Origin of the sequence: Sphingomonas sp. PAMC26645 (assembly GCF_004795835.1) — a bacterium.
Classification (GTDB): domain Bacteria; phylum Pseudomonadota; class Alphaproteobacteria; order Sphingomonadales; family Sphingomonadaceae; genus Sphingomonas.
In genome coordinates this window covers 3642714-3873399 of record NZ_CP039249.1, presented here as the reverse complement: position 1 = coordinate 3873399, position 230686 = coordinate 3642714, and the positions used below count along the sequence as shown (strand labels likewise).

The window sequence follows — 230686 nt, the reverse complement described above, 5'->3', positions numbered from 1 at the left end:
GTGGCTTCGAACGACCGCGTCGCCGAGCTCGAGAACCAGCTCGCCGAGGCCAAGCAGAACGTCCTCTACGCGCAGGCCGAGATCCAGAACGTCCGCCGCCGCGCCGAAAAGGAAGCGCAGGACGCCCGCGCCTATGCCGCGACGGCGTTCGCGCGCGACGTGTTGTCGGTTGCGGACAACCTCTCGCGCGGCCTGTCGGCAATCCCGGCCGACCTCCGCGCGGACGAGAAGATGAAGGGGCTCGTCACCGGGCTCGAAGCGACCGGTCGCGAACTGGAAAGCGTGTTCCAGCGCCACGGCATCACCAAGATCGCGGCGGAGGGCCAGATGCTCGACCCGAACAAGCACCAGGCGATGATGGAAATTCCGAGCGACCAGCCTGCCGGGACGATCGTCCAGGAGATGCAGGCGGGCTACATGATCAAGGACCGCCTGCTGCGTCCCGCCATGGTCGGCGTTGCCAAGGCCGGCTGAATCCGCCCCGGAACGGGGAGGGGACCGCCACGCGCTTGCGTGGTGGTGGAGGGGGCTCACCTCCCGCGTACCATCTGCGGCCGGGGGCTTGCGTCGAGCGTTACGACCGCGGCACGCCCCCTCCACCAGCTGCGCTGGTCCCCCTCCCCTTGCAGGGGAGGATTTGAAAGTCAGTTCATGAACCAGAACCTCACGACCGATCGCCAGACCTTCGTCACGCATCTCGAATGCTCGATCACCGGTGAGCGGTATGAGGCGGATCAGCTTCACGGGCTTTCGCGCGCCGGACGACCGTTGCTCGTCCGCTACGACCTCGACGCTGTGCGGTCCGCGCTTTCGCGCGACACGATCGAGGCGCGGCCGACCGACCTATGGCGTTGGCGTGAGCTGCTCCCCGTCCGTCACACGTCCAACATCGTCAGCCTCGGCGAAATCGAGACGCCGCTGTTGCCGCTCACCAAGTCCGGCGGTCCCAACGTGCTCGTGAAGGACGAAGGCCGCCTCCCTACCGGCTCGTTCAAGGCACGCGGTCTCGTCATGGCCGTCGCAATGGCGAAGGAACTCGGCGTCAAGAAAATCGCGATGCCGACCAACGGCAATGCGGGTGCGGCGCTGGCCGCCTATGCTACCCGTTGCGGGATCGAGACGATCGTGTTCTGCCCGGACGACACCCCCGAGATCAACGTTCGCGAGATCGCGATGCAGGGCGCGCGCGTCTGGCGGGTCAACGGCCTGATCGACGATTGCGGCGCGATCGTCGGCAAGGGGGCCGCGGAGGGCCGCTGGTTCGATTTCTCGACGCTGAAGGAGCCGTATCGGATCGAGGGCAAGAAGACGATGGGGCTCGAACTCGCCGCGCAGTTCGGCTGGAAACTGCCGGATGCGATCTTCTACCCGACCGGCGGCGGCACCGGGCTGATCGGGATGTGGAAGGCGTTCGACGAACTCGAGAAGCTCGGCTGGATCGGCTCGGAGCGGCCCAAGATGTTCGCTGTGCAGGCGAGCGGCTGCGCGCCGATCGTCCGCGCGTTCGAGGCGGGCGAGGAGCATGCCGAGCGTTGGGAAGACGCCAGCACCGTCGCCGCGGGCATTCGCGTGCCGAAAGCGGTCGGCGACTTCCTGATCCTGCGTGCGGTACGCGAGAGCGGCGGGCAGGCGCTCGCGGTCGGCGATCCGGCGATCCTGAAGGCGGTCGACGCGGCAGCGAAGCAGGACGGGTTGCTGCTATGCCCCGAGGGTGGCGCGACGCTGGCGGCGTATCATCAAGCGCTGAACACCGGGTTGGTCGACGAGGACGACAAGGTCGTTCTTTTCAACTGCGCGACCGGACTGAAATATCCGATGCCCGAGGCGCCGCAAGCGCTTGATAGAACACGACCTATCGACTTCGACGCGCTGTAAACCGCGGATTTCTGCCGATCGGGTGGGTCTAGATCTACCAGATCGGTGGTTGAAATTGATCCATGTTGTCTGCAACGGGGCGCCCTTCTTTACAAAAAGGGTTCCCAATGCAGAAAATCGTTCAGGTCGTTTGCGTCGTGCTCATCGCGGCTGCGGTGATGTTCGGCGGTCGCTGGTACATGTACGTCGCGCGTGGCTCCAGCCCGTATGACGAGGTCGGCATCGCGCTGAACGGCTATGCACCGGGGCCGATGCGCGCCTGGGGCTGCCACAAGATGCAGGCGCGGTTCCCGGGCCAGTTGCCGCCTTACGGGTGTACCGGGCCGGATGGTCGTAGCTGGCTGTAAAGCCAGACCCGTCATCTGATACTCCGTCATCCTGACGAAAGTCAGGATCCAGAGCCCCGATCGTCTCGCTGAGTCACTCTGGATCCTGACTTTCGTCAGGATGACGAGGTGTGTTGGCGGGACGAGCAGGCGTAAACGGCAGTACCGTCTCATACTGCGCGAGCGGCGGCGCCCCTGCGACCTTCGCGCCCGCACGCAGCAGGAAGGCGTGCCGCACGATCTCCCCCTGTTGCTCTATGCCGTAGCGGTGCAGCGCCACTCCAGGCCGGAACGTATAGTCGTACCGACACCAGGGATGCCGCGCCAAGGGCAGGAACACGCCGCGCTGGTGCTGCCAGATGTGCGTCATCTCGTGGATAAAGAGCCCCTGCAACGTCAGGTTCGCGTGCGCGAAGTCGTCGGACCACAGATCGCCCTTGGGGTGGAAGTGGATGCACCCGCGAGGCGCCATCACCGTATCGCGCGGCTGGAAGAACGCCCATTTGCTGCGGGCCATGCTCACCGACGAGTAATCGATCGCGCGCCCGAACACCGATGCCGCGAGCGCCGTCTCTCCCTCGGTAAGCTCGCGCCTTGAGCCTGCTCGGGTCACTTCCCGACCGGAGTCCCCGCCGCGACCACGGTCGCGTTGTTTATGATCCGCGTCCCATCGGCGAACGCGAACGTGAGCGTCACGCGATCGGCGGGCTTGATCCCCGAGTTCATGTCGAACAGCATCACGTGCCGCCCCCCCGGCGCGAACGCCACATCCGTATTCGCCGGGATCTCGACCTTCGCGAGCGGCGTCATCGTCGACATGCCGCCCTTGTCCATCGTCTCGTGCATCTCAGACCTGATCGCGACGTCGGTGGTGGCCGAGATCAGCGTCGCCGGCGTCGGCCCCCCATGCACCGTGAAATACGCCGCCGCAGGCCGCCCGGTGACGGCGCCGAGCCGTACCCAGGCCCCGTCCACGGACAGTTCCTTGGGCGGCGAGCACGACGCCAGTGCCATCGCGGCAACACCCAGTCCGAAAACGATACGCATAGGTTACTTTTCTCCGGGCCCGACCACTTGCGCATCCTATGACCGGTACAATCTTGCGGCAAGCGCGAGGCCACCTATATCGCGCCCATCATCAGAAAGGTTCCACTGCCGTAACGGGGTGGAACCGGTTTCGTATTTTCGTTTCAAGTGAGGGGCTAATCAGAACTCATGGCTAAAGTAATCGGTATCGATCTCGGCACGACCAACAGCTGCGTTTCCGTCATGGAAGGCGGCAAGCCCAAGGTCATCGAGAATTCCGAGGGCGCGCGCACCACGCCGTCGATCGTCGCATTCGCCAAGGACGGCGAGCGACTGGTCGGCCAGCCGGCCAAGCGCCAGGCAGTGACGAACGGCGACAACACCATCTTCGCGGTGAAGCGCCTGATCGGCCGTCGCTTCGACGATCCGATCACCAAGAAGGACACCGAGCTGGTCCCGTACAAGATCTCGCGCGGGCCGAACGGCGACGCATGGGTCTCGGCGGGCGGCAAGGATTACTCGCCCTCGCAGATCTCGGCGTTCACGCTGCAGAAGATGAAGGAAACCGCGGAGTCGTATCTCGGCGAGACGGTCACGCAGGCGGTCATCACCGTGCCGGCGTACTTCAACGACGCGCAGCGCCAGGCGACCAAGGATGCTGGCCAGATCGCCGGCCTCGAAGTGCTGCGCATCATCAACGAGCCGACCGCGGCGGCGCTGGCTTATGGCCTCGATAAGCAGGACGGCAAGACGATTGCGGTCTACGATCTCGGCGGCGGCACGTTCGACATCTCGGTGCTGGAAATCGGTGACGGCGTGTTCGAGGTGAAGGCCACCAACGGCGACACCTTCCTCGGCGGTGAGGATTTCGACAACAAGATCGTCCAGTATCTCGCCGACGAGTTCAAGAAGGCCGAGGGCATCGACCTCGCCAAGGACAAGCTGGCGCTGCAGCGCCTGAAGGAAGCCGCCGAGAAGGCGAAGATCGAGCTCAGCTCGGCGCAGTCGACCGAGGTCAACCTGCCCTTCATCACCGCGGACCAGAACGGCCCGAAGCATCTGGTGAAGTCGATCACCCGCGCCGACCTGGAGCGGATGGTCGAGGATCTGGTCAAGCGTACGCTCGAGCCTTGCCGCAAGGCGCTCGCAGATGGCGGCCTGAAGCCCGAGGACATCTCGGAAGTCGTGCTGGTCGGCGGCATGACGCGCATGCCGCGCGTGCGTGAAGTCGTGAAGCAGTTCTTCGGCAAGGAGCCGCACACCGGCGTCAACCCGGACGAGGTCGTCGCGATGGGCGCCGCGATCCAGGCCGGCGTGCTGCAGGGCGACGTCAAGGACGTGCTGCTGCTCGACGTGACGCCGCTGTCGCTCGGCATCGAGACGCTGGGTGGCGTGTTCACCCGGATGATCGATCGCAACACGACGATCCCGACCAAGAAGTCGCAGACCTATTCGACCGCCGACGACAACCAGGGCGCGGTGACGATCCGCGTGTTCCAGGGCGAGCGCGAGATGGCGGCCGATAACAAGATGCTCGGCAATTTCGATCTCGTCGGCATCCCGCCCGCACCGCGCGGCGTGCCGCAGATCGAGGTCACGTTCGACATCGATGCCAACGGCCTCGTTAGCGTCTCGGCCAAGGATAAGGGCACCGGCAAGGAGCAGCAGATCCGCATCCAGGCGTCGGGTGGTCTTTCGGACAACGACATCGACCAGATGGTCCGCGACGCCGAGACCTTCGCCGAGGAGGACAAGAAGCGTCGTGCGGGCGCCGAGGCGAAGAACAACGCCGAGTCGCTGGTCCACACCACCGAGCGTCAGCTCGCGGATAACGGCGACAAGGTCGACGAGTCGCTGAAGACCGAGATCCAGGCCGCGATCGACGCGACGAAGGCTGCGGTCGAGAGCGGCGATGCGGACGCGATGACCGAGAAGAGCACCGCGCTCGCCCAGGTCGCGATGAAGCTTGGCCAGGCGATCTACGAGAAGCAGGCCCAGGCGGACGCTTCGCCTTCGGCTGACGGTGATGCGGCGAAGAAGGACGACGATGTCGTCGACGCCGAGTTCTCGGAAGTCGACGACAACCCGAAGGCGTAAACTACTTCCCCCTCTCCCCTGCGGGGAGAGGGTCGGGGTGAGGGGCAGTACCGAGAGGGACCGTGTGTGGCGGCCCCTCTCCCAACCCTCTCCCCGGAGGGGAGAGGGCTTGAGATCATGAGTACCCAGACAGATTATTACGAACTGCTCGAATGCGAGCGGACCGCGGATGCGGGGACGATCAAGTCGTCCTACCGCAAGCTCGCGATGAAGTATCACCCGGACAAGAATGCCGGCTGCAAGGATTCCGAGGCGCAGTTCAAGGCGGTCAGCGAGGCGTACGAGTGCCTCAAGGACCCGCAGAAGCGTGCGGCCTATGATCGCTTCGGCCATGCCGCGTTCCAGAACGGCGGCGGCGGTAGTCACGGAGGCGGCGCGCAGGATTTCGGCGGCTTCAGCGACATCTTCGAAAGCGTCTTCGGCGAGTTCATGGGCGGCGCACAGCGCGGCGGCGGCCGGTCTGCAGCCCGGCGCGGTGCGGACCTGCGCTACGATATGGAAGTCAGCCTGGAGGAAGCGTTCCACGGCAAGACGACCGAGATCACGATCGACGTCTCCGCGCTCTGCGACACCTGCGATGGCTCGGGTGCGAAGGCTGGCACGCGCGCGAAAACCTGCCAGCATTGCGGCGGGCACGGTAAAGTCCGTGCGCAGCAGGGCTTCTTCGTGGTCGAGCGCGCCTGCCCGGTGTGTAACGGCGCGGGCGAAGTCATCGCCGACCCATGCCCGGATTGTCGCGGCGAAGGTCGCGTCGAGAAGACCAAGACGCTGTCGATCAACGTCCCCCCCGGCGTCGACGAAGGCACGCGCATCCGCATGTCGGGCGAAGGCGAGGCGGGCGCCCGCGGCGCGCCGTCCGGCGACCTCTACATCTTCCTCCACGTGACCAAGCACAATCTGTTCGAGCGCGAAGGCACCACGCTCTTCGCGCGCGCACCGATCAGCTTCACGGTCGCGTCGCTCGGCGGTTCGCTCTCGATCCCCGGCCTCGATGGTCGCACGCACGAGGTAAAGATCCCTGCCGGCATCCAGTCGGGCAAGCAGCTACGCCAGCGCGGCGCCGGCATGCCCGTCCTGCAAGGCCGCGGCCACGGCGACCTCGTCGTCCAGATCGACGTCGAAACCCCCACGCGTCTCAGCAACCGCCAGAAGGAACTGCTCGAGATGTTCCGCGAGACGGAGACCGGTGACGAATGTCCGGCGAGCCAGGGCTTCTTCGCCAAGCTGAAGGGCGTGTTCGCGGGGGAATAAACCCGGCTACATACTGAACCAAAGGGGGGCGAAATGCTGGCATGTCTTTTCACCGCGATAGCGTGTTGGCTGGTCATGGCGACCGCCCCCCGGACGCCGATCGGCAAGGCGATGCGCCGAGCGCTGATCGACAAGCCTGCCGCGCGGTTGGCACGGTTCACGCGAGGCGATGCCGCGGTCATGTTCCTGCTGATGCTGACGGCGGCGATGGTCACGCTCGTCGGAGAAGGCGACGGCATTCGACTACTCACCCTGGCCGCCCCCGATGTCGCGATCTGGATCACAATGTTCGAGGTTTCGGCCTATGTCGACATTCTCATGGCGCTGGCCGCTGCGGCATCCAGCCTGCGCGTTCGGACCTTCATGACGGGCTGGATCAGCGTCTTAACTCGCCGCCCGGCTGCAAAAGCGCACAAGCGTGCGATCCGCTCGCGGAAGAAGCGATCGACGAATGCAGACAACGACGACGACAGACATTGGCGTCAACCCGCGCTTGCCGCCTGACACCGGGAGTGAGTTCGAGCTTGCCTGATCCGCATCATCCGCCAGAATGAAATCGAACACCGAGGAATGATATGCGCGGACAGGTTTTAGGCGTCGATCCCCGCACGGGCGAAGGGCTCGTCGCAGGACAGGACGGACAACGTTACCGGTTCGCGCGCGAGGACTGGGCGCACCGCGGCGAACCCGCGATCGGTCTTGAAGTCGATTTCGAGGCTGCCAACGATCGCGCGCTCAGCGTCTTCCCGATGCCGACTGCGCCGGGCCCGAGGCGCGCCGTGCCGCCCGAGACACTCCCGACCAACGATCGCAACAAATACGTCGCGGCGGTGATGGCGTTCGTGATCGGCACGCTGGGCATCCACCGTTTCTACCTCGGCCGGACCGGCTCCGGGATCGTCATGCTGGTGCTCACCATCACGGTGGTCGGTCTGGTCATCAGCGCGCCTTGGGCGCTGATCGACATGATCCGCTACCTGATGATGTCCGACGAGGAATTCGCCGCGCGCTATCCGCGAAAGCGGTGATTATTCGCGGGTCTTGAAACTGCCGGCCTAGCCGCGCCCCCTCGGAAGGGGGCGGGCGGGCCGATGGATCAGAAGGCGGTGATGACCACCCCGACCACCAGCGCTTGAGCCGCGATCGCCAGCATGGTGCTGGTCACGGTTTCGAACATGCGCATGGGTAGGTCTCCGATGCCGGAACAATATCCGGCAAGGGGGATATGGGCTTAGTTGCGCGTTGTCGCAATTTTGTAACACGTAATCGCAATTGCGTTGCGTGCACTTTGGGTCGTTTTGGACGTTACATCCGCCCGATCCGCAACGATCTCCCCTCCCTGAAAGGGAGGGGCAGGGGGTGGGCCGGCTTCCGTACGAGCCAGACGAGTGTGGCCCGAACCGGCCTACCCACCCCCGGCCCCTCCTTTTCAGGGAGGGGAGCAACCTTGCCTCCGGTCCTCAGGCCGCGCCGAATACCCGTGCGAAGATCGTGTCGACGTGCTTCAAATGATAGCCGAGGTCGAACTTGTCCTCGAGTTCCGCATCCGACAGTGTCACTTCCGGATCCGCCTTCAGCAGTTCGAGCAGCGACAGCGCACCGTCCGAATCCCACACCTTCATCGCGTTGCGCTGCACCAGCCGATATGCGTCCTCACGGCTCACGCCCGCCTGTGTCAGTGCCAGCAGCACGCGCTGCGAATGGACGAGGCCGCCCATCTTGTTGAGGTTCTTCAACATCCGCTCGGGGTACACGACCAGCTTGTCCATCACCCCGGTCAGCCGCGCGAGCGCGAAGTCGAGCGTGATCGTCGCATCCGGCCCGATGTAGCGCTCGACCGACGAGTGCGAGATATCGCGCTCATGCCACAGCGCGACGTTCTCCATCGCCGGCGTCACATACCCGCGCACCATCCGCGCAAGGCCGGTCAGGTTTTCGGTCAGCACCGGATTGCGCTTATGCGGCATCGCCGACGAACCCTTCTGGCCGGGCGAGAAGAACTCCTCCGCCTCGAGCACTTCGGTCCGCTGCAGATGGCGCACTTCGGTCGCGAGCCGCTCGATCGAGCTGGCGATCACGCCCAGCGTAGCAAAGAACATCGCGTGGCGATCGCGTGGGATCACCTGCGTCGAGACCGGCTCGACCGACAGGCCCAGCTTGCCCGCGACATACTCCTCCACGAACGGATCGATGTTCGCGAACGTCCCCACCGCGCCCGAGATCGCGCAGGTCGCGACGTCCTCGCGCGCCGCCACCAGCCGCGCGCGGTTGCGCGCGAACTCGGCATGCGCCTGGGCGAGCTTCAGCCCGAACGTCACCGGCTCGGCGTGGATACCGTGGCTGCGGCCGATCGTCGGCGTCATCTTGTGCTCGCGTGCACGGCGTTCGAGCACGACCAGCAACGCGTCGAGATCGGCGATCAGGATGTCGCTCGCCTTGGCCAGCTGCACCGCGAGGCACGTGTCGAGCACGTCCGACGAGGTCATGCCCTGGTGCATGAAGCGCGCCTCGGGCCCGACATGCTCGGCGACGTTGGTCAGGAAGGCGATGACGTCGTGCTTGGTCTCGCGCTCGATCTCGTCGATCCGGTCGACCTCGAACGCGCCCTTTTCCCAGATCGCGGCGGCGGCTTCCTTGGGGACTACGCCGAGTTCGGCGAGCGCGTCGGTGGCGTGCGCCTCGATCTCGAACCAGATCTTGAAGCGCGCTTCGGGCGTCCAGATCGCGACCATGTCGGGGCGGGAATAGCGGGGGACCATCGGGTTTCCTCGGGAGCGTGAAGGGTAGGGCGCGTCGCGTGCCATCCGGCCCGCGGTTGCCCGCGAAACGCGGTAGCAGGACGCAGGAGAAGGTTCAAACACCCGTCGCAAGGTATAAATCTGGCGATGTCGCGCGTATAGAGTGGGTAAGCGGTTCGCGATGCCGAGTATATATCCGGCATGGTCGCAACATCGCTCAGTAGACGCGTAGAACACTACCGGAGAGACGCAATGTTGAAATATGCTATGCTGGCCGGCGCGGCGCTGGTTGCTGCACCCGTATTGGCACAGACGACCACGACATCCCCGCAGACTTCGGCGCCGGGTGGTGCTGCTGTCGGGCAGGCCGCCCCATCTGGTACGCCAACGGATTCAGTGCCGATGCAACCCGCCGCGCGCGAGCAGCCCGCGACCGGCAGCCAGGTCGCACAGGTCGTCGACACCGAGTTCCCGACCTACGACAAGAACGGTGATGGCAAACTCAGCGCGACCGAATTCGGCGGCTGGATGGTCGCACTGAAGAGCAAGACCGATCCGTCGACGAAGCCCGATGCGCCCGAGACCAAGAAATGGGTCTCCGCCGCCTTCGCGCAGGCCGATACCGACAAGAGCAAGTCGCTCACCAAGACCGAGGTCACCAGCTTCCTGTCGCAGGGCTGACGGTAACGGCACGTCCGCAAAGTCCCATCGCACGGATCGAGGCCGTCGGGTTCGCGCCCGGCGGCCTTCGTTACGTCAGCCGTCCAGCGAACCCGTCGCCATCAACGCGAGGAACGGATCGCGCACCCGCTGCGACGCGCCGTTGAGCAGGCGCCGCATGCGCGCATCATACGCATCGACAGGATCGTCCGCGCGCCTGTGTGCCATCGTCCAAGCACCGAACTGCCGTTCGTGGATCGGGATATTGTGCTGGAGCGACAGATCGTAATGACGATCGTCCTGCGTAATACGGCCGAACGTCGCGTCGACGAAAGAGGTCGGTCCCTCGATCACCTGAAGAAAATGCGTGCCGTCCGACCACAACAGCCCGGTGATGTCATGCAGCGCATTATTGTGCCGGGACTGCTGCAATATTCCCACGAGATCGGCCTTGTCGCCGGCTATGGTGCTCGAACTCATGTATAGAATTTGGCGCATCGCGTCTCCGGTCGATAGTTGCGCATATCGCTACTATAGATCGGAGAGCTACGACTTGCGGTAGATCAGTCGGCTCTGCGCACCCGATCTTTCGCAATGCGGGTCTCCGCCAGGATCTGCCCCTGTGCCTCGACAGCGGCGTTCAGCAGCCGATCGGAGGTTTCCGCCGCGGCGTCGGGTGTCAATGACACCGCCACCCCGTCCGGACCATCCACCATGACCTGACCATGCTCGGCGGCTACCTCCGAAGCTTCGTCGTGCAACTTGTTATCCACATGCAATTCCTTTGCCGTGACAACGAAGATACGGATGAAAAGGCACGAGGAGTTTCGGATGTTTCTCCTTTATCTGATTGCGTCAGATCAACCCTTGCGCGCGCAGGCTGACATGGCCGCCGGTGCCCATCACGATATGGTCGTGCACGGTGATGCCGAGCCGTTTGCCCGCCTCCGCGATCGTCCGCGTGATATCGATGTCGGCGCGGCTGGGGGAGGGGTCCCCGCTCGGGTGATTGTGGACGAGGATGATCGACGCCGAGCCTAGGTCGATCGCGCGGCGGATGACTTCGCGGACGTAAACCGCGGCTTGGTCGATCGAGCCCTTGCTCATCACCTCGTCGCGAATCAGCATGTTCTTGGTGTTGAGGTGCAACACGCGGAAGCGCTCGATCGCGTGGTGCGCCATGTCCGCGCGGAGATAGTCGAGCAGCGCCTGCCAGTTGGCGAGCACGGGGCGGTCGCTGACGTGCGACTGTAGCAGGCGGATCGCGGCAGCGTGCGCGATCTTGATCGCCGCGGTCGAGATTTCGCCCATGCCCTTCACCCGGCCGAGCGCCTCGGCATCCGCGGTCAGCACGCCACCGATCCCGCCGAACTCGCGCATCAGCGCCTTGGCGAGCGCCTTGGTATCGCCGCGCGGGATGGCGATCGCGAGAAGGTATTCGATGAGTTCATGGTCGAGCAGCGCATCGCTGCCGCCTTCGAACAGGCGTTTGCGGAGGCGACCACGATGGCCCTTCAGATCGTCCCCCCGGACGTCAGCGTCTTCGTCCGGATCGGCCATTTTGTGATGCTAGCACATCCCTGGGCAATTGCATGACGCCCTCGCTACCGCCTATGCAAGGGCTTGGAGAGTGGCGGAGTGCGTGGGTGACCGAGACGAGCGAGAACGGGGCCGGCCCCGGTGCCAACCCTCGCCGTTCTACGACTGCCCGCCGTGTTGCACTGGTGGTTGCGCTACTCCTAATCGCTGGACTGGTCGTGCTGTGGCTGGTGCGGAAGCCGGTCGCCGAGGGGTTTATCGACCGTGAACTTGCCAAGGTTGGCGTGCCAGTGCGGTACGACATCACCGACCTCGCACTGGGTTGGCAGCGACTGAGCAACGTCGTGATCGGCGATCCGGCGCATCCCGATCTCGTGGCGGACTGGGTCGAGACGCGGACCGGCGTCGGGTTGTCGGGGCCGTATCTGGAGGGCGTGCGCGCGGGGAAGGTCCGGCTGCGCGGGCGGCTGGTGGACGGGAAAGTCTCGCTCGGCGCGATCGATAAGCTGTTGCCGGCGCCGTCGGGGAAGCCGTTCGCGTTGCCCGCGCTCGACGTCTCGGTCGCCGACGGGCGGATGCGGCTGGAGACTCCGCAGGGGATCGTCGGACTGAAGGTCGCTGGCTCCGGCAAGCTCGACGACGGGTTCCGCGGGTCGCTGGCGGCGATCAGCGAACGTCTGGATGTCGGCGGGTGCGTGATCGATCGCCTCGCGGCGACGGTGAAGTTGCGGATCGATGCGGCGAAACCGACGATCACGGGGCCGGTACGCGTGTCGCGACTGGCCTGCGGTACGACACAGGTGGAGCGGATCGTAGCCGATCTGGACGTCGGGCTCTCCGCCGCGCTCGATCGCTGGCGGGGCAAGGCGACGCTCGGGACTGGCGCAGCACGGACGCCGGGTGCGACTTTGGCCGGGGTCGGGGGCACGATCGACTTCACCGGCACCGCGGCAGCGACCGGCGGCAAGGCGGACATCGCCGCTGATACCGTTCGCACCACCGAGGGCGGCGCGCGGCGGGTTTCGTTCGCGGGCACCTACCGGATCAGCCAGCAGATCGCGTTCGACGGGCGCGTCCAGGCAAGCGGGGCTGCCGTGGCGCAGAAGCGACTCGCGGGGCTGGCGGGAATCGGCGGTGCAGCCGCGGGGACGCCCGTAGCGCCGTTGGTGGCCGCGGTAACACAGGCGGTCCAGAAGGCCGGCCACGGATTTGCCGCGGACGCCGACCTTCGCGTGCGGATCGACGGCGGGCGCGGCAAGGCCGTGCTGTCGCGTCTGGCGCTCGCTTCCGCCAGCGGTGCGCGCGTGGCGCTTGGCGGCGGGAGCGGGGTCGCGTTCGGCTGGCCGAACGGCGGCGTCCGGCTCGACACGGTCCTCGCGATGCGCGGCGGCGGCTTGCCCGAGGCCCGCGTGTCGTTGGCGCAGGCGAAACCAGGCGCGACGATCCGCGGCGTCGCCACCATGGCGCCCTATGCGGCGGGGGATGCGCGGCTTGCCCTCACCCCCGTCACCTTCAGCGCGACGCCGGGCGGAGCAACGTCGATTACGACGCGCGTCACGCTTGGGGGACCGATCGGTGCGGGCGGTCCCGCCAACCGGGTCGAAGGGCTGTCGATCCCAGTCGCGGCGCTGTGGAACGGTCGTGCGCGCCTGGTCGTCAATACTGGTTGCACACCGCTGGCCGTGCAGCGTCTTGCGATCTCCGGCCTCGTGCTCGATCCGGCGCGGCTAACCTTGTGCCCGGTTGATGGCGCGCTGGTGCAGCTCCACGGCGCGCGGGTCAGCGGCGGCGCGAAGATCGCCGCGGCAAAACTGGGTGGGCGACTCGGCACCACCCCGATCACGCTCGCGACTGCGGGAGCGACCGTGCGGCTGGCGGATCGCGGCTTTGCGATCGACGGCGTGCAGACCCGGATCGGCGCGCCCGAACGCGTCACGCGACTCGATTTCGCCACCGTCACGGGCCGCATGACCGGGCAGGGCGTGGCGGGTGCGTTCACGGGTGGCTCGGGGCAGATCGCCAACGTGCCGCTGCTGCTCGGCGAGGCGGCCGGCGACTGGACGCTCGTCAATGGCGCACTCAACCTCACCGGTGCGATGGGGGTATCCGATGCCGCACCAACGCCGCGGTTCAAGCCGCTCGCCGCACGCACCGTGGCTCTCGCGCTCGTCAACGGCACGATTACTGCGGCGGGCACGCTGTTCGAACCGACCACCAACACCAAGGTCGCCGACGTCACGCTGACCCACGCGCTAGGTGCCGGCGCAGGCAAGGCCGACCTCAAGGTTCCCGCGATCGCGTTCGCCAAGGACAAGCTGCAACCCGACGCGCTTACTCCGCTGACCTTCGGCGTGATCGCCGACGTCAACGGATCGGTCAGCGGCGAGGGGCATATCGCCTGGAACCCCGACGGCGTGACCAGCACGGGCGTATTCCGCACCGCCGGCACCGATCTCGCCGCCGCATTTGGCCCCGTCACGGGAATCGCCACCGAGATTCGCTTCACCGACCTGCTCAACCTCCAGAGCGCACCCGGACAGGTGGCGACGATCCGCACGCTCAACCCCGGCATCCCGGTCAGCGACGGCACGATCCGCTACCAGACGCTGCCCGGCGCGCGCGTGCAGGTCGAGGGCGGGCGGTGGCCGTTCGCGGGTGGATCGCTGACGCTCGACCCGACGCTGCTCGATTTCTCCGCGCAGTCCGAGCGGCGGATGACGTTCCACGTCGCCAACATGGCGGCCGACCAGTTCTTGCAACAGTTCGATTTCAAGAACCTCGACGCGACCGGCATCTTCGACGGCGTGTTGCCGATGATCTTCGACGAAACGGGCGGCAGGATCGAAGGTGGCGATCTGCAGGTGCGCAAAGGCGGCGGCACGCTCGCCTATGTCGGCGATCTCAGCCAGAAGGACCTCGGCATGTGGGCGAACATCGCGTTCCAGGCGCTGAAGTCGCTGCGGTATCAGTCGTTGCGGGTCGGCATGAACGGGCCGCTCGCGGGCGAGATGGTCACCGACGTGCGCTTTGCCGGGATCAGCCAGGGTGAGGGGGCGAAGTCGAACTTCATCGTCCGCCGCCTGCAAAAGCTGCCGTTCGTGTTCAATATCCGGATCAAGGCGCCGTTCCGCGGGCTGCTCGATTCGGCGCAGAGCTTCTACGATCCGAAGCGGCTGATCCAGCGCAACCTACCGGCGTTGCTGCAACAGCAGGCCGCGCCGCCGCCCAACCCAACGCCCAAACTTCCAACCATTCAGCCTCCCGCAAGCAGGATCGTGCCATGACCGAAACAGGATTGAAGAAGCTGGAGCAAAGGCCGATCTTGCGTAGGATGACGAGGACGATCGCGATTATCGGGCTGACGGCGGCCTTGCCGGGCTGCATCAACGTGTCGGCGCCCGACAAGCCGATCGAGATCAACCTCAACATCAACGTCACGCAGGAAGTGGTCTATCGTCTCGATGGCGAGGCGAAATCGTTGATCCAGCAGAATCCGGGGATATTTTAAGATGAAGACCAAGGTCCTTATGATGGTTGCCGCAGCGGCGGCTCTCGGTGGCCTGTCTGTCGCGGCAACCGCGCAGCGCGATCCGGCCTATGCCGCCGCGCGTGCCGGGGGCGAGGTCGGCGAGCAGCCCGACGGCTATCTCGGCCTGGTCGGCGCGGCGAGCGGTGATCTGCGTGCGCTGGTCAACAACATCAATATCCAGCGCAAGTCGGCGTACACGGCAAAGGCGCAGGCGAGCGGCGCGACGGTCGAGCAACTCGCCTTCACGAGCGGCTGCAACCTGATCATGCAGACCAACCCCGGCGAGAAGTACAAGACGCCGAACGGTGTCTGGAAGACCCGCACCGCCGGTGCCCCCGAACGCGATTCGCGCTGCGTTTGAGCTGAAGTGCCCCCCCTCCCTGACAAGGGAGGGGTTGGGGGTGGGTAGGCTGCTTGGGGTTCGTAACGCCAGCCAACCGGCCAACCCACCCCCGGCCCCTCCCTTCCAGGGAGGGGGGAAGAAGTAGGGTTGGCCCAGACCTCATCCGCCCCATTAATGACGCCCGTGTCACACCGGTTGACTTGCACCCCCCCCTTTTCTAAACGGACCGCGCCTTGGCGGGATCGCTCGTCGCTGCTTGCTTCCTCCCCGATGCGTAATCAGGTGGAGGAACGTGCGTGGCGGAGATCGAACCCGGACAGGACCCCCAGGGTGTTGAAGATCCGCGACTTTCCGCGCTCGATGAGCGATTGCGAGAGGCGCAGCATCGGGAAACGCTCGCAAAGGGGCAGAAGGGGGCGGATGCCGAGCGGGGGTACTCGCAAGGCAATCGCGTCATTTCCGCTCTCATCGGGAGTCTCGTCGGCAGTGCGCTGATCGGGTGGTTGATAGACCGCTGGTTCGGCACTGGCCCTTGGGGGCTGATCGTGTTGCTGTTCCTCGGGATAGCGGTCGCGTTCAGGCAGATCATTCGAATTTCAGGCGAACGCCCGGAGTAACCGGGCGTTTGTCGTATCAAGACGGCAGGGATTCCACGTGGCGGCAGAACAGGGCGGCAAGATCGATCCGATGCACCAGTTCCTGATCGAGCCGGCGTTCGGCTCGCACTGGATGGTCGGTGGCTATGACCTGTCGTTCACCAATTCCGCATTGTGGATGGTGGTGACGCTGGTCGCACTTTGGGCGTTCATGATCGGTGGCATGAAGCGCGAGCTCGTGCCCGGTCGCTGGCAGATGGCGGTCGAGGGCTTCACCGGCTTCATCTCGGGCATGCTCGAGCAGAATGTCGGCCCTGGCGGCAAGCGCTTCGTGCCCTATGTCTTCTCGCTGTTCATGTTCATCCTGTTCGCGAACATCATCGGCTTGCTCCCGTTCGGCATCGTCCCCGGCGTGCACCCGTTCACCGTGACCAGCCACATGACCGTCACCGGCGTGCTGGCACTGATCAGCTTCGCGATCGTGCTGCTCGTCGGCTTCGGCAAGCACGGCTTCCACTTCTTCTCGCTGTTCGTGCCGAGCGGCACGCCCGCACTGATGATCCCGCTGATCTTCGTGGTCGAGCTGATGTCGTTCCTGGTGCGTCCGTTCTCGCTCGGTCTGCGACTGTTCGTCGCGATGACCGCGGGGCATATCCTGCTCAAGGTGCTGGCCGCGTTCGTGATCAACGGCCTGAACCTCGGCGGGATGTATATCGGCCTGGTGAGCGCGCCGAGCATGCTGCTGATGATCGGCATCACGCTGCTCGAACTGCTGGTCGCCGCGATCCAGGCATACGTGTTCGCGTTGCTGACGTCGGTCTATCTGAACGACGCGGTCAATCTTCACTAAGTGGGCGAACCTTCACTAAGTTTTCCATTACCTAACTAATTTTCAAAGGGAATTTACCATGGACGCACAAGCAGCAAAGATGATCGGTGCCGGCCTCGCAGCGATCGGCATGGGCCTCGCAGCACTCGGCGTGGGCAACGTGTTCGCACAGTTCCTCGCCGGCGCTCTCCGTAATCCGGGCGCAGCCGACAGCCAGCAGGGCCGTCTGTTCATCGGTTTCGCAGCAGCCGAGCTTCTCGGTCTGCTCGCCTTCGTCACGATGATCATTCTCGTGTTCGTCGCCTAACCACTCGCTGAATTGGCCGGGCGACCGCGCCCGGCCGTTTCACGAAGGACCGACATGCCCCAGATTTCCCAGATAGCCGCTACCTACGCCTCGCAGATCTTCTGGCTGCTCATCACCTTCGGCATCCTGTATTTCGGGATCGGCAAGGGAATGGTGCCAAAGATCGTGTCCAACGTGGACTCGCGCGAAGGCCGAATCGCGGGCGATCTGGCGGCAGCTGTCGCTGCCCGTACGCAGGCCGATACGGTCCAGGCGAACTGGCAGGCCGAAATGGACGCGGCCCGCGTCGCGGCGCAGGCCGAGACCGCGGCAGCAGCCAAGCGCGCGGCAACCGCGTTCGAGCAGCAGGTCCACGCGGCCGACGCCGAACTCGCCGAACGTCTGGGTCATCACGATCTGGCGGTCGCGAACGCTAAGGCCGAGGCACTCTCGAACTTGCAGGGTGTCGCCGCCGAAGCAGCACAGCAATTGGCCGCCAAGGTAGCCGGCCTCCAGGTCAGCCTGGACGCGGCGACCGACGCGGTACGCAGGACGACGGCGCATGGCTAATCCAGATTCGGCCGCAAAGGTCATCCACGGCGAGGGCATGGCGCCCGAAGGTGCGATCGACAACCAGGGCCTTCAGGGGCACACGACAGCGCCCGGTGGCGTCGAGCATGTCGCCGACCCCGTTGATCACTTTCTGGGCCTGACTTCGACCGGCTGGGTCGCGGTGGCGATGATCGTCGTCATCCTGCTGATGATCTGGAAGAAGGTTCCAGGCATGATCGGCAAGATGCTCGACACGCGTATCGCCGGCATCCGCACGCAGCTCGACGAAGCCAAGGCGCTCCGTGCCGAAGCCGAGGCGATCCGCACCGAGTACGAGGCGAAGGCGAAGACCGCGCACGTCGAAGCCGAAGCTATGAAGGCTCACGCACACCACGAAGCCGCGGCGATCATCGCCAAGGCCAAGGCTGGTGCCGATGACCTCATGACTCGTCGCGCGAAGATGGCCGAGGACAAAATCGCCGCGGCCGAACGCGCCGCGATCGCCGAAGTCCGCGCGCGCGCTGCCGATGCCGCGGCGAAGGCTGCTGGTATCCTGATCGCCGAGCATCACGACGCAGCCGCCGACCGCATGATGGTCGACCGCTCGATCTCCGGTCTCAGCCGCCTAAACTGATCCTGCTCCTCTCCCCTCGGGGAGAGGGAGGGGCCCGCTGCGAAGCAGTGGGAAGGTGAGGGCACGTCCCTCCCGCGACTCATCACTATTGACGGCCGTCTCTTCCCGGGTTTCCGGCGGCCGAGTCTCCAATCTGAGCCCGTTGGAGAACACCTATGTCCTGGCTCATCCTCGCCGTCGCCGTCGTCACCGAAATTTGCTGGGCGCTCAGCCTGAAATGGGCGGCCACCCTTGCTACGTGGCAGGCCTCCAGCGTCCCGATCGTCCTCAGCTTCGTCAACATGGGCCTGCTCGCGCTCGCCATGCGCGGCCTCCCCGCCGGCACTGCCTATGCGATCTGGACCGGCGCGGGCGCGATCGGCGTCATCATCGGCGGCGTCATCCTGTTCGGCGACAAGGTCAGCGGCATCCAGGCCTGCTTCATGGCCCTGACCGTGGTGGGCATCGTCGGCACCAAGGTCTTCGCCCAAACCTAACCGCTTCTCTCGGCCCGCAGGGCTTTGAAGATTGATTCACGCGAAGGCGCAAAGGCGCGAAGAGAAGGAAGATTGGTTCGCGCAGAGGCGCAGAGAGCGCGGAGGAGTTGCGCTCTGGACTGATGTTCGGATTGCTAAGAGGATCTTGAGCCTTCGGCGATCAGAGAACCGACTCTAAATCCGATCGACCCTTCTCTCAGCGTCCTCTGCGCCTCTGCGCGAAAACGACCTTCTCTTCGCGCCATTGCGCCTTCGCGTGAAAATCACTTCTCCAGCGCCATGGGCGATCGCTGGCATAACCCCCTCGCACTCCCTAGATTCAGCAACGATGTCCTCCCCCAATTCCCCCGACCGGTTCAACGAAGACAAGTCCACATTCGCCGTTCGCGGCGGCGGTGAGGCGCCCGATCTCGCGGCAGGCGTAGCGGCGATCAGAAACGTGCTCGATACGCTGCCGATCCGCCCCGGCGTATACCGCATGCAGGATGCGCGAGGCGACGTGCTCTACGTCGGCAAGGCGCGCGCGCTACGGAATCGCGTCGCGAATTACGTCCAGGTCGAGCGCCTCACCAAACGCCTCCAGCGGATGGTGTCGCAGACCCGGTCGATGACGATCGTCACGACCAATAACGAAGCTGAGGCGCTGCTGCTCGAATCGCAGCTCATCAAGCGCTACCGCCCCGCGTACAACGTGCTGTTGCGCGACGATAAGAGCTTCCCCTTCATCCTTCTGCGCGACGACCACGCCTTCCCGCGCGTCCAGAAACACCGTGGCGCGCGCCGCGCGAAGGGCAATTACTACGGCCCGTTCGCCAGCGCCGGATCGGTCAACAACACGCTCAATGCGCTCCAGAAGCTCTTCCTCCTGCGCAGCTGCACCGACAGCTTCTTCAAGACCCGCGACCGGCCGTGTCTGCTGTACCAGATCAAGCGCTGCTCGGCGCCGTGCGTGGGACGGATCGACGAGGCCGCGTACCGGGAACTGACCGAGGATGCGAAGGCGTTCCTCGGCGGCAAATCGACCGGCGTGCAGGCGAAGCTCGGCGCGCAGATGCAGGCCGCCGCCGAGAACATGGACTTCGAACTCGCCGCACTCCTCCGCGACAGACTCCGCGCGCTCACCTTCATCCAGGGCACGCAGGCGATCAATGCGGAGGGCGTGGGCGACGCCGACATCTTTGCGATGGCGTGCAAGGACGGCCTCATCGGCATCCAGGCGTTCTTCATCCGCGGCGGCCAGAACTGGGGGCATCGCAGCTTCTTCCCGCAGCACACCAACGACGTTCCCGAGGACGAGGTGCTGACCAGCTTCCTCGGCCAGTTCTACGAGGAGGTCCCGCCGCCCAAGCAGATCCTGCTCGACCGCGAACTGACGGAAGGTGCACTGCTGGCCGAGGCACTAGGCGAACGCGCCGGCTACAAGATCGCGTTGCAGGTTCCGCAGCGGGGCGACCGCCGTCGCCTGATGGACCAGGCCAAGCGCAACGCGATCGAGGCGATCGAACGGCGCCAAGCCGAATCGACTACGCAGGCCAAGCTGCTGCGCGAAGTCGCCGAGCTGTTCGACCTCGCCGAGCCCCCCGAACGCATCGAGATCTACGACAACAGCCACATCCAAGGCACCGCCGCGACCGGCGCGATGGTCGTCGCCGGCCCCGAGGGCTTCCGCAAGGGTCAGTATCGAAAGTTCAACATCAAGAACAAGGATACCGCGCCGGGCGACGATTTCGCGATGATGCGCGAGGTATTCACGCGGCGGTTCTCGCGCGCGCAGGCCGAGGATCCCGATCGCGATTCGGGCGACTGGCCGGATCTCGTCCTGATCGACGGCGGCAAGGGCCAGCTCAACACGGTCAAGGCCGCCCTCGAGGAGATCGGCGTCGAGGACGTGTGCCTGGTCGGGATCGCTAAGGGCCCCGAACACGGCCGCGATGGCCGCGAGGTGTTCCACATGCTCGACGGCCGCGAGTTCCAGCTTCCGGTCAATGCGCCGGTCCTGTTCTATCTCCAGCGCCTGCGCGACGAGGTCCACCGGTTCGCGATCGGCGTCCACCGCGACAAGCGCAGCAAGGCGATCGGCGCGAGCCCGCTCGACGAAGTCCCCGGCATTGGCCCCGCACGCAAGAAGGCGTTGCTGATGCACTTCGGCACCGGTCGCGCGGTGCGCAACGCGAGCTTGCAGGACCTGCAACAGGCGCCGGGCGTGTCGGCTGGGGTGGCGCAACAGGTGTACGACTTCTATCATTCACGGTAGCGGCATGGACTTGGCCGCCGATCGAGAACGCACAGATCGCCGTGCGGGCCTGAAGACGATGACGTCCCGGATCGGGAAAAAATTATAACCCAAATCAAGTTGATTTGTATAAAATCACAACGCCATTTTCACTACTGATTGTTACATACTAATCCGTGACTACGCCTGTCTTCCTGACCATCGATACCGAGTTCGCGTGGCGCCACCATGCTGCCGGTCTGGATTGCGACGCGATCTATGCGCGATCGCTGGAACCGGCCGGGGTAGGGCTGGGCTATCAACTGGCGGAGCTCTCCCGGCACAATCTGAAGGCGTGTTTCTTCGTCGACCCGATGCCCGCGATCACGTTCGGACCGGCGCCGATCCGTCGGATGATCGATACGATCCTTGAGGCCGGGCAGGAGGTCCAGCTCCACCTCCACCCCAACTGGACCAGTGCGCGGGCGGGCGATCGCGGCGTCGCGCACGACCGGTTCCAACTTTACATGTACAGCCTCGTCGAGCAGACGGACCTGCTCGTTCGCGCGACGGAATTGCTGGTCGAAGCCGGCGCGCCGCACCCGATCGCGTTTCGCGCGGGGAGCTATGCCGCGAACGACGACACGCTGACCGCGCTCGGAGGCCTGGGCTTTGCCTATGACAGCAGCCACAACGGGTCGGAGGCGCCGCACACCAGCCGCATCTCGCTCCCCGCGCGCCAGATTGCCCCGGTCCGGTGCGCGAACGGCGCCGGCATCACCGAAGTCCCGGTGACGGTGATCGAGGACCTGCGCGGTCGGATCCGCACGTTTCAGCTCTGCGCCTTGTCGGCGGGCGAAAGCTACGACGCGCTCGAACATGCGGCGGTGTCGCATCATGCCGCGGTGACGATCGTCAGCCACGGCTTCGAGCTCGCCAACCGCCGCGGCACACGGGCCAATGCGGTCCATGTCCGCCGCTTCCAGGCATTGTGCACGATGCTCGCGGAGATGCGCGACGTGTTGCCGACCACGCATTTCACCGATCGCCCGGTGCTCGAACTCGGCCGTGACGACGTCCCACTCGGCCCCGACCCGGTACGCACGCGCTGGCGACAGGCCGAACAGCTGTGGTCGAACTGGATCTCGGAACGCCCTCGGTCGCGGCGCACCTGATACGCGCGCCCCTCAAGTGCGAACTAGGTATGACGCCGCCGATCGCTCTTGGCTCGGGTGATGCGTTGAGGAGTTGCGTCCGGCCGAACGAGGCTCGATGAACACCCATGCATCTCCGCGCCTCCGCCATCGTCGTCGCCGTTCGCCAGCATGGCGAGCATGGCGCGATCGTGCGTGCGCTGACCCGAAACGACGGCGTCCAGCCCGGCTACGTCCGTGGCGGGCGGTCGCGCGCGATGCGGCCGGTGCTCCTGCAGGCGAACGTGATCCAGGGCGAGTGGCGCGCGCGGACCGGCGAGCAGCTCGCCTCGTTGACCGCCGAGCTGATCCACAGCCGCGCGACGCTGCACGGCGAGCCGCTCGCCGCCGGTGCGCTCGAATGGGCGACTGCGCTGGCCGCCGCCGCTCTTCCCGAGGCGCAGCCCTATCCGCAGATTCACGACGCGCTCGACGGCGTGCTGGGTGCGATCGAGAGCGCGCCATCTGCGCGTGGCTGGGCGGCGGCACTGGTTCGGTACGAATTACTGGTGTTGGCGGAACTGGGGTTCGGTCTCGATCTCGACCGCTGCGTCGCGACCGGGGCGGAGGACGATCTCGGCTTCGTGTCGCCCAAGAGCGGCGCAGCCGTCTCGCGTGGGGCGGCGTTCGGGTATGAAGGCAAGCTCCTGCGATTACCCGACTTCCTGCTGGCAGGCGGTGAAGCGGCATGGCCGGACATCTTCGACGGCCTGCGGTTGACTGGCCATTTCCTCGCTCGCGACATCCTCGTCGACCGTCGCGCCGATCCGTTGGCGGCGCGCGACCGGCTGGTCGATCGCCTCAAAAGGGCGGTTGCGTGAGCGCGCACCGCCCGGCAAGGGGCCGCGCAGGAGAAACGCACATGCCCTTGATCGCGATACTGGCCGGCGACGGCATCGGACCCGAAGTCACGGCGGAGGCCCGTCGCGTGCTCGATACGCTCGGCCTCGACCTGACCTATGAGGAAGGCCTCGTCGGCGGTGCCGCGTACAAGGCGGTCGGCCATCCGCTGCCGCCCGAGACGCTCGACCTCGCCCGCCGTGCCGATGCGATCCTGTTCGGTGCAGTCGGCGATCCCGATTGCGATGCGCTCGAACGCCAGTTTCGCCCCGAACAGGCCATTCTCGGCCTGCGCAAGGACCTCGGCCTGTTCGCGAACCTGCGCCCGGCCAAGCTGTTCGCCGGCCTGGAGGATGCCTCCGCACTCCGCCCCGAGATCGCCCGGTCGATCGACATGGTCATCGTCCGCGAACTGACCGGCGACGTGTATTTCGGCGCGAAGGGTATCCGCACCACCGCCGACGGTCTGCGCGAAGGCCATGACGAGATGCGCTACGACGAGACCGAGATCGCCCGCATCGCCCGCGTCGGATTCGAGACCGCACGCACCCGCAAGGGCAAGCTGCTCTCGGTAGACAAGGCCAACGTCCTCGAAACCTCGCAGCTGTGGCGCGACGTCGTGATCGAGGTGTCGGCCGACTATCCCGACGTCGAACTCAGCCACATGTACGTCGACAACGCGGCGATGCAGTTGGTGCGCAACCCCGGCCAGTTCGACGTGATCGTCACCGGCAACCTCTTCGGCGACATCCTCTCGGACGAGGCATCGATGTGCGCCGGATCGATCGGCATGCTGCCGTCCGCGGCGCTCAACGGCTCGAACAAGGGCATGTACGAGCCGATCCACGGCAGCGCGCCCGACATCGCAGGGCAGGGCAAGGCCAACCCCTGCGCGGCGATCCTGTCCGCCGCGATGATGCTGCGCCACTCACTCGACCTCCCAGAAGCGGCGGATCGGATCGAAGCGGCCGTCGCTGCCGCGATTCTCGGCAACGCCCGCACGCCCGATCTCGGCGGCACGCTATCTACCCGCGACATGGGCGATGCAGTGCGGGCTAACCTCGTTTGACCGCCCAGTGATCGGTGACCTGCTGCAACTCGCGGTCGTCATCCCGACGTTCAATGAGAAGGCCAATGTCGCGACGTTGATCGCCAAGCTCGACCAGGCACTGGTCGGGCTGAACTGGGAGGCGATCTTCGTCGACGACGACAGTCCCGACGGCACCGCGGACGCCGCACGCGCGATCGCCCGGCTCGACAAGCGCGTCCGCGTGATCCAGCGGATCGGCCGGCGCGGGCTGTCGTCGGCCTGCATCGAGGGGATGTGCGCCACCGCCGCGCCGGTCGTCGCGGTGATCGACGGCGATCTCCAGCATGACGAGACATTGCTGCCGGCGATGCTCGATCTATTGAAGGACGGCGAGACCGACGTGGTGATCGGTTCGCGTTTCGTCAGCGGTGGCGGCACCGGCGAGTGGGACAGCGACCGCGTCGCCAAGTCGGCGCTCGCCACAAAGCTGTCGCGCCGCGTGCTAAAATGCGATCTCAACGATCCGATGAGCGGTTTCTTCATGATCCGCACCGACATCGTCCGCCACCTCTCGCCGTCGCTGTCGGCGATCGGCTTCAAGATCCTGCTCGACCTGCTCACCGCCTCGCCGACGCCGCTGCGCTTCGTCGAGGTGCCGTACACCTTCCGCTGCCGGACCGAGGGCGAGAGCAAGCTCGATCACGTCGTCGCGATGGAATATCTGATCGCGATCTACGACCGGATGTTCGGGCGCGTCGTGCCGGTGCGGTTCGCGATGTTCTCGGCGATCGGGGTGCTCGGCGTCGGTATCCACATGGCGGTGCTGACCGCGTTGTTCGTCGGGTTCGGCACGCACTTCCTGGTCGGCGAGATCGTCGCGACGCTGGCGGCGCTGACGTTCAACTTCTTCCTCAACAACGCGCTGACGTATCGTGATCGGCGGTTGAAGGGGTGGCGGCAATTGGTCGACGGCTGGGTGTCGTTCGCGGTGATCTGCTCGGTCGGCGCGGTCGCCAACGTCGGCATCGCCGCGTTCTTGTACGAGATGAGGGACGGGGCCTGGGCGGCCTCGGCACTGATCGGCGTGCTGGTCGGCGCGGTCTGGAACTACGCGCTGTCCTCGAAATTCACCTGGGGCCGGTACTAATCTTCTCGCTCCCCTCCCTGAAAGGGAGGGGCTGGGGGTGGGTAGGCCAGCTTAAGTCGCAATCGTTCCACGATCCGGAACCCGACCCACCCCCAACCCCTCCCTTCCAGGGAGGGGAGAATGACGCCCCCCGTAACAGGGGCATACACCCGCAAGGCTTGTCCCCGGGGTTGTCATCGCGGCTCCCCCCCGGCAAAGCGGCGCGCATGAAGCGCAAGACCGGCCAGGATCGTTCGATCACTCAGAATTGGCGTCCCGCGACGCGCGCCATCCGCGGCGGCACCGCCCGCAGCGAATATGGCGAGACGTCGGAGGCGTTGTTCCTCACCTCGGGCTATTGCTACGACAAGGCGGGCGACGCCGCGGCGCGCTTTGCCGGCGAGCAGGAGGGGATGACCTATTCCCGCCTGCAGAACCCGACCGTGCAGATGCTCGAAGAGCGGATCGCGCTGCTGGAAGGCGCCGAGGCGTGCCGGACGATGGCGACCGGCATGGCGGCGATGACCGCGTCGCTGCTGTGCCAGCTCCAGACCGGCGACCATCTCGTCGGCGGGCGTGCGGCGTTCGGCTCGTGCCGCTGGCTGACCGACACGCTGTTGCCGAAGTTCGGCATCGCCACGACGATCGTCGACGCGCGCGATCCGCAGGCGTTCCTCGACGCGGTCCGCCCCGAGACGAAGGTGTTCTTCTTCGAGACGCCCGCCAACCCGACGATGGACATCGCCGACCTCAAGGCGATCTGCGACATCGCGCGCGAACGTGGCATCACGACGGTGGTCGACAATGCGTTCGCGACGCCGGCCCTGCAGCGGCCGATGGAGTTCGGCGCGGACGTGACGGCCTACAGCGCGACCAAGATGATGGACGGGCAGGGACGCGTGCTCGCCGGCGCGGTTTGTGGCACCGAGGATTTCATCACCAACACGCTGCTGCCGTTCACGCGCAACACCGGCCCGACGCTGTCACCGTTCAACGCGTGGGTGGTGCTCAAGGGCCTCGAGACGCTCGACCTGCGCATCCACCGCCAGTCCGAAAACGCGATGAAGGTCGGCGAATTCCTCGAAGGCCGAGTGCCCCGCGTGCTGCATCCCTTTCTGCCGAGCCATCCGCAGCACGAACTGGCCAAGCGCCAGATGGACGCCTGCGGACCGATCTTCGCGTTCGAGGTCGAGGGGCGCGAACAGGCACACGCGTTGCTCGACGCGCTGGAGCTGGTCGACATCTCGAACAACATCGGCGACTCGCGCTCGCTGATGACGCATCCCGCCTCGACCACGCACGCGAGCGTCTCGCCCGAGAAACAGATCGAGATGGGCGTCACCGAGGGACTGTTGCGGATCAACGTCGGGCTCGAGGATGCACAGGACGTGATCGACGACCTCGATCAGGCCCTGAGGCAGGCGGGCCTGTGAAGGCCCTGTTCCCCAACGCGGCGACGACCGATGGGGTGACCGTGCGCGTGTCGGTCAGCTATCTGCCCGAACAGTCCGAGCCTGAACGTGGCCGCTGGTTCTGGGCGTATCACATCCGCCTCGAAAACGAGGGCACCGAGACCGTCCAGCTGCTCACTCGCCACTGGGTGATCACCGACGGCCGCGGTGCGCGTCACTCGGTCGAGGGTGAAGGCGTGGTCGGCGAACAGCCGGTGATCGAACCGGGCGCGAGCTTCGATTACGTCTCGGGCTGCCCGCTCGCGACCCCATCGGGTGCGATGCAGGGGAGCTACCAGATGGTCCGCGAAGACGGCGCCGTCTTCGCGGTCGAGATCCCCCGCTTCTCGCTGTTCGCCCCCGCGGTGCTGAATTGAAGCGCACGCATCTCCCGCTCAACGGCCTGCGCGTGCTCGACGCGGCGGCGCGGCATCTGTCGTTCACGCGTGCTGCGGACGAGCTTGCGGTGACACCGGCGGCGGTCGGGCAGCAGATCCGCGCGCTGGAGGATACGCTCGGCGTCGTGCTGTTCCGCCGCACCACGCGCGGGCTCGAACTGACGCCTGAGGCGGAAGCGGGTCTAGGCGCGCTCCGTGGCGGGTTCCTCCAGTTCGAGGAAGCCGTGCGCGCGATGCAGGCCGGGCAGTCGTCGAAATCGCTGACGATCGCCGCGCCTCGCGACCTGACCGAAAAGTGGCTGATGCCGCGGCTTGCGCAGATCGCCGAGGCCGACCCCGAACTGCGCTTCGTGCTGATCACCGCCGACGAGAATGTCGACTTCACCGAAGCCAATCTCGACCTTGCGATCCGCTGGGGTGATGGCCCGGGCGAGCATGAGGGCGAGGCCCTCGAATCCGAAGGCATGGTGACGATCGCCAAGCCCGGTACGGATAGCGAGGCCGCGATCGCATGGTCCGGAGAAGACGGCGTCGCGCTGGTCCGCGTCACCGATGCTGGTCTCGCGATCGACGCAGCAGCGGCGGGTCTTGGTCGCGCAACCGTGCCCGAACTGCTCGCGCGCCGCGATCTCGCGCAGGCGCGTGTGCGTCTGATCGGCGAGTCGCAGCCGTCGAAGGGTGGCTATTGGCTAGTCGCTCCCCTCCCGCAGTGGCGCCAGAAAAAAGTCCGCGCGCTTGTGGATGCCCTGACCGCGTGAGGCAACCCGGACGCAGGCCACGGCGCGCTGGCGTATCGCCGGTGCTGAAGACGCGGCGGCTGCGGTTGCGGCCGCTCGTCGAGGGTGACGCGACCGCGTTGCACCCGATGCTCGCCGATGCAGAGCTGATGGCCTATTCCGCCGACGGTCCGTTAGGCTCCGTCGACGACGTCCGCACCTATCTCGCCGAGGAAGCGGCGCCGGGTAATCAGCGCACCTGGGCGATCACTCGCACCGGTGACGATCGCGCGATCGGCTGGGTCTCGGGGAGCGAGGCCGATGGGGCAGGGGTGACGGAAATTGGCTTCATCCTTGCGCGTGAGGCCTGGGGGCGGGGAATTGCGCGCGAGGCGGTCTCGGCAGTGATCGATCGGCTTTTCGCGGAGGGTCGCAAGCGCGTGTTCGCCGATGCGGATACCGAGAATACCGCGTCGATCCTGTTGTTGGAGCGCCTGGGTTTCCGGCGCGAGCGGTTGTTGCGCGACGAATGGGAAACGCATCTGGGGTTGCGCGACAGCCTGATCTACGGGCTGTGCGCGGATAGCTGGCAGGCGGCTGGGCGCGCTTAGCCGCCGCCAAGATCCCTACAAACAACACCCCCCGGCGAAGGCCGGGGCCCAATTGGGGGACGCTGATAACGAAGGATATCGCTTCGTTATATCCACCTTTCCAATTGGGCCCCGGCCTTCGCCGGGGGGGTAATGATCGCGGAGGTGGTACGCTTACCGCGCCGCCAGTAACGCCAGCGCCCGCCCCATCAGCCCGGCGAATCGAACCTCGTTCACGCCGTCGTCCGCCCGGTGCCAGTTCCCGGTCGCCGCATACCAGCGTCCGTCCTTCGCCTGGACGAGGTAGTTCAAGGTCAGCACCCCGGGCTCACCGCCACCCTTGAATCCGACATATCGAAACCGCGCCGCAATCGCCGGATCGAGGCCGGCGTTGACGGCGAGGATCGCCCGCGTCGTAGCATCCGCTGCGCGCAACCGATCCAGCACCCCCGCCATCGCCGCCGGACTCGCAAACCATTCGACGCTGTCGATCGCAACCGGCTTCCCGGCGAACACGGTCGGGTCGAGCTTGGCGGTGGCAATCGTCGCCGCATTGGCGACGAGCAAACTGCGTCGCGCCTCCACCGAACCCGCTGCCCATGCCGCGGTCAGCGCCTTGTCGGACTTGAGTGCGAACATCTCGCGGGTGGTCATCACCGGGGCGGCGCCGCCTGCGCTGACCGCCAGCGCGTCGACCTTGTCGCGGCCGAGCGTCGTCATCAGCGTGTCCGTCGCGGTGTTGTCGCTGATCGAGATCATCAGCGTGGCGAGCGTCTGGAGCGTCAGCGGGGACTGCGCCGGCCAGGTCTGCAGGATGCCGGACGGGAGGGACGGACGGCCTAAGGTTACGATAAGGTTCCACTGCCGATCACCTTGCGCGACCTGCCGCGCGAGCTCGGCGAGGACCCAGAGCTTGAACGCCGAGCCGAGCGGAGCGGCTCGATCGACGTTATATCCATGCAATAACAATGGCTTGTCATCGCCGAGCGCATATAGTCCGAACCCGCTAGCCCCTGGCAGCGCGCGGAACTCCGCCTCGACCTTGGCGAGGCTATCGTCGCGCGCGCCCGTGCCGGTAATCAGCAGCCCGGTCGCGGCATGCGGCGCCTCGGGGGCGATCACCAGCCGAACGCTAGCCGTCCCGCGCGCATAGCCGACGACCAGATCGGCTGACCACGCCGACGTCGCCGTCAGCGAATCGATCTTCTGCGGCACGCCCAGCGTCGCCTTCAGTTGCTCGATAATCGCCGAGAACTGCGCCTTCGGCACCTTCTCCCGGAAGCTCGCCGCGAAATACGCGTCATACGCGCCGCGCCCGTCAAGGATCGCGATCAGCGCATCCGCCTTCGCCCGCAACGCCGGGTCCGCCACCGCGCCCTGCGCCACCGCACCGACCGGCAGCAAGGCCACCGCCAACGCCACCAGCCAGAGCGCGAGCCTGTGCATCAGTTCTTCAGCTTCCAACCGCTCTTCAGCAACCGGTAGCAGAGCGTCGCCAGCACCAGATCGATCACTAGGATCACGATCCCGCCGATCATTACCGGCGAGTCGGCGATCCCGAGGAACCCGTAGCGAAAGCCCGAGATGATGTAGAAGAAAGGGTTCGCATGGCTGAACGCGCGGAACGCGGGCGCCAGCTTGTCGACCGAGTAGAACGTCCCCGACAACAGCGACAGCGGCGCGATCACGAAGTTGGTGACTGCCGCGGCATGATCGAACTTGTCCGCCCAGATCGACGTCAGCACCCCCAGCAGCGCGAGGAACGTCGCGCCCAGCAACCCGAACCAGACGATCGCGAGCGGCGCATGCGGGGTCACGTGCACACCCGGGTACAGCGCCATCGCCGCCCACACCACGATCCCGACGATCACTGCGCGAGTCACGGCGCCGGCGACCAGCGCGCCCAGCAGTTCACCCGTCGACAAGGGCGGCTGGAGGTAATCGACGATCGTCCCCTGCATCTTGCCGACGAGCAGCGAGAAGCTCGCATTGGCGAACGCCGGGCCCATCATGCCCTGCGCGATGATCAGGCCCGGCGCGATGAAATCGGCGAACGCGACGATCTGGCCATCGACCGGAACCGGGCTCTTTGCGCCCGTCGCGATCGTGAATACGATCAGAAACAGCAGCGTCGTTATCGCCGGCGCCCACACCGTCTGAAGCTGCACCTTGAAGAACCGTCGCACCTCCTTGATATAGAGGGTTCGCAATCCCTCCCAGTTCACGCTCTTTATGACGGGAACGCCGGGGGCGGAATGCACCGCCGAATGGATTTCACCGATTGGGGGCTGGCTGCTCATAGGCGTTGCGGGTAATCGCTGCCGCTGCCGCCCGCAACCCGGCTGAGCAAGACTAAGGAACGAACATGTCCTGGACCGACGAGCGCATCGCGACGCTCAAGACGATGTGGGAGGCCGGCCAGACCGCCAGCCAGATCGCCGAAGCACTGGGTGGCGTCAGCCGCAACGCCGTCATCGGCAAGGCCCACCGCCTCGAGCTACAGGCGCGCCCGTCGCCGGTGAAGCCGAACGATCCCGAGGCGAAGGCGGCGGCTGCGGCCGAGGCAACGGCGTCGGCAGTCGCGGCGTCGCCCGAGTCTGTCGCGGCACCGGAGCCGGTCGAGGTCGAGGCTCCCAAGCCCGCCCCGGTCGCACCGTCCGTCGTCGCAGCCGCCAAGCCCGCGGCAACGGTCGAGCCGGAGCCGGCCGCCGAAGAGCCTGAGGACGACGAGGAGGATGAGGACGAGGCTGCTCCGGCCGTCGCCGCGCCCGTCCGTGCGCCGCAGCCGATCCTGCGCTCGGTCGGCCCAGGCGGCTTCCTCCGCCAGGCACCCGGCGAGCAGCAGCCGCCTAGCACGCCGGCCCCGCCGCGTCGTCTCGTGCCGGCCAAGCCGTCGGCCGAGATGGCGAACAAGACGAGCCTGCTCGAACTCAACGACCGCATCTGCAAATGGCCGCTCGGCCATCCCGGCGAACCCGACTTTCACTTCTGCGGCAAGGCGGTGAACCCCGGCTTCCCGTATTGCGTCGATCATTGCGGCCATGCGTACCAGGCGCAGCTCCCGCGCCGCGATCGTCGTCCCACGCCGCCGCTGCCGTTTGGTGGTCCGCGACCAAGATAACATTCTAATTTGATGGCAAACGGCTCTTCCAAGAGGTGCCACCCCGGCGAAGGCCGGGGCCCAATTGGGAAGGTCGCGGTAACTGAGCGCCGCCCGCGTTTAGCAACGTTGCCCAACTGGGCCCCGGCCTCCGCCGGGGTGGGGCACATGGAGGGGGTGGCACCCTTCCTTGTTCTCCCGCGAAGGCGGGAGCCCAGACTGGGTCCCCGCCTTCGCGGGGAAACAAGCTTGCGGCTGGCAACTGGCTATCGAATGGCGGATGCTACAGCTAGCAACGAAAAGGCCGCTTCCTCGTCTGAGGAAGCGGCCTTTTCTATATCAGCTAGTCATGGGCAAAGCCCATGTCGTCGGTCGCGGTGAACCGCGCCGGCCGGGCTTGGGCGAGTCCGCTGCCAGCGTGGCAGCGGCCGCCCTGCGCCTTAGAACCTAAACGCCACCGTGCCGCGCAGGCTGTGCCAGCGGAAGTTGTCATCCGAGCGCTTGAACGCCGTCCCCGCCGTGTTCGGCGCGAGCACGAACGGATTGTTCGCCGGCTGCGTGCCGCGCGTCACGAGAACGCGGGCGTCGTCGTCCTGATACTGGTGAAACATATATTCCATGCCGACCGAGATGTTCTTGCCGAGCTTCTGCTCGATGCCACCGCCGCCGGTGATGCCGAACTGGTTCTTCTTGCCGCTCTGCGCATAGGCATTGGCGGTGTTGCTCGAATAGAAATCGCGGTTGATGCGTGCATAGCCTGCACCGAACGTGCCGTAGAACAGCGTCGTGTTGACCGCATAGCCGGCGCGGCCGCGGATCGAGGCCTCCCAGGCGAGGTCGCGCGTCATCGTGTAGAAGGCGGGCGTGGTCGAGAAGGCGGTGACGCTGTCGCGGATGTTCGACTTGCCGAACTCGCCGACGACGCCGACGACGATGTTGCCACGCTGCTGGTCGATGCCGACGCGGGCGTAATAGGCGGTGTTGTCCTTGTCGTTGCGGCAGCCACGACCACCGACGGCAGGAGCGGTGCTGCTTCGTGCGGCGCCGTTGCAGAAGCCCGGCGAGAACGCGTTGGCGCCGGCAGCGGTCGTGACGGCGTCACCGAAGCGGCCATCGAGGTTGCGATCGAACAGGATCGACGAACCTTCGTCGTTCGGCTGCACGTCATAGCCACCGGCCGCACCGAAATAGATGCCGCTGAACGGTGCGTCTTCGGTGATCTCCTGCGCCGCGACAGGCATCGCGGCAAAACCCAGCGTAGCGGCGCCAGCAAGCGCCAGCATCATCGTCTTAGTCATATTCACTCCCGGAAACTTCATGACAGGTTTTTCATAAACGGCCGGTTCCGCGAAAGTTATCCCCCCAAAGCAACAATCTATATCAATGTGACTTTTGCATCACAGGGAGAACAAACAGAGCCTGTGGCTTTGTCCGACGCCTGCGGCTACGTTCCCGCCATGGCTGAAGATCTGTTCGCGTCCCCCTCGGCGCCCGGCGCCGGCAAAACCGCCGCCAACACCTATGACGCGTCGTCGATCGAGGTGCTCGAAGGCCTCGAACCTGTACGTCGCCGCCCCGGCATGTACGTCGGCGGTACCGACGAACGCGCACTGCATCACCTCGCCGCCGAAGTGCTCGACAACGCGATGGACGAGGCGGTCGCCGGCCACGCGACGCGGATCGAAGTCACGCTCGAAGCGAACAACCGCCTGACGATCGTCGACAACGGTCGCGGTATCCCGGTCGATCCGCACCCGAAGTTCCCCGACAAGTCCGCGCTGGAGGTCATCCTCTCCACGCTTCACTCGGGCGGCAAGTTCGCGGGCAAGGCCTATGCGACCTCAGGCGGCCTGCACGGCGTCGGCATCAGTGTCGTCAACGCGCTGTCGTCCGACACCGTCGTCGAAGTCGCGCGCGACCGCCAACTCTATCGCCAGCGCTTCGCCAAGGGCCTGACGCTCGGACCGATCGAGCACCTCGGACCAACGCCCAACCGTCGCGGCACCAGCGTCGCTTTCACCCCCGACACCGAGATCTTCGGCACCGAACTGAACTTCAAGCCGCAACGCCTATACAAGCTCGTCCGCTCGAAGGCGTATTTGTTCGCCGGCGTCGAGATCCGCTGGCATTGCGCACCCGACCTGATCGCGGACGATACCCCCGCGCAGGCCGTGTTCCAGTTCCCGGGCGGCCTCGCCGATCACCTCCGCGACCAGATCGCCGGCCGCGAATGCGCGACCTCCGACTTCTTCTCCGGCTCGCAGGACTTCCCGAGCGCGAACGGCGAAACCCAGGGCCGCGTCGAATGGGCGGTCGCATGGCCGCTGTGGAGCGACGGCTCGTACAGCTGGTATTGCAACACCATTCCGACCCCCGACGGCGGCACGCACGAGCAGGGCCTCCGCCAGGCGCTGGTCCGCGGCCTGCGCGCGTTCGGCGATCTCGTCGGCAACAAGAAGACCAAGGATATCAGCGCCGACGACGTCATGGTCGGCAGCGAGCTGATGCTGTCGGTCTTCATCCGCGAACCGCAATTCCAGAGCCAGACCAAGGATCGCCTCACCAGCCCCGAAGCCGCCGGCCTCGTCGAGAAGGCGGTGCGCGATCATTTCGACCATTTCCTCAGCCACAACATGGAGCGCGGCAAGGCGCTGCTGAACTATGTGCTGGAGCGGATGGACGAGCGCCTGCGCCGCAAGCAGGAACGCGACGTCAAGCGCAAGACCGCCACTTCCGCGCGGAAGCTGCGCCTGCCGGGCAAGTTGACCGATTGCTCGGCGAACTCGCCAGAGGGCACGGAACTCTTCATCGTCGAGGGCGATTCGGCTGGTGGCTCGGCCAAGCAGGCGCGTGACCGGAAAACGCAGGCGATCCTCCCGATCCGCGGCAAGATCCTCAACGTGGCGTCGGCGACCAGCGCGAAGATCTTCGCCAACCAAGAAATCGCCGACCTCACCCTCGCGCTGGGCTGCGGCACCCGGAAGGACTGCACCCCGGACACGTTGCGCTACGAACGCATCGTCATCATGACCGACGCCGACGTCGACGGCGCGCACATCGCGACGCTGCTGATGACGTTCTTCTTCCAGGAGATGCCCGAACTCGTCCGCCGCGGGCACCTCTACCTCGCGCAACCGCCGCTCTATCGCCTGACCGTCGGCACCAAGAGCGTCTACGCACGCGACGACGCGCACCGCGCCGAACTCGAACGCACCGTGTTCAAGGGCAAGAAGGTCGATGTCGGCCGCTTCAAGGGACTCGGCGAGATGAACCCGAGCCAGCTCCGCGAAACCACGATGGACCCCGCCACCCGCGGCATGCTCCGCATCACGCTTCCGCAGGAATACGAAGAGCGCGCGCAGGTAAAGGACCTGGTCGACCGCCTGATGGGCAACAACCCCGCGCACCGCTTCGCCTTCATCCAGGAGAACGCGGGGCGGATGGACGAGGAAGCGATCGACGCGTGACGTAACGGTAGAGCGTGTCGGGAACGGGTAGCGATGTCGCGCCCGTCCGAAAAGGACACGGAGGCGGCCCGAGTTCGCCAAGCTCGCCACCCCCATTGTGTTCACCCGCGAAGGCCGGTGCCCAGCCCGGCCTCCCGCCTTCGCGGGAGTACAACCTGGGCACCGACATAACTTTTACACGAGTACCTACTGCTTGTAGGCGACCAGCGTCGACGTTTTCCCACGTTTGATGTCGTTGACGTCGATCGTCATCGTCTTGCCGTCGGGCGAGACCGTCATGAGGAATTTGCCGGTCACCTTGCCTTCGAACATATCGGTCTCGTGCAACGTGCGGGCACTGGGCTGCGTCAGGGACACAGTCGTCCAGCCCGGATCGCCCGTCACCGGCACTGCCGGATCGCCGATCGTCGCGGCGAACGAGATGCCGATCGGCGTCGAATAGGTCACGACCTTGCCGACCTGCGCGAACGTGAACGTCAGCCCGCTGTCGGACACCTGCGCATCCTTGGTCTGACGCCAAGAGCCCGACGTGGCATGCGCGCCGGCAGGAGCGGGGGCAACGCGATCGCTGACCGACGTGCCGGTGATCGGAACGCCGGTCGTGCCCACCGTCTCGCTGAATGCCGTCGCAATCGATTTTCCGTCGGCAGACAGTGTCTCGGTCGCTTCGCTGACGATCTTGCCGCCCTTCTTCGTCGCGTATTTCACGACCGCCGGATCGACGACGGTGACCGACATCTCGTCGTAGTAAGGCTGTCCAGCCACCGCATGCCAGCCACCGTCGGCGACAACCTTCACCACCGGCTTGCAGGTGGCGCAGGTGTATAGTCCCTTGTCTATCAACGTGCTGGAAGGTTTGGTGGACAATTGACTGGCACTGATATCACCCTTCCAAGTACCCGACAGGACGTCTTGTGCGACTACCGGCGATATCGCGGTCGATGCCAATGCTATGCCGATTGTAAGTTTGATCATGATTATCTCCCCTGTACTTTGACGAGGTCATTCGAATCGAATCAAAGCACACAGGATCCTGGCGCCGCGTCTTCCGATGCATGCGCTTGTTTAAGGTGATGCGACAGGGTGACGGCGATATAATCTCGGTCAGCTTTGGTGGGTGATGCAAGCGGTGTTGCTCCCGGCGGCGCGCGCTCGTATCAGGCGGTTCGGGCGGCCGCTAAGGGTCGCCCTCGCTGTTTGAAGGAGCTTGCCGTCGTGACCATCACCCCGCTCATGCCCGTCTACCCGCGGTGTGGCGTGCGTCCGGTCCGAGGCGAGGGCGCGTACCTCTTCGGCGAGGACGGCCAGCAGTATCTCGATTTCGCCAGCGGCATCGCGGTCAACGCGCTCGGTCATGGTCACCCGCATCTGACCAAGGCGATCGCCGAGCAGGCGGCCACGCTGATGCACGTGTCCAACCTGTACGGGTCGCCGCAGGGCGAGCATCTCGCGCAGCGCCTCGTCGACAACAGTTTCGCCGACACGGTGTTCTTCACCAACTCGGGCGCGGAAGCGGTCGAGTGCGCGATCAAGACCGCGCGGCGCTATCACTTCGCCAACGGTAACCCCCAGCGCCACACGCTGATCACGTTCGACACCGCGTTCCACGGGCGTACGCTCGGGGCGATCTCGGCGACCAACCAGGCGAAGATGCGCGACGGGTTCGAGCCGCTGTTGCCGGGGTTCGCTTATGCGAAGTTCAACGATCTCGAAGGCGCACTCGCGCTGATCGACGACAACACCGCGGGCTTCCTGGTCGAGCCGATTCAGGGCGAGGGCGGCATCCGCCAGGCGAGTCACGAGTTCCTCACCGGCCTGCGCAAGGCGTGCGACGAACACGGCCTGCTACTGGTCCTCGACGAGGTCCAGTGCGGCTACGGGCGCACGGGGAAATTCTTCGCGCACGAACTGTACGGTATCACGCCGGACATCATGGCGGTCGCCAAGGGTATCGGCGGCGGCTTCCCGCTCGGCGCCTGCCTCGTGACCGAGGAAGCCGCCAAGGGCATGGTCGCCGGCACGCACGGATCGACCTATGGCGGCAACCCGCTGGCGATGGCGGCGGGCGAGGCCATCCTCGACGTGATGCTGGAGGACGGCTTCCTCGACAACGTCACCGCGATGGGCGACCGGTTGCGGCAGGGGCTCGAGCAGATGATCCCCAACCACGATCACCTGTTCGACAGCGTTCGCGGCACCGGGCTGATGCTCGGGCTGAAGCTCAAGAGCGACAGTCGTGCGTTCGTCGCGTTCGCGCGCGACAACCACAATCTGCTGCTGGTTTCGGCGGGCGAGAACGTCGTCCGAATCCTGCCGCCGCTGGTGATCGACGAGAGCCATATCGCCGAGTGCATCGACAAGCTGTCGACCGCCGCGCGCGTCTACGTACCCGCCGCCGACGATTGAAATCTTCCGCTCATCCTGAGTAGCCATTGAGCGAAGCCGAAATGGCGTATCGAAGGGCCCGCCGATACCGGGCGCGACCTTTGGTACCAGGCCCTTCGATACGGGTCTTCGGCTTCGCTCAGCCCCTACTCAGGACGAACGGTTTTACCGAATAACGGCCTGCATGACTGGAGCCGATGCTTTGACCATCCGCCATTTCCTGAATCTCACCGACGCCGGAGCCGACGGCATCGCCGCGATGCTCACCGACGCACTCGACCGTAAGGCCGCCCGCGCCGGCTTCCCCAAGGGACGCGTCGACGCCGACGCGCCGCTCGCCGGCCACACGCTGGCGATGGTGTTCGAGAAGAGCTCCACCCGCACGCGCTTCTCGTTCGACATGGCGATCCGCCAGCTCGGCGGCACCTCGATCGTGTCCGACGGCGGCTCGATGCAACTCGGCCGCGGCGAGTCGATCGCGGACACCGCGCGCATCCTGTCGGGCTATGTCGACGCGATCATGATCCGCACCGACGATCACGCCAAGATCGAGGAGATGGCGCACTACGCCTCCGTCCCGGTCATCAACGGCCTGACCGACGCGTCGCACCCTTGCCAGATCATGGCCGACCTGCTGACGATCATCGAGAGCGGCAAGGCGCTGCCCGGCCTCAAGGTCGCGTGGCTCGGCGACGGCAACAACGTGCTCGCCTCGATCGTCGAGGCCGCCGGGCTGATGCAGTTCGACGTCGTCGCCGCCTGCCCGCAGGGGTTCCAGCCCGAGGAAGAGGCCATCACGCGGTCGTCGGGTCGGGCGCGCGTCGTCTCGGATCCGCGCGAGGCGGTCGAGGGCGCTGACATCGTCGTCACCGACACCTGGATCTCGATGGGGCAGGCGCATGCCGAGGCCAAGCTGAAGGCGCTCACCCCGTACCAGGTCGACGCCGCGCTAATGGCACTCGCCAAGCCCGACGCTAAGTTCCTCCACTGCTTGCCCGCGCATCGCGGCGAGGAAGTTACGCCCGACGTGATCGACGGCCCGCAGTCGCTGATCTGGCAGGAGGCCGAGAACCGCCTCCACGCGCAGAAGTCGGTCCTGCGCTGGTGCTTCGGGCAGATCGGTTGACCTGAACGGGCAGGGTCACCATCTGGCGGACGATGAACGATACGCCAAAATTCGACCCCAACGTGACCGATCTCGACCGCGCGCTGGCCTTCGCGATTCCAACGCGTAGTGCGCGCGGCCGGATCGTGCGGCTCGGCACCGCGCTCGACGAAGTGCTTGCAGCACATGCCTATCCGCCCGCGATCGAGAGGCTGCTCGCCGAGGCGCTTACGCTTGCCGCGCTGATCGGTTCGACGCTCAAGGATTCGAGCGGCCAGCTGACGATGCAGACGCGCACTGACAATGGCGTCGTCCAGCTGCTCGTCTGCGATTACCGCGGCGGCGAAGTGCGCGGTTATATCGAGTACGACGCGGACAAGCTCGCCGAAGCCCCCGCAGAGCCTTCGCTGTTCGCGCTGTTTGGCGCCGGCTATCTCGCGATCACGTTCGACATGGCGACCAGCAACGAACGCTATCAGGGCATCGTCCCCCTCGACGGCGACACGCTGTCGCAGGCCGCGCAGAGCTATTTCACGCAGTCCGAGCAGATTCCGACGATGATCCGCACCGGCATGGCGAAGGGCCCGGACGGTCGCTGCATTTCGGGTGGCCTGTTCCTCCAGCACCTCCCCGAGGGAGAGGACGGTCGCGAACGCCTGCACACCAAGCTCGACCATCCGGAATGGGAGCATGTCGCGACGCTCGGCAACACGATGGGCGTCGAAGAGCTGACCGATGCGACGTTGCCGCTGGAAACGCTAGTGTGGCGCCTGTTCAACGAAGAGGAAGACGTCCGCATCCTCGCGGATATCCCGATCATGCGCGGGTGCCGCTGCGATCCGGATTATATCCGGGGCGTGATTTCGAAATTTCCGTTGGAGGAACGCCAGTCGATGGCGGACGAGACCGGCTTCATCATCGTCGACTGTGCGTTCTGTGCGAAGAAATTCCCGGTGCCGGTGGAGGGATAAAACCCTCTCCCTATTGGGGAGAGGGAGGGGCCCGCGCAAAGCGTGGGAGGGTGAGGGGCGTGAGGCGCAGAACACCAGTTCCAACCACCCCTCACCCTTCCGTCGCCTACGGCTCCTCCGTCCCTCCCCCCGGAGGGGAGAGGGAGCGAGTATTAACCGCAATTTTACGCCTCCCCGTTACCTTTGATCCCGTGCTCTTATTCAGCACGTTTCTCCCTTGTGGCGCGTGTCCGCGCCAAACTCGGGGCCGCTCCGCCGGGCGGCCCCTTTCTTTTTTGCGCTCGCTGGCCTAGCGAACACGCATCATGACATCCCCTGCTCCCTTTGCGGTCGCCCTCGTCTCGGGCGGGCTCGACTCGATGGTATCCGCCGCGCTTGCGCGCGAAGCCGGCCAGCGCGTGCTCGCGCTGTCGTTCGATTATAACCAGCGTCACCGGATCGAACTCGACGCCGCGCGTCGCGTTGCCGGTGCACTCGGTGTCGAACGCCATATCGTCCTGCCGATGGACCTGTCCGCGTTCGGCGGGTCCGCGCTGACCGCCGATATCGACGTGCCGAAGGATGGCGCGGGTACCGAGGACGGCGGCGGCATTCCCGTCACCTACGTGCCCGCGCGCAACACGATCTTCCTCAGCCTTGCGCTCGGCTGGGCCGAAGCGGCCGGCGCACGCGACATCTATATCGGCGTCAACGCGCTCGATTACTCCGGCTATCCCGATTGCCGGCCGGAGTTCATCGCCGCCTTCGAAGGCCTCGCCGAACTCGCGACCAAGGCCGGCGTCGAAGGCGAACCGTTCCGCATCCAGGCACCGCTCCAGATGATGACCAAGGCGGACATCGTTCGCGAAGGCACGCGGCTCGGCCTCGACCTGGGCCTGAGCTGGTCGTGCTACGATCCGACGCCTGCCGGTGAGCATTGCGGCGAGTGCGACAGCTGCCGCCTGCGTTCGCGTGGCTTCGACGAGGCGGGGATCGCGGACCCGACGCGCTACGCCGTCAAGCCGGCCTGACATGAGCTACGCCGTCAAGGAAATGTTCCTCACGTTGCAGGGTGAGGGCGTCAACGCCGGTCGCCGCGCAGTGTTCATCCGGTTCGCTGGCTGCAACCTGTGGTCGGGCCGCGAACAGGATCGCGCGACCGCGGTTTGCAAGTTCTGCGATACCGAGTTCGTCGGCACCGACGGGCTGGGCGGCGGCAAGTTTGCCGATGCGCAGGCTTTGGCGTCAGCGGTAGCGGGCTTCTGGGGAGAAGGGGTGCACGATCGATTCGTCGTCCTGACCGGTGGCGAGCCGATGCTCCAGATCGATGACGCTATCGTCGATGCGCTGCATGCGCAGGGTTTCCGCATCGCGATGGAGAGCAATGGCACGATCCCGGCGCACCCCGGTATCGACTGGGTCTGCATCAGCCCCAAGGCCGGCAGCATCGTCGTCCAGCGTGCCGGGCACGAGCTTAAGCTCGTCTGGCCGCAACCGGGTAGCGACATCGAGGAAGTCGAGACCTGGGATTTCGAGAACTTCCTGCTGCAGCCGCTCGACGATCCCAAGGCGGATGCGAACCGCGAGGCCTGCGTGGATTTGGTGATGGAGCGCCCGCAATGGCGACTGTCGCTCCAGACGCACAAGCTGCTCGGCCTGCGCTGATCGATCGAAATAGGACGCAAGGGTAGGGGGCGCTACCGTCCCCATCCGTCATCCCAGCGAAAGCTGGGATATCCCCGTGTGACGTCCGTCATCTGATCCGCAAGTCACCCCAGCTTTCGCTGGGGTGACGGGGGCAGTGAAGTGACGCCCCCCGAGCCAGCCCTCTCAGCGAGTCGCCATACCCAAACCGACCGGCGGCCAGTTCTGCGCGCCGCACTTCTTCACGACCCATTCGCCCTTCTTGTTCCAGCAGATCGGATCGAGGCGGATCATCATCGGTGCCCCCCGTTCGCGACCGATGTACCGGGGAAAGCGCTGCTCGCCCCACGGGATCAGGCTGTTGCGCAACTCGCGCGAGCGCGCCAGCGCGACGTCGGCGAAATGACCGCGCGGTGCGAACACAGCATCGCGCCCGATCGACCCTGCGGTCTGGCAAAAGCCGTATTGCGCAGCCACAGTGGCAAAGCTCGAATAGGTCCGCGTCCCGAACTGGTCGAGCGCGGTCTGGCCGGCCTTGGGGCCCGCCGCCTTGTTCACGCGCACGAAGTATTTGGTCAGCGTGTCGAACGCCCCCTTCAGCTCTTCGCCGTGATCGGCCAGGATCGAATTGTAGTTCGGCACGGTCAACAGCGTCGGTTCGAACTGGCACTGCAACGCCGCGACGTTGAGCGCCGCACGCATGTGCCACACCAGCGCCGCGCGCATTTCCGCCGACGTCGCGCCGGGCAGGGCCTGGCCAAGGTCGGATTCTTCACCGGTGACGGCTGCGCCCGAAAAATCGCGCGACTGTAAAAAGAACTGCGCCGACGCCGACTGCGCCACAGCGAGCCCGCTCGACGCCACGCAAAGCGCGAGCGCGGTACGCAACACCTTCATTCCAACCTCCCCAGGGCATGCCAAGTGATCGAATCTAAAGCGTTTCCGTGAAACTCCCAAGCGATTTTAACCTTTTCGACCTGTCGTCCGACGCCGTTGCCGGGTGGGAACGTCAGAAATCCGTCGGCGCCGAAACGATCGCCCGACGAGGATGCCATGGGGGTGCCGTAGAGTGCCCAATAGAGGGTGCGGCCGCACGTGCCTCGATCGCCGAAACCCATCGCGCACCACCGATAACGAAAAGGGCCGCCCGGTTGCCCGGGCGGCCCTCCCCAACGTCGTAATTTCCTTGCGGAAATTACATTGCGTTGGTGGTCATCGCGTTGTTCGTCATCATGGTGTCGTTCGACATCATCGTGTCGTTCGCCATCATGGTGTCGTTGGCCATCATGCCACCGTTCGACGCGCCGTCGACTGCGGTCATGTTGTCGGACATCGTGTCCATGCCCTCAGTGGCGTTCATGTCGGTGACCATCGTGTTGTCGGTCGTGGTCTCGGTCTTGGGACCGCAAGCCGAAACAGCGAGTGCTGCGCTGGCGATCAGCGAACCGGTCAGAACCTTGGAAATGAGTGCACGCATGTGGAAGCTCCCTAGATAGAGGATTTGGCTGGCTGCTCGCCCTTAATACCCAAATCGTAGTGGACATTAATCCGATAACGCTTTGCCCTCAAGCCTCGTTTTCTCAAGGACAAGAAACTGTTTCAAGGAAAGCATCGGCCGTCAACGCCAGGGCGGCGTCGAAAGTTGCAAGGTCGGCCGGAATGCCGAGCGATTGCAGGCTGGTAACGCCGTATTCCGGCAGGCCGCAGGGCACGATACCACCAAAGTGCGACAGGTCGGGGTCGACGTTGACCGAGAAGCCGTGGAGTGTCACCCAGCGCTTAACCCGCACCCCGATCGCCCCGATCTTCGCCTCTCGACCCCGATCGAGCGTCCAGATGCCGACCCGGCCATCGACCGCGAATGCCTCGACGCCGAGTTCGCCGAGCGCCGCGATCACCCAGGATTCGAGCGCGTGGACGTAGCACCGCACGTCGCGCCCACGCTTGGTCAGGTCGAGCACGACATAGCCGATCCGCTGTCCCGGTCCGTGATAGGTGTATTTGCCGCCACGCCCGGTCGGGATCACCGGAAAGCGCGCGTCGATCAGGTCGCCGGGCTCGGCGCTGGTGCCCGCGGTGTAGACCGGCGGATGTTCGAGCATCCACAGCAGTTCGCGCGCGTCACCGGTGCCGACTGCGACCGCGCGCGCCTCCATCTCGGCCAGCGCGTCCGCATAGGGGGTCAGGCCGGCGCTGGTCCGCCATTCGATATCGGAGAGGGGAGGAGTGGTCACCGAACCCAATTGCGCACCCGTGCCGCAAGTTGCAACCGCGACGAGCGTTTCAACCATGTGGTCAAGCGCGAGGGCTTGGGCTACCTCGCGCAGGAATGGGAATGGCGGGAGCACGGACATGGCGACGACAGGCGCGACGACAGGGACAGTCAACGCACGCGTGAAGATGGTAACGGTCTGGGATCGCACGATCGAGGTGCTGAACGGGCGCACCGGCATGATCGCGCCGATCGCGCTGCTTGGCATGTTGCTGCCGACGGTCGTGCGGGACGGATTCGTCGCGTTCACGTCGCGCGCAAATCCGGTTTCGCTGCTGGTCGGCGCAGTCCTGACGATCGGTGCGCTCGTCGCGATGATCTGGGCGCAACTCTCGATCGTCGCGATCGCGACCGATCCGGCGGTCGATGCCGCGTCTGCACGTCGGCAAGGGAGCGCGCGCGTCTTGCCGGCGCTTGGCATCACCGTCCTGTTGACGATCGTCGCGTTCCTGCTCGCGGTGCCGCCGATCGTCGTTCTGGTGCAGTCCGGTTTCGACTTCGCCGCTGCCGCCAATGGCTCCAGCGCGCAGATGACGCCGCCCAGCGTCGGTGCCGCCAGCTTCACCGCGCTCTACGGTCTCGCCTATCTGCTCGTGCTGCTCTGGATCGGCGCGCGATTGGTGCTGCTTAATCCGGTCATTCTAAACGAACGCCTCGGTGTCGGCGCGATCCGTCGGTCGATCCAGCTGACCAAGGGCATGACGTGGCGGATCATCGGCGTCTTGGTGCTGTTCTGCATCGTGCTGCTGGTTGCGACCGGCGCTGCGCAGTCCGTCACGGGTATCGTCTTCCGACTCGTGCTAGGCGCGGATTCCGTCGCGACGGCGGCCTTCCTTGCGGGGGTCGCGGGCTCGATCGTCACCACCGCCTTCACGGCGCTAGCCGCTGTCTTCACCGCGCAGCTCTATGTCGCGACCAGAGAGAAACACGCCGTCCCATGAAGCTCGATTTCGCGACCGTTCTCACCGACGCCTGGACGCTGTTCAAGCGCGACCGCGACCTGTTGCTGCGGATCGCCGCACCGTTCCTGTTCCTGCCCGCCTTCGCGCTCGCGTTGGTCGTGCCCGATCCGCCGATGCCGGACGCGGCGGCGGGCAATAATGAGGCCCAGGCGATGGTCTGGGCCGATGCGGTGCAGACCTGGGCGGCGGCGCATGGCGGCTGGTACCTGCTCGCCTATGTGATGAGCTTTTTCGGGACGTCGTTGTTCTACGCGCTGTATCTCGATCGCGACCAGCTCGATTTGCGGCAGGCGTTGACGCGCTGCCTGCGGATCTTCCCGCGGTTTTTGCTGGCGATGGTGATCGTCTCGCTGCCGGCCGGGGCAGGGCTGCTGCTGTATGCGATTCCGGGGTTGTACATCCTGGGGCGGACGATGCTGACCGGCCCGGCGATGTTCGCCGAAGCCCCGGTCGGCGCGCTGGCGGCGATCCGCCGCAGTCTCGTACTCAGTCGTGGTTCGGGGTTGCCGTTGATGGGTCTGGCGGCGTTCAGCTACATCAGCGGCTGGCTCGTCGGCGCGCCGTTCATGATGGCCGACAAGGCGCTGCGCGACGGCGGGCAAGCCAACCCGGTCGCGCTGGCGATCGTCGACGCCGGCGCCGCGGTGGCGGCCATGGCGGCGGGTATCGCGATGGCCCTGATCGCGATCTCGGCTTACCGGCGGCTGGCGCGGTAAGGGGCGAGCCCCGTCTAATAGAACAGCACCTCCCCGGCGGAGGCCGGGGACCAGTTGGAAAGGTCGCAGTAACGACGCGCGACCTCCGTTAGCAACGTTTCCCAACTGGACCCCGGCCTCCGCCGGGGAGGTAAACGGGGTTGAATGGGATAGGCGACGAACCAAGCCAAAGTGGCTGCTACACTTGCTTAGCCAAATACGGAATCTGCGGCGCCGTCTCCGGCGGCAGCAACCCGGAAGCCCGCGGGTCGGGAAACGTCTCGATCGTCCGCTTCACCGCCACGAAACCCTGCGCCCGATAAAACCCCAGCGCACTCGGATGATCGAGCGTGCAGGTGTGCAGCCACACCCGCCCCACCCCCTTGGCCCAGGCCCGCGCGCACGCTTCGGCCATCAACCACCGCCCATGACCTTGCCCCGCCAGTTCCGGGATCAGCCCGAAATACGAAATCTCGCACGCACCCGCCTCGCGGAAATCGAGTTCGAGCATCCCGACCTCAATCCCCGCCGGATCGAGCATTGCATACACCCCGATTCCCGGATCATGGACGATCGCCGCCAGCGCATCGTCCGCCATCACCAACCGCGAGAACCACAGCCACGGGCTCCCCACCCGCCGGAACAGCGCGCGGTATTTCTCCAGCGCCGGTCGATCCCACTTCACCAGCCGAAACCGCGATCCCGGGCTCGGTCGCAGCGGTGGCCGCGTCCGCAGCTCCAGCGTCGTGACGATCGTCGCGAGAACGTCGTCGGCAACCGGGATCAGCGCCACTGGATCACGACCACGTAGCGCGAGGGGGTAAGCTCATCAGGATCGCGTCGATGTTGCCGCCCGTCTTGAGCCCGAACAAAGTCCCCCGGTCATAGACGAGATTGAACTCGGCATAGCGCCCGCGCCACTCGAGCATCTGCGCCTCGTCGGCCGCATCGAACGGCGTATCCATCCTTCGCCGCACGATTCGCGGATAGGCATCGAGGAACGCCTCGCCAACGTCGCGCGTGAAGGCGAAGTCGGTCTCGAAATCGCCGTCGAGATGATCGAAGAAAATCCCGCCGACGCCGCGGCTCACCTTCCGATGCGGGATGTAGAAATAGGTCTCCGCCCACTCCCTGAACCGCTCGTAATGCGCCGTGTCATGCGCGTCGCACGCCGCCTTCATCGTCGCATGAAAGTCGGCCGTATCCTCCTCGATCGGCAAGGGCGGGTTGAGATCGCCGCCACCACCGAACCAGCGCTTGGTGGTATTCAGGAAGCGGCAGTTCATGTGCACCGCGGGCACATGCGGGTTGGTCATGTGCGCGACCAGGCTGATCCCGGTCGCGAAGAACCGCGGGTCCTCGCCGGCACCATGGATCGACTTGGCGAAATCGCCCTCGAACGTCCCGCCGACGGTCGAGACGTTGACGCCGACCTTCTCGAAGACCTTGCCCTTCATCACGCCGCGAACACCGCCGCCGCCCAATTCGCCCGACGGATCGATCCGGTCCCACGGCGTGTATTCGAAGCTCGCGTCGGAACCCGCCTCGCGTTCGATCGCCTCGAACTCCGCGCAGATGCGGTCGCGCAGGGATTCGAACCAGGTTCGGGCGGCGGCTTGCTGGGGGTCGAGGTCGATCATGCACGGGTCTCTACCAAATCCTCCCCGGAACGGGGAGGGGGACCGTTCGGCTACTTGGCCGAAGGGTGGAGGGGGATTTCCGCGAGCGTTACGGCTGTGATGACGAAGCGGGACGTTCGCGGTGAACCCCCTCCACCATCCTTCGCACGGTCCCCCTCCCCTCGTGCGGGGAGGATCAGCTCGGCCAGCCGCCCGTCTGCCGCAACGCCTCGGCCGCAACGATCCCCGTCGCCACCGAGATGTTCATCGACCGCAACCTAGGCCGCATCGGGATCAGCACCCGCACATCGGCGCGCGCATGCACCTCCTCCGGCACCCCGGTCCCCTCGCTCCCCATCAACAACACGTCGTCGCTACGAAACTCCGCCACATCCAGCCGCACCGCGCCCTTCGTCGTCAGCAACACGATCCGCCCGCTCACTTGGCGCAGGAACGCGTCCCAATCGACATGCCGTACCACGTCGACCGCCCCCACATAATCCATCCCCGAGCGCGCCACCGCCTTCTCGCTCCAGGTGAATCCCATCGGTTCGATCAGGTCGACGCCGATCCCCATGCACGCGGCGGTCCGCAGGATCGCGCCGACATTTCCGGCGATATCGGGCTGATAGAGGGCAATTCTCATGCCTGATCCCTTAGCGCGCCGGGGGCCGGGTGGTAACCCAAAGCAAAATGCAGTTGGCAAACCCGCGCCCCGCCGTCTATCAAAGCGCAGCCTCCGTGGGGACGGTCGGGCAGGGTGGGCAACGGTTCGTCGAAACCGGAAACCCCGCCAGGCCACGAAAAAAATAACGTGCAAGGGCGAGATGAATGGCGACAGTCGACGACATGGTTCCTCCCGGCGAATCGCCAGAGCCGTTTCACGAAGAGGCCCATGACCCTCGCCGCCGTGATTTCATCAACATCGCCGCGGTCTCCTTTGCAGGGGTAGGCGCGGTCGCGATCGTCCTGCCGCTGATCAACCAGATGAACCCGAGCGCAGACGTGCTCGCGCAGTCGACCACCGAGATCGATCTGTCGAAGATCCTCCCCGGCCAGGCGATCAAGACCTCGTTCCGCAAGCAGCCACTCTTCGTGCGCAACCTGACGCCGAAGGAAATCTCGGAAGCCGACGCGGTCGACATCTCGACGCTGCGCGATCCGCAGACGCTGGAGCAGCGCACCAAGGCGGGCAAGAAGAACTGGCTGATCACGCTCGGCGTCTGCACGCATCTCGGCTGCGTCCCGCTCGGCGCCGGTGAGGGCGAGAACAAGGGCCCGTTCGGCGGCTATTTCTGCCCCTGCCACGGCTCGGCCTACGACACCGCCGCACGCATCCGCAAAGGCCCCGCTCCGTCGAACCTCCACGTTCCGGACTATGCCTTCAACTCCGACACCGTCGTCACGGTAGGCTGAGGAAAACACCATGAGCTTTCCCTGGGCCAAGCAATACGAACCGAAGCTGCCGCTGACGCGGTGGCTGGATGAGCGGCTTCCCGTTCCCCGGCTCGTCTACAATTCACTCGGCGGCGGCTATCCCGTCCCGCGCAACCTCAATTACTTCTGGAACTTCGGCGTGCTCGCCGGTGCCGCGCTGGCGATCCAGATCATCACCGGCATCGTCCTGGCGATGCACTATGCCGCCAACGGCGCGGTCGCATTCGACTCGGTCGAGAGCATCATGCGCGACGTCAACGCAGGTTGGTTCCTGCGTTACGCCCACGCCAACGGCGCCTCGATGTTCTTCATCGTCGTCTACACGCACATCTTCCGCGGGCTGTATTACGGCTCGTACAAGGCGCCGCGCGAGATGGTGTGGCTGCTCGGCGTGGTCATCTTCCTGCTGATGATGGCGACCGCGTTCATGGGCTACGTGCTTCCCTGGGGCCAGATGAGCTTCTGGGGCGCGCAGGTCATCACCGGGTTCTTCTCGGCGATTCCATTGGTCGGAGACACCATCCGCATTTGGCTGCTCGGCGGATTCGCGCCCGACAATGCCGCGCTCAACCGCTTCTTCTCGCTGCACTACCTGCTGCCGTTCGTGATCGCGGGCGTCATCATTCTGCACATCTGGGCGCTGCATATCCCGGGCTCGAACAACCCGACCGGCGTCGACGTCAAGGGCGAGCAGGACACCGTCCCGTTCCATCCCTATTACACCGCAAAGGACGGTTTCGGGCTCGGCATCTTCATGCTGATCTTTGCCAGCCTGCTGTTCTTCTTCCCGAACTATCTCGGCCATCCGGACAATTACATCCCGGCGAACCCGCTCTCGACGCCCGCGCACATCGTCCCCGAATGGTATTTCTGGCCGTTCTACGCGATCCTGCGCGCCTTCACCGCGGACTTCATCCTGCCGGCCAAGCTCTGGGGCGTGCTGGCGATGTTCGGCTCGATCCTGTTGCTGTTCTTCCTGCCCTGGCTCGACAGCTCGCCGGTCCGTTCGATGAACTATCGTCCCAAGGCGCGGATCGCGTTCTGGGTGCTGGTCGCGGACATCTTCGTGCTTGGCTATTGCGGTGGCGCTCCGGCGAACGCGTTCTACGTGATCCTCAGCCAGATCTGCGCGGCCTATTACTTCGCCCATTTCCTGATCATCCTGCCGTTCATCTCGCGGTCCGAGCGTCCGCGGCCGCTGCCCAACTCGATCACCGAGGCCGTGCTGAACAAGCATGGTGGCACCAGCCCGGCCCACACCGCGCTGTCGACGGCGCCCACGTCGCATGATGCGCCCTCCGCGCCGCACGCCGCGCACTGATACGAACTCGAGGACACACACATGGTTCGTCTCATCGCCTCCATCGTCGGCGCGGCCTTCGTGCTGGTGCTCGGCATCGCGCTCTTCGGCAGCATACAGGGCGTCCGCAACGACCCCGTCGCGCCGACCGCGGAGAGCGTCGCGCACAAGCATCCCAAGGAGCTCGAGCTCGCCTCCAACGGCGTGTTCGGCAAGTTCGACCGTCGCCAGCTTCAGCGCGGGTTTCAGGTCTACAAGGAAGTCTGCTCGGCCTGCCACTCGCTGCGGCTCGTGTCGTTCCGCGACCTGACCAAGATCGGTTATACCGATCCCGAGGTTAAGGCGATCGCCAACCAGTGGGTGATCGAGCAGCCCTCGATCAACCCGGAAACCGGCGAGCCCGCGACGCGCAAGAACATCCCGTCGGATCACTTCCCGTCGCCGTTCGCCAACGAGATCGCCGCGCGCGCCGCGAACAACAACGCGCTGCCGCCCGACCTTTCGCTGATCACCAAGGCGCGCGAGGACGGCACCGCCTATGTCCATTCGCTGCTGACCGGCTACACGACGCAGCCCGCCGCGTTGCTTAAGGAATTCCCGGACATCAAGACGCCGACCGGGCTCCACTACAACCCGTATTTCGCGAACCTCAACATCGCGATGCCGCCGCCGCTGACGTCGGATGGCCAGGTCGCTTACGCGGACGGGACCAAGGCGACGAAGGAACAGATGTCGACCGACGTCGCGGCGTTCCTGACCTGGACCGCGGAGCCTAATCTCGAGGCACGCCATGCCGCCGGGTTCGCGTCGATCATCTTCATCCTGATCTTCTGCGGCCTCGCCTGGGGCGCGTACCAGAACGTCTGGCGCGACGTTAAGCATTGATGACGGCCGGGCTCCCGCGGTAAGGGCGCACGGATAGAGGGAGCGGCGGACGGGCGAACAGCCTGATCCGCCGCTTTCGTTTTGGCCGTCGCGCAACACCGCGTCTCGGCACGTCCGCCGCCGCTGCGCGGAGAGAAGGGAACGCCCATGTCCGATACCGATGCGCGCAACGCCGACCTGAAAGCCCTGATCCGCACCATCCCGGACTTCCCCAAGCCCGGCATCCAGTTCCGCGATATCACCACCCTGTTGCTCGACCCGAACGGCTGGGCCACCGCGATCGAACGGATGGTCGCGGCGGTCTCGGGTCCTGTCGATCTCGTCGCCGGCATCGAAGCCCGCGGCTTCCTCTTCGCCGCCGCCTTGGCCGCCCCGCTAAAGGCCGGCGTCCTGCTAATCCGCAAGGACGGCAAGCTCCCCGGCGCCACCATCGCCGAAGACTACGCGCTCGAATACGGCACCGACCGCATCGCGATCCACGCCGACGCATTCGCCCCCGGCGCCCGCGTCCTGCTGGTCGACGACCTGATCGCCACCGGCGGCACCGCCCGCGCCGCAGTCCGCCTCCTCCACAAAGCCGGCGCGGTGGTCACGCAAGCCCAATTTTTGGTCGACCTGCCGGACCTAGGCGGCGCGGAAGCACTGCGCACAGACGGCATCGAAGCAACCGCGCTGATCCACTTCCCCGGCCACTGATGGCTCGGAAGACATAACCACATAGCCGTTCCCCCGCGGACGCGGGAGCCCAGCTAAATACCGTAGCGCACCGCTACCCTGGCCGCCCGCGTTCGCGCGGGAACAGTATGGGGCGTGTGCGACGAAACGTGTGGGGCCCCTTGAACAACCCCAAACCCCGTCAGACCCCATTCATGGAACTTGCGACATACCGACTCCGTTGTGCGATGAATGGCGGCGCGTTGTGTCCGCTCTCCACGTATGGGAGAACTTCCATGTTTATGAAGCGCTTCGGCATTATCGGCCTAGCCTTGGGTCTCGGACTAGGCGTCGCAGGCTGCACTGATGGTTACGGCTATGGCGGCGCAGGCGTCGGCTATGCCAGCGACCCCTATTACGGTGGTGGCTACGGCGACGGCTATTACGGCGCAGGCTATGGCGGCGGCTATGATGGCTTCGCCGGCTATGGCGGCCTGAACTCCTACTACGGCTGGAGCGGCGATTATTATTATCCCGGCTCGGGCGTGTACGTCTACGACCGCTACCGTCGCCCACACCGCTGGAACGGCAACCAGCAGCGCTATTGGCAGGGCCGCCAGCAGTATCGGGGCAACCACAACGACGGCGGTCGCGGCAATTGGGGCGGGTTCGGCAACCGCGGCAATGGCGGCCGAGACGGAGGCTGGCGTGGCAATCGTCCGGGGTACCAGGGCAACCCCGGCACCCCCGGTCAGGGCCAGTTCGGCAACGGCCGTCCCGGGCGAGGTCCTGGCCAAGGCTGGGATCGCGGCCGTGGCCCCGATCGCGGCCAGTTCGGTCAGCCCGGGCAGCCTGCTCAGCCCGGCCAGGTCACAAACCCGCAGCAACCGCAGGCCCAAGGCGGCTTCCGCGGCAACCGTGGCGACGGCGCATTCCGAGGCAATCGCGGCGGCGGCGGCCAGCGTTTCGGCGGCGGACAGCGCTTCGGTGGTGGACGTCAGGGAGGCGGCAACCGCGGCGGCGGTCGTCCGGCGCAGTAACTAGAGCAGATTGGTTCACGCGAAGGCGCAAAGGCGCGAAGAGAAGGATTAGGTTTTCACGCGGAGACGCGGAGAGTGGTTCAGGAAAGGCGCAGTCCACGCATCGCGACAGTGAAGCTCACGACGAAGCTCCGCCATCCTAAATCTCTCCGCGCCTCCGCGTCTCCGCGTGAACAAATCTTCTGTTAGCGCCTTCGCGCCTTCGCGTGAAAAACACGAACGTCAGACGAAGAGCCGGATTACGTGAGGGGTGATCGACCGCCAATCAACCGGTCGGCGTGCTAGCAGGGCGGGTAGCCACTAACCCAATAGACACGAACGTCATCACCATAACGTCGTCTTGGTTGAACACCCGCATCCGGCTCTTGAAGATCCCCATCTCCGGCCGGCTCGCCGACACGCGCTTCTCCAGGATCTCGGTCTCGCACCGCAGCGTGTCGCCCGGATACACCGGCTTCACCCACTTCAGTTCGTCGATCCCCGGCGACCCGAGCCCGGCCTGCTGGTTCTGCTTCAGGTTCGCGACCACCATCGACATCACCATCGCGCACGTATGCCAGCCGCTCGCCGACAACCGCCCGAAATGCGTCTGCGCGGCCGCCTCGTCGGACAGGTGAAACGGCTGCGGATCGTATTTCGCGGCAAAGTCCATCACCTCCTCGCGCGTGACCGCGTAGGACCCGAACGACGCAGTCCGACCGACCTCGATATCCTCGAAATACTGCACAACCTCTCCTCTTATCGTTGCAGCACCTTCTGGAAGGGTGCGTCGGTGCCGTCCAGCCCCGCCTCGGCCGGCAACCCGATCAGATCACGCAGCAAAGGCTCGATCGCAACGTTGTCGAAGCTCGCAATCGTCTTGCCGTGCGCAAACGCCGGCCCATTGGCGATGAACAGCGCGCGCATCTCCGGCGCCATGTTGTCATAGCCATGCATCCCGCCGACCGAAGCCTTGGTCGGCGCGCTCGGATCTACCCGCCAGCCGACATCGGCAAGGCACAGATAGCTCGGCACCCGCGGGTTGCGTCCATAATGAAACCGCGCCGGGATCTCCCCCTTGCGCCAGCATTGCAGGTGATCGTGAGGCTTCAGCAACCGCGCCTCCAGTGCCGCCTCGTGCCCCGGTACCGCGAACAGGGTCGCGTACGGCCCCATCTCGACGGTGCGATAGTCCGCCTTGTCCGCAATCGTATCCAGCGCCACGACCCGCGTGCTGCTAGTCGCCGCCATCCCGTGATCCGCGACGATAACGAGATTTGCCGTCTGCCCCAGCGCGGCAAGCCCGTCGACCAGCGCGCCAATGCTCGCATCGACATCCGTCACCGCCTGCGTCACGCCAGCACTGTCCGGCCCACCCGCATGACCAGCGCTGTCGACCGTATCGAAATACAGCGTCACCAGTTTAGGCCGGATCGTGGCCGGCCGCCGCATCCAGTCGAGCACCGCATTGACCCGCTGCGTCCCCGACACCTGCTGGTTGAACTGCTGCCAGTCCTCCGGGCGCGTCCCCCCCTCGATCGCGCCGTGGCTGTCGGGCTTGACCTTGCCGCCAACCGCGACGTTCGCGCCAGGCCAGAACATCGTCGCGGTCCGGATCCCGGCCTTCTCCGCGTCGACCCAGATCGGCGAGCTCTCACTCCACCAGAACGGATCGTCGGTCGCCATCGTAAACGTCTCGCCCGGCCGCGCCGGATCCTCCATCTTGTTGCCCACGATCCCGCTGCGATCAGGGCGCAGGCCGGTCACCAGCGTCCAGTGATTGGGAAAGGTGATGCTCGGAAACGACGGCCGCATGCTCGCGAACACCCCGCCCGCACGCAGCCGGTTGAGGTTAGGTGTCACCCCCCGGTCGAGATAATCCGGCCGGAAGCCATCGATCGACACGAGGATGGTAACCGGCGCCCGAGCCTCGCCCGGCATCGCCGCGGCCGCCGTCGTGGTCGGAGCGGGCGCAGTAATCGGCGCAAGGGCAGGGGGCGTATACGGATATGCACACCCGGCGAGCGTCAGCCCGAGTGCCGAACCGAGGAGAGCCAGCGCGTTCTTCATCATAACCGTTCGTCCCGAGCAGGTGGCGACTTCGCGCGGTCCTTACTCGGCACGAACGATGAGAGAAAGCGATCCGTGCGGGGCGAACTTATCCTCGCTTGTTTCCCCGCGAAGGCGGGGGCCCAGACTGGGCTCCCGCCTTCGCGGGAGAACAACAGGTGCCGTCCGATGTTATGCAGCCTACAACCCCACCGCCAGCTTGCTGAACAAGGTCCAACTCACCGGCGTCTTCCCATACGCCGCCTCCAGCGCCGCCGGCTTGGCATACGCCGCCACCGTCCCGCCAAGCGCCAACCCCAGCGGCCCGACGATCGGCACCCGGTACGCATACCCGACCTCAGCCTTCGTCACCCGGAACTTGGTATCGTGCAGCGGATCGCCCTCGTCCGGAAACAGCTCGTCGTTCGCCACGTTCTCAACCCGCCCAAACACCGCATGCCGAGCCGAAAGCTCATACGTCGCCTCCGCCAGGAACGCGCTCAGCTTCTCCCCCGGCACCCGGTCCTTGAGACTATACGCAAACGTCGTCGCCAGCCCGCCCCGCGCATATTGCACACTCGCGGTCGAGCGATTCTCGTCCTCCCCCGGATGCTGCGCCTCGGGCTCCTTCAGATGGCCATGGCTCACCTGCACCGCCCAGAACGGCGACGGCGTCCACGTCCCCCGCACGCTCCACGAATCGAGCCTCGGCGTCTCGATATTCCAGCGATGCTCGTCCGGCTCGCGCCCCTTGAACGCCGACGCCTCCAGCTGGAACGCGGGCGTCGCATACCCCACCGTCACCACGCCGTACGTGATGTGCGTCGAATCGAACCAGTGATGCGTGATCGGCGACATTGGCTGATACCGCGCCGACCCGCGGTGCATGAACGCGCTCGGCCCCAGCGCCGGCTCGCCGACCGGCCCGCCATACAGGAACACCGTGTTGCCGTTCCCGAGCCGGTAATCAACCTTCGCGGCCAGCTCCATGAACAGGTCGTGCGGATGCTGCCGATCGACCAGCGGCCGGTCGTTCGCCAGTTCCCCGGTCGCGAACAGATTGGTGTAGCCGCGCGCACCCATCAGCGGCTCGAGGCTGTTCATCGTCCGCAGCTGGATATGGAACCGGTCGCCCAGGTCGCGATCCGCCATCAGCATCGCCATCGACTGCACGAACGCCTCGGTCTTGCCGCGCGGGCCCCCCTGGTCGGTCGCGACGCCCCACGCATAGCCATCCGCCATCAGTATCCACTCCCCCGCCTGGGTCATATACCCACGCATCGGCCCCTCGGCCGCCGGCAACCGCGACGTCCCGCTCCCCTGGCTGTAGAACCCGGCCGACGTCCCCATCGCCATCCCCGTCATCGCCGAGCCCGCCGGCATCTTCGCCAGCGCCGCATCGGACGCCGCGCGGTAGGTGGGATCGGCGATCATCGCATGCCCCATCGCGCCATGATCCATCGCCATCCCGGGCATCGCCGAGTGATCCATCTGCGCATGATCCATCCCCGGCACCGCAGACGGCGCGGCCGGAGCCGGAGGGGGAACCGGAGCAGGGTGGCCCATCGCCGAATGGTCCATCGTCGAATGATCGACAGCATTCCCCGGCTGCAACGTGTGAGCCGACGGAGCAGCCGAACGCACACCCGAACGCTTAACCACCGGCCGCGACTTGGCCTTCTCCACCGTCTTCCTGGGAGCCGCATCCGGCATCGTCATGCCCGGCATGGACATGGCATGTTGCGCCACCGCGCCCACGGGCAGCACCGCCCCCACGACACCGCCCGCAAGCAGCATCGCCCTCACGGCCCCAGCCGCGAGAAACCTCGATCGAGTCATTACTATATCCTTGGAAAAGCCTGAAAACCACGGTGCCTCAGCACCCGACGATCAAGCCTCCCGCGGAGGCCGCAAAGCCGGCGCGACGCCCGCCCCAAGATTCAGCACCGCCACCCGCTCGGTCACCATAACCGGCTCCTGCAACGCCACGCCGAGCACCCGGGCGGCATTCCAGTTCGAAGGCGGCACGCACCCGATGCATCCATGCAGCGGCGTAGCCTTGCGGTCGGGCGCCTCGTGATCCGGCCGATGGCCCGATATAGCCTCGTGCCTCCCGCCCACCGCCGCCATATCCATGACGACGCCATGCCCCCGCGAAGCAGACGCATCATGACACGCCGCCGGCGCCACCGCAGGAAACGCAAACGCAGCAAGGAGTAAAGCCAGGATCAGGCGCGCGAGCATACCCCCGGTCTAACCTCCCGCACGACCCGCCACAACCACACAGTCTCTCCCCCGGACCCACCAAATCCCTCGCAGCGCCAACGCGCCGCCTTGCCCGGAAGCGGCGAAAGGTTCAGCCTCGACCCATGAAGATCCCAAAACACCCCGAACGAACCAAAACCCCGAGCGCCCCCGCCGCCAAAGTCTCGATCAGGATCGGCAAGCGCACCACCTTCGACGCATCGGTCACCACTGTCGGCCTGCTGTCGGTAGGCGCGCTAGTGTCCAGCATCCTCCTGTCCAGCGCTGTCATAGTCGCCGCCGCAGGTCGCAAAGCCGCAAGACGTCCGCTGGCATTGCCTGATCACACCAGGGCCAACGGCTAACGCCCAACCGGCTTACCCGCCTTGGGGCTTCTTGCTCAGCTTATGGGCAATCCGAGCCCACTCTTGGCGCGTCCGGCATTCCCGTGCACCATTGCTGGTTCGCGTAAGACAGATTTTAGGCCCGCTGCTCAAGCTAAAAGGGTAGGCGCCATACCCTGCCGACTGAAAGATAGATGTTCCCGTGAGTGGCCGGGTCTGTGCCGTGGCAGTGCCGATCGGTGACAGGATCAAAACAGCGGCTAAGGGACACATGACTTTGTGGCGCATCGTTCTCTCCGTCGTGATGTCTGCTTACACTAAGTCGCGTCTGCAAAGCCGACAATCCACTTTTCCCTCATAGCGGACATCGCGTAACCGGCCGGCCCGGCTGTTGCGGCAGCAACCATCGATAAATATTCGTCAACCACTACGCCCGTATAGCGGCGCTATGGAGCGTTCCTTTATCGCGGTCACGGCGATCGCCGCGACATTGATGTTCGCCGGTGTCTGGAAAGCCACCGAACCGCGGCCGACCGCAGTTTTGGCTGTCGTTGATACCACGGCGGCTCCCGAAGCAGCGGTGGCCGCGGCGCCGGCGTTGCGGCAGCATGTGGTCGCGCCTCCCCGGCAAGTCGCCAACGCCGAGCCGTACAACGCCGTTCGACCGGCATACGGACCATCGACCCCTGCCCGTCGTTCGACCAACGCCGGATCGAAAGGCTCGGTATTCTACAGCGGGTGCCGCGAAGTCCGGGCGGCGGGCGCCGCCCCGCTCTATCGCGGCCAACCGGGGTATCGGCCCGGCATGGACGGCGACAACGACGGGATCGCCTGCGAACCCTATCGCTGAGCCGTCCGTCCGGCCAAACCCTCAGCTGTGCAGGAAGTGCATCACGTCGCCGTCGTGGACGACGTACGCCTTGCCTTCCGCGCGCAGCTTGCCCGCCTCGCGTGCCTTCGATTCCCCGCCCAGCGCGATGAAGTCGTCGAACGCGATCGTCTCGGCGCGGATGAAGCCCTTTTCGAAATCGCCGTGGATCTCGCCCGCGGCCTGAGGTGCGGTCGCGCCCTCGTGGACGGTCCAGGCACGCGCCTCTTTCGGGCCGACCGTGAAGAACGTCAGCAGGTGAAGCAGCTTGTACCCGGCGGTAATGACGCGCGCGAGACCGGTCTCCTCCAGCCCCAGCTCGCCGAGAAACTCGCCGCGGTCCTCGGCGGGCATCGTCGCGATTTCCGCCTCGATCGCTGCCGACACCACGACCGCCTCGGCGCCCTCGGCCTTCGCCTTCTCGAACACCCGCGCCGACAGCGCATTGCCGTTCGCCGCATCGCCCTCGTCGACGTTGCACACGTACAGCACGGGCTTTGCGGTCAGCAACTGCGCCTGCGCGAACACGCGCGCCTCGTCTTCGTCCTTCGGCACGGTCAGCCGCGCGGGCTTGCCCTCGCGCAGCAGTTCGAGCGCCTGGCCGAGCACGGCGGCGCCGATCTTGGCTTCCTTGTCGCCCTGCATGCCCTTCTTGGCGAGGTTCGGTACGCGCTTCTCGAGGCTTTCGAGATCACTCAGCATCAGCTCGGTGTCGACCGTCTCGGCGTCCGCGATCGGATCGACCTTGTTGTCGACATGCGTCACGTCGCCGTCCTCGAAGCAGCGCAGCACGTGGACGATCGCGTCGACCTCGCGGATGTTGCCGAGGAACTGGTTGCCGAGCCCTTCGCCCTTCGACGCGCCGCGCACGAGGCCGGCGATGTCGACGAAGCCGAGCTGAGTCTCGATGATCTTCTGCGATCCGGCGATCTTCGCCAGCGCGTCGAGCCGCTTGTCGGGCACGCCGACGTTACCGACGTTCGGCTCGATCGTGCAGAACGGATAGTTCGCCGCCTGCGCCGCGGCCGTCTCGGTCAGCGCGTTGAAGAGAGTGGACTTGCCGACGTTCGGCAGCCCCACGATGCCGCAGCGAAAACCCATGATATGCCCTTGGTATAAGAATGTGGTGGCGCTTTAGGGCAGGGCGGGGCGGAAGGCCAGCATTCGCCCAAGGTGCTGCGCGGATCCTCCCCCGCCAGGGGGAGGTGGCAGGCACTTGCCTGACGGAGGGGGGAGGCCGGCGCAACCGATGTCGCGTGTTCCTCCCCCTCCGTCGCTGCGCGCCACCCCCTGGCGGGGGAGGATCAGCAAGAGCAGCCCTGATCGACCCACTCGATTGCCGCAGTGCAGCAAAATAATCATACCGGTCGGTAGTTATCATATGGTCGACGCTTATATCCCGAGCCCAGCTTGAGATAGATCAGGAACTTCATGACCACGACCGCCCACGGCTACGCCGCGCAATCTCCCGAAACGCCCCTGGCCCCGTTCAGCTTCGAGCGCCGCGAACCCGGCAAGACCGACGTCGCGATCGACATCGCGTTCTGCGGCGTCTGCCATTCCGACCTCCACACCGCCAAGGGCGAGTGGGAAGGCACGCTCTACCCCTGCGTCCCCGGCCACGAGATCGTCGGCCACGTCACCGCAGTCGGCAGTGATGTCACCAAGTTCAAGGTCGGCGACGTCGTCGGCGTCGGCTGCATGGTCGACAGCTGCGGCGAGTGCCCGTCGTGCAAGGACGGCGAGGAGCAATATTGCGAGACTACCGGCTTCGTCGGCACCTATAACGGCCCCGATCCCGTGCTCGGCGGCCATACCTTCGGCGGCTATTCGGACAAGATCGTCGTCGACGAAGGCTTCGTGCTGAAGGTCTCGCATCCCGAAGCCGACCTCGCCGCGGTCGCGCCGCTGCTCTGCGCCGGCATCACGACCTATTCGCCGCTCAAGCACTGGAAGGTCGGCCCCGGCCAGAAGGTCGGCATCGTCGGTCTCGGCGGTCTCGGCCACATGGGCGTCAAGATCGCCAATGCGATGGGTGCCGAGGTCTACGTGTTCTCGACCTCGCCGAACAAGCGCGATGATGCCAAGCGTCTCGGCGCAAAGGACCTGATCGTGTCGAAGGACGAAGCCGCGATGGCCGAACACGCCAACAGCTTCGACTTCATCCTCAACACCGTCGCGGCGAGCCACAACCTCGACACGTTCACGGCCTTGCTGAAGCGCGACGGCACGATGACGCTGGTCGGCGTGCCCGAGCATGCGCATCCGTCGCCTTCGGTAGGCAACCTGATCTTCAAGCGCCGCGCGATCGCCGGCTCGCTGATCGGCGGCATCGCCGAGACGCAGGAGATGCTCGATTTCTGCAACGAGCACGGGCTGGTATCGGACATCGAGATGATCCGCATGGACGAGATCGAACCCTCGTATCAGCGCATGGTGAAGAGCGACGTGAAGTATCGCTTCGTCATCGACATGGCGACGATGAAGACCGCCTGATCGGGCTGGGGACGGCGTGCGTTGTATGACGCCGCCCCAATCTCCCTCCCCTTCAGGGGAGGGGGTAAGAAGGTCCGGAGACGCTCCCCCAAACTCTACCACCCCGGCGAAGGCCGGGGCCCAGTTGAGAAGGCCAGTATGATAAAGGGCAGCCCTTCGTTAGCAACGTTGCCCAACTGGGCCCCGGCCTGCGCCGGGGTGGTACTTTGCATGTCGAAATGTCTCAGCCCCCAATCACCACCGATAATTGAAACTGATACTAATCCGCTCTCCCTTGGCAGCATTCGGCACGACCTCATGCCGCAACCAGCTCTCCCACAGAAAAACACTCCCCGGCTTAGGCTCGGCATACACGAACGTCCGCAGATCCTCCGGCGCATCCTCCAGCCGCGTCGGCGCCGCCATCATCATCGGCAACCGCGGATCCTCCAGCTTGAGCGCACCAGCCCCTTCCGGAATCGCAACATACATAGTCCCCGAAACGACGCTATGCGGATGGATATGCCCCGAATGCGCGCCACCGGGCTTCAGGACGTTCACCCAAAGACTATCGAGCTTCAACTTCCGCCCGCCCAGATCGAACGCACAGTCCTTCGCGAACTGCGCGACATGCTTGTTCAACAACCGCACCAGATCCCCGAACCGCGGATCCCGCAACGGCAGGTCGTTCAGCGACGCGTACGACGTATATCCGCGATACCCATGCGCCTTCGACCACGCGACCCCCGCGCGATCCGCCTTCGCCAGTTCGAGCGCGGCGTCCTCGAGTTCCTCGACCAGATCGTCGTCGCCGAGATCGGCCTCGTAGAACCGCGTGGCAAACAGAGAGCGGGTGGTCATGGCTGCATCCTCAACGCGACATCGTTCATGAAGCGGACGTCGTCGCCTTCCGCCAGCCACTTGGCCTCCGCCGCGACCGCGCCGAGCATGTCGGAGAGCGGCTCGATCTCGGCCTTCGCATAATTGCCGAGCACATACCCGGTCACGCGATCCTTGTGCCCCGGATGCCCGATCCCCAGCCGGACGCGGCGGAAGTCCGGGCCCAGATGCTGATCGGTCGAGCGCAGCCCGTTATGCCCCGCGGTCCCGCCGCCGGTCTTCACCTTCACGCGGAACGGCGCGATGTCGAGTTCGTCGTGGAACACCGTCAGCGCCTCGACGCCGAGCTTGTAGAACCGCAACGCCTCGCCGATCGCGCGGCCGCTCTCGTTCATGAAGGTGGCTGGCTTCAGCAGCAGGATCTTGGTCGAACCGATCCGCCCCTCTTGCGTCCAGCCCTGGAACTGCTTCTTGACCGCGCCAAAGCCGTGAACCTCGGCGATCGCGTCGGCGACCATGAACCCGACATTGTGCCGGTGCATCGCATATTGCGCCCCCGGATTGCCGAGTCCCGCCCAGATCTGCACGTGTGATTCTCCAAAAGACCGCGTCGGCCACGTAACCGTGTTCTCCTGCGAACGCAGGAGCCCAGGGTAACGGGCGGCGGCGCTGCTTGATCCTGGACCCCCGCGTTCGCGAGGGAACAGGAAGGCAGGGCCAAGCCCCATAAAACGAAACGGGCGGGAAAGCCCTAGCTTTCCCGCCCGCCAGATCATCCGAGGACGAAGAAGGTTAGTCCTTCTTCTGCGGCGTGATCTTGTCGTCGTCGTTGTCATCGTCGTTAGGCTCAACGGCCGGCTCTTCCTCGGCAGCAGCCTCGGCAGCCTGTGCTTCGGCGACTTCAGCCTCGAGCTCTTCGTCCTCGACGGTCGGCACGGTCGGCGGCACGATCGTGGCGATCGCGAAGTCGCGGTCGTCGATCGCGGGCGTCGCGCCCTTGGGCAGCTTCACGTCGCTGATGTGGATCGAATCACCGATCTCCAGACCGGCGAGCGAAATCGTGATCTCACTCGGGATGTCCGAAGCGTCGACGACCAGCTCGATCTCGTGACGCGTGATGTTGAGGACGCCCTTGCCCTTCTTGATGCCCGGCGCGTCGTCCTCGTCGGTGAACGCGATCGGCACCGCGACGGTGACGGTCGAATGCTCGCCGATGCGCAGGAAGTCGACATGGATCGGGCGATCCGAAACCGGGTGGAACGACACGTCCTTCGGCAGCGTACGCACGCCGTTGACCATCACGACGGAATTCATGAAGTGGCCGGTCATCAGCGCCTTCATCAGCGCCTTTTCCTCGAGGTGAACCGAGGTTGGTTCCTGGTTCAGGCCGTAGATCACGGCAGGCACGCGGCCATCACGACGCAGCGCCCGGGAGGCTCCCTTGCCAACCCGGTCACGCGTCTCGGCTGCGAGCGTCAACTGGTCGCTCATCTATATTCTCCGAAACTCGTTTGTTGTCCTTCCCGCCCACGCCTCCAGGGATGACCATGGACCGGAAGCGCGGGCGCATAGCGGAAAGCGGCGTTAGAATCAACTAAACCCTCGCCCCTCCGGGGAGAGGGAGGGGCCCGCGTGCGCTTGCACGTGGGAGGGTGAGGGGCGGTGAGGCTCGGGCGGTTTATCCCAACTCCCCCTCACCCTTCCGTCGCAAGTGCTCCTCCCTCCCTCTCCCCGAGGGGAGAGGGACTCGGAACCTCAATACTTGACCCGCTCGGCCTTCACCCCAAGCTTCGCCAACTGCGCCTGAACGCTGTCCTTGCCCGCGAGGTGCCCAGCACCGACCGCGACGAACACAGTCCCCGGCGTCCCAAGCCGAGTCTTCACCCATTCCGCCCACCGCGCGTTACGATCCACCAGCAGCACCTTCGCCACCTCCGGCGAGTCCTTCAAACTATCGTTCATCTCCTTGGCGAGCGCCTCGGGATCCCCCTTCGCCCACTCGTCCACCATCGTCGCCATCGTGCTCTCGAGCTTAGGCAACTCGTCGATCGTGCTCCCCAGAAACTGGATCTGCGCCTTCTGCGACAGTCCCCCGAAATACCCCAGCTGCTGCTCCGCGGTCTCCAGCCCAATCACCGGCTTCCCCGCAGCCTTAGCCGCCGTCGTAATCACCTGCTCGGGCCCATTCGCCGAATCATACCCAAGCTTGGACAAAGGCGCGATCGACAGGTTCGTCGCCGCCAGCCACGGCTTGAACCGATCGAACGCATTCGCCGGCAGCCCGAGATCCGTCACCGCCTTCGCATATGCCGCACGCTTGTCCGCAGGCAGCTGCTCGGTCAGCGTCGGGCCGTCCTTCGACACGCCGGTCGCCATCACCAGCGACTGCATCTTCGCCGGATCAGGCATCACCAGCTCAAGCACCACCTGGTTCGACCGATCGAACGCGGTCTTCACCGCTTCGTCGAACCACGTCATGCCGGGCTTCAACACATGGATCGTCCCGAACAGGTAGATCGTCGTGTCCTTGTCCTTCACCACCCAAAGCGCCGGATCGGCATCGTTCGCGGCTTGCACAGGCTTCGGCGCGACCTGCGCACAGGCGGGCAAAGCGAACGCCATCGCGATGGCAGAGAGCGCGGATCGGAACGAAACGATCTTCGAAAACAGCTTCAAGGTGACGGCATCCTTATCGTTGGTGCAGCCCATGTAGGACGCCTGGCCACAACGCACCACTTGCCTCCCGCACCCCCATCCGCCAAAGCCCACGCGTGACCCAGCACCTGACCCAGCCACCGACAAAGCCTCTTAGCTTCCAGCGCGTGATCCTCACGCTCCACGATTACTGGAGCGAACACGGATGCCTGATCCTGCAGCCCTACGACATGGAAATGGGCGCGGGCACCTTCCACACCGCAACGACGCTCCGCGCGCTCGGGCCGAAACCGTGGAACGCCGCGTTCGTGCAGCCCTGTCGCCGCCCGACCGACGGCCGCTACGGCGAGAACCCCAACCGGCTCCAGCATTACTATCAGTATCAGGTCATCCTGAAACCGAGCCCCGCGAACCTCCAGGAACTCTACCTCGGTAGCCTGGCCGCGATCGGCATCGACATGCTGAAGCACGACATCCGCTTCGTCGAGGACGACTGGGAAAGCCCGACGCTCGGCGCCTGGGGGCTCGGCTGGGAAGTCTGGTGCGACGGCATGGAGGTGACTCAGTTCACCTATTTCCAACAGATGGGCGGCTTCGACATGAAGCCCGTCGCCGGCGAACTCACCTACGGGCTGGAGCGCCTCGCGATGTACATCCAGGACAAGGACTCGGTCTACGATCTGGCCTTCAACGATGCCGGCGTGACCTACGGCGACGTGTTCCTGGAAAACGAGCAGGAGATGTCGAAGTGGAACTTCGAGATCGCCGACACGGACTCCTTGTTCGATCAGTTCCGCAAGCACGTCGCCGAATGCGAGAACAGCCTCTCCGCCAAGCTCCCGATCCCAGCGTACGAGCAGGCGATCAAAGCCAGCCACATCTTCAACCTGTTGCAAGCCCGCGGCGTAATCTCGGTAGCCGAACGCCAAGCCTATATGGGCCGCGTCCGAGACTTGGCGAAAGGTGCCTGCGCAGCCTGGATGGACAAGCACGGATGGGCAGCATGATGCCCGCCAGCGCCATTCCTCCCCGGAACGGGGAGGGGGACCATGCGCAGCATGGTGGAGGGGGCGTGCCACACACGCTCCGTTCGCGGCCCGCCCCCTCCACCGTCCTTTGGACGGTCCCCCTCCCCGTGCCGGGGAGGATTTGAGAGTCCCATGACCGACTTCCTCCTAGAACTCCGCTCCGAAGAAATCCCCGCCCGGATGCAGTCCAAGGCGCGTGACGATCTCGCCAGGCTGTTCACCGCCGAGCTCGCCAAGGCCGGCATCGCCACCAGCGCCATCGTCACCTACGCGACCCCGCGTCGCCTGACGCTGATCGCGCGCGACCTGCCGCTCGAGACCGCCGCCGTCTCCGAGGAAACCAAGGGCCCCAAGACCTCCGCGCCACCCCAGGCGCTCGAAGGATTCCTCCGCAAGACCGGCCTCACGCGTGAGCAACTCATCGACCGCAACGGCACGCTCTTCGCGGTCACCGAGAAGCCCGGCCGCGCAACCGCCGCCGTGCTCGCCGAGGCGATCCCCGCGATCGTCCGCGCGTTCCCGTGGCCGAAGTCGATGCGCTGGGGGGATGCGTCGGCCAGCACTGAATCGCTCCGGTGGGTCCGCCCGCTGCAAGGCATCGTCGCGTTGCTCGGCGAAGAGATCGTGCCGTTCGAGATCGCCGGCATCGCCAGCGGCGCCGCCACGCTCGGCCACCGCTTCCACCATCCGTACCAGATCACGATCGGCGGCGCGCACGACTATGTCGAGAAACTGCGCGCCTGCCACGTCATCGTCGACCACGACGAACGCGCCACGCTGATCCGCGACCACGCCCGCGAAGCCGCCGCGCAGGCTGGCCTTGAACTGATCGAGGACGAGGGACTCGTCGCGGAGAATGCCGGCCTCACCGAATGGCCGATTCCCCTGCTCGGCCAGTTCGACCCCGCGTTTCTCGACGTCCCGCCCGAGGTGATCCAGCTCACGGCGCGCGTGAACCAGAAATATTTCGTCTGCCGCGACGCGGACGGAAAACTGGCGAACGCGTTCGTCTGTACCGCTAACATCGCCGCGCACGACGGCGGTGCGAAGATCGTCGAGGGCAATCGGAAAGTGCTCGCCGCGCGCTTGTCGGACGCGAAGTTCTTCTACGACACCGACTTGAAGGTCCCGCTCGAAGAGCAGGCCGAGAAGCTGTCGAAGATCGTCTTCCACGAAAAGCTCGGCACGGTAGCCGATAAGGTCGACCGCGTCGCAAAGCTCGCCCGCTGGCTGGTAGAAGAGGGCATAGTAACTTCTGCTTCTGCTCCCCTCCCGCTCGCGGGAGGGGTCGGGGGAGGGCCTGACGCAACCACCACCGCCGCGTTCGAGGCTAGCCCCTCCCCCGACCCCTCCCGCAAGCGGGAAGGGAGCAGTGAGTTGGCTACCCTAGCAGACCGCGCAGCCTGCCTCGCAAAGGCAGACCTCGTCACCGGCATGGTCGGCGAGTTCCCCGAGCTGCAAGGCCTGATGGGCGGCTACTACGCCGCCGCCCAAGGCGAGCACCCGTCCGTCGCCACCGCCATCCGCGACCACTACAAGCCGGTCGGCCAAGGCGACGATGTCCCCACCGACCCGGTAACGGTCGCGGTAAGCTTGGCGGACAAGCTGGATACGATAGCACAATTTTTCTCGATCGATCTGGCGCCGACGGGATCGAAGGATCCCTTCGCACTTCGTCGCGCTGCCCTCGGCGTAATTGCTATCGTGAAGCGGAATGGCCTCCGCATGAGCCTATTCTTTGCTATTTTTGAAGCACTTGGTAAGTCCGGAATTGGGGCTGCCGTGCTAGAACAGCAGGGAAAACGCGCGGCATTATTGAACACGGTTTTTGACGAGTTTGGCGTCGAGGTCGCGATTGGCGCCTTGAAAGCTTGGGCTGACACGATCCGTCCTGACGAATTTAAGAAACGGGTTGGCGAAGCGGTATGGGCCGACATGGAACGGGCAATTCCGGTGGCGGCTGGCGTTCGAGATTTCATGATGGATCGTTTGGAAGTAGCTGAACGTGATGTAGGAACTCGTTCTGACATAATTCGTGCAGCCCGCATCATAGACGGCACTGGCGCTAAGGAGGACGATCTCGTCCGCCTGCTCGCGCGCGTCCACGCGCTCCAGGCGTTCGTGACCACCGAGGACGGCGCGAACCTGCTCGCCGGCTACAAGCGCGCCGCCAATATCCTGAAGAAGGAAGCGCCGAAGGACGACGCCGCCTCTTCTGCTCCCATCCCTGAAAGGGAGGGGCCGGGGGTGGGTAGCCCTCGTGGGACCGCCGCGCCCGCCTCGGACCGACCCACCCTCAACCCGTCCCTTACAGGGAGGGGCGAAGAGGAAACGCTGTCCTACACCCCCGAACCCGCAGAGACTGCGCTGATGACCGCGCTCGACTCCGCCGAACCCCGCGCCACCGCCGCGATCGCACGCGAGGATTTCGCCGCCGCCATGGCTGCACTCGCCTCGCTCCGCGCGCCGATCGACGCGTTCTTTGATAGCGTTATCGTCAACGATTCCGATCCCGCCAAGCGATCCGCTCGTCTCGCGCTACTTGAGCGAGTCCGCGCCGCAGTGCACAACGTCGCAGATTTCTCGAAGATCGAGGGGTGATTTGAGGCGAAGTGCAGATGCTCCCAGCGTCTGCACTTTGTGCACTTCCGCGCCGTCTTGCGGGTAAAAACAAACACTTAGAGGACCGACCATGACCCAATATGTGTATCGCTTCGGCGGCGGTGTTTCGGATGGCGGCAAGGGCGACAAGAACCTGCTCGGCGGCAAGGGCGCGAACCTCGCCGAGATGGCGTCGATCGGCCTGCCGGTCCCGCCGGGCTTCACGATCTCGACCGATTTCTGCGCGGTCTATTACAACGAGGGCGGCCAGTTCCCGCAAGGCCTGCGCGACGAGGTCGCCACCGGCCTCGCGCACATCGAGGGCGTCACGGGCAAGACATTCGGCGATCCCGCCGACCCATTGCTCGTCTCTGTCCGGAGCGGCGCCCGCGCGTCGATGCCGGGAATGATGGACACCGTCCTCAATCTCGGCCTCAACGACCAGACCGTCGAAGGTCTCGCCGCCAAGTCCGAGGACGCACGGTTCGCGTGGGACAGCTATCGCCGGTTCATCCAGATGTACGCCGACGTCGTCCTCGAACTCGATCACGGCGCGTTCGAGGAAGCGCTGGAGATCGCCAAGGAAGACCAGGGCTTCACGCTCGACACCGAACTCTCGGCCGACGATCTCCGGAAACTCGTCGCGGAGTATAAGGGCCTCGTCGAGAAGCTCTGGGGCAAGCCCTTCCCGCAGGACGTCCACGACCAACTCTGGGGCGCGGTCGGCGCCGTCTTCGGCTCGTGGCAGTCCGAGCGTGCGAAAGTCTATCGCCGCCTCAACGACATCCCCGGCGGCTGGGGCACCGCGGTCAACATCCAGGCGATGGTGTTCGGCAACATGGGCGACACCTCGGCGACCGGCGTCGCGTTCACGCGCGATCCGTCGAAGGGCGACCGCGCCTATTACGGCGAATTCCTGATCAATGCGCAGGGCGAGGACGTCGTCGCCGGCATCCGCACGCCGCAGTATCTCACCAAGACCGCGCGCGAAGACGCCGGCGCCAAGCCCGCCTCGATGGAAGAGGCGATGCCCGAGGTCTATCACCAGCTCGCCGACGTGTTCGACACGCTCGAAAACCACTATCGCGACATGCAGGACATCGAGTTCACGGTCGAGAAGACCAAGCTCTGGATGCTCCAGACGCGCGCCGGGAAGCGCACCGCCAAGGCCGCGCTCAAGATCGCCGTCGACATGGCCAACGAGGGTCTCATCACCCGCGAGGAAGCGATCCTGCGCATCGAGCCGATGGCGCTCGACCAACTGCTCCACCCGACGCTCGATCCCAAGGCGCACCGCGACGTGCTGACCAAGGGCCTCCCCGCATCGCCGGGTGCAGCCTCGGGTACGGTCGTGTTCGACGCCGATGCCGCCGAGAAGAAGGCCGCCGACGGCGTCGCCGTGATCCTCGTCCGGACCGAGACCTCGCCCGACGACATCCACGGCATGCACGCCGCCAAGGGCATCCTCACCGCGCGCGGCGGGATGACGAGCCACGCGGCCGTCGTCGCCCGTGGTATGGGACGCCCCTGCGTTTCCGGCGCCGGCACGCTGTCGATCGACGCCAAGGCGAAGATCATGCGCTGCGGCGGCCGCGAGGTGAAGGAGGGCGACCTGCTCACCATCGACGGCACCACCGGCGAAGTGATGATCGGCGCGGTCGCGACCGTGCAGCCCGAGCTGTCGGGTGATTTCGCAACGCTGATGGTCTGGGCCGACGAGGTCCGCCGCCTCAAGGTCCGCGCCAACGCGGAGACGCCGGAAGATTGCCGCGTCGCACGCGAGTTCGGCGCCGAGGGTGTCGGGCTGTGCCGCACCGAGCACATGTTCTTCGAGAGCAGCCGCATCACCAACGTCCGCCAGATGATCCTGGCGAGCGATGAAAAGGGCCGTCGCGTCGCACTCGAAAAGCTGCTCCCCGAACAGCGCAAGGATTTCACCGAGATCCTCGAGGTCATGGCCGGGCTACCGGTGACGATCCGCCTGCTCGACCCGCCGCTCCACGAATTCCTCCCCCACGAGGAATCCGAATTCGCCGAAGTCGCGACCGCGGCGGGTGTCGACGTCGACACGCTCAAGCGTCGCGCGGCGGAGTTGCACGAGTTCAACCCGATGCTCGGCCACCGCGGCTGCCGTCTCGGCGTGACCTATCCCGAGATCTACGAGATGCAGGCTAGGGCGATCTTCGAGGCGGCGGTCGACGTCGCGGAGAAGTCCGGCGCGGCCCCGATCCCCGAAGTCATGATCCCGCTTGTCGCCACCCGTCGCGAGCTGGAACTGATGAAGGCCGTCGTCGACAAGGCTGCCCAGGCGGTGTTCGCCGAAAAGGGCCGCACGATCGAGTATCTCGTCGGCACCATGATCGAACTCCCCCGCGCAGCACTCCGCGCCGGCGAGATCGCGGAAGTCGGCGAGTTCTTCTCGTTCGGCACCAACGACCTGACGCAGACGACGCTGGGTGTCAGCCGAGACGACGCCTCGCGCTTCCTCGGCGCGTATGTCGAGCAGGGCATCTATGCGAAAGACCCGTTCGTCAGCATCGACGTCGAAGGCGTCGGCGAACTGATCGAGATCGCAGCGGAACGTGGCCGCAAAACGCGGGCCGGTATCAAGCTCGGCATTTGCGGCGAGCACGGTGGCGATCCGGCGAGCATCGCGTTCTGCGAGAAGGTCGGGTTGGATTACGTCTCCGCCAGCCCCTACCGCGTCCCGATCGCTCGCCTCGCCGCGGCGCAGGCAGCTCTCAACGAGAAGTGACGTGAAACCCCTCTCTCCCGACCCGCGGGAGAGAGGGGCGGCAATCAGCTACACAGGCCTGCCGGCGGACCGGCCAGCGCGGGCAGGGCAGGCGGGCCGGCAAGCGACGGCGTCGGCCCCGGCAGCGAAAGGTCGATCGCCCGCGCATAATAGGGATCGGCTTCCGCCTCAGGCAACGTCACGAAACGGAACCCCATCTCGCGGTACAGCGCGAGTAGCTTCGGCAACATCCGCGCATCGAACGCGCCTACATGCATCAGCAGGACATAGGGAATATCCCGCCCCACCTGAGCCTTTGCCCGCGCCCGTGCCGCCAAGGCCGCAGCCCGCGCATCGCCGAGAAAGCTCGCCTCCAGCTTGGCGATCGCCCCCGCGTCCCGCTTGACCGAGCAAGCGGCATAAACCGGGTTCCAGCTGAAATCGTTGAAACTCATCGTCACCGCCGCAACCCGATACCCCCGAACCCTGAGGTCGGCACGAGCCGCGTTGCGAACCGCCGGTGTGCTACCCTCGGAAAGGAACGGATACCGAAACCAATGCCAGTCGGTCCCCTTCGCAGCGTCAGCGAGTGGTCCTTCGTTCCGCAAGACATCAGCGGCAAACGCAGCCGCACCGACTTTGTCGAGATCGGCATGCGAATAAGTGTGGTTGCCAAGCGGCAGTCCGGCAGCGCGCCACGCCGCGATCGCCTTCGCAGCATCACCCGGCGCATCGAGCCCAAACCCCGCATTCAGAAACCCAAACGCCGGCGCCTTCGCCGCGGCCAGCGCCCCGGTAATCGCCCGGACCACATCGACCCGAGTCTGCCCCGGTATGAGTGGCCCGTGTGCCGGAATATCGTCGAAGGTGATCGCGATGGCAGGCCCCTTGGCCACGCCGGGCTCGGAAGGACCGACCGGCACCGGGGCCGCAGCGCCAATCACCGATCGCGACCGGGCCGACGCGCGTGCGCCGCCAAACAGACTCAGCGGTACGGCTTCACCCATCGCCTTATAGCCAGCTTCGGACGGGTGCAGGTGGTCACCCGAGTCATACGCAGGGGACAGCCGGTCGGGATGCGCCGGGTCGCGCATCAATTGGTCGAAATCGATGACGGCGTCGAACACGCCCGAACTGCGGATGAAGGTGTTGACGGCCTGTCGATCCGCCTCGTTCTCCGCGGTCGGATGATAATAGGTATTGCCGCCGAACGGCATCACCGTTCCGCCGATCACCTTGATCCCGTGGGCATGTGCACGCGCGACGACCTCTGAGAAGCCGGCAGTAATCTGTGCGACGATCGCGGCATGTTGCGAAGGCGTGGCGGGTGCCTCGCGCGTCAGGACGCCAAGATCGTTGATCCCCTCCAGCATGATCGCCCAGCGCACGCCGCTCCGCGCGATGACGTCGCGGTCGAACCGTGCGAGCATATTGGGACCAAGCCCGTCGAGCAGAACGCGGTTGCCGCCGATCCCCGCATTGACGACGCCGATCGCGCGCGTCGCCGTAGTTCCGCGAAATCTCTGCGCGAGCACGTCGGTCCAGCGGGTGTTGCGCTCGGGCTTCACGCCGTAACCGTCGGTGATCGAGTCGCCGATCGCCACGATCGTACCCGCCGTCGGTGCCGCGGCGACCTCGACGTCCGCGAGCGCATACCAATGCGTCGTCGGCGCCGCGCCCGCCAGCGTCGCATCCGCCACCGCGTTGCCGGCCAGCGTGAAACTCGTCGCGCGAGAGCCGGGGTGGCCGGTCTGCGGGCGGGCGGCGTCCGGCAGATATAGGCTGATGGCTAGATCGGCACCGGCCGCGATATGCAACGCGACGGGGTCGCCATACATCTCCGCGCCGGCCGGGATCACTGCGTCGCTCCGCCCCGAGAAGGTCAGCCGCGCGCCGCCTTCGATCCGCGGTGTACCGGGGGCGACCGACCGGGCGACGTGCGCCCCACCGATCGCCAGCGGACGCGTGCCGAACGCGTTGGAGAGCCGGATGCGCACGCGTTCGCCGCCGGCCGAGACCCGCACCACCTGGCGCAGCGTGATCGCGCCGGCCCGATCGGCCGGGAGCGCATTGTCCCCCTCGGCGATCATCTGCGACGATCCCCATGTCGCGATCCAATGTGCGTCTCGAGACGGCGCAGTGTCCCGCGCGCCCGCGCCCGTCACGATCAGGGCGCCCAACACCAGCGCTACCGGCCACCGTCTCATCATCGCGATCTCGTCCTCTCGTATAGTGTCAGCGCGCAGCTATTGCGGGTTGCCGGGCGCGTCCGGAAAGCGCTGCGCCTTGTACCATGTCAGGTCATGCGCGGGTGCCGCGGCGCCCGCCGGGAGCGGCAGGCCGTTGACCGACATCCAATAGGCAAGGCTCGCATCGCGCCACCAGCGTGCCTCGCGCTCCTGGGCCGCGAGATACGTCGCGGTCTTTGCCCAGCGCTCGGCATCGACCTCGGTCTTCACGCCGTCCCACTGCCGACGCATGCCGGCCACGTAGCCCACGCCTGCATCGTAATTATGGACCATCTCCGCCCAGACCGAGCGCCCCGATGTCGTCCGATACGTCCACGGCACATGGTGGAACCATAGCAGCTCGCGCTCGGGGGTGGTCGCAGGGGCGGCCAGCTTGCGGGCAAGCTCGGGCGCGTATTGCGCAGCCGCGTTGCTTCCCGTCTTGGTCCGATCGAAGCCGATCCCGCCCTTGTCGGCGCGGTGGTAATAGACCGGGTTCCATTCGGGGCGCTTGAGATCGGCCACCCACGGGCCGGGGCCGTAGTGATGCCCCGTCGCCATGACGTGCGCGAGGCCCAGCGGTGTCATATAGTCGACTACCGCCTCACGCGATCCCATCATCATCGCGACCACCGGGTCGACGATTTTCGGGGAGGGCGCGAACGTCATCGCCGCCCATTCGCGCGCGACCGGGGCGGCGCCGAGTGTGGGATCCCACGCCATCCGGCCGAACGCGTACCAGTTCGCCTGGTTAAAGGTGGAGCCCGCCCAGTCGCGGTCGCGGCCGATATTCGCCACGCCCGCCATGCCGGTAAGTCTATGACCTTCCACCGAGCCATCGACGACTTTCGCCACGGTCTCACCGGGCGTCCGCATAGTCTGACTGCCGAGCGTTTCGGCGAACAGCGGCCCGAGATAGGCGAGGTGCGTTGCGAAGCCGAGATACTCCTTGGTGATCTGGAACTCGATCATCAGCGGGGTCTTGGGCATCGCGCCGAACAGCGGGTGGAACGGCTCGCGCGGCTGGAAGTCGATCGCGCCGTTCTTGACCTGAACGATGACGTTCGGCGCGAACTTGCCGTCGAGTGGCTTGAATTCGGTATAGGCCTGTTTCGCGCGGTCATCGGGGTCGGTCTCGGCATAGACGAACGCCCGCCACATCACGATTCCGCCATGCGGTGCGACCGCGGCGGCGAGCATGTTGGCGCCGTCCGCGTGGCTGCGGTGGTAATCGCGCGGGCCCGGCTGCCCCTCGCTGTTCGCCTTGACCAGGAAGCCGCCGAAATCGGGAATGCTGCGATAGATCTCGTCGGTCTTTGCCTTCCACCACGCAGCGACCTGCGGATCGAGCGGATCGGCGGTCTTCAAACCGCCGAGTTCGATCGGCGCCGAGAACCGTGCCGACAAATATACCTTGATCCCGTACGGCCGGAACACGTCAGCGAGCGCGGCGGCTTTCGCGATGTACGGCGCGGTTAGGCTTTCCGTCTTCGCGTTGACGTTGTTGAGGACAGTGCCGTTGATCCCGATCGAGGCGTTGGCGCGCGCGTAGTCGGTGTAACGCGGATCGCGGAAATCCGGGAGCGTCCACCAGTCCCACAGCGACGCGCCGGCATAACCACGCTCGACCACGCCATCCAGATTGTCCCAGTGATTGAGCACGCGCAGCTTCACGCGCGGGGTCGAGGTCAGGTCGATTCGGTCGACGCTGCCGCCGGTCTGGAGATGTCGCAGCAACGCGAAGCTGCCATAGAGTACGCCGCGATCGGTGTTGGCGGTGACAAGCAGCACGCGGCGGGACCCGAGCGTGACTTGTCCAACGCGGTACCCCTCATCGCCGAGCGCTGCCAGCGGAAGGCGGAGTGCTGCGACGTCGGGATCGTTGGTGGTGGCCAGCAGGATCGGCAGCGTGCTCGTCCCGAACAAACCTACGCCGCGGCGTAATTCCGCCGCGGCCACGTTCAGCGTAGGTGTATCGCCGCGCGCCTCGATCGTGGGTGCGCCGCGCGCGCCTGTCGTCGCCGAAGCCGGATATCGCAGCCAGAGATCATAGCCGTCTTCAGCTTGCGCCGGTCCGGTCAAACCAATTACCGCTCCAAACAGAAGCACGAACTTACCGATCCATCGGCCGAATATCGTCATTATCCTCTCCCGCCGTTCCGCACCACATTGACAGGATCGCGGATGATCAGCCATGTTATCGCTATCACGACGACGGCTTCGACAGCAATGCCGCGTTTCACATTAGGAGATAATCTTGGCCGGTACGAAGACAGCAGGGAACGCGCCGACCATGATGCCGACCCGGCGTGACCTTTTCGGCCTGCTCGGCTCGGTCTCCATCTCAGGGCTCATTCCCGGCGTTGCGTATGCCGCTACCGCATCACCCACCTACCGCGATCCCCGCGCGCCGGTTGATCTTCGGGTCCGCGACCTGATGGCACGGATGACGCTGGAGGAGAAAGTTGGCCAGACCATTTCCTTGTGGGCGACCAAGGCCGACGTGATGGTGCCGGGCGGGCTCGATTTCGATCCGGCGCGGGCGACCGCCGCGTATCCGGCGGGCTTCGGGCAGGTCACGCGGCCGTCCGACAAGCGCGGCGGCCCATCGGTCGCGGTGACGGCCGGCGGCACCGGCGCTGCGTGGCGCGGGACGGCTTCGACGATCGCGTTCGTCAACGCGGTCCAGCGCTGGGCGCGGGGCACGCGGCTCGGCATCCCGGTGATCTTCCACGAGGAATCGCTGCACGGCTACATGGCGCCCGACGCGACGATGTTCCCGCAGGCGATCGGCATGGCAGGCAGCTTCGATCGCGACCTGATGCGTCGCGGACAGGCGATCATTGGCCGCGAAGTGCGCGCGCACGGCAGCCACCTCTCGCTGTCGCCGGTCGTCGACATCGCCCGCGACCCCCGCTGGGGCCGGATCGAGGAGACGTTCGGCGAGGATCCGTATCTGTGCGGAGAGATGGGGGTCGCCGCGGTTGAGGGGCTGCAGGGCGACAGCACGACGCTGGCGCCGGGCAAGGTCTTCGCGACGCTGAAGCACATGACCGGCCACGGCCAGCCCCAGGCCGGCAACAATATCGGCCCCGCACCGATCGGTGAGCGCGAACTGCGCGAGAGCTTCTTCCCGCCGTTCCGCGCGGTCGTGACGCGGACCGGGATCGGCGCGGTGATGCCATCGTATAACGAGATCGATGGCGTCCCGAGTCATGCGAACCACTGGCTGCTCGGCGACGTGCTGCGCGGCGAATGGGGATTTTCGGGAGCGATCGTCAGCGATTACGGCGCGATCGAGGAGCTCGACACGATCCACCACATCGCGCGTGACCTGAACGGGGCAGCGAAGCTGGCTTTGGCGGCCGGAGTCGACAGCGCGCTGCCCGACGGTCTGGCCTACCGCACGCTCCCCGCCCAGGTGCGCGCGGGGACGGTGCCAATCGCGCAGGTCGACGCCGCCTGCGCACGGATGTTGGCATTGAAGTTCCGCGCCGGCCTGTTCGAGGAGCCGCCGGTCGATCCCCGCGCCGCCGCTCGTCTGACGGGTAACGCGGAAGCGCGCGGCGTTGCGCTGGAGGCCGCGCGCAAATCGATGTGCCTGCTGACCAACGACGGCACGCTGCCGCTCGCGCCCAAGGGCAAGATCGCGGTGATCGGGCCGAATGCGGCGATCGCGCGGCTCGGCGGCTATTCCGCGCCGCCGCGCCAGACGGTGTCGCTGCTCGACGGCGTGCGTGCATTAATCGGCGGCGCGGCGACGATCGTCCATGCGCAGGGCGTGTTCATCACGCAGAGCGAGGACCGGTCTCAGGACGCGGTGCTGCTCGCCGATCCCGCCAGGAACCGCGCGCTGATCGCTGAGGCGGTCGAGGTCGCGCGCGGGGCGGACACGATCATTCTCGCGATCGGCGATACCGAGCAGACCAGCCGCGAGGGGTTTTCGGCCAATCACCTGGGCGACCGCACCACGCTGGACCTTCTCGGCGAGCAGAACGCGCTGTTCAACGCGCTGCATGCGCTCGGCAAGCCCATCGTGATCGCGGCGATCAACGGGCGTCCGCCGAGTTGGCCGGGCGTCATCGCGAAGGCGAACGCGGTGCTCGAATGCTGGTATCCGGGGCAAGAGGGCGGCACCGCGATGGCCGAGGCTTTGTTCGGGCGGATCAATCCGGGTGCCAAGCTGCCCGTGACCGTGGTGCGCGAAGTCGGGCAGGTGCCGTTCTATTACAACCGCAAGCCATCGACCCAGCGCGGCTATCTGTTCGCGGAGACCGCGCCGCTGTTCCCGTTCGGCCACGGCCTCAGCTACACGCGCTTCGACGTCAGCGCACCGCGGCTGTCGACGGTGAAGATCGGCATAGCCGGTAGCGTCGAGGTTGAGGTCGACGTCGCCAATATCGGCCAGCGCGCTGGCGACGAGGTCGTGCAGCTGTATGTGCGCGACCAGGTTTCGTCGGTCGCGCGACCGGTGATGGAGCTGAAGGGGTTCGAGCGCGTGACGCTCGCGCCCGGCGAGCGGCGGACGTTGCGCTTCACGCTCGGCCCCGACGCGTTCGCTTTGTGGGACGTCGACATGCGCGAGTTCGTCGAGCCCGGCCTGTTCACGATCATGGCCGGGCCGAGTTCGGCACAGCTGAAAACCGCTATCCTCGAAATCGCCTGAAGGACCTTCGATGCCCAAGATCGTTTCCGCCCGCGTCATCGTCACCTGTCCGGGGCGTAATTTCGTCACGCTGAAGATCGAGTGCGACGACGGTACCACCGGGCTCGGCGATGCCACGCTCAATGGCCGCGAGTTGAGCGTCGCAAGCTACCTGACCGACCACGTCGTACCGTGCCTGATCGGCCGCGACGCGCACCGGATCGAGGACGTCTGGCAGTATCTCTACAAGGGTGCGTACTGGCGCCGCGGCCCGGTGACGATGGCGGCGATCGCCGCGGTCGACACGGCCTTGTGGGACATCAAGGGCAAGCTCGCGGGCATGCCGGTGTACCAGTTGCTCGGCGGTGCGGCGCGCGATGCGTGCATGGTCTACGCGCATGCCAACGGCACGACGATCGAGAACACCATCGCTGTCGCGAAGGCGGAGCAGGCCAAGGGGTACAAGGCGATCCGGCTGCAATGCGGCGTACCGGGGCTCGCCTCGACCTACGGCGTCGCCAAGCACGGCGCGCGCTACGAGCCCGCCGACGCCGACCTACCCAGCGAGAGCGTGTGGTCGACCGAGAAATACCTCCGCGTCGTCCCCGAACTGTTCAAGGCGGCGCGCGAGGCGATGGGCTGGGAGGTCCATCTGCTCCACGACATTCACCACAGGCTGACGCCGATCGAGGCGGGGCGGCTCGGCAAGGCGCTCGAGCCGTATAATCTGTTCTGGATCGAGGACCCGACGCCCGCCGAGAACCAGGAGGCGTTCAAGCTGATCCGGCACCACACGACCACGCCGATCGCGGTGGGTGAGGTGTTCAATTCGATCTGGGACGCGAAGGACCTGATCCAGAACCAGCTGATCGACTATATCCGCGCTACCGTCGTGCACGCGGGCGGCATCACGCATCTGCGCCGGATCGCGTCACTTGCGGACCTGTACCAGGTGCGGACCGGCTGCCACGGCGCGACCGACCTGTCGCCGGTGGCGATGGCGGCGGCGCTGCATTTCGGGCTGTCGGTGCCCAATTTTGGCGTGCAGGAGCATATGCCGCACACGGACGAGACCGATGCGGTCTTCCCGCACGCGTACAGCTTCGACGACGGCATGATGCATCCGGGGGAGGCGCCGGGGCTTGGTGTCGACATCGACGAGGAGCTTGCCGCGACCTACGACTATAAGCGCGCCTATCTCCCGGTCGCGCGTCTTGAGGATGGCACGCTGTGCAACTGGTGAACGCGGCCATGCCAGCAGCCGAGAAACCGCGCGGCAAAGTGCGGTGGATCGTCTGTGCATTGCTCTTCGCTGCGGTCGCGCTGAGCTATATCGACCGGCTCGTGCTGCCGGTGCTGAAACCCGAACTCCAAGCGCGCTATAACTGGAGCGAGCAGGGCTATGCCGATCTCGCGATCGCATTCCAGGCGGCGTACGGCATCGCCTATGTGTTGTTCGGGCGGTTCGTCGACCGGGTCGGCGCGAAGATCGGCTATGCGGTCGCGGTGACGCTGTGGACGATCGGTCATGTCGCGCATGCGCTGTTCACCAGCGCAGGCTTGATGATCTTCGCACGTATTCCGCTCGCGATCGGCGAGGCCGGCGCGTTCCCCGCCGCGCTGGCTGCTGCGAACGAATGGTTTCCGCAGCGCGAACGCGCGCTGGCGATCGGCATCTTCAACGCGGGCTCGAACGTCGGCGCGATCCTCACGCCGTTGATCGTACCGGTGATCGCGGTGACGTTCGGCTGGCGGATGGCGTTCATCGCGACCGGCGCGCTGACCGTGCTTTGGCTGGTGGCGTGGCTCGCCTTCTACCGATCGCCGCGCAAGCATCCGCGCATCACGCCCGAGGAACTGGCGTGGATCGAGGCCGATCCCGTGCCCGCTGCCAAGCCGGTCCGCTGGCGTACGCTCCTGCGGCTGCGACAAAGCTGGGCGTACATGCTCGGCCGGTTCCTGATCGATCCGGTGTGGTGGACCTTCCTGTTCTGGCTGCCCGATTTCTTCAACCGGCAATACGGCGTGAAGATGCTCGATTTCGGCCCACCGCTGGTCGCAGTATACGTGCTGGCCGACGTCGGATCGGTTGCGGGCGGCTGGTTCTCGTCGCGGCTGCTGGCACGCGGCCAGACGCCCAACCGCGCACGGAAGACCGCATTGTTCGCCTGCGCGCTGTTCGCGCTGCCGATCATCTTCGCCGCGCAGGCACCGGGATTATGGTGGGCGGTCGCAGCAATTGGATTGGCGTGCGCGTGTCACCAGGGCTTTTCCGCCAACGTGTACGCGATCCCCGGCGACCTGTTCCCGCGAGGCATGGGCGGATCGGTGATCGGTCTCGGCGGACTGGCGGGAGCATGCGGTGGCATGTTGATGGCCAAGTTCGCGGGCACGATCCTGGCCGGCGTCGGCAGCTACGGCCCGATCTTCGCGGTCGCCGGCTGCGCCTATCTCGTCGCGTTGCTGGTTATCCACCTGCTCGTCCCGCACTATACTCCCGTCGATCCGGAACGCCTCGCATGACCCATCCGCTACGCCTCCATCCCGACCGCCTGTTTCCCAGCGAAGGCCGCACCCGCGACATCGCCCGCGCGCTGCATGCCGGGGTAAAGGACCTGCCGATCGTCAGCCCACACGGCCATACCGATCCGGCATGGTTCGCGCGGAACGAGGCGTTCAGCGATCCCGCCTCGCTGCTGATCGTGCCCGATCACTACGTATTCCGGATGCTCTACAGCCAGGGCGTGCCGCTCGATGCGCTCGGTGTGCCAACGGTCGATGGCAGCGCGACCGCAACCGATCCGCGCGCGATCTGGAAAATCTTCGCGGCGAACTACCATCTGTTCCGCGGCACGCCGTCGCGGATGTGGCTCGACTGGGTGTTCGCCGAGGCGTTCGGCATCGACGTCCGCCTCGAACCCGCGACTGCGGACCTGTATTTCGACACGATCGATGCCGCGCTGAAGACCCCCGAGTTCCGCCCGCGCGCGCTATTCGACCGGTTCGGCATCGAACTGATCGCGACCACCGAAAGCCCGCTCGACCCGCTCGACCACCACGCCGCGATCCGTGCGAGCGACTGGAACGGCCGCGTCGTCACCGCCTATCGTCCCGACCCGGTCGTCGATCCCGAGACGCCGGGCTTCGCCGCCAACGTTCGCCACTTCGGCGAGACCGCGGGCGAAGACGTCGGCAGCTATGCGGGCTATCTTGCGGCACATCGCTTCCACCGCGCACGCTTCCGCGCGGCGGGCGCAACCTCGACCGATCATGGCCACCCTTCGGCAGCAACCGCAGACCTGACGCCCGCCGAAGCGGAAGCGCTCTACGCCCGTGTCATGGGGCAGCCGACCGCCGCCGACGCCGAACTTTTCCGCGCGCAGATGCTGACCGAGATGGCGGCGATGTCGGTCGAGGACGGCATGGTGATGCAGCTTCACCCCGCCGTCTCGCGCAGTCACAACGCCTCGGTGCTGGCGCGCTTCGGCCGTGATAAAGGTGGCGATATACCGCTGCCCGGCGAGTTCGTCCGCGCGCTGAAACCGCTGCTCGACCGGTTCGGCAACGATCCCCGGCTGACGCTGATCCTCTTCACGCTCGACGAGGACACCTACTCGCGCGAACTCGCCCCGCTCGCCGGCCATTACCCGTCGCTGCGGCTCGGCCCTCCCTGGTGGTTCCACGATAGCCCGGAGGGCATGCGCCGCTTCCGCGAACGCGCGACCGAGACCGCCGGCTTCTACAACACGGTCGGCTTCAACGACGACACCCGCGCCTTCCTCTCGATCCCGGCGCGGCACGACGTCGCGCGCCGGATGGACTGCGCGTTCCTGGCGAAACTCGTCGCCGAACATCGGCTCGAAGAGGATGAAGCGCACGAGGTCGCCCGCGCGCTCACCTACGATCTGGTCAAGCAGGCCTATCGACTATGAAACAGTCCGGCCTCGATCGTTGCGCGAAGGGGGCGTTCCAACCGGGACGTCGCGACATCCTGTTCGGGGCGGTGGCGATGGTCGCCGCGCCTGCTTTTGGTGCTGGCCCCGTCGCCGAGCCCCGTATCCAGCGTCTGTCGCCCGCGTTCGACCGGATGGTCGCGCCCGGCACGCAAGTCGAGACGATCGCGACCGGCATTCGCTGGGCGGAACGGCCAGTATGGGTGGAGGCTGGGCAGTATCTGCTGTTCTCCGATCCTCCTGCCAATATCGTCCGTCGCTGGCGCAAGGGTGGACCGGCCGTGCCGTTCCTCGATCCGTCGGGGGCAGGAGGCACCGATCCGAAGCTCATCCGCGAACCGGGCGCGAACGGACTTGCGCTCGACCGTACGGGCCGGTTGTTGATCGCGAACAGTGGTGGGCGCTCGATCGATCGCGTGGATTTGGTCACGCGACGGCGCGAGGTGGTGGTCGACCGGTATCAGGGAAAGCGGTTCAACAGCCCGAACGACATGCATGTCGCGCGCGATGGGACGCTATATTTCACCGATCCGCCGTACGGCCTGACCGAAGGCGATACCTCGCCGCTGAAGGAAATGTCGGTGAACGGCGTCTATCGGCTGCGCCCCGGTGGCGTGGTCGAACTGTTGGAGGGAGGCCTGACGCGACCGAACGGCATCGCGCTGTCGCCCGACGAGACGCGACTCTACGTATCGGTGTCGGACGAAACCGCGCCCCGGATCATGGTCTACGACCTTGATGCCAAGGGCGTGCGCAATGCCCAGGTGCTGCTCGATGCCAAGGCGATGAAGGCGCGGGGCGGGGCGGGGTTGCCCGACGGCATGAAGGTCGCGCGGGACGGAACGCTCGTGTGCTCGGTGCCCGGCGGGATGATGTTCATGACACCCGATGCGGAGCCGCTCGCGCTGGTGACGACCGGCGCGCCGATCGCCAACTGCGCGTTCGGGGAACGAGGGCGGGCGCTATACATGACCGCCAACGACCGTATCCTGCGCTTGCCACTCCGTGCGGGCTGGCAAAGCGAGGGCTGATCCGACTTCGTTCGACACGGGTCGTTGCCCATCGGTCACGTTGGCACGGTCTTGGGACGCTCCCCGATAGCAACCGCTACCGGGGACAGGTCGATCAGAACCGGGCGCGGACGCCCAGGCGGTAGAAGCGGCCGAGCGTGTCGTACAGTGCCGGGTTCACGTCGAGGCCGGTATTGGTCTGCGGCGCGGGCTCTGGGTCGTGATCGAACAGATTGTCGACCTTGAAGAACATGCTGACCTGCTTGGTCAGGTTCACCGAACCGCCGAGGTCGAAATAGAAGGCACCCTTCATCGTGTTATAGTCGATGGTCGGGTGGTTGGCGGTCGAGACCGGGCAAGCGCTGGTGCACACGACATATTGATTGCCGAACACGCCGTCCGAGAACCAGCGCTCCTGCAGGTTGAGGCTGAAGACGTCGTTGTCGTAGCTCTGCGTCGCCAACCACTTCCAATCCGGCGTCGCGCCGTTGTTGGCCCCGGCCTGGTCGACCACGTCAACACCGGCGATCCCGGCGTCGACGAGGAACTCCTTCACATGCGTACCCAGCACGCGGAGCGTGAAGTTGCCGGGGATGCCGAGTGGCTTCTTCCACTGATAGCTCGCCTCGATGTCGAACCCGCTGGTCTTCCAAGATGCCAGATTGAACGGCTGGACGTTGATGAAATTGCCGCCCTGGGTCGGGCTGTTCAGCACGAAGCCGCCGCAGAACGCTTGATTGCCCTCGAAGCAGAAGCGGACGATCTGATCGGGCGACAGTGTCGAGACGACGCCGTCTAGCTTGATCTTGTAATAGTCGAACGACAGACCGAGACCCGGTGCCCATGACGGGTGTGACAGGACGATACCGACCTCGGTATTGCGCGCGATTTCCGGCTTCAGATCTGGGTTACCGACGGTGTTCTGGAACGCCTGCACGCCGCTACCGGAAAACGGATTGGTAAAGTTCGGCAGCGTGGTGACGGTCGGTGCGGCGAACAGTTCGGACAGGTTCGGCGCACGGACGTCGCGTGACGTGACGGCGCGCAACCGGATGCCGTCGAGCGGCGTATCCCAGGTGCCGCCGGCCTTCCACGCCCAGACCGTGCCCGACGTGCTGTAATGCGTCACGCGGCCCGCGCCGTTGAGGTTTGCGCGGCCGATCTTTTCGCTGTTGAACAACGGCAGGTTGAGTTCGAGGAATCCCTCATACACCTCGTACTTGCCGCGGCCGTTCTTGTAGTTGCCGGCTGCCCAGTTGCTGCCCAGCGCGGAATTCAGCAGCGGATCGGCGGGATAGGCTGTGCTGTTCGGGCTGAGTGCGGTGACGCCCGCACCATAGGGGTCGCCGTGAACGCGGTAGAATTCACGACGATACTCGCCACCGAAGGCAACCGACAACGGCCCGGCCCACAGGTTGAGCGGCTCGCCGGAGAAGTTGAGGCTGGCGACGTCCTGCGTCAGCTTGGTGCGCTGGAGGGGGCCATTGGCAGGCGTTACATAGGCGAGCGCCGATGCCGACGGCACCGCACCGCCGAAGATGTTGATCGGCTGGCATCCGGCGGCACGCGCGACCGGATCGGCGCAGACGATCGCGCCGTTTAGCGTGATCGCGTTGGTCGCGGCGACGTAGCGCGGCTGCAACACGGTATTGTCGACGTCGATCGCCGCCAGGGTGATGCCGTGTTCGTAATACGTGTCGTAGTTCCAGGGCGTACCGCCGATCTCGAACTTGCCCTTCAGGCCGCCGACGAAGCGGTACTGGCGCCGGTCCGTCTGGACCAAAGGATCGGGGAAGTTGCCGTTGCTGGTACCGAAGTTGAACTGAGTGATCCCTGGAGTACCGGTAGCGGGATTGATCGCCGTCGCACACCGATCCCGCACCAACTGCGGCAGGAAGGGGTTGGCGCACTGCACGGTCAGGTTCGGGCGGTTATACCCCGGGCTAGGCTGGTTGCTGGTCTTCACCTGCGCAAGGTTGACCGTCACATAGGCCTCGTTGTTCTCGGCGAAGTCGAAGCCGATCCGCCCGAAGCCGTTGAGCCGTTCCAGCGAGGATTGGAGCGATGCGCCCGAGCCCGGCGCGCCCGATAGGTCGCCGCCGACGCAGAAGCTGTTGGCGGGGAAGCAGTTGGTGACGCCGCCGGTGCCGGTCGGACGACCGTTCGATCCATAACTAAAATTATACGGCGCGCCGCTCTGATCGAACGCAATGCCCTGCAACGGGCCGTTGTTGATCAGGCCGTAGCGCGCATATTGATAAGGCTGTGCATAGTCGCGGTAGTTGAACTGCGGCAGGCCATTGTTGGTTTGTCCGGTGTTGACGAGCGTAGTGGCGCGGTACCAGTCGCGACCCTTGGCGAGGTCTGTGCCGAAATCGCCCGGGCCGACGCCGTCCTCGTCGTCATATTCGCCGCTGACGATCAGGTGCAGCTTATCGCCGAACAGCGACGTGCCGAATGCCGCCTGGACCAGGCCCTGCTTGTCGTCGCCATAGTTGGTGATGCCGCCCTGGACGTTCGCCTTGAAGCCCTTGAAGCGCGTATCGGTGATGAAGTTGACCACGCCGCCGACTGCGTCCGAGCCGTAGGAGGCCGATGCGCCACCGGTGACGACGTCGACGCGCTTGACCAGCAACTGCGGGAACATGCTGATGTCGGGCACGCCGGAGACGTTGGCGCCGACGACGCGCTGGCCATCGAGCAGGGTCAGCGTACGGATCGGGCCAAGGCCGCGCAACGAGAACGAGCTCAGTCCTTGCGTACCGCTCGACGTGCTGAACGTGCCGGTGGAGGCACCGGTCGAGCCTTGCAGCGACGGCAACTGCGCGACCGCGTTGAAGATGTTGGGCTGCGCGTTCTTGAGGATCTGGTCCTCGCCGATCACGGTCGTCGGTGTTGGCGCGTTATAGCCACTCGAGACGATGCGAGACCCCGTGACGACGATGTCCTTGTCCGGCGCGGCCTGCTCTTCTGCGGCGGTCTGCGGGGTCAGCGTCTGGGGCGGCGCTGCCGGATCGGCCAATTGGGTCGAAGCGGGCAGGTCGGACGGCGGGGCAACGGTCTGGGCTGCGGCAGGGGCGCAGAGCAACGCGGTGGCCAGCACGATCATGCTGGTTGCGTTAACATTGAAAGATCCGACTGACCGTCGACCGCGCGTAACCTTGTTCATCCGTCCATCCCCTTGTCGCACGTGGCGCGTGCCGTGGTCCGGCCTGGCGACGTGTCATTCTTGTCGTTCTCTACGATATACTGGGCGCGGTATCATCTACGACCATGGTCGCAGGTGCGGCGCGTGAGCCGAAGCCTGACACGTCAGGGCATCAGGCGCTTGCGGCCTTGCGAGAGATGCCAGCGCATCGCCAGCGCCGCGCCGTCCGCATCCTGCGCACGGATAGCTTCGACGATCGCGTCGTGCTCGTCCATCATGGCCTTGATCACTTCCGGCGCGCGCGACCGCGAGATGTCGACACCGGCTCGGAGAATACGCATCACCGCGTCCTGGAGGTGATCGAAGACCGGCAGGAACGCAGCGTTGGCAGTCGCCTCGGCGATCGCGCGGTGCAGCACCCAGTCCTCGTCATGCGCCGGCGCATTCGACAGCAACGCGGTGCGCAACGCTTCCAAAGCATGCTCGATAGCGTCCATCTGGTGATGCGACCGGCGTTGTGCCGCGAGCCGCGCCGCTTCCGCCTCCAGTACGAAGCGCACTTCGTAGGTGCCGAGCGTCGCCGCGATGTCGGCCATTGGCATGTGCGACCCGAGCCGCTCCGACGGTCGCCGCTTGACGTAGGAACCCGCGCCGCGCCGTGCCTGCGTGATGCCGTCGGACGCGAGCCTCGCGAGCGCCTCGCGGACGATCGTGCGGGACATGCCGAACATCGTGGCGAGTTTGTCCTCGGCCGGAAGCCGGTCGCCGACCGCGAGCTGCTCGTCGAGGATGATCTGGACGATCGCGGTATAGGCGCGGTCCGCCAGCCTTATGCCGTTCGCGGCGGGCTTGTCCGGAACGATCGGCGGCGGGGTGCTCGGAGTCTCAGACGACATGGCTGAGCGCCAGGACGAACGCGAGGCCAACTATCGAGATCGACGTCTCCAGCATCGACCAGGTGCGGAACGTGTCCGCGGTGCTGGTGCCGACATAGCTTTTAACGAGCCAGAAGCCGGGATCGTTGACGTGGCTGAAGAATACGGAGCCCGCGCCGATCGCCAGCACGACGAGTTCCGGTGACACGCCCGAGCTTGCGACGACGCCCGGCATGATCCCGACCGCGGTGATCGTCGCCACGGTCGCGGAACCGGCCGCCAGGCGGATGCCGACTGCGACCAGCCAGCCGAGCAACAGCGGCGAGATCGAATACATCAGTACCGTGCGCGCGAGCAGATCGGACAGGCCTGCGGTCACCAGCACCTGCTTCAGCGCACCGCCAGCGCCGATCGCGAGCAGGATCGCCCCCGCGGCGCCCATCGTCTCGTGCCACACCGCGTTCTGGATCGCAGCCTCACGAAGCCGCCGGCCGAACAGCAGCGGGAGCGCGATGAGGTTGGTCAGCAGCAGCGCGACTACTGGGTTGCTCGCGGCGACGAGCCATGCGGTTCCTTTCATGCCCGGGATCATTTGGCCCAGCTCGCCGGTCGCGATCATCAGCACCGGCAGGAGCACGATCAACAGCGACCACAGCCGCGGTGGCGGGGCGATGCCGAGCCCTGGATCATGCAACACCGGCGCTTCCAACCGCACGCCGCGCGTCGTGAACTTCGCGAGCAGCGGACCGGAGATGATCGCCGTCGGAATGGCGATCGCGATGCCGTACAGCATCGTCTTGCCGAGGTTGGCGCCCAACGCCTCGACCGCGAGCAGCGGGCCGGGATGCGGCGGGACCAGCGCATGCACCACGCCGAGCCCCGCCAGCGCCGGCATGATCAGCCTCAACTTGGCGGCATCGCGTTCAGCGCCGTCCTTGCCGGTCATTTCTTCGGCAGCCGCGACGACGATCGGCAGCAGCAGGACGAGGCCGGTTTCGAAGAACAGCGGAAGGCCGACGATGATCGCGATGCCCAGCGTCGCCCATGGTGCCGCTTGCTTGCCGGTCATCTTCAACGCGCCTTTGGCAAGCGACGCAGCGGCGCCCGACAGATGCAGCATCGCGCCGAGCGACAGGCCGAGCGCGACCACCAGCCCCGTGCCGCCGATGATGTCGCCTACCCCCTTCTGCACCGCCTTGGCGACGTCGGGGAGGGGAAGACCGGCGAGAAGGCCGACCGTGAACGCGCCGCACAACAGGCCGATAAAGGGGTGGAGTCGACCGCGAACGATCATCAGGACGGCAAGCAATATCCCCGTGAGTGCAGCGATCACGAGTCGCATGTCGGGGCTGATCATCGGCATGCGGGTCGCAGTTGCGCGCGCTCGTCCAGTGCTCGTGACATCACGCCCCTCCCGTTGGTCGGCGGCGCCTTCGCCTGCCGATATGATGGCATATCTGTACGACAGGTCTTTTCGATCTGACAACAAAAAAGGCTTGATTGCGTCCGATAGCGCGGCCCATAGTCAAAACCTGTCCAACCGAATCCGATTAACGGATCACTGGATCAACAGCGACAGCCACCGCGTCTCGGCCACCCATCGGCCGCTACGACTTCGGCCGGCGCACAGGGAGGGATGACCATGGAACGGCCTGGATACGATACGCACCAACCTTCAGCCGCGACGCGCGCCGCGTCGCCGCGCCTGACGCCGACGCAGATCAGGGTCCTTCGCGGCGTGCATTCGGGTTTGCTCAACAAGCAGATCGCCTTCGATCTCGGGATCGCCGAGGCTACCGTGAAGGTCCACATGACCGCCCTGATGCGCAAGCTGAACGTCCGCAACCGGACGCAGGCCGCGATCGTCGCGCAGACGCTGGCGATCTGACACTTGCCGTTGATCCCCCTCTGGTGGGGAGGATCGAAGGGCTCCGAATACGACCTTCGTCGCAGATGAAGCGGGCCTCCACGAACGGTAGGACTGCTGTCCTGATAACGGGAGACGGACGATGGTTGCGAAATGGCTGCTCTGCGGAACGGCGCTTCTTGTCGCCAGCCCGGCCGTTGCGAAGACTTCGGCGCCAACCCGGTCGGTCTCGGTCTATCTCAGCCAACCCAACGATCCGCAGGCGGTAACCGTCAAGGGAGTCGGCGATGGCCGCGCGGACGATAGCGCGGCGATCCAGCAGGCAATCGATGCGGCGGCGGCTGGCGGTCATGGCGGCGTCGTTTTCCTGCCATCGGGACGCTACAGGATCACCCGCACGATCTTCATCCGGTCCGCCGTCCGCGTCTTCGGCGTCGGCGCGAATCGCCCGGAGATCGTTCTCGCCGACAACAGTGCCGGCTTCGGATCCGGCGTGGCGGCGATGGTCAGTTTTACCGGCGAGGACCAGTACCGCGTCGGCAAGGCACCCGTACCGCCGCGCACGAGCGTGCCGTTCGATCCGGCGATCTTCGACGCAACCTCGAGCACCTTCTATTCCACGCTGTCGAACGTCGATTTCCGGATCGGCGAGGGCAATGCCGGCGCGGTCGCGGTGCGATTCCGTGTCGCGCAGCACGGCTATCTGCGACACATCGACTTCCACATCGGCTCGGGTCTCGCCGGCGTCTATCAGGCGGGCAACGAGTTCGAGAATCTGCGCTTCTTCGGCGGTCGCTACGGCATCATGTCGGAGAAGACCTCGCCCGCATGGCAGTTCACATTGCTCGATTCGGAGTTCCAGGGCCAGCGCGACGCGGCGATCCGCGAGCATGAGGTAGACCTGACCCTGGTCAACGTCGCAATCCGCGATACGCCGGTCGGGATCGAGATCGACCGCGGCTATTCGGATTCCTTTTGGGGCAAGGACGTCCGGTTCGAGAACGTGTCGCAGGCGGGTATTGTCGTTTCGGCTGAGAACAGCGTGTTCACGCAGATCGGCTTCGACAATGCGGTGGCGAGCAACACGCCGACCTTTGCGCGCTTCCGCGATAGCGGCAAGACCGTCGCGGCGACGGGGCCGACCTACCGGGTCGCCGACTTTTCCTACGGTCTGAAGCTGGCGGGCCTCGGTACGATCGGCGAATATGCGACCGACGTCTCGATCGCGCCGCTGTCTCGACTGCCCGCCCGACGCGCGCCGGCGATCCGGGCAATGCCGGCCGTGCGCGAATGGGCGAACGTGCATGATTTAGGCGTCAAAGGTGACGATACCACCGACGATACCGCAGCCTTGCAGCGCGCGATCGACACCCACCGTGTGCTGTATCTTCCGGTCGGTCGCTACCGCGTCACCGACACGCTGAAGCTGCGGCCCGACAGCGTGCTGATCTCGCTGCACCCCAGCCTCACGCATCTCTATCTCCCCGACGAGACGCCCGCGTACATGGGCGTCGGCGGTCCGAAGGCGCTGCTGGAGAGCGCGAAAGGCGGCAACGCGATCGTCTCCGGCCTGGGCTTATGGACCGGCGGCGTGAACCCGCGTGCGACCGCGCTTCTGTGGAAGGCGGGCGAGGCGTCTATGATCAATGACGTCAAGATCCAGGGCGGGGGCGGCACCGTGTTGACCAAGGGCAGTCCGATCGGCTTTGGCGATCCGCGCGCGCGCTTCGACGGCCAATATCCGAGCATCTGGGTGACCGATGGCGGCGGCGGTACGTTTGCGGCGATCTGGTCGCCGAACACGCTGGCCTCGGCGGGCTTCCACGTCTCGAACACCAAGACTCCCGGCCACGTCTACGAACTCTCCGCCGAGCACCATTATCGCGCCGAGATCGTTCTCGACAACGTCGAGAACTGGGAATTCCTCGCGCCACAGACCGAGCAGGAAGTGCGCGACGGCGTCGACGCGATTTCCACCGAGATCCGCAATTCGCGCAACATCCTGTTCGCCAATTACCACAGCTACCGCGTCACACGGTCGATCAAGCCGATGGACGCCGCGGTAAAGCTCTACAACTCCGGCGATATCCGTTTCCGCAACGTCCACGTGAACGCCGAAAGCGGGTTCGCGAGCTGCGATGCGAAGGGCTGCGGCACGTATCTGCGCGCGAGCAAGTTCCCGTTCGAGAACACGATCAAGGACATGACGCGCGGGCAGGAAGTACGTGAACTCGAATTCGCGAAGCTCGACGTGCCGGCGGCGTCGGCCACGGCAGTGCGAACTCCGATACCGGCAACGCCTGGCGTGGAGAAACTGGCCGACGGATTCTATTCGATCGCCGGCGGTGCGGTCGATGCGCAGGGCAAGCTGTACTTCATCGATCGTCGCTTCCAGCGGATCCATGGCTGGTCGAAGACCGAAGGCCTGTCGATCGTCGCGGAAGCGCCGCTCGACGCGGTGAACCTCGCGGTCGACAAGTCCGGCGACCTGCTGGTGCTGTCTTCGGTCGGGCGAGATGGTACCGTCTACAGCATCGATCCAACCAAGCCCTCCGACGTCAAGGTCATCGCGCCGACCCCAGCCAAGGCGAGACGCGGTGCGGCGACTGTGCTGCCCGTCAACGTCTGGGCGAACGGCGAGTTCGCCGACCGGATCGATCCGACGACGTACCAATATCCACCGCTCGCCGATTTCTTCACCGGCAAGATGGGCGAGGCGAAGGCGCAGGAATATGTCTCGCCCGACGGTTCGCTGGTGCTGCCGGCGTTCCGCGTGTGGAACCAGGGGCCGGACGATCATCAGGGCTGGCGCTGGTCCGATACGCTCGACTCCTATGGGTTCGTCACGGCGCCTCCCGGCGAGCGGGTGGTGCTGACCAACGGATCGGAGAACCGCACGTATAGCGGTCTGGTCGGCGACGACGGCCGGGTGACGGACCTCAAGGTCGTCGCACCGCGCGGCGGCGAGAGCGCGACGCGCGATGCGGCTGGCAACCTGTACGTCGCCAATGGACAGGTGTTCGTCTACCGGCCGGACGGCTCACTGCTACGCCGTATCGACGTACCGGAACGTCCGCTGCAACTCGTCATCGGTGGCGCCGACCGTCGTACGCTGTTTATCCTGGCACACCACGCACTCTACTCTATCGGACTGTAAGCGCGACGGCGGTCGGTCAGATCGCCCGCTTGCGGCGAACCAGACTGGCCGTCTGGATCATCGTCGCCAGCGCGGTCAGCACGATGCCGAGCATGACTACGCCGGACCACCCAGCCGCGGCCCAGGCTTGCGTCGCGGCGGCGGACCCGACCGCGCCGCCCAGGAACATCCCGCCCATGAAGATCGTGTTGAGCCGCGCCCGTGCCTCGGGGCGCAGCGCGTAGACGATGTGCTGGTTGGAGACGAGCGCGCTCTGGACGGCGAAATCGAGCACGATGACGCCGACGACCATGCCCGCGATCGACGTCCACACGCCGAACAGGATCCACGACACCAGCGTCAGCGCTGCGCCGAGCGCGATCACGGTGTGCGGGCCCTTTCGATCCGCGTACCGTCCGGCGATCGGTGCGGCGAAGATGCCGACTGCGCCGACGATGCCGAACAGGCCCGCGACGTCGGCACCCATCGCATAGCGCGGCTCCTGAAGTCTGAGCGCGAGGATGGTCCAGAACGCGGTGAATGCGGCGAAGATCAGCGACTGGGTGACGGTCGCCAGCCGCAAGGCACCGAACTCGCGCCACAGCACGACGAGCGAGCGGAGGAGGCCGCCATAGGACAGTGCGGCGGCGGGCTGGCTGCGGGGCAGCTTGATCGCCATCCAGAGGCCGACCGCGAGCGCCATCGGCACGCCCAGCCAAAACATCTCGCGCCAGCCGGCATGCGTGGCGACGAAGCCGGCGAGTGTCCGGCTCAGCAATATGCCGCACAACAGGCCCGACATGACCGTGCCGACGGTCGCCCCGCGGCGTTCCGGGGCGGCGAGGTTGGCGGCTAGCGGGACGATCTGCTGCGCGACCGTGGAGGCGATGCCGACCAGAAGCGAGGCAGCCACGACGAGCCCCGCGGTAGGCGCGATCGCGGCGGCGACCAGCGCGGCGGCCAGGACGGCGAACTGGATCACGATCAGGCGCTTGCGCTCGATCAGGTCGCCGAGCGGTACGAGGAAGAACAGGCCCGCGGCATAGCCGAGCTGCGTCGCGGTGGGGATCAGCGTGGACAGCTTGCCCGGCAGATCCTTCTCGATCACGCCGAGCATCGGCTGGTTGTAATAGATGTTGGCGACCGCGACGCCGGCAGCAGCCGCCATCGAGAACGTCACGCTGCTGGTCAGGACATAGCCCGTCGTACGAGGTTCCGGGCGGTCTTGCGCAGTCGATGTCATGGTCAATTCCGGTGTACGACGCTGCGCCTGACGGGCGCGCCATGCTTGCAGGTGAATGGGTCGAGCGTTTTTAGCGGGCGGCGACGCGCGCTCGGGCTAAATGGGCAGTTCGCCCGTAAGGTAAAGTGCGGACGGCAGGCCCGATGGCAGCGTAGGTTCGGGCGCGGTACGCGTTGCGGCGGTACGAAGCCACTCCGGGCCACCGTCGCGGTGCCGGGTCGAGCCATCCGACCGCGTCGGCACCTTGCCGTAGATCGGCGGCCCGTCGCGGCCGGGCGATCCTGCACCGAACGACGCTGCGATGTTGCCGTAGGTCGACGGATCGCGCCCGTCGAGACTGAGCCGGTCGTTCAGATAACAGGCGGTCGCCCACGCGGTCTCGGGATCGGGCGTCAGGGCGATGATCCGCTTGGCCCAGTACATCCGCAGATTATTGTGCATCCAGCCATCGACCAGGAACTGGCGCTGGCAGGCGTTCCAGGTCTCGTCGCGGGTGGTTCCGTTGAGCAGGTCGGCGAGCGTTTCCACTTCCGGACGCGGGTCAGAAGCGTGAGCGGTCAGCGTTTCGCGGGCCCATTCAGAGACGCGGTCGTAGCGCTCGGGCGAGGGAAGCGCGCGAGCCTGGTAGTGGAACCACTCGCGCCATGTCAGCAGCTCGTCGGCGAATTTGCTCTTGGCGGCGGCGGGTGCGTCGGCGGCTTCGACGGTGGCCATGACTTCGCGTGGGCCGATCACGCCGAAATGCAGATAGGGCGAGAGCATGCTCGCACCGACCGGCTTGGTCGCATCGTTGCGGGTCGTCGCGTAGGTCGGCAGCACAATGCCCATCAGCCGTTCGAGCTTGCTTAGCGCGCCCTCGCGACCGGCCGGGAAGTCCGGACTGAGCGCAAGCGAATGATCGATCGCCGCGTTCTCGACCAGCCGGTCCAGGTCGGCGTCGCTGCAGGATTCGAGACGATCGGACGTGAAGGGCAGGGGGCCGTCATACGCGGCAATGTCCGCCTGAAGGTCGTCGGTCGCCAGCCAATCCGCACGCACTGCCTCGTGCTTGCGTCGGAACGCGGTGGTCGAGCCGATGCCGTCGCCGAGCAGCGCAGGGGGTACCAGACATGCGGCGTTGACCGCGAACATCGCAACTTCGGTGCGGGCGGCGACACGCTCCGACTGCCAGCGCGCGACAAAGGTCGGCTGGTCCTCGACGAACACCGCGGCGCTGTCGGCGGCAAGACGATAGACCAGACCCTTCTCCCGCGCGTCGTCGCGGTCGACATGCTGGACGCAGGCAAGACCGCGCTGGCGGCAGTCGCGCGCGAGATCGCGGCTCGCACCCAGAATGAAGCGGTGAAGGCGATCGGATGCGTAGGGGTAGTCTTCGCGCAGCCCGTGATAGACGAGGACCGGCAGGCCGAGATCGTTGCCGAGGCGGATCGCCGCGTCGATGACCGGATTGTCGCGGGCACGCAACGCCTGCTGCAGCCAGCAAAGGACGTAACGTCCGGTCCGTCGGACTTCTGCCGCGTTCATCCGGCGTATACGGGGTGCCTCGGGCCAGGAATCCAGCGATTCTGCAGTCGAAGGTTGCGAGAGCGACGTTACCATGACGGCCCAACACACGGGGCCGTCGCGACGATCCCTTCAGGGGCGGACGTATGCCAAAGCGTCGAGTGCCTCGGAGATCAATGCGGCGACGACCGTCTGGCCGAGCGCATCCGCCTCCGCCAGCGCATCCTCGAGATGCTCGCGAAGCCGTTGATCGGGATTGAGCATCCGTTGGGGCATGTCTGAGTTATATCGCCGCAAACGTTTGGCGATACACGTCGGTCCCTCGACTAGTCGCAAAAATCTCACGACCTGCCCGCTTAACTCCGTGAGAACTGATGTCGGTAGTAAACATCAAGGGTAATGCCGCGACTCAAAGGTCTCGGTAGTAGAAGATTTCCGCTTCGTCTGCAGGGCGCAAGCCAACGATTTGCCCGGCTGGTTGCCAATTGGTGCGTGTCAAAAGTCCCACAGCGGCGCTGTTATCGACACCGGTCGAGATGAAGACTCTGCCACTCAGGACAGATTTCAGTTCGGCTATCAACGATTGGGCGATCCCGTGGCGACGATAGTCGGGATCGACGACCAGTTTGTTCACATAGTCCTTGCCGATGCATCCGCCGGTCTGCCACGCGATATAGCCTGCGATGACGCCGTCCACTTCGGCTACAAGCATGCGGCGCTCGACGATCTCCGCGATCCGGTCTCCGGGGAAGGAATCGAACGCCATCAACCGGGAAAGGTCATACGGTTCGGCGGCTCGGATCGCGGTCATGGTCTCTCCCTGCTGCAACCGATCGCTGGTTCCAGGTCGGCGGCTTGAAGGGCAGAACGGACGTTCCGGCTGGAAGTCTCACGAGTTGCTTTAGATTATAGAGATTCCTGGTACATTCTCGCTTCGGGTAGCGGCCGTGCGCGAACGAGTTGCCTGGACCGTGTTCGCGCGGATAAGCTGGCGCAATGGAAAACACCGCACCGCAGCTCGACCTGTTCACCCGCCTCGAAATCGCGATCGAGGAGCGCAACGAGGCCGCCGAAGCCTTCGACGTCTTCAAGCAGGATGCCGTGATGGCGCACGCCCCGGCCGCCGGAGCGGAGCCGGCCGTGACGAGCGAGGACGCCGCCGATGCCGCCGCGGGCGAGGTCGACGACTTCAATGCCGAGGTGAACGCGCTGTTGCAGGGCGCGACGGACGCGGAGCTGGCAGGTGCGTACGACCAGTCGGGTGGCGAGGTTGGCAACCCGGTGGCCGAGGCGCTGCTGGGCGAGATCAAGCGTCGCGAGGGTCGCGCCTGATGGTACGACGTCGCCGGTAGCCCAGGAATTTTACAGCGCGGTGAGTCTAAATGCCGCGCTGCAACGTAACTGTCACATCGCTGCGGCGTTGGCGCTCCCTTGCCGACCCCGGCGGTGCTCGTCGATCGAGCAGTAGAGGCGGTCGGCCTACCTTGTTTTCACAGCATGTTTTCTGGGTAGGCCGGCCGCTGCGCGCCATTCTTGGGGCGGGGCTTGAGGTTCGCCAGCGCGCCGCGTGCGGCACTCCAGCCAGATCAACGCGATAGCCCTTTCCACCACTCGCCCAACCGCCTAAGCGAAACGCATCCCCGGGGGGCCGCTTATGCGCGGCTGAGAGGTGGGCAGCAGCCCATGACCCGCTGAACCTGATCCGGCTTATACCGGCGTAGGGAGGGTCTGCGGCTGGCCCGTCGTCCCTCCGATTGGAGTGGACGTGACGTTTTTTAATGCTGGTTTTTTGTTGTGACGCGCCCGTTTATAGCGCGTGGCCGCCCTGCTTTCCGGGTAGCGCTGACCCTCTCGGCGAGCCTTGCCGCATCCTCTGCAAGCGCGCAGGTCGCGTCCGAGCCGGTCGAACCCACGGAAATTCGTGTGGTCGGCAAGCAGGATCCGGCCGGCTTGCTCCCGGACCAAAAGGTACCGCGCGCGCAGAGTGCGATCTCCGCCGACTTCATCGTCAAGCAGGCGCCCACGCTCAACGCGTTTCAATTGGTGACGCTGCTGCCCGGCGCGAACGTCGCGTCGAGCGACCCGTACGGTCTGTCGACGAGTTCCAGCCTCACGTTGCGCGGGCTCGGCCAGGACGAGATCGGCGTGCTGATGGAAGGCGCGCCGCAGAACGACATCGGCTATTATTATGCCTATCCGTCGCAGTTCGCGGATCCCGAGAATTTGAAGCGCATTTCGCTCGCGCAGGGCTCGGTCGATATCGACTCACCGACGCTCGGCGGCGCGGGCGGGCTGTTGTCGCTCGCGCTCGACGATCCCAAGGCGCGTCCCGGTGCGCTCGTCGACTTGTCGCTCGGCAGCTACGCGGCGCGGCGTGGGTTCTTCCGGGTCGATAGCGGGACGATCGGCAATACCGGGCTGAAGGCGTTCCTGTCCTATTCGAATACCCGTGCGGACAATTGGCGAGGTGCCGGCTACGATACGCGCCAGCATATCGACGCCAAGATCCTGGGGGAATGGGGCGCCGGCAACCGCGCCAGCCTTGCGTTGTCGTACAACGACGCGAACTCGTCGAGCTATCCGAGTCCGACGCTCGCCGAATGGAACGCGCAGGGCCGCGACTTCAACTACGACAAGCGCTACACGGCGGGGAACACGAACTATTGGCGCCTGTACCGCGCGCCGTTCCGGAATCTCTACGCCTCCGCGCCGGTGCATCTGGTGCTGACCGATCGGCTGGCGCTCGACACCACCACCTATCTCCAGTTCGGCTACGGCAACTCGCCCTACGGGACGCAGCTGACCACGGAAGGGAATTTCCTCGGCACTGAGGAACTGGCACAGCCGATTGCGCTGCCCGGTGCGGTCGACGGCGTCGCGACCGTGCTCGGCAATTACACCGGCGACCAGATGCGGACCGGCAACGTCAGCAAGCTGACCTTCAGGACCGGCGCGCACACGCTCACGGCGGGGCTCTGGTTCGACTACGGCACCGACCGCGTCACGCAGTCGTACACCTCGATCGACGCCGATGGGCAGCCATTCGATCGCTGGGGCTATCGTTCAAAGGCAATCCGCACCGCCTACGGGAGCCTGCTCGCCTATGAGAACCAGCGCACCGTGACGGTCACAAAGGGCTTCTTCGTCGCCGACAGCATCGCGCTGACGCCGCGGTTGACGATCGATGCCGGGTTCAAGGGCGTCAACGTTTTGCGCAACGGGCGCAATTATCTGCCTGGGCCGCAGGACAAGGTGCGCAACGACAGCTTCGCCGCCTTGCCGCGTGCCGCGATCCACTACCGGATCGACGATCGCCAGCAGCTGTTCGCCAACATCACCACCAACTTCCGCACGCCCAACGAGTTCACGCTCTACAACAGCTACTATGGTGGCGAAGTGGTCGCGCAGGGGACGAACGCGCTCAAGAACGAATATTCGGTGTCGCAGGAGATCGGCTACCGCTTCATCGGCGAGCAGCTCTCCGCCTCGGTAACCGGCTTCCACTACAAGTTCCGCAATCGACAGTTGGCAACCGTGATCGACCAGGGCGGCGCGCAGGTCAACGCGACGCTCAACGCCGGCGGCCAGACCTCGTACGGCGTCGACGCGGAGATCGACTATCGCCCGGTCGCAGGCGTCAGCCTGTACCTCTCCGGCGAATATCTCCGCGCGCGGATCGACGACGACCTGCCGGTCGGCGCGGACTTCCTGCCGACCAGCGGCAAGCACGCGGTGTCCAGCCCGACAGTCCAGTTCGGCGCGGGCGGGATCTATGACGACGGGCGATTCTTCGGCAGCGTCGCGTCGAAATATATCGGCCGGCAATATGCGAGCTTCATGAACGACGAGCGGATCAAGGGCTATGCGACGCTCGACCTGTCGGTCGGCATGCACCTCGCCGACTGGCTCGACGGCAAGCGCACCGATCTGCGCGTCAACGCGATCAACGTCACCGATCCGCACGTCCTTGCCGGCGTGCAGTCGGTTAGTACCAGTGCGCAGGACACGATCGGCCGTAACGGCACGGTGATCGCCGGCTCGCCGCCCGCTTATTACATCGGCAGCGGCGCGGCGGTCATGGCGACGATCTCGCGAGCGTTCTGAGGTGGCGTCGCAGCTGAAGCATCTGGTCCACGGCATGGGCACGACGCTGGAGGCGCCGACTTGGCCCGCCATCGCTGCGGACGAGGCCCAAGCCGCGCTGGCGCACTTTCCTGGAACAGGGCGGATGACCGGGCTTCACTGGCATTCCCCGCGACCCTTCTCTGCCGCGACCTTGGTGCATACGACCAACGGCGCGTTCCTATTGAAGCGGCACCATCACCGCGTCCGCACGGTCGAGGGGCTGGCCGAGGAACACGCGTTCATCGCGCATCTCGCGGGTGCGGGCGTGTCGGTGCCCGAAGTGATGGCGACTGCACAAGGGGCGAGCGCCGTCGCGATCGGTCCGTGGTCGTACGAACTGCACCGCCAGGCGCCGGGCGAGGATCTGTATCGCGATCGGCTGTCTTGGACGCCGTTCCTGTCGCTCGATTATGCCCATGCCGCCGGTGTGGCACTGGCGGAACTGCACGTCGCGGCGCGCGGGTTCGATGCGCCAGTGCGACGCCGACAACCCTTGGTTTCGAGTTTCACGATACTCCCTGCCGCCGATCCGCTGATCGCGGCGCGCGCGTATGTCGCCTCCCGCCCTGCGCTGGCCGCGTTCCTCGCGGACCGGCCATGGCAGGCGCAACTCGCGCGACTGTTCGAGCAGGCCGATAGCGACCTGTCTTCGCTTCTCGTGAAACAAGCGTCGTTGTGGACGCACAACGACTGGCATCCCTCCAACCTTCTCTGGACGCGAGAGGGCGCGGTGCGGACGGTGTTCGACTTCGGGTTGGCGGATCGCACGAACGCCGTTCACGACATCGCGACGGCGATCGAGCGGACGGCGGTGCGGTGGCTGGATCTGGGGCAGGGGGCTGACGATGCGATCGCCGATCCCGAGACGGCGCTGGCGCTGATGGCGGGCTATGCCGAAGTCCTACCGCTGAGCGATGAGGAGATCGCCGCGATCGTGTCCTTGTTGCCTTTGGTCCATGTCGAATTCGCGCTGTCGGAGGCCGATTACTTCACCGCCGTCGTCGCGGACACCGCGTCCGCCGCTATGGCCTGGGACGGGTATCTGATCGACCATGCGGCGTGGTTCTTCTCGCCTCTGGGCCAGGAGTTCCTGCGCCGGATCGCTCAGTCATGACGCCGCTCGAGATCGTTGCGGTCGTCGTCAGTTTTGCTGGGATATGGCTGACCGCGAAGCGCAACATGCTGTGCTGGCCGGTCAATTTCGTCGCCTGTGCGCTCTACTTCAAGCTGTTCCTTGACGTGCGATTGTACGCGGACATGGTGCTCCAGGCGCTATTCGCGATCGCCATCGTCTATGGTTGGCTCGCGTGGGCACGCGGAAAGGTTGATAAAGGCGATGTCGTCGTCGAACCGTTGCGGCCATCGCGTGCGGTTACAGGTCTCGGCGCGGGAGCGGTCGGGGCGTTCGTGATCGGCTGGTTCATGAGCCGTTACACCGACGCGGCATTGCCATGGGCCGACGCGACGCTCAGCAGCTTCAGTCTGGTCGCACAATATTGGGTCGCGCGACGGCATGCGGCGAACTGGCTGCTGTGGATCGCGGTCGACGTCCTGTATGTCGGGATGTTCGCCTACAAGGGGCTCATGCTCACTGCCGGGCTGTACGCGGCGATGGTCGTGCTGGCCGTGATCGGATATCGGCGCTGGCAGGCGCGCTCTGCCGGCTAGTGCGCGCGAAACGGAGATGGGGCGTTGGCGGACAAAAAGGATTGGGACGGCGATGCGGTCCGCAAATGGCTGGACGCCCGGGGGATTGCCGCACGCTCCGAGCAGGTTGTAGCCGAGCGTGGCGGCCGTGAACTGCAGGATGACTGCGACAAGGCATCAGCCGAGGAAATGGTCTGTGCGCTGATGAGCCGGAGGGGGGTAGCGGACAGCCAGGCGGCGTTTGCCACCGCACTTGCCGCGATATTGGAGCGCGACGAATATATCTGGCGCGGCGTCTACAACGATACGCGCTTCGACCGGCACGTGCGGTCCTACGCTAGAAAGCTGGTCAAGATGGCGAAGACGAACACGGGGTTCGAGAACGTCGCCTACTATCAATAGGTATCGATAAGGCGGCCCGCTCGATGGAGAGCGGGCCGCATTTTAGCGATTAGCGACGGTCGAAGTCGAACCAACCGCGCTTCGTGCCGTCAGTGTTGTACGCCGGGCGCGCCGACGACGCGGCTACGGGACGCGTGTCAGGCGACACGAAGATCGAGCGATCCTCTACCGGCGCACGCGTCGTCACGGGGGCGACTGGCGCCACCGGCGTGGCCTTTACGAGGCGCGCATTCTCGTGCTCGGCCTCGACCGCACGCTTTTCGGCGGCGGCGGCGCGGATGTCGGCATCCTTCTTGGCGACCGCATGGGCATCTCGCTCGGCGTGATAGCGCGCCTTCCACTTCTTGCCGCCGGGATGGCTCGCCAATCCGAAAAGCCAGCCGGCGACGAAGATAAGTGCGAGCGCGGCGAATTGCGTAGGCGTGGAAAACAACGGCATCGAAAAACCCTCCTGTTACGGGGGCTCAACGATCCGTTGGCGTTGCGGTTGCTTACCCCTTCAGCAGCGCGTCGGAGATCGAGCAGGCGGCTGGGCCGAGAATGACGACGAACAGCACCGGCAGGATGAACAGGATCAGCGGCACGGTCATGATCGCGGGCAGACGTGCCGCTTTCTCCTCGGCACGCATCATGCGTTCGTTGCGAAATTCGCCCGACAATACGCGCAGTGCGGAGGCAAGCGGTGTGCCGTATTTCTCGGTCTGGATCATCGTCGTGACGACGCCCTTCACCGCGTCGAGCTTCACGCGCAACGCGAAGTTCTCGAACGCGCTGCGGCGGTCGGTCAGGAAGCCCAGTTCGATCGCGGTGAGGGTGAATTCCTCACCCAGTTCGGGATAGGCGCGGCCGAGCTCGCGCGCGACGCGGTGGAACGCGGCATCGACGGTCAGGCCGGCTTCGGCGCAGATCACGAGCAGGTCGAGCGCATCGGGAAGGCCCTTGCGGATCGCATCCGAGCGCTTCTTGATCTTGTTGTCGAGATACAGGTCCGGCGCCTTGTAGCTCAGGATGAAGCTCATCGCGACGAGCCCGTATTTCTTGAGCGGACCCCAGGTCGCGAAGCCATCTGTGCCATAGACCCAGTAGAGCATCGTCCCGCCGATCACGATCGGCAGGACCAGCCGACCGAAGATTACCGCCGGCGCCCATTCCTTCGAACGGATGCCGGCCTGCATCAGCTTGACCTGGACCGCCTTGACCTGGCTGTCCTGCAGCACCTTCATCGACGACAGGATGCCGCGCATCCGGTCCGCGGTGTCGTTGCGCGTGACCAGTTTCGCGCGGCGCTTGGTCGAGGCGGTGATGCCCGCCTTCAATTGTTCGCGACGATCGTTCAGCGCCTTGACGCGCTTGGCCATCGGATCGTGGACCGTCGTCACCGCATAGATCGCGATCATCACGGCGAACGCGGCGACGCCCGACAGGATCGTCGCGACCCAGAGTATGTCGACCCCGAGCAGGGTAGGTCCGGCGGTCTCGCCCATCGTCAGTCCCTCAGATCTCGAAATTGATCATCTTGGCCATGATGAAGGCGCCAATCGCCATCCACATCATGCCGCCCATGCCGATTGCCATCAGCCGCTCGTCGACGAAGAACCGCTGCATGTAGGTGCCGTTGATGAACCAGATCAGCGCGAACACGATGAACGGCAGCGCGCCGATGATGTAGGCCGACGCCTTCGATTCCGACGACATCGCCTTGATCTTCAGCTTCATCTGGCCGCGCATGCGCAGCACGTTGGCGAGATTGGCGAGCGTTTCGGCAAGGTTGCCGCCGGTCTCGCGCTGGATCGCGATGGTGATGACGAAGAACTGGAATTCGGGCGTGCCGAGCCGGTCCGCGGTCTCCTGGAGCGCGGCGTCCATTGTCCGGCCGATCTTCATCTTGTCGCTGACCGAGCGGAATTCCTCGCCGACCGGGCCGTCGAGTTCATGGCCGACGACGCCGATCGTCTCGCTGATCGGCAGGCCGGAGCGCAAGCCCCGGACGAGAAGCTCGATCGCGTCGGGAAACTTCGCGGTGAACTTGCCGACGCGGCGGTTGATCGTCTTGCCGACGACCCGATGCGGCAGGCCGATGCCGACGAACAGGCCGAACAGCAACGCGAGCAGGACCGGCATGCCCTTGAACAGCATGAGCGCCGCGACGACCAATGCGATCCCCGCGGTCGCCATGCCGTATTGGCCGACGGTCCAGTCCTTGCCCGTCATCGCGAGCCGCTTTGCGAGCTGCACCGGGTTGGGCAGGATACGACCGAACGCCAGATCCATCTTGGTATCGCGCGCATGCGAAATGCGCCGCATGTGCGCGTCCGCCACGGTGATCTCGTCGCCGTGGCGTTCGCGCAACGCCACGAGGCGTCGCGATTTCGCGCGGCCCGGCGAGGGCCCGGCGAACGCGAACACGATCATCCCCAGCACGATACTCGCGCCGATCATCACGAGCAGAAGCGGCGCCATGCCGGTCATTGCGCGACGCTCGTCATGTGGGCGTGACCATGCGCGATCATTTCGCTTTTGCCGGCTTCAGCGTGCGCTTGGTCATCAGCCCGCGGAGTTCGCCGAACTTGCCCATCAGCGAATGACCCCGGGACGCCTTGGCGCCATCGATGCCGCAGTCCGCGACCGCGGCGGCGAGCGCACTGGCGAGCGCGACGATCGGCGCGATCGTCTTGCTGGTCTTGCCGACCTCGACGATCGGCTTGCCGAGCTTGGCCGACTGCGCCGCGAGCTTCTGGTCGAACGGGACGAGATAATCGATCTTGCGCTCGATCGAGCCCTCGAAATCCTTGCGGCTGATCTCGAGCTGACCGCCGGTGTGCACGCGGTTGGCGACCACGAACAGCTCGATCTGCGGCGCATTCGTCTTCAGCCACGACAGGATCCGGATCGTATCGCGCGCAGCCGCCAGCGTCAGGTCGGTGACGATCACCGCTAGTTTCACGTCGCTGATCAGATGCGGGTGCTGGATCATCATTGCCCGCGGCAGATCGACGACGGTGCATTCGAACGCCGCGCGCATCTCCTCCTGCAACTGGTAGAAGGCGGAGCCGTCGGTGACCACCGGCGAGCTGATCGGGGCTTCCGCGCTGAGCACCGACAGGTTCTCCGTCGCCTTGACCATAGCGCGTTCGATGAACAGCCCGTCGATGCGGCTCGGGTTCTCGATCGCGTCGGTGAGGCCGCGGCCGGGCTCGAGATCGAGGCTGAGCGCGCCCGTGCCGAAATGCACGTCGAGATCGAGCAGCGCGGTCGAGCGCTTCTCCTTGTCGGCGAGCAGCCACGCGATCGAGGTCGCGATCGTCGATGCGCCGACGCCGCCGCGCGTGCCGATCACGCCGACCGAGCAATGCGGACGCTCCGGCGACAGGTCAACGGGCTTCGGTGCATTGAGCATCATCTGCGCATGAACGAACGCCTCGCGCAGCATGTCGGGATGGAGCGGCTTCAGGAGGTAATCCTGGATACCGCTCGCCACGAGGTCACGGTACAGGCGAACGTCGTTCACCTGGCCCGCGGCGATCACCACCGTGCCGGGTTCGCAGACTTCGGCGAGCGCGTGGATGTCGTTCAGCGGATCGCCCGACTCGGCGAGATCGACGAACAGGATCTGCGGGGATGCGGCAACCGACAGCGACTGGATCGCGTTGCGCAGTCCGCCCTTGTAGATCTTGTCGACCGACCAGCCGAGTTCGGTCGCGATCGGGCGCAATGCCGCCGCGGTCGTCTCGTCGCAGACATAGGCGGTAAAGGGATCGCGACTGGCGGCGCCAGCGGGCTTCCACGGAGCGTTCATCACTTGCCTCCCGGCGTGGCTGCGGCGAGCGAACCGGCACCGGTCGGCGCTTTCTTGCGGTACGTGTCGATCGCCTTGTACGAGGCCGCGGTATCGGTGGTCTCCGCCCCTTCCTTGCCGCGCACCAGGTCGGCCGGGTTGGCGATCATCGCCGCGAGGTTGCTGTTGATCGCGCAGCCGAAGTTGGACGACGTGTTGGATTCGAACTCGTTGGTCGCGTTGCGCGACCAGTCCGGGCAGTGCGGAACCTGCGCGCGCATCCGGCTGACGACCACCCGGATCGATCCCGGCGTGACCGAGGCCGGGGTGACCGGCGCGTCGTCGCTCAGCAACAGGCCATAGCTCGCGACCACCGCGGCGACGTCGCCGTGCGCGGCAGGGCCCTCACCTGCGGGATCGTCGATGGCTACGCGGTCGCCATAACCAAGCCGCATCGCGTTCATCCAGCCGGCAAGCCGTTGCTGTTCGCCCGGCGCCAGGGCACCGCCAGACACGCCGAGATCGAGCGCGTAGTCGGAGCGGCTCACGACCGGTTGGTGGATCGATTCAAGACCGCGATTCTCGGTACCCATGCACCCGCCAAGCAGCAGCGCGGGGACGAGAGACGCCAACAGGATCGACTTGGTGATCATCGGAAATCCTTGATGCGGTGGTCGCGAGCGGCGGGGCAGGGGCCGGCTCAATTCGAGAAACCTGGCGCGGGCACGGCGCCCTTCTTGGTCTTGGCGCCATTCCCGTTGGCAGGGCGCGCGGCGATATCGTCCTCGCTGCGGCGGACGTCGCTACGCGGCATCGGCATGACCGGGGCGGCGGCACCGATCGCCGGTGGAACATAGGAAGGCCGCGCGATCGTCGGCACAGGTCGCTTGCCGCCACTGGTGGCGCTGAGCGTTCCCAGCAGCACGCGGTCGATATCGGTCGGCGCGCGCGCGCCATCGGTCGGCAACGCGATGTCGCTGGCGTTGTTGACCGGCTTCACCAGATACGGCGTGATGACGATTACGAGTTCGGTCTCGTTGCGCTGGAACGCGTTGGAGCGGAACAGCGCGCCGATGATCGGCAGGTTCGAAAGGCCCGGCGTCTTGTCGTAGCTGTTGTTGTTGTTGTTCGACAGCAGTCCGCTGATCATCATGCTCTGGCCCGAGCCGAGTTCGACCGTCGTCTCGGTACGACGCGTCGTGATGCCGGGCACGCGCGTACTACTCAGCGTGATCGCGTTGGCATAATCGAGCTGCGAAACCTCCGGACGTACCCGAAGCGAGATTCGACCATCCGACAAGACCGTGGGCGTGTAGGCGAGGCTGATGCCGTATTGCTTGTACTCGACCGAGATCGTGCCGAGCGCCTGCGCCAGCGGGATCGGAATTTCGCCACCGGCGAGGAACGTGCCCGTCTCGCCCGACAGCGCAGTCAAGTTCGGGTTGGCGAGCGTCGTCACCTGACCGATTGTCTCACCCAGGTCGATCGCGCCGATGAGATCGAGCCCGAGCAGCTTGCCGGCAAGGCCGAAGGTAGAGCCTAACGTCGATTGCGTGACACCGCTTTGAGTGGGGGCAGTAAAGCCTGTCGACAGCGTGCCGCCCGGAAGGAATTGCGTGCTGGCGCCGCGGCCTTGGGCAACGCCAAATTTGAAGCCGCCCGTACCGTCCCTGCTTTGTATGTTTACCCCGATGTTCTTGATGAAACTCCGAGAGACCTCGGCAATGCGGACCTGAAGATTCACCTGCAAAGGCGTCGCAGTCTTCAGTCGCGACAGGACCTTTGTCGAATCACCGACGAACGCCTGCACCAGCCGTTCGGCTTCGGCGGCATCTTCGGGTGCAGCGACTGTACCCGTAAGCAGGATCAACCCGTTCATCGGCGTCGCGACGACCTGTGCTTCGGGCATCGCGAGCCCGAGCATCTGCTGCACCGAATCGAGGTTGTTGCCGACGCGAATGGTCGAGGCGTAGACGACGCCGCCGCCCTTCGCGGTTGCCGAGATCGTCGTCTCGCCGGTCTTCTTGCCGAACACGTAGAGCTGCGTCGGCGAGCGGACCTGAACGTCGGCGATGGTGTCGTCGGCGACGAACAGGTCGCTCATCGGCCGCGCCAGCGTGACGAGTCGTCCGCGACCGGTGTTGACCTGCACGACGGGCAGTCCCGAGGGGGCGGCCTGCGTACGAGCCTGAGCCCGCTGGGCATGCTGGGCGAGCGCGGGGACGGATGGTGCGGCGGTGGCGGCGGCAAGGGCGACCGCGAGCGGCCAACCCATCTGCCGTCCGACTGGGCGCGTCATGGCGATACGCATCTTAATTCTTCCCCCCGACCGGAACCATGGTCACCGCATTGCCGCGGGCGACCCGTACGGCCGGGCCCTGCACCACGACCGGTGCCCCGCCACCGGACTGCGGCGCACTTGTCATCTGCATAGGACGACCGTCTTCGCCGCTGGATGCTTTGCCGGGCACCGTGCTGCGCTGGTACCGCGAGACGTCGGCGCCGGTCTGATAGCTACCCGCGCCGGAGCTCGGCTGGCTGGCGACGCGCACCAACATCGCCTTCTCCGCCTTCGGATCGGTACCGTCGGGTACCTTCACCGCGCCGGACGCGATCGCTTCCTCGAGTTCGGCGGAGTTGTCGGCAATCGACCGCAGTGACAGCGACAGCGAGCCGAGCGTCTGCGCGAGAGCGACCTGCTCGGCCATCTTCGGCGTCGCCTCGATCGTCACGTTGGAGAACGTCTTGACCTCGGTCTTGCCGTCCGCACCGACCAGATTGTCGGTCCGCTGATCGGTCGCGAGCACGCGGATGTTGCGCATGATCGTTTCGGACACCTTCAATGGATCGCCGTCGCCACCGCCCCTGACCGCCTGCGTCAGCACGAGGTCGATTCGGTCGCCGGGAAACACGAACCCGGCGACGGCGGCCTGTGCCGAGACGGGGACGGTGACCGCGCGCATGCCGGGGCCGAGTGCCGCGGCGAGGAACCCTCGATCGCCGGGCTTCACCAGCGCGCCCTGGGTCACCGGCTGCCCGGCGGTGATGATGCTGCGGACCACCGTGCCCTGGAGCGATTTCAGGTCGGTCTTGTCACGAAGGTAATAGGCGTTGTCGACCAGCTCCTTCGGCCAGGGCTGGAACTTTAGCGCCGTGGCGTCGAGGATCGTGCCGACCGGGAGCGAGCGCGTTGCGACCAGGACTTCGGGGCCGTCGATGACCGGCGCGGCGATGGCGGTCGCGCCAGCTTGCGGCGCCGAACTTCCGGCGATTAGCGTTCTGGCGAAGAAGGCCGTGACGGCTGCGACTATAAGCGCGCCGACCAGCAAAATGATCTTGCGTGTATCCATGACTAGATCGTGCCTTTCAGGCGCCGCGAATGTATTTCGACGTTAATCATCACTGAAACTGGTTAAGGAGTGGTTCGCGCAGCGCGAGAAGGCCAGCGATTGCTATTGCCACGCCGTAGGGGACCTCGATATGTCCGGCGTTCTTCTTGGCACGATGCTCGATCATCATAACGAGCGTGACGAGGCCGCCGACGATGGACATCACCATCAGCATCGAAAGGAACGCCGGGAACGGCAGCCATAGCGAGAGCGCGACGATCAGCTTAACGTCGCCGCCGCCCATCATGCCGAAGTGGAAGGCAAGCAGGAACAGCGCGAAGACGATGAGCGCGACGCCGACCTGCAGCGCCATGTCGGGCCACGGATCGAGTCCGTTCGCATACCACCACAGCGGCGCCAGCATAGCGACCGCAGCGGTCTTCCAGTTCGCGATCTCCCGCGTCCGCGCATCCTGGATACCCGCCGAGACCAGCAGGCCGCCGAGCACCAGAATCAAAATTGGAAGAGCAATGTTCCATCCCATCGGCTAGTCCCTAACGGACATGGCTTTCGAAAAAGTAACCGTGCTTGGAGGAATTTCGAATGATGCCACGGGTTTGCGCATGACGACCGATCCGTCAGCGGTGCGTCGGACGATTCCGGACGAGGCGCGCATCGGCTATTGGACCGCGCCCGACGGCTGGAAGCTGCGCCGATTCGACTGGCCGGCACAGTCACCGCGCGGGCGGATGCTGTTCCAGACGGGGCGCGGCGATATTTTCGAGAAGTATCTCGAGACGTTCGCGCATCTGCACGCATCGGGGTGGTCGGTGACGGCGTTCGACTGGCGCGGGCAGGGCGGGTCCGGGCGTTTGTCGAGCGACCCGCATGTCGGGCATGCGAGCGACTACCGGGTGTTCGATGCCGACCTTGCGGCGTTCTGGTCGGATTGGAGCGTGGAGGAGGCGGGCCACGGCCTGCCACGGGTGATACTCGGCCATTCGATGGGCGGGATGATGGTGATGCGCGCGCTTGCCGATCGCACGATCGCGCCCGATGCGGCGATTCTGGTCGCGCCGATGATCGGGTTGAAGGCACCGTTCGGGGCGGCGTTCAGCGCAACGATTGCGCGGTGGATCGCGAGTCGAGGCGACCCTGCGCGTGCGGCGTGGCGCAGCAACGAGCGGCCGGGATCGGTCGCCTCGCGCCAGTCGCTTTTGACGCACGACGCCGATCGCTACGGCGACGAAGGCTGGTGGCAGGCGGCGCATCCCGACCTCGTGCTGGGGCCACCGAGCTGGGCGTGGCTCGCACAGGGGTTCGCGGGCGCTGCGGCGCTGGCGAGCGATCCGCGGGTGGAGTCGATCGAGGCGCCCGTGCTGATGCTGATTGCGGAGGCCGACAAGCTGGTCGATCCGCGTGCTGCGCTCCGGCTCGCGGCGCGGTTGCGCAATGCGCAGGTCGTTCGCTTCGGTCCGGAGTCCGCGCATGAAATCCTGCGCGAGGCGGACGGCGTGCGAAATCGGGCGCTGTCGGCGATCGATTCGTTCCTGGCTGCGTGCGCGGCCTGACGGTGACGGGCGTGTACGACATCGCGATCGTCGGCGCGGGCATGGCGGGGGCAAGCCTGTCCGCGGCGATCGGGTCGCAGGCGTGGGTGCTCGTCCTGGAGGCGGAGGACGCGCCGGGCTATCACGCGACGGGTCGCTCGGCGGCCTTTTGGTCGGAAACTTACGGCGGGCCGGATATCCAGCCGCTGACCACCGCGTCCGGGCCATTGTTGCAGGCAGGCGGCCATCTGGCTCCGTTGGGCTCGCTCCACATCGGCCGCGCCGAAGACGAATCGGCGATGGACGCGTTCCTCGCCGAGTTCGCGAGTAGCGACGTGCGGCTGGATCGAGTCGATCCTTCCGCTTTCGTGCCCGGACTGCGTTCCGAATGGACGCTTGGCGTACAGGAAGCGACCTGTGCCTATATCGACGTTGCCGCGCTTCATGCCGAAAGCATTGCCACGGCGCGCCGCGCCGGTGCGGACTTCGTCACCGATGCCACGTTTGCCGGAGCGACGCGCGATGGCGGGATCTGGACGATCGACACGACGGCCGGCACGTTCCAGGCGCGGACGATCGTCGACGCAGCGGGCGCCTGGGCCGATGACGTCGCAGTACGCGCGGGCGTCCGTCCGCTCGGGTTGCAGGCCTATCGCCGGACGATGGTGCAACTCCGCACCGATCCCGGCGCGCCTGACGGGATGCCGCATGTCGCCGATCTTGGCGGTCGCTTCTATTTTAAGCCCGAACCCGGCGGTCGGCTGTGGCTGAGCCCGCACGACGAGACGCCGACGGACCCGTGCGACGCCGCGCCTGAGGAGATCGATGTCGCGATCGCGATCGATCGGTTCGAGCAGGTCGTCGACTGGCGAGTCGCCGCCGTCGAGCGACGCTGGGCTGGCCTGCGCACGTTCGCGCCCGATCGCCTGCCGATCTATGGTTTCGACCGCGACGTGCCTGGCTTCTTCTGGTGCGCGGGGCAAGGGGGCTTCGGTATCCAGACCGCCCCCGCCGCGGCGTTGCTCGCCGCCAGCCTGCTGCTCGGCGTCAGTCCCGACCCGGCAGTCGCAGCGATCGACGCCGCACGGTATTCGCCCGGGCGGTTCTAGGTCTACTTGCGTCCGGCCGCGACGGCCGCGTCGCTCGCCAGCTTGTCCGCCCGCTCGTTTTCCGGATGGCCGGCGTGACCCTTGACCCACTGCCACTCGATCTTGTGCCGCGCCACCGCCGCGAGCAGCGCGTGCCACAGCTCGGCGTTCTTCACCGGCTTCTTGTCGGCGGTCTTCCAGCCGTTGCGCTGCCAGCCCTTCACCCACTTGGTGAGGCCGTCCATCACGTATTTGCTGTCGGTATACAGCGTCACCGCGCACGGCCGGGTCAGCGCGTTGAGCGCCTCGATCGCCGCGGTCATCTCCATCCGGTTGTTGGTCGTCGGCGTCTCGCCGCCCGACAATTCCTTCTCATGCGCGCCCATGCGGATCACCGCGCCCCAGCCGCCGGACCCCGGATTGCCCTTGCACGCGCCGTCGGTGAAGATCTCGACCTTGGTGATGGAAACGGGAGCTTCGTCAGTCATGCAAACAGGTCGTCCTTGAGATACGTCTCGAGCCGCCGCCAATAGGCGAGTGGATCCTTGCGCGTCACCAGCGCATCCGCCGGCGTATTGAGCCAGTCCCACGCGCGCGTCAGCAGGAACCGCAGGCAGGCGCCGCGCGCCAGGATCGGCAGCGCGGCGCGTTCCGCATCGGACAGTGGGAAGCGGCTGGCATAGCCGTCGATCAGCGCCTTGCCGATCGCCGGGTCGTAATTCTCGCCATTGCCGTCGAACGCCCATGACGTGTGCATCACCGCCAGATCATAGGTGCGGATGTCGGTGCAGGCGAAATAGAAATCGATCACCCCGGTCACGCGGTCGCCGAGCATCAGCACGTTGTCGGGGAACAGATCCGAATGGATCGCCGCCATCGGCAGGTCGCGCGGCCATTCCGCCAGAACCGCCGCCAATGCCGCCTCGGTCCGGTCGAACAGCCTCGGTTCGATCGTGTCGATGTCGCGGCCGCAACGCTCCAGGAACGGTCGCCACGTATCCGCACCGAGCGGGTTGAGGCGGACCTGGTCGAACCCTGCGAGGCTGTTGTGCATCTGCCCCATCGCCCCACCCGCCGCAAACGCCTGTGCCGCGGTTGGATGCGATACCGAAACCCCGGTCAGGAACTCGATCAGGCATGCCGATCGCCCGGCGAGCTGCTGGATTGCCGCGCCGTCACGATCGGGCAATGCGCGCGGTACCGGATTGCCATCGGCCGCAAGATGATCGAGCATGTCGAGGAAGAACGGCAGGTCGTCGGTCGACGTCCGCTCCTCGTACAGCGTTAGGATGAAGCGGTCTGCGGTCGTCTCGACGAGGTAGTTGCTGTTCTGCACGCCCTCCGCAATGCCCTTGGCGGAAAGGAGTTCGCCCCGATCGTAGCGCGCGAGGAACGCGCCCAGCGCCTCCGCCGATACCTGCGTGTAGACCGCCATGCTAGGCGGCCGCCTCCAGTCCGCGTGGCAGCTTGAACGCGATCGTCTCGCGGTTCGTCTCGACCTCGCGCTCCGACACCGTGAAACGCTCCGACAGCCGATCGACCAGTTCGCGGACCAGCAATTCAGGCGCCGAAGCGCCGGCCGTGATGCCCAGCGTCCCAACGCCAGCAAGAAAATCCCAGTCGAGCTCGCTCGCGCGCTGGATCAGCATCGCCGGCGTACCCTCGCGCTCGGCGACCTCGACCAGCCGCACCGAGTTTGACGAGTTCGGCGCGCCGATCACCAGCACCGCATCGACGCTGTGCGCGATCGCCTTGACCGCGGTCTGGCGGTTCGACGTCGCGTAGCAGATGTCCTCGCCCCGCGGCGGCAACATCTGCGGGAAGCGGCGCTGCAACGTCGCCACCACCGCGGCGGTATCGTCGACCGACAGGGTCGTCTGCGTCAGGAAGGCGAGGTTGGTGTGATCGATCGGCATGAACACCTCGGCGTCCTCGACCGTCTCGATCAGCGACATCGCACCCGCCGGAACCTGTCCGAACGTGCCGATCACCTCGGGGTGCCCGGCATGGCCGATGAACACGATATGCCGTCCCTGCGCCACCAGCCGCTCGGCCTGGCGGTGGACCTTCGACACTAGCGGACACGTCGCGTCGAGATATTCAAGCCCGCGATTCTGCGCGTCGAGCGGCACCGATTTAGGCACGCCATGCGCCGAGAACACGACCGGGGCGCCATCGGGCACCTCGTTCAATTCCTCGACGAAGATCGCGCCCTGCGCCTTCAGCGTGTCGACGACGAACTTGTTGTGGACGATCTCGTGGCGAACATAGACCGGCGCCCCGTGTTTCTCGATCGCCAGTTCGACGATCCGGATCGCGCGGTCGACGCCTGCGCAAAAGCCTCGGGGTGCTGCGATCAACAGTTCGAGCGGCGGCTTATCGATTGGGCTCATGATGCCTTGCCTCTACGCGATTGCTTGCCTGGACGATAGCCGGTTCCTATGGTGCGCCGCGACAGGGGCCGCTTGCGACATGCGGTGGCCCTTTCGCTCGTTCGAGAAGGTAAGCGTCGCCGTGAAAGCCCCCATCCTAGCCGTTTCTGCGTGTGCGATCTTGTTGAGCGGGTGCGCCGGCAAGGGCGAAGTCGATGCGACCGGCGGCATTTCCGCAGTCCGCTCGGTCTGCCCGCCCGTGGCGATCCCGGCAGCGACCGGCGACATCACGCTGTTCGATCCGGTAACCAGCCGCGACCAGTCGGCGATCGACGTTGCCGGCTTCATGACCAACGTCCGATCGACTTGCGCGGATGCGACGGACCAAGTCGTGACCAACGTGACGTTCGACATCCGCGCTCGCCGGACGCGTACCGACGCCGCGCGCGACGTGACGTTGCCGTATTTCATCACCGTCGTGCGCGGCGGCAGCGCGGTCGTCGCCAAGCGCATCGGCCGTGTGACGTTGCACTTCGCCGCCGGACAGGCGCTGGCTTCGGCGTCGGGCACGACGACCGCCACCGTGTCGCGCGCTGCGGCCACCTTGCCGGAAGACGTTCGGGAAAAGCTGACCCGCCGGCGCAAGGCGGGCGATCAGGATGCCGCGGTCGATCCGCTGAGCACGCCGGAAGTTCGCCAGGCCGTGCTGCGCGCGAGCTTCGAGGCGCTGGTCGGATTCCAGCTCACCGACGATCAGCTAAAGTATAACGCCACGCGTTGAGCCCGTTGGGCGACTGTCGCCCACGGTACTGTCAGAACGAAGTACGGCCCCCCCTTCGCGCTGAAGAGGGGGCCGTAAACTTACTTGTCGCTGCGGACCAGTTCGGTCGCGGCGAGGTGTTCCGCCAGGAACCACACCTGCGGCTCGTGCGTGCGGATAATGTTGCTCACCAGCAGATCGTTGGTGCCGTCGTCGCCCGACTCGTCGGCAGCTTCGGCGCCTTCATGGGCCTGACGCAGGATGATCTCATGCGCTTCGAGCAGGCGTGCGAGCTGCGTCGGGACGTCCTCGCGACCCTTGGGCGGGCGGGGGATCGTCGTCATCTCCGCGACATCGTGCGACATCGCGATTGAGATACCGCCAAGCGCCATGATGCGTTCGGCGATGAGATCGACGAGTGCTGCCTGCTCTTCGTAATGCTTGTCGAGCAGCAGATGCAGTTGGTAAAACGTCGCGCCCGACATCTGCCAGTGATGCTTCTTGTACATGTCGCGGATCGTCATCGTGTCCGCGAGCACCTGGTTCAGCGTCGCGACGCTCTGGGCGCGGGCATTGTCCTCAAGTGCGATCGGGAGTTTCTTCAGCGTCCCATAAGGCTGGATCTCGCGATATTCGACCTTGTACTGTGGCTGTGCCTCGACCGAAACATCGGTGTCCGCCTTGATCAGCTTCGCGGGTTTCTTCGCCATTCGGAATTCCTGTCTGTTCGGGTGAACTCGACCGGCATAACGCACGAACGGACGGATCGACAGCAGATCAAATCCTCGTTCAGCGTGATCGTCAGAACCGACCTGCTCTTGACTGGACGGCGTCGGCGAAGGAAGCGGGCGCGGTAAACGTGTTGGGAGTTGAGGATGACGGAAGCACCGCTGGTCGCAGGTATCGAACTTGGCGGCACCAAATGCATCTGCATTCTTGCGCGCGGACCCGACCAGATCGAGGAAACCGTGCGGATACCGACCACGCGCCCCGAAGAGACGCTAGCCGCGATCGAGGCAGTGCTGGACCGGTGGAGTGGCTTCGTGGCGATCGGTATCGCGAGCTTCGGGCCGGTTTCGATCGATCGCCATTCGGGCGATTACGGCCATATCACGTCGACGCCGAAGCCGGGCTGGGCCGGGACCGATATCGCGGGACGGCTGAACCGGCGCTACGGTGTGCCCACGGGTTTCCATAGCGACGTAGTCGGCGCGGCGTTGGCCGAGGCATTCTGGGGCGCGGCGAAGGGTTTGCCGGACATCGCCTATGTCACGGTCGGCACTGGAGTCGGCGCCGGCATGATCGCAGGCAACCGTCCGGTCGATGGCCTCACGCACTCAGAACTCGGCCACATCCGCCCCGCTAGGTTCCAGGGTGACGACTGGATCGGCAATTGCCCGTTCCACGGCGCGTGCATCGAGGGACTGGTCGCCGGACCCGCGATCGCGGCACGGATCGGATTTCCCGCCGACGAAGCGCCTGCCGAGCATCCAGTCTGGGATAACGTCGCGGACGCGCTCGGGCAGCTTTGCCACACGCTCGTGCTGACCGGCATCCCGCGCCGCATCGTGATGGGCGGCGGCGTGATGGGGGCATCGCACCTGTTCCCGCGGGTCCGGGCCGCCATGACGCGGAGCCTTGGCGGATACATCACGCTGCCCGAGGTCGCGCTGGTCGACACGTTCATCGTGCCGCCCGCGTTAGGCAACAACGCCGGGCCGCTTGGCGCAATCGTGTTGGGCGCTCAAGCACTTGGACATAAGTTACAAACATCGTTCACAGCGTCTTAACTGCTTTAGGTTACTATCCTTCGTAACGATGAAGGCACTTGGCGTACCGCAAGGCACGGATGCGGTGGCCAGTGAGGAACTGTATCGATGCGCATTCTGATCGTGGACGACGAGCCAGCGATGCATGACAGCTACCGGCGCAGCTTCGCCGGTCAGCGATCGGAGGGCGGCGAGGCGCTCGGCGCGATGGCGGCGGACCTGTTTGGCGGGAACGCCAGTGAGCTCCGGCGCGGGGACATCGCCGGCTTCGCGCTGACGCATGCGCATCAAGGGCTGGATGCGGTCGCGGACGTCGCGCGGGCGTTGGCGGACGGCGAACCTTTCGCGGTCGCGTTCATCGATATCCGCATGCCACCCGGTATCGACGGGCGCGAGACGGCGCAGCGCATCCGGGCGCTCGACCCTGAGATCAACCTCGTCATCGTTACCGGCTTTTCCGATTTCTCGCCGATCGAGATCAGCAAGGTCGCAGGACCCGCCGACAAGATCTTCTACATCGCCAAGCCGTTCGAGGTCGCCGAGGTCACGCAGACCGCGACGGCGCTTGCGAAGCGCTGGGAAATCGATCGCGAGTTGAAGGCGGCCCGCGTCACGCTGGCCGCGCAGGTTGTTCAACTCGAAGAGCAGAGCGCCGAACTAGCCGCGAACGAGAGTCGCGCGGTGCATATGGCGACACATGATTCGCTGACCGATGCGCCGAATCGGCTCGCATTTCTGCGCGCGCTTGCCGAGCGAACCCGCGCGGCAGGGCTGTTCGCGACGGTGATGGTCGATCTGGATCGGTTCAAGCTGGTCAACGACACGCTCGGCCACCTGGCGGGCGACGCGCTGATCCGTGAGATCTGCACGATCCTGCAGCGATCGGCGCCGGAGGGAGCATTGGTCGCCCGGCTTGGCGGGGATGAGTTCGGCATCCTGTTCGAGACGTCCGGCGAGGCGGCGGGCGTCATGGCGTGCGAGCGTGTCGTCGCGGCGTGCTCGGTCAGCCTGCAGGTGTTCGGCAATTCGGTGCAGGGCGGGGCGTCGGCGGGCGTGGTTGTCAGCGAGGGTGGGCAGGGCCGCGATCCGGTGGATGTCATGCGACGGTCCGATCTCGCGCTCAACGACGCCAAGCGTGGTGGGCGAGGGATCGTCCGCCTGTTCGACGAGAGCATGGACGAAGGCATCCGGTTTCGCCGGCGGGTCGAGGGTGGGCTGAGCCAGGCGATCGCGAAGGGCGAATTGAGCCTGGTCTATCAACCGATCGTGTCGCGCGACGCGGTCGAGGTGATCGGTTTCGAGGCGCTCATCCGCTGGAACACCGACGAATATGGCGCGATGAGCCCGAGCACGTTCATCCCGATCGCCGAGGAATCGAACCTGATCCACGAGCTTGGCGACTGGGTACTGGGCGAAGCGCTCAACGTCCTGAAGCAATGGCCCGGTCAATATGTCTCGGTCAATTTCTCGCCGCGCCAGTTTCGCCGTCACAATTTCGTCGGGCACATCATGGAGAGCGTCGAGCGCGCCGGGATCGAGCCTGCGCGATTGCAGATCGAGATCACCGAGACCGCGATCTTCGACGATGCCGAACGGGCGGCGGAGACTCTCTACAAGCTACGCCAGATGGGATTTCGGATCGCGCTCGACGATTTCGGGACGGGGTATTCGAGCCTATACAACATCCGCAAGTTCGCGCTGGATTGCCTGAAGATCGACCGCTCGTTCATCGATGGGATGGGCCGGGAGCGCGAAAGCGCGGCGATCGTGCATTCGATCATCCATCTCGGTCGCGCGCTGGGGCTGGGCGTGATTGCGGAAGGCGTCGAGACCGACGCGCAGGTCCAGGCGCTCAAGCTGGCTGGGGCGAGCCATTTCCAGGGATATTTCTACTCGCGCCCGGTTGCCGCGGACGTTGCGCTGGACATGGCAAACGCGCGCTATCTCGGCGGTGAAGACGATATTGCTGGCGACGGACCGACGGCACCGCGGCAATTGGGCAACGGAATGTTGAACTGATGCCGACGGTCGGGATGGGGCGCGTTCCGGCGACGCTGGGGCGGCAATTCGGCAAGATGCGGCGACCTGCGTCGCTCGGTGCGAAACTCGTGTTGATCATGACGGGCGTCGCGCTGTGCGGGACGGTCGCGATCACGGTGTTGCTGGCGTCGATCATCACGCCGAGCTTTACCAAGTTGGAAGACGCGGCGGTCGCGGGGCAAGTCGAACGGACGCGTGCGGTGCTGTCGAAATACGCTGCCGGGGTCCAGGCGGAAGCACGAGACCGCCGCGATGCAGCGGGGTTATCCGAGGCAAGGCTTGCGCCTGGTAGTCGCGTTACGCCTGCGACCCGATCACTCCCTGCCGATGGCGTTGCCGAGATCGCAGCAAACGGCCGTATTGCTCGCGCGCGCTGGAACGGACCGCCGGGTTCGACCTCGTCGCAACAATGGGCTGATTTGCTCGATCGTACGGACTTCGCGCACGTGCTTGGCCGGCGTCGTTCGGCGCGGTTCTATACGCGGCTGGGGAATAGTGTTGCAGCGGTAGGCGTCGCGCGAATGGCGGCGGCGAGCGGCGCGGATACCGGGCAGGGCTATATCGCGGTCGCGCGCGTAGTAACCGCCAAGCAGATTTCCGAAACTTTGGGTGTCGATGCGACGTTAGACGTCGGTTCCAGCAGTTCGGGGGTGGCGACCTATCGAGGGTCGAGAGCGGCAATTGCCGTGCCACTGATCGGCGCCGATGGGCGCGCCGTGGCAACGACCCGGTTTGCCGTACCAAGTGATGCAACGCGGCTCGGCAGGCGCGTGCTGGTGTTTGCGATCGCAGGATCGATCGTGCTTCTGCTGTTCGTGCTCATCGTACTGCGTCGTCTCATTGCGCAACTCGTCCTGCGTCCATTGCTGCGCATCGAAAATCATATGCGGCGGGTTCGCGCGTCGGGATCTCTCACCCTGCTCGAAGAGGATGAGCGGCGCGACGAGATCGGTTCGCTCGGACGCAACTTCAACGCGATGTTGCAGCAATTGAAGGATCTACGCGAACAGATCGGCGTGCAGTCGTTCGATCTCGGACGGAGCGAAAGTGCGGTGGCGGTGATGCACAACGTCCGCAACGCGCTCAACCCGATCAGCACGATCCTTAGCCGCGAGATCGCGCAGGTGCCGCCGATCGATCGCGCCACGCTCGACCGGGCGATCGAGGAACTCGCGCGAGGCGATGTTTCCGGCGAACGCCGCGAGAAGCTGGCCGCGTTCGTCACCGCGGCGATCGACGCGGACGCCGCCAACCGCGAATCCACCCGTCACGAACTCAGCATCGGCCGGGAGGCGATGGGGCATGTTCTGGAGATCATTGGCCAGCAGCAGCAGGGCGCGCACGAACGTCCGGCGCTGGAGATATGCGACGTCACCGCGATCATCGCGCGCAACGCGACGATCGTCCGCTATCTGGAGGGCGCTTCGATCGCGTTCGGGTTTCCGGCGGGCCCCAATCTCGTGATGGCGAACCGGCTGATCCTGAGCCAGGTGATCGGCAATCTGTTCGCCAATGCAGCGGAGTCGATCGTCGCGCGGGGGACCGGCAGCGGATCGATCGTTACCGCCATCGAGCAAATCGACGGCCGCGTGGCGATCGAGATACGCGACGATGGCGAGGGGATCACGCCCGAAGTCGCTGCGACGCTGTTCCACCGCGGCTTCTCCACGCGCGCCCACAAGTCGGGGGGGCTGGGGCTGCACTGGTGTGCCAATTCGGTGAACGCGATGCAGGGTTCGCTGCGTCTGGAGAGCGAAGGAACGGGGCAGGGCGCGGTTGCGATCCTGACGCTGCTGGCGCCCGATGCAGGGGTCGTCGAACTGGTTTGACCTACAACAGGCTTGGCTGCACTTCGTCGTCTTCGCCCATGATGCCCGACAACGTGAGCCCTAGCAGGCGCACGCCGCCTGGTACGGGCAATTGCGCGATCAGCAGGTCGAGGCCTGCCGAGAGGAATGCGGCCTTGTCCGTGACCGGTGCCTGCGACGATCGTGCGCGCGTGATCGTGCGGAAGTCGGCGTGGCGCAGCTTGAGCGTGACCGTGCGACCGCGGGTGCCGTGCCGTTCGATCCGCACCCAGGCCGCATCCGCCACCCGATGCAGCGCCGCGCGCAGATCCTCCGCGGTCGTCAGGTTCGTCTCGAACGTCCGCTCCGCCCCGACCGACTTCGCGGCGCGGTTGACGCGCACGGGTCGGTGATCGATGCCGCGCGCCGCACCGTAGAGATAGTCCGCATAGCTGCCGAAATGCGCCTGGAGGAACGCGAGCGTCATACCGTATAGGTCTGCGCCGGTGAGGATGCCGAGCCGTTCCATCTTCTGCGCGGTCACCGGCCCGACACCGTGGAAGCGCTTGACGGGCAGCGACTGGACGAACGCCGCGCCGCGCTTCGGGGTGATGATGCAGATGCCGTCGGGCTTGTTCTGGTCCGAGGCGAGCTTGGCGATGAACTTGTTGTAGCTCACACCGGCGGACGCGGTGAGCCCGGTATCAGCCTTGATCCGAGCACGGATTTCCTCCGCGATCGCGGCCGCGGTGCCGAGCCCGCGGATGTCCTCGGTCACGTCGAGATACGCCTCGTCGAGCGACAGCGGTTCGATCAGGTCGGTATAGTCGGCGAATATCGCGCGGATCCGGTCCGAGACTTCGCGGTACACGTCGAACCGAGGGGGCACGAATACGAGGTCGGGACATTTTCGGATCGCGGTGACCGACGGCATCGCGCTGCGAACGCCGAACGCGCGCGCCTCGTAGCTCGCGGCCGCCACCACGCCCCGCGCACGCGATCCGCCGACTGCCACCGGACGCCCCTTCAGCGAGGGATCGTCGCGCTGTTCGACCGACGCGTAGAAGGCGTCCATGTCGACATGGATCACCTTGCGCTGCGCCGGCGGCTGGGTAGGAGGAGCGGCCATCGTCATCCCAGATAGGGCGGCGGCGCACAGCTATACAGGGCGTTCACGCAACCAAATCGGCGCGCCGCGCATATCTTTGCGCAACGGACTAAGGGATAGCGATGCAGGTTGGGACGGAGTGCTGGCGGATCGAACGTGCCGAGCGGATGGCGGTGATCGTCGATGCGGCGGACTATTTCCGGACGGCGCGCGTCGCGATGCTGGGGGCCAAACGCCGCATCCTGCTGATCGGCTGGGACTTCGATGCGCGCATTTCACTCGAGCCGGGCGTCGATCGGCCGGGCGAACCCAAGACGCTGGGCGCGTTCATGCACTGGCTGGTTGAGCGCGAACCCGAACTCGAGATCTTCGTGCTGCGCTGGGACACCGGGGCGATAAAGTCGCTGTTCCGCGGGTCGACGCTGTTCACCATGATCAAGTGGATGCGGCACAAGCGCATCCATACCAAGCTCGACGGGCATCATCCGACCGCGGCGTCGCATCACCAGAAGATCGTCATCATCGACGATGCGCTGGCGTTCTGCGGCGGGATCGACATGACCGGCGACCGCTGGGACACGCGCGAACACCGCGACGGCGATCCGCACCGCGTCCAGCCATCGGGCAAGCCGTACAAGCCATGGCACGACGCGATCAGCGCGGTGCAGGGCCCTGTCGCGCATGCGCTGGGGGAGCTGTTCCGCCGGCGCTGGCGACTGGCGGGCGGCAAGCCGATGGCGGCGGGCGTGCCGGGCGGGACATTCTGGCCCGAGGGGCTGGCGGTGGATTTCCGTGACGTCGACGTAGGCATAGCGCGGACCGAGCCGGAGATGTCGGACCAAGAGCCGGTGTACGAGAGCGAGGCGCTGTTCCTCGGGCAGATCGCTCGCACGAAGAAGCATCTGTATATCGAAAGCCAGTATTTCGCGTCGCGGAAAGTGGCGGAGGCGGTGGCGAGGCGGCTCGACGAGGCGGATGGGCCAGAGATCGTGATCATCAACCCGACCGTGGCGCAGGGGTGGCTGGAGCCGCTGGCGATGGATACCGCGCGGGCGCGGGTGATGGAGGCGCTACATCGGCGCGACAGGCACCGGCGGCTGCGTATGTATCATCCGTACACGAAGGACGGTGCACCGATCTATTGCCACGCCAAGATCCTGATCGCGGACGACGACGTGTTTCGGTTGGGATCTTCGAACGTCAATAATCGGTCGCTGCGGCTCGATACCGAGTGTGACCTGGCGATCCGGGCCGTCGACGCGGCGACTGCGGAGGGAATTGCGGCGATCCGGGACGGGTTGATGGCGGAGCATCTCGGCGTCGCAGTGGAGGTGGTCAGTGCGATGATCGCAGAGACGGGGTCGTTGATCGCTACCATTGAGCGGTTGCGGCAGGAGCGGGTCGGCGTGAGCAAGACGTTGCGCTGTTACGAGGTGCCCGACCTGACTGCGGTCGAGGCTTGGTTGGCCGACAACGAAGTGCTCGATCCGGAAGGGCCGGAGGAGATGTTCGAGTCGCTCAGCAAGCGGGGGCTTTTCCGGCGGTGGCGGCGTAAGACTTAGGGCGGATTTCAGTATCATCCCCCGCAAGGTGGAGGTGGCGCCGTAGGCGACGGAGGGGGAGGATGCGCAACCGACGTTTCGCTTTCCTCCCCCTCCGTCTGGCAAGGGCCAGCCACCTCCCCCTGGCGGGGGAGGATGAGATGGGCAGCTTGGCACCCCATAACTAGGAATAAATAGGAAAGGCCGCGGCACCCCCCGATGCCGCGGCCTTCGTGCTCCCGAAAACTGGGGAGTTACGCGACCTGGGATTCGAGCACTTCGTCGGGTTCGCGCAGCACGTAGCCGCGACCCCAGACGGTCTCGATGTAATTCTCGCCGTCACACGCGAGGCTGAGCTTCTTGCGGAGCTTGCAGATGAACACGTCGATGATCTTCAGCTCGGGCTCGTCCATCCCACCGTAAAGGTGGTTGAGGAACATTTCCTTGGTCAAGGTCGTGCCCTTGCGGAGCGAAAGCAGCTCCAGCATCGCATATTCCTTGCCGGTCAGGTGCACGCGGCTGCCGTTCACTTCGACGGTCTTCGCGTCGAGATTGACCGCCAGCTTGCCGGTGCGGATGACCGACTGGCTGTGCCCCTTCGAGCGACGGACGACGGCGTGGATGCGCGCGATCAGTTCCTCGCGGTGGAACGGCTTGGTGACATAGTCGTCGGCGCCGAAGCCGAAGCTGCGGACCTTGGAGCCCATCTCGTTGACGCCCGACAGGATCAATACCGGCGTCGCAACACGGGCGACACGCAGGCGCTTGAGCACGTCGTAACCGTGCATGTCGGGCAAGTTCAGATCGAGCAGTATGATGTCGTAATCATACAGCTTGCCTAGATCGAGGCCTTCTTCCCCGAGATCGGTGATGTAGACGTTGAACCCTTCGGTCGTCAGCATCAGCTCGATAGCCTTCGCCGTCGTCGGCTCGTCCTCGATCAGCAGCACTCGCATGCGTCGTCCCCTCTTCGCAAGACCGTCCGACACCCCATGCCAGCCGCTCGACTTTCATTCATTAACCACACAACATCTGAAGGCAAAAGGTTAATTTCGAACTAAGGTTGACGCGGCGAATCGGTCGGATCACTGCCGAGCAGTTGAATTCTTTACAAATCTTCGCTCGGAGGGCTCGGCGTCAGGTCGGGGCCGAGCAACGTCCGGTGGACCGTCTTCGGGATATCCTCCCCGAGAATCTCGCGCAGATACAGGCTGCGGACGAGCGTGAAGATCATCACCAGCAGCGCTGCTGAAAAGAACAAGCCGAACAGGCCGAAGATCGTACCGATGCCGATGATTGCGAAAACCGTAATCGCGGGCGGGATCGAGATCACGCGGTTCTGCACGTACGGCGTGATGAAATTGGTCTGGACGAGCCGCACGACCGCATAGGTGACGAGCGTGCCGACGATCGACGAGGTGCCCTGCGTGGCGGCGAGTCCGAGCGCCGGGATCATCGCCGCGGTGGGGCCTATATAGGGGATGAACTCGGACAATCCGGCGAGCAGGCCGAGCGCGGCAGCGCTGGGGACGCCCGATAGCCAGAGCCCGATGCCGACCAGGATTCCCATCGTCGTCATCAGGATCAGCGACGAGCCGAGCCACAGCCGGAGCGTCGAGCCGACGTCGAACAGCGCATCCTCGACCGCGGCCCGCTTCGATCGCGGGATCAGCAGCAGGAAGCCGCGCTCGTACACCTTGGGATCGGCGGCGAAGAACAGCGCGCCGACCAGCAGCAACAGGCAGTTGAGCACGAGCTCGCCAGCGCCGGTCACGAGTCCGCCGACATCCTGCGCGACCTTCGACCCGGCATAGGCCTGCTGCACGGCGTCGACGAGCTTCGCGCCGACCGCGCTTTGCGAAAGATACGCAGCGAGTTGGTTGAGCAGCGCCGGCGTCTGAGCGATTAGGACGTTGACCTGGCTGCGGAACTGCACGCCGAACAGCCAGACCAGGAACGCGATGACGCCGAGCACGGTGGCGATGCCGAGGCCGAGCGCGGCCTTGCGCGGGACGCGGAGATGGTCGTGGTAGAGATCGGCGATCGCGTGGATGACGATCGCGCCGAGCATCGATCCGAAGGCGAGGATGAGCAGGTCGCCCGCCTTGTAGAGAGCGGCGACGACCGCGACGATTACGATGGTCAGGATGACGCGGCGGATGAAGCGCGAATCGTCTGCATCGGGGGCCAGGCGGTTCACGCTGCGGCCCGCCGAAAAGCTGGAAGTTCACAAAGTGCACACGCTGGCGCGGTTTGCGCGGACTGTGCACTTCCGGCTTTTGGAGCCGTTCCGTGGCTGGATCGGTGGTGGTTTTGCGAAGGTGGCGGGGCGATCATCTTGCGACCGTGGCAGATCGTCGCGGCGTAGGACAGTCGTTCCAAGGACTTGAGGTGCGTTCCTGAAACGACACTCGCTGATCCTCCCCCGCCAGGGGGAGGTGGCTGGCGTTTGCCAGACGGAGGGGGCGGCAGGCGACGACCGCCGTTCCGTGTCCTCCCCCTCCGTCACCTTCGGCGACACCTCCCTCTGGCGGGGGAGGATTGTAGAATGGACGTCGGTATAAATTAAAGCGCGAGGTCGGGGCTGCGGTCTGGCTTTACGCGCATCGCCGCGGGACGTGGGCTGGCTGCGACGCCGACCGTGGGCGAGGGGATCGCGAGTTGCAGCGTGTCCGCGGTTGATGCCCAATGCTCGGCGAGGACGTCCGGGGTCTCGTTGAGCATCACGCCGTAGGTCGGCACGATCTCGCGGATCTTCGCCTGCCAGCCGGCGGTGGCGAGGTGGTTCGGGAACACCTTCTTCAACAGGTTGAGCATGATCGACGGCGCGGTCGAGGCACCCGGCGAGGCGCCGAGCAGCGCGGCGATCGAGCCGTCCTTCGACGCGACGATCTCGGTGCCGAGCCGCAGCACGCCGCCCTTTTCCGGATCGCGCTTGATGATCTGGACGCGCTGGCCAGCCTGCCACAGGCGCCAGTCGGCGTCCTTCGCACCCGGGAAATACTCGCGCAGGGCGTCCATCCGGTCGCTGTCCGACATGATGAGCTGGCCCGCGAGATATTCGACGAGGTCGAAATCGTCCCAGCCGACCGCGAGCATCGGCCGGAAATTGTCGAGCGTGACCGACGCCGGAAGATCGAAATACGAGCCTTCCTTGAGGAACTTGGTCGAGAAGGTCGCGAACGGGCCGAACAACAGCGCCTGCTTGCCGTCGAGGAAGCGGGTGTCGAGATGCGGCACGGACATCGGGGGCGAGCCGACCGCCGCCTTGCCGTAGACCTTGGCAAGATGGCGGTGCGTGACCTCGGGCTTGTCCGCGACGAGGAACGAGCCGCCGACCGGGAAGCCGGCATAGTCGTCGGCCTCGGGAATGCCGGACTTCTGGAGGATCGGCAGCGCGCCACCGCCGGCGCCTGCGAACACGAAGCGCGCCTTGATGACCTGCTTCTGGTCGGTCTTCATGTCGCGCGCGGTGACGCGCCAGCGCGCCTTCTTGCCGCCGATCGTCTCGCGTTCGAGCGAGCGGACCTCGTGGCCCGTGGTCAGCGTGAAATTGTCCTGCTTGGCGAGCGAGGCGATATACTGGCGCGTGACCTCGCCCCAGTCGCAATCGGTGCCGAGCGGCGAGCGCGTCGCGGCGAGCTTCGTGCCGGGCGCGCGGCCCTCCATCATCACCGGCACCCACTGCGAGATCTGCTTAGGGTCGGTGGTGAATTCCATGCCCGAGAAGAGCGGGCTCGCCTGGAGCGCGGCGTGGCGCTTTTGCAGGAAGGCGACGTTGGCATCGCCCCACACCAGATTCATGTGCGGCGTCGAATTGATGAACGAGCGCGGGTTGGCGAGGATGCCGGTATCGACCTGGTGGCTGAGGAACTGACGCGTGACCTGGAACTGCTCGTTGATCTCGACGGCCTTGGCGATCTCGACCTTGCCGTCGGCCTTGTTGACCGGCGTGTAGTTGAGTTCGCACAGCGCGGAATGGCCGGTGCCGGCGTTGTTCCAGCCGTTCGAGCTCTCGTCGGCGACCTTGTCGAGGCGTTCGACCATCTCGATCGTCCAGGTCGGCTCGAGCTCGCGCAGCAGCACGGCGAGCGTCGCGCTCATGATGCCGCCACCGATCAGCAGGACGTCGACGGTGCGCTCAGTGGTCGCGGCATCGGCGTGCGCGATCGGCAACGCGGCGGCACCGCCGGCGACGATCGCCGAGCCGAGCAGGTTGCGGCGGGTCACGCCGGTCTTGGTTTCTGGAGAGATCGTGTCGTTAGCGTCTGGCCGCATGGTCATGCCTTTTCGTTTCGGCATGGTCCGCCGTCCCGACACAGGCCGAAGACGACGAGAATCCATGACCGGATTATCGGGTCAGCCACGCGGAAATTACGTAAAATCGATACACATACTACCGACTGAGCGCGGCCGCTGCTCAAAGTCCTCATCCCGGTATCGGGTGTCGTTGGGATCGCGCTGGGGTGCAAACTCGAGCGTCTATCCAGACTCTTACATGGCATCCGGCCCGGTTTTGCGCAAGGTCGCCGCTTTACGCTTGCCCTGCATTGGGGTCGCGGAGGCGTGCCGCGAGGAAGTCTATCAGTGCCTCGACGCGGGCCGGGCGGAGGGGACTTGGCGGGGTGAGGAGGTGGAGACCGATCTTCGCGGGCGCCCAGTCTTCGAGTATCGTGACGAGTGCGCCAGACGCGATATGCCGGTCGACGATGAAGTCGGGCAGGCGGGCGATGCCGAGCCCGGCGATCAGCGCGGGGACGATCGCTTCGCCGCTGTTGGCGGTGAGCTGGCCTTGCAGGCGGACCGAGACGTCGGCGCCGCCGGGGCCGTGGAAGCGCCACGGGCCGACGACGTTCGAATAACCGACAAGTTGGTGTTCGCCGAGCTGTGCCGGATGCGTCGGAGTGCCGTGCTTCGCAAGGTAGCTGGGTGCGGCGACGGTGTGCGCCTGGATGCTGCACAGGCGGCGGGCGCGGAGCGAGCTGTCGGGAAGCTCGGCGATCCGCAGCGCGACGTCGAACCCTTCCGCGACGATGTCGACGCGCGCATCGGACAAGTGGAAATCGACTTCGATTCCCGGGTGCGCAACGAGGAACTCCGCGAGGATGGGGGCGACGTTGGTGACGCCGAAGCTCATCGGGGCGGCGAGGCGGACGCGGCCGGTATGCGCGCTGGCGGCGTCGTGTGCGGACTCCTCGGCGGCGCGGGCTTCAGCGAGGATGCGCGCGGCGTGCTCGGCGAGCGGCTTGCCGGCTTCGGTGAGCGCGAGGCGGCGCGAGGTGCGGTGGAAGAGCGACTGGCCGAGATGCGCTTCGAGGCGGGTGATCGCCTTGGAGACGGTCGCCTTGCTGAGCCCGACCGCGTCGGCGGCGGCGCTGAACGAGCGGTGCTCGACGACGCTGGCGAAGATCGCCCAGGCTTCGAGATCGGGCAGGCGCATGGGGGTCTCCGATATTAGAGCCGTACTAGATTTACTTCCCCGGCGGAGGCCGGGGCCCAGTTGGAGAGGTGGTCATAACGACGGGCCGCACTTCGTTACCGACGTTCCCCAACTGGGCCCCGGCCTCCGCCGGGGTGGTGCACTCTATGGGTGCTCTACTTTGAAGCCACATTACCAACCGAAACGATCGGTTTCCAGCGTTTCTATTTACGGCGTAATCGCAGCGCCTATCTTGGGTTCAACCAGTGGAGACCTATCATGACGACCACGACCCTTTCCAAAGTTGAACGCCGCCCCTTCGACACTCTCGGCCATGCCGATCATGGCTGGCTGAACGCGCGGCATCATTTCTCGTTCGCGAGTTATTACGATCCGGCCCGCATGGGCTGGGGCGCGATCCGTGTGTGGAACGACGACCAGATCGCCGCGAACTCAGGGTTCCCGCCGCATCCGCATCAGGACATGGAGATCATTACTTATGTCCGCAGCGGCGCGATCACGCATCAGGACTCGCTTGGCAACAAGGGCCGTACCGAGGCTGGCGACGTGCAGGTGATGAGCGCGGGGACCGGCGTGCGGCATGCCGAGTATAATCTGGAGCCCGAGACGACGACGATCTTCCAGATCTGGATCGAGCCGTCGCGCAAAGGTGGCGCGCCGAGTTGGGGTGCCAAGCCGTTTCCGAAGGGCGAGCGCTCGGGGCAGTTCGTGACGCTCGCCAGCGGGTTCGAGGGCGACGGCGATGCGTTGCCGATCCGGGCGAATGCTCGCGTGCTGGCGGCGACGCTCAAGGCTGGCGACAGCGTCGACTATGCGGTCGGCGAGGGGCGCCATGTGTATCTGGTGCCGGCGACGGGTGCGATCACGATCGGCGACGACGCCTTTGGTGCGCGCGACGGAGCGGCGCTGCTGGGCGGCCAGACGGTGACGATCACGGCTCAAGAAGACGCCGAGATCGTTCTGGTAGACTCGGAGTAAAACTCCCCTCCCGCTTGCGGGAGGGGTCGGGGGAGGGGCTTCCTTCCTCGACCCCGCCCGGAACTGCCCTCCCCTAACCCCTCCCGCAGGCGGGAGGGGAACTCGAAGGAAACACATATGACCAAGGTTCTCGTGCTCTATTACTCGTCCTACGGCCATATCGAGCAGATGGCGGATGCCGTCGCCGAGGGCGCGCGCGCCGGTGGGGCCGAGGTGGACATCCGTCGCGTCGCCGAAACCGCTCCGCAGGCCGTGATCGAGGCCGCGCACTTCAAGACCGACACCGCGCATGCCGAGATCGAAGGCCCCGCCGCGCTTGAGCAGTATGACGCGATCATCGTCGGTGCGCCGACCCGCTTCGGCCGGATGCCCGCGCAGATGGCGCAGTTCTGGGACACGACCGGCGGTCAGTGGTTCTCGGGCGCGCTGATCGGCAAGGTCGGCGGTGCGTTCACCTCGACCGCGAGCCAGCATGGCGGCCAGGAAACGACGTTGTTCTCGATCATCACCAACCTGATCCATCACGGCATGACGATCGTCGGGCTCGACTATGGCTTCCAGGCGCAGATGGGCGTCGACACGGTCAAGGGCGGCTCGCCCTATGGCGCGACGACGATCTCGGATGGCGACGGCAGCCGGATGCCGAGCAAGGAAGAGCTTGATGGCGCGCGCTACCAGGGCAAGCGGATCGCCGAGACGGCGGCCAAGCTGAAGGGCTGATCCCCCGAGGCTCCGGTGGTCGGGAGACGAAACTTCCCCCGCGGTAAGGGCGTTTCCCCACCACCGGAGCATTTCGCTTCGCGTGCACCAGCTATGCGAGGATATGATCATGGGCCTGTTTTCCAAGGACATCGCGACGTTCGAAGACCTGTTCCTGCACCAGTTGCAGGACGTGTATTATGCCGAGCACCAGATCCCCAAGGCACTGCCGAAGATGACCGACAAGGCGACCGCGCCGGGTCTGAAGGCCGGGTTCGAGACGCATCTGCGCGAGACCGAGGGACAGATCGTGCGGCTCGAGCGGATCTTCGAGCTGCTCGGCGAGAAGGCCAAGGCGGTGACCTGCCCGGCGATCGACGGGATCATCAAGGAAGCGAACGAAGTCGCAGGCGAGATCGCCGACAAGGCGGTGCTCGATGCGGCGCTGATCGCGTCGGCGCAAGCGGTCGAGCATTACGAGATCACGCGCTACGGCACGCTGATCGCATGGGCGAACCAGCTTGGTCGCAGCGAGATCGCGGCGATCCTGAAGGAAACGCTCGACGAGGAATATGCGACCGACGACAAGCTGACCGCGATGGCGACGTCGAAGGTCAATCCGAAAGCCGAGGCGGTGACCGCCTGAGGTTTTCGCGACGTAACTAAGGAAACGGGCCGGCGATCTGACGATCGCCGGCCCGTTTTTCGTTCAGGCCTTCTTGCGTGCGCGCTTGGGCGCCGCGGCGGCGGCGGCGTCCTCTTCCTCGTCCGGTGCGTCTTCACCGGCTTCGGTCAGCGCTTCGCCGAGTGCCTTTAGCTTGTCCTGCGACTTGTCGGCCTTGTCGGCGATCTTGGTGGTCGCGGTGCCGAGACGGTGAAGCAGCGCGTGGACGCGGTCGGCGTCGGGCGTGTCCTTCTCCAACTGCTTGCGCAGCGAACCGAGGTCGCGAAGGATGCCCTTGGCGCCGGAGACTTCGGTATCGGCCAGTGCGGCTTCCCAATCCTCGACCATGTCGGCGCCCTTGGTGGGCTTGGTCGCGTCGAGCCCGCGATTGATCGCGTTCATCGTTCCTGCAAATTTAATGGCCATGTGATCTCTCTCCGCATGCCTTTGTGGCAACCGTCAACGCGACGTGGCGGCGGAAATGTCCCCTCGATCGTATCGACTTCGATTAGTATCCGGGCCCAAGTTAACGCAGGATATCGCGCCCCTGCGCCTGCCGGATGACGTCGGCGAGCGCGGCGTTAGGCACGCGGTCGGCGAGGACCGGCGAGCAGGCGAGCAGGCCGTTGGGGCAGTAGCGATCGTCGTCCCAGCCGGGGTGGTCTAGGATCGGGTAGAGGCACACGCCCTCGACCGGAACGCCGAGCGACTGGGCGATCTTCACCTCGCGCAGGATCATGCGGAGCCAGGCGGGGCGGGCGCTGCCTTCGATGCCGGTTTCGGCGATCAAGATCGGGCGGCCGTAGCGCGTGTAAGCGTCGGCGAGGATTGCGTGGAGCGGGCGGCTGAGAGGATGATCGTACGCCAACGGTGGGCCACCGTGGATCCACTGGTTGTTGTGGTAGAAATTTACGCCGACGATATCGAGCAATGGCGCGCGGCCGCCGATCTGGGGCCATGCTTTGCCCGCGATCATGTCCCAGGCCTGGAATTGCGCGAGGCGGTGGCCTTCGGCGGCGGGGGCGTCGTTGGGGCGGGCGGGGTCGGTGATGACGTTGATGACCGGGTCGGCGTGGACGAACCGCGCGGCGGGGTCGATTGCGAGGATCGCTTCCATCGCGGCGATCGAGGCGCGGGCGAGCTGCACCTTCAGTTCGTAGCCGCGGCGTTGCGCGAACGGGTTGAGATAGGCTGCGTCGCCGCCGCCCCAGGCGAAGAATGAGATTTCGTTGACGGGGGCGTAGAAGCGCGTCTCACCGGGAGCGGCCGGGCCGATGTGGCGCGCGGCGGCGGCGGCGAAGGCGGCGAAGCGGGTGACGAAGGCAGGCGTCCAGATGTCGATGTCGTCGGGCCAGCCGTAATGGAGCAGGTCCCAAATGACTTCGGTACCGATCGCCTTGGCGGCTTCCAGCTGGCGGTCGAGGCTGGACCAGTCGTAGCGGCCGGGCTCGTGTTCGATCAAATGCCAGCGCAGTCCGTCGCGGACGGTGAGGATGCCGAGCTTGGCGAGTTCGCTGTAATCGTGCGCGGCGAGGGTGTCGTGATGGCTGGCGGCGATGACATCGACGCGCTTGCGGTCGTGCGCGCGGCGGTGCGTGGAGGATTCGAAGCCGCCTTGCAGGACGCTGCGGAAGAGGCCTGTCGGCCGGGGGAGAGGTGGCCGGTCGGAAAGGACTTCCGCGAACAGGGCTTCCCAGCGGGGGACGACGGCGGCGACGGCGTACTCGCTGTCGACCTTGGCGCGGAGGGCGGTGCCGAGGCGGGATCGAAGTGCCGAGTCTTCGAGCAGTTTGGTGATCGCGGCGGCAACTGAGGGCGGGTCTTCGTGGGGCACGAACAGGCCGCTGACCCCGTCGACAATCTGTTGTTCGGAGCCGTTGTCGCGCGTCGCTATGACGGGGAGGCGTGCGGCGCCGGCTTCGGCGATGACGTGCGGCATGCCTTCGCCGCGGGAGAGCCAGACGAACATGTCGAGTGCGGCGAGCAGGTCGGGCACGTCGTCGCGATCACCAAGGAAGGTCAGGGCGGTGTCGAGGCCGAGGGCGTGCGCGCGGTTGCGGAGCGCGGCGGCGTATTCGGGGATGAAGGCGTCGGGGCCGCCGATTACCACGAAGCGGGCGCGGGGGTGGCGGGCGTGGATGAGCGCGGCGGCTTCGATGAAGTCCTCGACTCGTTTCTTCGGGTCGAGCCGGCCTAGCCAGCCGATCAGCGGTACGTCTTCGGCGATCCCTAGCGTCGCACGGACCGGCGCTCGCCGGGCAGGGCCGAAAGCGCGCGTGTCGACCATCGACGGAATTTCGATCGCGTGGTGTTCGCGGCCGGGCATGCGGCTGGCGGCGGCGTCGCGGATCGAGGCGCAGACGCCGACATAGCGCGCGGTGAAATGCTTGGGGCCGGCGAGCGCTTCGGAGACGAGGCCGCCATGTTCGATCAACGGCGGGCGGAGGTGCATGCGTTCGAGCGCGGGATAGATGTCCGCGACGTTCTGGCACGAGACGACGACGTCGTACGCGGGCAGCTTGCTCGCGAGGTAGGCGACGGTCTCGTCGAAGCCGAGCGCGTAGGGCGTGCGGTCGACGGGGACGCCGATCGCTTCCAGTTGCGCATGCGTCTGCTCGGGCATGCCGTCTTTTCGGAAGCAGGCGACGACCTCGATCCGGTAGCGGGTCGGGTCGAGCGCCTGCGCGAGCAGCCGCACCTCCGTCTCCTCGCCGCCGACGACGAGCCAGGCGAAGACGAACAGGATGCGGATCGGGCGGGCGTCGGCAGTGAGTGCGGTACTCAATCGCCGACCTTGAAGACGATCTGGAGGAATTCGGGCCGCTCGCCGATCAGCCGTGCGATAAACGCGGGGGCGTCGTCATAGGGCACGACGTGCGTGATGAGCTGCGCGCGGATCTCGGGGCCGCGGGCGAGCAGCAGCTTGACCGTCTCGTTGGCGAGGCGGCGGCGGTCCCATTGGAAGTCGAGCCCGCGGGGGACGCGGTTGATCTGCGCGCAGCGGAGGTTGAGGCCGTTGTGGTGGAATTCCTCGCCGAGCCGGAGCCGGTCGGCGCCACCCTGGTAGAAGGCGAGGTCGATCACCGTGCCCTGCGGCCTCAGCGCGCGCATCGCGGCGTGGAGGCTGGCGGCGTCGGCGCGGGTCTGGAACACGACGTCCGCGCCGCGATCGTCGCCGCCGTGGAGCCAGCGTGCCTTGGCGTACGCCCAGGCCTGGTCCTCGGTCATCGCGGTTATGCCGAGGCATTCGGCGCGCAGGCGGCGGAAGGGGGACGGGTCGGCGATCACGACTTCGCTCGCGCCGGCGGCTTGCGCGAACAGGGCGGTGAGCATGCCGACGATGCCTGCGCCGATCACCATAGCGGGGCGGCCGCGGATGCCGTCGCCTAGGTTGACCACGTTGGGTCCGAGCAGTTCCACGTCTGCGTGAAGAATGCCGTTGGCGGCGATCGGACCCATCTGGCCGATATAGATGCCGAGGATCGGATCGAGCTCGGGCGGGAGCTTGGTCAGCAAATCGTTGAACGGGTCCGCGGTGTGGCCGGTCTTGTGGCCGAACACCGTGCCGACGACATCGCCGTTGGTGAAATCGTCGACCCGGCTGTCGCTGACGCGCGCGCATTCCATGTAGCCGAGGAACGGCACCGGATAGTGCGCGCTCGGTTCGCCGGGGACGAACACGCCGCGGCCTGCGTCCCAGCGGGAGTGGAGATACGGGTTGCTGTTCTTGACGAAGGTGAGTTCGGTGCCGGCGGAAAACCCGGTGTAGAGCAGGTCGAGGCGGACCTGACCGTCGCAGGGGGGCGCCTCGTCGTAGCCGAAGAAATAGGCCTGCCCGGGGCGTTCGACGCCGAGCGAGCGGACGTGGCGCCACTCAGACATGCGCCACCTCGCGCTCGCGGACGTCGATCGCGCGACCTTCGACGGCGGAGCGTTCGATCGCCAGCGCCAAGCGAAGCGTTTCGAGCGCGGCAGGGTAGGGGCAGCGGATGCGGTTCTCGCCCCCGCGAACCGCGTCGATGAAGTCGCGATCCTCGAGCACGACCGGATCGCTGCCGGTGCCGCGGACCGGGCGACCGCGGCCGATGTCGATCATCACGTCGCGGTCGGTGAGTTCGATCGCGAGGCCTTCGCCGAACAGGTGCAGGCCGACGCGGTGGTTCCAGTTGAGCAGGCAGGTCGACGCGAAATTGGCGATCGCGCCGCTGGCGAAGGTGAGCATCGCGGTGCTGGCGGTGGCGACGTCGAGGCCGGGGAAAGCGGCGCGGTCGATATGGCCCGACTGGCCGTAGACGCGGACGACGTCGCCGACGAGGTAGCGCGCGAGATCGACCAAGTGCGTCGTCTGTTCGAGCATCTGCCCGCCGGATGCGTCCTTCTTCCACCACCAGCGCGGTGGCGGCGTGGAATCGAGCCAATAACCGGAGAGGAGGCGGGCGGGGGTGGCGGAGAGCAGCGCCTTCACCTCGTCGACGGTGTCGAGGTAGCGCCAGTGATAGCCTACCGCGGTGACGAGGCCGAGCCGGTCGACTGCGGCGGCGACGTCCTCCGCGGTGCCGAGGTCTAGCGCGACGGGCTTTTCGACGAAGAACGGCAGCTTGTGCTCGATCGCGAGGCGTTCGGGTTCGCCGTGCGCGAAGGGGGGCACGCAGATGTAGAGCGCGTCGAGGTCGACCGCGGCCAGCATCGCCGCGGCATCGTCAAATGCGCGCGCGCCGAAGCGGGCAGCCGCCTCGGTCGCGCGGGCCATTTCGACGTCGGCGACCGCGACGATCGCGACGTCGTCGAATTGCTCCAGCACGCCGAAATGGCGGTTGGCGATGCCGCCTGCGCCGATGAACCCGATCCGCGTCCGCTCCACGCCGTCTCCCTTATGTTTGGTGTCTGTCTGGTCGTGCACGGCGGCGTAGACCGCGCGCGTGTCGGCGATCATGCGATCGGCCGAGAATAGGTCCTGCTGGCGCTCGATCGCGGCGCTGGCCATCGTTTTCAGGCTGTCGCGGTCAGCGAGCAGCGTGACGATCGCATCGACGAAACTAGCCGGGTCAGCGGCGGTCAGGCGACCGGTGACGCCGTCCTCGATTGCTTCGGCATTGCCGGGGGCGACGGTGGCGACGACGGGGAGCCCGGCGGCCATCGCTTCGAGCGCGACCAGCGGCAGGCCTTCGAACGCGGAGGGCATGACGAGCAGGTCGGCGAGCGTCATCAGGTCGGCGACGTCGCTGCGGGTGCCGAGCATGCGGACTGTGCCGGCCAGTCCCTTGGCGGCAACGGCGCGTGCCGTCTGCGTCAGGAGGGGGCCTTCGCCGGCGAGTAGTACGATCACGTCCGGATGCGCGGCGCGGATCGCGGGCAGCGCGTCGAGCAGGAGCGCGTGGCCCTTTTGCTCCGCAAAGCGCGCGACCATTAGCAGGACGGGGGCATCGCCGACGCCCCATTCACTGCGGAGGGCGTCGCGTGATCGCGAGGGTTTGTGGGCGCCGACTCCATTGTGGATCGTTGCGACGAGGGCCGGATCGATACCTACTGCGCGGTGGCTGTCGCCGACTGCGTCCGAGACGCAGATCAGGCGTGCGAGCGCGGCCGAGGTGTCGCGGTGCTCGTCGCGCTGGGCGGGGTCGGTCAGGAGGTAGGGAAGGTGCTCGGTTCGGATCACGGGTACGCCAGCCTTGTGCGCGGCTCGGACGGCGGCGTGGCCTTCCCAGCCTATGCCGGCGTGGACGTGGACGATGTCGGGCGCGGCGCGGTCTAGCCAGCGCGCGAGGCCCGCATCGTCGTCGAGCGCTTTAACCGCATAGCCCTTGGCGGCGGCGTGTTCGAGCAGACCGGTGCCGGGACGCGCGGCGACGACGATCTCGTCTCCGCCCAGTCCTTCGGCGAGCGTCATCATGTGCGCGCCGACGCCGGACGGGGCGAGGCTGTCGGTCAGCAGGCAGATGCGCGTCATTCGGCGGCCATCACGGGGGTCTCGAGGACGGCGGATTTCGCGACCATGCGGCGATAGGTGGCGAGCGCTTGCCCCACGACTTGGTCCATATTGTAGTAGCGATACGTCGCGAGGCGGCCGACGAAGGTCACGCCTTCTTCGGCATCGGCGAGTGCCTCGTAGCGTTTGAACAGCGCCTGGTTCTCGGGGCGGGGGATCGGGTAATAGGGGTCACCCTCCGCGCTCGGGAATTCGTAGCTGATGCTGGTCTTCGCGTGGAGTTGCCCGGTCAGGTGCTTGTATTCGGTGATGCGCGTCTGCGGCACGGTCTCGTCCGGATAGTTGACGACCGCGACCGGCTGGAACTGCGCGACGTCGTGCGTCTCGTGGCGGAACTGGAGGCTGCGATAGGGGAGCTTGCCAAAGCGGAAGTCGAAATACTCGTCGATCGGGCCGGTGAAGACGATGTGGTCGACGTCGACGCGGTCGATCACGTCGCGGTATTCAACGCCGAGATCGAGCGTGATGCCGGGGTGATCGAGCATCGCCTCGAACATCCGGGTGTAGCCATTCGCCGGCATCGCCTGGAATTTATCGGTGAAATAGCGGTCGTCCGTCGAGGTGCGCGTCGGAACGCGGGCGGTGACGGTGCGGTCGAGCTCGGACGGGTCGAGGCCCCATTGTTTCCGGGTGTAGCCGCGGAAGAACGTTTCATAGAGACCGCGCCCGACCGCGGCGACGACGACGTCTTCGGAGGTACGGATGTCCTCGACCGACTCCGCGCGGCTGGCGAGGAAGGCGGCGGCTTCCGAGTCATCCTCGAGCGACAGGCCGTAGAGGTCGTTCAATGTGGTGCGGTTGATCGGCATCGGGACGAGCTTGTCGTCAACGCTGGCGAGGACGCGGTGTTCGTACGCGCGCCACTCGGTGAAGCGCGACAGATAGTCGAACACGTCGGCGGAGTTGGTGTGGAAGATGTGCGGGCCGTAGCGATGGATCAGCACGCCGGCCGCGTCGTGTTCGTCATACGCGTTGCCGCCGATGTGCGGGCGGCGGTCGACGACGAGAACGCGCTGGCCGCTATCGCTGGCTAGTCGTTCGGCGAGGACGGCACCGGCGAACCCTGCGCCGACGATCAGCGTGTCGTAGCGTTCGCGTTTTGCTGCAGGAGCGTATTTTTTGCCGTTCAAGACGCGGTCGATCTCGGTAGCCATGGCGGTTTGCGTGCGGTCCCAGGATTGCGTGGCGAGCAGGCGGTCGGCTTCGTCGCGCCATGCGCCGTCGCGGGGGAGGGCGAGCGCGGCCTCGCAGGCGGCGACGAACGCCGGCGCTTCGGACGCGATCGAGACGGCTGCTGCGTCACCGTAGTGGCGGATCACGTCGACGATCGGCGTCGAGACGACGGGCAAGCCGCCGGCGAGATATTCGGGTGTCTTGGTCGGGCTGATGAAACGCGTCGCGGCGTTGATCGCGAAGGGCATTAGCGCGACGTCCCAGCCCGAGAGATAGGCGGGGAGTTCGTTGTAGCTGCGTCCGCCGAGCCAGTGGATGTTGGCGCGGCGTGGCAGGTGGGCGGGGTCGATCTTCACGACCGGGCCGATCATGATGAACGACCAGTCGGGCCGCTGAGCAGCGACCGCGTCGACCAGCGCTAGGTCGATGCGTTCGTCTATGACGCCGAAGAAACCGAGCTTCGGGCCGGCGATTTGACGCTGATCTTCGGGTTCGCTGTTGCCGGCGCGGGCTTGGGCGAAGTGCGCGACGTCGACTGCCGAGGGGAAGGCGTGGACGTCGCGGTGGCGGCCGCGCTTGGCCTCGTAGAGGCTGTAGCCGCCGGTGAAGACAAGGTCGGCGCGCGTGAGCAGCCTGGCTTCGCGGTCGAGCAAGGCGGGGTCGGCGAAGCGGAACGCGGACAGCTCGTCCATGCAGTCGTAGACGACCGCGGCGGCGTCCAGATGCTCTGCGAACGGGAGCATCATCGGCGTGTAGAACCAGAGGACGGGCTTGGCGCGGATGCTCGTCGCGACCAGCATGTCGAGGAGTTGCCGCAAGCCCGCCTCGACCTGCTCGGCGTTCCACCAATGCGGGAGGCGCGGGCGCAGCGCGATAACGTTGTCGGCGGGGAAGGGGTGATGCTCGAGGAATGGCAGCGGATGGTCGCAGGGGATGTGTTCTTCCCAAACGAACACGCTCTGGGCCTGCGCGAACCGCTTCATCAGATGCTGCGGGCGCTGCGTGACAAAATCCCAGCGGAGATGCGAGAAGCAGATCAGCGGCGGCGGCGGGCTCGTATCGTCGGTCGTGGCGAGGGTGGGAGTAGGTCCGATACCGTGCACGCTCTTCCAATCCGCGAATCCGCGGTCATCCGCGTTGTTGATCGAACCTAAGCCCACGCCTCAGACCTGACTATGCAAATGTAATTGCTTTGCATCATGTATTTGCTGGATAATCGCACCCAAACGCACAACGCTATGCTGCCAAGTCCAACGCTCCAATACGGCGTCGCGGGGCCGAAATTCGGCGTAGGTTTCGCGCATTGTAAGGATCGCATCGGCAAACCCGGTCGTCGAAGCAGTCATGCCGGTCTCGGGCAGGATGAACTGCAATCCGCAGCGTAATCCCGCGTTGGCGAGCACCGGCAGGCCGGCGAGCATGTATTCGGTGAGGATCGCCGGCGCGCCGTCGTCGATGCCGCAGACGACGCCGAACTTCGCGCGGTTCATCAGGCGGTTGACCTCGTCGATCGGTACGCCCGGTGGCCCGACAAACTCGATCGAGAGGTTCTGATCGCGCGCGCGTTGGCGGAGTGCGTCGGCATCCTCGCCGTATCCGAATACGCAGAGCGCGCGGATGTTGCGCGGGAGTCGCGCGAGCGCGTCGAACAGGATGTCGTGGCGCTTATACGGTTGCGCGGCGGCGACGTAGATCAGGTCGAAGTCCTTGGGCGTGCCGAGCGGGCGGAACTGGTCGATCGCGGCGAATTCGGGACCGACCGGCAGGATCGCGGTGCGCATGCCGGGGTGGCGCGCCTCGACCTCGTCCGACTGCCACTGCGCGCCGGTGATGACGAGATCGAAATGTTCGCTGACTTCGGGCGGCACGCGCAACGAGGGCGCGTCGATCGAATTGTAGAGGATGATGCTGTTCGCACAGAGCGCGAGGAGTTCGGGCGCGACGCCGAGACCCAGCACGACCAGGATGTCCGGTGCGCCGAATGCCCGCACGAAGTCGATCATCTCGGTGGAGGCGAACGGTGCGTGGTCGTGGTCGAGGCGGAAGGCGCGGCGCGCGAGCACCGGGCTGTCGCGGCGGAATGGCGGGTCGCCTTCGCCGCGCCAGTGATGCCAGATCTCGGCCTGCTCGACGATTCCGGCCGCGACGAGTGCGAGCGGAAGGCGTTCGAGATACCCGCCGGCGACGGGCTCGCGGTGGTCGGCGGCACCCGTCCAGGGTCGGCTCGCGGAATCGAGCGCGCGCCATGCCGATCCATCGCGAGGAGGCGTTGCGGCGGAGGGATCCGCGGGAGGCCAGCCGTCGACCCAGTCGCTGATGACGACGACCGATCGTCGTTCGCTCAACGCCACCATGCACGCATCCCCTGCATCGGTATCTCCCCTGGTCTTGCACCCTTTCGTTGCAGGGCAGGCACTTAACGGGCGAAATCGAGAAACGGGATCATGCAGCTTAAATTTAGTCGTCGCGCGTATTCGCAATCACGCTCGACCGGCGGCGGGGCTTGCGCCATGTTAGTGCAAAGACGTCCATGAGTAGCGGGGCGATGACTAGGCGGGGGCAGCGCGGACGATGCTAATCTGGATGGCGATAGTCGGCGCTTTGCTCGGCTGGGTGCTCGGAAGCTTTTCAGAAACCGCTTTATTCTTGGGCGGGGCGGTTGGCTTGTGCATCGGCTGGGCGTTGCGGCGGGCGATGCGGATCGAGATCGTTCGCGAGACGGCGGTTCTGAGCGCGGAGGTCGCCTTGTTGCGGGCGCACGTCAACGAACTGATGGACGCGCCGCATCATGGCACGGATGGTGTCGCCGATGCGCTCGAAGTTCGCACCGCGCCGCGATCGATCGAGCCGTTGGTCGCCGAGCCGCCGATCGCGACGGTTGCGCCGGAGGTCGTATCGCAACGTGAAGCACCGACCGATTTCGATACCGCGACGGACGGCCTAGCGGCAGCGGACAAGCGCTGGCGCTCACCGCCTTCGGGTGATCGTGCGGCTGCGTCTGTGACTGCGCCCGCCGAACCGCGTGAGCCGGGCTGGTTGGCGAGCGGCGTTGCGGCCGCGCGCGGCTGGCTGTTCGGCGGCAACACGATCGTTCGGCTCGGGCTCGTCATCCTGTTCGTCGGGTTGTCGTTCCTTGCCAGCTATGCGGCGGCGGCGGGGCTGTTCCCGATCGAGTTCCGTCTCGCGGTGGTCGGCCTGTTCGGCATCGCGCTGCTCGGCATCGGCTTTCGGACGCGAACCAAGCGTCCGGATTTCGCGCTGGCGTTGCAGGGCGGCGGCGTCGCGATCATCTATCTGACGCTGTTCGGGGCGGCGCGCTTCTACGACCTTGTACCGCTGTCCGCGGCGTTCATGCTGATGATCGCGGTCTGCGCGCTCGGCTGTGCGCTGGCGCTGTTGCAGCGTTCGCAGGCGCTGGCGGTGACGGCGTTCGCAGGCGGGTTCGCGGTGCCGTTGCTGCTGGGCGGGGAGGGCGGCAACGTGCTGGGCCTGTTCGGGTACGGCACGATCCTGAACCTTGCGATCCTGTTCATCGCGCGGGCGCGGACATGGCGCGTGCTGAACCTGGTCGGGTTCTTCGCGACGTTCGGGATTGCGAGCCTGTGGGGCGCGACCGCATATCGGCCCGAGCATTTCCTGATCGCGCAGATATTCCTGATCGTCTCGGTGCTGATCTACGTCGTGACCGCCGTGCTTTACACGCGGGCGACGCCGGGCAAGTTCGGCAATGCGGTCGATACGACTCTGTTGTTCGGGCCGGCGCTGGCGGGGTTCGGGCTCGAGGTCGCGCTGATCGGCGATCGGCCGTTCGGCAGCGCGTTCGCGGCACTGGGCTTTGCGGCATTGTATCTGGGTGTCTCGCTGGCGGCACGGCGCCGCCAGCGAGAGGGGCTGCGCGTGATGAATGAGGCGATGCTGGCGATCGGCATCGGCTTCGTCACGATGGCGATCCCGCTTGCACTGGGCGCGCGCTGGACCTCGGCGGCGTGGGCGCTGGAAGGCGCGGGCGCGTTCTGGGTCGGGATCCGGCAGGCACGCTGGATGCCGCGGCTGTTCGGGCTGGCGCTGCAGGTCGTCGCGACCTTACTGTATCTCGGCACGCTGAACGACAACATCGCGGCGCTGCCGTTCGCCAATCCGGCGTTCGTCGGTGCGATCCTGGTGGCGCTTGGCTGGTTCGCGACGGCATGGTTCGCGCGGGAGACGATCGCGCCTGGGGAGACGCGGCTTGCGCGGGCTTATGCGCGGGGCGAGGCGGTGATCGCGACGCCGGCGTTCCTCACCGGGTTTGCGGCGTGGTGGATCGGCTGGCTGATGGAGGCGACGCGGCTTTATCCGGCGGTCGAGCAATCGCTGTCGCCGGTGCCGGTGTTCTCGACGAACGTGCAGATCCTGTTGGCGATGCTGGCGTATCTGGTCAGCGCGGCAGCGTTCCAGACGATCGCGCGGCGGCGCGACTGGCCGGTCGCGGCGTGGCCGGCACGCGTGAGTGTGGGCGCGTTGTGGATCGGCTTCGTCGGGCAGGCCGATCGGGGCGGCACCGTGCTGTCGTCGCCCGGCTGTTTCCTGTGGATCGTCGCACTCGCGGCGCATGGCTGGATGCTGTTCCGCAGCGACCGTGACGACGTCAAGACACCGGGCACGCGGGCGGTGGCGTCGGCAAGCCATGTCGCGGGCGTTTGGCTGGCGGTGGTCCTGCTGGCCGACATGCTGTGGTTCGGGATCGACCGCGCGGCACTGTGGGCGACGGCGTGGAACGAGGTGACGTTCCTGGCCGGTGCGGTGGCGGTGCTTGCCGGTCTTACGCTGTGGGCGGGGCCGGCGTTGCGCGGCGACCGGGCGGGAACGCGGTGGCCGCTCGACCGGCATGCGGTGGACTATGCGTGGACGGCGGCGGTGCCGATCGCGCTGGGTATCTTCAGTAGCGCAGTCGCGATCGCGCTGTTTTCGTCGGGCGATACCGCGCCGTTGCCGTTCGTGCCGGTGCTCAACCCGGTCGACGTGATGGTCGCGCTGGCGGCGGGCGTGCTGTTGCTGTGGCGGCGGGCGGTGCTGGCCGCAGATGTGGTGCCGGTGGGCGCCGCGCTGTTGGCGAGCAAGCGCATCTGGCTGCCAATCGCCGCGCTTGGTTTCGTTGCGGCGAACGGCGCATGGTTGCGGACGGCGCATCATCTGGCGGGTGTCGCATGGGAGGCGGATACGCTGCTCGGCAATGCGCTGGTGGAGACCGGGATCGCGATCCTGTGGACGGTGATCGCGCTGACGCTGATGGTCGTCGCGCATCGGCGAGCGACGCGCAGCCTGTGGCTGGCGGGGGCGAGCCTGTTGGGGGCGACCGTCGTCAAGCTGCTGGTGGTCGACCTGTACGCGACCGGTGGCGGCGCGCGGATCATCGCCTTCATCGCGGTCGGGATGCTGATGCTGCTGGTCGGGTATCTGGCGCCGCTGCCACCCAAGGTAGCGTCGGACGATACGAAACGCGGGGCGGTGGCATGAGCGTGGTCCGGTGGCGGTTGGGCGCGCTGGTCGGCGTCGGATTGTTGGTTGCCGCGGCGCCGGCGGGATCGGATGGCGAGCCGGAAGGCTACGCGCTTCGCCTGCCGCTGTCGGTGGAGGCGGGTGCGAAAGTCCAGCGGCTGGCGTTGCCGGCCGCGGTGCTGGCAGGATTGCAGACTCGCGACGGGCATGACGTGCGCGTGTTCGATGCGAAGGGTCGGGCGATGCCGATCGCGCGCGCGGGTGCGTCCGCGGTGGTCGGCCATGTGTCGCTCGATCCGATGCCGATCCTGGGGGCGCCCGATGCGCTGAAGGTGTCGGGCGTGTCGTTGATGCTCGACGGGCGCGGTGCGGCGCAGGTTGCCGAAGTACGCGGCGAGCCGGTTGCGGCTGGCGGCGCGCCCGTGCTGCTGGGCGTTCTGCTCGATGCGCGGCGGGTGTCGGGCGCGGTCGCGCGGGTTGCAGTTGCTGCGGACTTGCCGGTGGGTCAGCCGGTCACGTTGACGATCGAGGCCAGTGGCGACCTGCGCGAGTGGCGACGGCTGGGCGAGGCGACGGTGTATCGGCGCGCGGGCGACGCGCTGCGGTCGTCGATCGTCGCGTTGGATGGTGCCACCGTGGCGCGGGAGTATCTGCGGATCACGTGGAGCGCGGGGTCGCGGTTGCTGGCGCCGGTCGCGATCCGTGCTGCCGTGCTTGACGTGCGGCCCGACGGTGCGGCGGCGTCGGAAACGGTCGAGGCTCAGGCGCCTCCGCCGGCGTCCGGGAATGCGCGCGTTGTCGATTTCGCCGTGCCGTTCGCGACACCGATGGCGAGCTTGCGGGTGATACCGGTCGAGGGTGATGGCGTCGTACCGGTTCGGATATTGGGGCGGGACGACCGCGAGCAGCCCTGGGCTGTGCTCGGGCAAGGCGTCGCGCGCAGCGATGGCGGGCGCGACATCACGCTGTCCGGCGACGCGCCGCATGCGATCCGGATCGAGGCAGATGCCCGCAGCGCGGGGTTCACCGTCGCGCCGCGTTTGCGGATCGGCTTTGCGGACCGCGGCGTGATCTTCCTCGCCAGCGGCACCGCGCCATTCACGCTGGCGGCCGGGCGTGTTGCGGCGAAGGACGTGCTCCTGTCGCCCGCCGAAATCAGGGACGGACAGGGCCCGTCAGGGGAGGCGCGTATCATCGGAGTGCCGAACGCAGCGCTAAAGCTGGCTGCTCTCGCCGATGCAGGCGCACCGACGCGCTCGATCATCCTGTGGGGGGTGCTGTTGGCCGCGACGGCGTTGCTGGCCGGCGTGGCATGGATGCTCTGGCGGCAGCAGCGTTCGCAACCACAGGGCGACATGTGATGCTCGGGATCGGACGCGGGCTCGTGCATCGTTCGAGGGTGAAGTCCGCAGGTTGGGAGGCATGAGCGGTCAGCGATTGGGCCCCGGAAGAGTCGAGGCCTTCACCGACGGCGTGGTCGCGATCATCATCACGATCATGGTGCTGGAACTGAAGGTGCCGGAAACGGGCGACCTGCACGCGTTGATCGGCAGCGCGCCGGTGCTGCTGGCGTATGTGTTGAGCTTCGTGAACGTCGGGCTGTTCTGGAACAATCACCACCACATGTTTTCCGCGGTCGAGCGCGTCGACGGGCGCGTGATGTGGGCGAACCTGTTCCTGCTGTTCTGGCTGAGCCTGGTGCCGTTCGTGATCCGCTGGCTGGACGAGAGCGCGTTCGCGGCGGGGGCGACGGCAGCTTACGGCATCGTCCTGGGGCTCGCGGCGATCGGCTATTCGCTGACCGAACGCGCGATCATCGCCTGCAACGGCAAGGAGTCGGCAGTCGCGCGCGCGATCGGTTCGGACTGGAAGGGGTGGGGCAGCATCGCGCTCTATTTCGCTGGCGTACCGCTCGCGTTCGTCAGTCGCTGGTTCGCGATCGCGTTGTACGTGGCGGTGGTTGCGCTGTGGCTGATCCCCGACCGGCGGATCGTGCGCGCGTTCGAGGATGAGCTTCGAGCGTGAGTCCTCCCCCTCGGGGGGGGAAGATTCCAGCATCATTTTTTGGTGCGAAGACCCCATAGCATCGTCCCGACCAGCGCGAGGCCGGCTGCGGTGCCGCCGACCGCGACCGCCGCCATGACCGGCGAGATGCTGCCGTCGGCGCGATGGAGGTGCGGACGCAGGTTCTTGAGCAGCGGCTTGCGGCCGGACAGTCCCTCAAACATCTCGCCCGGACCCTCGGGATCGAGGATCTTGTTGTCGGCCAGCCACTCGCGGACGGAGTCGAGTTCGGGGACCTCGTACGGGCGGAGCGAGCGGCCATCGCCGCGCAACCGTTCGATCGTTTCGATCAGCGAGCCCGTTTCCGCGATCGACGTCTCGATCGTCGCGACGTCGGTGTCGAGATGTTCGGCGAGCAGGCCGTTGCGGATGCTCGCGATCGTGTCGCGCTCACCGGCGTTGCGGTCGCGCGCGGCATCGATGACGACGTCGCATTCGCTGTCGAGCCGCAGCGAACGGTTGTTGAAGTTGGACGAGCCGACGCGGAGCACCTCGTCGTCGACCACCGTCACCTTGGCGTGGACGTAGATCGGCTGCCCACCCGCGGTGAACGGATGGTAAAGACGTAGCCTTTTGTGCGGATCCTGTTCGTGCAGCGCCTCGACCAGCCTGGCGCGTGCCGAATCCATCGCGATCGGTTCGAGCCAGCCCTCCGCCGTGGTCGGGTGGACGATGACGAATTCGGGACCATCGGGTTCGCGCAACCGCTTGCCGATCGCCTCGGCCACCTTGCGCGACGCGAAATACTGGCTCTCGGCGTAGAAGAACCGCTTCGTCCGCGCGATCAGGTCGACGTACAGCGCCTCGATGTCGTGGCGGGGCTCCTGTTCGGCCATTTCTGGGATCGTGAGCGCGATGCCGACTTCGACGTCGGTGAAGTCGGCCTTCACATGATCGGGCCAGCAGTCGGCGCCGTCGGTCACCGGCTCCAGCGCGCCACCGCCGGACACTTCCCAGCGGCCACGGCACATGTCGCCGAGTGCGCGCGCGACGGGGCCTTGCAGGATCGTGGTCGCGTCGTGCCACGGACCGTAGGGCGAGCCGTCGGGCTCGATCCGGCGCGGTTCGTCGTCGGCGTGCGCACGCGTATCCCAGCGGTCGACGGTCATGTCGATCCCGCCGCAGAACGCGACGTCGTCGTCGATCACGACCACTTTCTGGTGATGCGATCCGGCGGGGGGATGATGGCCGTCGAGACGCAGATGGACCTGTGGGTCGCGGATCCACTTGGCGATGCGCAACAGCGTCTGGCCGTGGAACAGCGTCTTGATCGCGCCGGTATCCCAGCGGAGGATATGGATGTTGAGCCCCGGCGTGCGGCGCGCGAGCCAGGTGACGAATTCACCGACGCGCTCGGGACCGCCATCGTCGTCGTCGCCGCCGCTGTCACCGCCACCGAAGCGGATGCGCGCGTCGAAATCCCAGCCGACGAGCAGGATCTGCTTCCTGGCCTTCATCATCACCGCGCGGGCGGCTTTGAAATAATCGTCGGCGTCGACGATGACGGTGGCCTGCTTGGCGGGTTCGATCCGCCAGCAGTTGCGACCGGGCTCGAGCAGTGTTCCGTGAGAATTCATGATGCTGCCATCGCAGGCTTGGCGCGATCAGCCAACCCACGGAGGCGCGTTTTGCCACTCGATGGACGATATGCGGGCAGCATTCATTATAAAATGTTCGTAGCGCGCATGCACCATAGGTACTTTATTCGGACAGCTCGTTCTCGGCTGCGTCGAGCGCCTGCGCCAGCAAGGCCGCCACCAGATGGTCGTCCTGGGCGTCGGCAAGTTGCAACGCACGGACGATGGCAATGCGAAGCGAACGGCGATCCTGTTGCGACGTGGTCATCTCGGTACCCTTGGATTTTTATCAGGTCCTCGCCGCAGGTCCTTACCCGGTCGGCAGCGACGATGTAACCTGTTTGACGAACGAACGGCCGCGCGATTGCGCGGCCGTTCGCCGAATGGGATGCCGTCCCGTTACGCGGACGGCGCCCGTTATACGAACCGATCGGCCGTATCAGACGGCGTCGGTGTAGACGCGGCGGCGGGCGGCGGTGGTGGCACCGAAGCCTGCTGCGGCAGCGCCGATGAGCAGCGCGATCACGATCATGAACGACGTACCTGCGGCTGCGCCGGCGGCGGTGTCCGTTGCCGACTTGGCGGTCTCGATCGTCTTGTTCTTGGTCTGGACGAACTGTGCCTTGGCGCGCGTCACCTGGGCCTGATCCTCCGGACGGCTGATCTTGCGCTGGGCCGCGACGATGTCGACGATGCGGCTTTCAGCCTGCGCGCCGTCCTGGCCACCCTTTGCGAGTGCCGGCAGCTCCTTGGCGATTTCCTTCTGCGCCTGCTCCGGCGTCATCTGCGCGGGATCCGACGGTGCGTCCGACAGATACTGAGCAGCTTCGGCGCGAACGTCGGTGACGTCGACATTGGCGACGTCGGCAACCTTCGGGGCTGCTGCGCCGATGCCGGTGCCTGCTGCCGATGCGACCGAACCGACGGTGCGGAATGCGCCGCCGATGATGCCGCCGACAGCCGAGGTGAGCAGGTACATGGTGAGGATCAGGGTGACGCCCCAGACGACCAGGCCGTGGATCAGGCCGTCGAAGCGGTCATGTACGCCAGCGCCGCGTGCTGCGGCATAACCGCCTGCGCCCAGCGCGATGACCGTCGTGATGATCCAGTAGATCCCTGCGCCGATGCCGAAGCCGGTCGCGCCGGGAGTCGTGCCCTCGACTGGATCGACCAGGCTGAGACCGATGCCGGTGCCGAGGATGCCCAGCACCAGCTGGATCGCGATCGCAATGACGACGCCGGCGAAGATTGCGCCCCACGAGATGCGGGTCGGGGTCTTCACGCGACGGAAGTCGTCCGTCGGCAGGACGCCGGGATTTACATGGTTAGCCATAATTCACTCCTGTTATTCACGAAATTCGAGGAACGGCGTCAGTCCTTGCCGTGCCTATCGATGGGTGTGTCGATCTGTTTGTCGGCCTTCGCGGTTCCGGCCTTCGAGCCTTTGCCAGCCTTCGAGGCTTCGTCGACCTTGGCTTGGCGCGCGCCAGCTTCGCTTTCCTGCGAGCCGCGCTGCTCGATCGCGGCATTGCCGATGATCTTGCCGATCGCCTCCTGGATAGAGCCCTTCGCCTGGCGGGTGCGGGCGTCGTCCTGGTCCGGCTTGTCCTTGTCGCGCGTCATGCGGCGATCTCCTTCGAGGGCGCCTTGAGGTGGAGCGCGTGCGGGATGGAATCGCCATCGAACCCGCGCGCGCGCGCCCAGGCGGCGGCAGCGTTGCGACGGTTGACGCCGATCTTCGAATAGATCCGCGCGACATGGTTGCGCACGGTGTTGCTGGAGACGTCGAGCGTGCGCGCGATCGACTTGTCGTCGAGCCCGCGACAGATCAGCGCCAGCACCTCGCGCTCGCGCTGCGTCAGTTCGTCGAGCCCGACGCCGACCGGCTCGGCGTTCGGCGTGCGGATCCGCGCAAGCTTCTCCATGATCGACCGGCTGAGCCAGCTCGTGTCCTTCATCACCGCCTCGATCGCGTTGACGAGTTCGCGCTCGGACGCTTTGCGGGTGCTGATGTCGCGCATCGCCCACAGCACGCACGCTTCGTCGTCGAGCTGGATCGGCTCGGTCGAGACGATGCAGTCGATGATGTCGCCGTCCTTGCCGCGGATGCGAACTTCGCGGTCGCGGATCGGGAGGCCAGCGTCGATATCGGCCTCGATCGCGTGGCGCAGCGCGGGCGTTTCCCACAGGTCGACGTCGCCGAGCGGGCGACCGATGATCTCCGCCGACGAATAACCGGTGAGGCTGGTGAAGGCCTCGTTGACGTCGCACAGCCGGTGGCCGTCGCGCGCGCCGATCGCGAGCGCGACGGGGGCGAGCGAGAAGGTCCGCATGAAGCGCTCCTCGCTATGACGCAGCTGCGTCTCGGCTTTCCGGCGTGGTTCGAGGTCGGCAAAGGTGAACAGCATGCACGGCTGCTCGCCCATGTCGATCGGCTGGCCGGCGACGATCACGAGCTTCGTCTCGCCGTCGGGCAGGCTGAGCTCCGCTTCCATTTGCGGGATGGTGCGACCCTCGGCGAGGCGCTCCTTGCCGAGATCGCGCTTTTCGCCGCGTTCGAGGACGTCAATATCGTAGACCGTGCGCGACAGGACGGCGTCGCGGTCGTGCCCGGTCATGTCGATGAAACCCTGGTTGACCTTCACGAAGCGAAGATCGCACAGGCGACAGATGACCGCCGGCGCGGGGTTCGCGTTGAACGACTGTTCGAAGCGATCCTCGGCTTCGAATTGCGCAGACACGTCCTGGATGATCATGACGAGGCATTCGGGCTCGTCGTCGTCGTTGGTCAGAACGAGGCTGCGCACCTGATGCACCCAGCGGGGCTCGTCCTCGCCGGCGATCGCAACCTCGACCACGACCTCCGAGAACGCCTCGCCCGAGACGACGCGCTCGATCGGGTAATCGGCGTCGTTGAGCTTGTGATTGTTGCGGTAGCGCAGCTGGAAACGCTGGCGATAATCGTCGACCGTGGCACCGAGATCCTCGACCGAGTCGACCCCGTGCATCCCGAGTGCGGCCGTATTGGCCCACAGGATGTCCTGATCGGGATCGACGAGGATGACGCCTTCGTCCAGCCCCGCGATGATCTGGCGCAGGTGGCGCAGATCGGGGGAGTCACGAAGCGACTTGAGAGGCGGCGCCACGGTCATGCGATCAGTCGCGCTGCCCGTGAACGAGCCATGCGAGGCAGTAGCCGACCGCAGCGGCGCCGAGCGCCCAAAGGACGGGCGCGTCCTTGGCCGATGCCTGTGCGGTCGAGGCAGCGCGACGAGCGGCGTCGGCGGCACGATCGCCGGCTTCGCGCGCTTCGCTGCCGATCTTGTCGGCGAGTTCGGGGGCACCGTCGACGGCATCCTCGATCGCCGACTTGGCGCGACCGTAGAGATTCTGTGCGCCGCCGGCGACCTGATCGACGACGCCGTCGACCTGCCAGTCGCGGCTGTTCACGGTGTCGCCAACGGCCTTCTCGACCTTGCCGCCGACATAGCGGGCACCGCCCTGGAATTCGTCCTTGTTCATGTGAGATCCTTATGTTTGGAATTCGGTGGAAAGGCCCCGCGTTACGGCAGCACGCCACAACCCGCGGCGGCCTTGCCGACTTCGAGCGCGATCTTCGGATCGAGTTCGGAGGCGACACGGATGAGATCGGACGGGGTGAGCACACCGGGCGTGGTGTCGCCCTGACGGTACGCCGCGGCGGCCTTGCCCAGACGCTGCAACTGGCCGAGCGAGAGGTTCGCCTGGAGCCGATCGCCGACGCAATCGGAGCGCGATTGATCGAGCCCGTAACGCTGGAGCCCGGTCGAGATGCGCGTCGCGGGCGCGGCGCAACCGGCAATGGACGCCAGCAGGGCCAGAGCCCCGGTGGCGGACGTCATGCGCTTCATGTGAGCAGCTCCAGTATCTTGCCGCACGCGGGATATCGCGACGGGACTGGACGCATAAACCTACCGGTAACCTCTTGGTTTCTGGTAGTTTTGTGTAGGACTACTAGCTGTAATGTACCATATCAGGACGTCGCGCGCGCCGCATAAAGCCGCGCGAACCGCAAATGCAGCGACCGTGTGCTCGAATCCTCGGCAACCTCGGCGCGGCCCTCATGCCACTCGGCTCGCCGCTGAAAATAGGTCGAATCGTCGTTGTCGTCGGCGGGAAATTGGCTGTCGTCTTGAACCTTCGTCATCGCATTGCCCTTGGTAACCTGCGCCTTCAGTACGAAATTGCAAGCGCCCGCGCGTGATCGGAAACGACTAGGCGATGCGGTAGTATGATCAGTCTGGCGTCAGGGGGTAATGATGCTGCGGGGACGCCGCCGCGGCCGAGTTGGCCGGGCGACGATCCCGTCTTTATGTCGGCTTGGTTCGATCGATTACTTGGCCGTTGCCGCGGACTGATCGAGCGGGACGACCGGCAACCAGACCGCGCTCGCCGATGCGCCGCCGCGGACGATCGTCACCGTTGCCGGCTTATAGTCCGCTTTTTTCGCGAGGAAGATGTTGGGGACGAAGGTTTGCGGGTTGCGATCGTAGAGCGGGAACAGGCTCGACTGGACCTGGATCATGATCTTGTGACCCGGCTGGAACACGTGGTTCACGGTCGGCAGGCGGAACTTGTATTCCTGCACCTTGCCCGCCGGGATCGCGGTCGGCTTGGCGAAGCTCTGGCGATAGCGGCCGCGGAAGATGTCGAGGCTGATCGGCAGTTCGTAGCCGCCCATCTTCGGATCGGTGGCGTTCTCCGCCGGATAGACGTCGATCACCTTGACGACGAAATCGCCGTCGGTGCCGGTCGTCTTGGCGAAGATGTCGGCGATCGGCGCACCCGACACGCGCACCGGCGTGGTCAGCGCTTCGGTGGTGTAGGTCATCACGTCGGGACGGCCATCGACGCCGCGCTGGTCGCTGACGAGCCAGTCGCCCCAGCGGCCGTCGCCGAAGTTCACCGGGCGCGGCAGGTGCGGCACGGGCTTCGACGGATCGGAGACATAGCTGTCACCGCCGGTCGCCGCCTTGCCGAAGCCGAGCGCGCCGCCTTCCTGCAGGTAGATCGGCTTAAGCGGCGACGTGCAGCCCGTCTCGCACGCGAGCGGCCATGTCGCGAACTTGTCCCAGTGGTTCTCGCCGGTGTTGTAGATCGCGGCGGCGGGCAGCGTGACGGCCGGGCCATCCTTCAGATACTGATTGAAATAGGGGAGCAGCATGTCCTCGCGGAATTGCTGGGCGGTGTCGCCATTCCACTGGAACGGCCCGAGGCTGCGGCCTTCGCGGTTGATCTGGCTGTGGCGCCACGGACCCATCACGAGGTGGTTGTTGCCGAGCTTGCCCTTGGCCTTGAGCGCTTCCCACGCCGTGATCGCGCCGTACATGTCCTCCTGGTCCCACAGGCCCTGTTCCCAGATCGTCGGCACGTTCGACGGGTTGGCGGCGAGCAGCTTGTCGAGCGCCTGGCCCTGCCAGAAGCCGTCATAGGCGGGGTGCGACACCATCCGCTGCCAATAGGGCAACTGGTCGTAGCCGGACTTCTTCGCCCAGTCGCCGGCCGAGCCGACCTCGCGGAAATTCTCGTAATCGTCGTAGCCGCCGGTGGGTGGCGCCTTGCCCGCGCCCTTGTAGCCGGTCTGGCTGCCGAGCCACGCGATGTTGGCGAGGCGAAACGCGCCGTAATGGAACCAGTCGTCACCCATCCAGCCGTCGATCATCGGGCTCTCGGGCGCCGCGACCTTCAGCGCGGGGTGCGGGGCGAGCAGCGCCATCGCGACCGTGAATCCCTCGTAGGACGAGCCGATCATGCCGACGCGACCGTTGCTCTCCGGCAAGTTCGCCTTGTTCACCAGCCAGTCGATCGTGTCGTACGCGTCGGTGACGTGATCGACCTTGGTCGGGTTGAGCGGGCCGATAACGGGACGTGTCACGACATACTCACCCTCCGACCCGTATTTGCCGCGGATGTCCTGGTAGACGCGGATATAGCCTGCCTTGACGAACATCTCGTCGGCGAGCGGCAGCGTGGCGAGGATGCTCGCGCTGTCGGAGCGGTTCGCGCGACCCTTCGCGTTGTAGGGCGTGCGGGTGAGGACGATCGGCGCGTTGGTGACGCCCTTGGGATAGACGATGACGGTGTAGAGCTTGGTCCCGTCGCGCATCGGGATCATCACCTCGCGCTTCACGTAGTCCTGCGCGGCGGTCGGCGGCACGAACTTGGCGGGGATGTCGCCGCCGACGGGCGCGGTCTTGTCCTGCGCGATTGCAGTAGTTGCGAGGGCGATCGAGGCGAGCAGGACGAATTTGACAGTCATGGGGACGTGCTCCGGAAGCGTTGGGGCGAAGCTAGGCGCAACCGGGGCGCGGGGGCAATCGGTCTGACGGTCTTTAGTTGCGCGTTGGGATCGAAGCCGTGGTCGAGGACGAGAACGGCCGCGACTTCGCCCCCTTGCCCCAGAGCTTGTTCGGTTTCGCGGCCATCACGAAGCGAAGCTCGCCGCCCTGGCGGATCTCGTCGTCGCGCAGATAGCTGCGGGTGAGGGGCGTTCCGTTGAGCGTGACCGAGCGGATATAGGGGTTGGCGTCCGACAGATTGTCCGTCCGGATCGCGAACTGCTTGCCGCCGGACAGCGTGAGCGTCGCCTGCGACAGGAACGGGCGGCCGATGACATATTCGTTCGATCCCGGCGCGACCGGGTAGAAACCGAGTGCGGTGAAGACGAGCCATGCGGACATCTGGCCGAGATCGTCGTTGCCGCTCAGCCCCTCGGGTTTGGCGCCATATTGGCTCCGCACGATCTGGCCGAGCCGCTCCTGCGTCCGCCACGGTGCGCCGGCGTAATTGTAGAGATAGGCGACGTGGTGGCTCGGTTCGTTACCGTGGATATACTGGCCGATCAGCCCGGCAATATCCTCCGCATGGCTGTAATCGACTTTCGAATTGTCGAAGTCGAACATCGCGTCGAGCTTCTTCACGGTCTTCGCATCGCCGCCGAGCAGCCGGAACAAGCCCGCCTGATCCTGCGGCACGAACCAGCTATATTGCCACGCATTGCCCTCCGTATAATCGGAGCCGTAGTTAATCGCGGTCGGATCGAAGGGGGTGCGGAAACTGCCGTTCGCGAGCCTTGCGCGCAGCCAGCCGGACTTCGCGTCGAAACTGTTGCGCCAGTTGCCCGCGCGCTTCTCGAACCGCTCGGCGATGTCGGTCTTGCCCATCCGCCGCGCCATCCGCGCGATCGTCCAGTCGTCATAGGCATATTCGACGGTCTTCGACGCGGCCTCCGGCTCCTTGTCGATCGGGACGTAACCGCGCTGGATATACTCGCCGAGGCCACCGTAGGACGCGTGGTCGGCGCTCGCGACCATCGCCTGCAACGCCGCGTCCGCGTCGAAGCCGCCGATGCCTTTCATATACGCGTCGGCGATGACGGGGACGGCGTGATAGCCGATCATCGTCCACGTCTCGCGCCCGGCGAATTGCCAGACCGGAAGGATGCCATCGGGGCTGTGCTGCTGGCCGGCGATCAGCGAGCGAACGATGTCGCTGTTGGTTTTCTCGGGCTGGATCAGCGTCAGCAGCGGATGTTCGGCGCGGAACGTGTCCCAGAGGGAAAAGGTCGATCGAACCGTAAAGCCATCGGCCTGATGCACTTGGTCGTCAGGGCCGCGGTAGCGCCCGTCGCTGTCGCTCCACACGCTCGGGGCGAGCAGGCTGTGATATAGCGCGGTCGCGAAGATGCGGCGCATCGGTGCGGGCGCCTCGAACTTGACGGCGCCGAGCGCGGTATCCCAGTCGCTTGTAGTCTTGGCGCGGACGGCGTCGAAGTTACCGGGTTCGCTGTCGAGATTGGCGAGCGCCCCGGCTTCATCGACGCCGGAGATCCCGACCTTCACCTCCAGCGGAGCGTCGAGCGGGCCGAAGTCGAGCCGTGCTTCCAGCGCCTGGCCAAGCTTTTCCGCGAGCGCATCGCTGCCGCGGCCTGGGCCCTGGAACCCCTTGTACGGGATATCCTTCTCGCGGTTGACCAGCGCGTGGCCGACCAGCGGCGCGGAGAACCGCATCGCGAAGTAGAGCTTGCGGCCGGGTGCCCAGCCGCGCGTCTCGCGGAAGCCAGTGAGCACGCCGTCGTCCCGCAAATGCAGTCCCGACCACAGGATCTTGCCGGGATAATTATACAGCGACGACCGGAGATCGACGACGAGGTGCGCGGCCTTGCCCTTGGGGAAGCTGTAGCGATGCACGCCGATCCGAGTGCCCGCAGTCATTTCCGCGCGTACGCCAGGCCCGTCGAGGGTGACCGCGTAATAGCCCGGCTTGGCGACTTCGCTGGCATGCGAAAAGCGCGAGCGATAGCCGGGTGCGGTGGGCGTGCCGGGGTCCATCGGCACGGTCTCGCCCGATACCGGCATGACGAGGATGTCGCCGAGATCGGAATGCCCCGCGCCCGAGAAATGCGTGTGGCTGAACCCCTCGATCGTCGGATCGTCGTAGCGATAGCCGGCGGCATGGCCATAGCAGGTGCGGATCACGCACGAGGTGTCGGTATCCGGCGAAAGCTGGACCATGCCGAACGGTGCGACCGCGCCCGGGAAGGTGTGGCCTTCGCCGCCCGTGCCGATGAACGGATCCACCGCATCGCTCGGTTTGGCAGCATCCTGTGCGAAGGCGGTGCCGGCGAGGATCGTGGTGAACAGTGCACCCGCGAGGCACGATCGTGTGAAGATGGACATCGAGGTCACCCGTTCAGAGGGAAATAGGCGGGGGAGCTTGCCGGGTGCCAGGTGAAACATGTCGCGCACATCCCCTCTATTCGTTCGGTTGCCAAACTGGCTTCATCGCCAGCTCTTGCGCAACCGCAGAAGTGGATTAGAACATCAAATTGGATAATTCAAACGAACAGTTTGGAAGCGGGGGATGCAGAAGATGGTCTTCAGGCCGGGCCGATATGCCGCGCGTTCACTGAACGCCAATAGTGTGCGCTTGCCAAGCCTTCGCAATCGCGGGATCACTTCGTCGCCAACGCTGAAATTGCTGCATTGCATTGCAGAGCGGCTTCGTTTTCTGTTCTCCAACCTGAATGATCGGTCCGCATGACTCTTCAAACGCCGCCGCGTCTGTCGGGGACCAACCTCGAGCGCGCCGCCGACCACAACCAGCGCGTGACGCTGCATGCCATTCGCCTCGGCGGATCGCTGACGCGGATCGACCTTGCGCGGATCACCGGGCTGACCGGGCCGGCGATCGCCAACATCACGCGGCGGCTGTTGCAGGAAGGCATGATCGAGGAGGCGGGGCAGCGTCGCGGTGGACGTGGTCAGCCGCCGACTAAACTCGTCGTCCGGGCCGATGCGTGCTATTCGATCGGCGTCAATATCGACCGCGACCAGATCACGATCGTGCTGGTCGATTTCCTGGCGCAGATCCTCGCGCGCAAGTCGATCGAGATCAGCTTTGCGCTGCCCGACGACGTCCGCGATCTGTTCCGGCGCTCGGTACGCGCTATGCTCAAAAGCGCGAAGGTCGATCCCGCCAAGCTAGTCGGCATCGGCGTGGCACGACCCGATGACCTCGCGCTGGTCGCGATGCCGGGCCGTCCGGCCGCCTATGCGGCGTGGGACGGAATCGACATGGCGACGCTGTTCGACAAGCCGCTGTCGCTGCCCGTGTTCGTCGAGAACGATGCCGCCGCCGCCGCGATGGGCGAGATGCAGTTGGGCTTCGGACAGAATTACAGCAGTTTCTTCTACATCCTCGTGTCGTCGGGGCTGGGCGGTGGCTTCGTTGCGGATGGCGCGTATGTTCGCGGCACGCACGGTCGCAGCGGCGAGCTGGGGTTCATGGCGGCCGGCGGCGGCAAGCGGGGACGCGAGACCGTGCAGAAACTGGTATCGCTATCCGGACTTGCCGAGCATCTGGCGAATGCGGGGTTCGAGATCGGGCAGGTGCTGCATCAGGCCGACTGGGCGCCAGACATCGAGCGCTGCCTGGAGGAATGGGTGGAGAGGGCGGCACACACGCTCTGCACGCCCCTCGACGCGATCAACTGCCTGATCGATCCGGCGGTGATCCTGATCGGCGGGCGCCTCCCGAGCCGGTTGGTGGAACGGGTGGCGGAGCGGGTCAACGCGTTGATGCGGGACGCTACCGATGCGCCTGCGATCGCGCCGGTCCGCCGTGCCGCGCTGTCGGAGGATGCGCCTGCCGTTGGTGCGGCGATCCTGCCGTTCAGTCATTTCCTGCTGCCCAAGGCCGCTGCGCTCTGGAAGGATTCCGGCGCGGCAGCCGACTGACGTCGGTAATCGGTTCGGTACCGCTATCTTCGCATGTGAGGACTCCGTGCGCTTGGGGTTGCGGAGAGCGGGCTGTTGCCGTCGTTCGTGTACGAATACGCGAGGCCAGGCGTGAATCCTCGCGGTGTCTTCCCCCAGACTATCGGCGCATCGAAGGGTATTCGCTGAGTTGCGTCCGCAACGGTCCAAAACTTACACAACAATCTATTTGACAATTTGCTTTTACAATTGGCAAATAGACGGGTCGAGACTGCACGCCGACAGGATCCGATTCAACCGGACAGCCCAACCGAAAACGGGGGGCAGGCGCGCTATTCGCAGGGGTAAGTGAGGGAGCGCAGGCATCCTCACGAGGAAGAGGAAAGTCTGATGACCGCAAGCATAGAATCGTGCTCGATCGTGGCGCGTCGCCATCGTCCGTTGTCGTTCCTGTTGGCCACGGTCAGTCTTACTGCGGCGTTGGCCGGTGCTGCCCAGGCTCAACAGGCCGCGCCTTCCGCTACGCCTCCCCAGAACGCGACCCCAACCGACCAGGCGCAGCCCGCTTCGACCGCTACGGCGGAGTCCGGGCAAACCGCCGGCACGACACGGCCGGATGGGTCGGCGCAGGACACTGGCGACATCGTCGTTACCGGGTATCGGCGCTCGATCGAGAAGAGCCTCACTCAGAAGCGCGAGGCGAACGCGTTCGTCGACGTCATCACCGCCGAAGACGTCGGCAAGTTCCCCGACAAGAACGTCGCCGATGCGTTGCAGCGCGTGCCGGGCGTGGTCATCACCCGCGACGGCGGCGAAGGTAGCCGGGTCAGTATCCGCGGCCTTCAGTCGGGCCTGACGCTCACCTTGCTCAACGGCAATTTTCTCGCCGGCGCCGACAGTGGCGAGCCGCAGCGATCGTTCAACTACGTCCTGCTGCCGTCGACCTTCATCGCCAGCACCGAGGTCTATAAGTCGCCCGAAGCGCGGCTTGAAGAAGGCGGTGTCGGCGGCACGATCATCCTCAACACCCGGCGGCCGTTCGACGTGCCGGCGTGGTCGGGTTTCGTCTCCGCCGAGGGTACGTATTCGGACACGACCGAGAAGTACGAACCGCAGCTTGGCGGGCAGGTGTCGTGGAAGAACAAGGAGGAGACGTTCGGTCTGCTGGTCGGCGGCGTCTGGCAGAAGCGCACCAACCGCGAGCTGCGCAGCTCGTCCGAAAGCTGGCTGTGGTGGAGCGACCGCGACGCGCAGGGCAACGTCCTGAAGCCCGCGACCGATGTCGATGGCAAGACCTTCGCGAACAACGACGCGATCTCCTACTGGCCGGGGCAGGGCACGACTGCGCGCGATGGCACGCATTATTCGGGCTATTGGGCGCCGCAGTCGGTCAACGCCGAAGTCTTCGACCAGGAACGCGAGCGGTACGGGATCCAGGCGACCGCGCAGTTCAAGCCGTTCGAGGCGGTCACGGTCACCGCGAACTATTTCCGGTTTGGCTATAGCAGCAACTATACCTCGAACGTGCTGAAGATCCCCGAGTGGGGCTACGACAACTTCTTTACCGGCGCGACGTTCGACAAGAGCGGGACGATCTTCCAGTCGGCCAATTTCGCGGTGCCGGCGGCGGGAACGGGCTGCCTCGCGCGCCCGACCCCGTGCACGATGGAGACGCCGCAGATCGCTGGCACGTACAGCCGCGAGAAGCAGGTTTCGAACACGTTCGAGACCGAGGTCAAATACAGCCAGGACCGTTTCGACGCCGTGCTGAAACTGGGCAAGACCAAGTCGAGCGGTGGCCCGTCGGTGCGCTTCAGCGTCGCCGCCAAGCCGCGCCTGACGACGCCGGGCCGGGAGCAGAACGGCAATCTGGTCAGCAACTGGGATATCTCGGACGGCATCGCCAATTTCGAGTTCTCGCCCGAGCTGCAGAACAACATCCGCAACGGGATCGCGCAGATCGACGTGGGCTCGACCGGATCGAGCTTCGTCAACAGTGACCTCGGTCAGCGTTATGCACAGCTCGACCTGACAAGGCGGTTCGACGGCTTCCTGAAGTCGGTGCAGATCGGCGGCAAGTGGCGGGACCTGAAGATCGGCCGCGAGACCGGTCGCAACGACTGGTATGCCGATCCGGCGACGCCGCTCCGCTACCAGGATACCGCCGCGGGCGCCGTCGCCCGCCCCGAATTCTTCTACGCAAACCAGATCGGCAACATCAACGGCGGCTTCAACGCCAACGTCGTGCCGGGCATCAATTTCGAGCAGTATCTCAACTACCTGAACTCGACCTATGGCAAAGCCGTACGCGTGTACGAACCCGACTTCGTCTATTCCCTGGGGGAGCGGGTCTTCGCCGGTTACGCGCAGGTGAACTTCGGGACCGGTGGTCTCCGCGGTAACGTCGGCCTCCGCATGGCCAACACCAAGCAGTCGGGCAATACCTCCGATCGCCTGCAATATCTCAACGACTATTGCGTCAACGGACCCGGCGGGGCGGCCGATCCCAACCGTCCGCTCGGCCCCGACGGCAATTGCCAGGTGCTGCCGCTCAGCGTGCGCGAGACGATCGTCAACACGCGCGCCGATCAGTCGAAGACCTACACGGACTGGCTGCCGAGCTTCAACGTGTCGTACGAGGTCACGCCCGATCTCCTCGTCCGCGGCGCCGTCGCCAAGGTCATTGCGAGGCCGTCCTTCTCCGATCTCGGGTCGCAGCGCTCGCTCACCTTCCGCTCGGATGCGTATGCGTTCGATCGCGGCCAGTTCGGCGAGTTCGCCGGCTGGTCGGGCAGCGGCGGCAATTCGGACCTGAACCCGTTCTCGGCATGGCAATACGACCTAGGCATCGAATGGTATTTCCACCGCGGTTCGGTGCTCGGCGCGACCTTCTTCCGCAAGGACGTGTCGGACTTCGTGGTGCCGTTGGTCCTCAACGTCACGCGCGACGTCAACGGAACGCAGCAGCTGATCCAGCCTTACTCGACCGTCGCGAACGGTTCGAACGCGCGGTCGCAGGGTGTCGAACTGTACGCGCAGCACACGCTGTCGTTCGGTCTCGGCGCGCAGGTCAACTTCACCTATAACGACACCTCGGTGGCGGACGTGACGCTCGACGGCCAGAAGGTCGGCTCGTCCGCCTTGGTCGGCAGCGCCAAGACGCAGGTCAACGCGTCGGTCTTCTACGAACATGGCAAGGTGTTGCTGCGCGCATCGTACAACCGGCGCGGCGAAGTCGTCGGCGGGTTGCAGTCGGGCCTGAACGAATACACCGATCCCTATGCGCAGGTCGACCTCAACGCGGCATACGCGCTGACCGACCGGCTGAACCTCACCGCCTCGGTGATCAACCTTACCAAGGCGGAGGAAAGCCGTCATCTCGGCAACGATACGAAGGACCGCTTCACCTACCGGAATTACTTCGGGCGGCGGGCCTATGTGGGCGTGTCGTTCAACTTCTGATGACCTGGTTTGATCGGCTTGTCTCTCGGGTGGCGCCTTCGCGGCGCTACCCTCCCTTTTCTCGCAGCGCCGCGTCGCACGGCGTTGGCGAAACGCACGGACGGCGCGGGGTTCGGATCGCGCTGACCGCGTCGGCGCTGATGATGTGCGGGCTGGCGAGTGCGTCGAACCCGATCGTTCCCGGCTGGTATGCCGACCCAGAGATTCGCGTGTTCGCCGGCCGCTACTGGATCTATCCGACCTATTCGGATCATTACGGCAAGCCTGACGTCACCAGCCGCTTCTCGGCCGCGCAAAAGCTCGCGCGGCAACGCAAGACGGTGCGGCCGTCCTACGGGATGCAGACTTTCTTCAATGCGTTCTCGTCGCCGGATCTGGTGCATTGGACCAAGCACGAGCATGTGTTCGACGTGCGGAACGCAGCGTGGGCGGCGTACGCGATCTGGGCGCCGTCGGTGATCCAGGCGAACGGTCGCTATTACATGTTCTTCAGCGCGAACGACATCCAGAGCGATGCGGAGCTTGGCGGGATCGGCCTCGCGGTCAGCGACCGGCCCGGTGGTCCGTTCAAGGACGCGATCGGCAAGCCGCTGGTCGGCGCGTTCCACAACGGCGCGCAACCGATCGACCCGTTCGCGTTTCGCGATCACGATGGCCAGGTCTATCTGTTCTACGGCGGCTGGAAGCATTGCAACGTCGTCCGGCTCAGCCCCGACCTCAAGCGCATCTTGCCGTTCGCCGATGGCTCGACCTACAAGGAAGTGACGCCGCCCGGCTATGTCGAGGGCTCGTTCATGATCGAGCGCAAAGGCGTGTATTACCTGATGTGGTCGGAGGGCGGCTGGACGGGCCCGGACTATAGCGTCGCCTATGCGACCGGGCCGGGACCGACCGGGCCGTTCACGCCGCGCGGCAAGATCCTGTCGGAGGATCTGCGCATCGCGCGCGGCGCGGGGCATCACTCGGTCGTCAACGTGCCCGGCACCGACGACTGGTACATCGCGTATCACCGTCGCCCGCTCGACACCGATCGCGGCGAACACCGCCAGATCGCGATCGACAGGATGGTTTTTGCCGCCGATGGTCGGATCGAGCCGGTGGTGATGACCGAAGCGGGCGTGAAGCCGCGACCGATCGGCGTGCAGAAGCCGACACGAAATTCAGGGAGAGCGATGTGAGAAACAGGGCGATCGCCAATTTGCGCGGCACGGTAGCGGCGGTCGCGTCGCTCGCTCTCGTCGCGCCCGCGCCGATTCTGGCCCAGACCAAGGCGACGGCCGCCGCGTCGGCCAACGGCGCGATGCAGCCGCAGGACCAGCCTTCGGTCGATCTGGTCAACCCGCTGATGGGGACCGATTCCGACTACACCTTGTCCTACGGCAATACCTATCCCGCGGTGGCGGTGCCGTGGGGGATGAACTTCTGGACGCCGGTCACCGGCAAGACGAACAGCGGCTGGGGCTACACCTACGACGCGAACACAATCAACGGCATCAAGCAGACGCACCAGCCCAGTCCGTGGATGAACGACTACGCCGCGTTCTCGCTGATGGCGACGACCGGTGCGCTGAAGGTGAAGGAGGACGAACGCGCGTCCTGGTACAGCCACAAGGCGGAGGACAGCCGGCCGTACAGCTACAAGGTCTATCTCGCCGATTACGACGTGACCGCGGAGGTCGCGCCGACCAACCGCGCCGCACAGTTCCGCTTCACCTTCCCGCAGAGCAACGACGCGCACATCATCCTCGACGGCTATGCCGGCGGCTCGATGGTCTCGATCGACAAGGCCAAGCGCCGCATCACCGGCTATGTCCGCAACAACCACGGCGGCGTGCCCGACAATTTCCACAATTACTTCGTCGCCGAATTCGACCATGACTTCGCCGTCAGCCAGACCTGGGACGGCAAGGGCCAGGTCACCGCGACGCCGACGCGCGAGGGCGATCATGTCGGCGCGGTCGTCAGCTTCAAGACACGCAAGGGCGAGCAGGTCGGCGTCAAGGTCGCGTCGTCGTTCATCAGTCTCGAACAGGCCGAGCGAAACCTGCGCGGCGAGATCGGCGGCGACGGGTTCGAGCAGACCAAGACCAAGGCGAAGGCGATCTGGCAGCGCGAGTTCGACCGCGTCCAGGTCACCGATCCCAATCTCGACAACCGCCGGATCTTCTATTCCGCGCTGTACCGCATGCTGCAGTTCCCGCGGATGTTCCACGAGGTCGATGCCAAGGGCCAGACGGTCCACTACAGCCCGTATGACGGCAAGGTGCACCCGGGCTTCCTCTACACCGACAACGGTTTCTGGGACACGTGGCGCGCGGTCTTCCCGTTCTTCGCGCTGATGTATCCCGAGCGCGACAGCGAGATCATGCAGGGGCTGGTCAACACCTACAAGGAGTCCGGCTGGCTGCCCGAATGGGCCAGTCCCGGCCACCGCGACGTGATGATCGGATCGAACTCGGCGAACCTGATCGCCGACGCGTATCTGAACGGCGTGCGCGGGTTCGACGTCGAGACGCTGTACCAGGCGATGGTCAAGAACGCGACGACGTCGCAGGGCCGCCCGGTCGACAAGAAGGGCAAGGTCGTCGGCGCGGTCGGGCGCGAGGGCGTCGAATATTATAACCGGCTTGGTTATGTGCCGTATGACGTCGGCATCAACGAGAATGCCGCGCGCACGCTTGAATACGCCACTGCGGACTTCTCGATCTCGCGGCTCGCCGCGGCACTGGGTAAGACCGAGGATGCGAAACTCTACGCCACCCGCGCGCAGAATTACCGCAAGCTCTACGACACGCAGAGCGGCTGGATGCGGGGCCGCAACAAGAATGGCAGCTGGTCGACGCCGTTCAGCCCGTACAAATGGGGCGACGCGTTCACCGAGGGGAATGCGCTGCATTACAGCTGGTCGGTGATGCAGGACGTGCAGGGGCTGGCCGACCTGATGGGCGGGCGCGAGGCGTTCGTGAAGCGGCTCGACTCGATCTTCACCACGCCGCCGATCTTCGACGACAGCTATTACGGGCAGACCATCCACGAGATCCGCGAGATGCAGATCGTCGACATGGGGCAATATGCGCACGGCAACCAGCCGATCCAGCACATGACCTATCTCTACGACTGGGCCGGGGCACCGTGGAAGACGCAATATCACGTCCGCGACGTGATGAAGAAGCTCTACTCGCCCGCGCCCGACGGCTATCCCGGTGACGAGGACAATGGCCAGACCTCGGCATGGTACGTATTCTCCGCGCTGGGCTTCTACCCGGTCACGCCTGCGGTCGGGCAATATGCGATCGGCAGCCCGCTGTTCCAGACCGTGAAGCTGACGATGCCGGGCGGCAAGACGCTGACGATTGAGGCGGCGAACAACGGCCCCGGCAATGTCTACATCCAGTCGGCGAGCTTCAACGGCACCCCGCACGACAAGCCCTGGCTGACGCGCGCGGCGTTGCAGCAGGGCGGCACGCTGCGGTTCGTGATGGGGCCGACGCCGAACACCGCCTGGGGTGCGGCAAAGGCCGATGCGCCGTTCTCGATGAGCGCACCGGCGGCGGGACGTTGACCATGAAGACTGCGATGCGCTTTCGTCGACGCGACGTGATGACGGGCGCCGCCGCGCTGGCCGTAACCGCGAGCGTGCCGCGGGCTGCCTCCGCCGCCGCGCCACGCGTGAGCAAGCGACCGCCACGCGGCCAGCGCCGCTTCGTCAGCCCCGCGGTCGAGGCCGAGATCGCGCGCGTGAAGGCGAAAATCGCCGACCCCGAACTCGCTTGGCTGTTCGAGAATTGCTATCCGAACACGCTCGACACCACGGTCAAGGTCGGCACCGTGGACGGCAAGCCCGATGCGTTCGTCATCACCGGCGATATCGAGGCGCTGTGGCTACGCGACAGTTCGGCGCAGATGCAGACCTATGTGCACCTCGCGCCGAAGGATGCCGGCCTGCGCCGCGTCTTCACCGGGCTGATCGCGCGGCAGGCGCGGTGCATCCTGATCGATCCTTATGCCAATGCGTTCATGGAGGATCCGACCGCCAGGTCGAACCTCGGCGCGCGAACCGACCAGACCGACATGAAGCCTGGTGTTGCCGAGCGGAAGTGGGAGATCGACTCGCTTTGCTATCCGATGCGGCTCGCGCACGGCTATTGGACCGCGACGCGCGACAAGACGCCGTTCGACGATCTGTGGGCAAAGGCGATGCGCCGCGCGGTGGCGACCTTCCGCGAACAGCAGCGCAAGGACGGCAAGGGGCCGTATCATTTCCAGCGCTTGAACGTTTCGCCGACCGAGACGCTGATGTTCGAAGGCTATGGCGCCCCGACGCGGAAGGTCGGCCTGATCCATTCGATGTTCCGCCCGTCGGACGATGCGTGCCTCTATCCGTTCCTGATCCCGTCGAACCTGTTCGCGGTGTCGGCGCTGCGCATGCTGGCGACGGTCCAGCGCGAGGCGCGGGGCGACATGGCGGGCGCGACTGACAGCGAAGCGCTGGCGAGCGAGGTCGAGGCGGCACTCCGCGCGCATGGCCGGATGCCGGACGGGCAGGGCGGCGAGGTCTGGGCGTATGAGGTCGATGGCTTCGGCAACGCGATCTCCATGGACGACGCCAACGTGCCGAGCCTGTCGGGCCTGCCGCTGCTCGGCGCGGCGGATCGCCGCGACCCGCTGTTCCGCCGCACCGCCGTGCTCGCGTGGAGCGATCGCAACCCGTATTTCTTCACCGGTACCGCCGCGCGCGGGATCGGCGGACCGCATATCGGGCTCGACATGATATGGCCGATGTCGATTATCACGCATGCGATGAACAGCGACGACGACGCCGTGATCCGCCAGTGTCTCGCTTGGCTGAAGACGACACACGGCGGCACCGGGTTCATGCACGAATCCTTCAACAAGGACGATCCGGGCAAGTTCACGCGCAGCTGGTTCGCCTGGGCCAATGGATTGTTCGGCGAGCTGATCCTCGACCTAGAGCGCCGCAAGCCCGCCTTGCTCGCCGCCCGCTACTGATATGAATTCCGGGAGATACGCATGACCATCGCCAACCGCCGCCAGGTGCTCGCCGGCACCGGTCTCGCGGGCCTCGCCGCCGCGTTGCCCGTCACCAGCGCCGCGGCCGCGCAGGCGCCGGTCGCGAGCAAGCCCGATTTGTTCGTCGGCACCGGCGGGCACGGTCATACCTATCCCGGCCCGTCGCTGCCGTTCGGGATGGTGCAGCTCGGCCCCGACACCGACAACAGCCGCTGGGATGCGTGCTCGGGCTATCACCAGGACGATGGCTCGATCATGGGCTTCAGCCACACGCATCTGTCGGGCACCGGGATCGGCGACATGCTCGACGTGCTGGTCGTGCCAACGCGCGGGCCGTTGCAGCTGAAGCCCGGTGCGCTCGGCAAACCCGAACAGGGGTATCGCCAGCGTTTCACCGACGAACTCGCCGAGCCCGGCTATTACCGCGTGAGGCTCGAATCGGGGGTGCTCGCCGAACTGACGGTGACCGAGCGGACCGGCCACCACCGCTACAGCTTCCCGCAGGGGCCGGGACACATCCTGGTCGACTTCGCGCACATGATCCTCGACGTCTGGGACAAGGGTACGTTGATCGACGAGGCCTCGCTGGCGCTGTCGGCCGACGGGATGCTGACGGGCAGCCGCCGCGTCCACCGCTGGGCGAAGGGCCGGCGCATCCATTTCGCGATGCAGCTCTCGCGCAAGCCCGACCGCGTCCAGTTCTTCGGTGACGACGACACGCCTGCACCGGCGGGCGCCAAGGGCGTCACCGGCAACCGCCTGAAGGTCGCGTTGTTCTTCGACCAGGCGGGCGGCGCGCCGATCCTGATCAAGACCGGCATCTCCGCGGTCGACGTCGCCGGCGCAAAGGCGGCGCTCGACGGCGAGGCGGCAGGGTGGCAGTTCGACGCGGTCCGCCGCTCGGCGGCGCGCACGTGGCAGGCCGAACTCGACCGCGTCCGCGTCGATGGCGGCACGCCCGAACAGCGCACGATCATGGCCAGCGCGCTGTACCACGCGTTCCTCTCGCCGACGCTCTTTACCGACCGCGACGGCCGCTATGTCGGGCTCGACCGCAAGGTGCACCAGACGACCGCTGCCGAACCCGCGTTCAGCACCTATTCGATGTGGGACACCTACCGCGCGCTGCATCCGCTGCTCACCCTCGTCCAGCCCGACAAGGCGGCGCAGTTCACGCGCGATCTCGTTCGCCAGACGGTGCAGAGCCCGACCGGATCGCCGGTCTGGCCGCTGCAGGGCGTCGAGACCGCGTGCATGATCGGCTGGCATTCGGTGTCGGTGCTTGCCGAAGCCTGCGCCAAGGGGATCAAGGCGGACTACGCCGCGGCGTGGCCGCAGATCCGCAGCCGCGCGTTCGATCGCAGCTTTCCGGACGTCGACAGCACGCTCGGCCGCGGCTTCTATTACGACCTCGGTTTCGTGCCAGCGGACAAGACCTGGGAGTCGGTCAGCCGCACGCAGGAATATGCCTATGACGACTGGGCGATGGCGGTGCTCGCCGACGCGGCTGGCGCCAAGGCCGACGCCGCCGCGCTGCGCAAGCGCAGCCTCAACTACCGCAACGTCATCGATCCCAAGATCGGTTTCGCCCGGCCGCGCTTCGCCGATGGCAGCTGGTGGGCCGATTACGATCCGATCCAGCTCGGCCACAAGCCCGAGAAACAGCGCGACTATACCGAGGCGAACGGCTGGCAGGCGACGTTCCTCAACCAGCATGACGTTTACGGCCTGATCGCGCTGTTCGGGGGCGATGCGGGGTTCGTCAAGAAGCTCGACGCGCTGTTCACCGCGCCGTCGACGCTGCCCAAGAACGCGCCGCCCGACATCACCGGGCTGGTCGGCCAGTACGCGCACGGCAACGAGCCGGACCAGCACGCCGCCTATCTCTACGCCTATGCGGGCGCGCCGTGGAAGACGCAGGCGATGGTCCGTCGCCTGCTGACCGAGATGTACAAGGCCGAGCCCGACGGCGTCATCGGCAACGACGATTGCGGCCAGATGAGCGCGTGGTTCATCCTGTCGGCGCTCGGCTTCTATCCGGTCGACCCGGTCAGCGGAGTCTATGTCTTCGGCTCGCCGCTGTTCGATGCGACGCAGGTCGATTTCGGTAAGGGACGCACGTTGCGCGTCGTCGCGAAGGGCAATGCGCCGGCCAGCCCCTATGTCCAGTCGGTCCGCTGGAACGGCAAGCCCTGGACACGGAACTGGATCGCGCACGCCGACATCGCGCGCGGTGGCGAACTGGAATTCACGATGGGACCGAAGCCGTCGTCGTTCGGCACCGCCAAGGCGGACCGCCCGCCGTCGTTCGGATCCCAGCCGCGATAAGGGTGCTGCGCCGGGCGCAGGCAGGTAGACGTCGGCGTCCGGTCAGCCGTCGAGCCCGTACCGCGCCGCGCGTTTGGCGACGTTCGGGTTGATCGCGAGCGCGGCCTTGCGGTCCGCGTCCGCCGCTTCGATCTTGCCCGCGCGTCGTTCGGCGATCGCGCGGGTGTAGAGCGACCAGGCGTTGCGCGGGTTGGCTTTGACCGCGGCGTCATAGTCGACGAGCGCGGCGTCGAGCTTGCCCAGGCGCAGGTTCACTAGCGCGCGGCTGTCCAGGTAGGCGGCATAGCCGGGGCGGAGCTTCACGGCGGTGTTGCAGTCGGACATCGCACGATCGAGCTCGCGGTTCAGCAGTGCGCGCGCCCAGCATCGGCCGTTGTACGCGGTTGAGCGGGCGGCGTCCTCGGGATGCATCTTCAGCCACGCATCGTAATTGACGATCGCGAGCGCGGGCTGGTCGAGATTTTCGTACAGGCCGGCAAGCTGGAGCCGGCGATCCGACCCGGCCGGCAGCGCACGATCGGCGACCTTGGCATCTTCGCCCGCGCCATCCGGATCGCGGCTCATCAAGCGGAGCCGTGCGCGCAACAGGCGGACGTCGGTGTTGTCGGGCATGAGCGTCACGGCCTTGTCGAGATCGGCCGCGGCAAGCAGGAGCTGGCCGTGCGCGAGCCGGGCCTGCGCGCGCTGATACACGTAGCGGCCTTCGGTCGGCGCCATCGCCACCGCCTTGTCGAGATCGGCGAGCCCCTCCTCGATCCGGCGCTTCGACACGAACACCGCGGCGCGTCGGCTGAACCCCTCGGCATCGGTCGGCACGGCGGCGGTGTCGGTCAGGTCGAGCTTCTCGCCTGCGGTGGTACGCGCACCGCTCGGCGTCAGCCCGAAGACCGGGCCGCCTTCATAGGTCATGTAGAGCACGTGGTTCGCGTTCGACACGAAGATGCGGTGCGTCAGGAAGAAATCGAACCCGATCAGCATGTCGCCGTCGATGCGGATGTCGGCGATCTGGAATTTCGGGTGCGGCACGGTCTCGCCGCCGAGGTCGATCGTATCGAACGCAGCGCGCCAGGTCGCGAGCTGCTTCGAACCGATGCCCGAGTTCAATCCGACCGCGGTCACGCCGGGACTGGTCGGTGTGATGCCTGCCCGCTTGGCCGCGGCGAGCGTCATGACGGTGGTCTGCGCGCCTGAATCGAACACCGCGCGCATCTTGACGCCGTTGACCAGGACGGTGCCGATCGTGTGCGGCTTGAACGGCCCGGTGCCGCCGCGTTCGAGCGGGATCGTCGAAAACGGTTTTCCCGCGGCCCAATAGGCGAGCCCGACATTGCCGCAGCCATCGACCCGCATCAGCCGCACTGCGCTATGCGGCAGGTCGTATTCGACATCGGCGAGCCCGAGGATGTTCTGGCCGAGCAGACCGGCCGTCCCCGTATCGCTGCCGCCGACGATGAAGCTCACTCGCGGGATCGGCAGGCCGGCGAGCGAGAAATCCTTTGCGCTGGCGACCGCTGCGGACGTGTCGCCGTTGACGCCGCGCAGCCGGAACCAGGGGGGAGCCGGTTCGCTCGACAGCCCGAACTCCGCGGCCGACGCGCGCGACACCGTACTGTAGAACGCGCCGCTATCGACGATGAACCGCGTGTCGTGCGCGCCGAACTTCGCATCGACCATCGCGCGGCGACCGATTAGCGTCACGGGCAGTTCGGCGATCTTGCTGACCTTGCACGCGGCCACCGCCGGGCCAGCCGCCGTCAGGCCCAACAGCGCGAGCACACCCAACCGAACCCGTCTGCGCATGCCCGTCTCCCGATCCCGACTCTCGATCCCGAGCGGAAGACTATCGGAGCGACTGTCACGAGCAAGTGACGACGGTGTCACGCGGAGCATTTGGATGATCCAACGGAAACCGGATTTGGGCATGAAGTTTTTGTTAAGGAGCAGCCGGACCGGCAGTCGTGCGTTGCGGCAATGGTAACCTTAGAGCATCACGCCATAAGACGGCTTCTTCACGGAGCCGGCGCGAAACCGTTCCTGGGCGCGGGCGGTGCGACAAGGGGGCCAGGTGTTCGTTCGATTGAAGTGGAGTCTATCGCGGTTGGCGCCGCTCTCGATCCTGATGGGGCTAGGGGGCTGTACGGCGCTGTCGCACGGGTTCTTCAACCCGCAGGGGCCGGTGGCAGGGCACGAGCGCGACCTGTTCGTCACCGTGTCAATCGTGCTGCTGTTCGTCGCCGGACCGGTGCTGCTGCTGACGCCGCTGTTCGCGTGGCATTACCGGCTCTCCAACCGCGGCGACGCATACCGGCCGAAGTGGAATTTCTCGTGGTGGGTCGAGGGGCTCATCTGGATCCCGCCCGCCGGGATCGTCGTCGGGCTGGCCGTGCTGCTGTGGCACTGGACGCAGATCGACGATCCGTATCGGCGGTTGCCGGGCGCGGCGCCGGTCGAGGTGCAGGCGATCGCGCTCGATTGGAAATGGGTGTTCGTCTATCCCGACCTCGGCGTCGCGTCGGTCGATCGGCTGACCATTCCCGCCGGGCGCCCGGTACATATCAAGCTGACCAGCGGCACGGTGATGCAGTCGATGCTGATCCCGCAACTCGCCGGGCAGATCTATGCGATGGGCGGCATGACGACCGAGCTGAACATCCAGGCGCACCGGCCGGGACGGTTCCGCGGCGAGAACACGCAGTATAACGGCGTCGGCTTCCAGCAGCAGAAGTTCGACGTCGTTGCGGTGTCGCCGGCCGACTATGATCGCTGGGCGGCTGCTGCACGTCGCGGTAGTCGCACGCTCGATGCGCAGACGTGGCGGCGGCTATCCGCGCGGTCGATCATCACCCGGCCCGTCGAGTTCGCGCATGTCACGCCGAACCTGTTCGAGCACGTCGTCGCCGCGACTGGCGGCATGACCCATTCTCCCCAGAAAGCCGTTCGATGACCGTTTCCGTTCCCCTCTGGCCAGCGGTGCTCGGCCGGTTCGGTTGGCAGGACCTGCCGTTCGTGCGCGCTTGGGAGAACCCGACGATCAGCGAGATCATCGGCGCGTTCGCGGGCGCGCTGGTGGTGGTCGGCGCGGTCGTCGTCGCGGCGCTGCTGACGCGCTATGGTAAGTGGCGGTATCTGTGGACCGAGTGGCTCACCAGCCTCGATCACAAGAAGATCGGCATCATGTATATCGTCGTCGCGTTCGTGATGCTGTCGCGGGCGCTGGTCGAGGCGGTGCTGATGCGGATGCAGCAGGCGGTCGCGATCGAGAACCCCGGCTTCCTGACGCCCGACCATTTCGGCCAGCTATTCTCGACGCACGGCTCGATCATGATCTTCTTCATGGCGATGCCGTTCCTGACGGGCATGATCAACTATGTCCTGCCGCTCCAGATCGGCGCGCGCGACATGGCGTTTCCCTGGGCCAATTCGATCGCGTTGTGGCTCACCATCGGCGCTGCCGGCCTGATGATGGCGAGCCTCGTCGTCGGCGAATTCTCGACCGGTGGATGGAGCGGCTACCCGCCTTATACCGAGCGCACGTTCAGCCCCGGCGTCGGTGTCGACTATTGGATCTGGGCGGTGACGTTGGGGTCGATCGGCTCGACGATGGCGGGGATCAACATCGCCTGCACCGTCTACAAGCTGCGTGCGCCGGGGATGCGGTTCATGCGGATGCAGATGTTCGCATGGACCAGCCTGTGCACGTCGATCCTGATGATCTTCGCGATGCCGCCGCTGACCGTCGCCACGCTGCTGCTCGCGCTCGACCGCTATCTGGGGTTCCACTTCTTCACCAACGACCTTGGCGGCAACATGATGAATTATGCCAACATGTTCTGGCTGTTCGGTCATCCCGAGGTCTACATCCTGATCCTGCCTGCGTTCGGCGTGTACTCGGAGGTCGTGTCGACCTTCTCGACCAAGGACCTCTACGGCTACACCTCGCTGGTGATCGCGACGATGGCGATCGCGGTGCTGAGCTTCACCGTGTGGGTCCATCACTTCTTCACGATGGGGCAGTCGGCCAACGTCAACGCGGCGTTCGGGATCGCGACGATGACGATCGGCGTGCCGACCGGCGTGAAGATCTACGACTGGATCTGGACGATGTTTCGCGGCGAGGTGCGCTTCACCGTGCCGATGTTGTACGCGCTCGCGTTCATGATGACGTTCGTGCTGGGCGGCTTCACCGGCATCATCCTGGCGATGCCGCCGCTCGATTACCTCGTCCACAACACGCTGTTCCTGGTCGCGCATTTCCACAACATGCTGATCCCGGGGCTGCTGTACGGGATGCTGGCGGGCTATCATTACTGGTTCCCCAAGGCGTTCGGTTTCCGCCTCGACGAGCGCTGGGGGCGGATCGCGTTCACTTGCTGGGTGGTCGGCTTCTACCTCGCCTTTTTCCCCTTGTACGTGCTCGGCGCGAGCGGGATGGCGCGGCGGACGCAGGCGATCTTCGAACCGTCGTTCCGGCCCTGGCTGTACGTCGCCGGCGTCGGCGCGTTCGTCCTGTTGGCGGCACTGACGTCGCTCGGCATCCAGCTGTGGGTGAGCATCCGCGACCGTGCCAGGACGCAGGTCGAAGCCGGCGACCCGTGGGATGGCCGCGGGCTCGAATGGTCGGTCAGCGCACCGCCGCCCGAATACAACTTTGCGGTCCTGCCGCTGATCGACGGGCGCAACCCGTTCTACGACCACAAGCATGACGAGGGCCAGCCTGATCCTTACGCGTCGCCACTAGCCTACGAGGACATCGTCGTGCCGCGGGGTAGCGCGACCAGCGTCGTGATCGGGCTCACAGCCGCAGTCGCCGCGTTCGGCCTGATCTGGGAGATCTGGGGGCTGACGATCGTCGCGCTGCAGGTGATCGTCGCGGCGGTCGTGCTGCGTAGCTTCGGTCGCGACCAGCACCGGACCATTCCCGCCGCCGAAGTCGCGCGCGAGCATGAGGCCTGGCTCGCCCGCGTCCGGACGACGCCCGCAATCCCCCGCCAGTTGGAGACCGCCGTCGTCAATCGCGGCCTTGCGGAGATCGTGGCGTGAGCGAACCCGAACTGGCGCATGCTGGCCTCAACCTCGGCGACACCGGCGCGCTGACGCAGGACCAGGCGGAGAACGCGATCTTCGGCTTCTGGATATTCCTGATGAGCGACGCGGTGATCTTCGCGCTGCTGTTCGCCACCTATGGCACGATGATCGCCAGCACCGTTGGCGGGCCGACCCCGGCGTCCGAGTTCAAGCTGCTGCCCGCCTTCGTCGAGACGCTGTTGTTGCTGACGAGCAGCGCGACGTTTGGCCGCGCGACGATCGCCATGAAGTACGACGAACCCCGCCGCGTGCTGTTCGGCTGGCTCGGTGCGACGCTGGGCCTAGGCCTCGTCTTCCTCGCGCTCGAAGCGAACGACTTCGCGACGATGTTCGCGCACGGCGCCTATCCGATGCGCAGCGGCTTCCTGTCGTCGTTCTTCGCGCTGGTCGGGCTGCACGGACTCCACGTCGCGGTCGCGTGCTTCTGGCTGGTCGTGATGGTCGTCCAGGTCTGCGCGTACGGCCTCGACGCGCGGGTGAGGATCAACCTGTTGCGGCTGGGGCTGTTCTGGCACCTGCTCGACATCGTCTGGATCGCGATCTTCTCGGTCGTCTATCTGCAAGGGAACATCGGATGAGCGACCGGACCCGCGAGCTGCGCACCTATGCGGTCGGCTATGCCTTGTCGCTCGCGCTGACCGTGGCGGCCTTCGCAATGGTCCGCTGGCCGTCGTTCGGTGCGCGTGCGATCTTCGGCGGCGTGCTGGCGCTGGGCCTCGTGCAGATGGCGGTGCAGTTCCGTTGTTTCCTCCACATCAGCCTCAAGCGATCGTCGCGGCACGACCTTCAGCTGATCCTCTTCTCCGCGTTGATTATCGCGCTGATGGTGTCGGGAACGTTGGTGATCCTGTTCAACCTTCGCGGGCGGATGATGGGGTGAGGGCAGGCGACTGCGTAGCGGGGTGAACCGAACGAGGGCCCGCAGCGTTTGAACGGCAGCCGACACGCGCGACGTGCGCGGCGCAGTAGGAGAGTAGAGCGTGGCGCAATCACCGTTCCTGAACGATCCGCGGGAACAACTGGCCAGGCATATCGCTGCGGCGGTCGCCTCACCGATCAACGAGGTCCGCGCCATGCACATCAGGGCGGCGGAGCATCTCTCCGAACTGGCGAAAGAGAACCGCCTGCCTGCGCGCTCGGGCAAGACGAAGACGGCGAAAGACGCCTAGAGGTTTCGGACCGTATCGACCTGTCGGCGAATCGACGAGGATGACATCGATCGGCTGGTTGCCTGCGGCTCGCCAAGCCTGTGAGAATTTTCGCGCGGTGACCGCCGGTTCGCGCAACGCGAGGCACTCTGTCTATATCGTGTTGTTGCATGACTCGCGGTTTCCGGAGCGGTGGGGGCTGTATGTCGGGCAGACGTCGCGCGATCCGGACTGGCGGTTCGATCAGCACAAGCTGGGGTACAAGGCGAGCGGTGCGGTCAGGAGGTTCGGGGTGCATCTGCTGCCCGAGCTCGTCGAGCATCTGAACCCTATGCAGCAATGGGAGTCGCTGGAACTCGAAGCCGCGCTCGCCGATGCGTTTCGCGAGGCGGGCGTTCCGTGGGTCGAGGGCGGCCATTAGCGCGCGACCAGCATCGACGCGGAAAGTATCGTTCGATGCAGTGATCGACCTGGTCGTTGGGGCGGAGAAATAATATGCGGCGTAACTGCATGGAAACGCCTCGCTTCTTGGGATACGCGCTATCTCGATCAACGGGAATGGCACGCGCATGACGACAATCGGGACAGTAATCGACGAGACAGGGATGCTGCTTCGCGAGGGCGGTGCATTCTATCTACGTCGGGACATCGGCGGTCGCTACCAGCTCGAGCTGCACCGCGTACCGGTCGATCTGGTCGAGAAGCGGGTGCGCGTGCGTGGTACGCTCGTCGGCGCCGACCTGGTCAACGCGGACGGTGTCGCCCCGGAATAGACGCGTCAAGGTATGGTTGGCGGCGTGAGGCCTAGGGCGGAGCCGGGACGGGCTCAACTGCCAAAGTCGTCAGGCAGCCGTGACCGTCGGCAGCGATGATGCTGCTTTGAACTCACAGTGACGTAAGCAGGATGTCGGCATCGATTGGATTCGCGATGTCGCGAATCAATCGGCCAGTGCCGCAGGCGCCATTCCGGAACGGCGCATGATGTCGGACCGGGCTTGCACGACCATTATCGTGCAAGGCCCGGTCCGGGAACGATCAGTTATCGCGCTCGGCGCGCTTGCGATCGGCCTTGCGTGCACGGCTGACAGCGGCAGCATGCTCGCGTGCACGCTTCTCCGACGGCTTCTCATAATGACGACGAAGCTTCATCTCGCGGTACACGCCTTCGCGCTGCAGCTTCTTCTTCAAGGCGCGGAGGGCCTGGTCGACGTTATTGTCGCGAACGATTATTTGCATGCTATCTAGGGCTCTCGGCTATCGTGACGGTCTTTCGAATCAACGCCCGCTTTATGAGCGACGCGACCGGAAGCCAAGTCCCTATCGGCCTGGCCGACCACGCGGCCGTCGTTGAACGGGTTTTTTGCCTGTTTGAATCGATCGTCACAGCTTGAAGTTGACGCCGAACGTCACCGTGCGACCGATCCGGGTCTGGAACAGCGTGTCCTGGCGGACGCTGTCGGTATAAAGCCGGTTCTGCTCGTCGGTCAGGTTGGTCCCCTCGAGGATGAGCTTCACGTTGTCCGTGACCGCAAAAGACGCGGACGCATCGACGAACAGCGTGCTGTCATTCCCCTGGAGATCGCTGCCGGGGGAGGCAGGGATGCCGCGGATAAAGCCGTCGCGGTAATTGGCGGTGCCGCGGATGCTGAACTTGCTGTCCTCGTAATAGAGCGTGCCCGATGCGGTGTTCTTCGACAGGCCGATCAGGTTGGCGGTAGTCGTGACGGTCGGCACGCCGTTCACGCTGGCGAGGATATAGTCGATCCGCGAGGTGACGTGCGTGTAGTTCGCCAGCGCACCGAAGTTCTTGAGGAACCCTGGCAGGAAGGTGAAGGGCACCTGCGCGTTGACCTCGACGCCCTTTAACGGGCCACCCGGCGTGTTGAGCGGCTGCGCGATCGTGAACTGTTCGCTCGGCAACGTGTTGCTGCCCGCGAGGAGTTCGTTCGGCAGGCCGAGATCGCTGAACGGGATGAGCGTGTTGACGCTCTGCACGTACGATTTCAGATCCTTGTAGAAGAACGCGGCGGATAGCAGCGCGCCGGGGCGGAAATACCATTCGATCGCCGCATCGAAGGTGTTGGCACGGATCGGATCGAGTTGCGGGTTCTGGACGCTGCCGTTGCGCGTGATCGCGTTGACGCCGCTGGTGGGAGTCAGCACGCCGAGCTCCGGTCGGGCGAGCACCTTCGCGCCCGAGAAGCGGAACAGCAGGTCCTCGATCGGTTCGATCACGAGGTTACCGGAGGGCAGCCAGTCGCTGTAGCGCTTGTTCGCGGTGGCGAACCGACCGGTCACGCCTGTCGGCGAGCCTGCGAGCGCGACCGAGATGAAGCCCGACGACAGCTGGTCGGTGTGGACGAAGCGGACGCCCGCATCGCCGCGAACGCCGATGCCGCCGAGCCGGTCGCCGAGATCGAACGCCGCCATCGCATAGGCCGACGAGACTTCCTCGAGCACCCGGCTGGACTGCGCGCCGCATTCGGTGCCGCAATAGCGCACCGCATCCAGGTTGAACGTGCTGATCAACTTGTCTGGATCGAGCGACGCCCAGCTCGACGGCGCGCCATTGCCCCAGAGATTGCCGACGCCGCTGATCTGGTGCGTGATGTCGGCGAGCGTGGTACCGGCGGGCAGCGCCCTGGTGAGCGTGTCGGCGGTGTACGGAATGACGTTGCGCAGTGTGAAATCGCTGCGGCGATATTGGCCGCCCGCCTTCAGCGTCAGCACGTCGGCGACCTTCCAATGCAGGTTCGCTTCCGCGGTCAGTCCGTTGTTGGTGTTGGTCGAGGGACGCGCCTGGAAGCTGTAGCCGCCGCGCACGGTGCCATCGGCAAGCGCAGGTCCGTAGTTGAAGCGCGTGGGATCGGACACGTCGAAACCGAAGCCGAGCTTCGGCGTATCCTTGCCGTCGCGGTAGTCGATCGAGAAATTGGGCGTGTCGATCGCATCCATGAAATACTGGAAGCGCCGCTTGCCGAACGCCTTGGCCTGGTTGAGCCCGAACAGCGCGGTGATCCCGAAGCTGTCGGTGAAGTCGTGCCTGATGTTGAGATTGGCTTGCTTGAACGTCGACGTGAAATCGTCGACCAGCCCTTCGGAGCGAACGTCGACGCCGTCGAACAGGCCGTAGATCAGGCCGCCTTGCGGTGTCAGCTGGACGTCCTTGATCGACATCACCGGCTGGCCGTTGTTCGCGGCCGAGCGCGCGAACGAAATTGCCTCGATGTAATTGTCCCGGCGCACGACGTGGAAACGCGAATAGAGCAGGTCGAGCGAAATATCGGTCGCCGCGTCGGGCTGGAACTGGAAGCTGAGCGTCCCGCCGAGCCGCTTCTGCTTCTGCTCCGAATTCAGATAACGTGGGATGCGCGGGAAGAACGCGCCGCTGCCGGCGGTGTTGGGCAGGTCGGGGCGGCGGGCGGCGAGCACCGTATTGAACGCCGCCGCCGTGCTGGTACGCGGCGTGCCGGGATAGCAGTTCGCGGCATCGGCACCCTTGCTGCCGATCGCCGGCGTGGCGGGCGCGAAGCCGACTGGCGAACAGAACAGCCCGTTGGTATTGGCGGACAGGATGTCGACGGCGGAATAGCCGACTTCGCGGATGTCGCGTTCCTGATAGGCGACCGAGCCAAGGACGCCGAACCTTCCGTCGTCGAACTTCTTCGCGATCAGCAACGAAGCGCGCGGGTTCACCTTCTTGGCGAGTTCGCTGTAGACGCCGCGGACGGTCGCGCTGAGCGTGAAGTCCTGCTTGCCGGCCAGTGGCTTGGGTGCGGACAGGTCGACGGTTGCGCCGAGCGAGCCTTCCTCGACATCGGCCGAGGGCGTCTTGCGTACCGCGAGCGACGAAAAGATCTCGGTCGGGAAAACGTTGAAATCGAAACTACGACCGTTGTTGCCGCCGCCATAGATGTCGGACGATCCGGTCTGCGACGTGCCTTCCATGCCGTTGATGCGGACGCGGGTGAACGCCGCGCCCAGCCCGCGAACGGAGATGTTGCGGCCTTCGCCACCGTCACCGCGGGCAAGCGCGACGCCGGGAATGCGCTGCATCGATTCGGCCAGGTTCGAGTCGGGGAATTTGCCGATGTCCTCCGCGACGATGCTGTCGATCGCAGCGGTTTCGTTGCGCTTCTGGTTGATCGCGGTGGTGAGCGACGCGCGGAAACCCGTGACGATGATGTCGTCGGTCTGAACTACGTCCGCGGGCGTCGCAGGTTCGGGGGGAGTCTCCGCAGTTGTCGTCGTCGGCGGGGCTGCCTGCTGAGCCGTGGCGGTGGTCGCAACCCCGGCAGAGAGCAGCGCGAGCATCGATGTGCCGCTACGAATGCAGGCCGTGAGACGTAAACCGTTCATTGGTATCCCCCCTTTGCGCAGAACCACTCTCCGGTGATTTACCACATTGTAAGATGACTGATCACATATCATCTATTTATGGCCGTGTCAGGCCTTTTCCGTGGGGTGGTTGGATGCGACCCGGTCCGCAGACATTCACGAGGGATTTCCAGTATCAGCCCAAGTCTGCGTTTGACGCGGACATTCTCATCAAGTAATCATTCGTCTCACAAAATGAGATGATACAAATCATCGGGTGAGACGTGAATGTGCTGCGTTGCCGGGTCGAAGCAGACCAGGCGGGCAGGACGCGGACATCGTTCGATGGTGTGTGCGACGCGCCTCCGGTGGGGCGCGGGGGATGAGGAGCGTTGAGCGTGGCGATTGTGACTTTGCCGAAGATCAAGCACGTCCGGGCGTTCGTCGTCCGTGGTGGTGGTGCCGATTATCACGACCAGGGCGCGGGGCACTGGATCGACGACCACATCGCGACGCCGATGAGCCGCTATCCCGAATACCGCCAGTCGCGTCAGAGCTTCGGGATCAACGTGCTCGGCACGCTGGTCGTCGAGATCGAGGCGGAGGACGGCACGGTCGGTTTCGCGGTCACCACCGGTGGTGAACCCGCGGCGTTCATCGTCGAGAAGCACCTCGCACGGTTCCTCGAAGGGCGCTCGCCGACCGAGTACGAGAAGATCTGGGACCAGATGTATTTCTCGACGCAATATTACGGCCGCAAGGGGCTGGTCGTGAATGCGATCTCCGGCGTCGATCTCGCGCTGTGGGATCTGCTTGGCAAGCTGCGGCAGGAGCCGGTCTATCACCTGCTCGGCGGTGCGGTGCGCGACGAACTGCAATTCTACGCGACCGGCGCACGGCCCGACGTAGCGAAGGAGCTCGGCTTCATCGGTGGCAAGATGCCGCTCCACCACGGCCCTGCCGAGGGCGCCGAGGGCATGAAGAAGAACATCGCCATGATCGCCGACATGCGCGAGAAATGCGGTCCCGATTTCTGGCTGATGCTCGACTGCTGGATGGCGCTCGACGTCGACTATGCCACGCGGCTCGCGATCGCCGCGCACGAGCATGGCCTGAAGTGGATCGAGGAGGCGATCAGCCCCGACGATTACTGGGGCTATGCCGAGCTCAAGCGCAACGTCCCCAAGGGCATGCTGGTCACCACCGGCGAGCATGAGGCGACGCGCTGGGGCTTCCGGATGCTGCTCGAGATGGACTGTTGCGACATCATCCAGCCGGACGTTGGCTGGTGCGGTGGCGTCACCGAACTGCTCAAGATCAGCGCGCTGGCTGATGCGCATGGCAAGATGGTCGTGCCGCACGGGTCGTCGGTCTACAGCTACCACTTCGTCATCACGCGCCACAATTCGCCGTTCGCCGAGTTCCTGATGATGCATCCGGGACCGACCGAGGTGGTGCCGATGTTCCATCCGCAGCTGCTCGGCGAGCCCGTGCCGCAGAACGGCCGGATGAAGGCGAGCGCGCTCGATGCGCCAGGGTTCGGCGTCACGCTCAACCCCGAGATCGCGATGCACCGCCCGTACACGCATTGATCCAGACTCTCTTTTCGCCATTCTCTTTTCCGAAAGTCCCCTCATGAAACTCTGCCGCTACGGCCAAGCCGGCCAGGAAAAGCCCGGCATCGTCGATACCGATGGTGCGATCCGCGACCTGTCGGGCGTGATCGACGATCTCAGCGTCGCAACGCTGGCGCAGGCGCTTACGGCCGATCCCGCGTCGCTGCCGGTCGTCGACGGTACACCGCGCTACGGCGTGCCGATCAAGGGCATCGGCAAGATCGTCGCGATCGGCCTCAACTACCGCGATCACGCGATCGAATCCGGCCTGCCGATCCCGACCGAACCGATGATGTTCATGAAGCCGCTGTCCAGCCTCAGCGGTCCGAACGACGACGTCGTCCTGCCGCGCGGTTCGACGCATGGCGACTGGGAGGTCGAGCTCGGCGTAATCATTGGCAAGACCTGCCGCTACGTCTCGGAAGACGAGGCGCTCGACAAGGTCGCCGGCTATGTCCTCGCCAACGACGTGTCGGAGCGTTTCAACCAGAAGCAGCGCGGGTCGCAGTGGAGCAAGGGCAAGGGGCACGACACCTTCTGCCCGGTCGGCCCGTGGCTGGTAACGCCCGACGAGATCGGCGACGCGCAGGACCTCGACATGCACCTCGACGTCAACGGCGCGCGGATGCAGACCGGCAACACGAAGACGATGATCTTCGACCTGAAGCAGCTCATTTCCTACGTCAGCGAATATATCACGCTGTACCCCGGTGACCTGCTGATCACCGGCACGCCGCCAGGCGTTGGGGAGGGCAAGAAGCCCGAGTCGATCTTCCTGAAGGCCGGCGACGTGATGGAACTCGGCATTGCCGGGCTCGGCACGCAGCGCCAGTCGGTCGTCGAATGGCGCCATCTGGGTGAAGGTTCGATCGCATGACGATCTATGGGGGGCGGTTTGCCGGTCGCTGCGCGATCGTCACCGGCGGCGCGTCGGGGCTCGGCAAGGATGTCGCCAAGCGGATCGTCGCGGAGGGCGGCAGCGTCGTGCTGTGGGATCTCGATGCCGCCAAGCTCGCGGTGGCGAAGGACGAGGTTGGTGCGGCGCATGTCGTTGCGCTCGACGTGTCCGACGTCGACGCGGTCGTCGCGGCGGCGGACGAGAGCGCGGCCGTGCTCGGCAAGGTCGACATCCTGATCTGTTCGGCCGGAATCACGGGGGCGACCGCGCCGGTCCAAGACTACCCGCTCGACAGCTGGAAGCGCGTCGTCGACATCAATTTGAACGGGTTGTTCTATTGCTGCCGGACGGTTGTGCCGCTGATGTTGGCGAACGGTTATGGCCGCATCGTCAACGTGTCGTCGGTGGCGGGCAAGGAGGGCAATCCCAACGCGTCCGCCTATTCGGCGACCAAGGCGGCGGTGATCGGCCTGACCAAGAGCCTCGGCAAGGAACTCGCGGGTAAGGGCATCATCGCCAACGCGCTGACCCCGGCGACGTTCGAGAGCCCGATCCTGGAGCAGCTTCCGGCGAGCCAGGTCGAGTATATGCGCTCGAAGATCCCGATGGGGCGGCTCGGCGAGATCCCGGAATCGACCGCGATGGTATGCTTCATGGCGTCCGAGGAATGCAGCTTCACGACGGCGTCGACCTTCGACACGTCGGGCGGAAGGACGACGTTCTAGGGGGACTCTTGTATCCTCCCCCGCCAGGGGGAGGTGGCTGGCCGTTGCCAGACGGAGGGGGAGGTAAGGGTAACCTCTGTTCCGTATCCTCCCCCTCCGCCGCCTTTGGCACCACCTCCCCCTGGCGGGGGAGGATCGTTTCGACTGTCATCCCAAATCGCTCAGCCAACGCCGCCCGGCACGAGGCGGTACGGTTCAACAAACCCAGGAGAGAAGGCAATGATCCCGTTCGTCGACGCGCATATCCACCTGTGGGACCTGAGCCATATCCGCTATCCGTGGTTGTCGCCGCCGTTCGCCGATGATGGCCCCAATGGCAGCGTCGAGCCGATCGCGCGCGACTTCGGGATCGCCGAGTACCGCGCGGCGCTCGCGCGGTGGAATGTCGTCGGCGCGGTGCATGTCGATGCGGGTGCGGATTCGGTGCAGGCGCTCGACGAGACGCGCTGGCTGGAGGGGATCGCCGCCGAGCACGGCTTGCCCAACGCGATCGTCGCCTACGCACCGCTGGACGATGCCGACGTCGATATGCACCTCGCCGCGCAGGCGGCGTTCCCCCATGTTCGGGGCATTCGCCAGATCGTCAACTGGCACGCCGATCCGGCTCGCAGCTACACGGCGCGCGACCTCACGCAGGATGCCCATTGGCAGGCTGGCTACGCGCTGCTGCGTACGCACGCGCTCTCGTTCGACCTGCAATGCTATCCTGCGCAGATGCCCGGCCTTGCGCGAATGATCGCGCGTCATCCCGACGTTCCGGTCATCATCAACCATCTCGGCATGCCGGTGCTCACCGATCCCGATGGCATCGCGGAATGGCGCGACGGCCTGCGCGCGCTCGCGGCGCTGCCGCATGTCGCGATCAAGCTGTCGGGGCTCGGCTTCATCGCGCGCGCCTGGACGCCAGAAAGCGTGCGGCCCTTCCTGCTCGAAGCGATCGACCTGTTCGGCACCGATCGCTGCCTGTTCGCCAGCGACGCGCCGACCGACACGCTGTTCGCGCCGATCGATCGCTACCTCGAAACCTATCACGCGCTGGTTGCCGACTTCGCCGAAGACGAACGCCGCGCGCTGTTCGGCGGCAATGCGAACCGGATCTACCGGCTGGGTCTCGACCTGTGAACCCGCTGCTCGGGGTGCTGTATCACTGGCTCGGCGGGCTCGCGTCGGCCAGCTTCTACGTCCCCTATCGCGGGGTGAAGCGCTGGTCGTGGGAGATCTACTGGCTGACGGGCGGCGTCGTATCGTGGCTGGTCGCGCCGTGGTTCTTCGCCAGCCTCCAGACGCACGACCTGCTCGGCGTGCTCGGGCGCGCGCCGTCGACCGCGTTCTGGTGGCCGATGGTGTTCGGCGTGTTGTGGGGGTTCGGTGGGCTCGGATACGGGCTCGTCATGCGGTATCTCGGGCTGTCGCTTGGCATGGCCGTCGTACTCGGATTGTGCACGGTGTTCGGCACGCTGATCCCGCCGGCGTTCACGGGCGAGTTCCACGAGAAGCTGATCGCGACAACCTCCGGCAACATCGTCCTCGCTGGTATCGGCCTGACGCTCGCCGGCATCGTCGTCGTCGCGATCGCGGGCGCGATGAAGGATGCGCTGCTGACCCCGGAGCAGAAGCTGGCGGTCGTCGCCGAGTTCGATTTCCGCAAGGGCATCGTCGTCGCGATCGGCGCCGGAATCATGTCCGCGTGCTTCGCCTTCGGGCTGGCCGCAGGCGAACCGATCAAGGCGCTGTCGGCGACCGCGGGGACCGGGCCGCTCTGGACCGGGCTTCCCGTGTTGTGCCTGATCATGGCTGGCGGGCTCGTCACCAACGGCGCCTGGTGCGCGTGGTTGATCGTCAGGAACCGCAGCGCAAAGCAATGGCTCGGACGCACGACCGACGACGCCCGCCCGCCGCTTCTGCGCAACTACGCACTGAGCGCACTCGCGGGGGTGACGTGGTATTTTCAATTCTTCTTCTACACGATGGGGGAGAGCCAGATGGGACGCCTCGGCTTCTCGAGCTGGACGCTGCACATGGCGAGCATCATCATCTTCGGCACGCTGTGGGGCTTTGCGTTCCGCGAGTGGAAGGACGCTGGCGCGCGGATCAAGGCTGTGGTCTGGGCGGGCGTCGCGCTGCTGCTGATCGCGACCGTGGTGATCGGCTATGGCAACAGCATAGCGGTGGAGACCGTCGCATGACCCGGATCGCGCACCTGATCGCCGCCAGCCTGCTGGCACTCGCGGGGGCTGCACCCGCAACCCCGCCGCGCGAGCCCGACGCCCCGCTGGTGATGACCGCGATGCACCTCCACGATCCGTGGGTCGTCGCCGACAAGGCCAGCCGCACCTACTACCTCTTCACCCGCAACGAGGTCGCGATGACCGGCGACTCGCGGCTGGGCACGATGATGTATGCGAGCCGTGACCTGAAGCACTGGACCAAGCCCAAGCTGGTGTTCGTGTTGCCCGGCGACGTCTGGGCGAAGGCGGGAAGCTGGGCGCCGGAAGTACACCGCTGGAAGAACCGCTGGTATCTCTTCGCGACGTTCCACGATCCGGCCTCGCCGCTGACGCCCAACGGCAAGCGCGCGACCTATCGCCGCGGCACCGTCCTCGCGGTCGCGGACAAGATCGACGGGCCCTATGCATTGATCCGAGGCGGCGAGCCGATCGTGTCGAAGGACGAGATGTCGCTCGACGGCACGCTGTACGTCGACCCGAAGGGCAAGCCGTGGCTCGTCTACGCGCACGAATGGTGGCAGACGACGATCGGCACGATGGAAGCCGTGCCGCTGAACGACGACCTGTCTGCGGCGGGCACGGCGAGGCGCCTGTTCAGTGCCAATGACGCGGCATGGGTGGTCGGCCAGAACCAGCCCGATGGCGACACGGTCTACGTCACCGACGGACCCGAACTATACCGCAGCAAGACCGGTGCACTGCTGATGCTGTGGTCGAGCTATGGCAAGAAGGGCTATGTCGAGGGGCAGGCGCGCTCGCGATCGGGCGGCATCGAAGGACCGTGGGAGCAACTTGGCCCACTTGTCGAACGCGACAGTGGCCACGGCATGCTGTTCCGCGCGTTCGACGGGCGGCTGATGATGATCCTCCACCGCCCGTTCAACTTCGCGCTCGGCAAGCTGTACGAGATGCGCGACGAGGGCGACCGGCTGGCGGTGGTACGCGAGGCTACCGAACTCGACGGGGAGGCGTATCCGACGCATCCCTGCACGCCGGGGCACTCGTCGTTCGACAACGCTAAACCGGGGTGTTCGTGATGCTGGGTGCAGATGATGTATGGCCGCTTTGGGCGGACGAGCCGGCGGTGACGTTCGAGGATCCCTCGGTCGCGGCCGAGGTTGCGGTCGTCACGGCGGTCGATCAGCCGGTGCTGCTCGGGTTTCGTGCCGCCAACCCCAATGGCCGGGCGATGCTCGTGCTTGGCGGCGGTGGCTATACGCAGTTGATGGCGGGCAGGGAGGGGGTGCAGGTCGCCGCTTGGCTGACGGGGCTCGGCTATCACGCGTTCGTCCTGATCCACCGCTTCCCCAATGCTGCCAACGGTATTGCCGCACCGCTCGACGACGCGCGCGAGTCTATGCGGTTGATCCGTGGAAGCGGTCTCGCACCGGCGGGGCTCGGCACAGTCGGACTGTCGTCTGGCGGTCATCTGACTGCATGCCTTGCCGCGGCGTATCCGGACGGGTGGACGGCGCCGGCATCGCGTCATTCCGACGAGTCGACGCGGCCCGACTTGATGGTCATGGGCTATGCCCCGATCTCCACCAACGCGGCGGGACGGACGATCATCGTCGACAAGCCGCCTCTGCCGCCGGCCGAGAAACAGGCGATGTACGATCGGCTGCAACCCGATGCGCAACTGCTGCCGTCGCCGCCGCCTGCGTTCATCGTCTATGCTGGCAACGACCCCGTCGTTCCGGTCGAGAATGCCCGCCGGCTCCACACGGCGTGGCAGGACGCCGGCGGTGCGGCGGAACTCCACGTCTTTGCCAATGCGCCGCATGGTTTCGCGCTCGATACGCAGGGGCTGCCGGTCTCGATCTGGCCGACGCTGTGCGAGGCGTGGCTGCGGCAGGTCGGCTTTCTCGACTAGCGGCGCGCGAGCCGAATCTCGGTCGGCGCGTCGCGGTCCACGGTGAGGATACCGCCTGCCTCATTCAGTTCGGCGATCTGCAGCACGCTGCGGCGATGCCATTCGGGATCGCGCGTGGACTGTGGTTCGCCGGATTGCTGGACGAAATAGATGATATACGCGCGGTCTCCGGCGACGATGACGTCGGGATGCTGCCCCTTGGCACGATCGGTCTCGGCGCGGCCGGGCGTCGCGAGCAGATAGTCCGGTTGTCGCGTCCAGTGCTCGCCGTCCGTCGAGCGCATCGCCAGCAATCCCTTCCACGCGTCGGAGATCAGCCACCAGCGTCCCTTCCAGCGGAACGCCTTCGGTCCCTCGCCCGGCGTATCGACGATCGTGCCCTTCACGCGCCAGTGCACCAGATCGTCGCTGTCGGCGTAGCGGATCGCCTTGTTCAGTCGCTCGTCGTTATACCAGAGTCGATAGCCGCCACCGGGCAGCGCCGCGACGCTCGCATCTATCACCCGGTCGGAGCCGAGCGACAGCCGCTCGCCGCAGGTCCAGCGCTTCAGGTCGCGAGAGGTCAGGTGGACGATGAACCGCGAGGCGTTCCAGTCGCGGAAGACGCCCGGCACGACGGTCAGCCACATGTGCCACCGGCCCGCGAGATACTGGACTTCGGGCGCCCACAACGTCGCGCCGGTGCAGGATGCGGGGATCGCCGCGGTGCCCCCGTAGCGCCAGTGCACGCCGTCACGCGATCGCGCGGTGCCGATCGCAGTACCGTGCACCCAGCGCACGTCCTTCGCGTCGGCCATCGGCAGGTCGGCACGGCGGTTGGTGTAGAACATCACCCATTCGCGGCGGGCGGGATTGTAGACGGTCGAGGGATCGGCGGCGCCGTCGTGCACCGGATCACGAAATAGCGGCTTCGGCGCGACTGGCGAGCCTGCGCCTGCGAGCAACGCAGCGGCGATCAGGATCACCGCGTGCCCGCCGCCGCGACGGGATTGTTGCCCCACAGCTTGTCGTAGGACCAGCCCGACAGATCCTCGACCACGCGCGCGTTGTCCGGCGTCGACGGAGTCCGCTCGCCGCGCCGCAGATGCTCGATCTCCTCCAGCAGGATCGCGTGCGTGCCGGGCGTAAGCCGGAAGCGCGTCGACACGAGCACGCCGAAGATGAGCATCGCGATCGTCCCGGCGCCCAGCACCGCGACGATCGCGTAGATCGCCTGCGGGCTCTGCGCGGTCGCCTTCGAGACGAAGCCCGACGCCTGCATCACCTGCCCGACGAGGATCACCGCCAGCGCCTGGCTCATCTTGCGCACGAACGTCATCACGCCGGCGAACGCGCCCTCGCGACGGCGACCGGTGACGATCTCGTCGACGTCGGCCATGTAGTTGTAGGTCGCCCAGGGGATGTAGTTCAGCGCGCCGCGCCCCAACCCGGCGAACACCACCGGCAGCCAGAACAGCGCCGACGTCGCTGTATAGCCCGCCGCGTACATCGCGAGGAAGATCACCACGCCGATCGCGAAGCTCAACGCCGCGAACCGGTAGGCGGCGGCGGGCGACAGCCGCAACGCGAAATTGATCGCCAGCACCACTGCAGCGAGCTGGACGATGTACGTAACGCCGACCAGGTTCGCGACGATCGCGGTCGATCCGGCGAGCGCGAAGATCACGAAATAGGTGAACGCGGCGTTGTAGATGTCCTGGCTGATATAGCCGCCCAGATACATGCCGAGATGCAGACGGAATGCCCGGATCCTCAGCGTCGAGAACAGGTTGCGGTAGAGCGCCTTGAACGCCGCGCCGAGCGACGCCTTCTCGACCGCCTGGACCTCGTCGAGCCCCTCGGGCCGCTGCCGTTCCCAGCTGAACGCGTACAGTAATCCCGCGGCGCCCATGAACAGCACCGAGAAGATCATGCCCATATACAGATACGTGTCGGGCGAGTCCGGGCCGAGATACGCGATCAGCCAGCCCGGCAGGAACGCCGCCGCGATCGCCGAGCACTGGCCGCACAGGATACGCGCGCCCGCGAACTTCGCCTTGGTGCGGTAATCGGTCGCCATTTCCGACGCGAGCGTCTCGTACGGGATGATCTCCATCGCGTAGACCATCTCGAACAGCACGTACGTCACGAGGTAATACCAGAAGCCCTGGCCCGCGACCCACATGATCGCGAACGACGGCAGCAGCGGGATCGCGGCGAGAATGAAGAACCGCCGCCGTCCGAACTTGCGCCCCAGCCAGCTTCGCCCGAGATTGTCCGACAGGTGGCCGATCGTCGGGCTGGTGAACGCATCGAGCACGCGCGCGACGCCGAAGATGATCGTCGCCTGTGCCGCGGACAGTCCGCAGAAGCTGGTGTAAAAGATCAGGATCCACGTGCTGATAACCGCCATCGACCCCGCGCCGAGCACGTCGTTCGAACCATAGGCGAGCAAATTGTACCAGCGTACCGGACGGGCAGGCGCAAGCGGCAGGGCCGGACGGGCGGCGATCGGATCAGTGGCCATGCGAAAGTCCTTGGGTACCGGCGTTGGCTGGAGATGGGGGAAGCGGATCGAAGCGGAGCGCGTCGAAGAGGATCGCGGGGTCGTCGATCCCGATCGTCACATTGTGTCGTCCGGCGGCGAGCGGTGTCGGCAGCGCAAGGTCGAGACGGTTGTCGAGCACCGCGAGCGCCCATGCCCGGTCGCCGGTCTTGCGCGGAACACCGACGCGCACGGGCGGCCCGCCGTCGATCGCGACCGTTACCGCGAGGTCGGCGCCTTCGGTCGTAGGATAGGTCGGCAAGATTTCCGCTGCGAGTTGCCAGCGACCCGGCGGGAGCGTGACGGTGTACGACAGCGTTGCCAGCGCCGCCGCGGCTACCGCAGCACCGTTGCGGCCGAGGCCGTCGACCACGCGCCAGCCATTGCGCAGGCTCCCCGAAGTCTCCGCCTCAACCACGATCGTCGAAGAGGATAAAACCTCCCGGTTCCCCGGCGAAGGCCGGGGCCCAGTTGGAACGGCCGAGGTAACGGAGGACGGCGAGATCTCATCAGGGGCATTCCAATTGGGCCCCGGCCTCCGCCGGGCAGCTATAGCTGGGGCGGGCAGGATCGGTGGCGACAAGCGATAGCGACGCCACTGCCCGTCGGCGGGTTCGACCGCCATCAGCCCCCGCCACTTCCCGCCCGCGATCTCGCTATTGTAGCGGCTCGTCAGCGCGGTGATTTCAGCGTCCGCTGCACGCGATCGTTCGCCAGCCACTGCCGCACTAACCGGATCGGTATCGCGCAGGCGATCATGCGCCTCGGCATCGAACACGCGCGTATTGGCAAGCGCCGCCGCAGTCACCGGATAGTCGACCAGCTCGAAGAACGCGTCGCGACGGTCGGGCGCAACGCGCGGCGCGATCGACTGGACGCGCATGCGCAGCGTGTCGAAGGCGGCGAGGCGGGTAGCGATCTCGGGAGGGGCAAGCGGACTCGGCTTCGACAGTTCTCCGGGCAGCCACCATTGCAGATGCTCGGGTCGGCGCTGGAAGTTCAGCCGGTGATGCTCGGCCATGATCGCGGCGATCTCCGGCGCGACATCGGCGCCGACCGTGCCGGCCGCCCAGTCCGTGACGACCGTATTGATCGGTTTGCCGCGCGTGCCCGGTACGTCCCAAGCCAGTTGCAGGAAATAGTCGGTCGCGAGTTCCGCGGGCTTGAGGTCGCCGACATTGGCGACCCACATCCGCCGCGCACCCGCATCCCAAGCCCGCCCAAGTTCCTCGCGGATCAGCGCGGGCGGGGTGGTCGACAGCCAGAGATACGACAGCGGCGCGCCGAGATAGGACAAGTGATAATAGATGCCCGATCCGCCCGACCGCGTGCGCTCGGCGGCGTCGGGGACGTGACGGATATAGCCGAAATTATCGTCGGGCCACATCAGCGTGACGTCGTCGGGTACCTTCAGCCCGCCGCGATAGACGTCGAGCACTTCCTTGTACGGCGTGAAGACCTGCGGCACGCGCGTCAGATCCCGGTTCACGCCGCGCGCCAGCATCGCGCGCTGATCGGTGAATATGCGTTCGAGCAACGATCGGCGCGCATCGTCGGTGGTCGGGCCGACGATCCCGCTGTCGTGGATGCCGCGCATCCCGAGCGTCCAGACGCTCTCGTACTGGCCGTTCGTCCTGACGCGCGTGCGCCAATAGTCCGCGACTCCGGCAGGGTTGGTGAGGTAGTTGAAGTCCGTCGCCGGTGCCGTCCATTCGCCGACGTTGTTGCGCAGCATGGGCTCGGCATGGCTCGATCCCATGACGATCGCATAGCGGTCGGCGAGCCGCGCATTCTCGGGGTTCGCGTTGAACGCCGCGGTGACCTTGTGCATCGCCGGCCAGACCATGTTCGCCTTCAGCCGCAGCATGAGTTCGAACAGTTTGGCATAGGTCTTCGGCCCGATCGTGCCGACTTCTGGCTCGAACGTGCCGGCAGTCCAGGGTTGCAGCCCCCAGTCCTCGTCGTTGAGGAAAATCCCGCGATACCGGACCGACGGCGGCCCGTAGCGGTGGAGACCGGTCGCCGCATAAATCGCGGCGTGATGCTCGGGCGTGACGTCGGCCCACCAATGCCACGGCGACACGCCGATCGCGCGCGAAAGCTCGTACGCGCCGAACGCCGTTCCGCGACGATCGCTGCCGACGATCACCAGCGCTGCGGGGATACCGGGTGCGGGGTTGGCGACGGTGGCGATCACGAAGCTTTCCCACGCGTCGCGCAGTCTGGACACGTCGATCTTGCCGCGCCGGACCAGCCGGTCGATCGCAGGATTACGACCGAGCGTGCCGAGCCAGATCTGCGTACCGTTGACGGTCGTGGCACCGGTCACGCGCCGGAGGTCGCTCGTCAGGTCGGCGGCGGCGTTCCGGACGACCTCGTGGTCGCCCGGCGCCGTCACTACGCGCGCGATGCCTTGCGCGTTCGCCAGTGCGAGACCTGCCCCGGGCTCGAACGACACGAGACGTGCGACCGGCTCGGCCGAGGCTGGCGCCCCGAGCCATAGCGCGGCCGCAAGCAAGGCACGCCGCAGGGTCAGATATAGGTCCGCAGGAACTCGGCGAGCGCGACCATCGCGAGGCTCTGGCCGTAAGGCATCGAGGTGAGCGCGATGTCCTTGTAGAATTGCTGCGTGTCGCCCATCGCGGTGCCGAAGCTGACCTGCTTCAGTTCGCCGGCCTCGTCGATATTGGCGAGCACGCCCTGCACGGCCTTGATCCCGACCGCTTCGTAGTGGCGCGGCAGATAGCCTTTCCGGACGCCCTTCAGGATGCCGTACGCGAAGCCCGCGGTCGCCGATGCCTCGAGGTAGCTGGTCGGGTCCATCACCAGCGTGTGCCACAGGCCGCTCTCGTCCTGCGTCTCGGCGAGCGTCTTCACCTGCGCTGCGAGCGTATCGATCAGGAAGGTGCGGAACGCGTCGCCCACCGGCAGGTCGAGGATCTCGATGATCTCCGGGATCGCGATCGTCACCCAGCAATTGCCGCGGGCCCACAGCGCCTCCGCGAAATTGTGCCGCCCGTTGAAGTCCCAGCCGTGGAACCAGAGCCCGGTCTTCTTGTCGAACAGGTATTTGATATGGACGAGGAACTGCCGCTTGGCCTCCTCGACATAGTGCGGACGGTTCAGCAGCAGGCCGATCTTGGCGAGCGGCAAGACCGACATCATTAGCGTGTCGTCCCACATCTCGCCCGGATTCTCGTCATTGTAGACGATGTGCTGGAACCCGCCCTCCTCGGTTTTGGGCAGCCCGTCCGGCGCCATCAGCCATTCGGCCCAGGTGTCGAGATAGGGGATGTAGCGCGGATCCGGCTCGCGCTCGTAGAGATAGGCGAGCGTGATGAACGGCGCGACGGTGTTGATGTTCTTGGTCGGCGTGCCCTCGGCGAAGCGATCCTCGAACCACTGCTTGATGATCGCCAACGCGCCTGCGTCGCCGGTCTGCTCGTAATAGCGCCACATCCCGAACAGGCCGACGCCGTGGGTCCATTCCCAGCCGGCCCAGCCCTTGGTGTCGATGACCCGGCCGTCTTCGAGGCGCAGCAGGAACTCGCCGGTCTCGTCCTTGATGTTGACGAGGTTGTCCATCAGCTTGGCGATCGCAGCGGTCACGTCCGCGCGCGGTACGTTATGGGTGAGGGCAGCCACTTATAGTCTCCTGTTGGGACGCGCAGGGCTGAGCCCGTAGTCGCGCGCCATCGTCCGATAGAGGGTGAGAAATTTGGGGTCCGCGTCGTAGCGGCCGCCATGACCGGTCGACGGCGTCCTGCCGTTCGGCGGTGTCGGCACGGTCGGCGCTGTCACGGCGCCGGGCGCTTCGGCGGCGTTGATTCCCTGCGAGAGGAGGTCGGGCTTGGGGCCTTCGCCGGCGGGCGTGCCGTTGTGCGTGAAGATGGCTTCCTGGTGCCGCGTCGGCTCCCAGATGAAGCTGCCCCAGCCGTGCGGCTGCGCGTGGACAAGGTCGTTCACGTAGCGTTTGCGCGACGAATATTCGAGCGCGAGAAAGCCGTGATCGGGATAGGCTTTGGCGAACTCGGTAAAGGTTCGCGCCCAGTCGCCCTGCGCCTGTTGCTGGTAGCAGGAGAAGCCGGTGGCATCGAATTTGACGCCGCGCTGAAGGAGATTGTCCATCCAGTAGCGGACGATCGGCCAATGCCGCCCGAGATGATTGTGCACCGCCACCCGCGCCTCGGGCGTCGCTTCGCGCGCGCCGGCGATCCCGGCTTTCAACAGCATCGCGAACCGGTCGTACCCGCCCGCGCCGGGGACGTTCATGTGCACCGCATCGGTCTGCGGATTGCCGGTCGAAATCGTCAGCGGCACGCGTCCGTCGGGCCAGAGCATGCCGAAGGTCGTCTCGTTGCCGATCACGACGAGGTCGGGGGCGGCGCCCGCGCGCTTCATCGCCGACAGCGCGTCGACGGTATGGCGGTGGACCGCCTCGACCAGTTGGGGGAACGTGAGCGCAGCCCAGGCGGCGGGCTTGTCCTGATGCTGCGGATCGGCCCAGGTGTCCGAATAATGCAGCGTCAGCGACAGGTGGAAACCGGCAGCCTTGATCCGCTTGGCGAACGCGATCGTGCGCGGCAGGTCGCACCACGGCCCGCCCGGCTTGCCACTCGAATACCCCTTCGCAGGATCGACGAAAAGCCGCAGCTTGATCGCGTTGAATCCCGCATTGCGCAGGATTGCGAGCGGGTCCTTGGTGACGCCGTTCTCGAAATACGTCGCGCCGGCGAACTCGTCCTCCGGGATCCACGAGACGTCCGCGCCGATCAGATAGGGCCATGGGCTTGCGCCGCTTGCGACCTTTGCGGCTGGTGCGATGCTGGCGAGACAGGCCGCCCCAGCGCCTGCGCCAAATGTTCTGCGCGTGATCAATTTGCGGTGCCCAGCCGGTCGGGTGCCGCGACCATCCGCACCGGCACGCCGCCCTTGACGTTGCGCATCGTCACCAGGCGGACCTGCTCGATCGCATCGCCGGGCGCGCCGTCGGACGTGACCGCGAGCGCGACGGTGTTCTCGCCGTGGTGGTTAAGAATGCCCTCGGGGATCGGGAACACGCGCTGCGGTCCGACATGCGCGATGAACTGCCCCATGTTCCAGCCATTGACGAACAGCAGCGCACGGTAGCGGGCGACCGAGCGCGGCGTCGTCGTGTCGCCGAATGCGAGGGCGATCGTCGTGTCCTGGCCCTTCGGCACCGCGAGATCGAACCGCGTCCGATACCAGGTCGTGCCGGGCGCCGCCGTGGTGGCGGGGATCGTCGCTGCGCCCCAGGCCTTGTCGTTGAAGCCGGGCAGGTGCCAGCCGAACCGTTCGCCATATTGGCCGCCGTTGTTGGCGGGGCCGCGCGCCGGATCGGGAATGTCCTCGCCGCCGAGCTTGCCCTGGATCTTCCACGCGATCGGTACGCCGAAGCTGCGCCCGCCCGGCGCCTCGATCGATACGGAAACCAGCCCGCGCGCTTCCTTGTGATAATCGTCGGAATCGAGGTCCCAATTATGCCCGTTGTTGCGCACCATGACGCTGACGACGTGCTCGCCGCCCGACTGTGCAGAGGCGGGCAGGTCGAACCGTGCGAGCCCGGTCGTGATCGGCCGCGGCAGTCCGCTCGGCAGCTCATTCTGGCCAACGAACTGACCATCGATCCAGACCTGTACCATCCCGGAGCCGCCCGCGCCGTAGAACAGCGCGATCTGCTTGGCGTCGGGCGTGCCGGTGAAGCGCCCGCGATACCAGACGTCGCCGTCGTGGAAACCGTAGGAGTCCATCGTCAGGTTCGGCTGGCCGTCGGGTTTGGCGGTCATCGTCGCGCTGCCGCGTCCGTCGATCGCCTGCCAGCTGGTGTCGTCGAAGCCGGGTGTGGCTTCGGGGGAGCCCTGCGCCATCCGCCAACTGGTCAGCGCCGGGAGTACGACCGGGGCGGGACCGGGCAATGCCGCCGTCGCGGTTCGGCTGCCGATCACCGTCGCTTTCGTAGCAACCGCGGTGCCGTTCCATTGCACGGACCGAAGCGCGGTAGGAGCCCAGATTTCGAGCGGAGTCGTGTCGGCAGTATCGCCGGTCAGCGCCAGCGTGCCGCCGGTCGCCTTGGTCGAGCGCAGCAACGCGGGCCCACGCACGAGCACCGCGTCGCTGCCCCGCCAATAGCGTACCGCCTCGGCCTCGTCGGCGAGGATCAGCGTAAGGGCAGGGCGCCCGCCGCCGGCAATTCGCACTACCGCGCGCCCGGCATGCGTATAATCGAGCCGGAGATCGCCCTTCGCTGCGTCGAACGCGCTGGTGGCGGTGCCTTCGAGCAGTTTCACGGTCGGCGCGGACGCATAGCGCAACACCGTCTCGCCGGTCTCACCCGCGCGACCGTACAGCAGCATCATGTCGCCGCGATCGATCGTCAGCGCGGTCTGCAGTTCCGACGTCGAATAGACCAGCCGTTGCCCGCCGACATTCACGCCTGCGACCAGCCATTTCGCGTCGAACCCGTTCAGCCGCATCGGCTCCCCTCGCGGGAAAGTGTAGCGCCCGTCGGGCAGGTCGGCGTTGATCGTGAAGTGGTCGCTGGTCTGGCCGTTGGACGGCTTGTGCGTCACCATCAGGAAGCGCGCATCGCTCTCCGGATTCCGGTTATGATACGCCTGCACGTTCGGCGACGACACCTCTACCGGTGCGGCGGGGACCATGCCCGCAAGATCGGGCACCGTGGCGATCAGCCCACCGAGCTGTTTCATCTCCTCCGCCTTGCTCCTAAGCTCGCGTGCTTCGGAGATCGCGGAGCCGTAGTCGTAGCTCGTGAACACGACCGGGGCGGGGAGCCAGCCCCAGCTGGTGCCGCCATAGCCCATGTAGAAGCTCTGGATGTCGATGCCGTTGGCGAGATTGGTGCCGTAGAACACGCGCTGGAACCGCTTGCCGCGCTGGATGGCGTTGCATTCGTAGCCGCCGTTCGAGCCCCAGTAATCGAACCAGCCGCCACCGAACTCCGCGAGGAAAGCCGGCGTATCGGGCGAGGCGGATGCGCCGCCCTTTGCACCGCCGGGACCGTAGAACCCCCAGTCGGGTGCCGCCACGCCGCGCGTGGGCTTGCCCGCGACGGTGCAGGTGCCGCCGGGATAACCGTCGAACGCGTAGAGATCGCCCGGTCCCTTGACGACGTTCGCGACGGTCGAGGTCTCGGGTACCCAGTATCCGTTGCGGCCCTGATCGTTGTGGAACAGCGGCACGGTGATGCCGTCGGCGCGGGCCTTGGCATAGAGATGGTCCATGTAGCGGCGTTGTGCAGGCGTGGTCAGCGCCAGTTCGTTCTCGATCTGGTGGAGGATGACGCTGCCGCTATGGCCCTTGCCGTCGCCGTTGATCTGGTGCCGCGCGATGATTGCGTTGACGTGGGTGAGCCACTCGTCGACCGCGGCGAGATACGCCGGATCGTCGGTCCTCGCGCGGGCCTTCTGGTTGACCAGCCAGCCCGGAAACCCACCGCGCGACAGCTCGGCATTCACGTACGGCCCGGCGCGGGTGATGACGTAGAGCCCCTCCTCCTGCGCCATCGCCAGCACGCGCTCGACGTCGCGGATGCCGGTGAAGTCGTACACGCCCTGTTTGGGGCTGTGATATCCCCAGTCGAAATAGAGCGCGACGGTGTTGAACCCGCTCGCCTTCATCTTCTGCAGAATATCACGCCACAGATCTGGGCTGGGCAGGCGGAACGGGTGGAATTCGCTCGACCAGATTACCTGACGCTTGCCGTCGATCATCAGCGACCGTGCGTCGTACGACACGCGGCCGAATGTCTTGACTGGCGCGGCGAGGTTCTGTGTCGGGCGTGCGACCTGCGCCGTCGCGGTGACCGGTGTCAGCGCGGTGGCGAGCGCCAAGGCGATCAGGCGGGTGCGGTCAATCATGATGGAAGATCAGCGGGAGCGACCATTCCTTCGGCCGGTTGTCGTCCTCAACCTCCATCAGCGGCGCCATGTGATCCCACCAGCGTTTCATCACCGGGTGATCGGGGAGGGCATCGCGCGTGTTCGGTTCGGCGAGATGCAGAACGGCGAACAGCGACAGCGTCGTCTCGTCGAGGAAGATCGAATAATCGTGGATGCCGCTTTCGGTCAGCAAGGCGGACAGTTCGGGCCAGATTTCGTCGTGGCGCTTGCGGTATTCATCGACCACGCCGGGCTTCAGCTGCATCCTGAACGCATGGATCGACATCGCACCCTCCCAATCCACTATGTGGTATTGCTATGTACGATTTGGTAAAGGCGTTCCGGGCTCAGGTCAAACGCTAACCGCGCCAGAGTTGGGTCCGCGTGATCGAAAGTCCGGCGGCGTCCTTGATCACGAAGGGCGGCCGGGCATCGGGGCTGGTAGTGGCCAGATCGAGGCGGTCGATCACGAGGCCCTTCGCGTGCCGGACCCACAAGCCCCAGGCGGGGAGTACACCGAACATGCCCGGCTCCGGATAGGCGCCCGCAAGGTCTTCAGGCCTGCGTGCGGCATCTTCGGGCGTGCCGCCGCCACGATAGGACAGATGGATGCGGGATAGCGTGACGTCCTCGACAGGATGGCCGGGAAGCCCCGCGATCGCCGCGGCGAAGCGGTGATCGATCCCCGTCGCGTCGATGTCGCTTAGCGCCACCCGCCGGATCGCACCTACCTGCGTTTCGGCCGGACCGCGGCGTCGGTCGCCGATCCGCAGGAACAGCGGCGCAGTCGTCACGTCGCGCATCGTGATGCGGCGCGCGACGACGTCCTCCATGACGCCGCCATCGACGGTCTCCAGTGCGAGCCCGCGGCAGTGGGCGAAGCTGCAATTCTCGATCAGGATGCGCCGGTATCCCCCGTTGCTCTCGGTCCCGAGCTTGATTCGCCCCGTCACACGGTCGCGGTCGGGTGCGAGTTGTTGCGTCGTCCGCCGCGTGCCATCGAGCATCGTCCCGAGGTCGTAACCCGAGACGGCGCAATGCCGCACGGTAACGTCCTCCGAAGCAACCGCGCGGCCGAGCGCAAAACTGCTCTTGATGACGATCGCGTCGTCGTTGGGGGTGTTGACGCGGCACCGCTCGACGACGGTGCGCTGGACGCAATCGAGGTCGATCCCGTCGCGGTCGGTGTCGATCGTCAGGTCGTGAATGTGCAGGTCGCGCGTGCCCGTCGCGAGGATGGCGAAATGCCCGCATTTTAGCATCGAGAAACCGGACAGGCGGATATTGCGCCCGTTCCGGAACGCGATCGCCTTGTTGCCGAGACCGTTCATGCGTTGCGCATCGGGTTCGAGCCGGGCGATCTCAGCCGCGGTCATCTGGCGCATCGACAGCGGCCGCTCGCCGGTCTGCGCCTTCCACCGCGCACCGGGACCGTCGCGTGTCAGCCCGAGCCCGTGGATCAGGCCGGGGCCGACAATCGCGACGTTCTCAACATCCTCGCCCCAGAACAGGCTGTTGCGCCAATGGCTGTGGCCGAAGTCCTGGTACAGTTGCTCGCCGCGGTCTTCGGGCAGGTCGTAGTGCCCGGCATGGCGCGCCGGATCGGCCGCCTCGATTACCGCGCCCCTGGCAAGCTGGATCGTCACATGGCTTTTTAGCCGGATCGAGAAGCAGAGATAGCGGCCCGCGGGGATGGTCACGGTGCCCCCGCCGGCCTTGGCGGCGGCGGCAATAGCGGCATTGATCGCGGTGCTGTCAATCGCGCGCCCATCGCCGCGCGCACCGAGTTTGCGCACGTCGATCACCATCGCGGCATGCGCAGGGAAGGGAAGCAGCGCCGCGCCGATCCCCAACCCGACGTCGCGGCGCGTCAGGGACAAGGCCCCAGAGCCGCTTATTGCAGGTTCACGTACATGCCGCCGTCGACCAGCAGCGAGGCTCCGGTGACGTATTGCGCGAGATCGGACGCCAGGAACACGGTAGGCCCAACCAGATCGTCGGGCTTGCCAAGCCGACCCAGCGGGATGCGTTTTTCCATGTACGACCGCTTGGCCTCGTCGGCGAGATCGTCCTTGTTGATGTCGGTCAGGATCGTACCCGGGAACAGCGAGTTGCAGCGGATCCCGTGCTTGCCGAGCGCGATCGCGACCGACTGCATCAGCGAATGCAGGCCAGCCTTGGTCGGGGTGTAATGCGTCTGATACTCGCCGCCGACCAGCGCCGAGATCGACGACATCGCGATGATCGAGCCCCCATCGCCCTGCTTAACCATCTGGTTGGCCGCCGCCTGCACCATGTAATAGGCGCCGTGGAGGTTGACGCGCATGGTCCGCTCGAACGTCTCGACCGGCATGTCGAGGAACGCGTGGAACGGGCAGATCCCGGCGTTGTTGACGAACACGTCGACCCGCCCGAGCGCCGCTACGGCCTTGTCGATGAAGTCGCGCGCGGTATCCGGATCGGCGACGTCGCCCTGGATCGCCACGGCTTTCCGACCGAGTGCCTCGATCTCGGCCACGGCGCTCTCGGCACCCGCCACGTCACGCGCGAAATTCAGCGCGATATCGGCGCCGTGTCGCGCACAACCGATCGCCACCGCGCGGCCGATTCCTGCCGATGCGCCGGTCACCAGCACGGTCTTGCCTTCGAGCAACATTATTTTCTCCCAGTTAGTCGGTTGGCGACTCGAACCCGAGTTCGCGGCTGATCGCGCCCGCGGTGCCGCGCACTTCGTCGGTCAGCGTCGTCATGCGGTCGTCGCTCATATACTGTGCAGCGCTCGACACGCTGATCGCGCCGACGATCTTGCCCGCGGCATCGCGGATTGGCGCGGCAACGCAGCGAATCTGATCCTCGTTCTCCTCGAGGTCGAACGCACGGCCACACGTCGCATAGCCTTGCATCCGTTCGCGCCACACTTTCGCATCGGCCCTGGGCGCACCCGCCGCCTGGTCCGCGTCGAAGCGCTCCTGCCAATATTTGGGCGAGGAATCGATCATCAGCGCCTTGCCGAGCCCGGTCGAACTCAGCGGCTGGCGATCGCCGACCCGGCTCGAGATCGTGATCCGGCGCCGCCCCGGCACCTTGTCGAGATACAGCGCGAAGTCGCCATCGAACACGCCGAGATGCACGGTGTCCTCGGTCGAGGCGGCGAGTTCCTCCAGATAGGGTCGCGCGACCTGCACCAGATCGGCCTGCGCCTGCGCAAGCGTGCCGAGCAGCAACAGCTTGGGCCCGAGCCGGTATCCGGAGCGCGGCGTGAACGCGAGATACCCGCGATCGACCAGCGCACTCAGCAACCGGTGCGTCGTGCTCTTGGTCAGGTCGAGCTTCACCGCGAGTTCGCTCAGCGTCAGCACCTCGTGGCTGACCGCCTCGATCAGGTCGAGCCCGCGCATGAGGGTCTGGCTGCCGGCACCGACGCCGTTTCCGGCCGACTCCGACTTGTCGATATTCGTCGTGGAAGTGTTCATGCCCACTCCATAAGACGGCCTCCTACATGCTGGCAATCGGCGAATCTTGCGTCGATTCCGGTCACGCTACACGTCTGGAAAACCGAGACAAAATGGCCGACCGTCTTGCGGCGGTCGGCCGAGGGGGGAGCGCTCTAGAATTTTAGCTGGAGACCGGCGAAGAACCGCTGGCCCGCGTAATAATATTCCACCGGCCGAGCCTTGTCGATGTAGCTCGCCGACGACTCCTTGTTGATGTTCTGGATCTCCATGAACAACTGGGTGTGCTGCTCGGGGAACCGGAACGTTACCTTGGCATCGAAATAGCCTTCGCCGCGACGATAGATCGGGCTGTTGTCGAAGTTGACGTCGGACACGACCGCCAGCCAGTTCGACCGGTAGTTGTAGTTGACGCGGATGTTGAGCCAATCCTTGTCGTAGAAGATGCTCGCATTCGCGGTCCATTTCGATAGGCCGGGATAGTCGTTGAGCGGTTGACCGGTGGCGACGTTGGTCAGGTTGGTCCGGATCGCGCGCGCATAGGTGAAGTTGCCGCTGGCCCCGAGACCATCGAACGGTGCGGGGAGGAACGTGAAGGCGGTTTGTACGCTCCCTTCGATCCCGTCCAGCAACGCGCCGAAGCCGTTGACCGGCTGGCGGACCGTGAACAGCGAGCCGTCCTGGAAGAGATCGACATCGCCGCGCGTCACGTTCGAGATGACGAAGCTCTTCTCGTATTTCTTGAAATAGCCAATGCTGACCGCGGTGTCCTTGTTCGGGAACCAGCCGAGGTTCACTTCCCACTGATCGGCGCGATACGGCACGAGATCGGGATTGCCCGCCGTGCATGCGTCCTGGAGCCCGGTGATATCGGTGGAGTCATCGAGACAATTGACGTTGGGGACCAGATCGGTCGGCTTGGGACGGGCGAGATTGCGGGCCCAGTTGGCGCGGAAGGTCAGGTTCGGCGTGATTTCCAGCGCACCGTTGAACGCGGGAAGCCAGTCGGTGTAGCTGTTCTTCAACGACAGCGAGTTTGCCGCAAGCGTGACCGTTTCGATCACTGCGGGAATACCGGGCACGCCCGTGCCGGGACGGATCCGGGTCTGCCGGCTGATGTTGGTGCCGGTGCCCTTGTCGGTCGTCTTGATATAGCGAAGGCCGGCATTGCCGCTGAACCGCATGCCGAGGACGTCCTGTTCGAAATTACCCTTCAGATATGCGGCGGCGACGGTTTCCTTGATGAAAACGGTCGGGATCTGCGACTGGCCATCGGCGTTGCGGACCAGGTCCTGATCGAAGCCCGAGAGGTCGTAAATCTGGCCCAGTCGGTCGAAGTCGATCGTCGGGACGGACAGTTGCGACGGCAGGCCGGCCGGCGCACCCTTGAGCCCGGTGAACAGGCCCGCGCCCGGCAAGCCACCGGTATTGGCCGCGATGAACTGTGCGTACTGGGCCTGCGTCATGTAATAGGTGTTCGCGGCGCGCACGGCCGGCGGCGTATCGGTGACGACGGTGGTGTACGAAACGTTGGCGCTCGTCTGATACACGGCAGGGACGGCCGCGGCGCCGGTTGACGGATTCGCCGAAACCGCGGGCGTCAGCAGGCGCGAGCCGCCGCCGTTGTAGTTCTCATACTCCTGCCAGCGGAACTGCCCGCCATATTCGATGCTCGTCAGGAACGGCAGGTTGGTGTTCCAGTCCGCGTCGAGCTTGAGCTGGTCTTCCTTGTTGTTGTTGTCGCTCGGGCGAAACTGGACGGTCGGTCCGGCCTGCCGTCCGGGTGCGTTGATCGTGCCGGGGCGGACATAGGCGCCCGTCGAATTCGGGTCGAAGTTCTCGGGGAACACGAACACCGGAATGCCGAGGTCGTTGCGACGGTCTATGGTTATCCCGCCGATGCCGGTCGAATAGGCGAGCAGGTTGGTATCGTTGACGGTTCGGCCCGTCGAATGCGACGCGAGTGCCTTGATCTTGAGATCGTCGAACGTCCAATCGAACCCGGTCAGGTAATACCGGGTGCGCTGGTCGTATTTGAAATCGCGACGCTGGACGCCGAGGATGTTGCTGGCACCGTTCCAGACCGGTGCAGCGGCGGTGCCGACATTGACCGAATTGAGCGCGGTCAGCGCGCTGGTGACGACGTGGTTCTCGCTGGTGGAGGTGCCCGCGGTGATCTGCGGACGCGACGTGGCGCCATTCAGTCCGACCGGCAGCGCGGCGTCGTAATTGAAGCGTTCGAAGCGGCCGAGATCGAGCGAGTAGTTGACGTCGTTGAACTGCTGCTTGCGGTTGGTGATGATCGCTTCGGCGTACGCGCGGAAGTTCGGCGCGAATTCATACTGGACCTGGAGATCGGCGGACAGGCGCTGGTCGTCGATCCGGCGCTGGCGCAGGCGCGGCACGGTCGGGACCCAATCGAAGAACTGCGTCTCGCAGGCCAGTCGCCGCGTCGTCGCCGCTGCCGCATTCGCTCCGCCGACGCCTGCGCAACTGCCATAGGTGTTGAAATTGGCATAAGCGGGGTTGGCGACGGTCTTCTCGTCAGAGCGGTCGAAATCCGCGATCCGCTTCCAGTTGGTGTTGCTGATATAGTCCTGGCGAAGCTGCTTCTTCTCGTAGTTGACGGTGCCCAGAATGCCGAGGCCATCGAGCAGGAAATGGGGTGTCCCGAAGATGCCGGTGAGGCGGGGACGCCATTTCTGTGCGGTGTCGAGGTGCTGAGCGGAGGCCACTGCGCTTAGAAGTGGCTTTGCCAGTTCGAGCGGGCGGCGCGTCTCGACGCTGACCGTGCCGCCGAGGCCGCCTTCGGTCAGGTCGGCGCTGTAGCCTTTGTAGACGTCGATCGACTTGACGAGTTCGGTCGCGAGGTCGCGCAGATCGCCCGAGCGGCTGCCATCGGCGCTGGCTTGGGTGACGCCGTTGATTTCGATGCGGTTGAGATCGGGTTCGACGCCGCGGATCGACACCTTGGTGCCTTCGCCGAAGTCGCGGTCGAGCTGCACGCCGGTGACGCGGGCCAGCGAGTCCCCGAGGTTCTTGTCGGGAAAGCTTGCGATGTCGTCGGCGACGATCGAGTCGACCACGGTGCCGGCCTTGCGTTTGCGGGCGATCGCCGATTGCAGCGAGGCGCGCGTGCCGACGACGAGGATGTCTTCAGAGGTCGCGCCGTCCGGCAGGGTCGCGTCGGGCGCGGGCTTCTGTGCGGATTGCGCCACGTCTGTCGCCGGCGTCGTGGGTGCGGTCGTCTGGGCGGTAGCGGCGGTCGCCGAGCCCAGCATCAGCGCCAGTGCAGACGTCGTGATCGCCAGATTGCGCACCGAACAAGTATGAAGTGTCATCATATTTCCCCCGAAAGACGTTCCGGGCGGCGACGCATGCGGTAGCCGGCCCATCGTGAAGTCGCCATGCTAGGTGGCTGGGCTAGCCGGCTGGGCGCGTCGACAAGGCACGGGCGCGGCAGGCCTTACGGCATGATGCGCGATCAATTTCTGTGCTGGGTCCAGTCATCATCATCCCCTCGTCTCGGCGCGGTCGTTACCGTCGCCAATGCCGGTACCATGACCGACGAAAAACCATATTGTGAAGCTCTGTCCCGTTTATTAGTTTGCCATTTCCTGAAGGGCAATCATAATAATTGGGATAAGTGCGATAATTGGCACGCCGCGATGGAGATGATGATGACGATAGGCAGCCGCGCGTTTCTGGCGCTCATGGTCGGTGTTGCGACACCCGCGCTGGCCGCATCGCCGTCCCGCGCGGTAGAGCGGCTGGATCGCGGCGTCGTCGCCACGCCCGCGAAGGACGGCGGCTGGCTCGTCAGCTGGCGACTGCTACGGGACGATCCGTCCGCGACCCGCTTCGACGTCTACCGCGACGGTCGCAAGGTCACGCCGCAACCCCTCGCCGACGCGACGTCGTTCGTTGATCGGCAGGGCAATGATCGCGCACGCTATACCATTCGTGCCCTCGTCGGCGGCAAGGCGGCGACGGCTAGCGCGCCCGCGCTGATGGCACCGAACGGATATCTCTCGATCCCGCTCGTACCCCCGCCCGGCGGGACGACGCCCGATGGCGAGGCGTTCACCTATACCGCCAACGATGCCAGCGTCGGCGATCTCGATGGCGATGGACGTTACGAGCTGATCCTGAAATGGGATCCGACCAACAGCCACGACAACAGCCAGGCGGGCTATACCGGCAACGTCTTCGTCGACGCCTATACGCTCGACGGCAAGCGGCTCTGGCGGATCGACCTCGGCCGCAACATCCGCGCGGGCGCGCATTACACGCAGTTCCAGGTTGCTGATTACGATGGCGACGGCCGCGCCGAAATCGCGATGAAGACCGCGGACGGCACCGTCGACGGTACCGGAGTCACGATCGGCGACGCGAAAGCGGACTGGCGCGGCCGCGATGGCGAAGTGCCGCAACCGGACAAGACCGGCGCGAAGGTGCTGGCGGACGGCACCAAGGTCGCGCCGCTCGTCGGACGTATCCTGAAAGGCCCGGAATATCTGACGGTGTTCGACGGTCGTTCGGGCAAGGCGCTCGCCACCGCGGCCTATGATCCACCGCGCTATCCCGGCGGCAATCCGAGCTTCGAGCAGATGCGCGAGACCTGGGGCGATGGCTATGCCAACCGCTCCGACCGGTTCCTCGCAGGTACGGCCTATCTGGACGGGCAGCACCCCAGCATGATTTTCGGCCGCGGCTATTATGCGCGCACCGCGATCGCCGCGTGGGATTATCGCGGTGGCAAGCTGACCAAGCGCTGGCTGTTCGACAGCGCCGCGCCGGGTAACGCCGACTATGCCGATCGCGGCAACCACCAGCTCAGCATAGACGATGTCGACGGCGATGGCCGCGACGAGGTGATCTATGGCTCGATGGCGGTCGACGACGACGGGAAGGGATTGTGGACCGTGCCGCTGTTCCACGGCGATGCGATGCACGTCGCCGATCTCGATCCGCTGCGTCCGGGACTGGAGAAATGGGGCGTGCACGAACAGGTGAAAACCAATGGCGGGATCGGCTCGGCGTTGCTCGACGCGCGCACCGGCGGGGTCCTGTGGACCAAGCCTGCCGATACCGATACCGGTCGCGGGCTCGCCGCGGATATCGACCCACGTCATGTCGGGGCCGAGCTATGGGGCTCGAACAGCCGCGACCTGTTCGACGTGAAGGGTCACGCGATCGGCCCGGCGCCGCGCCAGACCAACTTCGCGCTCTACTGGGATGGCGACCTGCTCCAGGAGTTGCTCGATGGCACGACAATCAGCAAATGGAACTGGAAGACGGGCACCGCCTTGCCGTTGCTGCACCCGACCGACGTCGCATCGAACAACGGCACCAAATCCAACCCTGCGTTACAGGCGGACATTCTCGGCGACTGGCGCGAGGAGGTGGTGTGGCGTTCGGCGGACAACCGCGAACTGCGCATCTACTTGACGCCGTACTCGACCAGGCACCGCCTCGTCACGTTGATGCAGGACCCGGTCTACCGCGCGGGCGTCGCGTGGCAGAACACCGCCTATAACCAGCCGCCGCATCTCGGCTATTTTCCGGGCAGCCTCACGCCGTCGGACGACGCCGACTGAGGCTGCCGGCCGTCAGGGCCGAGCCTTGGCGGTCTCCACCGCGTAGATCGCCGCCTTGCCCTCGATGTTCGCGCGGAAGATCAGCCATTTCCCGTCCGGCGAGAAGCGCGCGTTGGGCTCCAGCTTGTAATCCTGCTTGCCCATGTCGACGAGTTTCTCTGCGGCGAAGGTCCCTGCTTCGATCAGGCTGTCGGCATTGTCGGCACGGATCCCGGCGACATCGGGAACCGGCTTGGGGCGGAAGAGGTACATCCACTTCCCGTCGGGGGCGTGCGCGACCATCTCGCTGTCGCCGCCGTCGCCCGAGAACAGTGTCTGGTCCGCCGAGACGTTATAGTGGACCGACCATTCGTTGCGGTCGAGATGATACCAACGGCGCTTGGCGGTGGCGACGTCGTAGCCGGCGAGCCAGAAATCCTCGCCGCGCGGCGTCTGCAGATCGTACCAGATCGTCTTGCCGTCGGGCGACCAGAATTCATGGCCGGCGATCTCCATGTTCATCGCCCGCGTGTGGACCTTGGTCATCTGGCTGCCGTCGGTACGGATGGTCCAGATTCGATCGACGCGGTGCCACGGCCCCTCATGGCAATACATCAGCAGCGTCGGATCGGTCGGCGAGAATTGCAGGTGGTTGAGCCAGTCGGTCGCCTTCACCACGCTGCGCCGCTGCCCGGTCGTCACGTCGACGGTGAAGATCTCCATCGGGATCTTGGCGTCGAGCCGCTGGTTCAGCCGGAACTCCTTGGCGTCGGCATAGACCATCGGCCGGCCGTCGGGCCAGTTCGCCGCGTACGCCGTCTGTCCGGTCTTGATATCGACCCCCGCCGCGTTGGGCTGGAGCGGCATGTCGCGCGAGGCGACCTGCCCGGCGAGCAATGTCTCGTCGGCGTTGAGCGTATCGATGCGGCTGCCCTTCGGTACCACCGCGATCCTGCGGACCTTGGCGGTATCGATGTCGGCGGCATAGATCGTGATCGGCGCGTCGTTCCCACCCTTGGCCTGTTCGGAGAAATACGCGGTACGCGTCTTGTGCCCGGCGAACAGCAGGTGAGCGCCCGGCCGGTGCAGCAACGACTTGACCGCCCATGTCTTCGTATCCGCCACCGAGATACCGTCGGCAGTCTGGAATATCATCAGGTCACCCTGCGGCGTGTAGGCGTTGTAGTTGAAATAGAGCGCGTAATTGCCGGGCGCGTCGGACAGTCGCAGGACCTTGTGGCCGGTCTTCGCATCGATCCATGAGGCCGGTTTTGCCGCCATCGAAGGCGCGGCGATGGCGAGCGCCATGCTCAGCCCGAATGCAATGTTTCGCATCGTCAGATCCTTGTCGTCACGCGGGCCAGCCATGGTCGCGTGACCAGGCCAGGAACAGGTCCATCCACGGTATCGGCGTGCCGTCGCGGTGCGGGGCAGGCGGGCCGTGGCCGCCCTTTTCGAACACCATCAATTCCGTGGGAATCTTGGCGGCATGCAGCGCCTCGTACAGCAGTATGCTGTTGCGCGCCGGCACTGCTGGATCATCGGCGTTCGCCATCACGAAGCTCGGCGGCATGTCGGCCGGAAAATCGATCTGCGTCGAATAGCGGTGCTGCCAAGCTGGATCGGCCGCGTGCGGACCGAGCAATTCGCGACGCGATTGGGCATGCACGCCGTCGTCGAGCATCGTCACGACGGGAAAGAACAGCCCGGCGATCACTGGCTTTGCGGACAGGCGATCGGCCGCATCGATCGGCGTGTAGCTCGGCATGGCCGACCGGGACGCCAGCCGCGCCGCGAGATGCCCGCCAGCGGAAAAGCCGGTGACGGCAACGCGCGCTGGGTCGACCGTCCAGCGCGTGCCCGCACCCGCGCGGATCACGCGCATCGCCCGCTGCGCATCCTGCAACGGCGCATCGGGACCCGCCGCCCAGCCATCGTGCGGCAGGCGATAGAGCAGCTCGAACGCGGTGATGCCGCGGGCCGCGAAATCGCGTGCGATGCCGCCGCCGGTCCGGCCAACCGCTACGCGCGCGTAACCGCCGCCCGGACAGATCAGCACCGCCGCGCCGTTAGGCTTCGCCGGTCGCACCACCGTCAGCATCGGCGTTGCGACATGCGGCCAGGCGATGTCGTCCGCCGCGCCAGTCGGCGAACGCTTGACCCACTGGTCGGCAACCGCCGGTGTCGGGCCGCCGGGTGCGGCACTTGGCCAGAGCGCGAACCGCTCCACCGCCAGCGTCGTGTCCTGTGCGAAAGCGCGGAGCGGCAACAGGCTCGTCAGTCCACTGGCGAGACCACCGGCCAGGATCGTACGTCGCGTGGTCATCTCAGTTTCCGTCCGGTCGGGTGGAATCATGCGCCACGCTCGGCGCAAGCCGGAACGTGGCAGGGTCGGGCGGATGGCCCGCATCGAATGCTGTCAGGTCCGGCTTCAGATGTTCGGCGAGCGGTAGTTTCGCTGTGGCAATGCCCGCCGCGACTGTGCGCGCGAGCACCCACGCGCCGTAATTGTCGTGGTGCGTCGCGTCCTTGCCGCCATCGTTGAACGCGAGCGGCGCACGGGCCGGTCCGAGCGCTTCGTAGAAACGGATGCTCGCGGCATTCAGGTCGATCACCGGCACGCGCAATTCCGCGCCGACCGCCTTCACCGCTGCGGCATAGTCCGCGAGAGTCGGGCGGATCTTGTCGCCCGTCCACATCCGCCGCTCGGGCGAGGTCACGAACACAGGCTCGACGCCCCGTCGACGGAACTCCGCGATCCACGCGCGAAGGTAATCTCGATAGGTCGTCTCGGCCGCGGCGTAGGTGTGCGGCCACTGCGCTTTCTGGTCGTTGTGCCCGAACTGGATCAGCGCCCAATCGCCCGGCTTCGCGGACTCCAACACCTTGGCGAAGCGCAATTCGGTCATGAACGACTTCATCGTCTCACCCGATTCCGCGTGATTGGCGACGGCGATGTCCGGACGGAAGAACGCGGGGAGCATCTGCCCCCAACTGGCGGCAGGCTCGGCCGGCTGGTCGGTGACGGTGGAATCGCCGAGCAGGAATATCGTCGGCACCGTGATCGGCTCGATCGTGATCGCAGTCACGCCGGGCTTCGTCCCAAGCATCTCCAGCGTCAGCCGGTCGTCCCAGCTGAACGAACCGCGCTCGCGTGGCTTGATCAGCACCGCGGTCCCGCCCGGCGCGTTCAGCGGCGGCGGGGTGAGTGCGGCGTTGCGGACGTTGACGACGAAGCTCTGCGTGAGCGATCGCCCCGCCGGCACGACGACCGCGTCGAGCATCAATCGTCGCGACTCCGCCTTGATACTGGTGTCGGTACGCATCTTGGGAAGGCCGAGAGTTACCGTGACCCGATAATTACCCGGCGGGACCGCAACCGAGAACAGCGCGGGGTTGCCGCCCTCGAAACCGAAGCCGTCCGCATAAGCGCGCCCGGCTGCCACCGAGATGGCGTCCTTTGGGGCCGCGCCACCACTGAACACGAACCTCCGTACCTGCGCTTCGGCCGCCGTACTCATCAAAGCAAATCCCAGAGCCAGCGCGCCGATCAGCCGCACGACGGGCCACCCGCGGGCGTCGCACGCGTCAGGGCAGGAGTCCCAGGCGTCACGTACCGCGCGATCGGCAGCTTCAGACGATGGAGCCCGGTCGCCACAAGATCGGCAACCCGCCGCGCGCCCATCTCGCTGAAATGCGTATCGTCGGCCACGCCGGTGGGATAGCCGGTCGCTCCTGCCGCCCCAGTGTAATGCAAATAATAGCCCTTCGCCGCGTCGGCCCCGGCCGCTTGCACCCACGCCTGTGACGTCTTGCCGAGATCGATCAGCGGCGTCCGCGTCTCGCGTGCAACCTGTCGCGCCGCGTCGGCATAGGTCGGAAAGCTCGGTTGCTCGACTCCGTCCTTGAAATCGCGTCGCGCGACCGGAGTCAGGATCACCGCCTTCGCACCCGCATGGCTGGCGACGGCGAGAAAGCGGCGGAGGTTCGCGCGATACTGCTCGATAGTCGTGAAGCGTTCGGGCTTGTCGACACTCGCATCGTTGTGACCGAACTGGATCAGCAATGTGTCGCCTTTCCGCAGGTCCGCGGCGATCTTGTCGAGCCGGCCCTCGCGGATGAAGCTGTTGGTGCTGCGCCCGCCGATCGCACGGTTCTCGACGCTGACGTTTGGCGCCACGGCGCATCGCAGCATCGTGCCCCAACCAGACTGCGGATAACGGTCAGCTTTGTAATCCTGTGCGGTCGAGTCGCTGGCGATGTAGATCCGCATCGGGGCAGGGGCGGCTCCGCCCAATGCAGGCGTAACCAGAGCGATGGCTATCAATACGCCGTTCTTCACCCACACTCTCCCGCGTCTTCTTTCCCGCATGATGCGACGACGTTCCGGAAAGAGCAACCGGCATCTCGATGAAATAACCATCATGTGGAATGCCTAACTAATATTCGGAACGAACTTGGCGGCGACGATTTCGCGGCCTATGCAATGGCGGAGCGCGATGACAGCGCACGGGGAGGGCAGCATGCGCTTGAATGCACGGCTTCACATCGCGGCGGGTATCCTCGCCAGCGTGCCGTCGACGTCGATCGCCCGCCAGCCGCTCGCCGATTGGGTCGTCGAGGCCGAGGATCCCGCGGCGCGAGTCACCGAACGCGGCGGGATCATCGATATCGATACCGCGAAGGGCCTGACGCTATGGTGGCGCAAGCCGGTCGCGGGGCCGGTCGTCATTCGGTTTCAGGCGATGGCGGTATCGCAGGGCGGCGTGAACGACAATGTCAGCGACCTCAACGCGTTCTGGATGGCCCGTGAAGACGACGGGAGTTCCGTTCTCGTCCACCACCGCAGCGGCGCCTTCGCGGACTATGACAGCCTGCGCACCTATTATGTCGGTGTCGGCGGCAACCGGAACACGACGACCCGCTTCCGCCGCTATGTCGGCCGCGTCGGGGATCGCCCGCTGCTGCCCCAGCACGACAGGCGCGACACCGCCGACATGCTTCAGGCCAATCGCTGGACGACGATCCGGCTGATTGCGGACGGGCGGACGGTGGCGGTGGAGCGCGACGGGCGGCGGATGTTCACGCTCGACGATCCCGAACCCTATGCGTCCGGCCAGTTCGGGCTGCGGACCTCGTGGAGCCACCTGCGCATCCGACGCCTGTCGATCACGCGCCGCTGATGGAGACGATCATGACCCCAATGAACCCTACGCGGCGCGATACGCTGAAGGTCGCACTGCTCGGCGGTGCGACCGCGCTGCTGCCGGTCCGGCTCGATGCCGCGCCTGCGCCTGCGTTCCAGTCTGCCCCGATCCGCTGGATCGACGGGGCAGCGCCGACGATGCACATGGGGCAGACGTTTGGCGTCGCGTGGCCGCGCGGCGTGCTGAAGCGCAACACCGCGCTCGCAGTTCGCACCGTCGACGGCGCCGACATACCCGCGCAGACTTGGACCACCGCGACCTGGCCCGACGGTTCGATCAAGTGGACCGCCCACGCGATACCTGCCGATGTCGCGCCCGCTGGCCTGATCGTCACGCGCGGTCGGGCGACGGCACCAGCGCGCGCGGTGAAGGTCACCGAGACGACCGATGCGGTCGTCATCGACGTCGGCGACCTGCGCTGGGAGATCGGCCGCACCGGCCCCGCATTGGTCCGCTCGGCCAGCCAGTCCGGACGGCCCGTGCTCGGCCCCGTCACGCTGGTCGGTTCGGTAAAGTCCGACCCGCTCCACGGCGAACCCGTGTCGTTCGCCGGCGAGATCGAAAAGGTCACCATCGAGCAACGCGGACCCGTCCGCGCGGTCGTCAAGATCGAGGGGCGGCACGCGATGGCCGATCGTCGCTGGCTCCCCTTTACGGTGCGGCTCTATGCCTATGCCGGATCGGCGGCGTTGCGGATCGTCCACAGCTTCGTGTTCGACGGCAATGCGGGCCATGACTTTCTGGCGAGCCTGGGCGTACAGGCGTCGGTCCCGGTGCGCGGCGCGCTTCACGATCGCCATGTCCGCATCGCCACCGATGGGCAGATGTTCGCCGAGGGTATCCGCCCGCTCACCGGTCTGCGTCGCGACCCCGGCCGAACGTTCCGCGAGGCGCAGGTCGCCGGACACGCAACCCCGCCGCTGGCAACGATGGCGCCAGCCGTGCGCGATACGCTCGAGCGGATTCCACCCTGGGGTGACTTCCGGCTTGAACAGCCCAACGCCAATGGCTGGCAACTGACTAAGCGGACCGCGCCCGGCCAGGGCTGGATCGACGCGGACGAAGGTCGCCGCGCGCCTGGGCTCGCCTATGTTGGCGGTCCGGATGGCGGCGTCGCGCTCGGCCAGCGCTATTTTTGGCAGCGGCACCCGACTGCGCTCCACATCGACGGCGCGGATGGCGACGCGGCACGGTTGACCGCGTGGCTCTGGTCGCCCGAGGCGCCCGCGATGGACCTGCGGCCCTATCACGGTGCGATGGGGATGGGGGGATTTGCCGCGCAGAACGAGGGCCTGTCCGTCACCTATGAGGATTACGAGCCCGGCTGGGACGATGCGTCGGGCATAGCGCGGACCAGTGAACTGACGCTGTGGGCGCTGCCCGCGACACCCGACACCGCGACGCTCGCGCAGATGGCGAAGGCTCAAGCGACACCGCCGCAGTTGATGGCGACCCCCGAACACCTCCACGCCGCGCACGTGTTCAGCGACTGGGGCCTGCCCGATCGCTCGACGCCGAACCGCACCGCGATCGAGAACCAGCTCGACAATTTGATCGACTTCTACGCGGGCGAGGTCGACCGCCGGTCCTGGTACGGGTTCTGGAACCACGGCGATATCATGCACACCTATGACAGCGACCGGCATCGCTGGCGGTACGATATCGGTGGATTCGCGTGGGACAACAGCGAACTCTCGCCCGATTTGTGGCTCTGGTATTCGGTCCTGCGCACCGGCAACGCGCAGGCGTTCCGCTTCGCCGAGGCGATGACTCGCCACACCGGCGAGGTCGACGTGTATCACGGCGGTCGCTTCGCCGGCATGGGCACGCGCCACGGCGTCCAGCATTGGAGCGACAGCTCGAAACAGCCACGCGTCAGCAACGCGAGCTATCGCCGCATCTTCTATTACCTGACCGCCGATGAGCGCGTCGGCGACCTGATGCGCGACCTGCTTACCTCCGACCAGACGCTCCAGCAGGTCGAGATCGGGCGGAAGGTGCCGGGCGCCAAAAAGCCTAATCTGCCGGCGGGCACGATCGAGATGACGTTCGGCACGACCTGGTGCCCGCTTGCCGCGACGTGGCTGACCGAATGGGAGCGGACCGGCGACTCCCGCTGGCGCGACCGGATCATCGCGGGGCTTGATAGCATAGGGCGCCTGCCGCACGGCTGGATGACCGGTAGCGCGCCGTTCGATCTCGCCTCGGGCCGGTTCGTCGACCAGAACCGCGGTATCCGGCTCTCGCATCTGAACGCGGTGTTCGGCGCTGTCGAGGTGAGTTCGGAACTCATCCGCCTGCTCGATGTGCCGCGCTATCGTACCGCCTGGTTCGACTATTGCCGCTGGTACAACGCGCCCCAGGCCGAATATCTGGCAAAGTTCGGTCCACCGTTCGGCCCGCGCAACCTCCGTGAGGCTCATTCGCGGCTCACCGCGTACGTCGCCCACGAAACGCAGGATGCGACACTCGCTGCCCGAGCGGCGGGCGAGTTCCTGTCCGGCGATGCGGGGCTTGGCACATGGCCGAGCGATCCGCGGCATACCGAAGGGCACGTCACCGAATGGCCCGGCGTTTCGACCAACGCGTCCGCGCAATGGGGTCTTGCCGCGATCCAGTGTCTGGCGTTGATCCCCGAGGCGCTCGACCGCGCGACCATCCAATCGCCGGCGGCGTTGGGTGAACGCCGCGTTGGCGACGTTGGCCGCGACTGATTGATAAATCCCGTATTGTGGTCACTTGCGCCAAAATATGCGGAGCGGTATCGGTTCTATCAACTAAGGTGTCGCTTCCGGCATCCATCTCTCGGCCATCGGAGTCCCGCATGTACGACCGCACCTACTACGCCACGCATCCCGACATGATGGAGTGCGTTTCCAACGACGAACTGCGCGACCGGTACCTGATCCAGGACCTGTTCCGCGATGGTGAGTGCGTGCTCAACTACACCCATGCCGAGCGTTTCGTTATCGGCGGCGTCGCCGTCGCAAGCGGCTCGGTGAAGCTGCCTGACCAGACCGAGCCGGCATCGGCGGCAGGGCACCCGTTCCTGGAGCGTCGCGAACTCGCGGTCGTCAACGTCGGCAAGGTCGGCGGGACCGTCACGGTCGACGGCGAGACGTTCACGCTCGGCGACAAGGATTGCCTGTACGTGACGATGGGCGCGAAGGACGTGCAGTTCTCCGGCGACGGCGCGCGGTTTTATCTGGCGTCGTGCCCTGCGCACAAGGCGTTCACGACGCGGGTCATCTCGGTCGGCGATGCGACGACGCTGGAACGCGGTTCGCTTGAGGACTCGAACGAGCGGACGATCTACCAGATGGTCATCCCTGGCATCTGCGACAGCGCGCAGCTCGTCATGGGCCTCACCGTCCTGAAGCCCGGCTCGGTCTGGAACACGATGCCGCCGCACATCCACGAACGTCGCAGCGAGATCTATTTCTACTTCGAGCTCGACGATCTCGAGAAGGATCGCGTGTTCCACTACATGGGCGAGGGCGAAGCCACCCGCCACATCGTGATGGCGAACGAGGAAGCGGTCATCAGCCCGCCCTGGTCGATCCACATGGGCTCGGGCACCAAGGCGTACGCGTTCATCTGGGCCATGGCCGGCGAGAACCAGGATTATACCGACATGAACGTCCTGGATATCTGCCAGCTGGCGTAATTCGGACTTTCCCCTTCCCGCTTGCGGGAGGGGGCAGGGGGTGGGCGCGCGCTCGCCTCCACCGATCCGCGCGTGGAAAGCGCGAGCCCACCCCCGACCCCTCCCGCACGCGGGAGGGGAGGAGATAGCGATGACAAATCCCTTCGACCTGACCGGCAAGGTCGCCATCGTCACCGGCGCGAACACCGGCATCGGCCAGGCCATCGCCCTCGCGCTCGCGACCGCCGGCGCGGACGTCGCTTGCGTCGGGCGCACGCCTGCCGAAGATACCGTCGCGCAGATCCGCGCGCTCGGACGGAAAGCGGAGATCGTGTCGGCCGACCTGTCGACGATCGAACCGGTCCAGCGCGTCGTCGACGAGACGGTGGCCAAGCTCGGCGGTCTCGACATCCTGATCAACAACGCCGGCATCATCCGCCGCGCCGACGCGGTCAACTTCACCGAAGCCGACTGGGATGCGGTGATCGACACCAACCTCAAGTCGGTGTTCTTCCTGTGCCAGGCGGCCGGTCGCCACATGATCGCGAACGGTGGCGGCAAGATCGTCAACATCGCCTCGATGCTGACGTTTCAAGGCGGCATTCGCGTGCCGAGCTATACTGCATCGAAGTCGGGGATCGGCGGCCTCACCAAGCTCCTCGCGAACGAATGGGCGGCCAAGGGCATCAACGTCAACGCGATCGCACCGGGATACATCGCGACGAATAACACCGCCGCTCTCCAGGCGGACGAGACCCGCAATCGCTCGATCCTCGACCGCATCCCGGCAGGCCAATGGGGCGAAGCGAGCGATCTCGGCGGTGCGGCGGTGTTCCTGTCGTCGGCGGCAGCCAACTACGTTCAGGGCCACATCCTTGCCGTCGATGGCGGCTGGCTCGCACGGTGATCCTCACGTCATCGTCGAGAATTGCGAGACGTTAGGGTTCCGTCTCCTCCCGAGCCTTTGCCGAAAACTATAAAATTTAACGCAAAATTGCTCATACGAACTGCGCCGTGAGCTAAGGCATCCGCGTAACGTTGGTTGGGTCGATGAGCATCGCCAGGAACCTGTCGAAATCGGCTTCTCTGGCTGGCCCCGTCGCGATCACGCGATCCGTCTGTCTACCGCCGAAACGGGTGTCTTTGGGCGTTGCTGAAGCGGCGTGACGAATGCGATCGTCTTTGCGAAGATCTGATAACCGGCGCTTTCGCAGACCGCCTCGCATACGTGTGTAGCGCAACGGCCACAGACGACGAGCGAGGGCGGGTTCCGTGTAATTGCCTATGAACAACATAGGCCAGTCACAGCTAAGCCGTGGTGTTCCGGAACATTGTCCGACCCACCACGGCTTATATTCATGTCACCGAAGCTCAGGTCGCCTGGTTGGACGACACGGGCTTGGCCGTGACGTCGAAACGGTCGGCGTTCATGACCTTGACCCATGCCTTGACGAAGTCGCGCACGAACTTCTGCTCGTGACCGTTCTCGGCATAGACTTCAGCCGTCGCGCGCAGCTGCGAGTTCGAGCCGAAGATCAGGTCGGTGCGGGTCGCCTGCCACTTCTTCTCGCGACCACCACGATCATAGCCGATGAACTTCTCGTCGCTCGACGTATCGACCAGATCCCAGAAGGTGTCGTTGTCGAGCAGATTGACGAAGAAGTCGTTGGTCAGCTGACCCTTACGCTCGGTGAGGACGCCCTCGGGCGCATCGCCGAAGTTCGCACCCAGTACGCGCAGGCCACCGACCAGCACGGTCATCTCCGGCGCGGACAGGCCGAGTAGCGAAGCCTTGTCGAGCAGCAGCTCCTCGGTCTTCACCGGGTGACGTGTCTTCAGGTAGTTGCGGAAGCCATCGGCCTGCGGCTCCATCCACACGAAGCTCTCGACATCGGTCCACTCCTGCGTCGCATCGCCGCGACCGCCGAGGAACGGCACCGAAACGTCGTGGCCGGCATCGCGCGCTGCCTTCTCGACCGCAGCCGATCCGGCCAGCACGATCGCATCGGCCAGCGACATGTCGCCGCGCAGCTCGTTGAGCTTGGCCAGGACCTTGGTCAGCTGCTCGGGCTCGTTGACCGGCCAGTCCTTCTGCGGGGCGAGCGCGATGCGCGCACCGTTCGCACCACCGCGGTGGTCCGACCGGCGATAGCTCGATGCCGACGCCCAGGCGGTCTTGACCAGCTCGCCGATCGTCAGCCCGCTCGACAGCACGGCGTCCTTGAACGCAGCGGCGTCAGCGTCGGACGGTGCGGTGCCCTCTGGAACCGGATCCTGCCAGATCAGCGTCTCTTCCGGAACCTCAGGCCCGAGGTAGCGAACGCGCGGACCCATGTCGCGGTGCGTCAGCTTGAACCAAGCGCGTGCGAACGCGTCGTCGAGTGCCGACTGATCGTCGCGGAAACGCAGCGCGATCTCGCGGAACTCGGGGTCCATCTTGAGCGCCATGTCGGCGGTGGTCATCATCGTCGGCACGCGCTTGTTGGGATCGCGGGCGTCGGGTGCCATGTCCTCGGGTGACGGGTTGACCGGCTGCCACTGCTTGGCGCCGGCCGGGCTCTCGGTCAGCTCATAGTCGTACTTGAACAGCAGGCGCAGGTAATCGCCGGTCCACTTGGTCGGGTTGTTCGACCATGCGCCCTCGATACCCGAAGTCGTGATATGGCCCTGGCCGATCTCCTCGCTGTCGGTCAGCCAGCCGAGACCCTGCATGTGCACGGATTCTGAAGACGGTGCCTTGAAATGCGGGGCGGGCTTGGCGCCATGCGACTTGCCGAATGCATGGCCGCCAGCGGTCAGCGCAACGGTTTCCTCGGAGTTCATCGCCATCCGCAGGAACGTCGCCTTCATGTCGCGCGCGGACAGGAGCGGGTTCGGATCACCGCCCGGACCTTCCGGGTTGACGTAGATGAGACCCATCTGGATCGCAGCCAGCGGTCCTTCCAGCTCGGGCATGTCCTCGCTGATGCGCGTCTGCGCACCCTCGTTGACCCACAGCTCCTCGGCGCCCCAGAACGTGTCGCCCTCGGAAGCGAAGACGTCCTTGCGGCCACCGGCGAAACCGAAGATCGGTCCGCCCATGCTCTCGATCGCGACGTTGCCGGCGAGGATGAACAGGTCTGCCCAGCTGATGTTCTTGCCGTACTTCTGCTTCAGCGGCCACAACAGGCGGCGTGCCTTGTCGAGGTTGCCGTTGTCCGGCCACGAGTTGAGCGGCTCGAAGCGCTGCTGGCCCGACGACGACCCGCCGCGGCCATCGGTCACGCGGTAGGTGCCGGCGGCGTGCCACGCCATGCGGATCATGAACGGGCCATAGTGACCGTAATCGGCCGGCCACCAGGACTTGCTGTCGGTCATCAGCGCGGTCAGGTCCGCCTTGAGCGCGGCATAGTCGAGCTGCTGGAACGACTCGGCATAGTCGAACTCTTCGCCCATCGGGTCGGGGGAGACGCCGTGCTGGTGCAGCATGTCGATCGGCAGAGCATCCGGCCACCAATCCTTGTTCGTGCGACCCAGCAGCGAGCGGGCCTTGACCTCGCCGCCGCCATTGGGGCCCATCGGGCAACCGCTGCTCTTGGGCTGTTCGTAATCGGCCATGTCGGCGTCCTCTCTCAATCAGTGTTACCTGCGTGATCGGAAGATGCAGGAAATGACCGACATTTGTCCAATCGATTATTCGGAAACGATTGATGACAGCAGTCGATCACCAAAGCTGGTCGAGTGTCGCGTAACGGAGCGTAGGGCAGCCGAGTGAACGCCGCGGGCTACAAGATGCTAACCCCCTAGAAAGTAGGAAGATTGCGTTGTCCCGGTTGGTCGCTGCGCTTAGACGCGTTGGCTGACTTATCTGACCCTGGGGGAAATATGGCAACCAAGGCCGCGAGGGGCATCGTCGAGCGCATGTTCGCGCGCAAATCCATCGCGCAGGTGCAACGCGAAACTGCGGCGAGCGAGCTGAAGCGTACGCTGGGCAAATGGAACCTGCTGATGCTGGGCATCGGCTGCATCATTGGCGCGGGCATCTTCGTGCGCACAGGCTCGGCGGCCGCGCTGCACGCGGGGCCGGCAGTGCTGCTGTCGTTCGTCGTGGCGGGTATCGTCTGCGCGTTTGCCGGGTTGTGCTATGCCGAGCTATCCTCGACGTTGCCGGTTTCCGGTTCCGCTTACACGTATGGCTATACCACGCTGGGCGAGTTCGTGGCGTGGATTATGGGCGCGCTGCTCATGCTTGAATACGGGCTGGCGGCGTCGGTGGTGGCGGTCGGCTGGTCGGGCTATATGGTAAGCCTGCTGGGCGATTTCGGCATGCACATTCCGCCGCAGTTCACCGGACCGGCCGGGTACCCGCTTATGCGGGGCGGCGTGCCGGTGCTGGTCGACGGACACCCTGTGACGACGATCTTCAACCTGCCGGCGTTCCTGATCTGCTTAGCCCTCGCCGCGCTGCTGGTGCGGGGCGTAGCGGAATCGGCCAAGGTCAACACGATCATCGTCGCGATCAAGGTCGGCGTGCTGGTCGCCTTCATCGCGGTCGGCGGCGCGATCGTCCTGTCGCACTTCAACGAGCTGGTCGCGCGCAACTGGACGCCGTTCATCCCCGCCAGCCAGGGCGACGGCAAGTTCGGCGTCGACGGCATCATGCGCGCCGCCTCGATCGTATTCTTCGCCTATGTCGGCTTCGAGGCGATATCGACGGCGGGGCAGGAGGCGAAGGATCCGAAGAAGGACATGCCGTTCGGGATCATCGGGGCGCTGGTCGTCTGCACGCTGATCTACATGCTCGTCGCCGCGATCATGACCCTGCTGGTGCCCTATACCGCGCTCAACGTGCCCGATCCGGTCGCCGTGGTGGTCGACAGTTTCGGTCCGACCTGGAGCTGGCTCGCCAAGCTCATCAAGATCGGCGCGATCATCGGCCTGACGTCGGTGGTCCTGGTGCTGATGTACGGCCAGACCCGGATCTTCTACACGATGGCGCGCGACGGCCTGTTGCCGCGGGTGTTCGCGACCGTGCACCCGACGTTCAAGACGCCCTATGTAAACACGGTGCTGGTCGGCATCATCACCGCGGTGGCGGCGGGGTTCTTCGACATCAACGTGCTTGGCGACATGACCTCGGTCGGGACGCTGTCGGCGTTCTCGATCGTTTGCCTGTCGGTCATCTACCTGCGCCGCGCCGCGCCCGATTTGCCGCGCGGCTTCACCGTACCGCTCTATCCGGTGGTGCCCCTGCTGGGCATCGCGTCGTGCGTCTACCTGATCACGACGGTGCCGATGAAGGTGCTGATGTTCTTCCTTTGGTATCTGGCGGGCGGGGTGGTGCTGTATTTCGCCTATGGCATCCGCCACTCGAACCTGCAGCGTGGCGAGCCGCAGGACGATGCGCCCGACATGGGCGAGTATGTCGCACCGGTCGGGGAGCAGCCCTGAGCCTCGTTAGGGGGCTGTCTTCAGTGGGTTTGGCGTCCGACCTGGACGAAAGCGCGGGGCAGGGGCGGACAGGTGCTGACGATCTAACCAGGCTGTTGATACATCAGCCTGTCGGACGTGGGAGTGAGAACACTCGACCGTGACGGCTGCCAAATGTGTAGGGCGCGTGACCACCTTGAACTGGTCGCGGACGCGCCCACTCCTCCTTCGTCTTGAACCGTCGCAACCACCACGTCGTGTAGGTGTTGTTTGTGAAGAGACGCGAAGATCGGAGTGCCGTGGGGTGATCGATCATGACGAAGCTGCCGATCTGGCGGCGTTCATGCTGGCCTTCAGGCGCAGCCGTACCGAGGAACTCCCCTCATCGCTGTTCGGCGAACCCAGCTGGGACTTTCTTCTCGAGCTGTTCATTGCCGACGCGCGCAGTGTCCGCATGACCGGGCGAGACATCAGCGAGTTGCACCGCATTCCAGCCGCAGTAGCATCCCGTTGGCTCCTGCATTTGACCGCCGAGGGCCTGATCGTCGGCGATGGCACCGGTGATCTTGACGATCCGCTGACGTTGTCGGGCGCCGCGATAGGGAAAATGGAACGTCTTCTGTACAAAGCCAGCATGCTGAAACACCGCGTATCCGAATAGCGGCATACGCGGCAAAGTCGCAAAGCCGCATCTCCAACCCGCCCGTGGTCGGGCGCGTTATGGAGCGATCGGAGCACCTCAATTGCGTAGGGAATCAGGTGCGATTTGCACTGTGTTCGGCAGTTGGTAAATGGCTGGAATAGATCGGCGCGCTAAGGACGTTATGACAGATCGGACCGAGAACGCGGTTAGCGTCGAACAGCGCTTGCGCGAGAGCGAAGCCCGCCTCCGCCTCCTGACCGAAGCGAGTTCGGACGTCCTCTACCGGATGAGTCCGGACTGGGGAGAGATGAAGGAGCTCGACGGCGGCGGCTTCCTGCCGAGCACGTCTTCGTCGAAGCCGAACCGTTCGTGGTTGCTGTCCTATATTCCCGAGACCGATCAAGCCGCGGTGACCGCAGCCATCGATGACGCCATCCGGCTCAAGACGACGTTCGATCTCGAACATCGCGTCGTCCGTTCGGACGGCACTGTCGGCTGGACGCAGTCCCGTGCCGTTCCGCTGCTGAGCGCGGCAGGCGAGATCATCGAATGGTTCGGAGCGGCAAGCGACATCAGTGCCCGGCGCGATGCAGAGGCCGCTCTTCACGAGAGCGAGGCGAAGTTGCGTAAGCTGAACGCGACGCTCGAGCGGCAGGTCAATGAGCGTACGGCCGAGCGCGACCGCATGTGGGACACCTCGCCCGATCTTCTCGTGGCGGTCGACTTCAACGGTATGTTCCGCCGGGTCAATCCGGCCTGGACCACGGTTCTTGGCTATGAGCCCGACGAGCTGATTGGACACCATGTTAACGAGTTCGTCGTCCCGACCGATCACGACAAGACGGTCGACGCCTATGAGACGGCCGCGGCGGGGAACCAGCTGAGAATCGAAAACCGGTATAGGCACAAGGATGGCTCGAACCGCACGATCTCATGGGTCGCCGCACCGGCTGGTGACATCACCTACGCTACCGGCCGCGACGTCACGGGCGAGCGCGAGATGGAGGCGAGGCTGCACGACGAGCAGGATTTCGCGCGCCTTGCCCTGTCGGCCGTGGGGGGCGTCGGCGTGTGGACCTATGACGTCGCCAGCGACCTCTTCTTTTGCGACGCGGCGGTCTCGGCGTTGTACGCACTCGACCCCGAGCGCGGTGCCGCCGGCCTGCCTCGTGAGGAGTTCCTCGCCAACGTTCATCCGCAGGACCGTATTTCGCTGCAGAAGACAATGTCTGGCGGTCTGCAACGCTCGGGAGATTTGGAGCTAGAATACCGATTGGTTCATCCGGACGGATCGATCCGATGGGTGCTCTCCCGTGGGCACACCTATTTCGACGACAACGGCAAACCTGTCCGGCGAACCGGCGTCGGCGTCGATATGACCGGGCAGCGGCAAATCGAAGATCAGTTACGCCAGGCGCAGAAGATGGAAGCGGTCGGCCAGCTTACCGGTGGTCTGGCGCATGACTTCAACAACCTCCTTACCGGCATGATGGGCAACCTGGAGTTGCTCCAGTTGCGCCTGGAACGTGGCAAGCTCGACGACGCCGAGCGCTTCATCAACGCTGCCCAAGGTGCCGGACGGCGGGCCGCTTCCCTGACGCAGCGGCTGCTCGCGTTTTCGCGTCGGCAGACGCTCGATCCCAAGCCAACCGACGTCGATCGCCTGATCGCGGGAATGGAGGATCTGCTGCGCCGGACGGTCGGGTCGACCGCCAATATCGAGGTGGTGGGCGCGGCCGGGCTGTGGCCCGCGATGATCGACGCGACGCAACTCGAAAGCGCCATTCTCAATCTCTGCATAAACGCACGGGACGCCATGCCCGAAGGCGGGCGGATCACGATCGAGACGGCGAACACATCGCTGGACGATCGCGCGGCTCTGGAGCGCGACCTGCCGCCCGGCCAATATCTGTCGGTCTGCGTCACCGACACCGGCACGGGCATGTCGCCGGCAACGATCGAGCGCGCCTTCGAGCCCTTCTATACGACCAAGCCGATTGGTCAGGGCACCGGGCTCGGTCTTTCGATGATTTACGGTTTCGCTCGCCAGTCGGGTGGACAGGTGAGGATTTCCTCCGAGCTGGGGCAGGGAACCTCGATCTTCATCTATCTTCCTCGCCATGCGGGCGAGGCCTTGCCGAGTGATCAGGAAGAGGCGATTGCAACCGCTGCCTTGGCTAGCGGCGAGACGATCCTCGTCGTCGATGACGAGGCGACGATCCGGCATCTCATCGACGAGGTGCTCGACGAGCAGGGATATACCGTGATCGGCGCAGCGGATGGCGCAGCAGGCATCAAGGTGCTGCAATCGGGTGCCAAGATCGAGCTGCTGATCACCGACGTCGGCTTACCCAACGGCATGAACGGGCGGCAGGTCGCTGACGCAGCGCGTTCTCTCCGACCCGACCTGAAGGTGCTCTTCATCACCGGCTATGCGGAGAATGCGGCGGTCGGCAACGGGCATCTCGAACCCGGGATGGCGTTGCTCACCAAGCCTTTCACGATGAAAGGGCTGGCAGCCAAGGTTGCGGAGATGATCGGGAGTTCCCCGTCATCAGCCTAGTTGAGCGGGCGAAGTCCGTCAGGCGCGCGCGCCTTGCTCCCGTAGACAAGGTCGAACAGGGGGCATGATCAGGTCCATCAAAGCCTGCGCGTTTTCTAGCGTCCCCACCGCCATAGCGAAGAAGTGGGGAAAGCGACTGCGGCGGAGATATCCCGGCATCCGGACGTCTACGTGCCAGTCTATGTAACAGCGTGATGCATCCACGATTGGGACCGATCAGAGTGCAGCTTGATGCTGACCTTACCTCTTTAGATAGGCAGCGAGTTCTTCTGGAACTGCCTGCGGGAAGGAGTTTCTCAGAAACTCCAGGAAGGCTGATACGCGAGCGTTAAGCAGCCGACGCGTTGGGTAGAGCGCCCATAACGCAATCTCAGATTTCGCAACGTTGCCCCAAGGCACCAGCCGCCCGCAGTCGATGTCGTCGCTGACGAGCGATAACGGCAGCTTGGCCACGCCGACCCCGGTACGCACTGCATCGCGGATCATGATCAGCGATGACAGGCGCAGCACAGGATTGACCGCGATCTCGATAGGGCCGTCCGTCGTGTCGACGGTCCAGCTTCGCTCAGAGTCGTTGCCGCGCACCACGGCGGGCATGATCCCCGCTGCCAACCGCACCATGCCGGGACCAGCCACCACCAGTCGGTCATGCAGGAAAGGACGACCGACCAGCGTATCGTCTGGCGCGGGATTGACCCGAATGACGAGATCGTAGCCCTCTTCTATCATGTCTACCATTCGGTCGTCCGTGGTCACTTCCAGGCGAACATCCGGGTAACGGCGTATGAATTCCGCGGCCAGCCGACCCATGGCCGTCTGCGAGAACAATAGCGGCGCGCTGATCCGCAACCGCCCGCGCGGCGTCTCGCCACCCGAGCCGATCGCGACGGCAGTTTCCTCCAACTCGGCGAGCAATGGGCCAGTACGGGCGAACAGCGCCCGGCCTTCTTCGGTCAGCTTCAATGTTCGTGCACCACGCTCGAACAGGCGCACGTCGAGCGCGGCTTCAAGTTTACCGTGCTCAACGAACAGACCGCGTTCCGCCCCTGGCACGGCGTCGAGGCACATTGGCCGCTCCGGTCGGTCATGCGCGCGCGCCGTGCGGTCTACCCGGTCATCCAGGATTTGCGCAGCCAGTTGAACGGCTGCCCGATGCACGAGCCGCGGTCGCTGCCTGCGCTCGACTGACCGGGTCTGCACGGAACCGTACCGAAACGTCGCGGGGCATTCGAGTGTTAACATCCTGATCCAACAGGAGCTTCCCATGCCCTATCTACCCTATCGCGACGACATCGAGACGCCTGAGCCCGGCGAGCAGGAGAGTATCGACGGCATCATCAAGGGGATGACGCAGGAGAGCGAGACGGTCGAAAAGCGCGACGGCCATGCGGTGCGCGCCAGTCATGCCAAGAGCACGGCCTGCGTCATCGGAACGATGGTCGTCGCTGACGATCTGCCGCCGGAACTGGCGCAGGGGCTGTTCGCGAACCCGGGGACGTTCGACGTCGCGGTCCGCTTTGCACAGGGGCCGGGCGAGAAGCTCGGGGACCGGGTCTCGACGCACCGCGGCATGGCGATCAAGGTCTTCGGGGTCGAAGGCGCCAAGCTGTCTGGTCATGACGCGCCGACGCAGGATTTCGTCCTGGCGAGCGGTACGACGTTCCCCGCCGGCACCGCCGCCGGGTTTCTAGCGCAAGCAAAGAAGATCGGCATGACCGTGCCGATGCCCGAAGGTGTCAAAAGTGCGGCCGCATCGATCGCGCGCAACATCAACAAGGTTCTGAACGCGGTCGGTGCCGAACCGAGCCCGACGCTGGACTTTTACGGCCATCCGTTCAGCCACCCGCTCGTCGAGACGTATTTCAGCCAGTGCCCCATCCGCTACGGCGATCATGTCGCGAAACTCGGCGTGTTTCCGGTCGCGCCTGAGCAGCGTGCGCTGGATGATTGGCGGCTCGATCCGCATCAGGATGAGGATGGCTTCCGTCACGCCGCGATCGCGTATTTCGACGGCAACGACGCGGTCTTCGAACTGCGCGCGCAACTCTGGGGCGATGCCGAGACGCAGCCGATCGAGGATACGTCGGTCGACTGGCCGACGCGGGTCAGCGAATACCGTACGATCGCGACGATCCGTTTGCCGCGGCAGGCCGCCTATGGCCCGGATCGCGTCCGCTATTACGACGAGGTCATGACGTTTCGTCCGGCGCACGCCTTGGAGGCGCATCGTCCGTTGGGCGGCGTGATGCGCGCTCGCATGCAAGTGTACCGCGCGCTCAGCGATTTCCGCCACCGCGAGACCGGCATCGCCGCCGCCAACACGCGGCCATCACCGATATTCCGGCCTGACGCCGTTCACGCTTGTTCAGATTTCGAAAGGATACCCATGAAGCTCCAAGGCAAGACAATCGCGATCCTGATCGCACCCCGCGGCACCGAGGAACCCGAGTTCGCGCAGCCCAAGGCAGCCGTCGAGCAGGCAGGCGGTGCAGTAACCGTCATCAGCCTCAAAACCGGCGACGCAGAGACGGTCAACAACGACCTCGATCCCGGCAAGACGTTCGCCGTCGACAAGGCGATCGACGACGTATCGGTATCCGACTTCGATGGCCTGGTAATTCCGGGCGGGTGCGTCGGCGCGGATACGCTGCGGTCGTCGGACAAGGTCGTGGCGTTCGTGCGCGATTTCTTCGCCGCCGGTAAGCCGGTCGCGGCGATCTGCCACGCGCCATGGACGCTGATCGAGGCCGATCAGGTGCGCGGCCGCACGCTCACCTCGTTCCCGACGCTCGCCACCGACATCCGTAACGCCGGCGGGACCTGGGTCGATCAGGAGGTGGTCGTCGATCAGGGCCTCGTCACCAGCCGCACCCCCGACGATCTGCCCGCGTTCTGCGCAAAGCTTATCGAGGAGTTTTGCGAGGACAAGCACGATGCGTAGGCGGCGAACGCATGATGGCGCGCTTTGCCGACAAGGTGGTCGTGATCACCGGTGCCGCCTCGGGCATCGGTGAGGGCGCCGCGCGCCGCTTCGCCGAGGAAGGCAGGACGCTGGTGCTGGGCGATATCGACACGCGTGCGCTCGACGCGCTCGCAAACGAGCTGGGCGGCACCGTTTAGACGCGGGAAACCGACGTCACCGACCGCGCCGCGTGCGAGGCGTTGGTCGAGGCGGCGATCGATCGCTTCGGTCGGATCGACGTGCTCGTCAACGACGCCGGCGTCGACCATCTGGGCAAGCTGGACGAGGCCGGAATGACGGCATAGTAGGCCCAAATCCCCAGTCCCCCGAACAGAAACTTCCAACCCATGGTCAGGCAAGCCATGCCCAAAACAGCAAAACTTGCCGTCTTTGCGACTTTTGCGATCGATTGCTGGTTTAATACGGCGCTCTTGAAGTCAGACCGAGGCACTGCGACGCGCTCGCGGGAACCCGGCGGAGCGAAGTAGATCAGATCGTCCTCCTCCCGGAAGTTCCGGGTAAAGGCGTTGCCGAGGGGGTCCGAGGCGTATGGCAATGGTCTGGTTCCATGTACGATCTGGCCGTTCCGCTCGAACGAGCTGTGCCCTTTTCTGTAAACTCATCCCAAAGCGAAAGCCGCAGCCGTCGCCTGCCGAGCAAGTTTTCAAAAGCCGCCCAGTTTCTCGCCTCACTGTCGAGTTTAAAGTAAACGCGAGCATTCTCAAAACTCATCCAATACCATGTTTCGGGAATGCCCAAGCGCTCGCCCATGACCAACTCGATCGCCCATTGACGTTGCTGGTGTAGCGAGGCTGATAGTCGCATGAGCATCGGTCCCATGTCCCTCATCCTCGGTCTGTTCGAGGCACAGATGCTGGTGCTGGCGGCTGCCATCATCGTGCGGAGCGGGATGGCGCGACGCTCTCTCGGCGCGTTGCTGATTGTCCTGTGCGGTATGCTGACGCCGTTCGCTATCGGTTATGCAGGCTTCTACGATCGCTGGCCGTGGCTTTCGTTCGCACCGTTCGCCGTTCCCCTGGCGATGGGGCCGCTGCTGTACGCGCACCTGAACGCCTTGATCTTCGATCGACCGATACCGCGTTGGCACGCCGCATTGCCCGCGGCCCAGTTCGCCTATCAAGCCATCGCCTTCTGCTTGCCGCTCGATCTGCGGGGAGCGTTCGACCGGGATGTTCAACGCCCTTGGCTCGATCCGATCCTGGCGGCGCTGCTGCTCGCGTCGATGATCGGATATGCTGTCGCTGGGCTCCGCGCCCTGCGCCGCCATCGAGGCTGGTTGCTGGCGCGCAGATCAGACCTCGCCGCGGCAAGGCGCGTGCAAGCGGTGCTGGTCGCCTATGCCGCGATCGTGACGGTGCGAACGGGGTACCTGATCACAGATGCACTGATCGCTCAGCTCTCCTACTTTGATATGTTCGGCTTCTACGTCGTGCTGGCTGTCGTCGGCAATTATCTGGCGATCGAGGGCTGGCGGCAGGCGGACGCCCGATTGCAGCCGATCGTGGAACCGATCGAGCGCGACTGGCGGCCGGTCGCGGCCGAGTGGATGGACCGGATCGAAGAGCATGGATGGTGGCGCGATCCGGATCTTGATCTTGCTGAGCTGGCCCGCAAGCTAGGGACCAACACCGCCTATCTGTCCCGCGGCCTCAACGAGGGGCTGGGGCTGGGGTTCGCCGAAGCGATCAACGGGCTGCGCGTCGAGCATGTCGCCGCCCAGTTGGGGGACCCGGCGGTCAGAGGGAGGGGCTCGCCGTCATAACTTCACTCTGGCCGTGGACATGAATAAGCAGCTGAAACTGGTGATCAGAACCGATGCTCTGAAAGTCCGCTTCTGGGTCGTGAGGGGGGAGGCGTGAGCGTCTGCTTGTGAGTCTTGGCGTCTCCGATCGGCGCGGCAGTAATTGGCGGCAAATGTTGGCATGGCTGGTATCGCCCGGTCAGCAACCGTTGGTCTTGACGGCTGGCGTCTCTTCCACTTCACGGCATAGCGCTAACCGATCTGTTTGCGTACGACGTGCTCAGTTCCGACGAGGAGAGGACGATGCGTAACCTATGGGCGATAGCGGTGACCGCCAAGCTGACCGGGTTCGACCGCGAGTTCCAGTGTTTGATCGACAACACCTACGAATACGAACCGATCTCCAACAAGATTGCGAAGGTCGGCAAGACGGCGGCGGGCGGCCAGTGATCGAGCCGGCTGGGTCGGCGATCGATCGCCTTGTTCCTGAGTTGCGGGCCGGCGGGTTCATGCGCGTGAAATCGTCGAACTATCAGGAGGAATTCAAGCGAGGCGATGTGACGGTCGCCTATTCCTGCGGGCGGTACGGAGAGGAGTTCATGTGCTTCGTCACCGACGCCGATCAGTTCCGGTTTCAGATGATCTCTTACTTGGAGATCGTCGATCCTCTCGCTGCAGGACTATCCCGAGCCATCGGACGTGAGAACGGTGTCGATCAGCTGGACTTCCACCATGCCAATTATGCCGCGATCTCGCGTGATTATTATCTGACGATGCAGGCGCTGCTTTCTCGTTTCCTGAAAAACTGGCCCAAGGGAAAAAGCATTGTCGACGGTGAGGCGAAAGAGCGGATGACGCAACGCGACCGGGAGGTACTCGCGTCGTTTGGCCTGTCGAGAGAACAAACCTACCTCTAGCCGCGGGGCTCACCCGGCAGTCAATGCCGTCATGCAGCAATGGAAAATCAGCTCGCTACAGCCCTTATAGCGGGCATGAATGAATGCGTGAAGTTGGGACGCATGGAAGGACGCGAATGTCCGGCTATGGGGTGCGCCGTGCAAAGGCGGCGTTTTCTAGTGGGTGCGAGTCCCACCCGGCTAAGAGCTCCAGCCGGAAGCAACCGGGGCAGGCATGGAGGTAACGAAGTGTTTGAAGCCCCCGGATGACGGTCACGTAGGTGACCGTGCGAGTGTGCAGGCCGCAACGTGAGTGAACGCTGAGCAAGCCTCGAAAAGGACGATGTGCAGGCCGACCCGACACCCATTTCGGGGAAGGCTGATACAGACGGGCGAGTTTGAGCGACGTTTGGAGCTCGTCTGCTGCACCGGGGTAATGGCGGCAGCATGTACACAAGGAAAGCGCACGCAACACGGGAAGCCCCATCACGTGCTCAGGGATGAGCAACCGGACGCCTGTGAGGGATGGGACGGGCGCGATGGGGTGGCGGAGAGGCCCGTAGTACCGTGGAAACCGAGTAATGTCGGTGGAGGGAAGGGGCCTTGGTTCAAGGCAAACGCAGCAAGTGGTGAGGGACAGGGGATTGGGAAACCTATCAACTCCGAAAAGCGTCCGGGACCTGCAGATGGCGTTACATGCGAAAGCTAAGGCGGAAGCCGGTTATCGGTTCTACGCGCTGTACGACAAGATCAGCCGCGACGACATTCTGGCTCATGCCTACGCCAAGTGCCGCTCTAACAAGGGCGCACCCGGGGTAGACGGTCAGGACTTCGCGGATATCGAAGCGTATGGCGTCGAGCGGTGGCTGGCAGAACTGGCGCTTGCGCTCAGAGAGAAGACGTACCGACCGGAGCCGATCAGACGGGTCCATATACCGAAAGCCAACGGCAAACTCAGGCCGCTGGGCATATCCACCGTGCGGGATCGGGTCTGCATGACAGCAGCGATGCTGGTGTTGGAACCGATCTTCGAAGCCGACCTTCCACCAGAGATCTACGCCTATCGTGCTGGGCGCAACGCCCAGCAGGCCGTGGTCGAGGTAGAAGACCAACTGTATCACGGACGTCCCGATGTCGTGGACGCCGACCTCGCCGACTACTTCGGCAGCATTCCCCATCCCGAACTGATGAAGTCTGTGGCACGCCGGATCGTCGATCCACGCGTGTTGCACCTGGTCAGGTTGTGGCTGAATTGTGCTGTTGAAGAGCCTATCTACCCCAGCACCTCTACGAGCAGTACGGGCTCGTGCGGCTTACCCAGCTTGGTCGGGGCGCGCCGTGGGCGAAGGCGTGATGCTTTGTCCGAGAGCCGGATGCAGGGAGATCCGCATGTCCGGTTCGATGAGCAGGGAGTGGAAACGGGTCGTCTGGTGAGCCCCACAGGCGAACCGCACGATACCGCGCCACTTCCTGACTCTACTCTGCCTGGAAGCCGGAGAGCAGGGCGTGTCCGCCCAATGTCGGACAGTCGAGTTGCAAATTGGGGCTTCCGAAAGCAGCCATTCGTTCAGGCCGATCGTTCCCATACCCCCATCCCGCACAAGCCCGATTGCGGACATAAGAGAGGCTGTCACTGCGCGGAGAGTATGTTGACCAGAATCACACTGACGATGCTGGCGCACTCACTTGTGGGGAATGGGATGATCCTGGCGACGTTTTTCGCGGCATGGGCAGCACAGTCTGCGCCTGAACAAGCTTTGCCGATAGCAGCAAGTAAGCCACTCTTTTCGTATTTTGGCTGTCTCTTCGATCCGATTGCGGAAAAAACTGGTGACGGGTTACCTGCTGGCCGAACGGAGCGAGAGCAGATCGTGACCGAGATACTTGCGCGATGTGCCGCCCGGAGATCGACTTCACGCAATGCAGCGCGACTGGCGGCGCCCTCCGGCTCTGGCAAGGCTGAGATTGAGCGTGCCTTGCTTGCTGCTGAGAGCGAGCTTCGCTTCCTGATCGTAGATCGCGAGAAGGCCATGGCGGCGTCTGACGCGTTTTGCCGTGCTCGGGGAGATGAACCCGGATGCTGATAACTAACCGGTAAGTGCGACAGCTTCGCGGAATGGCAGCTAACCTTCCCAAACCGCCCCTTCTGCTAACGCCCAAACCTAGCCGTTCGCTGCGGATGAGCCAGCGCCGACTAGCGGACGGAACCCTCGTAGCATACCGTACGTGCGGAGGGCCAATCGGTGGCGATACTGTACTGTGTAATTTCCGTCGTGGTAGGATTAGCGCTCGATTGGGCTGTGTACTCGCGAATAGTTTTTGCGCTTGGTAGACCAAACTTGTACGGGGAAGGAAGTGGCTACACGAGATTCCTGTATCCACGCATAGTTTTCACCATGGTGGCGATATTCGTAATGTTTTTAACAGCAGGTAATGAGGGCGCGAACGTTGCGGTATTCCTATGCGGAGCGGGAGTTTTCCTGTTTTCTACCAGCTACGCTGCCTATCGTTATTTGACGGGTGAGTGAGATGGCTATCTAAAAAATGAAGCAACGGCAGTTTGAACCGAGCGGCAGCGAACGCCAACCATACCCGAAAGCCGCCAGTCCGTTATCCTTCCCGTTCCAGCCATTCGGATAACGCCCAATTGCGGACATTCGCTTACCGCTCTAGGCTGAGCCTATGCGCTGGTTAATTGCTTTCGTCCTCGGGGCATTGCTCGCATTCGCCGTTCAAACTGCTATCGGAATGCCCGCAAGTGTGCTGGTTCCTGTTGCCCTTAGCTTTGGATATGGTTTCGAGAGCTTACTTGGTTCGGAACGGCTCCGCCGGTGGTGGAATGGAACAGCCTAACCGGGAACGTCTGCTATCCTCTTCAAAGCAGACCTAATTCGTCGTAAGGTTTTTGCCGCATTTCGAGCAGCAACGGCGAGGCCATGGATGGCTGATTCCGACGGAGCCAAGCCGCGTTGTGAACGGAGATGTGCCGCACTCGGGACAGCGGAAAAGCCACAGGAACGCTGCACCGTGCGCTACCCACAACGCCATTCCCGGCAGGGCTCCAATGAGACCCAAGGTCATGAACGGCCAAAACAGCCAAAGCGGCGAAGTAGCAAACACGAGCATCGTCCACCCCGTGAACAGCCATGCTTTGCGGTAGAGCGTCATCGCCTGTCCGTAGGTGATAGGAGGTTGCCAACCAATGGCTGCTTTCCTTCCATTCCAGCCATTCCGATTCCGCCCGAACGCGGACGTTCAGCTCCTGCCAGAGCTTCCCTGAGAACGGACACTCCAAACGCCTACGTTAACGTCTCGGAGCTGGCGGCGGGGTCAGCACTTCAGAGCATCGGTCTGGCCCGTAGTTTAGATGCTCCATCATCCAGCGCCGTATGAGCAATACCTTGTCGCAATCGGCGTACTTCGTACGGAAACATACGGACTGGCCGTTCCATCCTGTCTTGGAGGCAGCTCGAAACGAACTCCGTAATGGTGATAACAAAACTGGGCGATAGTGCCATTCGACACCTCCATTGTTTAGGAGCTCGATCCGATGGGCAATCGGCACGAGGTCGAGGTCTTGGATGGGAGCTCGCAGCGGACTCCCGGCAATAGGGCAAAATGGTTTTCCTGCCCCGGCATTGGCAGCCCCCGCAGCAGAGATCGGGAGCAGTCCCAAGAAGAAGACCAATGAAGGGCGGTAATCCATATCCTAGCCTGACACGCGCTGTGATAGTTATCCACCCGTCAGAAACCGCAAGCCACCGGTCCGCTTTCCTTTCCCTATCACGACATTCGCGAGCGGATAGCCGGGTTTCAAAATCGGTAATTCCCAAGGATGAACCCGCGTCCGAAGTTGGGAGGCGGGGAAGGGCGCCTGAACGTCCACTTGTGGGTCTCCCCGAACGCTGCCTAGGGTGTGATCATAGGAATCCGGCTCGCCACGACGTTCTTCGTCTGGCGATCGAGCGACCAAAGCATCCGCGGCGTCGATCGGTCCCACGCGATCGCCTGGCCGCCGGTGGCGAGCGGGATCGTCGCGACGTGCTCAAGGACGCTGCCGGCTTCCGGGAGGCGCAGCGCGTAGAGTTCCGGACGGTCATGCCCCGTGACATAGAGCAGGCCATCGTCGCCCCACGATCCACCCGAGCAACTCATCGGCGGGAAGCGTGCCAGAACGCTTTCGGGGAAATGCCACGATCCGGTGCTGCGGAACTGCGCGTCGAAGCGGACCAGCAGCGTCCAGCGATGATCGTGACCTAGCTCGCCGCCGCGCGCTTCGGGATAATTGGCATAGCCTGCGAACCAGGCGTCGCCATGCCGTTCGATCCAGGTCAGCGATCCCGGCATCGGCGGCAGGCTGACGCTGCGGAGGTGGCGCAGTGTCCGTGTGTCGAATATTTCGACCGCACTGGACATCGGTACCGCGGGATAGTTGGACGCGGCGCAGACCAGCTCGCCCCCGTCGACCACGCACGAGTTCATGTGCGGATAGAGTGCGCGCGGCCCCTCCCATTGGGCGACCCGCTTGCCGGTCTTCTTGTCGTATTTGCCG

General features: G+C 65.5%; 193 protein-coding genes, 1 pseudogene and 1 riboswitch (2 of these 195 only partly in view). Of the genes and pseudogenes, 106 read left to right on the top strand and 88 right to left on the bottom strand.

From position 1 onward, the window contains the following. The 3 genes from grpE to E5673_RS17680 form a co-directional block, all read left to right on the top strand. Positions 1-474 carry the 3' portion of a nucleotide exchange factor GrpE gene (grpE, locus tag E5673_RS17690; protein WP_136191012.1) on the top strand. Its footprint begins 66 nt before the window's first position, so 474 of the gene's 540 nt are visible here — the last part of the coding sequence; its start codon lies off the left edge, out of view; its stop codon occupies positions 472-474. A gap of 177 nt (positions 475-651) precedes the next feature. After that, positions 652-1875: a threonine synthase gene (locus E5673_RS17685; RefSeq protein WP_136191011.1), complete on the top strand. Its 1224-nt coding sequence runs from the start codon at positions 652-654 to the stop codon at positions 1873-1875. 107 nt (positions 1876-1982) lie between these two features. Then, positions 1983-2222 (top strand): hypothetical protein, encoded by a 240-nt coding sequence (locus E5673_RS17680; RefSeq protein WP_136191010.1) that lies wholly within the window; start codon positions 1983-1985, stop codon positions 2220-2222. A gap of 73 nt (positions 2223-2295) precedes the next feature. On the opposite strand, the gene E5673_RS17675 is transcribed toward E5673_RS17680, so the two are convergent. Both E5673_RS17675 and E5673_RS17670 read right to left on the bottom strand, forming a co-directional pair. Beyond that, a complete protein-coding gene (locus E5673_RS17675; protein WP_136191009.1) occupies positions 2296-2814 on the bottom strand; it encodes a vgr related protein in 519 nt (172 codons plus the stop codon). After that, the gene (locus E5673_RS17670; protein WP_210731768.1) at positions 2811-3248 is read right to left on the bottom strand and encodes a copper chaperone PCu(A)C; all 438 of its coding nucleotides are present in this window, start codon (positions 3246-3248) and stop codon (positions 2811-2813) included. The genes E5673_RS17675 and E5673_RS17670 overlap by 4 nt, the downstream gene beginning before the upstream one ends. 168 nt (positions 3249-3416) lie before the next feature. On the opposite strand from E5673_RS17670, the gene dnaK reads away from it, so the two are divergent. The 4 genes from dnaK (at position 3417) to E5673_RS17650 (ending at position 7603) form a co-directional block, all read left to right on the top strand. Then, positions 3417-5324 (top strand): molecular chaperone DnaK, encoded by a 1908-nt coding sequence (dnaK, locus tag E5673_RS17665; protein ID WP_056055380.1) that lies wholly within the window; start codon positions 3417-3419, stop codon positions 5322-5324. A 117-nt stretch (positions 5325-5441) separates the two neighbouring features. Next, positions 5442-6575 carry a molecular chaperone DnaJ gene (gene dnaJ, locus E5673_RS17660; protein WP_136191008.1) on the top strand — a complete coding sequence of 378 codons (1134 nt, stop codon included), beginning with the start codon at positions 5442-5444 and terminating at the stop codon, positions 6573-6575. A 75-nt stretch (positions 6576-6650) separates the two neighbouring features. Then, a complete protein-coding gene (locus E5673_RS17655; protein WP_136191007.1) occupies positions 6651-7079 on the top strand; it encodes a hypothetical protein in 429 nt (142 codons plus the stop codon). A gap of 71 nt (positions 7080-7150) precedes the next feature. Next, a complete protein-coding gene (locus E5673_RS17650; protein ID WP_136191006.1) occupies positions 7151-7603 on the top strand; it encodes a TM2 domain-containing protein in 453 nt (150 codons plus the stop codon). A gap of 432 nt (positions 7604-8035) precedes the next feature. Here the strand turns inward: E5673_RS17650 and purB are convergent, their stop codons facing one another. Continuing rightward, entirely contained in the window at positions 8036-9334 is a 1299-nt protein-coding gene (gene purB / locus E5673_RS17645) for an adenylosuccinate lyase (protein ID WP_107954426.1), read from the bottom strand. A 231-nt stretch (positions 9335-9565) separates the two neighbouring features. Between purB and E5673_RS17640 the strand changes: the two genes are divergently transcribed. Further along, complete coding sequence (locus tag E5673_RS17640; protein WP_136191005.1) at positions 9566-9994, top strand: EF-hand domain-containing protein; 429 nt, start codon at positions 9566-9568, stop codon at positions 9992-9994. A gap of 75 nt (positions 9995-10069) precedes the next feature. On the opposite strand, the gene E5673_RS17635 is transcribed toward E5673_RS17640, so the two are convergent. The 3 genes from E5673_RS17635 to radC form a co-directional block, all read right to left on the bottom strand. After that, positions 10070-10471, bottom strand: coding sequence for a BLUF domain-containing protein (locus E5673_RS17635; protein ID WP_136191004.1), 402 nt, complete (start codon positions 10469-10471; stop codon positions 10070-10072). Between the two features lie 65 nt (positions 10472-10536). Further along, positions 10537-10746 carry a hypothetical protein gene (locus E5673_RS17630; protein WP_247599457.1) on the bottom strand — a complete coding sequence of 70 codons (210 nt, stop codon included), beginning with the start codon at positions 10744-10746 and terminating at the stop codon, positions 10537-10539. 82 nt (positions 10747-10828) lie between these two features. Then, positions 10829-11533: a DNA repair protein RadC gene (gene radC, locus E5673_RS17625; RefSeq protein ID WP_107961467.1), complete on the bottom strand. Its 705-nt coding sequence runs from the start codon at positions 11531-11533 to the stop codon at positions 10829-10831. An 86-nt stretch (positions 11534-11619) separates the two neighbouring features. On the opposite strand from radC, the gene E5673_RS17620 reads away from it, so the two are divergent. The 18 genes from E5673_RS17620 to E5673_RS17535 all read left to right on the top strand — a co-directional run bounded on the left by E5673_RS17620 (position 11620) and on the right by E5673_RS17535 (position 28334). Then, positions 11620-14796, top strand: coding sequence for a YdbH domain-containing protein (locus tag E5673_RS17620; protein WP_247599456.1), 3177 nt, complete (start codon positions 11620-11622; stop codon positions 14794-14796). 47 nt (positions 14797-14843) lie between these two features. After that, entirely contained in the window at positions 14844-15020 is a 177-nt protein-coding gene (locus tag E5673_RS17615) for a YnbE family lipoprotein (protein ID WP_082444354.1), read from the top strand. A gap of 1 nt (position 15021) precedes the next feature. Beyond that, positions 15022-15402: a YdbL family protein gene (locus E5673_RS17610; RefSeq protein WP_093399745.1), complete on the top strand. Its 381-nt coding sequence runs from the start codon at positions 15022-15024 to the stop codon at positions 15400-15402. Between the two features lie 278 nt (positions 15403-15680). Further along, positions 15681-16001, top strand: a complete 321-nt coding sequence (locus E5673_RS17605) for an AtpZ/AtpI family protein (protein WP_136191002.1) — start codon at positions 15681-15683, stop codon at positions 15999-16001. A 70-nt stretch (positions 16002-16071) separates the two neighbouring features. Further along, positions 16072-16830, top strand: coding sequence for a F0F1 ATP synthase subunit A (locus E5673_RS17600; RefSeq protein ID WP_136191602.1), 759 nt, complete (start codon positions 16072-16074; stop codon positions 16828-16830). A 58-nt stretch (positions 16831-16888) separates the two neighbouring features. Next, positions 16889-17116, top strand: a complete 228-nt coding sequence (locus E5673_RS17595) for a F0F1 ATP synthase subunit C (protein ID WP_055873230.1) — start codon at positions 16889-16891, stop codon at positions 17114-17116. A gap of 54 nt (positions 17117-17170) precedes the next feature. Then, positions 17171-17665: an ATPase gene (locus E5673_RS17590; RefSeq protein WP_136191001.1), complete on the top strand. Its 495-nt coding sequence runs from the start codon at positions 17171-17173 to the stop codon at positions 17663-17665. Beyond that, positions 17658-18281, top strand: coding sequence for a hypothetical protein (locus E5673_RS17585; RefSeq protein WP_136191000.1), 624 nt, complete (start codon positions 17658-17660; stop codon positions 18279-18281). Before E5673_RS17590 ends, E5673_RS17585 begins: the two co-directional genes overlap by 8 nt. A gap of 155 nt (positions 18282-18436) precedes the next feature. Beyond that, positions 18437-18757 (top strand): SMR family transporter, encoded by a 321-nt coding sequence (locus tag E5673_RS17580; RefSeq protein WP_136190999.1) that lies wholly within the window; start codon positions 18437-18439, stop codon positions 18755-18757. A gap of 328 nt (positions 18758-19085) precedes the next feature. Next, complete coding sequence (gene uvrC / locus E5673_RS17575) at positions 19086-21011, top strand: excinuclease ABC subunit UvrC (protein WP_136190998.1); 1926 nt, start codon at positions 19086-19088, stop codon at positions 21009-21011. 155 nt (positions 21012-21166) lie between these two features. Then, complete coding sequence (locus E5673_RS17570; protein WP_136190997.1) at positions 21167-22144, top strand: polysaccharide deacetylase; 978 nt, start codon at positions 21167-21169, stop codon at positions 22142-22144. Positions 22145-22251: 107 nt separating this feature from the next. Further along, positions 22252-22983 (top strand): DNA repair protein RecO, encoded by a 732-nt coding sequence (recO, locus tag E5673_RS17565; RefSeq protein ID WP_136190996.1) that lies wholly within the window; start codon positions 22252-22254, stop codon positions 22981-22983. 41 nt (positions 22984-23024) lie between these two features. Then, positions 23025-24071, top strand: a complete 1047-nt coding sequence (gene leuB, locus E5673_RS17560; RefSeq protein ID WP_136190995.1) for a 3-isopropylmalate dehydrogenase — start codon at positions 23025-23027, stop codon at positions 24069-24071. 10 nt (positions 24072-24081) lie between these two features. After that, positions 24082-25179: a glycosyltransferase family 2 protein gene (locus tag E5673_RS17555; RefSeq protein ID WP_136191601.1), complete on the top strand. Its 1098-nt coding sequence runs from the start codon at positions 24082-24084 to the stop codon at positions 25177-25179. 206 nt (positions 25180-25385) lie between these two features. Continuing rightward, positions 25386-26591, top strand: coding sequence for an aminotransferase class I/II-fold pyridoxal phosphate-dependent enzyme (locus E5673_RS17550; protein WP_136190994.1), 1206 nt, complete (start codon positions 25386-25388; stop codon positions 26589-26591). Beyond that, positions 26588-26986, top strand: a complete 399-nt coding sequence (apaG, locus tag E5673_RS17545) for a Co2+/Mg2+ efflux protein ApaG (RefSeq protein ID WP_056488567.1) — start codon at positions 26588-26590, stop codon at positions 26984-26986. Before E5673_RS17550 ends, apaG begins: the two co-directional genes overlap by 4 nt. Next, the gene (locus tag E5673_RS17540) at positions 26983-27765 is read left to right on the top strand and encodes a LysR family transcriptional regulator (protein WP_056055436.1); all 783 of its coding nucleotides are present in this window, start codon (positions 26983-26985) and stop codon (positions 27763-27765) included. Before apaG ends, E5673_RS17540 begins: the two co-directional genes overlap by 4 nt. Further along, positions 27762-28334: a GNAT family N-acetyltransferase gene (locus E5673_RS17535; protein WP_136190993.1), complete on the top strand. Its 573-nt coding sequence runs from the start codon at positions 27762-27764 to the stop codon at positions 28332-28334. The genes E5673_RS17540 and E5673_RS17535 overlap by 4 nt, the downstream gene beginning before the upstream one ends. 153 nt (positions 28335-28487) lie before the next feature. On the opposite strand, the gene E5673_RS17530 is transcribed toward E5673_RS17535, so the two are convergent. After that, the gene (locus E5673_RS17530) at positions 28488-29759 is read right to left on the bottom strand and encodes a serine hydrolase (protein ID WP_136190992.1); all 1272 of its coding nucleotides are present in this window, start codon (positions 29757-29759) and stop codon (positions 28488-28490) included. Beyond that, positions 29759-30613, bottom strand: coding sequence for an ABC transporter permease (locus E5673_RS17525; protein ID WP_136190991.1), 855 nt, complete (start codon positions 30611-30613; stop codon positions 29759-29761). The genes E5673_RS17530 and E5673_RS17525 overlap by 1 nt, the downstream gene beginning before the upstream one ends. A gap of 65 nt (positions 30614-30678) precedes the next feature. Here E5673_RS17525 and E5673_RS17520 point away from each other — a divergent pair, with 65 nt between their 5' ends. Next, positions 30679-31434, top strand: coding sequence for a GcrA family cell cycle regulator (locus E5673_RS17520; protein ID WP_136190990.1), 756 nt, complete (start codon positions 30679-30681; stop codon positions 31432-31434). A 419-nt stretch (positions 31435-31853) separates the two neighbouring features. On the opposite strand, the gene E5673_RS17515 is transcribed toward E5673_RS17520, so the two are convergent. Beyond that, positions 31854-32711, bottom strand: coding sequence for an outer membrane beta-barrel protein (locus E5673_RS17515; protein ID WP_136190989.1), 858 nt, complete (start codon positions 32709-32711; stop codon positions 31854-31856). Between the two features lie 159 nt (positions 32712-32870). Between E5673_RS17515 and parE the strand changes: the two genes are divergently transcribed. Next, the gene (gene parE, locus E5673_RS17510) at positions 32871-34880 is read left to right on the top strand and encodes a DNA topoisomerase IV subunit B (protein ID WP_136190988.1); all 2010 of its coding nucleotides are present in this window, start codon (positions 32871-32873) and stop codon (positions 34878-34880) included. 186 nt (positions 34881-35066) lie between these two features. Here the strand turns inward: parE and E5673_RS17505 are convergent, their stop codons facing one another. Further along, entirely contained in the window at positions 35067-35855 is a 789-nt protein-coding gene (locus E5673_RS17505; protein WP_136190987.1) for a hypothetical protein, read from the bottom strand. Between the two features lie 240 nt (positions 35856-36095). On the opposite strand from E5673_RS17505, the gene E5673_RS17500 reads away from it, so the two are divergent. The 5 genes from E5673_RS17500 to queE all read left to right on the top strand — a co-directional run bounded on the left by E5673_RS17500 (position 36096) and on the right by queE (position 40985). After that, positions 36096-37286 carry an aspartate aminotransferase family protein gene (locus E5673_RS17500; RefSeq protein WP_136190986.1) on the top strand — a complete coding sequence of 397 codons (1191 nt, stop codon included), beginning with the start codon at positions 36096-36098 and terminating at the stop codon, positions 37284-37286. Between the two features lie 187 nt (positions 37287-37473). Beyond that, positions 37474-38391, top strand: coding sequence for an ornithine carbamoyltransferase (gene argF, locus E5673_RS17495; RefSeq protein ID WP_136191600.1), 918 nt, complete (start codon positions 37474-37476; stop codon positions 38389-38391). Positions 38392-38423: 32 nt separating this feature from the next. Continuing rightward, on the top strand, positions 38424-39341 hold the full coding sequence (locus E5673_RS17490) for an Hsp33 family molecular chaperone HslO (RefSeq protein WP_136190985.1): 918 nt from the start codon (positions 38424-38426) through the stop codon (positions 39339-39341). 305 nt (positions 39342-39646) lie between these two features. Then, positions 39647-40351 (top strand): 7-cyano-7-deazaguanine synthase QueC, encoded by a 705-nt coding sequence (gene queC, locus E5673_RS17485; protein WP_136190984.1) that lies wholly within the window; start codon positions 39647-39649, stop codon positions 40349-40351. Position 40352: 1 nt separating this feature from the next. Next, a complete protein-coding gene (queE, locus tag E5673_RS17480; protein WP_136190983.1) occupies positions 40353-40985 on the top strand; it encodes a 7-carboxy-7-deazaguanine synthase in 633 nt (210 codons plus the stop codon). A 165-nt stretch (positions 40986-41150) separates the two neighbouring features. Here the strand turns inward: queE and E5673_RS17475 are convergent, their stop codons facing one another. The 3 genes from E5673_RS17475 to lipB form a co-directional block, all read right to left on the bottom strand. Next, positions 41151-41861, bottom strand: a complete 711-nt coding sequence (locus E5673_RS17475; RefSeq protein WP_056488597.1) for a hypothetical protein — start codon at positions 41859-41861, stop codon at positions 41151-41153. A 298-nt stretch (positions 41862-42159) separates the two neighbouring features. Next, a complete protein-coding gene (locus E5673_RS17470) occupies positions 42160-42441 on the bottom strand; it encodes a hypothetical protein (RefSeq protein ID WP_056065069.1) in 282 nt (93 codons plus the stop codon). Positions 42442-42544: 103 nt separating this feature from the next. Then, positions 42545-43198 carry a lipoyl(octanoyl) transferase LipB gene (gene lipB, locus E5673_RS17465; RefSeq protein WP_243644449.1) on the bottom strand — a complete coding sequence of 218 codons (654 nt, stop codon included), beginning with the start codon at positions 43196-43198 and terminating at the stop codon, positions 42545-42547. Between the two features lie 118 nt (positions 43199-43316). On the opposite strand from lipB, the gene E5673_RS17460 reads away from it, so the two are divergent. Both E5673_RS17460 and E5673_RS17455 read left to right on the top strand, forming a co-directional pair. Next, complete coding sequence (locus tag E5673_RS17460) at positions 43317-44177, top strand: hypothetical protein (RefSeq protein ID WP_136190981.1); 861 nt, start codon at positions 43317-43319, stop codon at positions 44175-44177. Next, complete coding sequence (locus tag E5673_RS17455; protein ID WP_136190980.1) at positions 44174-44914, top strand: hypothetical protein; 741 nt, start codon at positions 44174-44176, stop codon at positions 44912-44914. Before E5673_RS17460 ends, E5673_RS17455 begins: the two co-directional genes overlap by 4 nt. A gap of 178 nt (positions 44915-45092) precedes the next feature. On the opposite strand, the gene E5673_RS17450 is transcribed toward E5673_RS17455, so the two are convergent. From E5673_RS17450 to E5673_RS17440, 3 genes are all read right to left on the bottom strand, one after another. After that, positions 45093-45686: a GNAT family N-acetyltransferase gene (locus E5673_RS17450; RefSeq protein ID WP_136190979.1), complete on the bottom strand. Its 594-nt coding sequence runs from the start codon at positions 45684-45686 to the stop codon at positions 45093-45095. A 4-nt stretch (positions 45687-45690) separates the two neighbouring features. Continuing rightward, positions 45691-46533 carry an oxygen-dependent coproporphyrinogen oxidase gene (hemF, locus tag E5673_RS17445; protein ID WP_136190978.1) on the bottom strand — a complete coding sequence of 281 codons (843 nt, stop codon included), beginning with the start codon at positions 46531-46533 and terminating at the stop codon, positions 45691-45693. A 175-nt stretch (positions 46534-46708) separates the two neighbouring features. Further along, positions 46709-47158 (bottom strand): tRNA (cytidine(34)-2'-O)-methyltransferase, encoded by a 450-nt coding sequence (locus E5673_RS17440; RefSeq protein WP_136190977.1) that lies wholly within the window; start codon positions 47156-47158, stop codon positions 46709-46711. Between the two features lie 203 nt (positions 47159-47361). On the opposite strand from E5673_RS17440, the gene petA reads away from it, so the two are divergent. The 5 genes from petA to E5673_RS17415 all read left to right on the top strand — a co-directional run bounded on the left by petA (position 47362) and on the right by E5673_RS17415 (position 51828). Further along, positions 47362-47928, top strand: a complete 567-nt coding sequence (petA, locus tag E5673_RS17435; protein WP_056489394.1) for a ubiquinol-cytochrome c reductase iron-sulfur subunit — start codon at positions 47362-47364, stop codon at positions 47926-47928. 10 nt (positions 47929-47938) lie between these two features. Further along, a complete protein-coding gene (locus tag E5673_RS17430) occupies positions 47939-49270 on the top strand; it encodes a cytochrome b/b6 (protein WP_136190976.1) in 1332 nt (443 codons plus the stop codon). Positions 49271-49291: 21 nt separating this feature from the next. Beyond that, positions 49292-50134 (top strand): cytochrome c1, encoded by an 843-nt coding sequence (locus E5673_RS17425; protein WP_136190975.1) that lies wholly within the window; start codon positions 49292-49294, stop codon positions 50132-50134. Between the two features lie 147 nt (positions 50135-50281). Then, on the top strand, positions 50282-50830 hold the full coding sequence (locus E5673_RS17420; RefSeq protein WP_136190974.1) for an adenine phosphoribosyltransferase: 549 nt from the start codon (positions 50282-50284) through the stop codon (positions 50828-50830). Positions 50831-51084: 254 nt separating this feature from the next. Beyond that, complete coding sequence (locus tag E5673_RS17415; protein ID WP_082453166.1) at positions 51085-51828, top strand: hypothetical protein; 744 nt, start codon at positions 51085-51087, stop codon at positions 51826-51828. 265 nt (positions 51829-52093) lie between these two features. Here the strand turns inward: E5673_RS17415 and E5673_RS17410 are convergent, their stop codons facing one another. From E5673_RS17410 to E5673_RS17395, 4 genes are all read right to left on the bottom strand, one after another. Then, positions 52094-52555, bottom strand: coding sequence for a MaoC family dehydratase (locus tag E5673_RS17410; RefSeq protein WP_136190973.1), 462 nt, complete (start codon positions 52553-52555; stop codon positions 52094-52096). Between the two features lie 11 nt (positions 52556-52566). Continuing rightward, entirely contained in the window at positions 52567-53748 is a 1182-nt protein-coding gene (locus tag E5673_RS17405; protein ID WP_247599699.1) for an ectonucleotide pyrophosphatase/phosphodiesterase, read from the bottom strand. A 309-nt stretch (positions 53749-54057) separates the two neighbouring features. Beyond that, positions 54058-55695 carry a hypothetical protein gene (locus tag E5673_RS17400; protein WP_247599455.1) on the bottom strand — a complete coding sequence of 546 codons (1638 nt, stop codon included), beginning with the start codon at positions 55693-55695 and terminating at the stop codon, positions 54058-54060. A 51-nt stretch (positions 55696-55746) separates the two neighbouring features. Continuing rightward, entirely contained in the window at positions 55747-56100 is a 354-nt protein-coding gene (locus E5673_RS17395; protein WP_136190971.1) for a hypothetical protein, read from the bottom strand. A 125-nt stretch (positions 56101-56225) separates the two neighbouring features. Between E5673_RS17395 and E5673_RS17390 the strand changes: the two genes are divergently transcribed. Both E5673_RS17390 and E5673_RS17385 read left to right on the top strand, forming a co-directional pair. Next, positions 56226-56465 carry a hypothetical protein gene (locus tag E5673_RS17390; RefSeq protein WP_136190970.1) on the top strand — a complete coding sequence of 80 codons (240 nt, stop codon included), beginning with the start codon at positions 56226-56228 and terminating at the stop codon, positions 56463-56465. Between the two features lie 427 nt (positions 56466-56892). After that, on the top strand, positions 56893-57294 hold the full coding sequence (locus E5673_RS17385; RefSeq protein WP_247599454.1) for an excalibur calcium-binding domain-containing protein: 402 nt from the start codon (positions 56893-56895) through the stop codon (positions 57292-57294). Positions 57295-57315: 21 nt separating this feature from the next. Here E5673_RS17385 and ychF read toward each other — a convergent pair whose 3' ends face one another. Next, positions 57316-58413 (bottom strand): redox-regulated ATPase YchF, encoded by a 1098-nt coding sequence (gene ychF, locus E5673_RS17380; protein WP_056047251.1) that lies wholly within the window; start codon positions 58411-58413, stop codon positions 57316-57318. A gap of 330 nt (positions 58414-58743) precedes the next feature. On the opposite strand from ychF, the gene E5673_RS17375 reads away from it, so the two are divergent. Continuing rightward, positions 58744-59808, top strand: a complete 1065-nt coding sequence (locus tag E5673_RS17375) for an NAD(P)-dependent alcohol dehydrogenase (protein WP_056065036.1) — start codon at positions 58744-58746, stop codon at positions 59806-59808. Positions 59809-60042: 234 nt separating this feature from the next. Here E5673_RS17375 and E5673_RS17370 read toward each other — a convergent pair whose 3' ends face one another. The 4 genes from E5673_RS17370 to E5673_RS17355 all read right to left on the bottom strand — a co-directional run bounded on the left by E5673_RS17370 (position 60043) and on the right by E5673_RS17355 (position 63360). Then, entirely contained in the window at positions 60043-60648 is a 606-nt protein-coding gene (locus E5673_RS17370) for a TIGR02466 family protein (RefSeq protein WP_136190969.1), read from the bottom strand. Beyond that, complete coding sequence (gene pth / locus E5673_RS17365) at positions 60645-61214, bottom strand: aminoacyl-tRNA hydrolase (RefSeq protein ID WP_136190968.1); 570 nt, start codon at positions 61212-61214, stop codon at positions 60645-60647. Before pth ends, E5673_RS17370 begins: the two co-directional genes overlap by 4 nt. Before the next feature lie 205 nt (positions 61215-61419). Further along, positions 61420-62118, bottom strand: coding sequence for a 50S ribosomal protein L25/general stress protein Ctc (locus tag E5673_RS17360; protein WP_136190967.1), 699 nt, complete (start codon positions 62116-62118; stop codon positions 61420-61422). A gap of 264 nt (positions 62119-62382) precedes the next feature. After that, the gene (locus E5673_RS17355) at positions 62383-63360 is read right to left on the bottom strand and encodes a TraB/GumN family protein (protein WP_348769871.1); all 978 of its coding nucleotides are present in this window, start codon (positions 63358-63360) and stop codon (positions 62383-62385) included. A 50-nt stretch (positions 63361-63410) separates the two neighbouring features. Here E5673_RS17355 and E5673_RS17350 point away from each other — a divergent pair, with 50 nt between their 5' ends. The 3 genes from E5673_RS17350 to ppdK all read left to right on the top strand — a co-directional run bounded on the left by E5673_RS17350 (position 63411) and on the right by ppdK (position 69666). Further along, a complete protein-coding gene (locus E5673_RS17350) occupies positions 63411-64289 on the top strand; it encodes a glycine--tRNA ligase subunit alpha (protein WP_210731890.1) in 879 nt (292 codons plus the stop codon). Positions 64290-64442: 153 nt separating this feature from the next. Further along, a complete protein-coding gene (gene glyS, locus E5673_RS17345) occupies positions 64443-66911 on the top strand; it encodes a glycine--tRNA ligase subunit beta (RefSeq protein WP_136190966.1) in 2469 nt (822 codons plus the stop codon). Between the two features lie 91 nt (positions 66912-67002). Next, positions 67003-69666: a pyruvate, phosphate dikinase gene (gene ppdK / locus E5673_RS17340; protein WP_136190965.1), complete on the top strand. Its 2664-nt coding sequence runs from the start codon at positions 67003-67005 to the stop codon at positions 69664-69666. Between the two features lie 44 nt (positions 69667-69710). Here ppdK and E5673_RS20095 read toward each other — a convergent pair whose 3' ends face one another. Continuing rightward, positions 69711-71855: a GDSL-type esterase/lipase family protein gene (locus E5673_RS20095; protein ID WP_247599453.1), complete on the bottom strand. Its 2145-nt coding sequence runs from the start codon at positions 71853-71855 to the stop codon at positions 69711-69713. Between the two features lie 36 nt (positions 71856-71891). Then, entirely contained in the window at positions 71892-74015 is a 2124-nt protein-coding gene (locus E5673_RS17330; protein ID WP_136190964.1) for an alpha-glucuronidase family glycosyl hydrolase, read from the bottom strand. A 154-nt stretch (positions 74016-74169) separates the two neighbouring features. Here E5673_RS17330 and E5673_RS17325 point away from each other — a divergent pair, with 154 nt between their 5' ends. From E5673_RS17325 to E5673_RS17305, 5 genes are read left to right on the top strand one after another with little or no spacing between them, the layout of a single operon-like run. Beyond that, positions 74170-76539 carry a glycoside hydrolase family 3 N-terminal domain-containing protein gene (locus tag E5673_RS17325; protein ID WP_136191596.1) on the top strand — a complete coding sequence of 790 codons (2370 nt, stop codon included), beginning with the start codon at positions 74170-74172 and terminating at the stop codon, positions 76537-76539. A 10-nt stretch (positions 76540-76549) separates the two neighbouring features. After that, positions 76550-77761 (top strand): D-mannonate dehydratase ManD, encoded by a 1212-nt coding sequence (gene manD / locus E5673_RS17320; RefSeq protein ID WP_136190963.1) that lies wholly within the window; start codon positions 76550-76552, stop codon positions 77759-77761. Positions 77762-77769: 8 nt separating this feature from the next. After that, positions 77770-79041, top strand: a complete 1272-nt coding sequence (locus E5673_RS17315; protein WP_210731889.1) for an MFS transporter — start codon at positions 77770-77772, stop codon at positions 79039-79041. Continuing rightward, on the top strand, positions 79038-80450 hold the full coding sequence (uxaC, locus tag E5673_RS17310) for a glucuronate isomerase (RefSeq protein ID WP_136190962.1): 1413 nt from the start codon (positions 79038-79040) through the stop codon (positions 80448-80450). Before E5673_RS17315 ends, uxaC begins: the two co-directional genes overlap by 4 nt. Then, positions 80447-81502 carry an SMP-30/gluconolactonase/LRE family protein gene (locus E5673_RS17305; protein ID WP_136190961.1) on the top strand — a complete coding sequence of 352 codons (1056 nt, stop codon included), beginning with the start codon at positions 80447-80449 and terminating at the stop codon, positions 81500-81502. The genes uxaC and E5673_RS17305 overlap by 4 nt, the downstream gene beginning before the upstream one ends. A gap of 94 nt (positions 81503-81596) precedes the next feature. Here the strand turns inward: E5673_RS17305 and E5673_RS17300 are convergent, their stop codons facing one another. From E5673_RS17300 to E5673_RS17290, 3 genes are all read right to left on the bottom strand, one after another. Then, the gene (locus E5673_RS17300) at positions 81597-84590 is read right to left on the bottom strand and encodes a TonB-dependent receptor (protein WP_136190960.1); all 2994 of its coding nucleotides are present in this window, start codon (positions 84588-84590) and stop codon (positions 81597-81599) included. A 203-nt stretch (positions 84591-84793) separates the two neighbouring features. Continuing rightward, complete coding sequence (locus tag E5673_RS17295) at positions 84794-85525, bottom strand: FCD domain-containing protein (protein WP_136190959.1); 732 nt, start codon at positions 85523-85525, stop codon at positions 84794-84796. Then, positions 85515-86861: a gluconate:H+ symporter gene (locus tag E5673_RS17290; protein WP_136191594.1), complete on the bottom strand. Its 1347-nt coding sequence runs from the start codon at positions 86859-86861 to the stop codon at positions 85515-85517. The genes E5673_RS17295 and E5673_RS17290 overlap by 11 nt, the downstream gene beginning before the upstream one ends. A gap of 285 nt (positions 86862-87146) precedes the next feature. Between E5673_RS17290 and E5673_RS17285 the strand changes: the two genes are divergently transcribed. Together E5673_RS17285 and E5673_RS17280 are read left to right on the top strand one after the other, a co-directional pair. Beyond that, positions 87147-87392 (top strand): LuxR C-terminal-related transcriptional regulator, encoded by a 246-nt coding sequence (locus E5673_RS17285; RefSeq protein WP_136190958.1) that lies wholly within the window; start codon positions 87147-87149, stop codon positions 87390-87392. Positions 87393-87513: 121 nt separating this feature from the next. Continuing rightward, entirely contained in the window at positions 87514-90528 is a 3015-nt protein-coding gene (locus E5673_RS17280; RefSeq protein ID WP_136190957.1) for a glycosyl hydrolase family 28-related protein, read from the top strand. A 16-nt stretch (positions 90529-90544) separates the two neighbouring features. Here E5673_RS17280 and E5673_RS17275 read toward each other — a convergent pair whose 3' ends face one another. The 4 genes from E5673_RS17275 to E5673_RS17265 all read right to left on the bottom strand — a co-directional run bounded on the left by E5673_RS17275 (position 90545) and on the right by E5673_RS17265 (position 94064). Beyond that, positions 90545-91750 carry an MFS transporter gene (locus tag E5673_RS17275; protein ID WP_210731766.1) on the bottom strand — a complete coding sequence of 402 codons (1206 nt, stop codon included), beginning with the start codon at positions 91748-91750 and terminating at the stop codon, positions 90545-90547. 96 nt (positions 91751-91846) lie between these two features. Beyond that, positions 91847-93274, bottom strand: a complete 1428-nt coding sequence (locus E5673_RS17270) for a deoxyribodipyrimidine photo-lyase (protein WP_247599452.1) — start codon at positions 93272-93274, stop codon at positions 91847-91849. 111 nt (positions 93275-93385) lie between these two features. Next, positions 93386-93529 (bottom strand): hypothetical protein, encoded by a 144-nt coding sequence (locus E5673_RS19800; protein WP_156362367.1) that lies wholly within the window; start codon positions 93527-93529, stop codon positions 93386-93388. 133 nt (positions 93530-93662) lie between these two features. Beyond that, a complete protein-coding gene (locus E5673_RS17265) occupies positions 93663-94064 on the bottom strand; it encodes a GNAT family N-acetyltransferase (protein WP_136190955.1) in 402 nt (133 codons plus the stop codon). A 185-nt stretch (positions 94065-94249) separates the two neighbouring features. On the opposite strand from E5673_RS17265, the gene E5673_RS17260 reads away from it, so the two are divergent. The 5 genes from E5673_RS17260 to E5673_RS17240 all read left to right on the top strand — a co-directional run bounded on the left by E5673_RS17260 (position 94250) and on the right by E5673_RS17240 (position 99427). Beyond that, positions 94250-94585 (top strand): hypothetical protein, encoded by a 336-nt coding sequence (locus E5673_RS17260; protein ID WP_133020572.1) that lies wholly within the window; start codon positions 94250-94252, stop codon positions 94583-94585. A 299-nt stretch (positions 94586-94884) separates the two neighbouring features. Beyond that, a riboswitch (TPP riboswitch) is annotated at positions 94885-94994 on the top strand. Between the two features lie 53 nt (positions 94995-95047). Then, positions 95048-97357, top strand: coding sequence for a TonB-dependent receptor (locus E5673_RS17255; protein ID WP_247599451.1), 2310 nt, complete (start codon positions 95048-95050; stop codon positions 97355-97357). 1 nt (position 97358) lies between these two features. Beyond that, complete coding sequence (locus tag E5673_RS17250) at positions 97359-98492, top strand: phosphotransferase (RefSeq protein WP_136190954.1); 1134 nt, start codon at positions 97359-97361, stop codon at positions 98490-98492. Beyond that, on the top strand, positions 98489-99046 hold the full coding sequence (gene pnuC, locus E5673_RS17245; RefSeq protein WP_136190953.1) for a nicotinamide riboside transporter PnuC: 558 nt from the start codon (positions 98489-98491) through the stop codon (positions 99044-99046). Before E5673_RS17250 ends, pnuC begins: the two co-directional genes overlap by 4 nt. A gap of 24 nt (positions 99047-99070) precedes the next feature. Then, positions 99071-99427 carry a hypothetical protein gene (locus tag E5673_RS17240; RefSeq protein ID WP_136190952.1) on the top strand — a complete coding sequence of 119 codons (357 nt, stop codon included), beginning with the start codon at positions 99071-99073 and terminating at the stop codon, positions 99425-99427. Between the two features lie 49 nt (positions 99428-99476). Here the strand turns inward: E5673_RS17240 and E5673_RS17235 are convergent, their stop codons facing one another. The 8 genes from E5673_RS17235 to E5673_RS17200 are packed head-to-tail and all read right to left on the bottom strand — an operon-like array spanning position 99477 to position 107075. Next, complete coding sequence (locus E5673_RS17235; RefSeq protein ID WP_136190951.1) at positions 99477-99866, bottom strand: hypothetical protein; 390 nt, start codon at positions 99864-99866, stop codon at positions 99477-99479. A 52-nt stretch (positions 99867-99918) separates the two neighbouring features. Then, complete coding sequence (locus E5673_RS17230; protein WP_136190950.1) at positions 99919-100911, bottom strand: type II secretion system F family protein; 993 nt, start codon at positions 100909-100911, stop codon at positions 99919-99921. A gap of 10 nt (positions 100912-100921) precedes the next feature. After that, positions 100922-101887 carry a type II secretion system F family protein gene (locus tag E5673_RS17225; protein WP_136191591.1) on the bottom strand — a complete coding sequence of 322 codons (966 nt, stop codon included), beginning with the start codon at positions 101885-101887 and terminating at the stop codon, positions 100922-100924. A 46-nt stretch (positions 101888-101933) separates the two neighbouring features. Continuing rightward, positions 101934-103223 carry a pilus assembly protein CpaE gene (locus E5673_RS17220; RefSeq protein ID WP_136190949.1) on the bottom strand — a complete coding sequence of 430 codons (1290 nt, stop codon included), beginning with the start codon at positions 103221-103223 and terminating at the stop codon, positions 101934-101936. After that, entirely contained in the window at positions 103223-103855 is a 633-nt protein-coding gene (locus E5673_RS17215) for a CpaD family pilus assembly protein (RefSeq protein ID WP_056064987.1), read from the bottom strand. Before E5673_RS17215 ends, E5673_RS17220 begins: the two co-directional genes overlap by 1 nt. 47 nt (positions 103856-103902) lie before the next feature. Continuing rightward, the gene (locus E5673_RS17210) at positions 103903-105513 is read right to left on the bottom strand and encodes a type II and III secretion system protein family protein (RefSeq protein ID WP_247599450.1); all 1611 of its coding nucleotides are present in this window, start codon (positions 105511-105513) and stop codon (positions 103903-103905) included. Position 105514: 1 nt separating this feature from the next. Then, complete coding sequence (gene cpaB, locus E5673_RS17205; RefSeq protein ID WP_136190948.1) at positions 105515-106552, bottom strand: Flp pilus assembly protein CpaB; 1038 nt, start codon at positions 106550-106552, stop codon at positions 105515-105517. 49 nt (positions 106553-106601) lie between these two features. After that, a complete protein-coding gene (locus E5673_RS17200; RefSeq protein WP_136190947.1) occupies positions 106602-107075 on the bottom strand; it encodes a prepilin peptidase in 474 nt (157 codons plus the stop codon). A gap of 79 nt (positions 107076-107154) precedes the next feature. Here E5673_RS17200 and E5673_RS17195 point away from each other — a divergent pair, with 79 nt between their 5' ends. Together E5673_RS17195 and E5673_RS17190 are read left to right on the top strand one after the other, a co-directional pair. Beyond that, on the top strand, positions 107155-108102 hold the full coding sequence (locus E5673_RS17195) for an alpha/beta hydrolase (RefSeq protein WP_136190946.1): 948 nt from the start codon (positions 107155-107157) through the stop codon (positions 108100-108102). Continuing rightward, complete coding sequence (locus E5673_RS17190) at positions 108090-109190, top strand: FAD-dependent oxidoreductase (protein ID WP_281727873.1); 1101 nt, start codon at positions 108090-108092, stop codon at positions 109188-109190. The genes E5673_RS17195 and E5673_RS17190 overlap by 13 nt, the downstream gene beginning before the upstream one ends. 2 nt (positions 109191-109192) lie before the next feature. Here E5673_RS17190 and rnhA read toward each other — a convergent pair whose 3' ends face one another. The 3 genes from rnhA to ispH are packed head-to-tail and all read right to left on the bottom strand — an operon-like array spanning position 109193 to position 111562. After that, the gene (gene rnhA / locus E5673_RS17185) at positions 109193-109657 is read right to left on the bottom strand and encodes a ribonuclease HI (protein ID WP_136190945.1); all 465 of its coding nucleotides are present in this window, start codon (positions 109655-109657) and stop codon (positions 109193-109195) included. Next, positions 109654-110604, bottom strand: coding sequence for a homoserine kinase (gene thrB, locus E5673_RS17180; RefSeq protein ID WP_136190944.1), 951 nt, complete (start codon positions 110602-110604; stop codon positions 109654-109656). Before thrB ends, rnhA begins: the two co-directional genes overlap by 4 nt. 1 nt (position 110605) lies before the next feature. Further along, positions 110606-111562, bottom strand: a complete 957-nt coding sequence (gene ispH / locus E5673_RS17175) for a 4-hydroxy-3-methylbut-2-enyl diphosphate reductase (protein WP_120301031.1) — start codon at positions 111560-111562, stop codon at positions 110606-110608. Between the two features lie 121 nt (positions 111563-111683). Here ispH and E5673_RS17170 point away from each other — a divergent pair, with 121 nt between their 5' ends. Beyond that, the gene (locus E5673_RS17170) at positions 111684-112322 is read left to right on the top strand and encodes a hypothetical protein (protein WP_247599449.1); all 639 of its coding nucleotides are present in this window, start codon (positions 111684-111686) and stop codon (positions 112320-112322) included. 80 nt (positions 112323-112402) lie between these two features. On the opposite strand, the gene E5673_RS17165 is transcribed toward E5673_RS17170, so the two are convergent. Next, positions 112403-113011 carry a DNA starvation/stationary phase protection protein gene (locus E5673_RS17165; protein ID WP_056488739.1) on the bottom strand — a complete coding sequence of 203 codons (609 nt, stop codon included), beginning with the start codon at positions 113009-113011 and terminating at the stop codon, positions 112403-112405. A gap of 165 nt (positions 113012-113176) precedes the next feature. Here E5673_RS17165 and E5673_RS17160 point away from each other — a divergent pair, with 165 nt between their 5' ends. From E5673_RS17160 to E5673_RS17150, 3 genes are all read left to right on the top strand, one after another. Beyond that, positions 113177-114091 (top strand): ROK family protein, encoded by a 915-nt coding sequence (locus E5673_RS17160; RefSeq protein WP_136190943.1) that lies wholly within the window; start codon positions 113177-113179, stop codon positions 114089-114091. Positions 114092-114178: 87 nt separating this feature from the next. Further along, the gene (locus E5673_RS17155; protein WP_136190942.1) at positions 114179-116089 is read left to right on the top strand and encodes a GGDEF and EAL domain-containing protein; all 1911 of its coding nucleotides are present in this window, start codon (positions 114179-114181) and stop codon (positions 116087-116089) included. After that, entirely contained in the window at positions 116089-117939 is a 1851-nt protein-coding gene (locus tag E5673_RS17150) for a sensor histidine kinase (RefSeq protein WP_247599448.1), read from the top strand. Before E5673_RS17155 ends, E5673_RS17150 begins: the two co-directional genes overlap by 1 nt. Position 117940: 1 nt before the next feature. Here E5673_RS17150 and dinB read toward each other — a convergent pair whose 3' ends face one another. Continuing rightward, the gene (gene dinB, locus E5673_RS17145) at positions 117941-119026 is read right to left on the bottom strand and encodes a DNA polymerase IV (protein WP_136190941.1); all 1086 of its coding nucleotides are present in this window, start codon (positions 119024-119026) and stop codon (positions 117941-117943) included. Positions 119027-119127: 101 nt separating this feature from the next. On the opposite strand from dinB, the gene E5673_RS17140 reads away from it, so the two are divergent. Further along, positions 119128-120567: a phospholipase D-like domain-containing protein gene (locus E5673_RS17140; RefSeq protein ID WP_136190940.1), complete on the top strand. Its 1440-nt coding sequence runs from the start codon at positions 119128-119130 to the stop codon at positions 120565-120567. A gap of 233 nt (positions 120568-120800) precedes the next feature. Here the strand turns inward: E5673_RS17140 and E5673_RS17135 are convergent, their stop codons facing one another. From E5673_RS17135 to E5673_RS17120, 4 genes are all read right to left on the bottom strand, one after another. Then, positions 120801-121502: a response regulator transcription factor CtrA gene (locus tag E5673_RS17135; protein ID WP_136190939.1), complete on the bottom strand. Its 702-nt coding sequence runs from the start codon at positions 121500-121502 to the stop codon at positions 120801-120803. 152 nt (positions 121503-121654) lie between these two features. After that, the gene (locus tag E5673_RS17130) at positions 121655-122746 is read right to left on the bottom strand and encodes an AI-2E family transporter (RefSeq protein WP_136190938.1); all 1092 of its coding nucleotides are present in this window, start codon (positions 122744-122746) and stop codon (positions 121655-121657) included. 365 nt (positions 122747-123111) lie between these two features. Then, positions 123112-124830, bottom strand: a complete 1719-nt coding sequence (gene mqo, locus E5673_RS17125) for a malate dehydrogenase (quinone) (protein ID WP_136190937.1) — start codon at positions 124828-124830, stop codon at positions 123112-123114. Positions 124831-125080: 250 nt separating this feature from the next. Beyond that, positions 125081-125986: a LysR family transcriptional regulator gene (locus E5673_RS17120; RefSeq protein WP_107954502.1), complete on the bottom strand. Its 906-nt coding sequence runs from the start codon at positions 125984-125986 to the stop codon at positions 125081-125083. Between the two features lie 258 nt (positions 125987-126244). Here E5673_RS17120 and E5673_RS17115 point away from each other — a divergent pair, with 258 nt between their 5' ends. The 3 genes from E5673_RS17115 to E5673_RS17105 all read left to right on the top strand — a co-directional run bounded on the left by E5673_RS17115 (position 126245) and on the right by E5673_RS17105 (position 128309). After that, the gene (locus E5673_RS17115) at positions 126245-126964 is read left to right on the top strand and encodes a pirin family protein (RefSeq protein ID WP_107954503.1); all 720 of its coding nucleotides are present in this window, start codon (positions 126245-126247) and stop codon (positions 126962-126964) included. Positions 126965-127081: 117 nt separating this feature from the next. Then, positions 127082-127684: an NAD(P)H:quinone oxidoreductase gene (wrbA, locus tag E5673_RS17110; protein WP_120301025.1), complete on the top strand. Its 603-nt coding sequence runs from the start codon at positions 127082-127084 to the stop codon at positions 127682-127684. Between the two features lie 109 nt (positions 127685-127793). After that, positions 127794-128309: a ferritin-like domain-containing protein gene (locus E5673_RS17105; RefSeq protein ID WP_136190936.1), complete on the top strand. Its 516-nt coding sequence runs from the start codon at positions 127794-127796 to the stop codon at positions 128307-128309. 63 nt (positions 128310-128372) lie between these two features. On the opposite strand, the gene E5673_RS17100 is transcribed toward E5673_RS17105, so the two are convergent. The 6 genes from E5673_RS17100 to E5673_RS17080 all read right to left on the bottom strand — a co-directional run bounded on the left by E5673_RS17100 (position 128373) and on the right by E5673_RS17080 (position 137840). Further along, a complete protein-coding gene (locus tag E5673_RS17100; RefSeq protein WP_247599447.1) occupies positions 128373-128753 on the bottom strand; it encodes a hypothetical protein in 381 nt (126 codons plus the stop codon). A 100-nt stretch (positions 128754-128853) separates the two neighbouring features. Beyond that, complete coding sequence (locus E5673_RS17095; protein ID WP_136190935.1) at positions 128854-131112, bottom strand: glycosyltransferase family 4 protein; 2259 nt, start codon at positions 131110-131112, stop codon at positions 128854-128856. Continuing rightward, on the bottom strand, positions 131109-132209 hold the full coding sequence (locus tag E5673_RS19880) for a zinc-binding alcohol dehydrogenase (protein WP_210731764.1): 1101 nt from the start codon (positions 132207-132209) through the stop codon (positions 131109-131111). The genes E5673_RS17095 and E5673_RS19880 overlap by 4 nt, the downstream gene beginning before the upstream one ends. After that, positions 132202-134274, bottom strand: a complete 2073-nt coding sequence (locus E5673_RS19875) for a glycosyltransferase (protein WP_210731763.1) — start codon at positions 134272-134274, stop codon at positions 132202-132204. Before E5673_RS19875 ends, E5673_RS19880 begins: the two co-directional genes overlap by 8 nt. Further along, positions 134271-136646 (bottom strand): UDP-galactopyranose mutase, encoded by a 2376-nt coding sequence (gene glf / locus E5673_RS17085; protein ID WP_247599446.1) that lies wholly within the window; start codon positions 136644-136646, stop codon positions 134271-134273. The genes E5673_RS19875 and glf overlap by 4 nt, the downstream gene beginning before the upstream one ends. Positions 136647-136649: 3 nt before the next feature. Then, positions 136650-137840: a glycosyltransferase family 4 protein gene (locus tag E5673_RS17080; RefSeq protein ID WP_136190934.1), complete on the bottom strand. Its 1191-nt coding sequence runs from the start codon at positions 137838-137840 to the stop codon at positions 136650-136652. 229 nt (positions 137841-138069) lie between these two features. On the opposite strand from E5673_RS17080, the gene E5673_RS17075 reads away from it, so the two are divergent. The 3 genes from E5673_RS17075 to E5673_RS17065 all read left to right on the top strand — a co-directional run bounded on the left by E5673_RS17075 (position 138070) and on the right by E5673_RS17065 (position 142989). Beyond that, the gene (locus E5673_RS17075) at positions 138070-140982 is read left to right on the top strand and encodes a DUF2339 domain-containing protein (protein WP_247599445.1); all 2913 of its coding nucleotides are present in this window, start codon (positions 138070-138072) and stop codon (positions 140980-140982) included. Continuing rightward, a complete protein-coding gene (locus E5673_RS17070; protein WP_136190932.1) occupies positions 140979-142325 on the top strand; it encodes a DUF3999 family protein in 1347 nt (448 codons plus the stop codon). The genes E5673_RS17075 and E5673_RS17070 overlap by 4 nt, the downstream gene beginning before the upstream one ends. A 61-nt stretch (positions 142326-142386) precedes the next feature. Beyond that, positions 142387-142989 (top strand): TMEM175 family protein, encoded by a 603-nt coding sequence (locus tag E5673_RS17065; RefSeq protein ID WP_247599444.1) that lies wholly within the window; start codon positions 142387-142389, stop codon positions 142987-142989. Between the two features lie 32 nt (positions 142990-143021). Here the strand turns inward: E5673_RS17065 and E5673_RS17060 are convergent, their stop codons facing one another. The 10 genes from E5673_RS17060 to E5673_RS17025 all read right to left on the bottom strand — a co-directional run bounded on the left by E5673_RS17060 (position 143022) and on the right by E5673_RS17025 (position 153322). After that, positions 143022-144605, bottom strand: a complete 1584-nt coding sequence (locus E5673_RS17060) for a phospholipase D-like domain-containing protein (protein WP_136190931.1) — start codon at positions 144603-144605, stop codon at positions 143022-143024. Positions 144606-144729: 124 nt separating this feature from the next. Continuing rightward, entirely contained in the window at positions 144730-144873 is a 144-nt protein-coding gene (locus tag E5673_RS19795) for a hypothetical protein (RefSeq protein WP_156348916.1), read from the bottom strand. Between the two features lie 171 nt (positions 144874-145044). Continuing rightward, entirely contained in the window at positions 145045-145938 is an 894-nt protein-coding gene (locus E5673_RS17055; protein WP_136190930.1) for a hypothetical protein, read from the bottom strand. Between the two features lie 38 nt (positions 145939-145976). Next, positions 145977-146228, bottom strand: a complete 252-nt coding sequence (locus E5673_RS17050; protein ID WP_136190929.1) for a hypothetical protein — start codon at positions 146226-146228, stop codon at positions 145977-145979. Further along, positions 146225-147757, bottom strand: coding sequence for a PAS domain S-box protein (locus tag E5673_RS17045; RefSeq protein ID WP_136190928.1), 1533 nt, complete (start codon positions 147755-147757; stop codon positions 146225-146227). Before E5673_RS17045 ends, E5673_RS17050 begins: the two co-directional genes overlap by 4 nt. Positions 147758-147761: 4 nt before the next feature. Beyond that, positions 147762-148127 (bottom strand): CsbD family protein, encoded by a 366-nt coding sequence (locus E5673_RS17040; RefSeq protein ID WP_136190927.1) that lies wholly within the window; start codon positions 148125-148127, stop codon positions 147762-147764. 41 nt (positions 148128-148168) lie between these two features. After that, positions 148169-148495: a hypothetical protein gene (locus E5673_RS17035; RefSeq protein WP_136190926.1), complete on the bottom strand. Its 327-nt coding sequence runs from the start codon at positions 148493-148495 to the stop codon at positions 148169-148171. 122 nt (positions 148496-148617) lie between these two features. After that, positions 148618-148791, bottom strand: a complete 174-nt coding sequence (locus tag E5673_RS19790) for a hypothetical protein (protein ID WP_168711661.1) — start codon at positions 148789-148791, stop codon at positions 148618-148620. 186 nt (positions 148792-148977) lie between these two features. Further along, positions 148978-150903: a CocE/NonD family hydrolase gene (locus tag E5673_RS17030; protein WP_136190925.1), complete on the bottom strand. Its 1926-nt coding sequence runs from the start codon at positions 150901-150903 to the stop codon at positions 148978-148980. 73 nt (positions 150904-150976) lie between these two features. Further along, a complete protein-coding gene (locus tag E5673_RS17025; RefSeq protein WP_136190924.1) occupies positions 150977-153322 on the bottom strand; it encodes a GH92 family glycosyl hydrolase in 2346 nt (781 codons plus the stop codon). A 360-nt stretch (positions 153323-153682) separates the two neighbouring features. Here E5673_RS17025 and E5673_RS17020 point away from each other — a divergent pair, with 360 nt between their 5' ends. The 6 genes from E5673_RS17020 to E5673_RS16995 all read left to right on the top strand — a co-directional run bounded on the left by E5673_RS17020 (position 153683) and on the right by E5673_RS16995 (position 165682). Then, positions 153683-154882, top strand: coding sequence for an ROK family transcriptional regulator (locus E5673_RS17020; RefSeq protein ID WP_136190923.1), 1200 nt, complete (start codon positions 153683-153685; stop codon positions 154880-154882). Positions 154883-155251: 369 nt separating this feature from the next. Continuing rightward, positions 155252-158323 (top strand): TonB-dependent receptor, encoded by a 3072-nt coding sequence (locus tag E5673_RS17015; RefSeq protein ID WP_136190922.1) that lies wholly within the window; start codon positions 155252-155254, stop codon positions 158321-158323. After that, positions 158323-159501: a glycoside hydrolase family 43 protein gene (locus E5673_RS17010; RefSeq protein ID WP_247599443.1), complete on the top strand. Its 1179-nt coding sequence runs from the start codon at positions 158323-158325 to the stop codon at positions 159499-159501. The genes E5673_RS17015 and E5673_RS17010 overlap by 1 nt, the downstream gene beginning before the upstream one ends. A 122-nt stretch (positions 159502-159623) precedes the next feature. Further along, the gene (locus E5673_RS17005) at positions 159624-161885 is read left to right on the top strand and encodes a GH92 family glycosyl hydrolase (RefSeq protein ID WP_210731886.1); all 2262 of its coding nucleotides are present in this window, start codon (positions 159624-159626) and stop codon (positions 161883-161885) included. Between the two features lie 2 nt (positions 161886-161887). Then, positions 161888-163333 carry a glycoside hydrolase family 125 protein gene (locus tag E5673_RS17000; protein WP_247599442.1) on the top strand — a complete coding sequence of 482 codons (1446 nt, stop codon included), beginning with the start codon at positions 161888-161890 and terminating at the stop codon, positions 163331-163333. A 21-nt stretch (positions 163334-163354) separates the two neighbouring features. Beyond that, positions 163355-165682: a GH92 family glycosyl hydrolase gene (locus E5673_RS16995; RefSeq protein ID WP_136190920.1), complete on the top strand. Its 2328-nt coding sequence runs from the start codon at positions 163355-163357 to the stop codon at positions 165680-165682. A gap of 42 nt (positions 165683-165724) precedes the next feature. On the opposite strand, the gene E5673_RS16990 is transcribed toward E5673_RS16995, so the two are convergent. Continuing rightward, entirely contained in the window at positions 165725-167482 is a 1758-nt protein-coding gene (locus E5673_RS16990; protein WP_136190919.1) for an aspartyl protease family protein, read from the bottom strand. 265 nt (positions 167483-167747) lie between these two features. Here E5673_RS16990 and E5673_RS16985 point away from each other — a divergent pair, with 265 nt between their 5' ends. From E5673_RS16985 to E5673_RS16955, 7 genes are all read left to right on the top strand, one after another. Beyond that, entirely contained in the window at positions 167748-168626 is an 879-nt protein-coding gene (locus tag E5673_RS16985; protein ID WP_136190918.1) for a cytochrome ubiquinol oxidase subunit II, read from the top strand. Further along, positions 168623-170722 (top strand): cbb3-type cytochrome c oxidase subunit I, encoded by a 2100-nt coding sequence (locus tag E5673_RS16980; protein WP_136190917.1) that lies wholly within the window; start codon positions 168623-168625, stop codon positions 170720-170722. Before E5673_RS16985 ends, E5673_RS16980 begins: the two co-directional genes overlap by 4 nt. Then, positions 170719-171345 carry a cytochrome c oxidase subunit 3 gene (locus tag E5673_RS16975; RefSeq protein ID WP_136190916.1) on the top strand — a complete coding sequence of 209 codons (627 nt, stop codon included), beginning with the start codon at positions 170719-170721 and terminating at the stop codon, positions 171343-171345. The genes E5673_RS16980 and E5673_RS16975 overlap by 4 nt, the downstream gene beginning before the upstream one ends. Next, positions 171342-171647 (top strand): cytochrome C oxidase subunit IV family protein, encoded by a 306-nt coding sequence (locus E5673_RS16970; RefSeq protein ID WP_136190915.1) that lies wholly within the window; start codon positions 171342-171344, stop codon positions 171645-171647. Before E5673_RS16975 ends, E5673_RS16970 begins: the two co-directional genes overlap by 4 nt. 100 nt (positions 171648-171747) lie before the next feature. After that, on the top strand, positions 171748-171936 hold the full coding sequence (locus tag E5673_RS16965) for a hypothetical protein (protein WP_136190914.1): 189 nt from the start codon (positions 171748-171750) through the stop codon (positions 171934-171936). 40 nt (positions 171937-171976) lie between these two features. Next, on the top strand, positions 171977-172336 hold the full coding sequence (locus E5673_RS16960; RefSeq protein WP_136190913.1) for a hypothetical protein: 360 nt from the start codon (positions 171977-171979) through the stop codon (positions 172334-172336). Between the two features lie 148 nt (positions 172337-172484). Next, on the top strand, positions 172485-172688 hold the full coding sequence (locus E5673_RS16955; RefSeq protein WP_136190912.1) for a DUF5818 domain-containing protein: 204 nt from the start codon (positions 172485-172487) through the stop codon (positions 172686-172688). Between the two features lie 262 nt (positions 172689-172950). Here E5673_RS16955 and rpsU read toward each other — a convergent pair whose 3' ends face one another. Continuing rightward, complete coding sequence (gene rpsU / locus E5673_RS16950; RefSeq protein WP_031393196.1) at positions 172951-173151, bottom strand: 30S ribosomal protein S21; 201 nt, start codon at positions 173149-173151, stop codon at positions 172951-172953. Positions 173152-173295: 144 nt separating this feature from the next. Then, positions 173296-176274 (bottom strand): TonB-dependent receptor, encoded by a 2979-nt coding sequence (locus tag E5673_RS16945; protein WP_247599441.1) that lies wholly within the window; start codon positions 176272-176274, stop codon positions 173296-173298. 365 nt (positions 176275-176639) lie between these two features. On the opposite strand from E5673_RS16945, the gene rhmD reads away from it, so the two are divergent. The 7 genes from rhmD (at position 176640) to E5673_RS16910 (ending at position 183572) form a co-directional block, all read left to right on the top strand. Then, positions 176640-177824, top strand: coding sequence for an L-rhamnonate dehydratase (rhmD, locus tag E5673_RS16940; protein ID WP_056065412.1), 1185 nt, complete (start codon positions 176640-176642; stop codon positions 177822-177824). Positions 177825-177867: 43 nt separating this feature from the next. Then, on the top strand, positions 177868-178725 hold the full coding sequence (locus E5673_RS16935) for a fumarylacetoacetate hydrolase family protein (RefSeq protein WP_136190911.1): 858 nt from the start codon (positions 177868-177870) through the stop codon (positions 178723-178725). Beyond that, positions 178722-179471 carry an SDR family NAD(P)-dependent oxidoreductase gene (locus tag E5673_RS16930; RefSeq protein ID WP_136190910.1) on the top strand — a complete coding sequence of 250 codons (750 nt, stop codon included), beginning with the start codon at positions 178722-178724 and terminating at the stop codon, positions 179469-179471. Before E5673_RS16935 ends, E5673_RS16930 begins: the two co-directional genes overlap by 4 nt. Before the next feature lie 219 nt (positions 179472-179690). Then, the gene (locus E5673_RS16925) at positions 179691-180593 is read left to right on the top strand and encodes an amidohydrolase family protein (protein WP_136190909.1); all 903 of its coding nucleotides are present in this window, start codon (positions 179691-179693) and stop codon (positions 180591-180593) included. Then, entirely contained in the window at positions 180590-181657 is a 1068-nt protein-coding gene (gene rhaT, locus E5673_RS16920; RefSeq protein WP_136190908.1) for an L-rhamnose/proton symporter RhaT, read from the top strand. The genes E5673_RS16925 and rhaT overlap by 4 nt, the downstream gene beginning before the upstream one ends. Next, positions 181654-182736, top strand: coding sequence for a glycoside hydrolase family 43 protein (locus E5673_RS16915; RefSeq protein ID WP_136190907.1), 1083 nt, complete (start codon positions 181654-181656; stop codon positions 182734-182736). Before rhaT ends, E5673_RS16915 begins: the two co-directional genes overlap by 4 nt. After that, on the top strand, positions 182736-183572 hold the full coding sequence (locus E5673_RS16910; RefSeq protein WP_136190906.1) for an alpha/beta hydrolase: 837 nt from the start codon (positions 182736-182738) through the stop codon (positions 183570-183572). The genes E5673_RS16915 and E5673_RS16910 overlap by 1 nt, the downstream gene beginning before the upstream one ends. Here the strand turns inward: E5673_RS16910 and E5673_RS16905 are convergent. From E5673_RS16905 to E5673_RS16855, 11 genes are all read right to left on the bottom strand, one after another. Continuing rightward, the gene (locus E5673_RS16905) at positions 183569-184537 is read right to left on the bottom strand and encodes a glycoside hydrolase family 43 (RefSeq protein WP_247599440.1); all 969 of its coding nucleotides are present in this window, start codon (positions 184535-184537) and stop codon (positions 183569-183571) included. The genes E5673_RS16910 and E5673_RS16905 overlap by 4 nt on opposite strands. Then, on the bottom strand, positions 184534-186078 hold the full coding sequence (locus E5673_RS16900) for an MFS transporter (RefSeq protein ID WP_136190905.1): 1545 nt from the start codon (positions 186076-186078) through the stop codon (positions 184534-184536). The genes E5673_RS16905 and E5673_RS16900 overlap by 4 nt, the downstream gene beginning before the upstream one ends. Beyond that, a complete protein-coding gene (locus E5673_RS16895) occupies positions 186068-188554 on the bottom strand; it encodes a glycosyl hydrolase 115 family protein (protein ID WP_247599439.1) in 2487 nt (828 codons plus the stop codon). Before E5673_RS16895 ends, E5673_RS16900 begins: the two co-directional genes overlap by 11 nt. A gap of 74 nt (positions 188555-188628) precedes the next feature. After that, positions 188629-189741, bottom strand: a complete 1113-nt coding sequence (locus E5673_RS16890) for a glycoside hydrolase family 88 protein (RefSeq protein WP_136190903.1) — start codon at positions 189739-189741, stop codon at positions 188629-188631. Next, on the bottom strand, positions 189742-190974 hold the full coding sequence (locus E5673_RS16885; protein WP_136190902.1) for a glycosyl hydrolase 53 family protein: 1233 nt from the start codon (positions 190972-190974) through the stop codon (positions 189742-189744). Continuing rightward, entirely contained in the window at positions 190971-193994 is a 3024-nt protein-coding gene (locus tag E5673_RS16880) for a beta-galactosidase (RefSeq protein ID WP_136190901.1), read from the bottom strand. Before E5673_RS16880 ends, E5673_RS16885 begins: the two co-directional genes overlap by 4 nt. Further along, positions 193987-194301, bottom strand: a complete 315-nt coding sequence (locus E5673_RS16875) for an L-rhamnose mutarotase (RefSeq protein ID WP_136190900.1) — start codon at positions 194299-194301, stop codon at positions 193987-193989. Before E5673_RS16875 ends, E5673_RS16880 begins: the two co-directional genes overlap by 8 nt. A 73-nt stretch (positions 194302-194374) precedes the next feature. Continuing rightward, a complete protein-coding gene (locus E5673_RS16870; RefSeq protein ID WP_247599438.1) occupies positions 194375-195895 on the bottom strand; it encodes a glycosyl hydrolase family 28-related protein in 1521 nt (506 codons plus the stop codon). 14 nt (positions 195896-195909) lie between these two features. Further along, complete coding sequence (locus E5673_RS16865; RefSeq protein WP_281727897.1) at positions 195910-196674, bottom strand: SDR family NAD(P)-dependent oxidoreductase; 765 nt, start codon at positions 196672-196674, stop codon at positions 195910-195912. A 10-nt stretch (positions 196675-196684) separates the two neighbouring features. Then, on the bottom strand, positions 196685-197488 hold the full coding sequence (locus E5673_RS16860; protein ID WP_136190898.1) for an IclR family transcriptional regulator: 804 nt from the start codon (positions 197486-197488) through the stop codon (positions 196685-196687). 134 nt (positions 197489-197622) lie between these two features. After that, positions 197623-200811 (bottom strand): TonB-dependent receptor, encoded by a 3189-nt coding sequence (locus tag E5673_RS16855; RefSeq protein WP_247599437.1) that lies wholly within the window; start codon positions 200809-200811, stop codon positions 197623-197625. Between the two features lie 324 nt (positions 200812-201135). Between E5673_RS16855 and E5673_RS16850 the strand changes: the two genes are divergently transcribed. Then, complete coding sequence (locus E5673_RS16850; RefSeq protein WP_168711660.1) at positions 201136-203067, top strand: rhamnogalacturonan lyase; 1932 nt, start codon at positions 201136-201138, stop codon at positions 203065-203067. A 12-nt stretch (positions 203068-203079) separates the two neighbouring features. On the opposite strand, the gene E5673_RS16845 is transcribed toward E5673_RS16850, so the two are convergent. The 4 genes from E5673_RS16845 to E5673_RS16830 are packed head-to-tail and all read right to left on the bottom strand — an operon-like array spanning position 203080 to position 207388. Continuing rightward, the gene (locus tag E5673_RS16845) at positions 203080-204381 is read right to left on the bottom strand and encodes an oligogalacturonate lyase family protein (protein WP_136190897.1); all 1302 of its coding nucleotides are present in this window, start codon (positions 204379-204381) and stop codon (positions 203080-203082) included. A gap of 16 nt (positions 204382-204397) precedes the next feature. Next, positions 204398-205372 (bottom strand): alpha/beta hydrolase, encoded by a 975-nt coding sequence (locus tag E5673_RS16840; protein WP_136190896.1) that lies wholly within the window; start codon positions 205370-205372, stop codon positions 204398-204400. Position 205373: 1 nt separating this feature from the next. Beyond that, positions 205374-206567: a rhamnogalacturonan acetylesterase gene (locus E5673_RS16835; RefSeq protein ID WP_136190895.1), complete on the bottom strand. Its 1194-nt coding sequence runs from the start codon at positions 206565-206567 to the stop codon at positions 205374-205376. 29 nt (positions 206568-206596) lie between these two features. Further along, positions 206597-207388: a rhamnogalacturonan acetylesterase gene (locus tag E5673_RS16830; protein WP_247599436.1), complete on the bottom strand. Its 792-nt coding sequence runs from the start codon at positions 207386-207388 to the stop codon at positions 206597-206599. Positions 207389-207569: 181 nt separating this feature from the next. Between E5673_RS16830 and E5673_RS16825 the strand changes: the two genes are divergently transcribed. The 4 genes from E5673_RS16825 (at position 207570) to kduD (ending at position 212806) form a co-directional block, all read left to right on the top strand. Further along, entirely contained in the window at positions 207570-208229 is a 660-nt protein-coding gene (locus E5673_RS16825; protein ID WP_136190893.1) for a DUF6250 domain-containing protein, read from the top strand. A gap of 11 nt (positions 208230-208240) precedes the next feature. Then, a complete protein-coding gene (locus tag E5673_RS16820; RefSeq protein ID WP_136190892.1) occupies positions 208241-210967 on the top strand; it encodes a Tat pathway signal sequence domain protein in 2727 nt (908 codons plus the stop codon). A 110-nt stretch (positions 210968-211077) separates the two neighbouring features. Next, entirely contained in the window at positions 211078-211920 is an 843-nt protein-coding gene (gene kduI / locus E5673_RS16815) for a 5-dehydro-4-deoxy-D-glucuronate isomerase (RefSeq protein ID WP_136190891.1), read from the top strand. Between the two features lie 130 nt (positions 211921-212050). Continuing rightward, positions 212051-212806 carry a 2-dehydro-3-deoxy-D-gluconate 5-dehydrogenase KduD gene (gene kduD, locus E5673_RS16810; RefSeq protein ID WP_136190890.1) on the top strand — a complete coding sequence of 252 codons (756 nt, stop codon included), beginning with the start codon at positions 212051-212053 and terminating at the stop codon, positions 212804-212806. A 464-nt stretch (positions 212807-213270) separates the two neighbouring features. Here the strand turns inward: kduD and katG are convergent, their stop codons facing one another. Next, positions 213271-215457 carry a catalase/peroxidase HPI gene (gene katG, locus E5673_RS16805; protein WP_247599698.1) on the bottom strand — a complete coding sequence of 729 codons (2187 nt, stop codon included), beginning with the start codon at positions 215455-215457 and terminating at the stop codon, positions 213271-213273. Positions 215458-215763: 306 nt separating this feature from the next. Between katG and E5673_RS16800 the strand changes: the two genes are divergently transcribed. From E5673_RS16800 to E5673_RS16790, 3 genes are all read left to right on the top strand, one after another. Continuing rightward, on the top strand, positions 215764-217329 hold the full coding sequence (locus E5673_RS16800) for an amino acid permease (RefSeq protein ID WP_136190888.1): 1566 nt from the start codon (positions 215764-215766) through the stop codon (positions 217327-217329). Between the two features lie 283 nt (positions 217330-217612). Next, the gene (locus tag E5673_RS16795) at positions 217613-217969 is read left to right on the top strand and encodes a hypothetical protein (RefSeq protein ID WP_136190887.1); all 357 of its coding nucleotides are present in this window, start codon (positions 217613-217615) and stop codon (positions 217967-217969) included. A 163-nt stretch (positions 217970-218132) separates the two neighbouring features. After that, positions 218133-220514 carry a PAS domain-containing sensor histidine kinase gene (locus E5673_RS16790; protein WP_168711659.1) on the top strand — a complete coding sequence of 794 codons (2382 nt, stop codon included), beginning with the start codon at positions 218133-218135 and terminating at the stop codon, positions 220512-220514. Positions 220515-220754: 240 nt separating this feature from the next. Here E5673_RS16790 and E5673_RS16785 read toward each other — a convergent pair whose 3' ends face one another. Next, entirely contained in the window at positions 220755-221582 is an 828-nt protein-coding gene (locus tag E5673_RS16785) for a LysR family transcriptional regulator (protein ID WP_136190885.1), read from the bottom strand. Positions 221583-222900: 1318 nt separating this feature from the next. Between E5673_RS16785 and E5673_RS16775 the strand changes: the two genes are divergently transcribed. The 7 genes and pseudogenes from E5673_RS16775 to E5673_RS20090 all read left to right on the top strand — a co-directional run bounded on the left by E5673_RS16775 (position 222901) and on the right by E5673_RS20090 (position 228218). Next, complete coding sequence (locus E5673_RS16775; RefSeq protein WP_136190884.1) at positions 222901-223455, top strand: type 1 glutamine amidotransferase domain-containing protein; 555 nt, start codon at positions 222901-222903, stop codon at positions 223453-223455. A gap of 11 nt (positions 223456-223466) precedes the next feature. Next, the gene (locus tag E5673_RS20255; RefSeq protein WP_348769870.1) at positions 223467-223634 is read left to right on the top strand and encodes an SDR family NAD(P)-dependent oxidoreductase; all 168 of its coding nucleotides are present in this window, start codon (positions 223467-223469) and stop codon (positions 223632-223634) included. Positions 223635-223652: 18 nt separating this feature from the next. Further along, positions 223653-223781, top strand: a pseudogene (locus E5673_RS20250) (SDR family NAD(P)-dependent oxidoreductase); the annotation flags it as partial. Positions 223782-224299: 518 nt separating this feature from the next. Continuing rightward, positions 224300-225259, top strand: coding sequence for an AraC family transcriptional regulator (locus E5673_RS16765; protein ID WP_136190883.1), 960 nt, complete (start codon positions 224300-224302; stop codon positions 225257-225259). 282 nt (positions 225260-225541) lie between these two features. Continuing rightward, on the top strand, positions 225542-225688 hold the full coding sequence (locus E5673_RS19785; protein WP_168711658.1) for a hypothetical protein: 147 nt from the start codon (positions 225542-225544) through the stop codon (positions 225686-225688). Further along, a complete protein-coding gene (locus E5673_RS16760) occupies positions 225685-226155 on the top strand; it encodes a hypothetical protein (RefSeq protein ID WP_136190882.1) in 471 nt (156 codons plus the stop codon). Before E5673_RS19785 ends, E5673_RS16760 begins: the two co-directional genes overlap by 4 nt. A gap of 665 nt (positions 226156-226820) precedes the next feature. Then, positions 226821-228218 carry a reverse transcriptase domain-containing protein gene (locus E5673_RS20090; protein ID WP_247599435.1) on the top strand — a complete coding sequence of 466 codons (1398 nt, stop codon included), beginning with the start codon at positions 226821-226823 and terminating at the stop codon, positions 228216-228218. A 1825-nt stretch (positions 228219-230043) separates the two neighbouring features. Here the strand turns inward: E5673_RS20090 and E5673_RS16750 are convergent. Next, positions 230044-230686, bottom strand: the 3' portion of a protein-coding gene (locus tag E5673_RS16750) for a hypothetical protein (RefSeq protein ID WP_136190881.1). Its footprint extends 176 nt past the window's final position; only the last 643 of its 819 coding nucleotides appear in the window; its start codon lies off the right edge, out of view — the gene reads right to left on this strand; its stop codon occupies positions 230044-230046.

What these genes read in the sequence shown, in the direction of transcription:
- E5673_RS17685 (WP_136191011.1), top strand. Translation starts at nt 652, where the DNA reads ATGAACCAGAACCTCACGACCGATCGCCAGACCTTCGTCACGCATCTC.
- E5673_RS17680 (WP_136191010.1), top strand. Translation starts at nt 1,983, where the DNA reads ATGCAGAAAATCGTTCAGGTCGTTTGCGTCGTGCTCATCGCGGCTGCG.
- E5673_RS17670 (WP_210731768.1), bottom strand. Translation starts at nt 3,248, where the DNA reads ATGCGTATCGTTTTCGGACTGGGTGTTGCCGCGATGGCACTGGCGTCG.
- dnaK (WP_056055380.1), top strand. Translation starts at nt 3,417, where the DNA reads ATGGCTAAAGTAATCGGTATCGATCTCGGCACGACCAACAGCTGCGTT.
- dnaJ (WP_136191008.1), top strand. Translation starts at nt 5,442, where the DNA reads ATGAGTACCCAGACAGATTATTACGAACTGCTCGAATGCGAGCGGACC.
- E5673_RS17655 (WP_136191007.1), top strand. Translation starts at nt 6,651, where the DNA reads ATGGCGACCGCCCCCCGGACGCCGATCGGCAAGGCGATGCGCCGAGCG.
- E5673_RS17650 (WP_136191006.1), top strand. Translation starts at nt 7,151, where the DNA reads ATGCGCGGACAGGTTTTAGGCGTCGATCCCCGCACGGGCGAAGGGCTC.
- purB (WP_107954426.1), bottom strand. Translation starts at nt 9,334, where the DNA reads ATGGTCCCCCGCTATTCCCGCCCCGACATGGTCGCGATCTGGACGCCC.
- E5673_RS17640 (WP_136191005.1), top strand. Translation starts at nt 9,566, where the DNA reads ATGTTGAAATATGCTATGCTGGCCGGCGCGGCGCTGGTTGCTGCACCC.
- E5673_RS17635 (WP_136191004.1), bottom strand. Translation starts at nt 10,471, where the DNA reads ATGCGCCAAATTCTATACATGAGTTCGAGCACCATAGCCGGCGACAAG.
- radC (WP_107961467.1), bottom strand. Translation starts at nt 11,533, where the DNA reads ATGGCCGATCCGGACGAAGACGCTGACGTCCGGGGGGACGATCTGAAG.
- E5673_RS17615 (WP_082444354.1), top strand. Translation starts at nt 14,844, where the DNA reads ATGACGAGGACGATCGCGATTATCGGGCTGACGGCGGCCTTGCCGGGC.
- E5673_RS17610 (WP_093399745.1), top strand. Translation starts at nt 15,022, where the DNA reads ATGAAGACCAAGGTCCTTATGATGGTTGCCGCAGCGGCGGCTCTCGGT.
- E5673_RS17600 (WP_136191602.1), top strand. Translation starts at nt 16,072, where the DNA reads ATGCACCAGTTCCTGATCGAGCCGGCGTTCGGCTCGCACTGGATGGTC.
- E5673_RS17595 (WP_055873230.1), top strand. Translation starts at nt 16,889, where the DNA reads ATGGACGCACAAGCAGCAAAGATGATCGGTGCCGGCCTCGCAGCGATC.
- E5673_RS17590 (WP_136191001.1), top strand. Translation starts at nt 17,171, where the DNA reads ATGCCCCAGATTTCCCAGATAGCCGCTACCTACGCCTCGCAGATCTTC.
- E5673_RS17585 (WP_136191000.1), top strand. Translation starts at nt 17,658, where the DNA reads ATGGCTAATCCAGATTCGGCCGCAAAGGTCATCCACGGCGAGGGCATG.
- E5673_RS17580 (WP_136190999.1), top strand. Translation starts at nt 18,437, where the DNA reads ATGTCCTGGCTCATCCTCGCCGTCGCCGTCGTCACCGAAATTTGCTGG.
- uvrC (WP_136190998.1), top strand. Translation starts at nt 19,086, where the DNA reads ATGTCCTCCCCCAATTCCCCCGACCGGTTCAACGAAGACAAGTCCACA.
- recO (WP_136190996.1), top strand. Translation starts at nt 22,252, where the DNA reads ATGCATCTCCGCGCCTCCGCCATCGTCGTCGCCGTTCGCCAGCATGGC.
- leuB (WP_136190995.1), top strand. Translation starts at nt 23,025, where the DNA reads ATGCCCTTGATCGCGATACTGGCCGGCGACGGCATCGGACCCGAAGTC.
- E5673_RS17550 (WP_136190994.1), top strand. Translation starts at nt 25,386, where the DNA reads ATGAAGCGCAAGACCGGCCAGGATCGTTCGATCACTCAGAATTGGCGT.
- E5673_RS17530 (WP_136190992.1), bottom strand. Translation starts at nt 29,759, where the DNA reads ATGCACAGGCTCGCGCTCTGGCTGGTGGCGTTGGCGGTGGCCTTGCTG.
- E5673_RS17525 (WP_136190991.1), bottom strand. Translation starts at nt 30,613, where the DNA reads ATGAGCAGCCAGCCCCCAATCGGTGAAATCCATTCGGCGGTGCATTCC.
- E5673_RS17520 (WP_136190990.1), top strand. Translation starts at nt 30,679, where the DNA reads ATGTCCTGGACCGACGAGCGCATCGCGACGCTCAAGACGATGTGGGAG.
- E5673_RS17515 (WP_136190989.1), bottom strand. Translation starts at nt 32,711, where the DNA reads ATGACTAAGACGATGATGCTGGCGCTTGCTGGCGCCGCTACGCTGGGT.
- parE (WP_136190988.1), top strand. Translation starts at nt 32,871, where the DNA reads ATGGCTGAAGATCTGTTCGCGTCCCCCTCGGCGCCCGGCGCCGGCAAA.
- E5673_RS17505 (WP_136190987.1), bottom strand. Translation starts at nt 35,855, where the DNA reads ATGATCAAACTTACAATCGGCATAGCATTGGCATCGACCGCGATATCG.
- E5673_RS17490 (WP_136190985.1), top strand. Translation starts at nt 38,424, where the DNA reads ATGAACGATACGCCAAAATTCGACCCCAACGTGACCGATCTCGACCGC.
- queC (WP_136190984.1), top strand. Translation starts at nt 39,647, where the DNA reads ATGACATCCCCTGCTCCCTTTGCGGTCGCCCTCGTCTCGGGCGGGCTC.
- queE (WP_136190983.1), top strand. Translation starts at nt 40,353, where the DNA reads ATGAGCTACGCCGTCAAGGAAATGTTCCTCACGTTGCAGGGTGAGGGC.
- E5673_RS17475 (WP_056488597.1), bottom strand. Translation starts at nt 41,861, where the DNA reads ATGAAGGTGTTGCGTACCGCGCTCGCGCTTTGCGTGGCGTCGAGCGGG.
- E5673_RS17470 (WP_056065069.1), bottom strand. Translation starts at nt 42,441, where the DNA reads ATGCGTGCACTCATTTCCAAGGTTCTGACCGGTTCGCTGATCGCCAGC.
- E5673_RS17460 (WP_136190981.1), top strand. Translation starts at nt 43,317, where the DNA reads ATGGCGACGACAGGCGCGACGACAGGGACAGTCAACGCACGCGTGAAG.
- E5673_RS17455 (WP_136190980.1), top strand. Translation starts at nt 44,174, where the DNA reads ATGAAGCTCGATTTCGCGACCGTTCTCACCGACGCCTGGACGCTGTTC.
- hemF (WP_136190978.1), bottom strand. Translation starts at nt 46,533, where the DNA reads ATGATCGACCTCGACCCCCAGCAAGCCGCCGCCCGAACCTGGTTCGAA.
- E5673_RS17440 (WP_136190977.1), bottom strand. Translation starts at nt 47,158, where the DNA reads ATGAGAATTGCCCTCTATCAGCCCGATATCGCCGGAAATGTCGGCGCG.
- petA (WP_056489394.1), top strand. Translation starts at nt 47,362, where the DNA reads ATGGTTCCTCCCGGCGAATCGCCAGAGCCGTTTCACGAAGAGGCCCAT.
- E5673_RS17430 (WP_136190976.1), top strand. Translation starts at nt 47,939, where the DNA reads ATGAGCTTTCCCTGGGCCAAGCAATACGAACCGAAGCTGCCGCTGACG.
- E5673_RS17425 (WP_136190975.1), top strand. Translation starts at nt 49,292, where the DNA reads ATGGTTCGTCTCATCGCCTCCATCGTCGGCGCGGCCTTCGTGCTGGTG.
- E5673_RS17420 (WP_136190974.1), top strand. Translation starts at nt 50,282, where the DNA reads ATGTCCGATACCGATGCGCGCAACGCCGACCTGAAAGCCCTGATCCGC.
- E5673_RS17415 (WP_082453166.1), top strand. Translation starts at nt 51,085, where the DNA reads ATGTTTATGAAGCGCTTCGGCATTATCGGCCTAGCCTTGGGTCTCGGA.
- E5673_RS17405 (WP_247599699.1), bottom strand. Translation starts at nt 53,748, where the DNA reads ATGCCGGGCGAGGCTCGGGCGCCGGTTACCATCCTCGTGTCGATCGAT.
- E5673_RS17400 (WP_247599455.1), bottom strand. Translation starts at nt 55,695, where the DNA reads ATGACTCGATCGAGGTTTCTCGCGGCTGGGGCCGTGAGGGCGATGCTG.
- E5673_RS17395 (WP_136190971.1), bottom strand. Translation starts at nt 56,100, where the DNA reads ATGCTCGCGCGCCTGATCCTGGCTTTACTCCTTGCTGCGTTTGCGTTT.
- E5673_RS17390 (WP_136190970.1), top strand. Translation starts at nt 56,226, where the DNA reads ATGAAGATCCCAAAACACCCCGAACGAACCAAAACCCCGAGCGCCCCC.
- E5673_RS17385 (WP_247599454.1), top strand. Translation starts at nt 56,893, where the DNA reads ATGGAGCGTTCCTTTATCGCGGTCACGGCGATCGCCGCGACATTGATG.
- ychF (WP_056047251.1), bottom strand. Translation starts at nt 58,413, where the DNA reads ATGGGTTTTCGCTGCGGCATCGTGGGGCTGCCGAACGTCGGCAAGTCC.
- E5673_RS17375 (WP_056065036.1), top strand. Translation starts at nt 58,744, where the DNA reads ATGACCACGACCGCCCACGGCTACGCCGCGCAATCTCCCGAAACGCCC.
- E5673_RS17370 (WP_136190969.1), bottom strand. Translation starts at nt 60,648, where the DNA reads ATGACCACCCGCTCTCTGTTTGCCACGCGGTTCTACGAGGCCGATCTC.
- E5673_RS17360 (WP_136190967.1), bottom strand. Translation starts at nt 62,118, where the DNA reads ATGAGCGACCAGTTGACGCTCGCAGCCGAGACGCGTGACCGGGTTGGC.
- glyS (WP_136190966.1), top strand. Translation starts at nt 64,443, where the DNA reads ATGACCGACTTCCTCCTAGAACTCCGCTCCGAAGAAATCCCCGCCCGG.
- ppdK (WP_136190965.1), top strand. Translation starts at nt 67,003, where the DNA reads ATGACCCAATATGTGTATCGCTTCGGCGGCGGTGTTTCGGATGGCGGC.
- E5673_RS20095 (WP_247599453.1), bottom strand. Translation starts at nt 71,855, where the DNA reads ATGATGAGACGGTGGCCGGTAGCGCTGGTGTTGGGCGCCCTGATCGTG.
- E5673_RS17330 (WP_136190964.1), bottom strand. Translation starts at nt 74,015, where the DNA reads ATGACGATATTCGGCCGATGGATCGGTAAGTTCGTGCTTCTGTTTGGA.
- E5673_RS17325 (WP_136191596.1), top strand. Translation starts at nt 74,170, where the DNA reads ATGCCGACCCGGCGTGACCTTTTCGGCCTGCTCGGCTCGGTCTCCATC.
- manD (WP_136190963.1), top strand. Translation starts at nt 76,550, where the DNA reads ATGCCCAAGATCGTTTCCGCCCGCGTCATCGTCACCTGTCCGGGGCGT.
- E5673_RS17315 (WP_210731889.1), top strand. Translation starts at nt 77,770, where the DNA reads ATGCCAGCAGCCGAGAAACCGCGCGGCAAAGTGCGGTGGATCGTCTGT.
- uxaC (WP_136190962.1), top strand. Translation starts at nt 79,038, where the DNA reads ATGACCCATCCGCTACGCCTCCATCCCGACCGCCTGTTTCCCAGCGAA.
- E5673_RS17305 (WP_136190961.1), top strand. Translation starts at nt 80,447, where the DNA reads ATGAAACAGTCCGGCCTCGATCGTTGCGCGAAGGGGGCGTTCCAACCG.
- E5673_RS17300 (WP_136190960.1), bottom strand. Translation starts at nt 84,590, where the DNA reads ATGATCGTGCTGGCCACCGCGTTGCTCTGCGCCCCTGCCGCAGCCCAG.
- E5673_RS17295 (WP_136190959.1), bottom strand. Translation starts at nt 85,525, where the DNA reads ATGTCGTCTGAGACTCCGAGCACCCCGCCGCCGATCGTTCCGGACAAG.
- E5673_RS17290 (WP_136191594.1), bottom strand. Translation starts at nt 86,861, where the DNA reads ATGATCAGCCCCGACATGCGACTCGTGATCGCTGCACTCACGGGGATA.
- E5673_RS17285 (WP_136190958.1), top strand. Translation starts at nt 87,147, where the DNA reads ATGGAACGGCCTGGATACGATACGCACCAACCTTCAGCCGCGACGCGC.
- E5673_RS17280 (WP_136190957.1), top strand. Translation starts at nt 87,514, where the DNA reads ATGGTTGCGAAATGGCTGCTCTGCGGAACGGCGCTTCTTGTCGCCAGC.
- E5673_RS17275 (WP_210731766.1), bottom strand. Translation starts at nt 91,750, where the DNA reads ATGACATCGACTGCGCAAGACCGCCCGGAACCTCGTACGACGGGCTAT.
- E5673_RS17270 (WP_247599452.1), bottom strand. Translation starts at nt 93,274, where the DNA reads ATGAACGCGGCAGAAGTCCGACGGACCGGACGTTACGTCCTTTGCTGG.
- E5673_RS19800 (WP_156362367.1), bottom strand. Translation starts at nt 93,529, where the DNA reads ATGCCCCAACGGATGCTCAATCCCGATCAACGGCTTCGCGAGCATCTC.
- E5673_RS17265 (WP_136190955.1), bottom strand. Translation starts at nt 94,064, where the DNA reads ATGACCGCGATCCGAGCCGCCGAACCGTATGACCTTTCCCGGTTGATG.
- E5673_RS17260 (WP_133020572.1), top strand. Translation starts at nt 94,250, where the DNA reads ATGGAAAACACCGCACCGCAGCTCGACCTGTTCACCCGCCTCGAAATC.
- pnuC (WP_136190953.1), top strand. Translation starts at nt 98,489, where the DNA reads ATGACGCCGCTCGAGATCGTTGCGGTCGTCGTCAGTTTTGCTGGGATA.
- E5673_RS17235 (WP_136190951.1), bottom strand. Translation starts at nt 99,866, where the DNA reads ATGCCGTTGTTTTCCACGCCTACGCAATTCGCCGCGCTCGCACTTATC.
- E5673_RS17230 (WP_136190950.1), bottom strand. Translation starts at nt 100,911, where the DNA reads ATGGGCGAGACCGCCGGACCTACCCTGCTCGGGGTCGACATACTCTGG.
- E5673_RS17225 (WP_136191591.1), bottom strand. Translation starts at nt 101,887, where the DNA reads ATGGCGCCGCTTCTGCTCGTGATGATCGGCGCGAGTATCGTGCTGGGG.
- E5673_RS17220 (WP_136190949.1), bottom strand. Translation starts at nt 103,223, where the DNA reads ATGAACGCTCCGTGGAAGCCCGCTGGCGCCGCCAGTCGCGATCCCTTT.
- E5673_RS17215 (WP_056064987.1), bottom strand. Translation starts at nt 103,855, where the DNA reads ATGATCACCAAGTCGATCCTGTTGGCGTCTCTCGTCCCCGCGCTGCTG.
- E5673_RS17210 (WP_247599450.1), bottom strand. Translation starts at nt 105,513, where the DNA reads ATGCGTATCGCCATGACGCGCCCAGTCGGACGGCAGATGGGTTGGCCG.
- cpaB (WP_136190948.1), bottom strand. Translation starts at nt 106,552, where the DNA reads ATGGATACACGCAAGATCATTTTGCTGGTCGGCGCGCTTATAGTCGCA.
- E5673_RS17200 (WP_136190947.1), bottom strand. Translation starts at nt 107,075, where the DNA reads ATGGGATGGAACATTGCTCTTCCAATTTTGATTCTGGTGCTCGGCGGC.
- E5673_RS17195 (WP_136190946.1), top strand. Translation starts at nt 107,155, where the DNA reads ATGACGACCGATCCGTCAGCGGTGCGTCGGACGATTCCGGACGAGGCG.
- rnhA (WP_136190945.1), bottom strand. Translation starts at nt 109,657, where the DNA reads ATGACTGACGAAGCTCCCGTTTCCATCACCAAGGTCGAGATCTTCACC.
- thrB (WP_136190944.1), bottom strand. Translation starts at nt 110,604, where the DNA reads ATGGCGGTCTACACGCAGGTATCGGCGGAGGCGCTGGGCGCGTTCCTC.
- ispH (WP_120301031.1), bottom strand. Translation starts at nt 111,562, where the DNA reads ATGAGCCCAATCGATAAGCCGCCGCTCGAACTGTTGATCGCAGCACCC.
- E5673_RS17165 (WP_056488739.1), bottom strand. Translation starts at nt 113,011, where the DNA reads ATGGCGAAGAAACCCGCGAAGCTGATCAAGGCGGACACCGATGTTTCG.
- E5673_RS17160 (WP_136190943.1), top strand. Translation starts at nt 113,177, where the DNA reads ATGACGGAAGCACCGCTGGTCGCAGGTATCGAACTTGGCGGCACCAAA.
- E5673_RS17155 (WP_136190942.1), top strand. Translation starts at nt 114,179, where the DNA reads ATGCGCATTCTGATCGTGGACGACGAGCCAGCGATGCATGACAGCTAC.
- E5673_RS17150 (WP_247599448.1), top strand. Translation starts at nt 116,089, where the DNA reads ATGCCGACGGTCGGGATGGGGCGCGTTCCGGCGACGCTGGGGCGGCAA.
- dinB (WP_136190941.1), bottom strand. Translation starts at nt 119,026, where the DNA reads ATGGCCGCTCCTCCTACCCAGCCGCCGGCGCAGCGCAAGGTGATCCAT.
- E5673_RS17140 (WP_136190940.1), top strand. Translation starts at nt 119,128, where the DNA reads ATGCAGGTTGGGACGGAGTGCTGGCGGATCGAACGTGCCGAGCGGATG.
- E5673_RS17135 (WP_136190939.1), bottom strand. Translation starts at nt 121,502, where the DNA reads ATGCGAGTGCTGCTGATCGAGGACGAGCCGACGACGGCGAAGGCTATC.
- mqo (WP_136190937.1), bottom strand. Translation starts at nt 124,830, where the DNA reads ATGACCATGCGGCCAGACGCTAACGACACGATCTCTCCAGAAACCAAG.
- E5673_RS17120 (WP_107954502.1), bottom strand. Translation starts at nt 125,986, where the DNA reads ATGCGCCTGCCCGATCTCGAAGCCTGGGCGATCTTCGCCAGCGTCGTC.
- E5673_RS17115 (WP_107954503.1), top strand. Translation starts at nt 126,245, where the DNA reads ATGACGACCACGACCCTTTCCAAAGTTGAACGCCGCCCCTTCGACACT.
- wrbA (WP_120301025.1), top strand. Translation starts at nt 127,082, where the DNA reads ATGACCAAGGTTCTCGTGCTCTATTACTCGTCCTACGGCCATATCGAG.
- E5673_RS17105 (WP_136190936.1), top strand. Translation starts at nt 127,794, where the DNA reads ATGGGCCTGTTTTCCAAGGACATCGCGACGTTCGAAGACCTGTTCCTG.
- E5673_RS17100 (WP_247599447.1), bottom strand. Translation starts at nt 128,753, where the DNA reads ATGGCCATTAAATTTGCAGGAACGATGAACGCGATCAATCGCGGGCTC.
- E5673_RS19880 (WP_210731764.1), bottom strand. Translation starts at nt 132,209, where the DNA reads ATGTCTGAGTGGCGCCACGTCCGCTCGCTCGGCGTCGAACGCCCCGGG.
- E5673_RS19875 (WP_210731763.1), bottom strand. Translation starts at nt 134,274, where the DNA reads ATGACGCGCATCTGCCTGCTGACCGACAGCCTCGCCCCGTCCGGCGTC.
- E5673_RS17080 (WP_136190934.1), bottom strand. Translation starts at nt 137,840, where the DNA reads ATGGTGGCGTTGAGCGAACGACGATCGGTCGTCGTCATCAGCGACTGG.
- E5673_RS17075 (WP_247599445.1), top strand. Translation starts at nt 138,070, where the DNA reads ATGGCGATAGTCGGCGCTTTGCTCGGCTGGGTGCTCGGAAGCTTTTCA.
- E5673_RS17070 (WP_136190932.1), top strand. Translation starts at nt 140,979, where the DNA reads ATGAGCGTGGTCCGGTGGCGGTTGGGCGCGCTGGTCGGCGTCGGATTG.
- E5673_RS17065 (WP_247599444.1), top strand. Translation starts at nt 142,387, where the DNA reads ATGAGCGGTCAGCGATTGGGCCCCGGAAGAGTCGAGGCCTTCACCGAC.
- E5673_RS17060 (WP_136190931.1), bottom strand. Translation starts at nt 144,605, where the DNA reads ATGAATTCTCACGGAACACTGCTCGAGCCCGGTCGCAACTGCTGGCGG.
- E5673_RS19795 (WP_156348916.1), bottom strand. Translation starts at nt 144,873, where the DNA reads ATGACCACGTCGCAACAGGATCGCCGTTCGCTTCGCATTGCCATCGTC.
- E5673_RS17055 (WP_136190930.1), bottom strand. Translation starts at nt 145,938, where the DNA reads ATGGCTAACCATGTAAATCCCGGCGTCCTGCCGACGGACGACTTCCGT.
- E5673_RS17050 (WP_136190929.1), bottom strand. Translation starts at nt 146,228, where the DNA reads ATGACGCGCGACAAGGACAAGCCGGACCAGGACGACGCCCGCACCCGC.
- E5673_RS17045 (WP_136190928.1), bottom strand. Translation starts at nt 147,757, where the DNA reads ATGACCGTGGCGCCGCCTCTCAAGTCGCTTCGTGACTCCCCCGATCTG.
- E5673_RS17040 (WP_136190927.1), bottom strand. Translation starts at nt 148,127, where the DNA reads ATGAACAAGGACGAATTCCAGGGCGGTGCCCGCTATGTCGGCGGCAAG.
- E5673_RS17035 (WP_136190926.1), bottom strand. Translation starts at nt 148,495, where the DNA reads ATGAAGCGCATGACGTCCGCCACCGGGGCTCTGGCCCTGCTGGCGTCC.
- E5673_RS19790 (WP_168711661.1), bottom strand. Translation starts at nt 148,791, where the DNA reads ATGACGAAGGTTCAAGACGACAGCCAATTTCCCGCCGACGACAACGAC.
- E5673_RS17030 (WP_136190925.1), bottom strand. Translation starts at nt 150,903, where the DNA reads ATGACTGTCAAATTCGTCCTGCTCGCCTCGATCGCCCTCGCAACTACT.
- E5673_RS17025 (WP_136190924.1), bottom strand. Translation starts at nt 153,322, where the DNA reads ATGTCCATCTTCACACGATCGTGCCTCGCGGGTGCACTGTTCACCACG.
- E5673_RS17020 (WP_136190923.1), top strand. Translation starts at nt 153,683, where the DNA reads ATGACTCTTCAAACGCCGCCGCGTCTGTCGGGGACCAACCTCGAGCGC.
- E5673_RS17015 (WP_136190922.1), top strand. Translation starts at nt 155,252, where the DNA reads ATGACCGCAAGCATAGAATCGTGCTCGATCGTGGCGCGTCGCCATCGT.
- E5673_RS17010 (WP_247599443.1), top strand. Translation starts at nt 158,323, where the DNA reads ATGACCTGGTTTGATCGGCTTGTCTCTCGGGTGGCGCCTTCGCGGCGC.
- E5673_RS17005 (WP_210731886.1), top strand. Translation starts at nt 159,624, where the DNA reads ATGCAGCCGCAGGACCAGCCTTCGGTCGATCTGGTCAACCCGCTGATG.
- E5673_RS17000 (WP_247599442.1), top strand. Translation starts at nt 161,888, where the DNA reads ATGAAGACTGCGATGCGCTTTCGTCGACGCGACGTGATGACGGGCGCC.
- E5673_RS16995 (WP_136190920.1), top strand. Translation starts at nt 163,355, where the DNA reads ATGACCATCGCCAACCGCCGCCAGGTGCTCGCCGGCACCGGTCTCGCG.
- E5673_RS16990 (WP_136190919.1), bottom strand. Translation starts at nt 167,482, where the DNA reads ATGCGCAGACGGGTTCGGTTGGGTGTGCTCGCGCTGTTGGGCCTGACG.
- E5673_RS16980 (WP_136190917.1), top strand. Translation starts at nt 168,623, where the DNA reads ATGACCGTTTCCGTTCCCCTCTGGCCAGCGGTGCTCGGCCGGTTCGGT.
- E5673_RS16970 (WP_136190915.1), top strand. Translation starts at nt 171,342, where the DNA reads ATGAGCGACCGGACCCGCGAGCTGCGCACCTATGCGGTCGGCTATGCC.
- E5673_RS16960 (WP_136190913.1), top strand. Translation starts at nt 171,977, where the DNA reads ATGACATCGATCGGCTGGTTGCCTGCGGCTCGCCAAGCCTGTGAGAAT.
- E5673_RS16955 (WP_136190912.1), top strand. Translation starts at nt 172,485, where the DNA reads ATGACGACAATCGGGACAGTAATCGACGAGACAGGGATGCTGCTTCGC.
- rpsU (WP_031393196.1), bottom strand. Translation starts at nt 173,151, where the DNA reads ATGCAAATAATCGTTCGCGACAATAACGTCGACCAGGCCCTCCGCGCC.
- E5673_RS16945 (WP_247599441.1), bottom strand. Translation starts at nt 176,274, where the DNA reads ATGAACGGTTTACGTCTCACGGCCTGCATTCGTAGCGGCACATCGATG.
- E5673_RS16935 (WP_136190911.1), top strand. Translation starts at nt 177,868, where the DNA reads ATGAAACTCTGCCGCTACGGCCAAGCCGGCCAGGAAAAGCCCGGCATC.
- E5673_RS16930 (WP_136190910.1), top strand. Translation starts at nt 178,722, where the DNA reads ATGACGATCTATGGGGGGCGGTTTGCCGGTCGCTGCGCGATCGTCACC.
- E5673_RS16925 (WP_136190909.1), top strand. Translation starts at nt 179,691, where the DNA reads ATGATCCCGTTCGTCGACGCGCATATCCACCTGTGGGACCTGAGCCAT.
- E5673_RS16915 (WP_136190907.1), top strand. Translation starts at nt 181,654, where the DNA reads ATGACCCGGATCGCGCACCTGATCGCCGCCAGCCTGCTGGCACTCGCG.
- E5673_RS16910 (WP_136190906.1), top strand. Translation starts at nt 182,736, where the DNA reads ATGCTGGGTGCAGATGATGTATGGCCGCTTTGGGCGGACGAGCCGGCG.
- E5673_RS16900 (WP_136190905.1), bottom strand. Translation starts at nt 186,078, where the DNA reads ATGGCCACTGATCCGATCGCCGCCCGTCCGGCCCTGCCGCTTGCGCCT.
- E5673_RS16880 (WP_136190901.1), bottom strand. Translation starts at nt 193,994, where the DNA reads ATGATTGACCGCACCCGCCTGATCGCCTTGGCGCTCGCCACCGCGCTG.
- E5673_RS16875 (WP_136190900.1), bottom strand. Translation starts at nt 194,301, where the DNA reads ATGTCGATCCATGCGTTCAGGATGCAGCTGAAGCCCGGCGTGGTCGAT.
- E5673_RS16860 (WP_136190898.1), bottom strand. Translation starts at nt 197,488, where the DNA reads ATGAACACTTCCACGACGAATATCGACAAGTCGGAGTCGGCCGGAAAC.
- E5673_RS16855 (WP_247599437.1), bottom strand. Translation starts at nt 200,811, where the DNA reads ATGATGACACTTCATACTTGTTCGGTGCGCAATCTGGCGATCACGACG.
- E5673_RS16850 (WP_168711660.1), top strand. Translation starts at nt 201,136, where the DNA reads ATGGAGATGATGATGACGATAGGCAGCCGCGCGTTTCTGGCGCTCATG.
- E5673_RS16845 (WP_136190897.1), bottom strand. Translation starts at nt 204,381, where the DNA reads ATGCGAAACATTGCATTCGGGCTGAGCATGGCGCTCGCCATCGCCGCG.
- E5673_RS16840 (WP_136190896.1), bottom strand. Translation starts at nt 205,372, where the DNA reads ATGACCACGCGACGTACGATCCTGGCCGGTGGTCTCGCCAGTGGACTG.
- E5673_RS16835 (WP_136190895.1), bottom strand. Translation starts at nt 206,567, where the DNA reads ATGAGTACGGCGGCCGAAGCGCAGGTACGGAGGTTCGTGTTCAGTGGT.
- E5673_RS16825 (WP_136190893.1), top strand. Translation starts at nt 207,570, where the DNA reads ATGCGCTTGAATGCACGGCTTCACATCGCGGCGGGTATCCTCGCCAGC.
- E5673_RS16820 (WP_136190892.1), top strand. Translation starts at nt 208,241, where the DNA reads ATGACCCCAATGAACCCTACGCGGCGCGATACGCTGAAGGTCGCACTG.
- kduI (WP_136190891.1), top strand. Translation starts at nt 211,078, where the DNA reads ATGTACGACCGCACCTACTACGCCACGCATCCCGACATGATGGAGTGC.
- kduD (WP_136190890.1), top strand. Translation starts at nt 212,051, where the DNA reads ATGACAAATCCCTTCGACCTGACCGGCAAGGTCGCCATCGTCACCGGC.
- katG (WP_247599698.1), bottom strand. Translation starts at nt 215,457, where the DNA reads ATGGGCCCCAATGGCGGCGGCGAGGTCAAGGCCCGCTCGCTGCTGGGT.
- E5673_RS16800 (WP_136190888.1), top strand. Translation starts at nt 215,764, where the DNA reads ATGGCAACCAAGGCCGCGAGGGGCATCGTCGAGCGCATGTTCGCGCGC.
- E5673_RS16790 (WP_168711659.1), top strand. Translation starts at nt 218,133, where the DNA reads ATGACAGATCGGACCGAGAACGCGGTTAGCGTCGAACAGCGCTTGCGC.
- E5673_RS16785 (WP_136190885.1), bottom strand. Translation starts at nt 221,582, where the DNA reads ATGTGCCTCGACGCCGTGCCAGGGGCGGAACGCGGTCTGTTCGTTGAG.
- E5673_RS16775 (WP_136190884.1), top strand. Translation starts at nt 222,901, where the DNA reads ATGAAGCTCCAAGGCAAGACAATCGCGATCCTGATCGCACCCCGCGGC.
- E5673_RS20255 (WP_348769870.1), top strand. Translation starts at nt 223,467, where the DNA reads ATGATGGCGCGCTTTGCCGACAAGGTGGTCGTGATCACCGGTGCCGCC.
- E5673_RS16765 (WP_136190883.1), top strand. Translation starts at nt 224,300, where the DNA reads ATGAGCATCGGTCCCATGTCCCTCATCCTCGGTCTGTTCGAGGCACAG.
- E5673_RS19785 (WP_168711658.1), top strand. Translation starts at nt 225,542, where the DNA reads ATGCGTAACCTATGGGCGATAGCGGTGACCGCCAAGCTGACCGGGTTC.
- E5673_RS20090 (WP_247599435.1), top strand. Translation starts at nt 226,821, where the DNA reads ATGGCGTTACATGCGAAAGCTAAGGCGGAAGCCGGTTATCGGTTCTAC.